Below are 230,686 nucleotides of genomic sequence, written 5' to 3' on the forward strand. Positions count from 1 at the left end.
TTTAAATATACCCTCTGATAAATATGTTGTGAGTATTCTCACGGTTGGGTATAGTGATGAAATGCCGAAAGCTCGTCCAAGAAAGAAGCTTGAAGAAATAATACATACAGAAATTTGGTAGTAATACTTTAAGTAATGTATTACAAGATAGGCTTTTTATAAGGGCTAAGGGCTAAGTGTTATACGTATTCTAAGAATAATATATCTATTTAACAAAAAAGCACTGAATATTGAGGTTCGATTTTTTTTATGTGCCACAAAATGTTTGAAATAGAGGAATCGAAAAATACTTGAAATATTAGCAATATAGCTATTCCTTTATTTACTTCTAAAATATCAATATTAGCCATAAACAAAGCATAACTTTAAAGAACTTCCATTCCTTTTGGAGGAAGCAATGATCGAAGGGGATATGCTGCACTTAAACTATATAAATGATGAAGAGGAAATACATTTATTTCAAGTGCCCCAAGGGCTTGAATTTGCTATTCATTTGGAATCATTCATACGATGGATGTTGACTATCCAATCGGATTTGAACAAGTTATAGAGCTATTAAGGCAATGGAGTAAATTCATTGCTTGTTTTATAGCCTCGAAGGATATTGTACAAGAAGCCTTTACCATTGCCTATAAAAAGATGGATACCTTGAGAGACTTTAAGCAAGTTTGAAAGCTGGATTTGTACAATTGGGGCTAACCTGGCCAAGGACAAATGTAAAAAGAACTGCAAGGAGATTTTGACCGATGATTATGATAAGGTGACGCCCATAGTAAGTGTGATAGAGCCCATGGAGTCACAAGAAGAAATACTAGAAAAACAAGAACTCAAGGCAAATATATTGAAACAAATTAATCATCTAAACAGTCATTATAAAGAGGTTATCGTCCTTTATTACTACGTTGAATTATCTTATGAAGAAATTGATATTTTCTATAGAATAAGGATCTGGTTTATTAGCTATATCCTTATTTTTATTGGGTTTAATAGTGTTTTGATTTGATGTATTTAGAGAATATATAAAAACTTCTACAAACTTGGGAACAATTAAAGAAAATTTGCCCTCTATATAGTGAGGGTTAATAAAATTCAAAAGTAGTTTCATATCGTTTTTTAATGTGCATTAGATGGAAAATATGATATAAGACCCTTATGGATAGATAATGCTAAACAAGTAACTCAGAATATAATCTGCTAGCTTAGAAGGGAGAAATGATAATGTTTTATACCTTAGCTACAACTTTAGGGACTTTGTTTATACTTCAAGGACTCATATTATTAACTAGAAGAAAATTTATGGTAAGACGGGAGTATGATGGTGTATTTTACGCTTTCATTACTATATTAAGTCCCATTATATTACTAAATAAAATGGGGTACGAAACAAGACTTATATTTATTGGTATTTTGCCTTTTATTGTGTTTGTTATAATCGTAACTAGAGGAAGATACACAATATATAATGTTAATACACAAATGGTATCGTCTGCACTCACTGATATTTTAGAAGCAAAAGGTATGTCTTATGAGGAAGAGAAGAGTTCCGTAATTTTAAAAGATTATGATAATAAACGAATATCTTATACCCAGTCATTAAATTCAGTAGAAGTTAATTTAAAAGATGCCAGAAAACTTCTCTTCTATGAAGAACTAAGAACGGAGTGAAGAAGTAGAATTAAAGATATCAACTTAACGGTATTTCCCGCTACAGGACTTTTTTTATAGTAATAGGAGTAATATTAATAGTTGGATTACAATATTTACAAAAAATACTAGGATAAGAGGTTCAACGAATTAATCTTCCAAGGACGACACAGTATTTATTTTAATGCGTACTTGATGTAAAGCACGACAAACATAGGAAGAGGAGATGGATTGAAAAAACATACAATTAGAAAAATTTTAGTTAAATGGCTTATTTTTTATCTGTTGTATAATTTAATTGGTGCAATAGGATTATTTGCCGGTATAGATGGTTTTTCTTATAATTTTCTCCGTGATGATTTTAATTTGCAACTTTTTGTATTAAATTTGACGAGAAGTTTTATCGCGTTTGGAATAGTTTTCGGTTTTCGGATTTCCTAAGAATTATGAACCTAAAACTAACTTTGAATGATATTGAATACTCTCTGTATAATATCCTATAAGAAAGTGGGATAAGATATGACATTAATTAACATGTCCATTTTCATATCATTGAAGACCGAATTTAAAAAATGGAACTAAGAGATACTTTTATAGGTAGATTAGATGAAAAGTGCGACGAAAATATTTTATAGACTATATCGTATCTGTAGATTTATAGATACTAAAAGCCAATACTTTGAAAGGGAGATTAATATGAAAAAAATAATGATTGCTGGCATGATTACAGGTTTAATATTCTTTTTGTCAATAGCATTTTACCCAATAGTTGATAACTTTGCTTTAAATAATGATTATACACAGATTATTTTACTTTCACTGATATTTACTCTAATATTTTGCACATTGACCATTATAGAAGAGATTAAAAAGATTGGAATAAAACTTGATGATGATAAAAAAAATGTTTCTTAAATCATATCTTTTGTTTAATATTACTTAATCGTAGAGTTTTGTATTATGCGAATTAAAGGAACCTAAAATACATTAGGTTTCCTTTAAAAATGCCCAATATCAACATTGTTCTTTAACATGCCAAAAAATTAGAAAAGAAGGAGTTTAGTGGTTATAGATGGTGCAGAGTTAAAGGGCGGCACATAACAAGTCATTCCCACTAGGGTTTGTCGGACACCGTTAAGGAGCAAGGCAGAACACACTCACTTATAAGGCAAGTTTCTGGAGCATAGTGAGTGTCGGGAATAGGAAAGATGTTAGTTGAAAGCATAATATCGGGGCAAGACGTTGGGGTCATTTGATTTGTCTGATGCTACTGAACATTAGATGTAAAATATATAACAATATTTTTAATCGCAAGTATATAGGAAAGGAGTGTATATTATATGTTCGGTAGAATTGGTATGGCTGAAATGATGATAGTTCCATTTACTTTTATTTTACCAGCTATTATTCTATATTTTATTATAAAGTTAGCTGTAAAACATGCAATAAAGGAACTAAAAAGAGATGGCAAAATGTAAAATAAACTATGTGTCATTATATTGTTAATACGTACTTGATGTAAAGTGCGACATAAAGGGAGGTTTGTCATCCTGAGCAAAGCGAAGGATCTTAAAGGGGTGGTAATTTGTATTATGTGTATATGTTGACTAATTGGAATAATAAGGTTTTATATACAGGTGTTACTAATAATTTAGAGCGTAGGATATATGAACATAAAAATAAATTAGTAAAAGGCTTTACAGCAAAATATAATGTGGGTAAATTAGTATATTTTGACTATACATCAGATGTAATTTCAGCTATAGCAAGAGAAAAAGAGATTAAAGGATGGGCTAGAAAAAAGAAGAATGAGTTGATTGAAAGTATAAATCCTCAATGGAATGATTTATCTAAAGAACTTTTTAGATAAGATTCTTCGCTATGCTCAGAATGACAACCACCCTTAGGTCTAGTCATCCTGAGAGAAGCGAAGGATCTTATGCAGTGAATAATCGAAGGATCTTATGTAGTGAAAAATCTATCTTTTCTTGTCTAGTGTGACACATGTTCTTTTTAATATGCCATAAAAAAATAGGCGGGTTGTGGCATCAACTAACATGTCCGTTACTGTCAGGTCTATAGAGAGCCGTCAATGGGGAGGGCAGACTACACTAGCTATTAGGGTGAATTTAAGGGTAGAGCCAGTGTGGCTAATGGTGAGACCGTTAGTTGAAACCAAAATATCGGGGCAGGACGTTGGGGTCAATTGTTTTGTCTGATATTACTGGTCATCAGATGAAAAATCCGTAATAAGGAGGCAAAGCAATTATGAGTATGATTTTTTATGTTGTTCCGATTTTAGTGAGTATTATAATAGGATTCTATATTAGCAATATGAGAAAGCAACAGAAAGCAATCTACAGAGAGAGACATATAATTACAGCTTCAAGGAATCTCTTCAGGTTAATTTTGGGGGTGAATTTAATCATAGTATACATAGTAGCTGTCATTAGATTCTTTACACCTATCTACACACATGTCTATTCTTTATTCGTTCCAGACTATTTAAATTCATGGTATGAACTTTTTTGGATAGAGAAAATATGGAGTTTATACGAGTTACTTATGGAAATTGAAGTATTAGAAGCAGGAATTTTATTATTTTACTTAGAGGACTTAACACGGTTTATCCTAAGCACTTTTATTCCGCTTATAGGTATTTATTTTATTTACCAAGGGTTACAGAGAGTAATAATCTCTCAGAGTGGAATATATTTTGGAGGAAGAATAATTAGATGGGATGATCTGGAAGAAGTTGCTTGGAAGGGAACTTTTAAAAGGAGTACTAAGAATTATGAAAGGCTATGGATTAATATTAAGAATTCTGAATCTAAAGGACCTGAAGCCTTTAGAGAATTTACAATAAATCTTAAAGAGGAAGATAAGCATAAAGTAATAATATTGATGGAAGAATCAAAAGAAATAATTATCAAATAGACTAAACAGAATCATCATCAGCAACAAAGAAGTTATTTGTGATAACATTGTTTTGCATCACGTTTTCTTTCTAATGCACAACTTACTCGAGACATAAAAGATAGTTATAAGTCAAATACCATAAGATATAAAAAGTACTGGATTGTTTAAAGAAGCAGTTTCCAGCACATCATTGAATTAGAGAAATTACTAAAGAATCAAAGTTGTTCATTTTTGCCCATGAATTTAGATCCAGAGGATCCAGCATCGGAGCTAGACTCATGACTAAAATAACCTATATAAAAAAATTCTAGTTGATTGTGAATCCGAATTGTTTGGGGAGGAATATTAATATTAATAAAACAACAACGCTAGTCGTAATAGCAATTATTGCTATTGTTTCAATTGGTTTTCAATATCTGATGATGAATTTACTCGTTCAAATTGGAGCCGGGGTCAATTGTCTAAAAAAGCTGAAAGAGGTAATATAAGTGGCTGGGTATTTATAAATGACAATTTTGATGAATTTGCTATTATATTTAGTGCATGGAGTCCAACAGATGGTATTGTAATAGCTGCTCCTGCAGAAAATAGAGCAGAGGCTTTAAATGTATCAAATGAACTTATGAAAGATTTTTTACTCATACTTTCAGAAACTTCAAGGTCATTATATTATAGGGAATTAAGATAATGTACCTATCCTATTTGTATCATAATATTATAATAACATTGTGAATGGGAGGGAAGAAAAATAAACAAATCTTTTTTTGACTGAGGAAATTGCACAATTAGAATATTAATAAAGGAGTTGGTTAGTATTTCTGGTTTGGAAACTCTAAAAAAAGATAAGCCTTCAATAATATTTCTTATTATCTTATTATCTTCTTTTTTTACTATTACTAGACAAACTTATGAAAATCCTGATGACTATATACTGTGGACTATCTTATTATTAATTTTTTTGTCAATTAGGAAGGTTAGTTTTAAATTTATTAAGCAAAATAGTTTTTTGGGGAATAGTACATTGCTTATTTCTTTATGTATCGCTTATTTTATGGTAGGCGCAGTTTATATTGAATACGGAGGCGAGTATATAGAATATAAATCTGATGAAAAAATTGAAGTGGCTATTGGAACAAAAATTAATTATGGCTTCAATTATAGGAATAAAATGAAGGTACCCACTACACTAATAAAAGTGATTCCAGTTGGAGGAGAAGGTGTAGAATTAACTGAGTTGAGCACTAGAGAAACAGAAAACAGCTACATCAGCACTACTATGTCGTTTACTACAAGGGACAAAAATATCAAATTGCCAACGAAAACAATTATTATCCAAAGAACCTTAGGGGTGATACCCATAATAAGTATAAGACAAAACGAATTGGTAGGGGAATAAGATTTTGTATTAGAAATTCCTACCGGATATCATAAGGGTACCATATCGAATGTTGGGAGAAAATTTCTTGAGGAGATGAAATTATTTACATCTTTACAAACGACTATATCGTATGATAAGATATAAATGAGGTGATAATCATGGAATTCGAGACTAAGATTAAAATGATTAATGAACAGTGGACAGATATTTACTATCTATTACACTATGTTGAAAAAGATAACTTAACCCATCAAGCAATTCGATTGTTACAATACATCGATAAAAATCAAGAGACAACTATTGGAGATTTAGCAAAACACACTAATACATCCTCAAATACGGCTTCTGAACATATTAAAAGACTAATAAAGAAAGGTCTTGTTACTAAGAAAAGAAGTGAAGAAGATGAAAGAAAAATTATAGTTAATATAACTGAAGAAGGCAAATGTACATTGTATCGTCATACAAAATTGGATGAGACTAAATTAAGGATAGTTTTTGATTCTCTTAGTAGTTCGGAATTAGAAATGATACAAAAGGGATTTTCAATTTTTACTGAGGTGACAAAGAAATGTTTACTGTAGTAAAGATAATGATTTCAGCTGTAATTATTGGTATAGTGACAGAAGTATCAATGAGATTTCCAACTTACGGGGGAATCATTGCTGCATTGCCAATAGTCAGTTTATTAAGTTTGATTTGGATCCATATACAAGGTGAACAAACCCAATTTCTCAGTAAATTTGTATTTGGAGTTTTGAGGGGTCTTCCAGCGACGGGAATATTGTTATTAATTGTAGCGATGGCATTAAGGGCAAATGTAAAATTAACTGCATCAATTATTATGGGGATTTGTGGTTGGGGCGTCTCCTTAGTCATTCAAAAATTTGTATTTAAATAGCTATATAAATTTTGTGCAAAGTGAAATAACGTATTGGAGAACTTATCTACACAAGTTTGATTAAGCTACTCTATACTTATTGAGGAAGCCCTGAACAGATTCTTTAATTGCAGAATAAATCTTAGCGCTTTTGAAGCTAAATACGAAACTGTAAAATATTAGTTCTTTTGTAATCTGAATGCCTACAGTTCTTTTGGTCAATTGTGGACTTTTGAATTGATATTTCTCGTATATTCTGACCATGGAGGCTAACAAACAAGCTTCTTTTACAAAGCAAGGTTTCATTAATTCTTTAAATACGATATTATTATATTAAACAAGTCCCACAGAAACAAATAACTTGTATCAAATTTCATTACAGTAGATAATAAGTGGTGTAAGATTGATACGCAGCGATAATCTGTATGGGAATATACCTGTGATTGGAGGAGACAATGAAAGGAAATTTTTTTCAACGAATACATGCAAGCAAAGAGAACCTGACAAAAAAGCAAATGAACTTGGCCCAATATATTGTGCATAACTATAAAAAGGCGATTTTCCTATCCAGTTCTGAGCTTGGAAGAAAGATAAATGCTAGTGATGCAACAGTTATCCGTTTTTCACATGCCCTAGGTTATAAAGGTTTTTCTGAGATGATCAATGCACTTCGGTCGGAATTTGATGGAACAATTTCTAGTGTCAGTCGAATAGAATTACTACATAGTCCCGCTGAATATCAAACCCATGTAGATTTTAATCAAATCCGTGAATGTTATGCTCAAGCCATTACAAATGAGTATTTTGAAGACCTTGTAGAAAATTTATTGGATTCTTCTAAGTGTATCATTTTAGGGTCAGAAAGCACGGCTTCTTTAGCCGAATACTTGAATTATCACTTGATACGATACGGAATCAGTTCGGATATAATCAAAGATAATTCGGAGAGTATATATAAAATCTATAATGAAGCTGACGAAGAAACCGTCGTAATTTCATTGTCTGTTCGAAGGTACACAAAATTCCAGTACTATATTACTGAGAGATTGATTGAAAAAAATATGAAGGTGTACTCAATCACTGACAGCATTCATTCACCTTATAATTCACTGAATAATAAATGCATCGTTTTAAACTCCTCTACAGAAGAAGGGTTCAACCATTTATCTCACTCAGTATTAATGCTTGTCCTACAGGAAATAATCCGGAAAGGTATTGTTAATCGGAGTAAAGATGAAATAGCTAAATGTTTTAGTCTATTAGAAAAGTATAATGAGGATGTGGATGTTTTCTTAAAAAATAAATTTTAATCTTTAAAGGCCTACCCTTAACGTTTAGTGAGAAAACACCGATATTGTCGGTGTTTTTTTATATAATAGGAAAGTTCTCTTTCCTATTATATAAAAAATAGGGGGTGTAGGGGATGAAATCCCCTGCCCGCTTTCAGGAAGGTGCTCAGGCTGCAAAACAGCCGTCGAAGGAAACCTAGGGTTTCCTATAAGCAGGCAACCAATTTAGTTTACTAAATTGTGTTGATCGCTTAGTTGTTTCATCCAGCGAAAGCGTCGAAGACGCTCTTTTTATGTTTGCTAGGGATGTTGCCGAGATGATGGTTTGAAATTTTGAACTATTCAGAATATTATCAATTGACATTATAGACAGATTATGGTACTTTTATATGTAGAAAGCACTACATAAATTAACTTTAAATGAAATTGATGCTACATTAAATATTTAAGGAGGGATCAGTATGAGACGAATGAGAAGACAGCATAGGTAGATTTACCTGCAAAATTAATTTTCAATTGAAAGAATGAATGAATGAAAGAATGAATGAATCAATCATAATGCTTGTAAATAAAATATCTGGATAAAAATAATTCTTTTTATAAAGGAGGATGAAAGTTGGTTAAGTATACATTACGTAGGTTAGCCTATCTGTTACCAGTCTTAATCGGTGTTACATTTGTGGTATTTTCCATCATGTATTTTACACCGGGTGACGCAGCAGCAATGCGCTTAGGACAAGAAGCAACACAAGAACAGATCGATTCGATGAGGGATCAAATGGGACTCAATGATCCTTTTCATATTCAATATGGACGATACATCATAAATGCTGTACAAGGTGATTTTGGGCGTTCATGGAGAAGTAACAGTCCGGTGATCTCTGAAATTCTCGCAAGGTTTCCTAATACCTTTGTACTATCGGTGGCAGGGATGAGTATTGCAATATTAATAGGGGTATCTTTAGGCGTCGTATCAGCTGTAAAGCAATACTCGATAAGTGATAACATTGGGATGTTTTTTGCTTTATTTGGAGTATCGGTACCTAACTTTTGGTTTGGAATGCTGACTATTTTGTTATTTTCAGTATTTTGGAATAATCAATTCGGATTTTCGTTATTTCCTTCATCAGGTTTCGATGCCGGGCTGAGATCTTTAGTATTGCCTGCACTGACATTAGGAACAAGTAGTGCGGCAATTATCACAAGGATGACACGCTCTGCCATGTTAGAAGTCCTCAGCCAAGATTATATACGGTTTACAAGGGCTAAAGGATTAGGAGAGAGAAAAATAATTACAAGACATGCACTGAGTAATGCGCTAATTCCGATTATCACTGTAACAGGTTTACAGTTTGGTGTATTGCTAGGAGGCGCTGTTTTTACAGAAACAGTATTCTCTTTTCCGGGTATAGGGCGACTTATTGTAGAATCGATTAGAGCTCGTGACTTACCAATGGTACAAGGTAGTGTAATTTTCTTAGCCTTTGTTTTTAGTTTAGTAAATTTAGGTGTGGATTTAATTTACGCTTTAGTAGATCCGCGGATAAAAGCACAGTATAAATAATCTTAAACTAAAGGAGGTATGAGAAAGTGCAAACAACCAAGAAGCTTTCTAAAACAACTAAAGAAATGAAAGCACCTATAGTTCCTGCAGTGAAATCTCGTGCAAGCAGAAGCCAATGGGCGGAAGTTTGGTTGAGGTTGAAAAAAAGCAAAGCAGCGATGTTGGGACTTACGATGCTGATAATATTATTACTGACAGCAATTTTTGCTAATTATATCGCACCATATTCTTATTCTGAACAGAATTTAACGATGACAAGAGAAGCACCCGGTGCAACCTATACCACAACCAATGAGGCAGGGGAAGAAATTACTAGACGCTACATATTAGGGACGGATCATAACGGTAGAGACATATTAAGCAGAATCATATATGGGGCGAGAACATCTATACAAGTAGGGTTTATTGCAATTGCTTTTGCTGTTGTAATAGGCGGTGCCATTGGATCTATAGCCGGTTATTATGGAGGCAGGTTGGATAATCTGATAATGCGCTGTATTGATGTGCTATTGGCCATACCTCCTATTTTACTAGCGATTGCAATTGTCAGTGCTTTCGGGGGTTCTCTGGTAAATGTTATGATCGCAATTGGTATCGGTAATACTCCTAGAATGGCCAGATTGGTTAGAGGTTCAGTAATGTCCGTTAGAGAAAACGAATATATCGAGTCTGCAAAAGCTTTAGGCGCATCGGACGCGAGAATTATATTTAATGAAATAATTCCGAACGCCCTAGCACCGATTATTGTCCAAGGGACACTTAATGTAGCATCTGCAATAATTGCAGCAGCAGGATTAAGTTATATAGGGCTAGGTGCCCCACCGCCAACACCAGAATGGGGTTCAATGCTTTCATCGGGTCAAAATTATATCAGAACTGCATGGTGGATGTCAGTTTTTCCTGGTCTAGCAATCTTTATAACGGTTTTATCCTTAAATTTACTGGGAGATGGACTAAGAGATGCATTAGATCCAAGACTTAAACAATAAGATAGGAGGATGGGGATGGATTCTAAGGTATTAGAAATTAAAGATTTAAAAATACACTATTTTACGGAAGACGGAGAGGTGCTGGCAGTTGAAGGTGTCAACTTAGGGATTAATGAAGGTGAAACCCTTGGTTTGGTAGGCGAAACGGGTGCAGGAAAGACAACTACGGCCTTAGGAATCATGCAGCTTGTAGCGGAACCTCCCGGGAAAATTGTGGGAGGAGAGATTTTATTTAAGGGAGATAATCTTCTAAAGTATAAAGAAAAAGATATGAGAAAGTTAAGAGGTAATGAGATTTCTATGATTTTTCAGGATCCTATGACGTCCTTAAATCCAGTTCTTACAATTGGAGAACAGTTGATTGAAGTAATCCAATTACATCAGAAACTGGATAAGAGCAAGTCCATCGCAAAGGCGAAAGAGATGCTGGAGATGGTTGGATTGCCTGGGGAACGGCTATATGATTACCCACATGAATTTAGCGGAGGGATGAAACAACGTGTTGTTATAGCAATTTGTCTTGCATGTAACCCGAAGCTGTTAATTGCTGATGAGCCGACAACAGCACTGGATGTTACGATACAGGCTCAAGTATTGGAAATAATGAAACGATTAAAAGATGAATATCAAATGACTATGCTAATGATCACCCATGACTTGGGGATCGTTGCAGAAATATGTGATAATGTAGCCATTATGTATGCAGGTAGAATTGTTGAATTATCAGACAAAAAAAGCTTGTTTACCGACCCAAAACATCCATATACAGTGGGTCTATTTGACTCATTACCGAGTATAAAAAGTGAGAATAAAAAACCACTCAACCCTATTAAAGGTTTAATACCAGATCCAATAGATCTACCCTCTGGATGTATTTTCCATCCTCGATGTTCGGATGCTTGGGACAGATGTGAAGAGGAAATTCCTAAAGAATATATACTGAGCGATAAACGAAGGGTTTCTTGCTTCAAGTATGAAGATCAGTGCATAAAGTCAGGAGGAAAAACCCATGAGCAGACCACTAATTGAAGTCAAAAACCTAAAAAAGCACTTCAAAACAAAAAAAGGGATCGTTCATGCTGTGGATGGAATCAGTTTCTCAATTGATCGACAAAAGACTCTTGGCGTAGTTGGGGAAAGCGGATGTGGTAAATCAACAGCAGGGAGAACCATATTGAGGCTATTAGAGCCTACTGACGGTGAAGTCCTAATTAATGGAAAAGATGTCAGTAAATTTGATAGAAGACAATTACAAGAGTTTAGAAAAGAAGCACAAATTGTTTTTCAAGATCCCTTTTCTTCCTTGAATCCACGTAAAAGAGTATTTGATCTAATACAGGACCCCTTAGCAATTCACAGGATCTATAAAAATAAAAATGATAAGAAGAAACGTGTGTTAGAACTTATGGATGTGGTTGGCCTGAGTCATCGTTTAATTAACACATATCCTCATGAGCTTGATGGTGGCAGAAGACAAAGAATTGGAATTGCCAAGGCGCTGGCGCTGAATCCAGAGCTAATTGTACTTGATGAACCGGTATCTGCCTTAGACGTTTCTGTTCAGGCAAGAATATTAAATCTGCTAGGTGAATTGCAAAAAGAAATGGAACTGACTTACCTATTTATTTCCCATGATTTATCAGTAGTTCGTCACGTAAGTGATGAAATAGCAGTTATGTATCTAGGTAAAATAGTGGAGAAAACTGATTACAAAACACTTTTTAATAATCCACTACATCCTTACTCACAGGCATTGATTTCAGCAATACCGGTTCCAGATCTAGAGGTAAGAAAAAGAATTATTCTAGAAGGCGACGTTCCAAGTCCAATAAATTTGAAGGGAGGTTGTAGGTTTTACGGCAGATGTTGGAAGAAGACAGATTTATGTTTGCAAGTTGAGCCTGAGCTGGAAGAGTTGAAAAAAGGCGTTTTAGTAGCATGTCATCACGCTGAAGCAAATTGAAGGATAAGAGCCGTATAAACAATGAGCAATCTGTGTTAGAAATTATTAAAAAAAATTTACAATTTAAGAGAGGGGTGCACGTAATGAAAAAGATAATGTTAGCAGCTGTTATGTTAATACTTGTATTGAGTTTAATCGCATGTAATTCCATAGGAGAGCCATCAAGTGTAGAAGGAGTGAAGAGGTTAACTGTTGCTCAAATGGCAGAGCCTGCCAGTTTAGACGTGGCAGCAGTAAGTGATGTTACATCGTATTGGGTCATCGAACAAACTGGAGATCGACTTGTAAGATTAGACAATGATATGAATCTGGTTCCAGACTTGGCAGAAAATTGGGAATGGATTGATGATTTAACACTAGAATTCTACTTACGAGAAGGTGTGAAATTCCATAATGGCGAAGATTTTACAGCCCACGACGTAGAATTCACATTAAAAAGAAGACTGGATCCAGATTTTGGTTCGCCGAATTTTGCATTTGCTAGAGACATTGACGTAGACAGTATTGAAGTTGTAGATGACTATACAATTAGATTTTCAACCAGTCGTCCCTATGCTCCCATTCTGTTTAATATGGCCCATAGTTCAGGGGTTATTTTAAATCAAAAGGCAGTGGAAGAACATGGAGAAGATTATGGTCAGAATCCTGTAGGAACCGGTCCCTTTAAATTTGTAGAATGGACTCCGGGAAATCATGTATTATTAGAAAGATTTGATGAGTACTGGGGAGGACCTGCTGATTATGAAGAACTTCAATTCAGATTCATTACATCTAGTTCGAATCGATTAATTGAACTTGAAACAGGCAATGTTCACATTGCAGAATCCATAGCACCAAGTGATCTAGGTGCAGTTGAATCAAACAATAATATGTCATTAATGCGAGGCATGAGTGTAACAACAAACTACTTTGGATTAAATAATAATAGAGAACCCTTTAATGATGTGAGAGTTCGACAGGCTATGAACTATGCAATTGATGTTGACACTTTAATCGGTGTCGTATATGAAGGTCTTGGATCTGCTGCAACAGCTCCCATGAACACGCAAGTACTTGATCCCGGTGATCGATCAGATGAAATCTATCAGTATGGCTACGATCCAGACAAAGCTAGAGAACTCCTTGAAGAAGCTGGATACCCTGATGGTTTTGAGTTCAGCATTATGATTGATAGCAATGATACCCGTGTTCATACTGCGGAAATCGTTCAAAACTATTTAGGTGAAATCGGTATCAAAGCGAACATAGAGAACGTAGAGTGGGCAGTTCTTCTTGAACGAGCCGGAAATGAAAATGACTATGATGCAGTCATTATGAGTTGGACAACTTCAACTGGAGATCCTGAAATGGCAAGCAGACCCTTTTATCCACCTTTTGCAGGGGCAGCAGGAAATCGTGTATTCTATCAAAACCATGAAGTTGAAACAATCTTAACGGAAGCAATGGCAGAAACCGATATATCCGTAAGAGAAGACATGTATATTGATGCTCAAATTATTATTGCTCAAGAAGCACCATGGGTATTTCTTCACTTTGGTGAGCAGGCTGTCGGTATCAGAAGCTCAATAGAAGGTTTTGAACTTCACCCTGGACAAAGACATCGATTATACGATGTACGTTTCTCTGACTAACCTAGAAATGATCGCTGGCTCGGGGTATATGCTTCGAGTCAGCGAAATATTTATTACTGATTGTTCAACTTTTAAGAACTACAAATTCACAACTTATCAGCTAGGAGTGGGAACATGAAAATTTTTGATGGACATACCGACATCTTCACAGATGTCGTTGATCAATTCATTGAAGGAGAGAAAAGAACATTAATTGAAGAACATCTTCCAAAATTGAAAGAAGGTGAGATCGTCGCCGGTAATTTCGTATTTTGGGATGAACCGAAATATAAAGATAACAGTCTTGAACGCTTACAAATCAGCTTAGATATTGTGGATAAAGTTCTCCAGGATTCGGATCAGTACTTTATTAAAATTGAAAAAGAAGTGGACTTTCATAAAGCGATGGATAAAAATTTATTGGCAATTATATTAGGGATTGAAGGTTTGGCACCTATTAAAAAAGATCTTGATTGGATCCATAGATTACATCAATATGGGGTTAGGACTGCGAGTTTAACATGGAATGAAGAAAACCAACTTGCCACGGGTCTCGATGGTGATGTGAATAGGGGATTAACTCAGGATGGGATGTTTGCTCTTAAAATGATGGAGTCTGTGGGAATTTTAATTGATGTATCGCATTTAAATGAAAAAAGTTTCTGGGATGTAATAAATTATTCTTCGAAACCGGTTATTGCAACACACTGTAATGCCTATACTTTATGTAAACACAAACGAAACTTAAAAGATGACCAAATAGATGCAATAAAGTCAATGGGAGGCATGATCGGGGTCAATGCCTGGCCTGGTTTTGTTGACGAAAAAGATCCTTCGGTTGAGAGAGTTATCGATCATATTGATCACATGATTGATCGGATTGGTGTAGACCATGTTTCATTCGGTTTTGACTTTACAGACTTTTTACTCCCTGCACCTAAGAAAAAGAACAGTATTAAGAGAAAGCCCACTGAAAGATTATTGAATGCCTGTCATGCTCAAAATGCCATTAAAGTGATGAGAAATAGAGGCTACTGTGAAAACGATATCGCCTCCATAGCATACGATAATCTTAAATCTTTTTACTCCTTAAATATATAAACCAAAGCGTTTTGAAGAGGATGTTTGACGATAAATAAACATAAAAAAATTCAATAATCCTATACTCTACTAGGAGGAATAAAAGTGACTACCACAATACTTAAAAATGCGTATTTAATAGATCCGACCCAAGAAGTTAAGGGGTGGAAAGATCTTGAGATAATAGACGGAAAGGTAGTAAAGGTTTGCGAAAATATTAATACAATAAATGCAGACAAGGTTTACGACTTAAAAGGGAAATTATGTGTTCCTGGTATTATTGATACACATGTTCATTTAACTCTGGACGGTTCAAATAGAGGTTACTATATGCTTGCAAAAGCGGGTGTGACTACGGCATTAGATATGTACGGTCCACCGGAAAAAATCTACGAGCATATTCATCAGTATGGTACAGGCATCAATATTGCTTGTTTAGCAGCCCAACCTCAAAATACAGATAACGCCACGCACTGTGATTATGATCAACACTCTATTAGAAAATTTATTCATTCAGAAATGAAGCGCGGAGCTCTGGGGATTAAACTAATTGGTGGGCACTATCCCATGAGTCCTGAGCTTACGAAAAAGTTTATACAAATAGCTAATGAAGAAAAAGCTTACATTGCCTTTCATGTAGGCACAACGAATAAAGGAAGTAATATTGAAGGATTTAAAGAAGCGATTTTTTTAGCGGAAGGAAATTCATTTCATGTAGCCCATGTAAATTCCTATTGCAGAGGCCAAATTCAAGAGAGTATTCAAGAGGTGCAAAGTGCAATTGAGTTACTATCCTCGAACCCTCATTTAGTTAGTGAGTCTTATCTATCAAGATATAATGGTACTTCCGGTCGATGTGAAAAGATGATACCTATTAGTGAAGTAACTTCTAAATGTCTTATTCAAAATGGTTTTGCTAATACCGAAAGTGGTGTGGAAAATGCTATTGTAGCAGGAATTGCCTTAGTAGTTGCAAATGTGGGAGAAATAAACGCATTCATTGAAAATAGTGAAGAAGCGCTACAGTATTATAGAAATAAAAAAGGTAGGGTGAATCTGAGTTTCCCCATTAATAAAATTGAAGCGGGTTTATTATTGGCTACGGCAAAAAATAAAGCTGGAGATTTTATAATACCGGCGATATCATCAGACGGAGGGGAGATCCCGAGAAATGTAATCATTGAAAAAGGGATACAGATGGTTAAGTATGGAGCCTTAACACATGAAGAATTTGTACTGAAAACTTCGGTTAATCCTGCAAAAATGTTGGGGTTAAAAAACAAGGGAACTTTGGGTATCGGTTTCGATGCTGATATAACCGTAATTGACACCGCTAAAGAAGAACCTGTGATGTCCATGGTAATGGGTGAAATTATTATGCATGAAGGGCTGGTGATTGGGAAGAAAGGAAGGATTATCACAACAGATGAAGGTAGCGATTATGTGAAAATGCAAAACATTGATCCGTATATTGTAAACATAGAAGACACACTATTATATCAACGACGGAATAATAAGTAATTGATAATTGGTTATGTGATTGAAAAAACAGAAAAAGCCGGATCTGAAGGGTTATACTGGGATGTACCGAACTGTCTTATATTCACTCAAAGTATCCCTTCGATTCTTCATTAAAATTCATTGATCCTATGAAATACGGATTAAATGTTGTAGAAACATAAAATCATGAAGAAGGAGCTTTTGCTATGAAAAGAATTCGTGATTATGGCATTAGAATTGGCAAGGGAAGGCCGGGCCCTCACAATAAAATTACCGATGTTTTAGGGGTGACGGTAGGTCATGCCACCATTAAAGAGGGTGATGTTCAAACCGGAGTAACAGCAATTTATCCCCATAAAGGAAATCTGTTCAAAGAGAAGGTTGTTGCCTCTAGTCATGTAATTAACGGTTTCGGTAAAACCCAGGGACTACTCCAAGTTCAAGAACTGGGGGCAATAGAAACCCCGATCTTACTGACTAACACACTAAATATCGGGATAGTATGTGATGGACTCATTGAGTATATGCTTGAAGAAAACAAGGAGATCGGAGTGACTACGGGAACTGTGAATCCTATTATCGGAGAATGTAACGACGGGTATCTGAATGATATTCGGGGAAGACATGTGCAAAAACATCACGTCTTTGAGGCGTTGGAAAAGGATACCGTGGACTTTGACGAGGGCAGTGTTGGTGCAGGCACAGGGATGACCGCCTACGGTCTTAAGGGAGGGATAGGCTCTGCATCGCGAAGGATTAGATTAAGTGATAGGGAATACACCGTTGGAGTATTGGTATTATCGAATTTTGGAAAGCTCGAAAACTTATTGCTAGACGGAAGAAAAATCGGAAAATGGATTGATCAGAAGCAAAAAATAGGGGAGACACAGAAACAGCAGGAAACAGAAGATAAAGGCTCTGTAATCATTGTATTAGCAACGGATGCCCCCTTGTCCGACCGTCAGCTGAATCGAATCAGTAAACGAGTCACAGTGGGTCTTGCCAGAACCGGTTCAGAAATCGGTCATGGAAGCGGAGATATTGTCATTGCATTTTCCACGAAAAATCTGATTGCCCATGAGAGTGCTAAGATTGTAACGAAAATTGAATGCTTAGCAGAGGAGAAATTAAATGAATTCTTTTCAGGAACGATTGAGGCCGTGGAAGAAAGTGTGATAAACTCGATGATCACTGCTGAGACCACTGTCGGAAGAAATCAACACTGTCGAGTGTCGCTTAGGGAATATCTCGATGAGTATGAAAATGAACACAAATAGTTGGGTTGGTTACATAAAACAGAGATAGAAAGAATCATCTTCAAAAAGGTGATCGGTAAATTTATATATATCTTATAATTGCTACTTGCATAAAAAGGATAATTTGTAATACTAAAGGATCTAATGACTGAAAGAGAATCTCTTTTAATCATTAGATTTTTTATTGGATGACAAATCAAGATGTAGTTGATGACAGAGAAATAAGTTTTTAAAGGTAAACCATGCAATAAAGGAACTTAAGAGAGATGGTACAATATAAAACAATCTATGTACACATCTCTATTTAAGGCGTAACAGATTCAGTATATCACGCTATGAATGCAAAAAAAATCATCATGGACCTTGACCAATAGAAAAATAGTTTAGGACAATAAATGACTATAGGGGGAATCATCATTGAATATAAGGGGTAGCATGCCTAAAACGAATATATAGGAGGCTATTAGCTCAGTCTGTAGAAGGAGCTGAGATAATGATTTTTGTTTTATGGAATTCTTTTTTTCAAATCACTACATTACTTGCAAACTAGTGAATAGTAACTTGATATGCTATAATAGTTTGGTAAATCTTTTGGGCTTGATTATTGATTTAATTGTTAAATAATCCAATAATGATAGGAGAGGATACACTTGAGCTTTATTGATAAATTACAATCGGTCATTATTTTAGGTGCTGTTTTATTAGGATTATTACTAGGACAAGTATCCCTAGTTGGATCAAATGCGGAGCACTTTATCCTTCCCTTTCTCACATTGATGCTCTTTGGCGTGTTTTTACAAATCCCCCTAAAGCATATAGGAGAGTCCTTTAAAAATATTAAGTTCACTGGTAGTACTGTGATCATGAACTTTGTTTGGACACCTATTTTTGCATGGGCTTTAGGAAGTATATTTTTACGAGAGATACCAGCTATTTGGCTGGGTTTCATTATGCTAATGGTAACACCGTGTACTGACTGGTATTTAATATTTATTGGGATAGCCAAGGGGAATGTGGCATTAGGTGCAGCCGCTCTGCCTCTCAAGCTTTTATTACAGCTTTTGCTATTACCATTTTACTTATTAGTCTTAGGAGGGTCTTTAGTCGATATCAATGCAGGGGCATTGTTGACAGGAGTTACATTGGTGTTAATGATTCCATTTATATTAGCACTGATTGTTCGGCAAGGGGTCATAAGGAGAAAAGGCGAGGCATGGTTTCAAGATAGATTGCTTCCTAGTTTGTCCTTTACTCAAATTATTTTTCTTAGCCTGGCGATTGTAGCCATGTTTGCATCCCAGGGAGAAATTCTAATGAATAATCCTGCTATCTTGTTAAAGTTACTATTACCTACTCTGATCTTCTATATAGTTAATTTTGTCATTGGACAGGTAATAGGGCGATTACTAAAGCTTTCTTATGAAGATACAGTGGCATTTAACTTTACGACACTGGCTAGAAATTCTCCCGTTGCTCTGGCTATTGCAGTGGCTTCTTTTCCTGATGAGCCCTTAATCGCTCTTGCTTTAGTGATTGGTCCTTTAATAGAATTACCTATATTGGCTGTAATCTCTCAACTTTTATTGATCATTGGGAAGCCAAATAAATTAAAAAATTGTCAAAATTAAGTAGCCATTTGGTTGGTGGTATTTATTTTCTAAAATAATAAGAAACAGGCCATAGAAGAGATGATTAGAGTAACTAAACAAGACAGATCAAAATGGTATCAAACAGTTTGAAGAGACTTTAGAAGATATTTTCACTGAATGATATAGGTATATCATTTACTTTACAGTTTAGTTACAAATCAGCAGATTAGTTGACATAATATTTAAAACAATGGTATAAACAACTATACGATGACATCAAAGGATAAAGGACAGGAGACAAGTTGATGAAAAAAATAATTTTGACAGTAGTGATGATGATTACTTTATTCTCTTCCATTCCCTACGCAAATGCCAATAGTAGCAGTAGGGTAACAATGCTAATGGATGGGAAAAATGTGGCGTTAAATGTTGTGAACTTAAGGGTGTTTGGCAAACCTATGGAAACTGATGTGCCACCGGTTCTATATAACGATAGAACTTTAGTTCCAGTAAGGTTTGTGGCTGAGAGCATGGGGGCTGAGGTAGAGTGGAATCAAGGGCAGTATACTGCTACGATTACAACGGAAAATAAAGAAATTTTGTTAAAGGTTGATAGCCCAGTAGCCATCATAAATGGAGAAGAAAAGAGACTTCCAGATGGAGTGGCACCTAAAATCATAACGTATAAGGGTAAGGGAAGAACGATGGTTCCATTAAGATTTGTAGCTGAAGTGCTGGGATTAGAAGTAAATTGGGAGAATCATACTAGAACAGTTGTGATAGATCATAAAAAGGCAAATAGTAATGAGGGAACTGTGAAGGACATTAGGTTTACTACAGAAGCAGGATTTCCTCAAATTCGCATCAATACCGGTAGAGCAGTTGATCATGAAGTATTAAAGTTAAGTGGTCCTAATAGGCTTGTTTTTGACTTTCATAATACAAAATTTGATTTAAAAGAAAATGTGTTGCATCAAAGTATAAAACAAGAAGGTGTAATCAATTTAAGGGCTTCTCAGTTCAAAACAAATCCTTTGGTTACTAGATTAGTGCTAGAACTTGAAGAGTTTAAAGACTATGAAGTTAGTTATAATCAAAATAGTGGCGAGATGATTATTAGCTTTATCAACCAAAGCAATACAGATTCAAAAAAACCAGAAATATTAGTTGTGATAGATCCAGGGCATGGTGGTGTAGATCCAGGAGCCATATCACCTATAAAAGGATTATTAGAAAAAGAAATTGCATTAGATGTATCACATAGGCTTAATAAGCTATTAAAGGAAGCTGGTTTTAAAACGTACATGACAAGAGAGAGGGATGTAACAGTATCTCTTGCAGATAGAGTGACAGTAGCAAATCAAATGGGAGCAGACTTATTTGTAAGTGTTCATGCAAATGCAGCTTTGACTCCAAATGCCCATGGTGTAGAGCATCTATATTACCCAAGTGAAGGAAATCCCCAAGATCATCGTGGCAACAGAAGATTGGCACAGATTTTTCAAAATCAGATGATACAAATGACAGGGGCTCGTGATAGAGGGGTTGTGCCACGAGAGAATCTATATGTTTTAAGAGAAACAAAAATGCCGGCTATTCTAAGTGAAATTGGCTTCTTAACAAATCCTAAGGAAGAAGAAAAATTAGCTACTCAAGAATATAGGCAACTTGCGGCAGAAGCTATGTTTCGATCAATTGTAATGTATTTTCAATAAATAAATAAATAAATAAATAAGGATTGTTATTATTTCTATAGAATAAGCGTATGGCTTAAAGCATGCGCTTATTTTTGAATTCAAAAATAGGAATTCAAAGCGTTTTGTAATCCTGATACTTAAAGAACAATAAAAACTTCAGGAAATTTGGGAACATTTAGAGTGTAAAGCTCCTCTATATAGTGAGGTGAATAAGAACCTAAATCTTATAGAATTCTACGACGAGAAAACTATTCGGGGAGGTGTGCAGTAATACAGCAGATGAAGAAACTAACGAAGTAGTTGAAGTTGTATCTGAGGATCAAGCAATGCCATCGGTTCAAATGAGAAGCTTAGGAGGATCTAATGAAATGCGGAACGGAAAATTTAAGGCTTACATAGTAGCAATGATATCTGTATTGATGTGTCTTGCTTTGTTCATGGGGTGTACTGACGAGATAGAAAAAGCATCTTCTGGTGAAGAAAAGAAGGTACCTATACCAGTTGAGGTGAAAGAAATCCTCTCTGCCAATAGATTTGTTGACGATATAGATGAAGAAAAAGTCAAAGAGGGCTTCGGAAAACTGCTCTATAAATTTGACAGATTTGATGAAGTGACCAATGAAGAAGTGATCTATGGTTTTTCAGAACAAATAGTTGACGAGATTATAGTTGAAGAGGCTTTGATAGATGTAGACCATGTCTTTAGATTGTTAAAATACGGTTATGCAGGCTATCAATATTTTGGCGGAGATGAAAGCTTTTTAAGTGCAAAGGAAAACATGATACAAGAAATAAGTAAAAGAGATAAGGTTATATCCACCAATGACCTGAGTAAAATATTATATAATCATCTAAGCTTTATTCAAGATGGACACTTTACTATAAGTGGTCGTGAATTATTTCAAAGACATAATTACTATATGAGTGAAACCTATGCTTTTTTCAAGGATGTCCAAGGATATTATATGATGATTGACGAGGAAAAGTACTATTTGATAGAGGTGGCTGAAGAGGAAATTGAAGACTATCTAAAGCTTTCATTAAATGAAGATGGAGAAATCGTATATTATTTAGGTGAAGTATATCCTTCAAGGACCATAAATCGCAAGGTAAATATTAAGCTTAAATCTGATACCAAAACGATTAATGAGACGATAGCTATGCGAATGGTGATCTCGCGTGAAAATTTCAAGGGAAGTAGTGTTTACAATTATAGCGAAATAGGTGATATGCCTATGATCGAGATTAGAAGCATGTCTCCTAAAACACAAAAGGACGTGGAGCAAATTCAAAATTTTGCAGAGGATGCAAAGAAGTTGAAAGATGAAGATTATTTTATTATTGATGTAAGGGGGAACGGTGGCGGAGGTGATTCCTATTCCTTTGAATGGATTAAGAATTATACTGGTCAAACAAGGGAGACCTTTATTATGGATAGGATTGAAAGCCACCTAGATACCGAGATTACCATAGGAGCAATGAAGTACAGTATGGAATTTGAGGTTGATTTAGAACTCCGAAAAGAAGCCGAAGATTTGATAGAACGGATTGTTCTAGAAGATTATTATCCAGGCTGGACTCCGTTATATATCAAGCAACCGCAACGCTTAAATAATGAAAATATCATCTTTGTGATTATGGATGAAGGAATTGCTTCTTCTGGTGAGAGCTTTATTTCAATGCTAAGGCAAATGGAAAACGTTATTTTTGTTGGTACAAATACAGCGGGAGTTTACTTAGCATCAGGAGGTGCTTATACATTGCCTCATTCTCATATACCCATTGGATTTGGTCAGTCTTTATTTTTAAACTCTAAACTTGAAGATAGAGAGGGGATCGGGTTTATGCCAGACTTTTGGGTTTCTCCAGATCAAGCAATTGATCGGATTCTAAAATTTATTGGGGAATCATAGGCGTTAACTTAACCCATGTTATTCCAAGGTAAAAATTACATTTGAAAAAAAGCATGAAAAATGGGAATCTCAAAGTGACCATCACATCACAAAGGAGAGATTCCCATGAAGATATCTTCATCACTTATTATACAATTTATTCGGTTGTTTGATAACAATAAAATTATGGAAATTGCCATAGGCACAGGTTTATTGAAGCGTCAAAAGGGCATGTTGCCTGATACAATTCTTAAGGTTTTCACATTCGGGTTGCTAAATATAGCAAACCCCTCATTAAACCAAATTGCATCTAAATGCCAAGCATTTCAACCAGGCTTAACAATCTCCAAAGAAGCAGTGTATAAAAGACTGAAAAAATCTTCTTTATTTTTACAGGAAACATTTAAACATATGATGCAAAAATCTATGAATAGTGTAATCCCTGTAAAAACTGCCGCTATTCTTGAGCAGTTTAAGGATGTAAAGATATGTGATAGTACCAAAATTACTTTGCCGGATAAGCTGGTGGCTCTGTACCCCGGATTAGGTGGACGCAATGCTAAATCTTCTTTAAAAGTCCAAGGCATTTATAGTTTGATTCCTGCTAGATTTTCAAGCCTTGAAATAACAAAGGCTCCTGGCGCTGATACTACCTATAACGATAAGTTACTTGCCATGGTTAATCCAGGTGAATTGCTAATAACAGACCTAGGATATTTTAGCAAAGCATTTTTTGAAAAACTATCAACAAAAGGTAGTTACTATCTCACTAGAATCAAGAAAAACTCTATTGTTTACGTAGAAAAGTCAGGACAACTAACTAAGGTGGATTTGACTGATTTACTAAAGGGTACTGTGGTTGATACAGAAGTTTTTCTGGGAATAGCCCATAAAAAACAACTTAAATGTCGTTTTGTAGCCATTCGCCTGCCAGAAAAAGTGGTGAATCAACGTAGACGCAAGGCTAACCAACAGGCTAAAGCCCAAGGCAAACAACTTAGTGCGAAAGAAACTGAATTGCTGGCATGGAATATTATTGTTACAAATGTTACAAAAGATAAGTTATCTCCTGAAGCTGCTTGTGATTTATATAGAGCAAGATGGCAAATTGAACTCGTATTTAAATCATTAAAAAGCTATTTAAATATTGATAAAATAGGCTCTTGTGGTAAATACCAGCTAGAGTGTTTGATATATGGGCGCTTAATAGCAGTAGTTGCCATGTTTTCTTTATACAATGTTCTATATATACCAGCAAATCAACATTTCACAAGAAGTTTAAGTATGTTGCGATTTGTAAGTATTTTTGCAATTCATGCTAATGAGATAGCCCTAAAGCTTCAATTAACAATACCAAATATTCATTTTCTTGAAAGACTTTTCAAGAAAATGAGTAAAAAAAGTTTGCATGATAAGCGTCAGAGAAAAACAACGTTTGAAATACTACAGGAATACTTTTTTCTCGAAATTAATTTCCAAAATATTGCTTAGGTTAACGCCTATGATTGGGGAATATGATATAGAAACGATTAAAGTACAGCATTAATCTATTCAAATTTTGAAACTGGTAGATAAAGTGATCTGTTTTGCACATTGTTTATTGATGACACAACAGATATATCATATGTACCGATTATCACAGGGGGGGGTGGAACGTTATAATCAAGGACTGTTGCTGAATTGAAGATTTAATAAAGATGTGCCAATGAAAGGAGGACGTTTATGGGGTACTTAATATTAGTAGTTTTATTAGGAATGCTAGCATGGAACGTAAAGGAAGGATTTGAGATGATTGATGACCGGTTAAAAAGTATTCTTGAGACACTAGAGAAAAATAATGAAAATGATGATAAATAGATGGTGTAGGTATTCTTTTTAGTACAAATAAGATGAAAATCTGTGGAGACTCGTTTGTTAAATCGATGTTAGGAGAAAAAAATGAAAACTGAAAAGTGTATTAAAAATTGGAGTAAATATTGATGTTATAACAATGTAGGAGGTAAATTAGTTTGAAAAAGGAAGAACAGAATCCCGAGAATAGTAAACAGAAGAGGAGACATAAAAAAATAACATATGCACTGAGCTTAGGCTTATTGGTGGCTAACTTTCTATACTCCTCCAATTATTCACCTTTTAACCAATTTGATACCCAGGAACTGGTTACATCTGATAAGATTGAATTGTTCAGGTTAGACGAAGAGGGTTTTATAGAGGGTTCCAAAATAGAAATAACCAATAGTGGCGTTGCAGAAGTTTTATTAGAGGACATTAGTAGAAATCGCTTTAGTAAAACTAATGATTATTGGATATCGGATTACCCTTATTACCTATCATTTCGAATTACAAGGCAAGAAGAGCATTTTAATAGAATAGATAAGATAACAGTTTACTTGAAAAGTGACGGTGAAATGTTCATTACTGATCGGCTTGAGCATAAAAGATATATAGGGAAAATTTCGCAAGAAACAGTTAAGCAATTAAGTACAGTTTGGGGTAACGAGTAGTCAGTGAGTACTTGTATATTCTCTTTTTCAATGATACTTGTCACGACGATACTTGTTGCTTGTAGAGAAAAAGAGAAAAGCTACAATAATCTGTACTGAGGACGGAATAGGTAAAAGAATTGGGACACCATACATGGTTTGGGACTAAAAAGACTAAAAAGACTAAAAAGAATATAAAGAATAATTGAACGCGATCAAGGATATATGACGTTAAATGATATGGGTAGTATGATTGAGATACAAATAGCCATATCAATAATAGAAAGATAACCTGATATGTATAGGTCATTTTTGCTAATTAGGCCACATTTTCAACCAGTTATGCTAATCCTATTGATTGAAAATCATTTTGCGTGCTATATTAAACTTATCTAGTGGTCATGGGGTGTATGGCTGAACCATTACAATGATGGCACGGATAGATGGTTTATATGTCTATGGAATACATTTCCAGCAGTGAATTGAAAATAACTGTATACTAGCTTTTATAAGAACTTTATATGAATAATATATGACAACCCCTTATGATTCTTATTACAAGATTATAAACACTTAAGGGGTTGTTTTCTTTTTTAGTTAGTTTTATAGGACTTGAGAACGTCATCCAGAGAATCATAGTATAAACTGGTATGGGTGCATTAGGGGGCTGATCAAAGTGAATACACTAAGGGATAAGAATAAAGAAATGAGCACATATAAAATCTTATTTGAAACATCCATGGCTAAGGTTTATCGAGTAGCTTATTATATTTTGAGAAATGAACATGATACAAAGGATATTGTTCAAGAGGCCTTTGTTATGGGCTATAATAAGATGGATTCATTGAGAGATCCCAGTAAATTTGAAAGCTGGATTTGTACAATAGCCAGTAATTTAGCAAAAACTAAATATAGAAAAAATAAGAAAGAAGTTCTGATGGATAATTATGGAAAGATCATCTCATTAATAAAAGTAGCAGAGACATTTGAACTCCTAGAGGACATATTAGAAAAAAAAGAATTAAAGGAAAACATATTGAAACAAATCAATCATTTAAACAGTCATTACAAAGAAGTCATTGTACTTTACTATTATGTGGAGCTGTCTTATGAAGAGATCGCTATTGCACTAAATATTAGTCAAGGAACTGTAAAGTCAAGAATGTTTAGGGCTAAAAAGATATTAAAATCTAAAGCTTAAAGAACGATAAAATTTTCAACAATTTGGGAACATTTAAGATGAAAGTGACCTCTATATAGTGAGGCAAGTAAAAAATGGGGTCTAAATAAGATATTCGACATATATATTTTACACCGGATTATTTTAAAACCCTATTGAATACTAATCCTCTATTTTAGAATATTGTGAAACAAAATATTCAATATAATTAAACTGGAGGTGGCATAGTGTGGAGAGGTATATTGATACTAGGAGGATTTATTGCTGTAGTAGAAACATATGGACATATAAAAAAGCAAAGGAAAGAAAAAAATGCTACCTATTTAAACTTACAGGGAAAATTTCTAGAATGGCAAGTAATCAATAGGCCCTATACCGTTTATTATAGACATGTGTGCAATGTTAGAAATCTATATATACTAGTCTATTATATTGAAAATAGTCATGGTGAAATTGTAGAAGTGAATATGGCACAATCGGAGTATTATAACGGAGTTGATCGTGTTCAAGATTTAAATAAAGGTGACGAAGTACATATGAAATTAAAAAAATATCCTGATGAAAGTTTATATATTTTTATGGAAAATTTATAAATTATTGGAAACGAATCTACTCATGATTTAATTAAGATATAATAAATTAGTTACTGCAGATCATCTTTTTAAAGTAATGAAAGGGATATGGAGTAAGGAAGAACTACCCCTTTGTGTTTATGTAGGAAACAAAAACGTCCTCTTGGCACTGATCGGATCTTCTGAGAAATACTAATTGGAGGCGATATCTTTGAAAACAAAAATATTCTATGCATTTAATGAAAAAACTGTAGAAAGTAAAGTGAATGATTTTTTGGAAAACTCGTCTGTGGAAGTGATTGACTTGAAATTTTCTGCGACAGTATTTTACTTTTCTGTACTTATCTTATATAGAGAAAATTAACATCAAATTTGATAAAGCCCAGCAGACGTAACAACAATAGATGATAAGAGTGTAAAAGCATTCAGCAATGACTGGATGCTTTTCTTTTGAGAAAAACTATGTACGCACAAGGTCCGATTGATTTTAAAAAATATAAAACGTTGACTATAAAAGCAAACTAATGTAGAATGTGTCTATAAAATAAATAAACAAAAGGGTGAATTGTGTGGAGATTGAAAAGCTAACAGTGGAAGAACTGAAAAATGGATACAGATATAACAAGGATACTGATTCCTACATTTGCAATACTTGTAGAAAGGCATTTGAAGTAGGAGAGATCTATTCTTTTGGCGATCGATTATTTGAGGCATTTCGTGGGGTCAAAATACATGTTGAAAGTGACCATGGAGATAATTTGAAGCAGCTTCTTTATGGAGAGTCCAAATATAATACACTTACTGATAATCACAAGGAGTTGATGTCTCTGATGTATTCCAATGTATCTGATAAGGATATAGCAAAAACACTGGGGATTTCTCCTTCCACAGTGAGACATCAAAGGTTTATGTTCCGGGAAAAAGCAAAACAGGCAAAGATGTATCTTGCAATATATGAACAAGTTATGGAAATGAAATCCACTACTGATGAGATGATTGTACCTGTTCATAGTACCGCAACCATGGTTGATGAACGGTATATCATAACCGAAAAGGAAAAGGAAAAAATACTGACTACAGAATTTGAAAGTCTATCACCTTTGAAGCTAAAAAGGTTCCCGGGAAAGGAAAAGAGAAAAGTAGTAATCCTTACAAAAATTGCTGAACAACTGGAACACGGGAAAAGATATACAGAGAAGGAATTGAATCAAATCATTGCGGAGATCTATGAGGATTACGCATTGATCAGACGCTACCTGATTGAATATGGGTTTATGGACAGGACTATTGACGGCAAGGCATACTGGATGAAGTAGAAATTCGATCAACTGTTGAGAGGAGAGAGACTAAATATGGATAGAAAAAAGGAACTGAAGGAGATTTACAAAAACACCAAACCTGATATGGGGATATATATCGTCAGGTCAAACACGAAGGAAAAGTGTCATATAGAAGGAACGGAAGACTTGAAAGGTACGATGAACAGCGCAAGATTTAAATTGAACTCCGGAAATTATCCCAACAGGGAGCTCCAGGAAGACTGGAATAAGAAGGGCCCATCAGGTTTTACTATGGAGATACTTGAGAATCTTGAATGCCCTGAGGATGAAATAAAAGATGACTATAAAGAGGAATTAACTATATTAAAGATGATCTGGGAAGAAAAGCTATCTAAAAGGGGCTTGGAATTTTATAAAAGATAAGGTGGATTTGAGCTGTTTTGAATTAAGTTAAAATAGTATAAAGTGTATTCTTATTTTGAATAAATTATTGGAAGAAAATATTGTGAGCACTGTATTGCAGAATACTATAAAAAGTAAGGGGAGCTACGATGAGTGATGATAATTCTCAAAATTCAATAGATAGTCTTCATAATGCATTTAATTTTCAATTGGATATTTCATGGCAAATGTTACAAATTCACCTTAAGGGTCTGGGCGACGAAGAATGTCTTTGGAGGCCTAGTTCAAAAGGACTTCACGTTGTAAATGAATTAGGAATCTGGAAGGCAGATTGGCCAGATTCGGAGGATTACGATATTGGACCTTCGAGTATAGCTTGGATAACTTGGCATATCATATTTTGGTGGTCAATGGTCTTTGATTACTCTTTTGGAAATGGAACGCTAACTCGTGAAGATATCCATTGGCCTGGCGACATGATAGTTGTTAGAGAAAAAATAAAACAATTGTATGATGATTGGAAGAATAGATTAGCCATGGTATCAGACGAGGAATTTCTATCCTGTGAAAAAACGAAGTGGCCCTTTGAAGAAAGACCATTGTATGAGCTTGCTGCGTGGCTAAACCTCGAACTTATGAAAAATGCTTCTGAGATTGGTTACTGTCGATTTCTTTATGCCTCAAGGAAATATTGAGCCAAGGGGACGTTCTCTACATAAGAACATAAATCCCCCTGTTAAATATAACTGCCATTTATCAATATTTTGTAAACCCGTAAATTGCAATAGCAAATTGAACTAGCCAAGCTATAGATAGGAAACCATCAACTCACGATAGACGAAGATATTTTAAAGCAATTGGACCTATTACTGTAAGACTCAGGTTGAAAAGAAGCAAGGTGAAATTCACCTAAGTAATATTAGACTTTTTAATACTGACACCAAGTGTTTGGTAGTAATAGAAAAGAAATATGTTGTGATGGGAGGGCTAGAAAAATCTAGTCCTTTTTTTAATTAGAGAGATGGCTTATGAATTCTTATTAAATACAAATGATTATCAATATCAAATAAGGGTAAGTTTATAAAGAGATTATCAATAAACAATTTGATTTCTTGAACAAAAATTGCACAAGACATGTTTAACAGTAAATAGTGAAGTGCAATGGCATATGAAAAACTAAATACGACTCACTATCTTTGAGAAGATAAGCTACTCCAAATTAGATGCTAATCCAGTAAGAGTAATAATTAAATTAAAAATGAAGGGAGAAATAGTAAAATGAAAAAAAAATGAAAAATCTATGTTAATGAACGAATCAAATGAGATAAAGGCAGTGGAAAAGCAGGTTTATCCATTTGCTTTAAACAATATTCCTTATTCATATGAGGATTTAGAGCCCTATATTGATAAGGAAACCATGAATATTCACCATAGCCGTCATCACGATGCCTATGTAAATGGTGCAAATAAAGGTTTGCAGGATTTCCCTGAACCTCACAACAAATCTTCTGTTGAGCTTTTGAAAGGGTTCAATGATTTATCAACGGATTTACCTGATTCAGCAAGAAATGCTGTTCGAAATCATGTAGGGGGACATACGAATCATGCATTATTTTGGGAGATAATGGCTCCTAATTCAACTGGAGAAGAGAGAAGACCATCTGGAGAATTGTCTGAAAGGATTACTGAAACATTTGGAAGTTTCGATGAATTTAAGAATCAATTTGAAGCAGCTGCAACAACAAGATTTGGAAGTGGATGGGCATGGCTCGTAATTGATAAGGGTGAACTAAAGGTAACTAGCTCAGCAAATCAAGACAGGCCATATATGGGCGGGCAAACTCCAATTCTAGGCATTGATGTTTGGGAGCATGCCTATTATTTGAAGTATCAAAACAAGCGTGGAAGTTACGTAAGTAATTTCTGGTATGTGATAAACTGGGATGAAGTTGCAAGACGATATAAAGCAGCTAGATAATTAATCAAACAAACTGAAGGAAATTTTGGTATACATTAAAAACCTGACATAGATTTTGTCAGGTTTTTGATTCGAAATCAAAGGGATGGTTCTGTTGACTGTTGTTATTTTACTAATGAAGGTAATGCAAGTTTTGGGAGGGGTATCATCATATAGGTATAAATATCTGGAACGGAATAGGCGCTCCTGCGCCTTCAGAAAATAGTGTGGGCATGAGTTCATTTTCTCTTATGTTTCCTAGTGATGAAGCTAGAGAAAAAGTCACAAAGAAATTAAGAGATCTTAATTATCAGGTAAAAGAGGAAGAAGGTGTATTCACTACTGAGGATCCTTCTGGAAACCAGCTTAGACTTGTGGTTTCAAGGGATAATATTTTTGATTAGTGAGGAAGACAAGGAAATTCCTTATTTATGAAATGAAAATGAGGTTTTATAATATATATATAGGTGATAAACATACGTCAAATAGAAAAGTAAGAAATGGGATGAAGATCCATGTTTTAAAGGCAGTAGATAATATAGAAATTTTAGAGGTTATAGTGGAAATAAAAGGAACGTAATCGAAAGAACCGTCCCTGTGATACCTGTGATATGAAAGGGACCTGTATTCTGTCACCTGCTAGACAACTGACTGAAGAGGAGCAATCCCTTGTCTGGCAAAAAACGCCCTCACATATTGGAAGTGAAGCAGAAGAACGTATATATCAAGAAGTAGTAAGAAATTGGAACCGCGGTGAAATGAAAATCAGTACAATTTTGCTGGAGGGGGACGCAGGTTCAGGAAAAACCCAGCTTGCTAAAGCCCTATCTGCTGATTTTAACCTGCCTTATACGAAAGTAACCTGTTTTGCTGATATGGATAAATCCGATGTGCTTGGTTCTATTCTTCCAGTATTACCTGAAAAAGACGATATATCAGGCAAGATTGAATATCAGTATTATCCGTCAGAAATTGTTCGTGCCTATGAAAATGGATGGCTCTTGGAAATTCAGGAGCCGACGGTTATCCGGGACGCAGCTGTTTTAATGGCTCTGAATTCCGCATTAGAACCAGATGGCAGCCTAAACTTACCTACTCGTATCGTACACCGGCATCCGGATTTTATTGTTGTTATTACAACAAACCGTGGCTACAATGGCTACCGTCCTTTAAATGAAGCTTTGCGTGATCGAGTACAGCATGCCGAAAAACTAGACTTACCACCCAAAGCAGTTATGATGGAACGAGCCGAAGCTAAGACTGGTTATCATTCTGAAAATGTTCTTTCTCTTTTAGGCGAAACGATTATTTTGATGGATGAAACAGCCCGAGCTAATGCAATCAAAGGTGTGGCTGGGATGAGATCCTATATCTTTTGGATTGATGCCGTAGCAAGTGGTGCATCAGTAAAAAATACGCTATATCATAAGGTACTCTACAAAATTACCACTGACCCACAGGAGCTTGCCATTTTAGAACAGGCACTAGCAAGTCATGGCTTGACAGATAAGCTTGCAGAATTGGATACTGTCTGTCATTCTCATTCAGATGGAGAGAATCCAGAAGTGATGGAACTTCATATTTCCGAGAGTGGAGAATACACTGCAGAAGCAGATAAAGCTGATAAAAATGCAATCCGTTTGAGAAAATCAGCAGACAGTGAGGGACATTCGGATACCAGCTGTGATAAAAATACTGATGTTTCAAGCAACGATAATGGAGAAGATGGCACTCCATTTTACCATGAGTCCGATAAATCTGATACAATCGAATTACAAAAAAAAAATTTCGTAAACAGTTGAACACAGAAGCTCGGCAAAGTGTTCAAGGAAGCTTCCATGATGCAATCAAGCTAATTGTCCACCGCCCGGAAGCTACCGCTCAAAACAGGGAAGAATATCATAACATGGCTGCTACCTTGTTACCGGTCATTCGGGAACTAGTCCGCAAAACAAACCCACTTTTAGAGCATGAAGTTTCCTTTGAATTCGCTAAATCTCAGCTTTACGGCACAAAATTCTGTGCAGATCAAGCCACTTCTTTGGATTTTCGCGTATTTGCCCGTAAACGCCCACCTGGGGAAGAACCCTCTATTGCAGTTGCTCTTAGGATTGATGAATCAGCGTCTATGTCAGCCTTCGGCCGCTTAGATGCAGCAAAGCAGGCAGCTGTCGCTTTATATGAATTCTGCACTGGATGCGGCATTCCGATAATGGTTTACGGGGATACAGCAGACCGCTCCAAGCTGGAACAAATGTCTATTTATGCATATGTAGACTTTGAAAGCAAAGACGTAAATGAAAAATATGCGCTGATGAACATTCAGGCTCGCAGCAATAACCGGGATGGTATGGCATTACGTATTATTTCAGATAGATTGCTTAATGCACCACAAAAAACCAAATTAATAATCAGCATCAGTGACGGACAGCCTAAGGCGATGCCTGATTACACAGGTGAAAAAGCAGCTCATGATATGAAAGATACTTTAGAAGAATATCGACGTAAAGGCATCCAGTTCCTTGCTGCAGCTATTGGACAGGATAAAGAGGCGATTCGTGAACTTTACGGAGCTGAAAATACATTGGATATAACTGATTTGAAGCAGCTCGCAGCAAGGTTAGTACAAATAATCGCAAGGTTTCTGTGAGTATGTTATACTAAGCGGAAATGGAGGTGGAGACATGGATTGTGTGAAAATAGGTAAATTGATTGCCAAACTGCGAAAGGAAAAAAAGCTTACACAGAAAAATATTGCAGATGCCTTGGGTATTCAAAATAAGACAGTTTCTAAATGGGAATGTGGTTTAGGGTGTCCTGATCTGTCGCTATGGCCGGAACTCTCTGCTATTTTTGACATTGATATAAAACAGATGATGGAGGGTGAAATTACTCCCAATAAGCCAGATGGAGGTAACATTGACAAGATACGTTTTTATGTCTGTCCCTCCTGCGGAAATATTTTGTTTAGTACAGGAAGTGCCTCTATCTTCTGTTGCGGAAGAAAATTAGAACGTATTTTGCCTACGGATACAAATAATGCACCAAAAATCACAGTTGAAGAAATAGAGACTGATTACTTTGTCACCTTTGACCATCCAATGACCAAAGAACATTATATTTCTTTTGTGGCTTATGTTAAAAGCGATAAAGTATTTTTTTATCGCTTGTACCCAGAACAAAGTCCAACATGTAGGTTTCCTATAATCACTGGTGGTAAGCTCTATGTATATTGTATTAAACATGGTTTATTAGTGTATTCAAATAATCTATTCTGATGTCCAAAACAGGGCTCAGAATTAACAAAACCGGTGTATATGAGAATTACGCTATGGACGATTTTTATATGCAAATTGAATAAAATAAGATACTGATAAATACAAGAAAGGTTATTTTAAGCAGAGCTAGAGATTACAGTAAAATAATGTAATTTTAAAGTGGCTCATTGACATGAAATAGTTGCAATGCTATAATCTAGTTAAAATTATTCGGAGGTGATTAGCTAAAATGATCAAATAATCTTATCCATTATAAAAACAATTAAAGTAGTCTTGGTAAAGTCAGAGCATCTTGAGTGATTCATACATGAGATGTTTAATGGAATACCATAAACTGCTGCAAAAGTTTTGGATAGGATTATGATAGTGTCGTTTTAGTTATATTCATTAAGAAATGACTAGTTGTTTTTGTTTAAAACAGCTTTCTTTGTGATAAGCCTAATAACATTGTGATACTTATAAACCTTCCAAAGCTTTTGAGCTCGGAAGGTTTTGTTGTTTTTTATTTTGATTGTACTCGGGCAAGACGGTGGGATTTGGTTTGCTGAGGAATCGAATAAGATAGGTCAATTAATTTACTAGAGATAATTTTCCTTTCAAATAAGAATATGAACAGCATTTAAAAGTGGATAAAATGATAGGAAGGAGTAAACTTTATGACTGGACCAGATAAGAAAAAGTTATATCCAAATGAAAATTTGAAAACAGTTTGCTTTATCAACAACTTACCTAAAAGATCGAATGTTGAGATTGGAGATTACACTTATTATAGTGATAATAAAAAATCTCCTGAGAGATTTTACGATAATATAGAGCATCATTATGAATTTCTAGGAGATAAACTGATAATAGGAAAATTCTGCGCTATTGCAGAGGGGATAAGGTTCATTATGAATGGAGCGAACCACAGAATGGATGGCATAACAACCTATCCCTTTAATATTTTTGCTGGTGGTTGGGAAAAAGTCACGCCAACAGTAGAAGACTTACCCTTTAAAGGTGATACAGTGATTGGCAATGATGTATGGATCGGCCAAAATGTTACGATTATGCCGGGGGTTCATGTGGGAGACGGTGCTATCATTGCTGCAAACTCAACAGTAGTAAAAAATGTTGAACCTTATACAATTTATGGTGGGAACCCAGCTAAACTTATTAAGAAGCGTTTTAGTGATGAAAAGATAGCATTTTTGTTAAAACTACAATGGTGGAATTGGGATGAAGGTAAAGTTTTTGATAATCTTGAAATGTTAGTATCAGGAGATGGACTGGATCAATTAATGGGATAAGATTGGTAATAATTAGATGTACTTCTTATGCAAGGTTATTCAAAGGTAGCAAAGCTGCAATTGGAAGAAAACGGATGCTGAGGAAGTAGTGTCAATAGAACAGAATTAGCATGCTTTAAATGTTCCCTCAAACTAATATGTTTGAGGGAATTTTTTATTGGGGCGTACTTTTAGGCAGAAATAAACAAATACAAGAAAAAGTAAGGGGACGGAAGTTATGTTTGCAAAAGTCAAATATATATGTTACTATATTAATGATTTAAAATGAATGGAGGATTGCTTAAAAATGTGTGGAATGTTTAGAACTCGATTTCATAACTTTATGTAACTAATTGAATAGTGCTTAAAGGATCTACCTTTGTGTAGAGTAATCGGGATTAGTCTGCCTATTTTTAAGAAAACCTTATTAACGGGAAATAAATGCATATAAGACGTTAAAAAGGAGGGATAAATCTACCCTCTTTTTGTATGCCTAAAAATAGAATTAAGATCAATAAGAAAAATCACCATTATAATAGCAGTAGGGCTAAAACTATGACTATTTTTGTAGGTTTGTTTAGCTGCAGATTTTTAAGTTTTAGCAAGTATGTATCTGTATAATGAATAATGGTACATGTTTTTTTGCTTATTGAAAAATTCTATTGAAAAGTTTTCTTGAAATGACCATATATTTAATGTGTAAGAACAACTTGTTTCTATAATGAAATACAAGGTGTTTCTATTTTGTTATGCATTATTCCTTTACTCAAAGCATAGGTAGCCAACCTGTGCTTTTTTAATTGGATAAAAAAAGAAAATATGAAAGAGGAGGAACACATATGTATTATATTTTCATATAATCCTTACTGTTGAAATTACAGGACTTTCTCTGCGAAAAGATAAATGAAAGCCATGGGATCAGGAGGAATAAAAATGACATTATTAATAAAAGCAAAAGACATTTGTGTAGAATATTTAGGACGTGATATTTTAGAGATTGATGAATTAGAATTATATAGTTATGACAGAATTGGTTTAGTAGGAGCAAATGGAGCAGGAAAAAGTACATTACTCAAAGTGCTTTTAGGAGAATTAACACCCTCAGGAAGTAAAATCAAACGCTTAGGAAAATTTGCCTATATTTCCCAATTGGATGAAGCAACTTTGCAGAAGCCCAAGGATTTTGCATTGATGGGTAAAATGGGTGTTGATGAATTAGATGTAGAGAAAATGAGTGGAGGTGAAGAAACAAGACTTAAAATAGCTCAGGCCCTTTCGGAACAAGTCCATGGTATTTTTGCAGATGAACCTACCAGTCATTTAGACCGTGAAGGAATTGATTTTTTAATTGGACAGTTAAAGTATTTTCCAGGTACATTGCTAGTGATTAGCCATGACCGTTATTTTTTAGATGAGGTAGTCGATAAGATATGGGAGCTGAAAGATGGAAAGATTACGGAGTATTGGGGGAACTATTCCGATTATCTTCATCAAAAAGAGGAAGAACGTAAGGTTCAGGCTACAAAGCACGAAAAATTTGTTGCGGAACGTGAACGATTAGAGAAGTCTGCTGAGGAGAAGCGAAAGCAGGCACAAAAAATAGTTCGGAAAGCCAAAGGTGCTGCTAGAAAAAACAGTTCTGAAAGTGGTGGACGTCTGGGACATCAGAAAACTATTGGAAGTAAGCAAAAGAAGATGCACAATGCCGCTAAATCAATTGAACATAAGATTGAAGCCCTTGGAGATGTGGAAGCGCCGGAAAATAGTCAAAGGATTTATTTTCGTCAGAGTGCAGCACTGGAACTTCATAATCCCTATCCGATTATTGTAACTGAAATGACGAAACGATTTGGTGATAAAGTGTTATTTGAAGATGCTTCTTTTAATATTCCACTTGGGGCTAAAGTAGCGTTAACTGGTGGCAATGGAACAGGAAAAACAACCTTAATTAAAATGATTTTAAACCGTGAAGAGGGCATTGATATTTCCCCTAAGGCTGAAATCGGATACTTTGCTCAAAATGCTTATAAGTATAATCTTAATCAAAATGTAATGGAATTTATGCAGGAGAGCTGCGATTATAACGTATCTGAAATTCGCTCAGTGTTGGCGTCAATGGGCTTTAAACAGAATGATATCAGCAAAAAAATAGCTGTTCTAAGCGGAGGTGAAATGATTAAATTGAAGCTAGCTCAACTGTTACTAGGTAAGTATAATATTTTACTAATGGACGAACCAGGCAACTATTTGGATCTAATGAGCCTAGAGTCTTTAGAGATGTTGATGAAAAAATATGCTGGTACAATTATATTTATCAGCCATGATAAAAGGCTAGTTGATAATGTTGCTAATGTGGTTTATGAAATTAAGGATCAAGAAATTGTGCAAATAAAATAGCAAGTGGGGACCTTTTAGTCTTTAAGACAGGAGTGAAGATATGAATATAAAAAAGAAAAAGAAAATCTTAAATACTAATTTTGTGTTGTTTCTACTTGGTAGAATGATATCAGATTTAGGCAATAGTGTACAAATGATGATTATGCCACTATATATTATAGACATTGGAGGCTCAGCTGCTACAATTGGACTATTTGCCTTCTTGTCACTGCTACCAGCCCTGATTATCTATCCCTTTGCAGGAGTCATTGGAGATAGAATGAATAGAAAAAAGATTATGGTAGTAACGGATTTGATTAGTGCAGGTGTCATATTAGCTTTGGGATTTATCTCATATTGGGGATTCATGAATATTTCTTTATTATTAATAGTTCAGGCAGTGATTTCCTTATTGAACGGTTTGTTTGAACCAGCTACAAGGGGAATGCTACCCCAACTTGTTGATAAAGAAGAGCTGACACAAAGTAACTCTACTGTTGCATCTATGAGGAGTATATCGATTATGCTAGGACCAGTGATTGGCACTGTTTTATACGCTAATTTCGGGATTACGATGGTTTTTTTGATTAATGGGATTTCATTTCTCTTGTCAGGAGCAAGTGAGATGATGATTCGGTATGTCCATGTAAAACGACAAAGAACAGAGGGAATGAAGGGCATTATCAAGGATTTACTGGAGGGCATTCAATTCATTATGAAAAACAAGATTATTCGTAATATGTGTTATTTCTTTTTAGTCATCTACTTTGTCGCACAACCGATTTTTAGTGTTATTCTACCATTATTTTTTAAGACTAATTTACAATATTCTGATACTCAATATGGGTATTTACAAACAGTCATTATATTAGGTGCGCTACTAGGGAGTGTGGTAATAGGAGTTTTGTTTGGAAAAGAGGAGCAAGTAACAAAGCCTTTTACAATTGGTTGTGGTTTGCTTTTAGGAACAATGTTAATATTTTCTATTTTGCTTTTCCCCAAAAGTTTAGCTGTGTTGGGAAATGGTACAATAGGATACTTGGCTTTATTGGCAGGAGTGCTAGGCCTTTTTAGTTTTGCCAACATATTTATATCTGTTCCTGTACAAACTTATATACAGAGAGAAACGCCAAACGAATATATGTCTAGGGTATTTTCTTTAGTCAGCATGATTTCTAGAGGGGGCATGCCCCTTGGGGCATTAGTATATGGAATTGTTCTTGAATGGGTTGAAATGCATTGGACAGTATTGGTGGCTACCTTATTGATGATGATGATTTGTATTGTATTCATATCTTTGTTAATAAAGGATTATAAAATACAAGAACCATATTAAGTTTAAAGAAATAGCGATGGCGGTTATTCCGCCTTGAAATGACAACAATTAAATGATGATTTGGAGGAAATGAAAATGAATACACTTAAAATTAAACAATTAGCAAATAATAAAGGACTGGATATCTTAGAAGATACGATTAAAATTAATGAGTCTGGTGTTGATTTTCGAGTAGCACACGTCAAGGTTCAAAACGGCGATAAATGGATACTAAGGATTCCACGTAGACCAGAGTCTATGAGACATGCCCTACAAGAGAAAAAAGCGCTAGATATCATTAATAATTATGCAAGCTTTCAAGTTCCCGATTGGTCTATCTGCTCAGAAGACTTAATTGCCTATAAGCAGCTAAGTGGTGTTCCTGCCGCTACGATTGACGTTGAAAAACAAGGCTATGTATGGAGTTTTGATGAAACCAATGTACCATCCGAATACGATTACTCATTAGGAAAAGCGCTAGCAAATCTACACTCATTACCTCAACAAGAATTCAAAAATATCGGTATTGAAATTCTTGGTGCTAGTGAGTTAAGAGCCTCCATGAAACAGCGAATGAAACGTGTGAAAGAAAAATACCATGTCAACCAAAACTTATGGGACCGCTGGCAAGCATGGTTAGCTGAAGATTCTCTTTGGCCATCTCATGTAGGGGTAAAACATGGAGACCTACACCCAGGCCATATTCTTATTGATAAGAACAATTATGTTACGGGTTTAATTGATTGGACGGAAGTAGGGATAGCTGATGTGTCTGCAGATTTCATGTCCCATCATCTACTCTTTGGTAAAGATGGACTAAAAAAGTTAATAGACGCTTATGATAATGCCGGAGGGAAAACTTGGTCAAAAATGGCTGAGCATATTGTTGAACTTCTAACAACAAGTGGTATCACTGTTGCCGAATACGCTCAAGCGTCAGGTATGAAAGACATGCATGAGACAGCTTCGTACATGCTTGCAAGTGAAGGTTAATTAATGTGACTAGTCGTTAAGCTAGACTTAACGACTAGTCAGCTTTATAAAATAAAGAGAAGTGAAAGTAAAAGTCCAGAATTCAGGGTTTTTATTTCATATATTTACAAGTATTTTCACACCTTCAAAATTACTTATCAGGTCACATTATAGGTGTTCATAATGCCGTTAAGAACAATGTCTAGTCCATCATTAAATTGCTTTTCAAAATCAAAATCTATTGGATAACCCAGAAAATCCTTCATCCCACTATTGGCAACTGGCATCATTCTAATTTATTCAAAATAGATGCAATTAATTCAACTCTAGCCGGTGTCATAGGGACTGTTGAATTGAATATTTCAACTGAGTCTCTGACATCCAATAGTTTTTTGCGATAAGAGTTACAAACTTGAATGATTTGCTCCCTAGGACTAAGGGTACAGTCCCCATGATATATTTTCTGGCAAATTGAATCAGATATCTGTAGCGGAGCCCTGGCGGGATTTATATGATTCAATACGTTCAAGCCACATAGTTGTTTTTTCTTCCCTATTCATGAGAGACCTCCTTTTGAAGTATTATCTCATGATTTTAAGGCGATTAAAATGTGGGTTCTAATTGACGCGTACTCAGCAAATGTGAAAAGGCACAGCTGAAATTTGTGGAGGGTGACTCTAATTATACCCGCATGAAGAACATAATAGAAGCGATGTATATTTCAAAAACATTAATAACAGACGAAATTAGTAAATATGTTTAGATGCATGACTCATGTGGTGGATATATTTGCTTACTTAGCAAGGCAGATTTAAAAGAAGCTATAATTCTAATGATATATTGTGGCTAGAAGGGAAAATAAGACAACTTACCCCAGTGATATGTCGGTCGCTGGGGTGGGTTCATAGGGTTATTATAGTTTAATAAACTTTATGATCTCTTCATTCACGGCTCTTGGATTATCTAGGTTTGTGGAATGATGTGCATTTTTTATTGTTCTGAGAGTTGAATTTTCAATATGTTCATGCATGTAGGGTTGGTGTTTGTTTGTCATAGTATCATGATCACCAATTAGAAGTAAAGTAGGACAGTTTATTTTATGAAGATCATTTTTGCTTTCCATTCTAGTTACAGCATCCCAAATACGAACCCAGTTGTCTTTAGTAATCATTGAAAATGCATTCATTATATAGTCATAATTTTCAGGATTGAATTTTGAGAGCATCTTCGCTTGAAGCTTTCCACTGAGTTCCATAGAAAGCATATTACTACTGAATCGATTGATTGGAACAAATATTTTTTCATATAGGTTAAGGGTATTACTACATATGCTACCAATTAAAATAAGAGATTTAACACGTTGGGGATATTTGATAGCTGTTTGAAGAGAGATATGTCCTCCCATAGAAAGTCCGCATAGAATTGCTTGATTTAGCTTTAAATGGTCCATCAATGCAATAAGATCAGAACTGAAATCTTCAGAGTTAACTGGACCATCGGGTAAAGTGGAGTAACCATGTCCGCGAACATCCCAAGTAATAAGCATAAATTTATCTTTAAAAAATTCTACTTGTTTATTCCACTGCATGTGGTTCCAAGAAGCACCATGTGTAAAAATAATAGGGAAACCTTTACCTTTTACTTTGTAATATAATCTGGCTTTATTACTTATTAATTCTGACATGAAAAACCCTCCCTTATTTAATGGTTTTATTTAGAGCCTGGTCCGTGTAAAAATATAACAAATTTTTAAGTGATTTCAGTATGAAATTGTATAATGAATCTTCAATTTTGATACAAGTGTCAGTAACAAATGTGTTTCTGATGATATTTTCTAATATCTCCACTTTTTTGTTTATATTCAAGTCTTCAGCTATGTAATTGTCGTAAGTAAATATCCCAATTAAGAGCATATGTATAGTGTGTGTCTGCGTTTTAATAGATACATCCTCTTTAACTAAGTTGTATTGTCTATACATTTGCAAACTGTTTGTTAGACTTTTGAATTTCATTTCTTGAGATTGTGATGAATTTTTCTTATCTATGAAACGACCAAGTAATTTAGTATCCTTTGTAAATAATGCGACAATAAGTTCTCGATCGTAACAAATCCTATAAATTGTAGAGATGAATTTATCAAAATGAACTATACTTTTATCTTTTTGAACTTCCAGTAGCACTTGATATATGATTTCAGCAGAAATTTTGTGGAATAGTGCTTGAAACAGCTCATCCTTGCTTTTCCAATGCAAGTAGATTGTACCTTTACCTAATTTAGCAACAGATGCTATTTCATCAATAGTACTTTTTGAATAACCATATCTTAATAATATAGACTCTGATATTTCAAGAATATCAAGGGTTCTTTTTTGATACACATTCAATTCAAGTTGAGTAAAAGGATTCGTTATCAAAGAAACACCTACTTTCATATGACTGAAATTGTAATTAAGTCATTATATATTTTTATCGTGAACAAGTCAATGTGGTTTAGTAGATTATATAAATGAAGAATGATATCACAAAAAAGTACTTGTCGTTGTAGTATCTTGCAACACATTATCATAGTTTATACTCAATTATACGGAAGAACCTCTGCCACGTCGAAATATGCATGACTGGTTGTTGTTCTTCATGCTAGAGGTTGAGAGTGCTGCAAAGGAATTGATTAGTTATATAGGTGAGTTAATAAGTAAAAAGCAGGATGTTTAATATCAAAGGGTGAATGGTATGAATAGAAAAAAACAGAATACCGAAAGAAGAAGATGAAAACATGTTTAATTCCTATTGAGACAAGGACAACTCGAAAACAGCGTCAAGACTGCACAATGCACGGACAACGGAGAGAGTATTAAAAAACATGAAGAATTGGAGGAAATTTAGTTGAAAAAGATTAAAGTATTAAAAAGTATATTTCTTATTTTGCTACTTTTAACCCTTATTGCCTGTGGTGCACAAAGAGATGGCAATGAAGTGATTCAAGAACCTGTAGAAAATGAAAATGAGATAGAAAATACAGATAAAGACGACGAACCGCTTGTATCAGTGGAAAGAATTGAAAGCTATGAGAATATGGAGATTTCTGATTGGTTAGATGAGAATACTGTAATTGTTTCAAAAGAAAATGACTCGTTAGAAAAAATGAGATTAGAGGAACTTTCAGATTTATATCCCAGAAGTCTTTACTCATACAACATCAATACGAATGAATATAAGCTTGTAAAAGAACAAGAGAATATTTTCTTAGGTGGTGCAGTATTATCTGGAGACAATAAGCATCTGCTTTATTATGGTAATTCTTTAGGAGATCCTATTTATTATGTTATGAATCTGGATACTTTAGAAGCTTTTAATATTGCAGGAGCTTATAGCGCCAATTGGGCGGATAATGGTGTTGTTGTCGGAGGTAGTTACAGGGGAGGGGCTTATTCAGCAAGCACATCTGGGGAAATATCTCCATTAGGTGATTTTGAAAATGAATCGTTATTTATTGTGAGAAAAATAAATGATAGGGTTTATTATAATACAAACTCTGATACATCCTTAATGGTGTTGGATCTTATATCAAAACAGAGTAATAGTTTGAACATTGATAATGTTTATGATGTATTACCATCACCAGAAGGAGAACAACTACTTGTTCTACAAATTAAAGATTCTAGAAAAAACCTTATTCTTTGTGATAGTGATGGAGGAAATATTCAAATCCTCGCAGAAGGTGAAGAAATAGGAGGCGTTTCATGGTCTCTGGATCAGAGAATGATTGCTTACAGTATAAAGGATACACTTGGAGAGGGGATTTATGTTTATGATCTATTAGAAAATAAGGAGATTAAAATAGTGTCAGATGTAGAAAGCTCAATTATTCACTGGAGTCCTTCTGGAGAAAAATTGGTTTATTTGGAGTATAGTGAAGTTGATCATAAAAGTAGTGTTGTTTATATGAAATATGATATAGATTAAAGTGATAGACAAAGTAGTTCTCAATAGGTAATTGCGAAACTAAATTTGAAAAGTAGTTAGAAGGGCAGAAAATTGATTGCTGATTAAATTTTTTATAGAGACAAGGTGTACCGGTTAACTATGCAATAAGTGGTTTTAAACTTCTGATGTATTTGTGTTGATGTATTTTATCAGCAAGTATAACAGTAACGAGCTGGGTGATACCAGCAAGCAATAAATCAGCATGTAATGTTTTAGCATTCTGTGTTCTTCGATTAGCAATACAAAAGCTATCTTTAAAATGGTTAATGGTTTGTTCAACTACACCTCTATTTTTATAGGTTTCATCCCAATCATCTGTGCCCCGAATGGTACCAGGATAAGCACGTAAGTCTTTTTCAGGATACACATAAATCATTCGACCACAAGGTGATGAAGTACAGGGATTATCGCAGTTATGTCGACGTCGATACTTGCCGTCTCCACATTTAGTCCAAGACATTTTAGGACAGACAAACTTGAAAGTAGGAATACCACACCGAAGATGAGAAGTATTGCCTTCGGGCTTCATAGGTAGTTTAGGATCATGAGGACAACAGGGAATCCCATCTTCAGTAAGAGTGTATTCAGAGCTGCTAAGGGAAGACCTAGGATTTAGGGGGATATAAGCTTTATTGAACTTTAAATCCGAAAAAATTCCTTTGTAGATAGATATGGTATCAAAAGCAGCATCCCCGATGAAGGTATCTGGTTGAATGAGTGGATGTTTATTAAAAAAGTCAGATAACACTGGTAAAAGAGCTTTTGCATCACCAAGGGACTTATCTTCATCAGGAGAGTTAGATTTTTTGTCAACAACAATGTCAGGATGAGCATTCATAAAATCTTGATCGTAAAAAGTAATATCACGCACAATACCAAGACCATTGGTGAGCATCCCAAATTTATAGACATAACAAAAATGACCATTGATGTAAAGCTGCTTAATTTCTGGATTAGCCGCTGCATGAGAAGGCATGGAACCATAGGCTGCTTTATACGGATCATAGGAATCATCAAGGTTATGAGCCTTTTTAAAAGCTTTAAGTTGTTTAATAATTTTATTAGCGTATTTAGGATTGTTTTCAGTAACAAAAGCTTCAATGCCAGAAGTATCAAAGATAGTCATAGAAGCCTTATGAGGATCAATAGCCTGGCAAACAGGTTCAGTGACATCCACAAGATGCTCAAAGAATGACTGTAAGTCTGGCAAAAAATCTTGTTTGAACCTAGTAAATCTAGAAGCATCAGGTACATTGGTGAAACCACAAAAATCTCTAAGTTCCTTAGAAAACTGAAGAAAAGTCAGCAACAATGTATCGTTTGGAATGGAGAAAATCCGCTGCAGAAGCAAAGCCCAAACCATTGATGTAAGATGATGTTTTCTAGGTCTGCCAGTAGATGCATAGTAATTACGATGAAAAGAAAGAGGTATTATCTCATTAAGATTAAGGTTTTCTTTTAAAAGAGAAAGAAAGTGATGTTTATCATTTTCAAAATAATTGGCACAATCGGAATGAATTTCAGCCAAAGAAAGCTGTTTATGTGGTAAAATAGCCATATATAACTCCTTTCAGGTTGGGTGAATTTGTTTCTGTCAATTCAATTTTACCACAATCTGGTGAGGAGTTATATTTTTTTATGCTTAAAAAAGTCCCGCAATAGTGCGGGTTGCGGCGTTTTGCAAACGCCTAAGTAGTTCTCAAAAGAGAAAGGAGAATGCTACATGTATACTGAAAAAGTTCCTGAGGTTGAAGCATCTCTTCAATATATTCAGGATAATATTTTTGACTCCTTATCATTGGATGAGATTGCACATAAAGTGGGTTATAGTCCGTATCATTTTACACGTATTTTTAAGGCTCATATGGGTATACCACTTTTTTACTATATCTCTTCTCTCCGTTTGCAAAAAGCCAAGGACTTATTACTGCACACGGATTTGACCATCCGTGATATCGCATTAGAAGTGGGGCAACAAAGTCTTGGAACCTTTACCACACGTTTTACACAGAAAGTGGGCGTATCACCTGCTGTTTTTCGACGAACGGCTACTGATGCAGGAAAAGCACTTCAAACCCTTAAACTCCTTGACGACAGACACTTAGATAACACATCTTCTGGTGGACAGTGTAGCATTTTCGGAAACATTGAAACTGAGATTCCTTATCAAGGAGTCGTGCTGATTGGACTCTTTCCCAAACCAATTCCCGAAGGAGTCCCCCTGTACGGCACATTGGTTTCTCTACCTAGTGGGTTTTGTCTATCGGGGGTAAGACCAGGTACCTATTATCTTATGGCTACCTCCGTTTCTTGGGAAATGCAGGCAGAGAGCATATTACTTACCCAAAAGACCTTACGAACTCGATTCCATAAGCCACTTATGATTAGCCCTGGTACAGTTATTCCACACCTGAATGTCAAACTCCATCAGCCACAATTGGACGACCCTCCAATTCTAGTTTCCCTACCCCTATTAATGAAAAGATTTCTTGGTCAGATCCATCAAAAGAGCAATCCATGAGAAATCTAGAGTGGACATCTTTGATATAATTAAATTACCAATATATAATACTTCACTAGATGTTAAATTATGAAACAATCAAACGCTAGCAGAAGATACGAAGGAGGGTTTTATATGTCAAAAATTATTCCACACTTATGGTTTGATAAGGAAGCTGATGAAGCATCGAGATTTTATCTGTCTGTATTTAAAGATTCTAAACTAAAGTACAAAACCACTCTAAATGATACACCATCGGGAGCAGTGGATATGCTTACAATTGAGCTGGAAGGGCAAGAATTTATGTTGCTGTCAGCAGGTCCCTTATTTAAGCTTACACCGGCAGTATCATTTCTAATTGCTTGTAACTCCAAGGAAGAAGTTGACATGCTATGGGAGAAGCTGATTGAAAACGGTGAAACACTCATGCCTTTAGATGCCTATCCATTTAGTGAAAAATATGGTTGGCTAATTGATCAATACGGTCTTTCTTGGCAGGTGATGTACATGGAAGATTACGAGATCAAGCAAAAAATTACACCAACATTGATGTTTGTTGGAGATCAGTGTGGAAATACTGAAGAAGCCATCAATTTCTATACTGATGTATTTAATGATTCGAAAATTGACGATATTTCAAGATATGGCGAAGATAGTGCGCCTGACAAACCTGGAACCATCCTGCACGCTCAATTTACCCTTGAAAACCAAGATTTTGCAGCAATGGATAGTGCCCGCCAACATGATTTTACCTTTAATGAGGCGATATCATTTGTTGTGAATTGCGAAACCCAAGAAGAAATAGACTATTATTGGGACAGGCTTTCTGCAGTTCCAGAAGCAGAGGCATGTGGCTGGCTAAAGGATAAATTTGGATTTTCATGGCAAATACTACCTTCCATTATGGATGACATGATGCAAACAAAGGATCCTAAAAAACTGCAACAAGTGACAGAAGCCTTTCTCAAGATGAAAAAATTTGATGTTGCTGAATTGATAAAGGTGTATAATCATACCGACTAGCAGAATTATAGGTGGTATAAATATTCATAATGCTCAACCTGAGTCTTGTATTGAAAAGGCTCAGGTTGTTTTATATTATGCGGTTAGTGTTAATTACTTAAATAATAGATTAAATTTGTTGACACTTAAATTATACGGTGTATAATAATATGCATAGTATAATAATATGTAAAATGCAAAACATACATCTGAAATTCCTAGTATTGCTAGGGACGCTAGTTCTCGTCTACCAATAGCGATAGATGGATAAGGAGGTTATATTCTATGAATAGAAGAGAGCGAAAAAAAGAAGAAACTAAGTCAAAGCTGATAAGAGAAGCGATGGATTTATTTAAAAAGAAAGATTTTAAAAACACAACTATGGAAGAAATAGCTGAAATAGCTGATGTTTCTAAGGGTACCCTCTATAATTATTTTCAGGATAAAGAAAGCATTCTAAGTGCTTATTTTCAATTGTTAATTCAAGAAAAACGGTTAGATATTATGGAAGCTTTAGAAGCCCAAAAAACAATAGAAGCAAAGCTCGATATCCTATTAGATATTAATATGAAAATGTTGGGGGATGACTTAGAATTATTGATAATCTATTTCAAACATAGGTTGCATACGTTTTTTGACAATAATCCTATGGATACTCCACAGCATAGTGTTAAGGAACAGTTACTACTAGGGATCATTAGCAAAGCACAAGAAAACAAAGAAATTAGAGATGACATACCTGCTTTTGTAATTGCTAAAACCTTTCAATTTTTGTCTTTAAACTACTTTATTACAAGTGTCTATGATCAGCATTCAGGTGACAATGAAATTTTAAAGAAGCACTTAATTGAGATGTTCTTGAAGGGCACCAAAGTATGATGGGTGATGGAGGATTATCTATAGAGTAGCCTTTGGAGGTTGCAACATAAAAGAAGAGAGGTGAAAAAAATGATTATTTTTTTCTCAGATAAGAAAAAAGTTAATCTTAAAGATGTAGGTGGTAAAGGCCTAAATCTTATTCATATGATCCAAGCAGGACTACCAGTTCCTAAGGGATTTGTTGTGACAACAGAAGCCTATACCACTTTTATCAAAGAGAATAATTTAGAAGAAAAAATACACACCCTTATTAAAGATTTATCAGCAGATGATATGATGGGCTTGGAAGATGCATTCCAAAAAATTGAAAATTTATTTCAAGAAGCAAAGATTCCCTCAAATATCCATGAGCATTTGAACAGTGCCTATGGGAGATTAGATTCCTTAGCAGTGGCTGTGCGTTCATCGGCTACAGCTGAAGATTTGCCAGAAATGTCATTTGCAGGACAACATGATACCTATTTGAATATTATTGGAGAAAAGGAAATACTAGAGAAAATAAAGAGTTGTTGGTTATCATTGTGGAACCCTAGAGCGATTTCCTATCGATTAAGACAGGGAGTACCCCAAGGAGATGATCAGTTGGGCATCGCTGTAGTTGTTCAAGAAATGGCTGTAAGTGAGAAAGCAGGGGTGATGTTTGGGGCAAACCCCCTCAACAATCGCAGAGATCAGATTTTGATTAACGCTTCTTGGGGGCTGGGGGAATCTGTCGTATCTGGGATCGTAACACCTGATCAATTTGTCATTGATAAAAGTAGCAAAGATGTTATAGAGAGTAAAATCGGAAGTAAAGAAGTACAAATTATTCAGCAAAAACAAGGCATAAAAAAAGAAAAAGTTCCACAGGAACGACAAAAGATATCAAGCTTAAATGAAATTGAAATTGAGAAACTATACAATATGTCGGAAACTGTTGAAAATTACTATGGTGAACCTATGGATATTGAGTGGGTTATTGGGAATGAGGAGGCATATTTAGTGCAAGCTCGACCAATCACAGGCCTATTTCCATTGGCAGAATCCTATGAATCTCCTAATGAAAAAGGGCTACAGCTCTACCTCTCCTTTAATAGAATTGCACAGCAAGTTAGTGAGCCATTTACAGCCATGGGACTAGAGATCATGCGATTAGAGATGTGGGGAGTTCTTGCTATGATGGGAATTAATTTGGGCAAATATCCCAGGGCTTTTAAAGTAGCTGCTGGGAGGGTTCATTTTGACTTAACTCCACTACTGCGAAACCCAAAGGTTTGGCCTAAGATAAGTGGGAATTTAGCAAAAAAAGACCCCATAGCTGGCAAAGTGCTTATGGAGTTCCTAGAAAAAAACAAAGAAGAAATCACCTCTGTAAAATCTAAGATTAAACTCCCTCCGAAATTTTTCTATTTTGTATTTAAATTTGCTAAAAAAGCTATTGGAGCCATGCTACAACCAGATCAAGCAGAGAAAAGATCAGTTGATTTAGCAAAAAAACATATACATGAAATTGAAAAAGCAAGGGAAAAGGCTCATTCTAACCAAGAAAAAATTCGATTAATAGAAGATAAGATGAAATCTGCTATGGAAGTTATTGTACTGCAGTGTGCATACTTTACACCTGGCACACAGGCGGAAGAAAGGGTATCTAATAAACTGGAAAAATGGTTTGGTAGCAATGAAATGTTAGCGCCTGTCATCAGAGCTCTTCCCAACAACCCTACTACACGTATGGGATTACAACTTGTGAAAATGGCATACGATTTAAAAAGCAAAAAACAAACACCAGATCCAAAGGACCCAATGTTTCAGAAATTTTTAGAGGAGTTTGGTCATCGTTCTAATATGGAGCTTGATGTGGGAATCCCTAGATGGAAGGAAGAACCTGACTATATCATTAATATATTGAAAAATTATATAGAACAAGATCCTGAGGGTCTTCAAATGAGATTATTAGAACACAAGGAAGAAGCTGAAAAAGCTACCTTAGCAATTGTTGAGAAGGTAAAGGATGAAAAAGGAAAGTTTAGGGCATGGAAGATAAAAAAGGATCTGCAATATATGCGAAAATTACTTGGCTTACGAGAGCAGCCTAAATTTGACCTAATTAAGTCCTTTGCTTTATTTAGAGAGATCCTTCTGGAAATTGGGGAGGATTTGGTTACTAAGGGACGTATAGAAAAAGCTAGTGATGTATTTTTTATAAAGTTTTCAGATATCCTTAAAGAAAAAGGCTCTTTAGTAGAAACGGTAAATCGTTATAAAGCTGAGTGTGAAAAGCAGAAACAAATTAAAACAATTCCTCGATTTATTATAAATACAGGAGAGTGCCTATATGGAAGCACTGAAGCAAGTGATGGTGATGGATTACAAGGAGTTCCCATATCTTCAGGAGAGTATACAGGAATTGTAAGGGTAGTACATGACCCTAGAAATGCAGTTCTTAAAAAAGGTGAAATCCTAGTAACACATAGTACTGATCCTACATGGACGCCACTATTTATCAGTGCTGGTGCCCTCGTTATGGAGACAGGAGGACCAATATCCCACGGAGGCATTGTGGCTAGGGAGTATGGTATTCCAGCAGTGTCGGGAATTGAAGAACTAAATAAAAAGTTAAGTACTGGTGATGAAGTCACAGTTAATGGTAATTCAGGTGAGGTCATCCTTAAGAAGAACATAAAAGACGACAAGTAACAGTAACCTTTTGTCTATTAAGTGACGCAATAATGTTTAGTTCCGTTACAAGCCTATATCTAAAGGGAAACACTAAATGAGTATATGTCTAAAGTGTTTTCATTAGTAGCTATGATTTCGAGAGATGCATGCATGTAAGTTACTTCTATGATGAAGAGATACAGCAGAGAGATTAAATGTAATTGGTTGATGATCACATATCAAATTTGGATAGAGTAAAAAAGATCACAGTTGGAGGTATGGGATGAATAAAATATTGGTTGTTGAAGATGAAGATATTTTACGTGAAGTGATAATGGACTATCTAATCGAGGAAGGATATCAAGTATTGGAGGCCGCAGATGGAGAACAAGCTTTAGAACTGTTTCAATCACATTCTGTTGATTTAGTTATATTGGATATTGTTCTACCAAAGATTGACGGCTGGTCAGTATGCCGTAGGATACGGAAAAATTCCAATATCCCTATAATCATGTTGACCGCCCGTTCAGATGAGGATGACTCTCTTCTTGGATATGAACTTGGAGCCGATGATTATCTGATCAAACCATATAGTCCCCGGGTTTTAATGGTGAAAGTGAAACGATTTCTTGAAAAATACTCAGGTAATATGGATGAAATGCTGACATCAGCCAGCGGTATTGTTATCAATATGGGGGCAAGACTTGTTTCTGTAGATGGCAATACAATTAGTTTGACTCATACAGAATTTGAAATGCTCGCTTACTTAATGCAGAATAGAGGGATTGTAATTAACAGAGAACAATTAATTGCTAAAATATGGGGTTATGATTTTTATGGTGATGAAAAGACAGTGAATAGTCATATCAGAAACTTACGTGCTAAGCTAGGTAGTAAAGGCAGCTGCATTGTTACGGTTATCCGTTCGGGATATAAATTTGAAGAGGAACAGCTATGAGAAAAAGTATCGTTTTTAAATGGTTTGCGCTGACCGCTTTATTGTTCTCTACTATGTTTTTATTCATTGGAATCACGCAAAATTTCTTTTTCGAGAGATATTATATTAATGAGAAATCGGATAATCTCAAAATGCATATGGATGATTACGTAAGCTTAGCAGATAAAAAAGGAGCAGAAACAGCATCGGTCGAACTATATAGGAATAACCATATTTGGATTACAAAATTGGATGAATATGGACGTATTTCCGATGTAGAAAATTACTATATCGAAGTAAAATTCAAGAATGAATCCCGGGGTAATTTGCGAATACCAATGTATTCCTTTGAAGGACAATTTTCTTCTGATGTACTTTCTATATTAGATGTGGGTGATGAAGTAATTATTGATACAGTAGATACTATAGATGAAAGTATACCTTATAACATACAGACTGACTCAAGAGGAGTCATAGATTTAAACATTGCAAATAAGCTACATGGTCCTAATGCTGATAAGGCTTACAGTCATCTTAATACTGGTCTATACAGGGGAACTATAACGAAAACTGTATTTCCAGAGCAAAGAGAGCATATTGCATTTCCCTATCAGGAACGCTATTTTTTAGAACAGATAAAAGAATTTCAAGTCAATCTGCTAGCTGATGGTGGGAACCCCGTTCAGCATATAGAAGAACTTAGTGTAATAGAAAATTTTACAGAATATCGAGTGATTATTAAACCGATTATTGAAAATGGTGTAACGAGATATATTTTTGCTATGACCTCCCTTCAGCCGGTAGATGAAGCAATATCAGTCATACGGCAATTCTATCCCTATTTTTTGGGATTTACCTTTCTGTGTATTATGTTTTTGGCATTTGTTTTTTCTAAGTGGTTGGCGAAACCGCTGATATCCATCAACAGGATCACAGGGAAAATAGCAAACATGGATTTTACGGAAAAGCTACCGGCGGGCTCCGACGATGAAATTGGTCAGATATCCCAAAATATCAATTACCTGTCGAATCAGATGGAAGCATATATTGATCAACTTAAACAGGATCTAGATAAAGAGAGAAAGTTGGAAAGGATACGGAAGGACTTTATTGCAGGGGTATCTCATGAACTGAAAACGCCTCTTGCTGTTATGAAAAGTTGTCTATCTATTTTAAAAGATGGAATTGCAGCTGAAAAAAGGGACCATTATTTTCAGGCCATGGAAGAGGAAATACAGCGTACTGACTTGTTGGTTGTAAATATGCTGGATCTAGCTAAGTTTGAATCTGGTACATATAAGCCTGAAATGGCTCATTTTGAAATAGATAAGGTGATTACGGAAGTATGTAGATCTCTGACTGAGCAAATACAGGAGAAGAATCTTTTTCTCACATTAAAACTTTCTCCTCAAATGGTGGTAGGACATAAAGGGCTAATCAGTCGAGTGATCACTAATGTTGTCAGTAATGCAATCCGGCATACGGAAAAGGGATATGAAATCATGATTGCTGTAAAATCCAATGGAGAGACAGCAGAAATCAGCATAGAAAATCAGGGGAAGCCGATATCAGAGGAAGACAGGAAGAAGATATGGGACCAATTCTACCGTGTGGAGGCACGGACATCCAAAGCAGGTACGGGTCTGGGACTTTCCATATCCAAGGAAATACTAGAGCTTCATCATGCAATTTATGGTGTGGAAAATACGAAAGATGGCGTTCGCTTTTTCTTTTCACTACCGATACAGCCATAACGACTGGTTATATTTTCAGGGTTATGAAGGATTTTATCGTTCAAGCGGCATGTAGGTCGAGCAAATGCTATTCTAAAGAGCCTAACTAGGAGATGAATTTATGTTTAATATTTTGATAGTCGAAGATGACGCTAACACAACAAAATTGATCTGCGCTGTTCTCAAGCGGGGCAATTACAACTGTTTTACGGCAAGAGATGGTCTTGACGCTTTAAGTATGATGGAAAGGCAATACTTTGATTTAATTATCTTAGATTTAATGATGCCGAGGATGGACGGTTACCAGCTTTGTAAAGAATTACGCGATGTAGGAGAAAATACTCCTATATTGATGATTACGGCGCAACAAGAAATTAAGGATAAACATAGAGGCTTTCTTGTAGGTACAGACGATTACATGACAAAGCCATTTGACGAGCAGGAAATGCTATTTCGAATAAAGGCACTACTACGTCGGGCACAAATTGTAAATGAACACAAATTAACAATCGGCGACACCACTTTGGATTATAACACGCTTACCGTTACTCATGGTGAAGATACAATTACGCTTCCTCAAAAAGAATTTTATGTACTCTTTAAATTAATGAGTTATCCAGATAAGATTTTTACACGTATGCAATTGATGGATGAAATATGGGGCCCAGATACAGAAACGGATGGGCATACCCTGAACGTTCATATGGGCAGGCTGCGGGAAAAATTAAAAAATAACCCTGATTTTGAGATCGTTACTGTGCGTGGACTCGGATATAAGGCGGTGAAGCATACATGAAAAAAAGAATGAGTCTCGCTGTTTCGCTGGTTGTATTTGTGTTTTTTGTTATGGTTTTGTCAGTTGTAATTGGTAGATTATGTACGTATTTACTGAGCTTTGTTTTTGATGGTAGAATTTTGGAAAATGGCCTTTTAGGATTTTTTGCTTTGCTATTAACGAGCACATTTATTGGAACTTCTATCACTGCTCTCCTTAGCAGGTGGATGGTGAAGCCTGTCCGTAATCTGATTGAAGCCATTGAGGATGTAGCTAAAGGTGATTTTGGAGTTTCTGTTAAAGGCAGCAACATTCCAGAGCTTGAGAGCCTTGCTGCAAGTTTTAATAAAATGGCGCGGGAGCTTGCAGGCATTGAAATGTTACGTACTGATTTTATCAATAATTTTTCACATGAATTTAAAACGCCTATTGTTTCTATTAAGGGCTTTGCAAAACTTTTGAAAGAAGATGGTTTAACCAGTGAAGAAGCGCAGGAATATTTAGATATAATCATTCAGGAATCTCAAAGATTGGCTGACCTTTCCACAAATGTACTGAATTTATCAAAGGTTCAAAGCACAGAGGTCATTAGGGAGAAAGAGATTTATGCCTTGGATGAGCAAATTCGCCAGGCTATTCTTATATTGGAACCCAAATGGAGCACTAAAAATCTTTCAGTAGATGTGGATTTGGAGAGTATTAATATTAATAATAATGCACCCCTGCTCCAACAAATATGGGTAAATCTACTGGATAACGCTATCAAATTCACAGATAACGGTGGGAAATTGCAAGTAAGTTTAAGACGTATCAATTCATCGATACGGTTTTGCTTGAGGGATAATGGACATGGTATGGACGAGGAAACAAAACAACACATCTTTGATAAGTTTTATCAAGGCGATACATCACACGCAATTATTGGAAATGGCCTTGGACTGACGTTGGTTAAAAAAATTGTCATCCTCTGCAACGGTCATATAGAAGTCGAAAGCAGTCTAGGAAAAGGCAGCGCCTTTATTGTTTTTTTACCTTCGGGGATGTCGATGGATAATATGCGCAGCTAAAATCTATTTTATCATATTTTTTGGAGTATAAAAGTGTCTGCAAATGGGTAAATCATGCCTTTGCAGGCACTTTTATATTTTACTTGCCGCATACATGGGAACTTTCAAAAATAGTGTAATCATGTGGCTTTTAGACGTTCTGAAATCAATGAACCATATTTTGAAAATAGGAAATATCTATAACCGGCATAGTCATGCACTACGTTGGACTTTAGGCTCCGGAAAATGTGTTAAAAAAATTTTATTTACCGGGGCTAAAAGTTGAGGTTGAGTTGATATTGGCTTGTTAGAATAAAGAAGGATAAAAATAAAAAGGAGTTGCAGATTATGAGTATATTATCAAAAAAAAACAGTGGTACAAAAACAATTCAAATTGAGGGAGTGCACAAAAGTTTTGGCGAATATAAGGTCTTGAACAATTTGTCTTTGGAGGTGAACCGAGGAGAGATTTTTGGATTTCTAGGGCTGAATGGCGCCGGAAAGACAACGACCATCAAGATGCTCTTAGGGATGCTCAAGCCAACTTCAGGCAAACTCTATATGTTGGGAGAAAAGGTTGATGCCGGAAATTACAAGTTATGGGATAAGGTTGGGTATTTAGAAGAAGCTACTTTTTATCCTGATTTAACCGTAATCGAAAATCTCGACATAGCACGCCGTATGCAAGGGGTATCTGACAAAGAATCCGTAAATCGGGTTATCTCTAAGTTGGGGCTTGAGCCGCACAAAACGAAAAAGGCGAAAAATCTTTCTTTAGGAAACAAACAGCGCTTGGGAATTGCGAAAGCTATGATACACAATCCGGAAATAATGATACTAGATGAACCGATAAACGGTCTTGATCCGGCAGGAGTTGCTGAGATACGAAATATGTTATATGATTTAGCGAATAATTTCGGCGTAACTGTTTTTATATCCAGCCATCTGCTAGAAGAACTCTCTAAAGTTGCCACACGCATTGGGATTATTCACAACGGCCACCTAATTCAAGAAATCGAAATGGGTAAGCTGGAACAATCGTTGCAGAAAAACTTAGTGTTGGATGGACGTGACAAAAGTGCTATGAAGCGTGTACTTAAAGAGCATGGATATGAATTTGAGGAAACAATGGATGATTATATCAAATTAACCGATGGGCACGCAGTTGAGTGTCCTGAACGGTTAGCTGAACTTCTCGTTAAATCTAATCAGCCACCAACGCTGCTTCGAGTAATTTCGGAAGATCTGGAAGGCTACTTTCTTCGTAAAATTGGTATTGGAAGGGGAAATATCTAATGAATATTATTTCTATGCTACATTGTGAAATTCGTAAGATTATCCGCTCTAATGTGTTTTGGCTGGTGTTTCTTGTTTTTGCATTTGGGCCAATCATGATGGGAGTTGGAATTATTTTATCCAGTAACACCGGGGGTATCAATTGGCAAATGTATTTAACAGAATTGCATAATAATCTTGCTGCACTGGGGGTTATAGGATATACGTTTATTGCTGCATGGGTATTTGGTCGAGAGTTTACAGATAAAACGATAAAAGATTTGCTTGCAAAGCCCATACCCAGATCACAAATTGTAATGTCCAAATTGTTAGTAATTTTAGCATGGAACGTATTACTTTCCGTCTATATGTTTGCCATCGGCCTCGCTGTAGGTGGTGTTTTCGGGCTTACGGGCTGGTCAACCTACCTTATTTGGAATAGTTTCTTTAGATTTACTATAACATCGCTATTATTTATTGTTGCTACTACACCAGGCGCCCTTCTAGCAAATGTTAGTAAAGGATACTTAGCGCCATTAGGGCTCATCTTAGTAATCGTTATTTTCTCAAGTGTAATGGCCACTTTGGGATTTGCCCCCTATTTTCCATGGACAATCCCTTCGGTTTATCTAAGCACCGGGTCCCTTAATCTAAGTAGCATAATTATTCTTGCTTCTACGGGAATAGCCGGAATAGTTGGAACGTTTGTTTGGTGGAGATTTGCTGAGCAGCAATAAACGTAGCCAAACAATTTAATATTTTGCCGCGAAACAGCTATGAAGGATTCTTCATAGCTGTTATTTTATGAAAAATTAGAACAAAAATATTATCCCAACTTTATCTCATCTGCACCTGTTCTGCATTTTGTGTAGATTTGTAAGATAACCTGCATAAGACACAGGGTAAAATTAGAACCGGGATAGGTCGAGTTAAGTCACGACAAACCCAGTTATCATGGGAAGCCTAGGGGGAAGTCGGTGTGGAGTGGGATAGGCCTGCGGGATAATTGCAAATTAAAATGCAAATTAAATTTAAAATCAAACGTAAAAGCACTTAAACCTTTGTAATATAAGGGTTTAAGTGCTTTTTTACGTTTTTTGAATTTTAATAAGCAATGGGACATTTTTGAAAAACTCAAAAACCGTTAGTCGAAACGTTAGTGAACGTTACAATTAACAAAATAAAATTCAAGAATTGAGTAAAATCAACCGTTACTAGAGTTTCATCATAAAAAAACAAAGTTGGTTTTTAACCATAATATGTAAAAAATACACTGCAAATTGCCAAAAAGCAATTGAACAAAATCGAGTCTTTTGATAAAACCTGTTCAATTGAAGTTTTTGCAATAGGTAGAAGGCTACAATACGATAAAAATAAGACAAAAAGCAATTGAACAAAAAAACAGTGTATTTTGTATGAAAACTCCAACAAATGGGACAAAAAATAACGTTAGAAAACTCTAACAAAAGACATAAAAATTAAGCCATCTTTTTTTCACTGGCTGCTGCTTGTTCATCGTTTCTGTTGTCTCCATTCGTGGATCTGGATGAGCGTCCCTTTTTGTTACCTTTTTCATGCTTGAATGTAATCATATGTGCAATTTCTTCCTGGTCACTCCTGGATAATTCCCTGAAAAAGTGAAGTGTATCTTGCTCAAATTGAGTCAAGGAATGCCCGAAGTCTGCGTTTTCGGATTTGTATTCCTTATCTATTACTTCTTCTGGATCGAGCAAGAAAAGTGGAAGCACCGAAAGTTCCTTGCATATCCGGTGGATCACATAGGAAGGGATAACCTTTTTTCCTGACTCATAATCCTTTAAAGCCTGTGGTTTAATATTTATAGCTGCTGCCAGCTGCTCAACATCCATCTTGGCATCTTCTCTAACGTGAGTAATATTTTTTCCTATTTCAATGTTATAACGAACGATGTCTTCCACTTGATGGAAGTAAGAAGCTTCTGACTCTGCTACTAGATCCTGTTCTATTACCGGTTCTTGAAAAATAAAATTAGCTGCTTTTTCAGGACCTTTGCCCTTGCCTGTTAGCAACCAATCAATTGAAACTTTGAGAACATCAGATAACTTAACGAGAATTTCGGCATTTGGCACTCTATTGCCATTTATGTAGTTACTCATAGCGTTTTTAGATATTCCAGATGATCTGCATACATCAACAGCTTTAATTCCAAGCACTTCAAGTGATTTTTCTATTCTTTTCCCTACTGTAGAAAAGTTCTCAATCATTACAAACTCCCCCTTAATGTTCTCCTTATTTGTATTAATGTGTTTCTATGTTGAAATAATGAGAATTAATTATTGACTTAGTTCTCATTTGTGGTATAATTTAATTATGTTAGAACTTTCCTACAAACATTTTACCATATTTAAGAAGTATTAACCAAACATATGTATTGTGTACATCCTTTCACGGGTTTTTATCTTAAAGACCTGTATAGAGCTGCAAGGCACACCCTGCATGGTGCCGGAGAAAGAAGGATTTAATGTAGATAAGTATATTTCTTTGAAAATTCAACGTTGAGAGGAGGTGAAAATGATGGTTGAAAAAGATGTAGTTATTAATAAAATAATCAAATTGATAGTTGATGAAATGGAAGAAGAGGGGAAGGGCAATTTAACCGCTCTATACACTATTGGAGTTTTAAAAGAAGCAATAGGGAGAGTAGAGGGAACTGCCCTTATGACCCCAGCAAGAAAGAGTATAAGAGATTAGTCGTTACTTAAAGCAGTTTTAGCACGATTATCAACCGAGATAGTACTGTCATAACGAATTTTGCCATCTACCATAGTTCTAAAATCATGAAGCGCTTCAATGTAGGCTTGGTAATACAGAAATTCATTTGTTGACTCTTTAAGCTTTTCGGACTTAGATATTTTCAGGATAGCTAAGTCGTGAGCTAGTAACTCGGGATCGACATAAAATCCTTTCCCATTAATATCATGTTGTTTGTATTTCATAAGGTTCACCCCCTTCCTATATCACAAAATTCTACAAAGAAGAGGGACAAACCTTTAAAAGGTATCAATTAAATATAAACAAAGGAAAGGAGGCTTAGATATGAAGCTAACATTGCAGCATATCAGGAATTTAAACGAGCAGCAATGGGACAGGCTGAAAGAAATTACATTATTACACACCAGGTTAGCGAAGGAGCACATAGACATTTTTAATACACCTGGTGTGGAGCTAAGAAAGCAGGAGCTAAAAAGACAGATTGTAGCATTACGAAGTGAAAGAGATGAAATACTGGCTACTGCTAGCTAAAGAAGGGGGCGTTTATGTGATAGAGAAAAGAAAGGTTGGCAAGGGTGGATCTATAAGGTATAAAAACAAAAATTATACATCTAATGTGCTGAAGAAGTACGTAGGCAGGACGTTTGAAATAGAACCTTTGTTAGAAGTAAATGTGCTTTGGGTGTTCGATGATGAGAAGAGTAGGATTTGTGAAGCAAGGCAAGAGGGTGTTTCTTTCGAAGAAACATTTGGGATTGCTAAGAAAGAAGAAGTTAAGGGGGACGATGATGTGTTCTTTGGACTAGGAAAGAAGCTAAAGGACTACAAGGAGAAGGAGCTAGCTAAAGAACTAGCCAATCGACATGGAGCTAAGATGATTAAAGTAAGTCCGGGGCAATTTTATCAAGTGAAGGGAAATGGTTCTCGCATTAAAGAGGAAGGACCTGCAACGATATTTGTCATTAGGAACAACTAGTGTAAGAGGAAGGTGGTGAGACATATGAGGAAGAACAAGATGACAGAATTTGGTCTATGGATCAAGCAAAGCCTTCTAGAGCTGGATATGACTCAGCGAGAATTAAGTGAAAGCATAGGCATAGATGAAAGGTTTCTCTCTATGATTTTGTATGGACTGCGCCCTGGCTATGATTACCGTGACAAAATTCGATCTGTAATCGAAGGTGAACAGGCAAAAAAGATAGCGGTAAAAAGTAAAACGGCATGAAAGGAGAACCAATGAAGGGGAATATCTTAGCAAAAAAGAAAAGAGGCATCTCACCAGAGCGACACCTCGAAAAACTAGGATAATTAGAAACTGACAGTACGAGTTCTAATCCCCTTCATTATACACTCTCCCCATGCCAACTGTAAAGGGGGGATATCTTGGAAGCATACATTAGCATAGAGGAAGCGGCTAAGCTAGAAGGAGTTGCCTACTATACGCTTTATAGAAAAATTCAGCGTAACAAAGAAGACTTTGAAACAACAATTGAGCCGTCGGAGAGCGGTGGGAAGGATAGGGTGATGGTAGCCCTGGACTCATTAACTAAAAAAGCTCGACGAACTTATAAAGCAAAGCATGAAGTTCCTGATAATAAAGAGGAAGCTCCTTGGTATACCCAAGTGGACATATCTTGGTACAGAAAGAACTACAGTAAATATTTTTATGAGGCGGTGGAGATTTCTAAGCAAATTGAAATCTATCTCAATTATGAAGGGAAAAACAAAACGAAATTCGCAACGGAAATTGCAAAAAAGTTAGAGGTTAGCAGTCGAACGTTACTAAGTCGCGTGAAAGATTATATAGAAGCTAAAGCCTGGGCAGATACCATGGAAGAAGCTAGCAAGAAAAATTATGACTATTTCATGGTTCTTGCTTTATGCCGAAAGCCACGGGAGAAAAACCAATTCCCGTCTCTGACGGAGCCGGTGAAGACGAAAATTGAAAATATCTTTTATTCCAAAGTATTCCAAGAGAACAATCAACCGCTGACAAACCTATACGAAGACCTGGAGGATTGGACAATTGAAAAAGGATTACCTCTCCCTAGCTATGACACCGTATGGAGATACATTGGACATATAGAGAAGGAAGACGGAGAAGGGGCAACTGCATTAGTGGCTAGAGGGAAACGGCAGTGGAAGAATGATTTTATGATGAAACGGAAAAGAGACGTTGAAAGTCTTCAAGTACTGGAAGTGCTGCAAGGAGATGTTCATTCATTTGACTGTTGGGTGTCTGTGAGAAGATCCAATGGAAAGCTCCAAGCAATACGTCCTGCATTGGTTGGTTGGTTGGATATGAGAAGTAGAACTTTAGTGGGTTGGGCTGTTGCAGAGAATCCTGATGCACTCATCATCAAGAAGAGTTTGATAAATGCTTTTTATCCTAAAGTAAATTCATTACTACCTTACGGGGTTTGTAAATATCTCTTGATTGACAATGGGAAAGAGTATACGGCGGAATCTCTAACAGGAAGGTCTAGAAAAATCAGGGTACAACTGGATGCAGACGTGAAAGGTTTTTACCGTAGCATAGGTATTGAAGATGATATGAGATCTCTTCCATTCCAACCGTGGAGCAAGGCGCAAGTGGAGAGATTTTTTGGAACTGTATGTGAGAAGTTCACAAAGAGAACGATTAGTTACACCGGCACGTTAACGGGATCAAAGACCGACGCCAAGGTGAAGAAAGATATTGCAAAGATGCTAGAAAATGGCGAGTTAATGACAATGGAAGAATTTGCACAGAAATTGAAAAATGGGTGGTAGAAAAGTATCATACGAGGGTCCATGGCGGATTAAAGGATCAAGGGGAAGAAAGCCCTGTTCCAGTCGATGTATTTCACCACGCTGAAAGATATTATAAAGCAGCGCCACCATTGGAATATGCTTTAAGTCTCTTATTAGAAAGTGAAGAGCGAAGTGTAACCAACATGGGAATCAAGATTACACGGGATGGGAAGGCAATTTACTATCAAAATCAAGATTTATCAAAATACATTGGACAAAGAGTTGATATCAGGTACCATCCAGAAGATATTACAAGAATCTATGTTTATAACAAAGAAGGTAAAAAAGTTTGTGAAGCTGTATCTTATGAACTGTTACGAATCGCACCAAAACTGTCACAAAAGGCCTTTGAAGAGCACAATAAAGATCAAAAACGTCATTTAAGAAATGAGACTGATAAAGTAAAATATCGCCAGATGACTTACGAGGAAAGACAGCAGCATGAGAAAGATATTATTGAAAATGCTGATAAAAAGATTGTCACACCTGAAATGGCGAATAAGAATGACAAAGTTGTGGCGATTCCCCAGGACGAACAATATAAAGATGAACTCAAACACAAAAAGACAAAGCAAAAAAGTGATGAGAATGAATATTTTGAACGTCAATCGGCGAAAGCCTTAGCTGCACTAAAAAAACTAGGATAGAAAGGATGATTAATAATGGCAGTACAACTATATAGAAATGCACCGGAGCTTGCACAGGAGATGGAGGAGCTTTTAAAGAGAACTGGCATGAGTAAAGAAAAAGCAAGCAAGGAGATTGGGTACAGCAGAACTGCATTATCTAGATACTTATCAGGTGACTATGAATCAATCGAGTTAGAACTTGCAATCAGAAGGTTTTTAGATGAAAAACAGGCAGGAAAAGAGAAGGTAGTGCGACAACTAAGAGATGAACTTTTCATTACGCGAGATGTGGAGGACATCATGGGAGTATGCCAGGGGTGCCAAGAAGATCAAGGGCTTGGTGTTATCGTAGGTAAATCAGGCTTTGGAAAGACCGAAACATTGAAGGAATATGCAAAGCTAGACCGAGTGTGTTATGTGGAATGTGATGATTCCATGGGAAGTAGAGACTTAGTGGAGGCTATTGAAGAAGCTATAGGGCTGCCTCAGGGTTACGGTTCGATCTGGAAAAGAGTCAAGGGAATTAAGGAATTTTTCGAAGTGAATCGAGGGTACCTCTTAATCGTGGACGAAGCTGACAAGCTAGTTACAAAGTACACACAAAAAAAGATGGAGATTCTTAGAACAATATTTGACCAGGACACAGTAGGTTTGGTTATTGCCGGAGAACCGAAATTAGAGAGCATGGTAAAGGGCTTTATTGCCAGATTTGCTAACAGAGTAGATTTCTGCATTACTCTTAAAGGCTTGTCTAGGGAAGAAGTAATTGAGTACTTACAGTTTTGCAAAATATCTGATAGAGCAAGGGAAGAACTGATTATTCGTGGCACGAATAGTAACACTGGCTGCTTCCGCTTATTGGATCGAACACTGAGAAACGTATTACGCCTGGTGGAAGACGAACGAGAAATTGACCTGAAGACAATCGAAAAGGTTAGTAAAATGATGATGCTGTAATGGCAAGTGGCTGTATTTTAGACACCTGTTGGGTGTGTGATGATCTCGTTTGGGAAGATGATTGGATTCTCTACAATGAACAATTCATCCACCCAGCATGTGCAGAAAACAAAACGCAATTGATGAAAGATAAAGCCAGCCGACTCCACTATGAGGATGAAATGACAGAAGACCTACAGATGTTGAAGCGTATGCTGGGAAGCTGCCAGAAGGAAATAGAGCGGTTAGAAAACTTAATAAAAAGGAGGGCGTAAAATGGAAGATGTCTTGATCAAGATGGAAGGAGCTGCACAACGGAAGAGACTTGAAGAAAATTTAAAGGTAAATATCAATAGCCTGGTGGAGGGTTTAGAAACAAAAGAAAGGACGATTGAAGAGATAAAAAACTACATCGAAAAAGAATACATCGGCAAAGGAGCTTTAAAGCTCTTTATCAATCGAGTAGAAGCCAAAGGAAATGTTGGAATTTCAAAAGGGAGATAGGATTAAAGTCACTTGCAACTCTAAAAAGCCTAAGAGTTCAAAATCCTTCGAAGGTATCGTTGTAGGTGAATATGACGGCTTCATTACCATCCATCAAGGAAGTTACATTGTTACCACATCGAAGTTGGAAGTTATCAATGGGAACACCACGATAGAAGTATTAGAAAAGGGGGAAACAGAGACTGTGCCTAGGAAAAAAAGTATTGATAAAGAAACCTTGCTCAAAGAATGCATAGCATATGGTTGGAACAATACTGCTATTGAAACAATTAGTGAGAAGTATGGCTTATCAAAGTTAACAATCAAAACCTACTATGGTAAGTGGGGCATCGCGGATCTGATAGCAGAAAAAAGAGATAAAAGTGAAGTTGATGAACTGTTCGAGAATATTAGAAAAGAAGAGGACGAGATTGATTCCAAGAAAGAGACTGACCTTGATTGGAAAGCAAATGATCGCTTAACCAAAGTTATCAATGAAGCTGGATTGTCAAAAGTTAGAACAAAAGCCCAAGAAGCTATAGGAGAGGCGCCACATTCTGAGAAGGGGACTTTAAGAAAGGTAATGACAATATATAAAGGAGACATAATGGAATATGAAATAGATAAAGCCACCATAAAGATTCGCAACGAAGAAAATTATGATAACTACATTATTGTGGCCAAGGAAGAGATATTGAAATTTGTTAATGAGCTCCATGAGCTTACAAAAAATATAATTGAGGAGGCAAAATAATATGAAAACAAAAAAGATTAATAAAAGTGGAGGGTTCACCATTCCTTCGGACATCAGAAGAGAAATTGACATGGACAAAGGGCAAGCAGTTGATATTGAGGTAGAGGCAGGGAAGTTGATAATCTCAAAGCATACTCCAAGATGTATGTTCTGTAGAACTATTGATGGTGTGGTAAGGTACCAAAACAACCATGTATGCTCTAAATGTATTAAAGAAATGGGGGACAAGGTAGATGGATAACATCAAAAAAGTGGTTAATGAACTTGCTAAGTGGGATGCACTGATGGCAGATGGCAGAAAAGAAATGAACAAACATAAACTTTCCATACAGAATGAAGCTGCATCCGCGTTGGAAAATAGCAAGGTAAAGCAAGTAAAGTTTTATGGTGATGACAGCAACTGTGCAATAGTTACCACTGCTGAAAAGGTTGAGTTGGTAAGCATTGAGTATTTAAGAGGAGTAATACCAGAGAACATTCTGAAGGATTTTGCTAAAGAAGAGATACAGTATAAGCTTACAGCACCTTTTAAGAATGTCGTCGGGCCTTTGGTAAGTGGGAATTACACTGAGAGAAAGGTGCTAGATATCATCGAAGAAATGAACCTTTCAGAGGGTAAAGCAAAAGTAGCTAAAAAGAAGCTGAAGGGTAATTTTGAAAAGGATGTAGAATTTCTGAAGACTATAGGACATAGCCAAGAAGAAGCAGAGCATTGGGCTTATTTTATTACAGAGGCAGCAGCTTGGGAAAGAATCGTGAACTTCATGGAAGTATCAGGGTACGAAGAAGGGACACCGGGGTTTCAGGATGCAATTAAAAAACTAAAACATGCTGTTATCGTAGATGAGACATTGAAGATCGGCGTTGAATATGAAAAAGATGAATAGGGACTAGTTTTACTAGTCCTTTTTCATAAAAAAGATAGGAGCTGGCAGTATGGAAGTTATTACAGGTTTGCAAATAAAGAAGATATGGGCGACTGCTAGAGAGATTGGATTAGAAAAGGAAGATCTATACACGATCATTTATAGAGAATCTAAGAAGGAAAGCATGAAGCAATTGACAAAAGCGCAAGCCAACAAAGTAATTGATGCGATGGTTAGGCCCAAGAAGAAGAAAAAGCAAAAAAGAACAGATGATGGTGGTAGAAGTTCGACGAAGGCTCAAAGACAGACTATCTACAGAATGACAGAAGAATTAGGTTGGAACAATGACAATGACAGAATCAATGGATTTGTAAAGAAAATGTTTGAGGTAGAGCGCCTTGAGTGGCTGGACGGTTATGGATGTAGCAGGCTAATCGAAATATTAAAGAAGATGATTAAAAGAATTGAAGTGGAGAAGGTGGTTGAGAAGGATGGCTAAACAAATGATTAGTATCAAAATTGACATTGAGTTTGATATTGAAGACATGAAAAAGTCATTAAAGGAACGGGGAATTCTACCAAACAAAGCTAATACAGACAGAATGGTCAAGATGATTCGGAGCGGAAGGTTTCTAATGAATAAAGGTTTTTTAGCTGGTCAACCCATGGATAAAGAAACACTTCTGATGTATGGATTCACATTTGAAAATGAATGATGTGACGAAGGAACAACTCAATAAAAGCTGCTAATTTGCAAAATAAGTTGCAAAAAAAGGGGGGACAAACGTGCTTCCATCCAAAGAGGAATTTGTGGAAAAGGTTATTGAGTTAAGAACTAAACAAAGGGAGCAGAAGCAAAGAGATTATATGGCGTATGTAAAAGGAGCAACTGTAAGAATGGCCTCTAGAAAATGTAACTGGAAATTAAGAGGAAGTCGCTCTAGCTGAGGCGGTGGAAAAATTGTTACACAAGGTGAATTTTAAAGAACCCATGACAGAAGAGGAAAGTAAACGTTTGATAAATCAATTTAGGGAATTGAATAATGAAGAAATTCGAAAACACCTTATCGAACGAAACTTGAGGTTGGTAGCATATGAAGCTTATAAGTATAAAAATCAAGATAGTGAAGACATATTTAGTGTAGGTTGCATTGGCTTGATTAAAGCAATAGATAGCTATGATCCTAGCAAGCAAACACGATTTGATACTTATGCTAATAGATGCATACAAAACGAAATACTCCTGTATATCAAAAGACTTAAAAAAGGGAGTAGATGGACATTCGTGAGGTTAGATGCTAAAAACTTAAGCTTTGATGATGGATCTAGTATCTATAATTTTGAAACATTAGCTAGTGACGAAAATCTAGAAGAAAGTTTTATTGGAAGAGAAGAGAAGCTCATAGCTAGATCGATCATAAAGGATAATCTAATTGAAGAAAGCATTGAAGAACAATCTACTAAAAGGCAAATGGCTATAAGGCTAAGATATCAGGGATTAACACAAATAGATGTATCACAAAGACTAGGTATATCTCAAAGTTATGTTGCTAGGATCGAGAAGAGATACCAGGATAAGCTTTATCAAAAGTTAAGAAAAATGTTTTGAAGAGGAGTGCTGCTAATGAAATCGGAAGAATGGAAAAAGGTGGAGGTTAAGCTTGAAAGCTTTTATACATCAGTGAAACTGGATTGTGATGGATATGAAGTCACATTAAAGTTAGAGAGGATGGGACAATTTAAAAATGTCATAGCCGTCTATGTAAATGGTTCTATAAAAGGAAAGTGGTATCTTGAAGATTGCGAGGAAAGGCGTAGGTTCTTCAAACCAACGACCAGGTCAATGTTCTCTCAAAAGGATAAAAAAGAAGCTTATAAGAAGTTATCAAAGAAGCTTCTTAAAGAGATGGAAGAAAGATTCAAGTATACTACTTATCAACCCTATTGGACTTCATTCAAGTCATTAAAGAGTCACTTGATTAAGAACAATAATGTGATTGAGTTAATAGCAAGTTAAACAAATTTATTTGAAAAATAAGGGGGATACACATGATATTAAAATTAAAATTTTGGATGAAATGTCTAAGGGTTGTATGGGATGAGAGAGAACACAGAACTTGCAGGAACAAGTTAAGAAGGCTAGCGAGGAAGTTTGAAAAGATAAGACAGGAAGTCGGGTTGGAAAAGTAATCATTAAGTGAAAGGAGAATGAAGATGGATAAATGCATAGACTGTCCATATGCTACAGAAGATGGGGATTGCACGCATGAAGGTGGTTACTGCCTATAATTTAGAAGAGAAGACTTCTAATTGAAACGGAAAAGCAAAGAGGTGATGAAATTGGAGCTACTTGTAAAAGTTAAAAATCTGAAAGTAGGCGAAAAAATCACTATACAATTACAAAGTTGGATAGGTAGTGTAAGTGATGAAAAAGTAACTTATATGGGCGAAATAAGGCATCATGGCTATTACAAAAGAAAACAAGGAGGTTCTTGGGCGTTATCTCCTTGCGAAATTTATAATATTCCATGTTACAAAATACAAGTAAAGCCATATAAAAAGAGAACGATATTTGAATTAGCGTTAAATGGTGATATAAAAGAGATTGAATTAGGATGGTAAGTCGCATTTTTTTAGATTATGCGACATGAAAGGATGGATAAAAATGTATGAGTTAAAATGTAACAAATGTAATAACGAATGGAAAACACACACAATATCTGAAACAACTAGATTTTTATGCGTTTGTTCAAAATGTGGAAGCACAGACGTAGAACCATTTATTAAAATGAAATGTATTAAAGGTTTTTCATTGGAAATGAGCGATGACAATGGGTTTACAATAGAAAATGAATATACAGCTATAGAAGAAGGTACTATTTGGAATATCCAGAAAGATTCATTTAGAGTTGTTGGTGGAGAAATTAGACTAACTAATGATGAATTAGGGTGGTTAGAATTGTCGCAAGAAACACTTGAAGAAAATTTTGAAACTGTAAGTTAAGTCACATTGCAATAAAAAGGAGAAGCATACATGTCAGTCATAGTCGTTAAAAATAATATATTTAATGTGAATAAAATAGTAAATGTTCAAAGGCTACATATAACTGGCAGTAATCCATTTTATGAATTAGCTGTGAGTTGTATTGACAAGAAAATATATAGAGTGAGATATGAAATGCACGAGGAAGAACTACTAGAAGTTGATTTTGAAGATTTTAGATATAAACTTGATCAATTAACTTTATTTAGATAAATAGGCAAGTTATCAACAAGAAAGGATGAAAAGCATGACCAAAATAAAGGATGAATGTTTGTTTTGCAGTAAACGAATTTGTAACACAAGAATTGTTAGAACAGAAGAACCCCAATATGATGAAGTGGCTTGCTATCAACACATAGAATAGTTGGAAGGAGGCGAAAGTATGTTTTTGAAAAAGATAAGACCCTTAAAAGCAATACCTATAAACAGAGAAGATAATCAGTTAGATCCAGATAATCTCGGATTATTAATGAGTTTAGCTCACTGGAGGGATTATGAGTACAAATATGGTAGCTTTAAAAAGGCAAAGAATATACAAAAATCTATAAGAAATATAATGGCTACCAAAAATGCTTATAGAAAATCCAAAAGTGGACATTAACGAAAGGGGTCCCAAGTGATGAAACTTAAAGTTCTAGAAGAGATTGTGGACTTAACCAAAAGCATTATAAGAGATATTTCAGAACCCGATAAGGTATGCATATGTGCTAAAAGAATACAATTTTTAGCTGAAAAAGAAGCATTAGCAAAAGAAGATTATAAAAGGTATCTAGGAAGCGTCCTTGATCCTAGAGACTAACTACTAAATGCTATTTGTAAGAAAAGGGGGATATTGCTTTTAATGGTTATCATGGCTAGTACGAATACTACTGTAAAAGAACACCAGAAACAAAATGAAGAGCTATGGATGCAGATTGATAAGCTGAATTTGGAAAAAGATTTATTGAATAAAAACATAATTAACGAAAAAGAGCTCATCAAAGAACTTCAGGAACAAATAGAGAGATTAGAAGTAATTAGAGCTAAAGTAACGGCCTACAGCCCTAGTGATGATCGAAATGGAATAAATGCAGATGCTAATCCCAGCATAACATCAACAGGAAAAACACCAGGTAAAATATATGCAGCAGCAGATCCCAAGCGCCTCCCTTATGGCACTAAGATATACATACCTAACTTTGGAGAAGTAGAGATTCAAGATACTGGGGGAGCTTTAAGAAATGATAAGAAAAATGTAAGGATAGACATATTCAAGGAGACTTATGAGGGTGCAATTGCATGGGGAATACAGGATTTAGATATTAGATTAGTATACTAAGGGGGATAAGTAAATTGAAATTACAAATAATGAAGTACACAATGAGAAGGTACGATACTACTATTCATGTACTCGAAGTACCAAAACAAGGTGTTGTCATAATGCCTTGCTTGGGAGATAGAACAAAGCGACAACCGGTGCAACAGATAAGACATTCGTATTTTGAAGCTAACGGATACAAGAGAATCGGTGCAGTTAACGGTGGATTCTTTGATGGAAATAGAACGCTTCCTTACGGAATGTTCTACGTAGACTCTGGATTCCTGCTTTCTGAAAGCTGGGCAGGGGACGCATTTTTAGAGCTAGTTCACGAGAACGGTAAATTACACATTGATGATATTACAGCCAATCAACTGAAAACTAAGTATAAAAAAGCAAATTGGGCAATATCATTGTCATACAGCTTGGTAGTCGGTGGGAAAATGAACATTATGAAAGGTGACAAGTTTCCCTTTACAAACCAATCACATCCCCGGACATTGATAGGTGACAATCAGGAAAATTATATATTCGTTGTAACAGAAGGTAGAATGACTAAAGAAAAAGGATTGACTGCTGTAGAGAGCGCAAGGGTAATGTTAGAACTCGGATGTAATACAGCTATTAATGCGGATGGCGGTGGAAGCTCCGCCATGGATGTAGAAGGCAAGATTCAAAACAAGTACTATGACAACAGAGCTGTAGCGGATGGCATCTTGATCTATACAAAGGAGCCATATGAAATTACGGGAAAAAAGTAGATAGCCCTCCATCTAACAAGTACATAGCATTAGATGCAGGGCATGGCGTAGACACATACCCACCGAATAAGGGCGTCCCTGGACTGCCAGAGTTTGCTTTCAATAGCGCAGTAGTAGGGATGGCGAAGGAATTAGCAGAACACAACGGCTTTAAAGTTGTATTAGTACAACCATTGAACGGGAAAGAGGTTCCCCTCTCACACCGAGTCGAAACGGCGAACGCTGAAAAAGTAGATTTATATCTATCCACTCACGCGGATGCAAGCGGTAACGCTGGAGTTAGAGGACATTGGTCCTTTTACTGGGGCACATCTGCAAACTCTAAAAAATTCGCTGAGATATGGAAAAAAAATGCAAAAGAGCTTCTAGAGAATCCATCGAGAGGCATAATAGGTAGTCAATTAAATCACTGGACAAATTTCTATGTTTTACGAGCGACAAATATGCCAGCAAACTTGTCTGAAAATGGGTTCATGACAAACCCACTTGACAAAGAATTACTCCTTTCAAGTGCCTTCCGAAAGAATGCAGCACGGGCACAAATCAAAACGGCATGTGAGTTCTTTGGGCTACCTTTCAAAGATTTACACCAGGAGAAAAAAGAAGAACAAACTCTTGAAGATAGGCATGAAGTTATTACTGAGTCCCTGAATGTTAGAAATGATGTAATGGGAACAATCATAGGTAAATTTAAAGCAGGGTATAAGGTTGACAAGTTGTTTGATTTTGATGGTACCTGGTGGGTAGTGAGACGTGGAGAGTTGATTGGATTTGTTAATTCCAACTTCCTCAAATAAAAAAATGTGTTGATATTTTAAGCCAACTTAATTATGATAAAGGTGGTGAGGTCATGGAAAATTGGTTAGAAAAGATTACGATAGATGATTTGGATGAACCTTATTATACGATAGCAACCAAAATAGGATTCGAAGCTACATTAGAGTTAGCTAAGATGGTTCAAGGAAGTCAAATATATTTCCCTACGATTGTGAAGTCCTGTGACCCCAAGAGAAAAGAGCTCATAAAAGAAGAATTTAATGGATATAATTATCGTGAGTTAGCTGCAAAGTACGGCTTTACTGAGAGATGGGTAAGGGAAATATGTTCGGAGTTGGTTAAAAAAGAAAGAAACAAACCGCATCACAGTCAACTGTCACTGTTCTGAATTCTTTGTTGAAGCCTTCAAAAGTAAATACTAGAAAATAAATGTAAAATCGTAGTGTGATAAAAAATCATACTACGATTTTTTTATATTCAAAAAAAGGAGGGCGAATAATGAGCGCAATTCAAACAGCACTAAGGGAAATTCTTGTCAGCGTGGCAATTGGACTAATCGGGTTAGCAGGGGCATATGTAACATATTTTCTTAACAAAGCATCAAAGAAAATGCAGCTAGAAACAGAAAAGATTCAAGAGGAAAGTAAAAGAGAAGTATTACAGATGGCACTATGGCGTCTGGAAGATGTGGCAGAGAAAACCGTAACCAAAATTGAGGAAAAAACTGCAAAAGTACTTAGAGCAGCAGTAAAGTCTGGAAAGAAAGATAAGACTGAGCTTAGCGATTTAGCAATGCAAGCCTACAGTGAAATTCTGACGACTTTAGAACCAGAGTACAAACAAGCAATTGAAGCAAGTTTAGGAGATGCACAAACCTATATCATGAACACAATTGAGGAAAAGGTAAAGAAAGTTAAAGCTACTAAAACTAATACGATTTTTCCTGAGGTGAAACTTAAAGCAAATGACATTGAGAACATAACAGCTAAAATACAAAAAGCTTTGAGTAATACTGAACGGCTGGGAACGAGGACATAGTATGGAACTTAATCTAAGCTGGGTCATACAAACTATAATAATGCTAGGACTAGGTACAATTGCATATTTCCTCAAAGAATTCAAAAAGAGCATTGATAAAAACATAAGTGAAACTAACTGGAAGACGAACAAAAACCAAGAAGATATTAAGGAATTGAAAGAAGAATTCAATGAACACAAAGTAAGAATTGCCAAGGAATATGTACATAAAGATGATTTCATCAGGGCTATGTCTAACGTTGACAAGAAACTAGACAAAATACACGACGTGTTAGTTGTCAAAAGGAGTGTATGACGTGGAAGCACAAGTAATGAAAAATAAAATGTTAAGAGGTCAAGTTCTTAGGACACTAGCTCTTTTCTACCCCGATTCCGTCAGTGTGAATGGCATACGAAGCGCTCTCATTTCGAGAGGTGTTACATTTTCAGCAGACATGACAAAGATTCTACACTATTTAGAGGATAAGGAGTACATCACTGTTACGGCTATAAAGCTCTCTGAAATTAAAGATGATGATCAGGTGGAGTTGACGGCCAAGGGAGTTGATTTGATTGAAGAGACCATCGATGATCCTGGAGTTGAGCTGTAATGACTAAAGAAAGACAAAGAAACAGAATCAAGTCAAGGGTAGATGAATTACCAGAAGAGATAAGACAGTTATTAGACGATAGACTAGCTGATGTTAACTTTACTTATCATGAAATTGCGGATGAAATAACTGAATTAGGATATGAAATATCAAAATCCAGTGTTGGAAGATATGCATTGCGTCAAAATGCAGTTGTGCAAAGAATGAAGGAAGTAGCTGAACAAACAAGGATTATTGTAGATGCAGCTAAAAAGAACAACAATTTTGATGCCATTGGAGCAACAACTTCAATGTTGACTATTGGCCTAGCACAAAAGATTGCTACAGCTCAAGAAGAAATAGAAAACATGCCAATTGAAAAAGCAGCAAGAATTGTTGTCGCATTAGAACGAAGTGCAGTGTATAAAGAGAAGTTTAAGCTACAGTACAGCAAAGGCATCAAAGATGCCATCACCGCTATCAAGATGGAACTACGGATAGAATTGGAGAATGATCCAGAGCTACTGATGAAACTATCTGAGAAAGTAGATTCCATATCCAAAAAGATGGAGGCGAAGAACAATTAAAAAATGGTATGTAGTGCATGTAAAAAGCAATGAAGAAATGAAAGCAAAGAAGCTTGTGGAGAAAGAAATCGAAGATATCAAAGTGATCGTTCCACAAAGAATAATTCCTGAAAAAAGGCAAGGAGAGACCAGGCATGTTAAAAAGATATTGTTTACAGGCTATCTTTTTTTAAACGTAGAACTAGATGTAGATACATATTACAAATTGAAAAGGATACCAAGTATCCATAGGTTTTTAGGCCTTGAAAAGCCTGAGGCCATCCCCTTAGAAGAAATGCAAAGAGTATTGAGATTGTGCAATCAAGGAGAGCTCATAGGGTTATCCAAGGTAATTGTAAAAGAAGGGAATAAAGTACAGGTTGTGTCAGGACCTCTACTGGGCATGGAAGGGCATATCATTAAGGTTGATAAAAGAAAAGGCAGGGCTAAGGTTTGCTTATCTGTACTAGGTGATGCAAAGACTGTGGATTTAGGCATAGAGATCATAAAGGTATCGGAATAAAACGAGTACATGTTGCGGCTGTGCTTGAGCATTTCGAGAACATAGGACGGCTCAAAATTGGTAACAAGCTTATCTATAAAGGCTGGTTATCAAATGGCGAAGCATGTCCTTTTTAAATTTCAGCAAAAAATGCCTTAAAATCGATTCTAAGGAACTTAGCAGATTAAACAGACCTATCGTACCTCGTGAGGGGAGTAACTTTAAAATAACGCGAAGTAACGGGGAAGTAACGCGATATATAACGGGAGACTAGAATATGAATATCATTCACGAGTTGGTCCAAGGAAAACAGAATAGTGAAAGATCTAAAATTATAGCTGTAGGGCGACGTGATTTTAGAGAGTATTGCAACCGAATGAATCCTGAATTTTTTAGAGAGTCTAGGACGTTTCAGGATAAGGTATGCAAAACCATACAAGCTATTTATGAAAAAAAGCTCATAAATCCTAAGACCAACAAACCTTATAGCATACTTGTAATTAACCTCCCTCCTGGACACGGGAAAAGTTACACTGCTGGAATGTTTTCTACTTGGGCATTTGGAGACAGTGTCAGTAATCAGATTATATCGGTTTCGTATAATCAAACCCTCTCAATTAGATTTGCCAAGATGGTTAGAGAGCATATACAGGACCAAGAAATCGAAGGTGATGACAACTATTATGTAGTTAATAGTTTCTTTCCATCTGTGAAAATCAAAGACGGTGATGGAGCTATGAACCTTTGGAGTTTAGAAGGAGCATATATGAGTTACCTGGCTACATCCTTTGATGGATCAATTACCGGTATGCGTGGAAACATCGGAATCATTGATGATCCTATAAAAAATAAGTCGGAAGCTGTTAATGAAAGGGTCAAAGAAGCGCACTGGGATTGGTATAAAAACACATTCTTATCCAGGATGGTAGAAGGTGCCATACAAATCATCATCCAAACTAGATGGGCTACAGATGACTTAGCAGGAAGGGTGATAGCAAACTTCCCTGAAAAGACATATGTACTAGAGATGCCTGTACTAAATGAAAAAGATGAACCTTTATGTGATGAGATACTATCCTATGATGCCATCATGGACAAAAAAGGCGGTATCGATGAAGACATCTTTGAAGCAAATTATCTACAAAGGCCTATTGATAAAAAAGGCAGCTTGTACAAAGAGTTCAAAACCTATGATGTTGTGGATGACGAAGCATTTGAAGACATTATTGCGTATATTGATACCGCCGATGAAGGGCGCGACTATCTTTGTATGCCTATCGGTGGCGTAATTGGAAGACTTGGTTATGTGAAAGATATTTATTATACCGATGAAGCAATGGAAGTAACGGAGGAAGAAGTGGCAAGAAGACTTCATATTTATGGCGTTAAAAACGCCATATTTGAGTCCAATAATGGTGGCCGTGGCTTCGCCAGAAAAGTTGAAGATATTCTCAGGAAAAAGTATAAAAACAAGAAATGTAACATCAAATGGTTCTTTCAGAGCAAGAACAAGAAAACTCGAATACTGGTCAATAGTTCTAATGTTATAGAGCAAGTTATCATGCCAGAAGATTGGGCTAAAAAGTACAATGAGTACTATTTAGCTATGGCCAAGTATCAAAGAAAAGGCAAAAACGAGCATGATGATGGTCCAGACGCGATAACTGGATTTGTAGAAGTGATCAATGGCGAAGTCAAGGTAAAGGCAAATAGCATAGCTGATGGATACCGTTAAAAGTGGGAGGTGATTACTTGGGAAAAAGACAAGAGACAAAACAAAAGAAAAGTAATAGCGTAAGCAGCGGATACAAAAAAGACTTTTTCGAGTCATCAACCAGTAGTAAGGGAACAGCCAAAGACCCACTGAGCAGACAAAAGGGCATTACAAGGCACAGAATGAGTCAGTGGATGATATCCGACATCTATGCTGTAAACGGTATATTTCAAAATATAGTGAACATCCCAGCCGAGGATGCAACTAGAGAATGGATTTCTATTGCTGGCGTGGAAGATGCACTGGCACAACAGATCATGAATAAACTCTCCAACCTAGGTGCGCAATACAACTTCCAAGAGGCTCTAAAATTTGAAAGACTTAGGGGTGATGGTCTTATATCTATAGGTGCAAAGCAAACAGGGTTATTCAAGATTTCTGATCCAATAGAGATATCAAAGCTAACTGATATTGACTATATCCACGCTTTTAGTGGAGTCAAGTTAATAGACTATATAGAAAATGAAGATGTGTTCTCACCTGAATATGGAAGTACAGAACTTTTTGAAATTCAAGGAGCTGGAGATACAAAGCTAGTTCACAATGATAGAATTATTCATTTTGCAACAAGAAAAATTGAAGATGAAAAACGTGGCATACCTTTGATTGAAATTCTCTATGATTTGCTATTGATATTTGACAATGCAACATGGTCAACAGGTCAATTGATGTACTCGATGGTGCATAAAAGATTGAAAACCGATGGCGTAGATATGTCAGACAAGGAACTGAGACAGAACATACAAAATGAATTAGACTTTGAATTCAATACGTTAAGTCTTGCTGTGATAGGTAAAGAAGATGACCTAGATTATATATCCCCCTCGGTAAGCTTACCCCTGAAAGATATGTACGATTTTCTCTGGGAAATGTTATCTGCTGTGAGTCGAATGCCAAAATCACACATCATGGGTCAACCCCAAGGAACTGTGACAGGTGGGCAGTTTGATAGTCTGAATTACTATATGAGAATAGCAGGAATGCAAGAAGCACATGTAAGAGAGCCTTTGGAATACTTAATAGACCTATCACTTTTAGCGAGTAAAAGTGGAGTTGGGACAAAGTCGATTGAACCCGATAACGTGAAGTACAAAATGAAATTCAATCCCCTGTGGAAGTTAGACGCTGAGACTGATGCAAAGATTAGAAAGATGAATGCTGAGATAGATAACATTTATCTTACTCATAATGTTAGATCACCGGACGAAACCAGGAAAGAGCGCTTTAACGAAACCTCAATGATTGAAAAACTAGATATGAGTGAGGAAGAGCTACTTAAAATTGCAAGAGAAGTAAAAAAAGCAAAAGAGGCGATGGACCATGGCTAAAACACCTAAGTCTAGATTCCCTTCTGGTGCTGCATGGGATTATTTCAAGGAAGTCAGAGGGTTATTAATTAGTAGTCATGCTAATGTTATAGAGACCTTCGAAAAGAAGATATCTCATAATATAAGAAATGATGGTCTTAATGAACGTAATGATAACGCTATTCTGAAAATCAACCTGCTATTAGATACCTTGAGAACAGAAACACTAGAATACTATTTTGATGAAAATAAAATAGTAAAAATTGCAGATGCATTTACGAAGTCCGTTGGAAACAACATTGTTCAGCAATTTGCAAATCAATTTAGGTCAGTTTTAGGGGTAGATCCAATTGGTAGAGATAGTAAACTTTTAGATATTATCACAGCAGCCAACAAAGAAAATATTGCCTATATAAAATCTATACCTGAAAACTATCATAATAACGTTGAAACAGTCATACTTCAAGGTGTCCGTAGGGGTAGGTCGAACAAACAAATTGCCGATGGGCTCCAGGAGGCATATAAAACAAGCAGGACTAAAGCCAAGTTCATCGCACGAGATCAAACAGGTAGTCTAGTTGCAGATATTAATAAAGCAAAGTATGAGCAAAGTGGACTGAAAGGCTTTATTTGGAGTGATGTAGGTGATGGGAATGTAAGAGATAAGCACAAAATATTTAATGGTAAAAGGTTTTTGTGGTCAGAAGGAGCTGGTACAGAAGGCCTGCTTCCAGGTGAAGATTATGGATGCAGATGCACAGCTGAAGTAGATCCCGATGAATTACTTAATATATAAGGGGGGTGAAAAATTGTTAAAGCAAAGATATGACAGAGTTGAAGTCAATATGATGCAAGAAGATGGGAGAGGATTTTTAAACTATAGTCTTGCAGCAGTGAAGCCAGGAGTATACCCCTATATGGATTATGAATCTGGTCAAGTGATTTATGAACTTAAACATCCAGACGATTTGATTAAAGTAGTTGAACAACTAAACAACCTACCTATTACAGATGGACATCCTTATGAGTTGATATCTGCACATAATTCAAAAGAATTAGTTGCTGGTTGGACACATGAAAAGGCAGAGATGCAAGATGTGACTATGGTAAATAAAGCAACTGTGTTTGATGCTAAACTAATCGCCGATATTGTCACAGGTTTGAAAAAAGAATGTTCGCTAGGATTTGAGTGTAGAGTCATCGATGAAAGCGGCGTGTATGAAGGTCAAAAGTATGACAGAAGACAAACAGATTTTAAATTCAATCACTTGGCCATGGTCAAGAAAGGTCGTTGTGGTCCTGAGTGTTCAGCTAGAACTGATGAAAAAGAGAGCTTTGCAGTTCAGATCAGAACTGATGAAATTGAAAATTATAAAGAAAAGGAAGGGATGAAGGAAATGAAAATTAGACTTGACGGAGTGGAGTACGAAGTACCGGAAGTGGTAGCAACAAGAGTAACTGCATTGGAAACAAAGAGTGATGAGTTGACTAAGCAAGTAGGACAACTCGAAGGCAAGCTAGATGGAAAAGAGGACGAAATTAAGAAGCTTCAAGAGAAGAAAGATGAACTAGAAAAAAATCAATTATCAGAAATAAAGTTGGATCAAGCAATTGAAGCCAGATTGAAAGTAGTACAAGATGCGGCCATTATTTTAGATCCAGATTACGACTTTAAGGGCAAGAAGCCTAGAGAAATTAAAGTAGATTGCATCAAGGTTCTAGGCGATGAAAGCTTCACCGGAGAAGGGAAAAGTGAAGAGTACATTGATGCGCGATTTGATACAATTGTTGATTTTTACAAAAATACAGAACACTCTAGCACAGGCGCCAACAACTTAAAAATTAAGAATGATGCAGGTGCAGGGGATCTAGTAACAAGCATGAAAAGCAAAAGACTTCAAATGAAAAAATAGTGAGGAGGAAAAATAATGACTGTACAAAAATATCAACCAGCTGCTACAGGAGCAGGAAGAATCGCAGAAGCTAGTATGTCAGCAACAGCAAGAAGTATGGCAGCAGAAGGAAGTCCAATTAAGTATGGCAAAGCTGTTAAATTAGGAACAGATAAAGAGATTCAGGTGAAAGCCTGGGATGGTGCAGCGTCTACAGATATATTTGCAGGGATTGCTCTAAATAGCGTTACAGGTGATTTGGACAACGATCAATATTTACAAGGTAACCCTGTTTCTGTACTAAAAAAAGGTACTGTATGGGTTAAAGTATCTGCTGATTCTGCTGGTGTAACAGCTGGACAAAAGGCTGCTGTTTTAGAAGATGGAGATTTTACTGCTGCTCCCCTTAGTGTAGATACAAATGGTGTATATGGTGTCGAACTTGAAGGTAGTGAATACCTTACTAGTGCAGCTGCTGGTGAGTTAGTAATGTTAGCTATCAACCTACCAAGTACTACAAAAGTAGTCCAATTATAGAGAGAAGAATGGAGGAGAAAAGATGCGAGGAATGCATGTAAGACAAGATGGAATGTTGCTTAACCAAGATTTAGAAAGTATCGATAAAGTCGCTTATGAAGCAAAGGAAGAAGAATTAACGGCCAGAACCGTGGTTGGTTTAAAAACTGATGACCATGAAGGTGCTGAGACAATCAGTTATGACAAAATGACTAGAAGAGGGGCTGCAAAGATATTTGCCTATGGTGCATCGGATGATATTCCATTAGTGGATGCTGACGTTGAGCGACACACACAGAAAGTATATGGAGTAGTTGTAGGCTTCACGATTGGTATTCAAGAGAAAAGAGCTGCACAAATGGCAAATAGGACTATCGACATTACAAAGGCAATAGCGGCAAGAAGAGCTGTTGCAGAGAAGGAAAACCGCTTTTTCTATGTTGGATCAGAAGCGCATCAAGCTGAAGGACTATTGAACTTCACTGGCATCCAAACGATGCCTGTAGCCCTAAACGCTGGGGAAACATCTACAAAATGGAAAGATAAAACCAGTGAAGAGATTATTGAAGATATTCGTTTAGCTAGAAAGAAAGTTAATGCGCTTCCAGGACTAACAGTGGACACCTTATTATTGCCACCTAATCAGTATGAGGACTTAGATAAACCGGTGAACGCTGAAAACTACAACATGACAATTCGCAAATGGTTACAAGAACAAAAGTGGTTTACTAATATCATTAGAGTTGCAGACCTAGAAGGTGCAGGCGATTCTTCCACAGATTGTCTTGCTGTTTTCGATAGCAGCAAGGATGTCGTAGAAATGGCATTACCTCTTGATATCACAAGACACCCAGAAGTAATGTTAGCAAATATGTCATCTCAGATTAACCTTGAAGAGCGTACTGGTGGAGCTATTGTAAGATTCCCAATGGGGATTTGCAGAGCTGACGGAATATAAGGAGGGGGAACATTAATGGAAATTACAGTAATTAATAATAGTAAATTCATCAAGCATGTTGGAGAAGTGACATTAAATATTGGCGCCAACGAAGTAGAAAAAAAGGATTGGGATAAAGAGAGTAAACATCCTATCGTGAAAGATTGGCTAAAAGATAAAGTGGTTGAAGTGAAAGAAGGACTTATCGAAGACATTTCCGAGATCACTCCAGCTGGCAAGGCGATTGAGATTGTACAAACAACATTTTCGCAAGAAAAATTGCAAAAATGGTCTGAGCAAGAGGAAAGAAAGACTGTTTTAGAGGCTATTCAAAAACAGTTAAAAGAAGCCATCAAGAGTGGTGAGTAACAATGGAAACAACTGTAGAAAGGGTACGGGCAATAGCCTCTCATTTGGGAGGCTTGCCTGATTCTACTATTGAGATCTACATCGAAGATGCAAAGTTAGAAATGAACAGCATGGAATTCAAGGCATCCTTCAAAGAAAAAATCATGAGATATCTAACGGCGCATTATGCCACATTAGACAATCCAAAAATAAAATCAGAGAAGGTGGATGGCCTTGGGGCAATTGCTTTCTCTGATTCAACTTCTGGAAAAGAAGGTTTGAAATCTACTGAATATGGACAAGAGGTGCTAAGATTACTGAAAAAAAGCAATTTAAGCATGCTCGTTACTTCATAGGAGGGTATGTCATTGATAGTAAAAGATGAAAGTCGAGTACCTGAGCTATTAAGAGAATTAGATTATTTAGATTCACATGCTTTAAAAGCAGGAATTATGGGAGAAGAAGATTCTGAGCTGATAATGATTGCTGCAACCCATGAATTTGGAGCAACTATAAAGCCTAAAAATTCAAAGTATCTAGCTATACCTCTTCCTGCTGCTGGGGATACAAGACCAGCAGATCACGATGATCTATTTGTGCCCAGAGGAACAAAAATATTAGCTAAACCTAAAGGCCAGGGAGAAAAAGATTTTATCCCTATGTTTGTATTACTCAAGAGCGTTATGATTCCTGAAAGAAGTTATATACGCTCAACCTTCGATGAAAACAAGAACAAAATTAATGAAATGGGTCAAGATTTATTGATTAATGTTCTAGAGGGGAAACTCACAGGGGAACAGCTCTATAATAGACTGGGATTATATCTACAGACGTTAATTCAAAGAAAAATAAAAGAAACTAAAAGCCCAGCTAATAGTGCGTTAACAGTTGCCAACAAAGGGACAGATAATCCATTAATCCAAACTGGAAGGCTTCGAAATGCAGTCACTTATGAAGTGGTAAGCTTATGATGGATTTTACTAGAATAATTCAAAGATGGGAAAAACAAATTTCAGTTCAACAAAAGACAGGTCAATATATACGTGGCAAATGGACTGAAGGCATAAGCGAAGTAAGACATTTTAGAGGTACATTTTTACCTATGTCTGATAGGGAAATACGTTATAGCGAGGGTGGCAGTTATACTACACAGGATAAGAAGCTTTATGTAAAAGAAAAGCTGAAAGACATGCAAGGCAACGAGTTGTTACTTAAGAAAGGCGATATAATCATAGATTATGACGGTGAATATGAAATCGACAGAGAATTAGAGGCACCCGAGGTCGTGAATTATAAAAAGTATATGACTAAAAAGAAGGTGGTCAAATGAATGAGGAGACATTAGGAGATATTTTGGAGGAGTTAAAAGCATTCACAAATGTTACTAAAGCAATATTTGCGGATCAAAAAGGAGAAAAACCACAGTATCCATACATTACATTCAAAATCATCGCTGAGCCTGATGATCCTAGCGTGGGAATTTACAACTATGAAACAGTAGAAAGTGAAAATCCAAACTTTGATTCTGACATTGAAGTTCAGAAAATAGAAACTTCTGAGCCAAGCTTCTCTATAAATGTATTTGCTAAGACGGCGGAAGAAGCTAAAAGCGTTGCAATGAAAACTAAAGATTTTTTTAAGTTCCATGGGTGTGAATGGCTCAAACGAAAAAATATAGTCACAGTAAGCACATCTACTATAGAAAATAGAGATGCACTGATGATTATAGATTATGAAAGACGATATGGATTTGATGTAATTTTGAGATACACAAGAGAGTTAAAAAAGAAGATCGAAACAATTGAAACATATTCATTCAGTCGGATTGAATAGGAGGTAAGTAGATGAAGAAAGACTTTGTAGTTAATATAAGCAAGTTGACAGCTGCAATCAAACAAAGAGGCTTTGGATTAATTCTTGTTCTAGACACCTCGAAGGATCATCCATACACCCTGTATAATGACATACAAGGTGTGGCGGATGACTATGCTGTTACAGATGATGCCTACAAGATTGCAAGTAGGATATTTGGACAAAACCCAGCGCCTCAGCAAGTAGCTATATTTGGCAAAGAGTATGACAGTGAAATAGGTGAACCAGCTGATTTAGTCACAGCATTAAACGAGCTGGTAAATGTTAATAATGATTGGTTTGCATTAACCTGTACGGAGAATGCAAATGCCGAAGTTATTGCATTGAGTGGATGGATCGACACTCAAGAAAAAATGTATTTTACTACGACTCAGGACCTTAGTTTACCAGCACAAATCGAGTCTGAGCAAACAACAGTAATGTTCCATCACAGCCCTGAAGCTTATGTTGCAGAAGGTTTGGCAGCTTATATGCTTGTTAGAATGATAGGTGGAGTTACTGCAAAATTTAGAAGTATTTCAGGCGTATTGGCATCAGAAATAACGGCCACTGAATTAGCTCAATTGCACGATGACAACGGATTCTCCTACATTAGAAAAATGGGAGTGCTACAGACTACCGAAGGAAAAACAACATCAGGTGAGTACATTGATGTAGTCCTGGGCGCATTCTTCTTGCAATTTAAAATGGAAGAAGAAAGTGCTTTACTTGCTGTTAACACAGAAAAGATTGCTTATGATAATGTTGGCATTGCTTCATTGGTATCTGTAGCTGAAAAGGTATTAAAACTTGGAGTAACACAGGGTATCATTTTACGGGATGATGATGATAATGGAGTTTTTCAAATCAATTACGTTAAACGTGAAGACACTCCTACAAATGATATCGCAAATCGAGTTTATAATGGTGTATCTTGGAGTGCAGACCTTGCAGGGGCTATCCATGAGGGAACTATTAGCGGTGTATTAAAGTACTAGGAGGGATATAGATGGTAACAACTTATGATATGAATGGTGTTAATGTAATTGTTGGCGGTAGGTTCATCACGGGTTTTGCAGATGGTACTGCAATAACATCAGAGGCAAATGAAGATAAATTTTCTGTCCAAGTTGGGGTGAAGGGAGAAGTAACCTTCTCTGAAACAAACGATCCTACGGGTGCGATTGGAATTATTTTAAAGCAAACATCTCCATCAGTGCCATATCTCGATGGCTTGGCAAACAGAAAAGGTGAAAATGCTATTGTATCAGCTCAAATTGTAGACTTAACTGCAAATGGAGTGAATGCAGGTGGGAACCGATGTAGAGTGACAAGGACAAGCAAGAAAGAATTTTCTAATTCAGAGTCAAAACGAGAATATAGGATTTACGTAGCGGATTATTCTGCAAGATAGTGGTAAAATTCCCCTGACTTGTATATAATATAGGCAAAAGGTTAGGGGGGGTATTATGTTTAGGATAGTAAGTGCTTTTATTAGTTTTCCATGGATCGGATATTTACTTGGAGAAACAACAGGGGCTTTTATAGGATTGATACTAGCGGTTCTATATATTCCAATTGAAAAATTTCAGGGTAAGCCTAAAGAAAAAAAAGAAGTAAGTGCAGAAAAAGTAAAACTAACTGGATTTCCTAAATTCGCAAGAATACTTTTGATTGTTTCGTTCACATTTACTACATTAGTAATGTTACTGATTTATTTGTAAAAGTAATAAGAAAGCATCTGAGAAGGTGCTTTTTTAATATCCAAAAATAGGAGGGAAATTATGAAAAATAAAATTACAGTCGAGGGCGTTGAGTATATATTTCAAAAAGTTACACCAAGGGAATGGCTTAAAATTAGGGAAAGGTCAAAAAATAAATACGGAAATTCATCTCAAGAGCTCCTTTACACCGAAGTATTTGAACATGTAATTATAAGTCCTAAAGTGGGAATAGATGATTTCGAAGAAATTGAAACGTTAGAAGAGGTCATAACAGCAGCCATAAACTTTCAATGCAAGCGACAAAGAAAAGAAGAACAAAAACTATCACGACATGGCCAGAAAGAATTGGCTAATATGGAGACTGGTGATGGAGGGCAAGATTAGCTATACGGAAGCTTGTAGTATGAGTGAGGATGACTTAGAAGAAGCTAATGCAGCCCTCGACATATACATTGACCTTATTATAGAGCAACGTAATGAAGGGGGGAAGAAATGAGTCTCAGGAGTTTAATTTTTGATGTTGCATTCAACGGGAATGCGAGCGCTGTTGTACAGATGGATGATGCTACCAATGAGTTAAGAGAAACTGCCATGGGAGCAACCGAAAACATCGAAGGCATGGATTCAGCAACTGATGAACTAGGAAGAACTACAATGGGTGCAGGGAAGGTAATAGAAGAGAATTGGAAGAAGATTACTTTGGCAGCAGGAGCTACAGGATTAGCTATTGAAAAAATGGCCAGACAACAAGCTGAATTGACTACTGCTACTAGAGGATTAGCTGTCACAACAGATATGACAGAAAAGGAAATAAGAACAATGGTTGGTTCACTAACTGATCATACTTTTGCAACTGAGGATGCTCTAGCTGGAATGGACAGGCTTCAACAGTCTGGTTATAACACGCAAAGCCAATTCGAAAGTTTATTGCCTGTGTTTGATACATTTGCAGACGCGACGGGAAAGGATATGGTTTCTGGTATAGACTTCTTTGATCGTACGCTGTCAGCTTTGGATATACCACTGACTGAAGCAGAAGAACATCTTGATACAATGACTTGGCTTATTACTCAAACTACCGTAGGGATGGGCGAGATGGGACAATTAATGAGAAGGGAAGCTCCGACGTTAAGAGCCATGGGATTAAATGTAGATGAAATAGCAATTGCTATGGCAGGATTAGAGGCAGAAGGCATCAGGGGTCCTAGAGCGGTATCTGGATTTCAAAATGCTTTAAAAGATGCCGAAGGCGATATAGAGAGGTTTTGGAAAGAACTAGGCGTGTCACAAGAAGTATTAGAGAATCAAAGTGAAAGACTGTTAGAGGCTGAGGGATTGACGCAAGCTTTAGCAGACGCCAATAACTCTGGTGATACAGCTATGCAAAAATTAACCAGTGCAGCAGAACAATTGGCCTATCAATACGGACCATTGATTGAGCTATCAAGTAGTTTGGTACCCTTATTGCTAGCAGCGGGACCAGCAGCAAAAATAGCTAGTGCAGCATTTGCGGTTTTAGCGACTCCGGTAGGAGCTGTAGGCGGCGCAGTAGCAGTTTTGGGCGTTGGTGTATGGCAACTATGGAGGAACTGGGATGCAGTTACTGAAAGGTCTGGCGATGCCATGGATTGGTTATTAGATAAATCGGATAATGTAGTGAATGGTACAATTGATAAATTTGCTGAACTTGGAAGTAGAGCGAGCGCCTATGTAAATGATATGGCAAGCGACATCATAGATTCTATAATGAGCTATCCACCATTACAAGCTGTAAATGAGGTATGGGATGAGACCCTAGCATATTTGAATGGGATTGATCTTCGTGAAGTAGGATCTGACATTGTACAGGGCTTAATCAATGGTATAACAAGTATGGGTTCGGATGCAGCACAAGCAGCCAGGGATGTAGCGAGTGGTATAGGCAATTCAGTAAAGAGCTTCTTCGGTATTAATTCAGACTCAAAGCTCATGATCGAATATGGAGGGAATATAGTAGGGGGATTAGAAACAGGAATCGATTCCTCTATTCCAAACACAACAAAGTCTATGGAACGCATGACAGACAGAGCATTGAGTGGAGCAGTAACAAACAACTCTAAAATGACATTTAGCCCTAATGTCAAGATAGAAGTGGGAAATGGTACAAATGCTAGGCAAGCAGCAAATGAATTAGAAAGAGAATTTAATTCTCTTATGGATAGATATGCTAAGAAATTAAGCCTGAGGAATCCTGCATTAACAGAGGCATAGCGAGGTGAAAAGATGGCTAGAGTAAAGCTTGGCGAAGTAGAATTTTCAACGGTAGGAAATGAAAGTCCTGAATTCAGTAATGAAATCACAGATAGACCTGTAGAGGATATTGGCACTGTATCTGATCATATCAATAATAAGCCTACAATTCTGGCCATAGATGGGTATGTTACTGGAATACATGCAGGACAAAAAATAAGCGTATTGAGAAGATATTTTAAGACCAAAGAATTATTAAAGTATGTAGGTAGAAATATTTTTGACAACATGTCTATTGAAATATTTAGAACGGATCACAATAATAGGGTCGCTAATGGGTTTAGCTTTACCATGCTATTAAAGGAGATAAAGGTTGCAAAGAGTCAAACGATACAGATACCATTAGCTGATCCTGTAAGTCCTAAACCTCCTGCTGTAGCAGTTGCAGCGGTCAAAACACAGACTAAAGAAGTAACTAACAAAGGGACACAGTCGGTCAGAGGACAATCCGCGGACACACAAAGATACCAAGCTCTGTATGATAAATATGAAGCAGAAAAAAGAAGTGTCGAAGCAGCGGCAAAAATACAAGCTAGCTTTGATAGGGGGTTTAGGTCATTATGATAGATTACATTTCAATAGAAAAAAACTTAATCCCTTATCAATTTGATATCCAGCTAGGTGGGATTACCTTCACGTCAGAAATTAATTACAATGGAGAGTATGATTATTTTACTATCGACCTTTATAAAGGAGAAGAAGTTGTTTTATTGGGAGAAAAGATAGTATATGGAAAACCTTTGTTTACAACATTTCTGCATCTACCCATACCGCCTGTACTGATAGTGCCTCTTGATTTAGCAGATGAAGAGACTAGGGTGACTTACGAGAACCTTAACGTAAAAGTATTTCTATACATTATAGGAGATGAACCTGATGCTATTCAATAGAAAAGTTGAATTGATAATAGGAAATAAATCATATTTGAGCGATAACATTGATATTGATTTCAGTGTGCCATTTGACAGTGATCCAGAACCAAATATATGTGATGTGTCAATATACAATTTGAGTATGGATAGCATTAATAGAATCGGAAAGAGTACTGAAGTAATACTGAATGCAGGGTATGGAGAGGATATAGGGGCTATATTAGTAGGAACAGTTGCTGATTATGAGCAGAGAAATATTGGTACTGACTTAGAATTCAAAATGATGATTGCACCAGGCATTGATAGGTGGATGAGTAAAACTTTTAGCAAGTCCTACAAAGAGGGAATGAAAGCATCCACAATATTAAGGGATGCTTTAAGTAGTTTTGGTCTTGAAATTGGTGAACTGAGACTTGCAAATGATATTACTTACAGTAAAGGCAAGGTAGTAAGTGGAATGCTAAAGAACACAATTAAAAATATTGCCACTGAAGCTGGGAGTAAGCTTTACATTAAAAATAACATTGCATTCGTTAGGCCTCCCAATGCTGGGACTGCCACAGGCTTCTTGCTAAGTAGCAAGACTGGTATGGTTGGTTCTCCTGAGCCTATCATTATCGATGATAAAAAAGGATACAAAGTGAATATGCTATTGAATAATAAAATGAATACAGATAGTTTGGTCCAGATTGAATCTAGAATTGTGACAGGCAACTTTAGAGTAGTGAAAGGCCAGCATCTTGGGGATTTTATTACAGAGGTGGAGGTGTTGCCGATATGATAGATAAAGTGATACAAGATATTTTAGAAGAAAGATTAGCAGACCTACACACTTTTATGTTATGCCGAGTGGTATCTATTACACCGCAATTAACGATAAGACCTATTCCAAAGCGCAAATATAAAAATGGGAGAACGGAAGCTTACCCTATTATTATAAATCCCCTGAAGTTGAAGAATATACCACTAGAGAAGGATGATGTTGTGGCTGTGGCCTTTAGCGAAAGAGCTTTAGACGGAGTCGGAAGTAGGAAACACGATTTAACTGATGCAGTGATACTAGGGGTGATATGATGAAAACCTTTAAAATAGTTGATGACGATATTGTTTTTGATGGACAGAACAACATTGTAATGGTAGAAGGCAAAGATGAAGAAATTCAAAGTATAAATAGGGTTTTCACAACCAGGCTTAATGAATTTTTTTTAGAACCAGAGCATGGCTTTGACTATTCTGTTTTGCAGACAAAGCAAGTGGATGAAGAACAAATAAGGTTAGCGGTTATTGAAGCAGCTAATCAAGACCCAAGAGTCCAGGAGGTAGAAGAGTTAAACATTATAGTTGAAAGAAAAAGCAGAAAGGTCACGATTGACTTTAAAGTTAAAATGCAATCAGGGGAACTCTTAGAAGGTCAGGAGGTGTTAGATATTGCCTAGTTTTGGATTAGGGGCTAAAGGATTTAAAAGAAAGAAATACAATGACATAATTGAAAGCATGAACACTAGAGCAAGAAACCTGTTCGGTGAAGATGTAAATGTTAGTCCCAGAAGTCCATTGGGGCTATTTTTTCGAGTAATTTCATGGAGTGTAGCTATATTATGGCAACTTGCTGAGAAGGTTTACTTTAGTGGTTATGTGGATACAGCAGAAGGGAATCAACTTGATTATGTAGGAAAGTATATTGGCATTGAGAGGAGATTGGCCCAACTGTCGGAAGGTGAACTTACGATTACCGGTGACGCAAGTACTATTGTGCCCCAGGGCTTTGTTGTGGAAACTAATGATGGTATACAGTTTCAAACTATAGAGGAAGCAACAATCGATGGAGCTGGTGAAGTAACAGTGCCTATACAAGCAATTGTAGCAGGTATAGAAAGCAATGTACCAGCTAATACGATTACAGAGATTACAAACCCTACAGAAGGCATCGATGAAGTAACTAATACTGCTCCTACAACAAATGGTAGAAACCCAGAATTAGATCAAGAGTTTAAGGAAAGATATGCTATATCTGTTAGTCGTGGTGGTGCCAGTACATTAGATAGTATTAGAGCTAGTTTACTTGAATTAGATGGAGTCAGAGCATCTCTAGTGGTAGAGAACAACACAATGATTACTGATGCTGATGATAGACCTCCTAAGAGTATAGAGTGCTATGTTTTGGGTGGTAATAGTGAAGATGTAGGTAAATCTATATTAGATACTAAAGCAGCTGGTATAGAAAGCTTTGGTGAAGAAACAGTAACCGTAAATGATGATTCAGGAAATCCACATGATATTAAATTTACTTATGCGGATGTAGTAGATATTTACAGTAACATTAGCATTACTAAAAATGATAAATATCCCACCAATGGGGACGATCTTGTTAGAACTGAATTGATAAAATTCATCGGCGGACTTGATGAAGATTCTAATGTTTACACAGGCTTGGGTATGGGTCAAGATGTTGTCTATACTAGGCTAATTAAAGTTATCTATCGTATAGATGGCATTGATGATGTAGACCTGGAAATAGGGGTAGATGGTATAAACTATAGTGTCAATAATATTGTCATAGCACAGGCAGAAGTAGCTGAAATTGATTACACCAAGGTGGTGGTTACTAGTGCTTAATTTGTTGCAAAGATTAACTGATAACTATAGAAAAGACTCTAGTATCAATATAGGGAAACTTTTAAATGTAGTAGTCGGAGAACTTGAAGAAGTAAAGGATAGTTTAGAAACTACTGAAAAATATCGAGATATAGATCAAGCCATAGGTGCTACTTTAGATAAAATTGGCGTGAACGTGCAACAGTTTAGAGGTGTAGCTCCTGATGAAGTTTATCGAATACTTCTAAAATCAAAGATAGCAAGAAACTTATCTAAAGGTGATATCAACACTATAATAAGAGTCTTAGCTATTACCTTAAACACTGAGCAGAAAAATATCTATATACAAGAGTTGTATCGCACTTTAGATAATGAACCTGCCGCTATATTTGTTAGTGTTCCTGCTGCATTATTAAATTCGGTTGGATTTAGTGTTAATCAGTTTGGACGATTGGTTAATAGAATTGTAGCGGCAGGAGTAAGGGCAAATGTATTATTTACAGGTACTTTTGCCTTTTCTAGCCTTGAAAACGAAAGTGAGTTTGATATTGATGTAGGATTTGCAGATACAGATCAAACATCGGGAGGTATGCTGGGAGAATATTATGATCCTGTAGATGATACAAACTTACCATTAGATTAGGAGGGATACAATGTTTAATGAACAATTACCTGAATGGTTAAACGAGGGCACAGAACCACCAGCACAAAAGAAAAGTGATGGATGGTTGCCAACAGAAAAACCTCCTGCTGGATGGTTTAACTGGTTGTTTAACAAAATATATAAATGCATAAAAGAAATCAGGCAAAAAGTAATGAATTTAGATGAGGACTTAGGTTCGCATGTGGCAGAAAGTGTGTCGGAAGTTATAGATTTTCAAAGAGATGCGAGTATCCTAGGAACACAGCATATTGCTACACCAAGAAAGCCAAAGGGAATTACGCTTTATGCAAACATTACAGGCCAAGCGACTATAAGTATAGGTTTTTTTGGGCAAATAGGAGCACAAAAGTCCTTTTATTCAGGTTCGGGTAGTGGAATATGGCGACCTTACACGGGCTCCGCTATACTTATATCACAGGGAGATACTACAAATAGGCTCAGTGGTAACATTCGCAACGTGGAAAATGATGGGTTTGATATACTATGGAGTCAAGTTTCTGGGGCTAATACGGGTACTATTACAATAACTGCTATGGTTGTTTATCATGGGGAGGGATAAAATGAAATATTGCGTAATTAAAAACACTACAAAGGTAATAGATGGTTCTAGTAATTCCTCTGAAATAATGCTACAAAACGCACTAAATGCAGGACTTACAGAAGAAGAAATTGAGATATTAACAGAAGAAGAATATCAAGCAAGAAAGGATTTAGAACCGATAGCACCGAAAGAACCGACACTTGAAGAAAAGAATAGAGCTGATATTGATTATATAGCCATAATGACAGGGGTTGATATTGATGTTTAATAGAGTAAAAGAGTATTACGAAACAGGACTATGGAGTATTGACAGAGTTTTTAATGTAGTAGGTAAGGCAATTTCAGAAGAAGAATATCAAGAAATAACGGGATTTTTATATCCTGCTAAGTCATAATTAGGAGGTCGTTGTTATTATAAAGCGAATTATTTTTAAAAGACAATTAAAATTTTGGAGACATCAAAAAGAAGGCATAGAACACCTCTTAGAGTATTGCAATATTGATGAATCAAAAGTTATTACGCTTAAAATTAAACATGAATTTTATTGTAAAGCTGTAGATGTATTTAAGTATTTAACAACACAATAGGAACTTTAGACGTCATAAAAGGTTCAAATATCAATAAAAAAAGTTGGAAAATAATTGTAAACAGAACATATGTTTGGTATAATATAGATAGGAACAAAAAAGAGAAAAGAGCCCCCACTCGCAAAGTAAAAGGCTCTTTTCAAATCCAATCTCACGTAGGAGATCTTGCCTATAGTATATCACCATATGTAATTTTTGACAAGAATTGTATTTAGGATTTATATCTCCTGTGTGAGAAACACAGGAGGAGATTAGATTGAGAAAAGAAGAAGCTGTTGTTAGGATCGTAGGAAGACTAGACCTAGAATTTAATGGAATGCTAGATCAGCAAAAGGCTCGACAGATCATCCAAGAAGTGCTCTATGATTATGATGTAAATCCTGCCCAGAGGTCATTAGTTGTCCAAGATGACATGAACGACAAAATTCTACTATATCTAGCTTCTAAGAAAATTGACGGACTAGCAATGAGGACGCTTGAAGGTTATAGTAGAAATCTGAATAGGTTTGCCTATTATATGCGCAAAAACGTTGAGGATGTCACGACAATGGACATCAGGATGTATTTAGCAAGCTACGCTAAAACAGGTGTAAAAAATGGCACGATAGGGACCGAAACAGATATCTTAAGAGGATTTTTTAGATGGCTTGAAGATGAAGAATACATAAATAAAAGTCCACTTAGAAAAATCAAATCCCTTAAGCCAGAAAAAAGAATCAGGAAGGCACTCACAAATGAAGAAATGGAAATACTAAGAGACGGTTGCAAGACTTATAGACAAAAGGCTTTGTTAGAATTTTTTTTATAGTACTGGGTGCAGACTGGAGGAAGTAGAAAATGTTAAAAAGTACGATATAGACTGGCAAAGATTACAGTTAAAGGTTATCGGTAAGGGAAACAAAGAAAGAACGGTTTATATCAATGCTAAGGCAAAAGTACATATCCAGAAGTATCTCATGGCAAGATTAGATGAGGAAGAAGCTCTGTTTGTAACTGAAAGAAATCCAGTAAAAAAACTAGGACGAAGGAGCATAGAACGGGAATTTGACAAGATAGAAAAAACATCGGGAATCAAGAAAAGTATCTATCCTCATTTGATTAGGCACACTATGGCCACTCATTTACTTAATAGCGGGGCTGACTTAGGAACCGTACAGGCAATCCTCGGACACGAAGATGCTTCGATAACTCAAATATATGCTCAGATATCGAACACAAACGTAGAGCACGAATACAGAAAGCACATGATCCAATAGACTAGAAAAATTACATAAAAACATATAAAATAGAACTGTGGATAGGTTAATAAAATAACCCATATATCCACAGTTTTTTTTGAAAGTTATCTTGCGAATTTTTGCAAAAAAGTTTGCGAAACTACATTTTGCTATTGTAATATATGTATATCAAATAAAGAAAAGAGGTATTGTATATGAAAAAATTAATGATTAGTTTTGTGATTGGTATTCTACTGGTTAGTGTAACTGCCTGCGGGAATAAGACCTTAGAAAAGGATATTGAAGTTGTATTTGAAAAAAGTGTATTTATGGGTGATTCCATTACCGAAGGATTTGTTTTCAATGAAATACTACCGAGAGAATCTGTAATAGCTGGGGCAGGAACTACAGCTGGTTTTATTTATGATGATATTGATGAATTGGTGGAAAAGAAACCAGATAATGTTTTTATCATGTTGGGATCAATTGATATTTTAATGCCGGTGGATGATCCTAAAGAACTATTCAGAAATGATTTAACGATATTGATTAACAAGATAAAAGAAGAGCTACCTGATAGTAAAATATTTCTTCAATCCATAACACCTGCAACCCAGGAGGCATTAGAGAAAGAACCCCGGTATGAAAGAATAGAGGAATATAATGAGATTGTAAAAGTGGTAGTGGACGAATTGTCAGTCAACTATGTAGACATAAGGGAATTGGTACACGAAAACCCAGATTTATATGCTGAAGATGGTATTCATTTTAAAAAAGAATTTTATCAGCTGTGGCTAGAGAAGCTTTCTAAATTAATGTAACGGAGGAGGTCATATGGTTTTCAGTAGTCTATTGTTTACATTTGCTTTTTTACCAGTCACAGTAGTTTTATATTATTCCTTAGGAAAGAATTTCAAGAATATTGTCTTGCTTACTGCAAGTTTGTTCTTCTATGCATGGGGAGAACCTGTTTATGTTGTATTGATGTGCAGCTCAATATTGATGAATTACTGTATAGGCAGGCTCATAGGAGAAGGTGATGTCAGTAGGCAAAAAAAGAAGCTTTATTTAATAATAAGCTTGGTGTTAAATTTGGGCTGTCTTGCTTATTTTAAATACTTTGGCATGATTATAAGTACAATATCATCTATTGGTGGTTGGAATTTAAATGTATCAACACCAGCACTTCCCATAGGAATTTCCTTCTACACCTTTCAGATACTATCTTATGTAATTGATGTATACAGGGAAAAAATAAAGCCACAGAAAAGCCTGATTCTTTGTGCTGTTTATATAACTATGTTTCCGCAATTAGTAGCAGGGCCTATTGTGAACTATGTAGACATTGAATCACAGTTAACTGACAGGCGTATGACATTTAACAAATTTTACTCTGGGATGCAGCGTTTCCTGTGTGGTTTAGCAAAAAAAGTACTTCTTGCTAATAATATAGGCCTCCTATGGTCTGAAGTAAAAGCCATGCCCAGTATAGAAATTTCTGTGTTCATGGCATGGGCCGGGATCATTGCCTTTACATTGCAGATTTATTTTGATTTTAGCGGGTATTCAGATATGGCTATCGGATTGGGAAAAATGTTTGGATTCCGTTTCAAGGAAAACTTTCAGTATCCATATATTTCACAAAGTATCACAGAATTTTGGCGGAGGTGGCATATCTCTCTGGGATCATGGTTTAGAGAATATGTATATATTCCTCTTGACGGGAGCCGTGTTGGTAAGAAGAAAATGATACGGAATTTATTCATCGTATGGTTCATTACAGGGCTTTGGCATGGTGCAAGCTGGAATTTTGTTTTATGGGGGCTTTATTTTGGAACTTTATTATTAATAGAAAAATTGTTTTTACAAAAAAGCATGACAGGATGGCCAAAGGCTGTCCGTCATGTATATTTATTGCTGTTTGTTGTTATAGGCTGGGTGTTTTTTGAATTTACCAACTTGAATGATGTGTTGAATTTTCTACGGCTCATGTTTGGAATAGGTGGCAATGAGTTTATCGATAATCAAGGAATTGTGAAGCTAAAGGCTTATGCTTTTCTTTATATTGTTTGTATCATTGCCACTACACCTTGGCCGAAGAAACTGGTATTATTATTTGAAAAAACCCACAGTAGTTTTTACAGAGTAGCAGTAAACCTGTACTATTGTGGATTAATATTGATGTCAACGGCCTATATGGTTGGCTCAACCTTCAACCCATTTATATATTTTAGATTTTAACTTGGAGGATTGATATGCGAATAAACAACAAAAAAAACTGTATTTTTATACAGAATATGGTGTGCATGCTTCCGTTTTTATTTATACTTGCTATGTTTATATTACATCTGGTCTTACCAGATAAAACCTTTTCCATAGAGGAAGGACGCTATTTAGCGCAATGGCCTGATTTTAATATTGAAAATGTATTAAATGGCAGTTATGTGACTAGAGTTGAATCCTATTTTTTAGATCAGTTTCCTTTTCGAAACTTTTGGGTTGAGATTTATGAAGGCTTCAATAAAATTTTATGAAATTATTGTAAATAGAGCATATATAAATCCGTAATAGCTGTAGCCGGAGTCAGCGTGCACTTAAGATAACATTTATGATTAGTTAAATAGAAACTGATAATGTTTTATTATGTTAGGATGAACTATAACAAGGAGGTAAAAGTATGAACAAAAGAGTGAAAAAAAGATTAAGATTTATTGGAATTATCATTTTACTGATATTAACAGTTTTAATATGGAATAATATTAAACAAGCTTATAGTAATAATGCTTATGGTACAACAAAAGAGAAATTTATAGTAGTAATCGATCCAGGACATGGTGGAAAAGATGTGGGGGCAATAGGAGCAAGTGGTTTATATGAAAAGGACTTCAATTTGAGTTTGTCAAAGAAAGTAAATGCAATCTTGGAAAAAGAAGAAAGTATAGGGGTTTATATGACCAGAGAAGATGATATTTTTATTTCCACTTTAGATAACTATAGGACGAAATTTGCAAATGAATTGGATGCAGATTTATATATATCAATTCATGGAAACACATATGATTCTTCAGATATATCTGGTACAGAATCATATTACTATCATGAAAAGTTTAAATCCTTTGCAGAAGTGATGCATAAAAATGTAGTTAGTTCAACGGGTTTTAAGGATCGAGGGGTTAAGAGGGAAGAGCTATTTGCAGTGAGGGATCCAAATATGCCATCGGTTTTATTGGAGATCGGATATCTAACCAATCCTCAAGAAGAACAGCTAATGTTTAATGATGAGTTACAGAATTTAATTGCAGAATCTATAAGTGATGGAGTTAAAGAATATTTAGAAATAGAGTGATATATTTGGAAATAAATAGATAAATATTTTAGAAACAGATATAGATAGATTAAAGAATTGAATTAGCCAAAGGGGACTGGCTTAAAATATTCACTAGTAGCCTTCTACACCTATGAGTGCTATGTGTTGCAGGGATAATGCTCTGAGATTCTTCGATATAATTTGTGAAAAGATGCTTTCTGCATAGGGTATATTATAAGGTATTCATAGAAAAAGCAAGATTGCCTTTCCAGAATGTAAAAACGTCCCTGTGATTTGTGGCATTCCTGTGGTATTTTGTGGCAGGTTATGTTTATAAATATATGATCAGGGTATAAATTTATTATTAGATCAATATAAAATTAAAATATATTATATAAAAATGGAGGTTTTACAATGACAAAAATAGGAATAATATTAGGTAGCACTAGACCAGGTAGAAATGGAGAGGCAGTTGCAAAATGGGTATTAGAACAATCTAAAAAGCGTACTGATGCAGAATTTGAAATCGTAGATATTGCAGATTATAATTTACCTTTATTGGATGAAGCATATCCAGCAATGATGCAACAATACTCAAAGGATCACACAAAAAAATGGTCTGAAAAAATAAAGGAATTTGATGGATATATAGTAGTAACACCAGAATATAATCATAGTACTTCTGGAGCACTTAAGAATGCTATCGATTACTTGAATGTAGAATGGGGTGACAAAGCTGCAGGTTTTGTAAGTTATGGTTCTGCAGGTGGATCTCGCGCAGTTGAACATTTAAGACAAATATTTGCAGAATTAAAAGTAGCTACAGTGCGTGCACAGATTATGTTCTCTCTTTTCACTGATTTTGTAAATATGAGTGAATTTACTCCAGATGCACGCCACGAAAATTCTGCTCAAGATTTGTTTGATCAATTAATATCATGGAGTAAAGCCTTAAAAACAACTCGTCAATAAGAAGCCAAGAAAGCCAAGAATCAAAAAGATAAGATTTATCCTTTGAAGGTACAGTGAATATATAATTTATAGGTCGAAGAATCTTTACAAACACATAAAAAAGATAAATGAGTTAGAATATTGTAGACACAGATCCTTGCCCACCGGCAACTTTCTGTGTCTTTATTTGATTTTCACCCCATCTTGGCACTAAAGTATTCAAAGGGATTAATCAATAAAGAAGGAGTGTTCTAAGACACACCTTCTACCTAATTACATATTCAATTAAGCTAATAGAGTGGTGGAGTCGGACCATTACATGCTGGGAATGGAAGTACATCTCGGACTTGGTTTAAGGGGTAGTGTCTTAATGCAAACTGAGTATGATATAAATACTCCAGCAAGTATATTTCTTGATGAGTTATACTACAAAGTATACCTGAAACACCTGTTCCGTCAGTTAAAGAGACGCCTACGGGTTGGTTTATTAAATACTGCATAGTCATTTGCCAAGGCATAGTGGCTCACCTCCCACTATAGATTATTCTATATTATGAATTATGGTACAATATGGTAGTAACATAATTAAAATTTAATGAGGAAGTTTTGAGTGGAGAGCTTATTTATATCTCCAATAGTAATGAACTAGTTATGACTAGTAAAGATGAATTAATGAAAATGTTTTTTTATAGAATAAGCACATGGCTTAAAGCAATGTACTTATTGTTGAATTCAAAGGTAGGAAGTTAAAGGGCTTTGTAATCCTGATATTTAAAGGACAATAAAAACTTCGCTAAATTTGGGAACATTTAGGATGGAAATCGCCTCTATATAGTGAGGTGAATAAGAACCCAAATCCTATAGAATTCTACGAGGGGCAATTAACTTCCAAAGGATAACGGGTGTAGCTGCTTAAACTAAGGAGAAGTGATCATGAATAAAACCATAATCAAAGTCTTGCTAATTGTTATTTTGTTGTTAGGGAGTGAAATCAATAGCTATGAAGTGGTATCGATAGATAAAATAGAATCCATATACGAATCAAATGGGAAAAAGATATTGTACGATGTATTTCCATTCAATCCAAAGTCAGGATTTGAATATTTTCATATTAAATTGATTCCTGGTGCCAAGCATGTTTCTACCCCTCATCATAATCCAACAGAAGAACACATAGTAGTCACAGAGGGGACTTTAGAATTAACAGTAGAAGACCAAAGATTTGAACTCACGGCCCCATCAGCATTAAGATTTAAATCAAATAAGAATCATACTTATAGCAATCCATATGATATCGAAATGATATTTCAAAACATAGTTAAATATTAGAGCTAATCCAGCGTATTGGTAAAAAGGTATTTGGATTAATTTTACAAAATAAACACGCAATAACACATTTTATATGTGATTACACATAAAATGTGAAAATGAGAGGAGACAACTATGATTACAGAAAGAATTGAATCCTCAAGGCAGAATTATATCAATGCAAAGCCAGCCATTTCCTACGAAAGAGCAAGAATTTGGACAGAGTCACATAAGAAAACAGAAGGTGAATCAGTTGTTATCAGAAGAGCTAAGGCATTCAGAGATACCTGTGAACAGATTAATGTTACTATTTTTGGAGAAGAACTTATTGTTGGTTCCATCGGAGAATTTAGGAAATGTGGCATCTTAACTCCTGAGTTTTCATGGACCTGGGTCGACAGGGAAATGGACAATTTCGATGAAAGGGTTCAAGATCCATATGTGATGACAGATGAACAAAGAACATTTGTTAGAAAAAAAATATTCCCATACTGGAAAGGAAAATCTTTAGAAGAAGCATTTTTAGCGCAATTACCTGAAAAGACTGCAAAAGTTGCTGTTGATACTGGGATAGTTGATAATGATTCGAAGTGGAGGCAAGCTGTTGGTGAAATGACACCTGATTATCAAGATGTTTTATTCAAAAAAGGTTTTGGGGGAATTATTAAAGAGGCAAAAGAACATATTATCAAACTTTCTCTGACTTCAGCAGAAGATATGAAAAAGAAAGATTTCTATAATTCAATTATCATTACCTCTGAAGGAATGATTACACTTGCAAACAGGTATGGTCAAAAAGCTACAGAAATGGCGGACATAGAAAATAATCCCATAAGAAAAGGTGAACTGTTAAAAATTGCTGATATTTGTGGTAGGATACCTGAAAATCCTCCCGATACTTTTTATGAAGCGATTCAATTTGTTTGGTTCACACAAGTGGGTGGAATCATATCTGAAAACCCACTGGCCCTTAATATTGGAAGGTTTGACCAATTTATGTATCCCTACTACAAATCTGATGTGGACAAAGGAATCATTACAAAGGATGAAGCTCAAGAACTGATTGAAGCACTTTGGATAAAATTATCTGAGTGGGTTTGGACAATTTCTGCAAATACTGCTGAGTTTTTTGCTGGATACAATCAATTTCAAAATCTGACAGTTGGTGGTAAAACTAGAGAGGGAAAGGATGCTACCAATGATCTCTCATATATGTGTTTGAAAGCTACTGAAAGAGTAAAAACGCACCAACCAGGGCTAAGTGTTAGGGTACATCAAGATAGCCCAAGGAGCTTTTTAGATGCGGTTACGCATCTAGTCAGTAAAGGTACTGGATTCCCGGCAATCCATAATGATACTGCAGGTTATCAAATGCTTATAAATGCAGGGTATGAACCGGAAGATGCAAGAGATTGGAATAATTGTGGTTGTGTAGTGCCACATTTCCGTAAGACGGGTGAATGGACCTCAGCAGTAAACATCAACTTTACTGCAGCTTTAGAGTTTGCATTAAACCAAGGGGAAAGTAGAATTACTGGTGAGAAAATAGGCATGGACGAAGACAAACCAACTACTTTTCAATCCTATGAAGAAGTTGAAAAAGCCTTTTACAAACAATTTGATAATTTAATAGAACACTCAATCATAGCTACTTTATTAGCACAAAAATTGCATAAGGAAATGGTTCCAAGACCATTCTTATCTTCTTGTATCGAAGAATGCATGATCAAAGGAAAAGATTTAGTTGATGCTGGTGCAAAATACAATCTTGGGCCGGTGCTTACTGGAATAGGCCTCGCTGTGACATCTAACTCTCTGGCTGTAATCAAAAAACTTGTTTTTGAAGATAAAATGACAACAATGGAAACATTGATAAAGGCACTTGACGCTAATTGGGAAGGCTATGAAAAACTAAGACAATTAGCTGTTTCCGTTCCCAAGTATGGAAATAATGTTGACTATGTAGATGACATTGCCATTAAAATAGCAAATTATTATTATAAACAAGGACACAAATATAAAGACATTAACGGGAACAATTTCAACACTGCTTTCATGGGGATTTCCAATTATTTACCAACCGGGAAAGTTGTTGGTGCCACACCATGTGGAAGAAAAGCCAAAGAACCCTTATCAGAAGGTGTATCACCCTTTGCTGGGTCGGACACTTCTACTCCCCTAGAAGCCATGCGTTCAGCAGCAAAACTTAATCAGGATGTACATTCAGGTGGTACATTATTAAATCTAAGGTTAAATGAAGATTTAGTCAATACAAAAAGAGGGCAGAGCAATTTAGGTTTCATGATTCAATCTTTCTTTGCACTAGGTGCGTTCCATGTTCAGTTTAATACAATATCAACTGATACATTACGTAAAGCTCAAAACAATCCTCAAGACTACAAAGATTTATTAGTTAGAGTTGCCGGATACAGTACACAATTTGTAAATTTATCTAAATCAATGCAAGAAGCGATCATTGCAAGAACAGCTCATGAAAATTATTAAAATGAGAATAAAGACATAGCTTGATTAAGCTGTGTCTTTATTCTCATAGGCAAATTTGAGCCAGGAGGAATTGATATGAGTAACGTAAGTGGATACTTCATGGAACTACAGAATTTTTCTGTTAATGACGGAAATGGAATCAGAACAGTTATTTTCTTTGCTGGCTGTCCCCTCAAATGTCAATGGTGCTCTAATCCAGAAGGTTATACAAGTTCTAACAAAGTAGCATACTATAAAAAAATATGCATGAAATGTGAAAGATGTATTCAAGTATGTCCATATAAAGTAGGCATGGATCTAAACAGCCCACTTGAAAGAATAAGATGCAAGTCCTGCGGCATTTGTGTAAAGCTATGTCCAACGAATAGTAGAAAAAATTTAATTTATTATTATAACACCGAACAAATATTAAAAATGATAGAAAAACAAGAAATTTTTTATAGGTATTCAGGTGGCGGTGTTACATTTTCAGGAGGTGAAGCAGCTCTGCAAGCGGATATACTGAGAGATCTTGTATGCAAACTTTATGATAAAGCGATAGACTTGGCCATTGAGACTTCTGGGTATTTTAATTTTGATGATATGAAAGACATATTAGAAAAACTAAATTTAATATTTATAGACATAAAACATATGGATGACAAAAAACATAGATTTTATACAGGACTAAGAAACACAAAGATATTAAATAACATATTAAGGCTTAATGAATTGAAAGTAGCTGTGGTAGTTCGCATACCAGTCATTGACGGAGTGAATTCTGATGTCGAGAATATTAGAAGAACTGCTAAATTTGTTAAATCTAATATAGATATGCCCAAATTAGAGTTATTGCCATTTCATTCATTTGGAGATAGCAAATATGAGGCTCTTAGTTTAGAAAAACCATCAAGACACTTTAAAACACCATCACAGGAACACCTAAGAAAGTTATATGAAATCGTTGAAAGTGAAGGTGTTGAGGTAGTTAGTTATAGGTAAACTCAGATCACTGAACTTAGAAAATGATTACGTCAGTTTCTGGTAATTATCCTAAAAGTGCAAAACCATAATAATATAAAAGTTGCAATATATCAAGAAGGGCTGCTATCACGATACTTGTGTTCTCTAGATCTACTGTTAACTTATATTGATCATTTTTTTCTCTCTGTAAGTCTTTATCATAAGCTGACTGGTTAAAACAACTGAAATAGCCTGGCTCCATACTATATTGTATTTTCACAGTGAAAGAGACTATGGGAAAAATGTTCATATTTTGAATATTTTTTTACACAAATTGGCAATAATAAACATAAAGAAAATAATACGATACATAAGAAGGTTGAATATGCTAAATAAGGTAAAAAAAGAAGACGTTCGCCTAGTAAGAATGTATATGGATGTTTTAGGGATTAACTACTTACATAGAAGTAATCCCTGGACCGCTGCATGGTGGTCTGCTGCTTTACCTGGTTTCGGTCATCTATATCTTGGGTCACTTTTAAAAGGATTTTTATTCTTATCAGCAGAGATATATATTAACATAAGAGCAAGAATCAACTTGTCTATCTTTTATACCTTTATAGGTGACTTTGAAAAAGCCAACAATGTTTTTAGTATACGTTGGGGACTGTTTTATATGGCAGTGTGGGTTTTCTCAATTTATGATTCGTACATGTTATCTATACAGTTAAATCAATTATGTGATCTTGAAGAAATGCAAGAAAAACGATATTTTGAAAGATTTAGAATATCGAGCTTTGGCATAACCAGCATAAATCAACGTACTCCTTTGATCTCGGCATTTTGTTCAGCCGTAGTAGGTGGGATGGGACAGATCTATAATGCACAGTATGTTAAAGGCTTTATTTTAATTGGGTGGGTCATGGTTATTAATTTCTACTCTCAGTTCAATCATCTGCTTTTTAAGTTCATAAATGGACGTGAAATATTTGTGTATCAAGTTGATTGGCAATGGCTACTATTTTATCCTAGTATCATTGGATTCTGCATTTGGGATAGTTATGTAGGGGCAGTTGAAATCAATAAGTTATTGGTTGAAGAGCAAAGATATACCTTTGGGAAAAAGAAACATTTCCATGTTATAGGAGAAGGGAGGAATTATCCTATGTATCTTTTAGGAACTTGTAAAGAGTCTATAAATTTAGAGCTCCTGATAGGCACTTTGAAAACCACTGGATTTAATAAATACGAGGTTATTTTTTTAGACCGTTTAAATAATGATAAGGGTAAAACCGGAGATAGTATTCGTCAATCCGATGGAATTAGCAATTTTAATGGTGCGATGTGTGGAGCTACTGTTTTGATGTTATTTGGAACGATGTGGGGAGGGTCTCTTATTCCTGGAGGACCCATTGCCATTGGCTTAGCAGGTTTTTTTATTGGAAGCATATTAGGTTACATAATAGATCGCTACATAATAGGGTGGATAAGGGCAAGATTGAAGCTAGATTCTATTAAAGGGAGCAATCCAGTAGATGGAGAAGTGATGATATTAGTGAAAGTATACAACAAGGATCAATATGATTATTTGAGTACACTTTTTGCTGAGAGAGATGTCCGATTTGTGGGGAAAATAGAAGGAGAATCACTGGCAGCGTTAGTTTCTTAATAAGGAGGATAAAGCTATGTTAATGACAAGCTTTCTTCGGACTACTCTAATACTGCTAGTCTGTTTAAGCTTAACAGCATGTGGAGCTGATGGACCAATTCACTTCTACGAGCCAGTAGAACATTTAATGAAATTAGATGCTAAGCTGAATGAATTTCCATTACCTCAAGAGGCTCAAGATATGGAAAGAGTAAAGAATCAAAAAAATAAAAACATTAAATCCAGTTATAAATTAGATGGGTTAGATGAATTCAAATCCTTAGACATTGTGAAAGATGTAAAAATAGATAAAAATAAATTAGATGTTGAATTCCTCGTTGAGAGTATAAATAAAGAAGATGATAAAGAACAGCCACTAACTGAATATATTTGGGAGAATACACTATTTTTGATTTATACTATTGTAGATACTTTTCCCGAAATAGAAGAAATGCGATTACATGCAGGATATTATTATTTAGATAAAGTAGGACAACCATATAAACAAGTGATTTTTATTGCTAATACAACAAGAAAGTCTACAGAAAAAATAAATAGAGATTATTTTAGAGAAGAAATGTTAGAGGAATTATTAGACTATTATATTGCAAAAGATGCGATTAAACTATATGAAGAAAATTAACATGGATATATGTGAGTCACTAGCTCCAGCTTTATCAATATAGTTGAATAGAAGGTTATTAAAGGAAGGCTTTTTATTGATTTCAACAAAGTCTTCTATTTCTTCTGGTGTAATACTTTGATAAGGAATATTTATTTCATCACATAACATTGATTGTTCAACCATAAGACAATCAGAAAAAAGGTGCAGATCTATGTATTATTCTAATTCTTTTATTGAAAAACAAAGACAGATGGAAGGCAATACAATTGTTGCGACGGCACTCAGATGTGTAGAATCAATCGAGAGGGAATAGGCTTTACTCTACCTGTAGGGGTAGGTGCTGTCATTTTGTAATCATAGTACCATTTAATATTATTTCATGATGTGATACTATAGAATATGATAAAAAGAAATTAATAAGAAGTAATCTTGTATTGTAAAATAATTAAAATTATATTATACTAATGATTTGCAGTACAGCAAATTCATTCTAGGTCAGAAAGTCATGGAATCTGAAGGCCAGTATGCTTTCTCCCATGAAATTTGATTGTACCAAGAAAGATAGAACAATAATTGTTATTAAGGGGATGTCATATGGAAAATGATAAGAAAATTGCAGTTTTAATTGACGCTGATAATGTGTCAGGAAAATACATAAAATTTATATTTGATGAAATTTCTAACCATGGAACGCCGACCTTTAAGCGGATTTATGGAGATTGGACAAACCCTCAATTGTCATCATGGAAATCTGTGCTACTGAATTACTCTATAACGCCAATCCAGCAATATAGCTATACAACGGGCAAGAATGCCACGGATGCAGCATTAATTATTGATGCAATGGACATTCTCTACTCAAATAACGTAGATGGTTTTTGCATCGTTTCAAGTGATAGTGACTTTACAAGGTTGGCTGCCCGCCTAAGAGAGGCTGGTATGTATGTCATTGGCATGGGAGAAAAGAAAACCCCTGCGCCTTTTATAGCTGCCTGTGAAAAATTTAAATACCTTGAAGTTTTAGCAGCAATTCCTGCAAATTCTTACAAAAATGCTGGAAAGACAGAAAAGCAAGTGGATTTAAAAGAAGGTATGGCAAATACCAAAGAGCTAATTGGATCGATCAAGATTATTATAACGGAAAGTTCAGATGAGGATGGCTGGGCCTATTTGGGTGAAGTTGGAAAAAGACTCAATAAACGTTATCCGGATTTTGATACAAGGAACTATGGTTACCCAAAGCTCACACCTCTTTTATTGTCCTTAAGGCAATTTGAAGTCCAGTCACGTAAAACTAGCAATCCACATGTTACCCATTATTTCATCAAAAATAAAATTTCAAAATAGGATTAGAATATACAAAAAAGCAAAGAGACAGGGAAGACACTGATAAAGTGATTTACCCTGTTTTTTTAATCCCTTATGAAAATCCAACACATGGAATTGGGGTTTCATTAATATTCACAGTGATCGTCTGGTATTGTTGAGAATTGTCCAGCAGTTAGGGATAGAAATAGCCCTCTGTAATATGCAAAATACAGGAGGCTACGGTGCATGTTGCATTTAGTATAATTAGGTGCCAATACTAGGGAGTTCAACCGTAAAGGTTGTACTCTCATTTAAAATACTTTTAACATAGATTTTTCCTCCATGTTGTTGGATGATTGTTTTTGCAATAGCTAAACCGAGGCCATAGCCTCCGCTTTTTCTTGCCCTAGATTGATCAATACGATAAAACCTATGAAATATTCTATCTATGTGCTCTTGAGTTATGCCTTCACTGGTGTTGGTTACAGATAAAACAAGACTACTGTGATATTTCTTTAAAGAAATAGTAATAATTCCTTTACTATCTGTATATTTTACCGCATTATCTAGAAGTATCATCACCACTTGTTGGATTTGTTCGCGACTACCGAGGCTTATTAAATTTGGCTCAACCATATAATCCAAAGAAAGGTTGTTCTCATAGATAACCGCGTCCATTGTTAAAATAATGTTTTCAACTGCGTCACTTAGATTAAAGCTAGTAACAATCATTTTTACGTCTGAATAGTCCACTTGAGTCAAATACAACAAATCATTGATTAGCTTTGTCATCCTTTCTGTTTCGGATTTAATGTAATAAAGCCATTTGGATGGACCGTTGACTTGATCCTCCCCACTAGACAAAAGCACATCAATGTTTGTGTGAATAATGGTTAGTGGTGTTTTCAGTTCATGGGATGCATCGGCAATAAATTGTTTTTGTTTATCGAAGGCCTCTTCAATGGGCTTTATAGATTTATTTGCAAAAAATCTGCTTATAAAGAAAATAACAATTAGCATGATGAATGCAACCATGAAGAAGGTATAAATAAGATTTGTAAGAAAACCTTGCTGTGAGGTAATGTCTAAAAATACGATTCTGTAGTCATCAAAATGAGGCTTGATTACAAATCGCCAATACTGATCCTCAAGTTTTAGACTTCCTGAATCGGTATTTTGGGATAGGGCGGAGTTTTTTGCCCTTTCATAAAACGCGTCTTCTATGGTAAATATAGATGAGATCTCTAATAGATTACCTTCACTATCAGTAACTAGAGTAAAAGAAACAGAAGGTTCACGAGGGCGTTGTACCGGAGCCATCTCAGACGGTATCACTTCAGTATCAGAATCACGTGGCGGTTGGTTTGGTCTTTCATTTACTCTACGGCTAAAGTCTGATATCCGATGAAGCTCCATTTGAATATTTCTATGAACATTATTGTATGTTATTAAATAAATTGAGGTAAAAGCAATAAGCATCATAACAGAAATAATAATTAAATTAAGAATAAGAAACTTATCTCTAAGCTGTTTAAACATTTAACTTTTCACCTCCAATATATAGCCTACACCACGGAGGGTATTGATCACTACCTTTGAAGTTAAGAACAAAAGCTTTTTTCTCAAAAAAGAAATATAAACCTCAACATGGTTATGTTCAACGTCAGAATCAAATCCCCAAATCTTTTCTATAATCAATTCTTTAGAGGAAGCTAAATTATTACGTAAAATAAGAAACGCTAAAAGATCACTTTCTTTTAATGTCAATTTCACTTCCTTACTCTCTTTAGATAGTTTTAGGGTTGAGGGATTTAATTGAACATCTCCATATTTTAACGTACCATCTAGGATGACTTCTCCCTTACGCCTTGATATGGCTCTTATTCTTGCCAGTAATTCTTCAGTAGCAAAAGGTTTAGCTAAATAATCATCGGCACCACTATCCAACCCCATCACTTTGTCAGTAATTTCTCCTTTAGCTGTAAGCAGGATTACTGGTGTTGCAATGCCTTCTTGTCGTATCTCTTTGAGTATGCTTAAGCCATCCATTTTAGGAAGCATGATGTCTAAGAGGATTAAATCATAAATGTCACTTAAAGCGTAATCCAATCCAGATTCTCCATCATGGAGAAGATCCACGGTATAATTATTTTTTTTCAACATTTGTGATAAAGCTTCTGCCAAAGGAATCTCATCTTCTATGATTAATATACGCATAGCATACCCTCCGTTTTCATTGTTTTATAGTATTATAGCATACCAACCCTTAAAGGAACCTTAAGTTGTTTATCGATACTTAAGGTTCCTTTAAGGTAGGGTTGTTACAATCATTTCGTACACAATACAAGTAAAGGAGTTGGATGAAATGAATAGAAAATTAATTGCTGTGTTAGCAGCAGCTATGGTTATGATGACAGCTTGTGATTCCTCGGGGCATGTGGATACAGAGAAATCAGAAAACCAAGGTACAAATACGATGATGGGGACAATCACGAGCGCCAATAGAAGCGAGGAATCAAAAATTACCGATGAGATGTTGAATTTTGATAAAAAGACTGATACAACCACCAGTATCGATGAAGGCAATGAAATCATCATAAACTTGAATGATGTAAAAGTAGGGGAAGATGTGGTTATTACAGAAGGTGGTAGTTATATATTGAGTGGAAAAATGTCTAATGGACAAGTCAGAGTCGAAGTGGATAAGTCAGAAAACGTTCAGCTCATACTCGATGATGTAGAGATCACAAATGAAAAAGGTGCAGCCATCTACATTATTAGTGCGAATAAAACCATTATTACAGCCCTAGATGGGACAGAAAATTGGATATCCGACGGTTATGGTGATGTTGTTGGTGACATTGACATGGAAAATGAGGTATCCAACGCGGCGATTTACAGTAAAGATGATCTTATCATCAATGGGGCCGGAATGCTAACTGTTAATGCTACCATTAATAATGGTATTAATAGCAGAGATGATTTGACAATCAGTATTGCAGCCATGGTGATTCATGCAGTGGATGATGCCATTGTTGGGCGTGACAGTGTCATGTTAAAGGAGGTAGACATGACCATAAATGCCGGTGATGATGGGATTAAATCTTCCAGAGAGGAAGAAGAAAAGGGGTACATCGTAATTGAAAGCGGACGTTATAACATCCAGTCACAAGGTAAAGGCATGAATGCAGAAACAAGTATTGTCATTTTAGGTGGAGAGATAACCATAGATGCCGTAGATGATGGGATTCACAGCAATGGAACCATTGATATTATGGGCGGCAACATAACCATCACTACAGGGGACGATGGTATCCATGCAGACGATATGATCATCATCAACGGTGGTGACATAAAGATTTTAGATAGTTATGAAGGTATAGAAAGTGCTATGATCTATATTCATGGTGGAAATATTGATATTGTTGCCAGCGATGACGGTATAAATGCGGCAGGTGCTGGTGGTCAAGGGGGATTTAGAAGGATGCCAAATATGGCAGTTACTGATACAGATGTTCAATATAAACTTGTGATTACCGGTGGCATCATCAAGGTTAATGCAGAAGGAGATGGCATTGATGCCAATGGTTATATCTATATGTCTGGCGGAGAGGTATATATAGATGGCCCTACAAATAATCGCGAGGCTGCCATTGATTATGACATCAGTTTTGAAATGAGTGGTGGGTTACTTGTTGGAGCTGGCAGTAGTAGTATGGCTCAAGCACCTTCTACAACTTCAACACAAGCCTCTATTGCAATGACTTATTCTGAAATTCAAAGTACAGGAACAGAGGTGGTTGTGCTTGATGAAGCTGGAAACAACATCATTTCATATGCACCTGATAAAGTCTTTCAATCTATCGTGTTCAGTACACCAGACATGATAAAAGGTGAGGAGTATACGGTGGTAACCAATGGAGATATAACCGTTAGTTTTGAAACAGCCGACAGTGTGACTTGGGTAAATGAATCTGGTGTGACAACTGGTGGCGGTATGGGTGGCCCAGGAGGCCAGCGTCCTGAAGGTATGAGAAATTTCTCGGAGGACATGAAGCGTCCTGAAGGTATGGAAATGCCAGCTGAAGGAATGAGACAGCCAAAAGAGTAAGAAGCAAGAAGAAGCTTAGAAAAGATTAAATCATGTAGAAGAAAAAGAGTATGTAAAGAGATATTTAAGTACTTTGTTGGGGATGTGTACCAAGGATATTAAAAATAGAAATGGAGGAATTTAGAATGAATAAAAAAATAGCCATTGTGCTTGCAGCTATACTTGCAATTGCACCCAATATGAATCTAAAAGCATATGCAGAAGGTTCCGAGACAAACATAGCGTATTTCGCCGATGTGATTTTAGAAGAAGTGATTCGACAAGAACTTGAACAACCCGAAGGAGATCTACTGGTCAGTGAGTTAAGTGAAATTAAAGAAATATCTGCTGGTGGGTTAGAAATCAGTTCCTTAGAAGGGATCGAACAATTGATAAATCTGACTTCCTTAGATTTGAGGGAGAATTTTATTGTGGATTTAGAACCCTTAAGGACTTTGAAGAATCTAACCTCTTTGAATATAAGGGAAACGATGGTAACTGATTTATCTCCTTTACAAGATTTGATAAATTTAGAGTATTTAAATATCCACTCCACACCTATAACGAATGTGGCGGTAATTGGAAATTTACAAAGACTGGAGACTTTGATTATGAGAAATGTTCCTATAGGGGACGATGTTTCTTTTTTAGAAAATCTTAAAGCACTTACTAGACTAAATGTACGTAACACCAATATAAAGGATATTACGGTACTGGCTAAACTGATGGAGGAAGGGGTTTTACAAGACAATCCCCAGTTAGGAATCGAAGCAGAGTTAGATTTGCGAGATAATCCTTTATATGTGGATGCAAGCTCAGATGCATATGAAGCGATTCGAGGGATTTGGGAGAATATAACCAATAGACACCCTAATGACTTGCCAGGCGTTACAGATTTAGCTGCAGGATCGGAAAAAGTTATCGATTATGAAGAATTATTTATAAAGGACAATATAATAGACATCCATGTTGAAATTTCCGAAGAAGATTGGGAGAGCATACTTGGGGACCCTATGGCAAAGGAATACAAAAGTGCAAATATAACAGTAGATGGTATAAACTTAGAAGATGTGGGACTTCGAACCAAGGGCAATTCAACTTTAAGAACTACTGCAAATAGTGAGTCTGAACGTTACAGCTTTAAAATAAAGGTAGATAGGCATATAGAGGAACAAACCCTTTTAGGGCTTGATAAATTTGTTTTAAACAGCAATGTGATGGACCCTTCCAATTTACGGGAGTATCTAAGCTATGAACTTCTCAGAGAACTTGGCGCAGATGTACCACTTACAAACTTTGCCAATATCTATATTAATGGTGAATTATATGGATTCTACCTTATGGTGGAAGCAATTGATGATAGCTTTATTGAGAGAAACTTTGAAGATAACAATGGTAGTCTATATAAGGCAGGCCAAGGCAGTTCACTTCAGCATGTAGAGGATAGTAACTATGATTCTTTAGATTTAAAATCAGGATATTACGAATCAAAAACAGATCTTAAAAACTTTATAAAGGTTCTAAATGAAATGCCAGAGGGTGAAAAAGGTGAAATTGAAAGTGTCTTGGAGGTAGACAGTGCATTAAGATATTTTGCAGTCAATACTGTTTTAGGAAATTATGATAGCTACCATGGTAATAGGTCTCATAACTACTATTTATATGGCCAAGAGAGTAAATTCACAGTATTACCGTGGGATTTTGATTTATCCTTTGCAGGTTTTAGTAGAGGAGATTTGAAAACCATACCAATTGACGAACCTGTTGCACAGGGAGAAAATTTAGAAAATTATCCACTCATTAACAATCTATTAGCAGTAGAGGAGTACAAAGAAAGGTATTATGAGTATATAAACGAGAGTCTTGCTTATCTTGAAAACTTTGAAGAAAGAGTGACAGAGCTGACTGATATGATAAGACCTTATGTTGAAGTAGACCCTTCAAAATCCTATACAATGGAGCAGTTTGAAGCAAACACAACCTATTCTGAGACAAGTGATGAAGAAATAATAGATTTTATGGAAAATCCAATGATGGAACGAGAAAATCAAATGCAAAGACCTCAAGAGTGGGAAGCTCAAGGAGAAAGACAGATGCCTCAAGAAATGCAGATGCCTCAGGATATGGCAGAAAGATTTGCAAATGGGGATAGAATTGAACCACCACAAGGAGAAATGGGTGAGAATATGGAGGACAGACCACAAAGAGGCCCAGGCGACAACATGAGAGGTGGACCTGGTGGTATGATGGGGAATTCAACTTCTATTATAAACTTTGTAAGAGGACGGGTTGAAAATATCAAGCAACAATTGGCAGGTGAGATACCTACTACAGGAGGTACAATTAGATAAATTTTCATATAGGAGTAAATAAACCGCCCTAAGGATTATCTAGTCAGTAGGGCGGTTTTTCTATGTTAAATGTTAACTTTGTCTGTTTTTTAAGGTTTATTTAAGGTTAAATTTGTAAAATGAAATAAAGTAAGGTGAAAAATAATCAAATAAAGAAAGGAGCAATGAAATGGCAAAAGAAGTTTTCAATAGACATGAAAACAAGTATTTAATGAATCGGGATAGCTATGAAAAGCTTCAAGAGAAGCTACTATATTATATGGATATAGACGAGTACAATAAGACCAATGAAATGTATACCATATGTAATCTATACTATGATACGAAGGATGACCATCTAATAAGAACTTCATTATCAAAGCCAAAGTACAAGGAAAAACTTCGAATTAGAGCATATGGCGTTCCTAAAGAAGATGAAGAAGTGTATTTGGAGATAAAAAAGAAGGTTTATGGCTTGGTAAATAAGAGAAGAACAACAATCAAGCTAGAGGAAGCCTATGATTTTGCAACTACAGGGATAAAACCTGAGAGAAAGGAGTATATGAATAAACAGGTGATGAATGAACTGGAGTATATGTTTAAAGTATATGATCTTGAACCAAAACTATACTTGGCTTATGATAGAAAAGCCTTCTTTAGCAAAATAAACAGAGACTTACGAATTACCTTTGATACAAACATAAGAACACGAAGATATGACTTAGCCCTTGAAAGTGGTGATTATGGGGAGTCGTTATTGGAAGAAAATCAATGGCTCATGGAGGTTAAGGCAGAAAAAAGTATTCCCATATGGTTGTCTCGGCTACTCTCAGAAAACAAAATATACAAAATAAGCTTTTCAAAATATGGTGCAGAATATAAAAAGATGCTATTAAGCAATCAACCACAGAAGGGAGAAACAAAAATATGTTTGAAACAATATTCGATACTACCACAGCTCAGACCACTATATCTTTAGTAACAGCCATGTTAACCATTATGGTGTCCTTTGTTTTAGGAGGAATGGTAAGCTTAACCTATAGGAGGACATGCGAGAAGAGTAGCTACTCTCAGAATTTTTCTCTCACACTGGTACTTCTATCAGTGGTGGTAGCCATCATCATTCTTTTAATAGGAAGCAACGTGGCACGGGCCTTTAGCTTGGCAGGGGCATTTTCCATCATTAGGTTTAGAAGCGCACCAGGGGATCCAAAGGATATTGCCTATGTTCTTTTCACAATGGCAGCAGGACTTGCTTGCGGGGTTGGATTCTATGGATATGGTGTTCTGTTTACAACCGTTCTTTGTCTCCTCATGCTAGTTCTTAATTTCATCAACTTTGGTGAGCAGAATTTCTCACAGAAGATGATTAAGATAACAGTTCCTGAAGATTTAGACTTCGAAGGGGCATTTGATGAGGTATTTGAAAGTTTTACAGATAGTTACCAGCTTATAAAAGTTAAAACCATTGATTTAGGTAGCCTGTACCAAGTGGTTTACATGGTAACAATGGACCATAAAACAAATCAAAAAGAATTTCTTGACGCATTGCGCTGCAGGAATGGAAATTTAAATATTACATTGGCCCTGTCTGGTGACGGGAAAGAATCGTAATTTCATATATAGAATATTCATGTCAAACAACTTAATTTTCATCTCAAGAAAAGGTAATAGGAAAATAATCCCTGATTTAAAAGGGTTTTAGCAAGGCTTTGAAGAAAGGATTAATATTGTCATTTTTTCATACTTTCTGATGATAAAAATAGGGTAGATGTTCATTTACAATAAATGAGTAAGTATAGCATGCTAGTAATATTGTGTTATTAAAGGAGGGGGCTTCTTATGTAAGTAGCAAGACAAAGGTACATACAATCTACTTTTAAAGATGGTTATGCGCGTAATCCAAACGAGACATAATTAGATCTGTTGAAGATTATTTATATATACATGATAATACCATGATTAAATAAGAGGATGTGTGTTATGAAAAAGAATTTACTGAAGATAGTAGGGCTTGTTTTTATATGTATGATTGGATATTTTTATTGGATAGAGTACATACAACCAGTACATTTTAACGATGTTAGAGTGAAGACTGCTCTTTTAGAAAGGCTGGGACACACAGCAGATAAAGAATTGAGTAGAAGTGAACTGAAAAGGCTAGAGGGACATTTAGATCTATCTAATAGAAGAATTACAGACCTTGAGGGAATACAGTACTGTCAAAATATTGAATACATAGACCTATCAAATAATCAAATAGAAAATGTAGCACCATTGTTTGAATTAACAAACCTACAAGAAGTATCATTAAGAGCGACTAGAATAGAGAATATAACAGGTATTAAAAACTTTAAAAATGTAACAAGGCTGGATTTATCCACCAATAAAATTGGCGATATTAATGAGATCTCATATCTTGAAAAAATAGATACTTTAGATATATCTAGGAACAATATATCGGACTTATCGCCACTGATCTCTCTAAAGAATCTAAAAGTATTGTATGGATTTGGTAATGAAATTACTGATTTAAGTCCGCTATCTACCCTAACACGTTTGGAAGTATTAGTATTAAGTGATAATAGAATTACCGATGTAAGTCCACTAATTAACCTAACCAGATTAAAATCATTAAGCTTAAGTAGTAATGAAATAGAAGATATATCTGCCTTTCAAAATTTGAGAAATCTAGAAGAAATCAACATCTCAGATAATTTAATAAGCTCCATTAGTCTCATTGAAAATACAGGTTCATTGAAAAGACTCAGAATAAGGAATAACCCAATAACGGACTTTGAACAGCCTATTTATATGATAGAGAATACAGATACTAAAATGGTAGGGCTTATACTTACGACTCTCCTGAGAGAAAAAGGTATATCCTATGAAGAAAATGAAAATGCTGTGATTTTAAAGGACTATGATAATAAGCAGATATCCTACAAAAAATCATTCGATTCAGTTGAAGTGAACCTAAAAGAGATTACAGATCTTTCCTTTTATGAAGCATTAAATAGAGAATTATGGCTTAGAGTCATAAAATCAAATTAAAATACAACTCCAATATGATGGACACCCCTTCAGTAGGACCACAAAAAAAGTAGTGGATGTAAAATGACTCCATGGAATGTTATTATTTTTTTACAAGAGAGGTAATGAACATTGGAAGTAAATAATCCTTTTTTTATGGTTAAATAGATAAGTAAGGATGATAAAAGGAGGCGTTAATGTGACTAATTTTCAACCTATTACAGAAGAATTACTAGAATTTGTACTAGAAATAGTTAATTCGAATTCTGATTATAATATTTTAGAAAATGGAAATCCACTTAGAACCATAGAGGAGGTAAGGAGTGAATTTCTGAACGAAACCACTGATAGTTACCTGATCATTTTAGAAAATAAGTATGTAGGAATCATTGATTTTTTAAAAAATAATCCTAAAGATAATCATCCGTGGATAGGTTTACTGATGATTCATGGAGATGATCATTATAGAGGATATGGGAAAAAGGCCTATGTTCTGTTTGAGGAAATACTAAAACAGCAAAAGACAGATAAAATTCGAATTGGTATATTACAAAAAAATAGTAGTGCTAAAGCCTATTGGACATCCTTGGGTTTTAAGTTTTATGATAATAGGCGATGGGAAGGAAAGTTAATTGAATGCTTTGAAAGACAATTAACATAGAGTGTGCATATCTATTTAGTGGAAGCATTTTAGAAAATATTGGATATGGGAGAGTAGAAGCAACTTCTTCCATCGACACCCAAACAGAGCAAATTATCCGAGAAGCAATTAAAAAAGTGTTAAAAGGGAAGAACAAGCTTTATTATAGGCTTTATACAAACCAGTTTTTAGAGGAAGAAGACAAAAAAATATTACAGCAATCGTAATGGAGACAAAAAAGAAGTCATTAATATGGGCGTATCATACTGTAGAAAGAAAGGTGAAGATATTATTTAGAAGCATCTACTCAGGTAGGTGCTTTTCTATGCCAAATTTTGAGAAAACATACTGTCTTCCATTCATTTGCTACCACAGTAACCACGGACAATGGACCTGTAGCCATATAAATTATATTTATTTCCCTGGGAATTTTAAATCCTTTTTTCAGTTATACTCGTTAATATAAGTGTAGGAGATTTTACAAAACGAAAGGAGGCGTTCATCATTGAGGACTATCAACTAATATGGCGGATAAAAAAAGGCGATCAGCAGGCATTTGATACTTTAGTAAGAAAACATTATCAAAATATTTATAGCTATTGTATCAGAAGAACAGGGAATCAAGTAGTGGCCGCTGACTTAACACAGGATATTTTTCTAAAGCTGGTAAAAGCCATATATAACTATCACTTTACAGGAAAATTTACTAACTTTTTATTTACAATAGCCGTTAATACTTGCAACGATTATTATAAAAAGCCCCAGCAGAGCTATGAAGATATTGATAGTCTGCGGAAAAGTGATAGTAAACCTGAACCTATAGAGAGTGTCATACAAAAAGAGGAAGCAAAGGCTATCAAGCAAAAAGTTGATGCGCTTCCTGATATTCAAAAAGATGCCATTATCCTTTATTACTATCATGATATGAAGGCAAAGGATATTGCAAAAATTATGGGAGTAAGTTTACCCACAGTAAAATCACGATTGAAGCAAGGAAAGGATAAGCTGAAAAAAATGTTTAGTGAGGAGGATTACTTTGAAAGATAGAGATGGTTTTAAAGAAATACTTCAACAACATCACGTTCCCCATGGCAAAGAAGAGGATATTGCTAAGACGATACGATTAGGACAAAATGTTATGGATCGAATGGTACCTTCTAAAACAGCCTTTAGTGTGCTCCTCAGAGAGCAAGCAAGATATATTTCACCTTATCTTTGGGTGACGCAACTCATTGCTATCATCATGACGATGACGTTTTCTATTAATTTAATTGATGCATACCTTGAAATACAAAGGATATTATTCGTCCTAACACCTATACTTGCTTTTTTTGCAGTACCAGAAGTAATCAAAAGTATGGTTTACGGCATGTCTGAATTGGAGGATACCTGCAAGAATAGTGTATCAAAGATTTTGGTAGCGCGGTTATTTATTATTGGAAGTGTCAACCTTGTGGCGTTAACGATAATGATCACTTTTCTATCAATCCAACACCAGATACCATTTACTCAAGTTGTTCTCTATGGTCTAGTGCCCTTTAACATTGTAAACGGAATTCATTTACTGGTGTTCCATTTTGTAAAGATTCGTTCTACTGTAGCATCCATTAGCATTTCCCTCTGTTTGGTTGCTTTGATGAAGATGTTAGCAGATCTTAGTTTTTTTATTGCCATAACCGAAACCATGTGGGTTATCTTATTTGTACTATCAACAGGGTTTTTCCTAGCTGAACTCTATCATTTTATAAAAGATATAACAAACAAGGAGGTACTTATCGAATGGAACTAAAGATTAATAAGTTAACAAAACAATATGGAAGCAAATTAGCGGTGGACCGGTTTTCTGCCACATTTACCGAGGGGATTAATGGACTGCTTGGTGCAAACGGTTCAGGTAAAACAACATTGATGCGGATAATGTGCGATATATTACGTCCCACATCAGGGGAAGTCTTGTTAGATGGCGTTAATATAACAACGCTAGATGAAGCTTATCGTGAATTATTAGGGTATTTGCCACAAAATTTCGGGTATTATCCTGATTTTTCCGCTTGGGACTTTATGCTATATTTTTCATCCTTAAAGGGGTTACCACGGTTGACTGCTAATAACAGATGCAAGGAGTTACTCGATACAGTGGGACTTTATGAGGTAAGAAAGAAGAAAATCAAGACTTATTCCGGTGGCATGCGTCAGAGGTTAGGGATTGCCCAAGCTCTAATTAATGATCCTAAAATACTCATCTTAGATGAGCCTACAGTTGGACTTGACCCAAAAGAACGGGCTAAATTCCGTAATATCATCAGTGATCACTCTACAGGAAAGATCATATTGCTCTCTACCCATATCGTTTCAGATGTTGAATACATTGCAGATAGAATTATAATTATGAAGGATGGGCAGCTTTCACAGCAGGCCACCACAAATCGCATATGCGATTCTATAAAGGACTTCGTATGGAGCCTACAGGTTGTACCTAAGGATGTGGATAGCTACAATAGTAAGTTTATTGTGAGCAATCTAAAGCATAGCGGCGAGATGGTGGAGCTTCGTATTGTATCGGAGGAACGACCTTCAGAGAATGCAGTAAATATTTCGCCAAACCTTGAAGATTTGTATCTCTATCATTTCAAGGGAGAAGTGTAAATGGTAACCATGATTCAGTTAGAACTCAAAAAAATGCTAATTCCGCCTATAGCCCTCGTGTTGATCTTGATGATACTTGCCGTAAATGGGATCGTCCTATTATTAAATAGCGAGGGTAATATTGTAAACCTACAAGATATAGAAATGCAAAGGGTAGAACAATCCCAATATGCAGGTGAAATCAATGAAAACTGGAGTAATGTAATACAGGAAAAGCTGAAAAGAAACAGGGAGAATCCCGATAATTTGATGACCGAAACTGAGAAGGCACAAGTACGACAGGAGTATTTACAAAGGGGTTATACACAGGAATATATCGATAAGATGGACAATAATAATTTTTTGAAACCAGAGTTATTAAATAGCTTATCTTATAACATACTTCAGGATGCCCAATATTTCGCTGGATTTTATAATCATGCCCAGCAATTTTCTGACAACCAAGGGGCGTATTATCGAAGCGTGTTTGACGGAAAGAAAGGTGAAGACTTAGCGTCTAAGGCTGAAGCAATGTATGGATACCTAGCCCAGGACTATATAGCACATTATAATTACAATTTAGGGTGGCATAAACTCAACTTTATGCAAAGTATGATGCCTTTCACCGTGGGACTGTTTTTGATAGTGACAATAGCCACTATATTCTCAAGGGAATATAGTCAAAAGACAGATAGCCTTTTATTGTCTACAAAGTACGGTAAGAGTAGATTGATTTATGCAAAGCTATTGGCCGCCTTTATATTGGCTGTAGGCTTTTGGTTAACTGTACAGGTTGTGAATTTACTGGTGACGGCACGGCTGTTTGGTTTGCAGGGGGGAGAAACCTTTGTGCAGGATTGGGTAGTTAACAGCAGTCCATTTGCCTTCACACAACTAACAAACTATATTGTAGTAAGTGTAGTGAGTTTTATTGGGTTAATATGCTTTACCAGTGTCATTGTTTTAGTATCAGCGAAAACAAAAAGTTCATTTGTTTCAATACTCATAAGTAGCGTGGTTTTATTATTTCCCGTGATGATATCTATACCAAATGTTGATGGTGTGGTAGGTAGTCTTATGGGAGAGTCAATGCTTTTTATGCCTGTTAGGATATTAATTGCTACCAATCATTTCACTTTTTTTAGAGCGTATTATATTGGGGGAAACGTTGTTTTAATGCAGTGGGCAGTAACCATAGTAGCTGTTTTTGCAGCTGTTTTTATGGTAACAATTGCATTTAGAACATTTAAAAGACATCAAGTAGAAAATTAAGGGGGTGGCACGTTGAAAGATTTAATTGGATTTGAGATAAGAAAAAGTGTTTTCAGGCCTATGGTTTTTGTTATATTAGTAATAATTCTTTTTTATAACGTATCAATGATATTCTATGGCACATTTGATAATGAACCAACCTATGGCATGCCATATAGCACAGAAAAGGTAAACCAATTGAGACAGGAGCAATTAGAATTTGCAGGCTTCATTGATGAAAAGTGGATACAAAATATAAAAGAGACAAAAGATGCAATACTGTACAATCCAGCCAATCACATAAGTGAGGTGGAGCGAAAGGAAAAAACTGAAGAATTACTTGCTCGGGGATTATCGAGGGAAATGATCGACTCAAATATAGTGTTCTTCCTTAAAGAGGAGGTAATGAACAGTCGAGAACTTCAACTTTTGGAAGGACCTGAAGCAGCATCAAACTTTTACAGGTCGGCAAATGAAATAGGGCAAGAAAAAGCCAACCATTACCGTGAAGTTTATGGTGGGGAAAAAGGAGAAGCTTTGGCATCAAAGGCAGAAGAAATGTATGGTTATCTAAGTGATGAGTATAAGGCTTATTACGACTACAGCTGGGGGTGGTCAAGGCTTCATGCTATGCAGACAGTACTACCATTTACGGTGGGTGTATTGCTGATTGTGATTCTGTCACCAATGTTTTCTCAGGAGTATGCCAGAAAGACAGACTCTCTTATTTTAAGTGGAAAGTATGGTAAAAATAAAGTAATTAAAGCAAAGATCATCACAGCATTTTTATTATCAATTTTATCATGGGTGATGATGCAGTTGATAAATATTGTTATGATATTCACCTTATTTGGGGCAGAAGGGGCCAGATCATTTCTTCAAAACTGGGCGCAAAATCCAAATCCCTACCCATTCACCTACATGACAAGTTACTTTGTGATAACTGCTATGAGTTTTTTAGGACTAATATTTTTAACATCCACTATATTGTTTATTTCATCCAGGTCCAAAGGATCGGTTACCTCTCTAGTCACAGCAGGAGTTGTTGTATTGTTCCCCATAACACTTTCAGTAATATTTACTGGAGAGATCATAACGAAAATTTTTATGTTTATGCCTACTAAGGTTTTAATAGGTGTAGATCATTTTAAAAACTTCGATGCCTTTTATATCTTTGACAAAGTGATTATGCTGCCTTGGGCAATAGCCTTTGTTTCTGTTGCACTATCGATACTCATGGTCATTGGGGCATATTTTAGTTTTAAACGACATCAAGTAGAGAATTAGGAAGAGTAGGTTATTTGGGTTACCCACAGGATATTCAAAAATGAATATTGATAAATTATTGACAAATTATTGACAAAGTCTAGGGTTTGGTGTTAAAGTATAGTAGTAGTGTTTTCATGAAGAAAACACACAACACATTCTTAAATAGAAGTGTCATGAAGACCTATGTGTAGAGCCCTAGGTTTTTTTTGCGTATTTTTAAAAGTTTATATCATAGAGGGGTTTTTTTATGGTAGTACAATACACATTTAAAAGAATCGTACATATGGTTGTTATCCTTTTAGGGGTTACATTTCTCACCTTTGCCTTAACCTCTATGTCTCCAAGTGATGCTGCTGAAATGACACTCTCAAGACAGGGGGTTGCACCTACTGCAGAGCTACTTGAAGCTACCCGAGAAAAAATGGGCCTCCATGATCCTTTTATCATTCAGTATGTAAACTGGCTAAAAGGGGTTTTACAGGGTGATTTCGGAACTTCTTTTCAGCATGGAGATACAGTTTTTGCGCAAATGTCAAGGAGAATTCCTCAAACGATAAAGCTTACTCTGTTATCTACTGGTGTGATGATTATTTTTGCCTTGCCTCTTGGGATCTTATCGGCTATCTATAAAAACAAACCCATTGATTATATCATTAGATTTACTTCGTTTATTGGTATTGCAATGCCGAATTTTTGGCTAGGACTTATTCTAATGCTGGTATTTGGTGTTATGAAACAATGGCTTCCTGTCATGTCTGATGGTTCATTAAAATCATCAATACTTCCAGTGGCGACTTTGGCCATACCTATGATATGTAGATATGCTCGTCAAATAAGGGTAGCCATATTGGAGGAAATGTCTAGTGAATATGTAATAGGAGCAAGGGCTAGAGGTGTAAAAGAATTAGATATTATACTAAAAAATGTGCTGCCAAATTGTGTTTTGCCTGTAATAACCCTCTTAGGACTATCAATTGGAGGTCTTTTAGGAGGTACAGCGATCATTGAAAGCATATTTTCGTGGCCTGGAGTAGGGAGAATGGCTATTGATGCCATAACTGTCAGAGACTATCCTGTCATCCAAGCCTATGTAATCTGGATGACAATAATTTATGTTTTTATTAATTTAGGTGTGGATCTTTTAAATACCCTACTGGATCCCCATAAAAGTACAGGGGGTAGAAAAAAATATGCTGAGCTATAAAAGAAAGTATGTCCATGAAAAATTTTATATACTATTATTTTTTGCATCGGCAGGAGTAGCGGTAACACTTTTGAGCAATTATATTGTTCCCCATGATCCACTGGTCACCAATTTTTCACAAATACTTAAACCCCCAAGCCTAGAATATTTTGGCGGGACGGATCAGCTTGGACGTTGTGTATTTTCAAGAGTGCTGAGTGGTGCGAAAAACTCTCTTAAGCTAACATTTATTATGACCATGATTGTATCTGTGTTAGGAACGATTATTGGTATTCTATCTGGATATTTTGAAGGCGTTATAGATACTGTACTTATGCGGATTTCGGATATGCTCCTTGCATTTCCAGGGACTATTTTTGCTATTGTGCTAGTGGGTATGATGGGACCTAGCTTAGTCAATACAGTTATAGCCTTAGCACTACAAAAATGGACAAAGTATGCCAGGATGGCAAGAAGTATGGTTCTCACTGCAAAGAGTCAAGATTATATTGTACAAGCAAAGCTATGTGGTGCCAGGACGCCTAAAATACTTTTTACATACATATTGCCTAATATTATTTCACCGATTGTCGTATTAGCTACGATGGAAATAGGTCACACCATGCTTTCCATTGCGGCGTTATCATTTCTAGGGCTGGCTTCACAACCCCCAACCCCTGAGTGGGGATCTATGTTGAATGAGGGGAAGGACTATATTCAAACTGCTCCATGGCTGATGCTCGTGCCAGGGGTAGCAACATTTCTTACGGTTCTTGTTTTTAATCTTTTAGGTGACAATATGAGAGACGTGCTAGACCCTAAAGAATAAATAAAACATTTAAAAGGCATAAGACATGATAATGAGGAGGAAAAGGGATGATGAAAAAAACCGTTTTAGCTTTATTGATTGCTGTCGTAATGGGGGTATTATTATTAACAGGATGTTCAACCAAGGAAGTAGAAACACCTGTTCAGCAGGACACTGCTGCTGAAAGCACAGAAACAAAGCATGCAAACGTTGGTTTGTTTTGGGTGACAGCCACACTGGACAATACTTCTGGCTATACAGGATGGGTATTGAGTCGTATAGGTGTAGCAGAATCTTTAATCCGTATTACAGATGAAATGAAATATGAAGGTCTTATTGCAGAAAGCTGGGAAAATGATGGTGATAAGACTTGGAAATTTACGATAAGAGACAAAGTCACCTTTAGCACTGGTAAAAAAGTTGATGCAGAGGCTGTTAAAAAATCAATTCAACGCTCTCTAGATTTAAATGAGAGGGCAGGGATGATTTCGCAAATTGACACCATGGAAGCAGATGGACAAACTATTACGATTATAACGAAGGAGCCATACGCTGCTCTTATTGGTAATCTTGCAGAGCCTTTGTTTGCAATTATCGATGTAGATGCCGAGAATGCAGATTTTGAAAATGCTCCTATAGCTACAGGGCCCTATGTGGTTGAAGGCTTTCAACCAGAGGAATCAATAGAGGTTGTAAAAAGCGTAAACTATTGGAATGGGGAAGTAGGCCTAGACGCTATTACCTTTAGACATATACCTGATAGTAATACACGAACAATGGCTATTCAATCTGGAGAAGTTGACATAACAGGAAGTATAGATCAAAGTCAGATTAATGTATTTAAGGATAATGATAATTTTATAGTAGATGAAATACCTAGTCTTAGAACTTTGTTTGCTTATATTAATCACCAAAGTTCTGTTTTATCGGATTTAAATATTCGAAAAGCGCTTTCCCATGCAATCGATAGAGAAAGCTATGCTTTACTGATAGGTGGAACACCTGGAACTGGTATGTTTTCAAATGCACTCCCCTTTGGCAATGAAAAACTAAAAGCAGATGGGTTTGATCCTGAAAAGGCTAAAGAAATCTTAGACCATGCAGGTTATACAGACACAAAGGGTGATGGCATAAGAGAAATGAACGGAGAAAACATTGTTCTTGAAATATATCAGACTGGTGCCCATGGTTCATCTGCTCCTGGCATTATTGCTGCCGCTATGCAGGCACAGTTTAAAGAAATTGGTATTGGCGCTGAAATAAGAACAGTTGAAAATCTTAATGCAATTTATGAAGAAGGAAAATTCGATATTACTTTCTCCAATGACAATACAGGTATTACAGCAGACCCACAGAGCTTTGTGCAAATTACTTATAAAGCAGATGCCACAAGAAATTACGGTAAGTATAGCAACCCAGAGATGGATCAGTACATTGAATCCTTAAACAGTGTATTTGACCCACAGGAAAGATATGAAATTGCTGCTAAAATTTCTCAGATTGCAATTGACGATGTAGCAAACTTTTATATTAACTATATACCTCTTAATATAGTAGGAAATAGCCGTATCAAAAACCTTAAACAGCAACCAATTGATTATTATATGATTACACCTGATATAAAAATGGAGTGAACCCTATGACTTTGATGGAAATAAAAAACCTGTCTATCCAATATAATCAGCAATTAGCCTTACATAATTTCAATCTCACAATACAGAAAAATAAAATTATAGCTGTGGTTGGAGAAAGTGGAAGTGGAAAATCTACTTTAATTCATGGGATTATGGGACTGTTGCCTAATAATGGAGAAGTGATACAGGGTGAGATTTTATATGATGGGAAAAATCTACTGAAGAACAATTACTTTCAGTGGAGAAAAACAAGAGGAAACAAAATAGCCCTTGTTTTTCAAGATGCTAGCACATACTTTAATCCAAAAAGAAAAATAGGTAAGCAATTTATAGAAAGTATTTTAAGTCATAGGAATGTTTCGAGAGAAGAAGCTTATACCATGGCCTGCCAGGCCTTAGAAGATATGTATCTTCCTAGTGCTGAAAGGGTTATGGATTCATACGCATTTCAGCTTAGTGGAGGTATGAAACAAAGAACTGCAATGGCCATGGCAATGGTAATGAAACCAGATATTCTTTTGGCAGATGAACCCACAAGCGCCTTAGATGTTACAATACAGGCCCAGGTGGTTAAACTCATGATGAAGCAAAGGGAAGAAACAGCAGCAGCCATTGTGATCGTAACTCACAACATGGGAGTTGCCTCCTACATGGCAGATGAAATAGTTGTAATGAAAAACGGTGTTATTGTAGAACACGGTAGTAAGGATCAAATAATCTACAATCCAAAGCATCCCTATACACAAAAACTACTTTTAGCTGTTCCAGAATTGGAGGATGATAGCATTGTATAGCAAAGAACCTATTCTTGAGATTAAAAATGTAAACAAAAACTTTTACGTACAAAAGGGGAGGGGTGTACAGGCTCTAAGAGATATTAACCTAGATCTCTACCCCTCGGAGTGTCTGGGAATAGTAGGAGAGACAGGAAGTGGAAAGAGTACAATTGCCCGTATTATTACAAATGTTGATACACCCAGTAGTGGTGAGATATACTATCGTGGTGAGAAAATTACAGATGTGAAAAAACAGCAATTGAGAAAAAATCACCTTAATATACAAATGATTTTCCAAAATCCTAAATCAACCTTTCATCCTCGAATGAGAATGCAGGAGGCGATAGCTGAACCTTTTATAAATTATGGTATCATAAAGAAAAAAGAGGCAATGAAGGCGGCTGTTGGTCTACTGGAATCCATAGGATTGCCACAGATATATGCAAAAAAATATCCCCATGAACTAAGTGGAGGCGAACTTCAAAGGATTGCAATAGCCAGGGCTATATCGGTAAAGCCGAAGATCGTGATATGTGATGAAGCTACTTGTGCATTAGATGTATCTATACAACAACAGATTGCTGAACTTTTAATGAAATTAAAAGAGGAAAACCATATGTCCTATATATTTATTGGACATGATCTAGCCTTTGTTAAAAAGGTTAGCCATCGGATCGCGATTATGTATATGGGGGAGATCGTAGAAATAATTGAGTCAAAAAAATTGATTTCCCATAGTCAGCATCCTTATACCAGGTCATTACTTGAATCTATTCTACCAGTCAAAAGTAGAAGAAAAAATGATATTAAAATTTTAAAGGGATTTATGACAGAGGATTTGAATATAGGAGATGGGTGTCGCTTTTATTCAAGATGTGAGAGAGCAGAAAATATATGTAGACTAAAAAAAACAAGACTTACAAAGGTGGATGAACTTCATTATTGTGCATGTCACGTCAAAAATTATGAGGAATTGCAGATAAAAAATGTAGTAGGGGGAGATAGCTATGAAAAAGCTTCGGGAAATTGAAGATTATTGGAATCAAAGAGCAAGGGGTTTTTCGCTTTCGGTAGTGGAGGAATTAGAAGACGATAAGAAAGATCAGTGGTTGCAGCTTTTTAAGAAATACGGAATGACAGAAAGAAAACTTAAGGTACTAGATGTTGGAACGGGTAGCGGTTTTTTTGCTGTTCTTTTAGCCCAGGAAGGCCATGATGTTACAGGAATTGATTATACACCAAATATGCTAAAGCATGCTGAAGAAACAGCGCGTAAGTTTAATGTTAAGCTGGACTTAAGGCAAATGGACGCACAAAATCTTGAATTTGAAGATGAAAGTTTTGATTTAATTGTAACAAGAAACCTAATGTGGAACCTTGAATTCCCTGAGAAGGCATATAGAGAATGGATTAGAGTACTAAAAAAAGGTGGGAAGATTATTAATTTTGATGGTAATTACTATCTACATCTACATGATGATGTGTATAAAGAAGGCTATGAAAAGATAGAATATGTCCCTGATCGTCAAGGTCATACTAAAAACAACATAGACAATGTGGACTTTAGTATCATGAGGGAAATAGCCCGCGAATTACCTATGAGTAGTATCAGAAGACCTCAGTGGGACGTAAACACACTTGTTGCTATGGGAGTTAATTCAGTATCTGTGGATTTAAGCCAAGGTCGTAAATTTGCGGCAATGGATCAGGAGAATAACGAAATTTATTTAACAAGTGCATTTATGATTTGTGCAGAAAAATAATAGCACTCTAGCAGCTAACTATATAAAGAATAAACTCTAAAGTTAAGAAGATTGATAAAATCATAAATATAATAATGGGAATAAAGGAAATATTGAGGAGGCTAACAGACAAAAAGAATTTGTTAGCCTCCTTTTTTGTACAAATTACTTACTACTTAAAAACATTTACTTATTTAGCATGAAACCCATGAAAAATACAACGGAATAATCATTGATATATGGTGAATTTTGGTGTAACATGAAATTATTAATGCATTGATATATAAATATATGATTATATATTAATGAAAATAGGGGGGATATAATGGGGGTTTATTTAGATAATGCAGCTACATCTTATCCAAAGCCACGGGAAGTATTAGATGCTGTATATGATTTTATGTTAAATAACGGTGCTACTTCTGGAAGAGGAGCCTATGAGCGCGCAATGATGGCTGATGGCTTGGTATATGACACAAGGAAAATGATTGCTAACCTTTTCAATTTTCATGACCCTAAAAAGGTTATTTTTACAGCAAATATTACGGAGTCCCTGAACTTAGCTATAAAAGGTATCGTAAAAAAAGGAGACCATGTAATAACCAGTAGCTTAGAACATAATGCTGTATGGCGATGTCTTAAAACATTAGAAAGAGATAGGGGAATAAGTCTATCGGTGGTGCCGGCTGCAAAGGAAGGGTATATTAATCCACTAGATGTAAAGGATTTGATTCGAAAGAATACAACATTAATTGTGCTTAATCATGCCTCGAATGTTTTTGGTACGATACAGCCTATAGGAGAAATAGGTGCTATTGCTAGAGAAAATAGTATTCCCTTATTAGTGGATGCAGCTCAAACTGCAGGTGTTTTGCCCATAGATATAAAGGAAGATAACATTGATTTATTGGCATTTACAGGACATAAAAGCCTTTTAGGTCCTATGGGAACAGGAGGACTTATCGTGAATTGGGATGGAGAAATTGATCCTTTGAAGTCTGGGGGAACAGGAGGTGATTCAGCCTATGAATATCAACCGGATTATTTCCCTAATAGATTAGAAACAGGCACATTAAATGTAAGTGGAATAGTAGGGTTAAGGGCAGCATTAAAATTCATACAAAATGAAGGAATAGAAAAAATATTTGAAAAAGAGAAGCATTTGGTAGGATATGCACTTGATAGATTAGAAGAAGTAAGAGGCATCTCTATTTACGGACCAAAAGATCCGAATAAAATTGTTGGGGTGATTTCTTTTAATTTACAAGAGGTATCAGGAGAGGAAGTCGCTTATATATTAGACCAAGAATATGGTGTTATGGTCCGAGTAGGCCTTCATTGTGCTCCAGGTCCTCATAAAATGATCGGCAAAGAAAAAGAAGGAACTGTAAGAATTGGTATAGGATATTTTAACACAGAAGAAGATATTGATTTACTTGTAAATGCATTAAAAAAAATCAATCAACAAGTATAAGGGTAAAGGGGGAGACGATATTATGTATTTAGAAGAAATAAGGATGAACTTTATCAAACCTTGTACAACGGACGCAGGAAAAATGCAATTCAGAGCTAAATTTTCAAGGAACATTTCAGCAATATTTCCCTATATAAATGCAGTACTAAAAGGTGGCAATTATAATGATCGGGGGGGAAGTTTAACATTCAAAAGAGGAATTGCAATTATTACAATTTTTCCAGAAAAATTAGGGGTGTCTCAAATCATTAACGAATCAGAGGCCTATGAGATTATGGATATCGTAAAGGATTTGGTAAATGATGCTTATGAAAAAAAGGATCACATTAAGCCTTTATATGAAACGAGAACCCCCCCCAATACTATTGAAGTTTATAAAAATTTACCAAAATTAAATTGCAAAAGATGCGGTATAGCAACCTGTATGGCCTTTGCATCTAAACTTTTGGAAGGACAGGTGAATATAAAAAAGTGCTTACCACTGTATGAAGAAAAAAACAACCAAAAAGTAGAACAAATAGAAAATATGATACGTATGCTAGGGTATGAAATATAAAAAAGTTGGAATTATCTTTATTTGAAGTACCAATACTTTAGAAATTAATTGGAGCAGGAATTTAGAAAAAGCTTAGGAGCATCTACCTAAGCTTTTGATTTCACGTTGTATAAGTAACTAGCACCAAATCATAGATTTAGGCTATCTACTTATAATTAAATTTGCAGATATTGATATCTTCATCTTCTGCAGCTAATTTCATTCTTTCATGGACTTGTGTATAATCGGAGAGTTGATCTAAAGGTTTGTCCAAAAAAACAAGAAAATCACTAAATATTGAATTCATAACACTTCTATTTAAAAAATAGATTACCCGTTGGCCCTCTTTTTCCATATCTAAAAGTCCTGCAGTTTTTAGTGTTTTTAAGTGTTGAGATATCCTTGGCTGGCTCATTTGTAAAATAGACTCTAATTCACAAACATACATGGGTTTATGAAAGAGAAGTTTGATGATTTTAATTCGTGTTGCTTCACCTAAAGCTTTAAATACTAGCTCGAAATCCATAACAAAACCTCCACTGAATCACAAATGATTATATAATTATATTGCAATATAATTATGTTCATTATATCAAAAAAATATGAAAAAATATATCACTTTAAAAAGATCAACACATTTTATCAAGTTACCCAATCCTTATTGAGGAAGCCCTGAACAAATTTTTTAATTGTAGAATAAATTTTAGTACTTTCCAAGTTCAATCCCAAACTGTCAAATATAAATTCTTTTGTAATTTGAATACCTACAGCTCTTGTGATCAATTATAAAAAAAGAATAAAGTGGCTTAGCCACTTTATTCTTTTAATGTATAAGGAATTTTGATTATATCACGTTGGATGACTTTATCCCAAAACCTTAAGTGAGAATAATTTCCGTAAAGTGAAATTTCTCCATCCTTTATTTTACCCTTAACGGTATCTAATTTGATAATAGCTAATTCATCTTTAAGGGCTGGGATGACTTTGAAAAAGTTCATTAGATCAGTGAAATCACATTCTGTAGCAGAAGAAAAAATCAATGCTTCTTTAATCATATCACCACAAACAGAGCAGCTTATTGTATACTTGATCACTGCTTTTTCATAAGATAAATTTTTCATATCTACTTCTTTAATAGGGACTTGGGTAGTACACTTACATTTTGCAAATGCCATCATGGGATACTTAAACTCTAATTTACTCATTTATATTACCTCCTTAAAATTACTATGGTTTTGCACTTTTTACATAATTATCAGAAACTGACGTAATAATTTACAAAATAAATGAGGAATATATGAACACAATACCCCCAGCAAAGGAGCGATGCTTGTGTACATTTATATCCCTCTGTACTCCTCAAGAATTGTTACAGTTGTTATTATTTACTAAGGAACTGTTATCAATACCAAATTATAAATATTTTGTTAGCTTTAAAAAGCTTCGTATTTGTCTGTGAAGATTTTCCTTGGGAAAACTTGTTTTACCCGAAACCGCATTAGATCAAAAATTAGAGAAAAATATATCAGTGAAAGATGCAATACATACTATTGCCTCGTAACACTACCAAAGTTAACTTTACAAAGGTTTTATTTGTGGTAAAATATAGTAAAATAGTATTAAACTATAAATAAATATGTTGAAAGGATGTACTATATATGTTAAACTACAAGCATGGTACAGAAAATTTGAAATATATACACTAATTACTAACTATAGGAATAAAACACAAGGAAATTTAGTAGTAAATTGATTTATTTTTTTGACAACGAGTGTTATTATATTAACATTCATACCAATTAATTTCATTAAAATATATACATAATTAACAAATAATTACTATTAACTCACTAAATAATGCGCTTTTCTGTTGTTTAGACATTTTTTTCCGATTTTAAACATCATATTATGTTAATTATATAACGAAATATGATATTTATATAAGCACATGATGAATATTCATAAGGAACTACTGGTTTGCTTTTAGATATATAAACAAAATTTGGCGTGTTAAACTGAAAAAATGGTCTACTCCAGCAGCAGTATTAGCTTTAGTACTGGGTCTGACAGGTTATTGTTTAACGCTTAAAATTGTTTGAACTTCATAGAATAGATCTCGTTTCCTGTTTATGTGGTAGTGCTTTTCAAATTAATTTTGCATGGAACAGGTAAGGAGTCCTATATAAATTAGCAAGAAAAGCTTTAAATTTACAAGGCGTATGGCATTTTTAAAATGCCTAATAAATCTATTTAATAGGGGGAGTTAAAAATGAGTGAAGAAAAAATGGTTTCTCTTAATACCATTGACGATCAACTGATTAAAAAGGCAGCAGATGAAGGCATCGAAACTATGTGGGACAGAAAGAAAGCTATGAAGGCACCCTGTGGATTTGGAGAAAAGGGAGTATGTTGTAGAATTTGTGGTATGGGTCCCTGTAGAGTAAGTCCAGTAGCGGGAAAAGGTGCACAAAAAGGTATTTGTGGTGCTACAGCCGATACAATCGTAGCTAGAAACTTTGCAAGAATGGTGGCTGCAGGAACTGCATCACACTCTGACCATGCCAGAGATATAGCTCATGTATTACACATGGCTAGTAGAGATGGAAATTACCAGGTTCAAGATGAGAAGAAATTAATCGCATTGGCTCAGGAGTGGGAAGTACCGACAGAAGGTAGAGATATTTATGATGTAGCCCATGAAGTAGCAGAAATAGCATTAAATGAATTTGGTAAGCCCTTTGGTACATTAAGATTCCCAGATAGAGCTCCAGCTCCAAGAAGGAAAATTTGGGAAGAACTTAACATTATGCCTAGAGCTATTGATAGAGAAATTGCAACTATTATGCACTCTACTCATATGGGATGTACTAGTGATGCTGAAAGCTTACTTCGCCTGTCTATGAGAACATCTTTAGCTAACGGATGGGGCGGATCCATGTTAGGTACAGAGCTTAGTGATATTGTCTTTGGAACTTCAACTCCAAGAATGACAGAAGCAAACTTAGGGGTTTTAGAAGAAAAACAAGTGAACATTTTACTTCATGGACATGATCCATGTTTATCAGAAATGATAGTAGCTGCGGCCCAAGATCCAGAAATGATCAAGCTAACTGAAGAAGTAGGGGCTGAAGGGATTAACTTAGCAGGAATGTGCTGTACCGGTAATGAGGTAACCATGAGACATGGTGTGAAAATAGCTGGAACATTTTATCAACAAGAATTAGCAGTGTTAACTGGAGCTATAGAGGCTGTTATTGTAGACGTTCAATGTATCTTCCCATCTCTAGCACCAATAACAGATTGCTACCATACTAAGTTCATCACCACATCTCCAAAAGCTAAAATTACAGGGGCAACACATATAGAATTCAATGAAGAAAAGGCTTTAGAATCAGCTAAGGTCATCGTAAGAGAAGCTATTGAAAACTATAAAAATAGAAAACAAGATAAAGTATTTATACCACAATCAAAAGCTCAGGCCATTACAGGTTATTCTAACGAAGCTGTTATTAAGCAATTAGATAGAGTTGTAAACTCTAATATAGATCCTCAAGGAACAGTAAAACCATTAGCGGATGTTATTAAGGCAGGCGTATTAAGAGGAGCTGCTGGTATCGTTGGTTGTAACAACATAAAAACTAAGCATGAATATAGTCATATAGAAATCATGAAAAAATTAATTGCAAACGATGTTATCGTTGTCACTACTGGTTGTGCTGCTCAAGCTGCTGCCAAGGCGGGATTATTAAGCAAGGACGCTATTAAGTTAGCCGGTAAGGGACTTCAGGCGGTATGTGAACTAGTAGATATTCCACCAGTAATCCATTTAGGTTCTTGTGTGGATAACACTCGTATTATTAGACTGGTTAGTGCAGTATCTGAACATTTAGGTGTAGATAACAGTGATTTACCAGTAGTAGGTGTGGCTCCTGAATGGATGTCAGAAAAAGCTGTAGCTATTGGAACTTATGTAGTATCAAGTGGAATTGATGTGTTCTTAGGTATAACACCTCCAGTGACAGGTTCTCCTGAGTTTGTTGATTTATTAACCAATAAAATCGAAGATATGACAGGAGCTAAATTCTTTATAGATGAAAACCCATTAACACTAGCAGATAAGATACTAGAGAGAATTGAAGAAAAAAGAACAAAACTAGAAGCACGTCTAGCAAAAGAAATAGACTATGGAGTCATTAAGCCAGAAGAGGAAGTGGAAGAGACTAAGGAACTTGCTTAAAACCTTCCATCATGCTTCAAGGTAGATTTTGATGATTAAGCTAACCCAGTTGATGCTAGAAACATAGTAGCAGTTGGGTTAGCTTCAAAATCTAGGGATTTAGATAATGACAGAGATCGTAATTGACAAACAAAATAAATAAAAAGACAAAAAACTAGGAATACAGGTGATGACAATGAAAATAGCGATAACAGGTAAGGGTGGAGTTGGAAAAACAACATTTGCAGCAATGATTAGTAGGTTATATGCAGAAGAAGGATATAGTGTATTAAGTGTAGATGCAGATCCTGATGCTAACCTTGCTTTAGCATTAGGCTTTCCAAAGCAGCTAATTGACGAAATAACACCAATTTCAGAATTGAAAAATCTTGTAGCAGAACGCACGGGTTCTAGTCCTGGTAGCTTTGGAACCATGTTTAAAATGAATCCAAAAGTAAATGATATACCTGAAAAATATTGTAAAGAATACAATGGTGTAAAGGTTCTAACTATGGGAACAGTGGATACCGGTGGTTCTGGTTGTGTATGTCCAGAGCATGTTCTACTAAAAGCTTTAACCTCTCATCTTATTTTAGGGAATAAAGATGTCATGGTAATGGATATGGAAGCAGGTATTGAACATTTGGGCAGAGGAACAGCAAAAAATGTTGATGCATTTATTGTTGTAGTGGAACCCGGAGAAAGAAGTTTACAAACCTATAGAAAAGTTAAAAAATTGGCTAGTGATATAGGGATTGAAAAAATATTTGTAGTTGGAAACAAGATAAGAGATGAAAAAGACAAAAATTTCATATTAGGCGAAGTTGAAACAGCGCATTGTTTAGGTTTTATAAGCTATAATTCCAGTGTAGTTGATTCTGATAGAAGCAATCTATCACCCTATGATGCAAATGCACAGATAAAAGAGGAAGTACGTAGTATTTCAAATAAATTAAAGGGGGTTATTAAATGAGTTTTAAAAGCGACATTGAAATTGCCCAGGAGGCTAAGCTGCAAGATATAAGAGAAATAGCAGCGAAACTTAACCTAACAGAAGAGGATATCGAGCTTTATGGTAAGTATAAGGCAAAGGTAGACTACAATCTTTTGAAAAAAGGTAATGGGCAGAAGAAAACAAAGTTAATTTTAACAACTGCTATTAATCCTACTCCAGCAGGAGAAGGAAAAACCACTACCACAATTGGTGTTGCAGATGGATTAGCGAGACTAGGCAAAAAAACAATCGTAGCATTAAGAGAGCCATCATTAGGCCCAGTATTTGGTGTGAAAGGTGGAGCAGCTGGTGGTGGATATGCCCAGGTAGTACCGATGGAGGATATCAATCTTCACTTTACAGGAGATTTCCATGCCATAGGCGCAGCCAACAATTTATTAGCAGCTATGTTGGATAACCATATTAACCACGGAAATAAATTGGAAATTGATAATAGAAAGATTACCTGGCGTAGAGCTATGGACATGAACGATAGACAACTTAGAAATTTAGTGAATGGTATGGGTGGTAAAGGTAATGGTGTCGTAAGAGAAGATGGCTTTGATATCACTGTCGCATCTGAAGTTATGGCAGCCTTTTGTTTAGCCAATGATATTGTTGATTTAAAAGGAAAATTAGGTGATATTATCGTAGCCTACACGAGGGATGAAAAGCCTGTTACGGCTAAAGATCTCAATGCCCATGGTGCAATGGCGGCCCTGCTAAAGGATGCATTAAAGCCAAATCTAGTACAAACATTAGAAGGAACACCAGCATTTGTTCATGGTGGGCCCTTTGCAAATATCGCCCATGGATGTAACTCTGTAATAGCAACCAAAATGGCAATGCATTTTGCAGATTACGTAGTAACAGAAGCGGGTTTTGGAGCAGATCTTGGAGCAGAAAAATTCCTGGATATCAAATGTAGAAAATCAGACTTAAAACCAGATGTCGTAATTATTGTAGCAACAGTAAGAGCATTAAAATACAATGGCGGAGTAGCAAAGGATCAGCTAAGCCAAGAAAACTTAGAAGCCCTAGAAAATGGCTTACCAAACCTATTAAAACACGTGGAAAACATTACTAAGGTTTTCAAATTACCAGCAGTGGTGGCCATCAATAGATTTCCATTAGATACAGAGGCAGAATTAGATCTAGTGAGAAATAAATGCAAAGAATTAGGTGTAAATGTAGCTCTGTCGGAGGTATGGGCAGACGGTGGAGCAGGTGGAGAAGAACTAGCTAAAGAAGTATTAAGATTGGCAGAGCAAGAAAGTCAATTAGAATATGCATATTCATTAGACATGGCAATCGCAGAAAAAATCAAAGCAATTGCAACTAAGATCTATGGCGCTGATGGGGTAGATTTTACACCTGGGGCATTAAAGGAAATGAACAAACTAGAAAAGCTAGGTTTTGGTAACCTACCAATTTGTATGGCTAAAACACAATACTCTTTAAGTGATGATGCAAGCTTATTGGGAAGACCAAAAGGCTTCAACATCACTGTAAGACAAATAAAGGTATCAGCAGGTGCAGGCTTTATCGTAGCTATTACAGGAGAGATTATGACGATGCCAGGATTGCCAAAGGTACCCGCAGCTGAAAGAATTGATGTAGATGAAACAGGGGTAATTACAGGATTGTTCTAGAAATAAAAGGAGGAAGGGCGATGAAATTAATCGACAAAAGTTGTACGGAGTTTACCCATGCCCTTTCCTCTAAAGCTGCTGTACCTGGAGGCGGAGGTGCAGCAGCTTTAGTCGGAGGGCTGGGGGCTGCTTTAGCAGGAATGGTTTGCAACTTAACCATAGGAAAGAAAAAATATGCACAATATGAAGAAGAGCTCAAAGAAATTTTAAGAAAAACTGAAGAACTACAGGATAATTTATTAAAGATGGTAGATGAAGATGCTGAAAACTTTCTACCTCTTTCAAAAGCATATGGACTCCCTAAAAATACAGAAGAAGAAAAGCTTGAAAAAGCAAGGGTGCTAGAAGAAGCATTAAAGATTGCTTGTGAAGTACCAATTAAGATTGTAAGAACATCCTATGAAGCTATCAAACTACATGAAGCATTAGTAGACAAAGGTTCTAAATTAGCTGTAAGTGATGTAGGGGTTGGTGTACAATGCTTAAGAGCCGCTTTAATAAGCGGGCAACTAAATGTGATCATCAACATTAGCATGATTAAAGATGAAGAATACGTGAAAAGAGTTAAGGAAGAAACTGACCATCTGGTAGCAGAAGGGACAAAAACTGCTGATGAGGTTTATAGAAAAGTAGAAGCAATACTTTCGTAAGTAGTGATAATGCTAGACAAAGGTACAATACCTGTTGACATAAATAAACATAAGGCTATTCGTAATTATCAAAATATTTTTACATAGATAACAAATCATGAAACGGAGGGGTAAAAAATGGGAGAAATTATTAAAGGCAAACCAGTTGCTGATAAAATCAGTGAGGATTTAATTCAGGAAATTGAAGGATTAAAAGGCAAAGGCATTCAACCTAAATTAGCTATTGTAAGGGTAGGAGCGAATTCATCTGATTTAGCCTACGAAAAAGGAGCTCTTGGTAGAAGTAAAAAAGTAGGTGTCGAGACAGAAGTACATGAATTACCTGAAGATATTACCCAAGATGACTTTATAAAAGAACTAAAGAAACTCAATGAAGATAAGGCTGTAAATGGCATACTTATTTTTAGACCACTTCCTGAACAACTAGATGAGAGCGTGATCAAGTATGTTATTGCACCAGAAAAGGATATTGACTGCTTAAGTCCAATCAATGTTGGAAAGATGACAGAGGGAGACAAGACAGGATTTCCTCCTTGCACACCAACAGCAGTAGTAGAAATATTAAAATTTTATGGGGTAGAGCTACAAGGCAAAGACTGCGCGATCATAGGTGCATCTATGGTGGTAGGTAAACCTGCAGCCTTATTGCTATTAAACGAAAATGCGACTATCTCAGTTTGTCATATCTTTACAAAGGATTCAGCTAAGATAGCTAGTCAAGCAGATGTAGTAGTAGTAGGGGTAGGGGTACCTAGACTGGTAAAGGAAAATTGGATAGCAAATGGTGCAGTGGTAATTGATGTTGGTATCAATGTAGATAAAGAAGGTAATATGTGCGGAGACGTTGACTTTGATGGTGTGAAGGACAAAGTTTCTATGATTACACCAGTGCCAGGTGGTGTAGGATCTGTTACCACATCTATATTAGCTAAACATGTTGTAAAGGCTTGTAAACAGCAAAATAATTTATAGAATCCTTTGAGTTGATTAAACCAGTAAAAATAAAGAGAAAGAGAATAAATTTTTTACTGGTAAACTCTTCAGGATACATTGTATAAAAAGGGGGAATAAAAAATGATTATTTCACAAAATAAGCCTTTTGAAGAAGTTTTAGCGTTCCTAGAAAATAGCGAAAAAATTATTATTGTAGGATGTAGTGAGTGTGCTACTGTTTGTAAAGTAGGGGGAGAAACAGAAGTACAGGAAATGAAGGAAATGCTAGAAGAAGAAGGTAAAAAAGTCTTAGGAACGACTATATTAAGTCCTGCCTGTAACCTTTTAAATTCTAGAAAAGATATGAAACAATTTAAAGAAGAACTGAAGGAAACCGATGCGATACTTTCTTTAGCCTGTGGGGACGGAACGCAAACAGTAGCAAAGGTTGCAAAACCTGAAGTTTATCCTGGTTCAGACACCATGTTTATTGGGGAAATAGAAAGAATCGGACAATTTGAAGAAGCATGTAAAGCCTGTGGCGAGTGTGAACTTGGATGGACAGCTGCTATATGTCCTATTACAAAATGTGCCAAAGGGTTAGTTAATGGTCCATGTGGTGGAGCCAAAGATAAAAAGTGTGAAGTGAGTAATGATAACGATTGTGCATGGCTTTTGATTTATGATAAATTAAAGGATCTTGGCAAACTAGAAAACATGATGAGCATGAGAGAGCCAAAGAATTTCGAAAAAGGAAATGCTCCTAGAAGAATCAACCTAAGAAATCAGGAAAAAGAAACTGCAAATGCATAGATTTATAAAGGGGGGATTGGAATGAGTTTGTTAAAGGATGTATTAGAAAGAGGGGAATTCGGTGTTACAGCTGAAATGGCACCTCCAAAAGGAACGGATTTGTCACATTTATTAGAATGTGCAAGAGCAATAAAGGGTCGGGTTCATGGTGTCAATGTAACGGATTTTCAATCAGCGGTTCTAAGAGTAACATCTTTAGTAACCTGTAAATTACTTAAGGATGAAGGGCTAGAGCCTATTCTGCAAGTAACAGGAAGAGATAGAAATAGAATAGCTATCCAAGGAGAGCTTTTAGGAGCATCAGTTTTTGGTATAGAAAATGCATTAGGGCTTACGGGAGATCATACTGTTGTGGGAGATCATCCACAGGCAAAACCAGTTTTCGATTTAGATAGTGTAGGCATTCTTCAAGCAGCAACTACTTTAATGAGTGGCAAAGACATGGTAGGTATTGAATTACAAGGAACGCCAACATTCTACTTAGGTGCCTGTGTAACTCCGAGATTTGATCCTATGGAAGCTCAAATACTTAAAATGGAAAAGAAAATTAAAGCGGGAGCTAAGTTCTTCCAAACCCAAGCCATTTATGATTTAGATACCATGAGGGAATTCATAGAAAAAACAAAGCATTTAGATACGAAAATCCTAGCAGGTATTATACCATTAAAATCTGCGGGTATGGCTAAATTTATGAATAACAATGTACCGGGGGTATTTGTTCCTGATGAGTTAATAGAAAGAATGAAAAATACTCCAAAGGAAGAACGAGTAGAAGAAGGTATAAAAATGGCTGGTGAATTAATAAGACAGCTAAGAGAAGAGGGCTTATGTGACGGCGTCCATATTATGGCCATAGGTGCGGAAGAAAATGTACCTCGAATATTAGACGCAGCAGGACTGTAAAATTTTTCACAAAAGGGGGTATTTATAAGTGAAAGTAGCTGTAATAGGCGGTGGTCCAGGGGGATATGTAGCTGCTATCAAGGCAGCAATGCTCGGAGCGGAAGTTACTTTAATTGAGAAAAAAAGAGTGGGTGGAACTTGTTTAAATGTAGGCTGCATTCCTACCAAATCTTTGTTAGCTTCCTCGGATGTACTTGAGGTTGTAAGAGATGCAAAGAACTATGGTATAAATATTGACGGTACGATTGAACCAGATCTTCCAGCTATAATGAAAAGAAAAGAAAAAATCGTAGAACAACTGGTCAAGGGAATCGAATTTTTATTTGATAAAAAGGGTGTTAAGCTCATTAACGGTTTCGGAAAATTAGTCGATAAAAACAAAATAGAGGTTACAAAAGAAGATGGTTCTAAGGAAGAAATAGAGGCTGACAAAATTATCTTAGCTACTGGCTCAGTTCCAATTGTCCCACCAATCTTTCCTCATGACGGTAAAAAAATCATTACCAGTGATGAAGCTCTTTTCTTAGAGGAAATACCAAAATCTATGAGTATTGTAGGTGGAGGTGTTATTGGCTGTGAGTTTGGACAATTCTTCAGTAAAATGGGTACAAAGGTTACGATCGTTGAGATGGCTGAACAATTGTTACCATTTGAGGATAAAGATGTAGCAAAACAGTTGGAAAGATCCTTCAAAAGAGATAAAATAAAGATGCTAACAGGACAAAAAATTAACAAATGCGAAGTACAAGACAATAAAGTCATTGCTTATTTAGAGGGGGACAAAACTTTAGAAGCTGACATCATGTTGGTTTCCGTAGGTAGAAAGCCCTACCTAGAAAACTTAGGGTTAGAAGATCTAGGTATCGAAATGGAAAAGGGTAAGGTTGTTGTCAATAAAAATATGGAAACAAATATTAAAGGTATTTATGCCATAGGGGATATTGTAGACACACCATTTCTAGCTCATGTAGCATCTAAAGAAGGTTTAATAGCAGCAGAAAATGCTTTAGGTAAGGATAAGGCCATTAGTTATAGAGCAGTACCTAGATGTATTTATACTGGACCTGAAGTAGCGGCTGTTGGTATGACTGAAAAAGAAGCAGAAGCCAAAGGTATGATCTACCATGTAGGGAAATTTGAATTCAGAGGATTAGGCAAAGCTCAAGCCATAGGTCACTTTCAAGGCTTTGTAAAGGTATTAGTAGATGATCAAGACGTCATCATTGGAGCTGCTATTGTAGGGCCCCATGCTACGGACCTTTTAGCTGAGCTGAGTTTAGCCGTAGAATTACAACTAACTGCTGAAAGAGTAGGGGATATCATTCATCCCCATCCCACCTTATCGGAGGGTATTATGGAAGCATTACATGACGTACATAAGGCTTGTATTCATGCTGTATAGAGGGTAGGGAACTATTAAAAGTCCTGCCCCCTCAAAGCAAGGCTTTTGTCTACAACTAACAGGAGGGAGATACACTATGGGATATACAATTGCTGTTGCAGGTAAAGGTGGAACAGGAAAAACAACATTGACAGGGCTTTTAATAGACCAACTAGTAAAAAGCAATGAAAAACCTATTTTAGCAGTAGATGCTGATGCCAATGCTAATTTAAATGAGGTATTAGGAGAAGAAATCGAATGCACAATAGGAGCAATAAGAGAAGAAGTTAGTAAAAGAGAAAATGCTGGAAATAGCTTTCCAGGGGGCATGACTAAGGCACAGTACTTAAAGTATAGATTAAATGCTATTATTACAGAGGGTAAAGGCTACGACTTAATTGCAATGGGCCGATCTGAAGGACAAGGATGTTATTGCTATGTAAATGGCATGTTAAGGGAACAAATAGATTCCTTGTCAGATAGCTATAAATATTTAGTGATTGATAATGAAGCTGGAATGGAGCATTTAAGTAGAAAAACCACTAAAAAAATAGATACGCTTTTTTTAGTAAGTGATGCTTCAAGACGTGGTATTCAAGCAGCTGGTAGAATCAATGAACTAGTGAAAGAGTTAGAACTAAATGTAAGTAATATCTATCTAATTGTAAATAGAGTCCCTGAAGGCGTATTAAAAGCTGATACAGTAGAAGAAATTAGAAAACAAGGTATGAACTTAATAGGGGTAGTTCCTATGGACCATCAGGTATATGAATATGATGCTGAAGGAATACCATTAGTACAATTACCAGAGGATTCTATTTCTAAAAAGGCCTTAAGGGGTATATTATCTGAGATTCAGTTTAAAAAGTAATTACTTAAAGGAGGCGGTTGAGATGCCATTTAAAATGTCAGTACAGGATTTCAAAGGGAAAATCAATGAAGTAGAGATCGGCAAAGGAGAAAAAGCGATTAAAATTGGTGGGCAAAAGGCAACAGCTTTATATCATTTTGATAATGATGCTGGGAACGCACCTAAAATTGGGATTGAAATTACAGACATTTATCCAGAAGAATGGATAGCATCTTTGAAAGAGTTATACAAGGATGTTGCAAATGATCCCGCAGCGTGGGCAAAATTTGTAGAAGAAAAATTAGAACCAGATTTTATCTGTTTAAGATTTGAAGGATCAGATCCTAATGGTCTAGATAAGTCTCCAGAAGAATGTGCGGAGGTGGCTAAAGCTGTAGTGGAAGCTATTTCAATTCCTCTTGTTATAGCTGGAACACAAAACCATGACAAGGATGCAAAAATATTTGAAAAAATAACAGCAGCAGTAGATGGTCATAACTGTCTTTTCTTAGCGGCTACAGAAGAAAATTACAAAACCGTAGGAGCATCAGCAGGATTGGCATATAAACATAAAGTTGGCGCTGAATCTTCCGTTGATATTAACCTTGCAAAGCAATTGAATGTATTACTAGATCAATTAGGCGTAAAAAATGAAGATATAACTATGCATATAGGATGTTCTGCAGTAGGATATGGATTTGAATACCTTATTTCAACTGTAGATAGAATTAGATTAGCAGCCTTAGGTCAAAATGATAAAACGCTACAAATGCCTATCATTACACCTGTGTCCTTTGAAACTTGGACTGTGAAAGAATCTATAGCTGAAGAGGAAGATGCACCAGAGTGGGGAAGCAGAGAGGAAAGAGCGATTTCGATAGAGATTTCTACTGCCACAAGTATCATAGCAGTTGGAGCTGACGCAGTAATTGTTCGTCACCCAAAATCATTGGAAACACTCAAGAATTTGACGAGTCAACTAGCATAAGTAATGATAATAGTTTATTAAATTGATTTTCTAAGGAGGAACGAAAAATGGCTTTAACAGGATTAGATATATTTAAATTAACACCGAAAAAGAACTGTAAGGATTGTGGATTTCCAACATGTTTAGCTTTTTCAATGAAGGTGGCATCTGGTGGATCCGAAATTGAAAAATGTCCACATATGAGTCCAGAAGCATTAGAAAAATTATCAGAGGCTACTGCACCTCCAATGAAAGCCTTGAAATTTGGTAAAGGTGACAATGAATATACAATCGGAGGAGAAACTGTACTTTTCAGACATGAAAAAACATTTGTAAATAGAAATAGATTTGCAGTTATGTTTACAGATCAATTATCGGAAGAAGCAATACAAAGCAAGCTAGACAATATCAAAAAAGTGAATTATGTAAGAATTGGTGAAACAATGAAGGTTGAAATTGCGGCTATAAAATATGTTTCTGATAAAGAAAAATATTTTAACCTAATAAAGAAAGTAAAAGAAAGTGGTATCAGTATAGCATATATGTTGATTTGTGAAGATGTTGACGTACTTAAAGAAGCCTTAGAATTAGTGAAGGATGAAAAACCTATTGTTTATGGCGCTACAAAGGATAATTATGAAGCAATGGTAAGCTTAGTTAAGGATCAAAAACTGCCATTAGGTCTAAAGGCAGATGGTTTAGAAGAACTATATAATTTAGTAGAAAAAGTACAAGGGTTGGACTACAAAGAGCTAGTATTAGGAACAGAAGCTTCTTCTGTTAAAGAAACGTTTAAAAATGCGGTACAAATTAGAAGAACAGCTTTAAAAGAGCAAGATAGAAAATTTGGTTATCCATCCGTTGTATTTGCAAATGAATTAGCAAACAATGATAGTAATATGGAAATTGCAATTGCTTCCTTGTTTGTAGTGAAATATGGTTCGATTATTGTATTAGAGGATATTGATTATGCAAAAGCATTATCCTTGTTTTCCTTAAGACAAAATGTATTTACTGATCCTCAAAGACCAATGAGAGTCGAGCCAGATATCTATCCTATCAATGGAGCAGATGAAAATTCTCCAGTATTGGTTACTGTTGATTTTGCATTAACCTACTTTATTGTAGCTGGTGAAATTGAAAGATCTAAAGTACCAGTATGGGTAGCTATTCCTGATGCAGGAGGGTATTCTGTATTAACTGCATGGGCAGCAGGTAAATTTGGTGCGGGTAGTATTAGTAAATTTATCAAAGAGAGTGGCATAGCAGAAAAAACCAAGTCTAGAAAATTAATTTTACCAGGACTTGTAGCTGTTCTTAAGGGAGAGCTAGAAGATGAATTACCTGAATGGGAAATCATTATAGGAACAGAAGAAGCAATGCACATACCAAAGTTTTTAAAGCAATTAAATAACACAGTGGAAGCAAATGCTTAGTCATAGATCTTTCATTTAAGATTATTTAATATATAAAAGCTGAAAAATTAAAAAAAGAGTATAAAAAATTGGGGGGTTTAAAAATGGATAAGTTTCTTGTGATTGGTGAAAGAATTCATTGCATTTCACCAGCAATCAGAAAGGCACTAGCTGAACGAGACACAGCACCAATTTTTAAAAGAGCAAAAGAACAAATTGAAGCAGGGGCAGACTATATTGACGTAAACATTGGACCAGCTGAAAAAGATGGTGAAGAAATAATGACATGGGCTGTCAAAGCGATTCAGGAAGAATTTGACAATGTACCCTTAGCACTAGACACAGTAAATAGAAAAGCCATAGAAGCTGGCTTGAAGGTATACAATAAGGAAAACGGAAAAGCAATCATTAATTCAGCTGATGCTGGACCAAGAATTGATTTATTTGAGTTAGCAGGACAATATGATGCTAAAATAATTGGATTATGTGCTAAAGAAGGCATACCAAGAGATTGTGAAGAACGTATTGCTTATTGTACAGAAATGTTGGAAAAAGCCATGGAAGCTGGGGTAGATCCAGATGATATCCTATTTGACCCTCTGTTTCTTGTGGTTAAGGGAATGCAAGAGAAACAATCAGATGTATTAGAAGCCATAAGACAAATTACTGAAATGGGTTTAAAAACAACTGGAGGGCTAAGTAATATTTCTAATGGTGCACCAAAGCATGTAAGACCAATTATGGATGCAGCCTTTGCAGCTATGGCAATGCAGTGTGGCTTGTCTTCAGCTATTATTAATCCATGTGACAAAGAATTAATGGATACAATAAAAACCTGTGATGTTGTTAAAAACAATATTTTATATGCTGATTCATATCTAGATTTATAAAAAAGTTTAAAGGGGGTTAAAACATGAATTTATTTCAAACAGTTTACAATGGATCTAACGTAGCATTAAATGCAGCAGAAGGTTTATTGAAGCAAGCAATCAAAGAAAAAGGTAAAGACCATAACGTAGCTTTCCCAGATACAGCGTATTCATTACCAATTATTTATGCAGCAACAGGATTGAAAATGGCAACACTAGCTGACCTTGAGGGGGCTATTGGTGTAGTAAAAAGCCTCATTGTTGAAGAGCCTCGTTTAGAGCCAGCCTTAAATGCAGGTCTTGCAACAGCAGTTTCAGCAGAGATTATAGAAGCTATCAAGTATGCTTTAAATGACGCACCCTATGAGGCTCCCTGTGTAGGACACATATCTGATGCAACCATCCGTGCCTTAGGGGTTCCTCTAGTAACTGGTGATATACCAGGGGTAGCTGTTGTTTTAGGTAAATGTCCTGATAGTGAAACAGCTGGAAAGGTAATCAAGGACTACCAATCTAAAGGACTACTTACCTTCTTAGTTGGAGAAGTAATTGATCAAGCGATAGAAGCTAATGTAAAAATGGGCTTAGAGTTAAGAGTTATTCCTTTAGGCTATGATGTTACTTCTGTTATTCACGTTGTCTCTGTAGCCATTAGAGCCAGTCTTATTTTCGGCGGTGTGGAACCTGGCAATCTAGAAGAACATCTGGCCTATACAAAGAAAAGAGTCCCAGCATTTGTTAATGCATTTGGACCATTAAGTGAATTAGTAGTCTCAGCAGGAGCGGGAGCGATTGCACTTGGTTTCCCTGTTATTACAGACCAAATAGTAACAGAAGTACCAACATTACTATTAACACAAAAGGATTTCGATAAAATTCCAGCTACTTCTTTAGAAGCAAGAAACATAAAAATCAAAGTAACAGAAATCGACATTCCAGTTGGATTTGCAGCGGCCTTTGAAGGAGAAAGAGTTAGAAAAGACAATTTATATGCTGAGTTTGGCGGTTCAAAAACTGAGTGTTGGGAATTAGTTAGAAGTAAAGAATTATCAGAAATTGAAGACCATAAGATAAACGTTATAGGTCCAAACATTGATGATTTTGAAGGAGAGCCTAAAAGAATTCCACTTGCTATTATAGTTGAAGTAGCTGGAAAAAATATGCAACTAGATTTTGAACCTGTATTGGAAAGACGTATTCACTATTTTATGAACTATACTGAAGGTGTTATGCATGTTGGCCAAAGAGACACTACATGGATTAGAATCAGTAAAGATACCTATGCCAGTGGATTTAGATTAGAACACATAGGAGAAGTATTATACGCAAAAATGATGGATGAGTTTTCTTCTGTTGTTGACAAATGTCAGGTGACTATTATAACTGATGCAGCAAAGATTGCAGAGATGAAGAAGACTGATGCCGAAGCTATATATATGGCTCGAGATGAAAGACTTGCTTCTTTAACAGATGAAAGTGTAGATACCTTCTATTCCTGTTTACTATGCCAGTCATTTGCACCAGCACATGTCTGTATCGTAACACCTGAAAGATTGGGGTTATGTGGTGCTGTAAGCTGGTTAGATGCAAAGGCTACAAAGGAATTAGATCCTGCGGGTCCATGTCAACCTATTGCTAAAGAAGGTGTTGAAGACGAAGTAAAAGGTATTTGGAGTGCTGTAAACGAACATGTTGATGAAAAATCTCAAGGAGCTGTATCAAGAGTAACTCTTTATAGTTTGTTAGAAGACCCGATGACATCCTGTGGTTGCTTTGAGTGTATAGCTGGTATTATGCCGGAAGCTAACGGTGTTGTTATTGTAAATAGAGAATTTCCTTCCACAACACCTGTTGGAATGACCTTTGGTGAACTTGCTTCCATGACTGGTGGTGGTGTTCAAACACCAGGATTTATGGGACATGGAAGATACTTTATTTCTTCTAAGAAGTTTATCTCAGCTGAAGGTGGTCCAGGAAGAATCGTATGGATGCCAAAAGAACTAAAGGATCATGTAAAAGATAGATTAGACCAAACAGCTAAGGAAATGTACGGAATTGATAATTTCACAGACATGATTTGTGATGAAACCATCGCAACAGATTCAGAAGAAGTATTAAACTTCCTTACACAAAAAGGACATCCTGCATTAACAATGGAAGCATTGATGTAATTAAATACAATTGAATACAATTAAATATAATTGAATATAATACTCTCACTTTTTAAAGTGAGAGTATTATATCAATATAAAAGGAGGAGCAAATAATGTATCCAGAAAATCTTAAGTATCACAGCCAACATACTTGGGTGAAGGTAGAGGGAGACACAGCCTATATAGGAGTTAGTGAGTATGCTCAAGAACAATTAGGTGAAGTATTATTTGTAGAAATGCCAGAGGTAGGCGACGAAATTCAAGCAGGAAAAGAGTTTGGTGTGGTTGAATCTTCAAAAGTAGCTTCTGATTTAGTTGCTCCTATATCTGGAGAAGTGTTAGAAATTAATGAAAAGCTAGAGGACGAACCAGAGTATGTCAATGAAGCACCCTATGAAGCCTGGATTATTAAGATTAAAATAGCAAAGATAGAAGAGCTAGAAGATCTTCTAGGTGCTGAGAACTATCAAGGTGTACTAGCATAGTAGAGACCCTAAGATAAAATGTGGATTAGCAATATTTCAAAAGATAAAAAAATAATGGTTGAATAACTTTACTCTGCAAGATAGAATGCATATACTAGACTAAATTCTCGACATTAAATAAAAGAATTTTATCTTGCAGAATAACAATACGTGACTATTTGCATCGTACTTCCTCACTTTATCTAGACAGATAGTATTGGAGGGATAAATATTAATGATTAATATAAGGTTTCAACCCATGGACATAAATATACAGGCAGAGACAGGAGAAAATTTATTAGACATCGCTAGAAGGAGCGAGGTATATATAGATGCCCCTTGCAATGGCAGTCTAACCTGTGGCAAGTGCAAAGTGAAGGTTATAGAGGGAAAAGTAGATAGCAGTAGTAGCCATCATATTAAAGATATAGAATTAAAGGCAGGATATGTGTTAGCCTGTAATACGAAGGTAGTTGAGGATATTATCATTGAAGTACCCTCAGGTCAGTCCTCTGATATGCTCGGCATGAAGATCGAAGACCTGTCAGGGCCACGGGATCAAGAAATTTTTCGACGGGCAAGAAGTCAAGTCTTGGATAATGACATGAGATTTTCTTCCTATGTGAAGAAAGATTATTTGGAAATAGAACTACCTACTTTAGATGATAACATTTCTGATTGGGATAGAATAAGAAGATACTTGAGAAACCAATTAGGGTATACTCAAGTATTTTGCAGACTGCCTATGTTAAGGAAAATACCAACTCTCATAAGAGAAAGTGACTTTAAAATCACAATTACTCATATTCCTAGAGGACATGGTAGAACAACGATCGTAAATATTGAAATGGGAGACACCACCAACAGACTTTATGGTGTGGCATTAGATATTGGCACAACATCTGTTGCTGCATGTCTTGTGGACCTTTATGAAGGTAAGTTACTAGCAAAAGCATCATCTGGAAATGCACAAATGAAATATGGAGCTGATGTTATCCATAGAATTATCTATGCAACAAAAAATGATGGCTTAGAAAATCTAAACCATGCTATCGTTCATGAAACCATTAATCCTCTACTTAAAAAAATGTACCAAGAGGCAGGTGTGGATAAAGATGAAATAGCAGCTTTTGTGGTAGCGGGTAATACGACTATGTCCCATTTATTACTAGGAATTTATCCTAACAACTTGAGGTTAGAGCCCTATATACCTACATTCTCAAAGGCGCCTTTTATTAAAGCCTCAGAACTAGAATTGGAGGCAAATCCAGAAACATTCCTGTATATCCTTCCTTCTATAGCAAGCTATGTTGGTGGAGATATTGCAGCAGGAGTTTTGGCTTCAGGAATATGGAATTCTGAAGAAAATATTTTGTTTATTGATTTAGGTACAAATGGAGAGATTGTATTTGGTAATAAAGACTTTTTGATCACCTGTGCTTGTTCTGCGGGACCTGCCTTTGAAGGAGGAGAAATAAGCTGTGGTATGCGCGCCTCGGGTGGAGCTATCGAAAGGGTAGAAATAGATAACAATACTTACATCCCAAAATTCTCAATTATTTACAATGAAAAACCCAAAGGAATATGTGGTTCAGGTATAATTGACTTGATTGCTGAAATGCTAAAAACAGGTCTTATCGATAGAAGAGGAAAAATTAACAGAGACTTAAATACCGATAGAATTCGGTTTGATGAATATAATATTGGAGAATATGTACTGGCCTTTAAAGAAGAGTGGGGTCTTGGCGAAGACATTACAATTACAGAAATTGATATTGACAATTTTATTAAGGCTAAGGGTGCCGTTTACTCAGGAGGCTCTACATTGATTCATAGCTTAGAAATGGATTTTAATATGATTGACAAAGTATATATTGCTGGTGGAATAGGTAATAGCCTATCGATTGAAAAATCCATTGAAATAGGACTGTTTCCAGATATAGAGATTGAAAAATTTGTGTATATAGGAAATAGCTCCCTTATGGGTTGCTATCTTACCCTTATGAGTGAAGATGCTAGACGAAAAATGGAGGAATTTTCTAATCAAATGACCTATATAGAATTAAGTGCTTATCCAGGATATATGGATGAGTTTATATCGGCCTGTTTTTTACCCCATACTGATATTCAACGGTTTCCCACAGTAGAAAAAATACTGCATGACTATAAAACCAATAAAGTGACTTAAAAATATTAGAGATTTCTTTAAAGCGATAGAAGTGCTTTAAGGAAGTCTTTTTTGTAGGATACGGTTATGATTAACCAAGTAAAGCATGGCGACTGGCTATATCAAAGCTGGGGGAAATCGTCAATATATACTATTTTTAAGGAAAGGGGAAATATTACATGGATATTCAAGCGGTAAAAGAAGACCGTCAGGGGAAGGTTCCTTATGAGTATATCAGAAACATATTTAAGGACTGTAACCCAAGGGAGATGTCTGAGTTATCTGGAACACACTATGATCATACCAAGAAGATTTTTACTGTAAAACTGATGAGTAGAGATTATATTGTAAAGTATCCCAGTGGCGAAGTATTCACAAAGGATCAAGAGATAGAAGTAGAATCCTATGCCATTAAAATCATTTTTTTAAGATATCTTGCAAATGCAAATGGCATACCCCTCACGGGAAAGAATATCACCTACAAGGAAATACCAGGAGGACATGTTTATTATCCTAACTTTTATACTAGAACCATATTAAAATTGGCAAAGACTTATGGTAACAAACTCGAGGAATTTATCGTGGCCGGAGAAGAAATAAAGGCAGAGAGAATTAAATCTGGAGATGCGGGGTATCGCTTTCAGTTTTTTAACAATGTTTACTTAACTTTTATTGTTTGGAAGGGAGATGAAGAATTTTCCCCTGCTGCAAATATATTATTTGATTTGAATACGTCATATTATTTTGATGCAGAGGACTTAGCAGTGGTAGGAGAATTAGCTTTGGGAATATTCAAAAACCACGGCAGCCTCCCAGACTGGAAGGGCTTATATCAAAGAAAACCACAAGATAAAAAGTAGCGGAGAGATGTCTCCGCTACATATGTTTTTTGGCTTCTATTAACATTTCATTAGCTTTTTCCATAAACGCTACTGCTTTTTCAATATGATCAGCAACCTGAGGCTTGTCCATTTTTTTGGACTTTTCTACCCATTCTAAAAAGTTATCCTGATGGGATTTATTGTGGTTAATCCAGTGGACTAATAATACTCTCAAGGTTTTTTCTTCATGACTTAAATTAGCATCATCAGAAGACCCAGTGTGATGCACATGGTCATGGCTATGGGGGTTGTTATGGTCGTGGTTATGTTCATGTTCATGATCATGCTCGTGCTCGTGCTTGTGATCGTGGTTATGGTTATGTTCATGGTTATGGTTATGTTTTTCATTATTACAGCAAGACATAATACATTCCCTCCTTATTTCAGATAGTTTATTTTTGAATATTAAATTCCTTCTTTAATATAGCAATAGCATCTTTTATTAATAGCATCATAGGTTTATTTTCTAAACCTACTAATACAAAGTTGTCTGGCATAATTGGAAGTAGGATTTTTAGCGCTTCAGCCTCAGCAACAGCAGCTGCCATTTTTTCTGTCACTTCCCCCATCATAGAATTAGGAATGATGATGGACATGGGTCCAATAATGACATTTGCTTTTTTACTAGATACAACGATAGCATTTTCTCCCGTTGCCCCTTTGTTAGCATGATTTTTAAACATAACAGAAGTAGCAGTGGAATTGGTGCCTAGACCATAAATTTCAAAGTAGGAAGGAAGCTCTTGTCGTAGATGGGCAACAATTTGACCACCTATTCCTCCTCCCATTCCATCGATCACTGCAATAATCATCTTTTAGTCCCCCGATGTTGTATATTTTAATTTTTATTTATCGGTAATAATGATTTTGTGGTCAATTAATTTTATTTCCTTCAGTATACCCTGTACTATTTTTTGTTCTCCTAAGAGATCGGCTAAAAATACCTTTCCATTTTCGGGCTTCATATAGACAACATTTTCCATGATTTTTTCTTCACCTTTGTCAGTGATTAAATAAGCAGTTGATTCACACATATAGAAAACCTCCACTTGATCAAATTTTTAGTAAATATGTATTTCTACCAAAATCATATCACAACTTTAGAAAAGGCGTCAATGCTTATTACATGAATCTTGTTAAAAAATTGACATATTAATAATTAAATATGTAAAAAAGTTAAATCAATAATATGAGAAAGAATATAGAATAGGAAGTGATCGGCGCTTTAAAGAGCCTGTTCAAAAAGCATCAATATCACTTCGACAAGAAAAAACGATCCACGATTAGAGTGTGTTAAGTTACACTTTTGTAGGTCTCTTTTGTTTTTAAGGCTCTCTGGCAAACAGACAAGTCCTTGTCTCTTTGTCTGTAAGTTGTTTTGTTTCTAACAATCCCAGTAAAATTAACGATATTAATAATAATATTTAAAATAATAAAAACATTGACAAATCTATTTCGATAATGTATACTGTTCTTAGAAAATGTTATATACTTATCAAACAGTTGTCATGAAGACAATTGAGAAAATTTTGAGCCATGAAGGTTGGAAACTACCTTTGATGGCTTTTTATTTTACTAAATTCATAGTTTTTAACTCCCGTTCATTAGGTTGGCTAATCCCAATCTAATGAACAACCCCATTTTTGGAGAAAATCACCAAGTTATAGAAACGGGTTATTATAAAATACTACATGATATATCTTCGATTTGTACATTAGAGGAACAGTTGCTTTGTCTCGGGTACATGCTGTCACATGTGTCATTCTAAAAATTAAAAAATGTATCTTGCAAATATAGGAAAATGTTGTTATAATATTAACAAAAGCAAGAGGGCCTCAGAAATAGACTAAATTAATAGCATAATTGTAATTTAACCATGAAGGTTGGACGTTCTTATGAAAAGAACAGTCTACTTTCGTGGTTTTTGTTTTTGTCAGTACTTGATTTAAATGAAGCTTAAATTACATAGGATGGGAGAGATGAAAATGTTAAGAAAAAAGATGGTATTAATAATGGTTTATGTATTAATTGTATCAACGATGATGCTCACTGCTTGTTCATCACAGCAAGAGGTGAAAAGTTCTGAAGGGGAAGTAACAAATGAAGTAACTAATGAAGTCACGAATAAGGAAGAGTTAATTTTGGCCATTGGTAGTGAACCCGATGATGGATTTGATCCTATCAACGGTTGGGGGCGTTACGGATCACCACTTTTCCATAGTACCTTGCTTACCCGTGATGGGAATTTCAATATAGTATATGACCTTGCTACTGAATATGAGGTAAGTGATGATGGTTTGGTCTGGACAGTGTATTTACGAGATGACGTAAAGTTTTCAGATGGTGAGGATTTAACTGCTGAGGATATTGTATATACATTTAATACAACTGCTGCAAGTGGCTCTGTTGTTGATTTAAATATAATGGAGAAGGTAGAAGTAGTTGGTGAATATACAGTTGTATTTACACTGAAGCAACCACAATCTACCTTTATTCACACATTAGCTACTACAGGAATTGTTCCTAAGCATGCACACGATGATAACTATGCTGAGAATCCTATAGGTTCTGGTCCCTTCAAGTTTGTACAATGGGATCAAGGACAACAGCTTATTGTAGAAGTCAATCCAATGTATTATGGAGAAAAGCCAGGATTTAAGAAGTTAACCTTTTTATTCTTAGGAGAAGATGGCGCCTTTGCTGCTGCAAGAGCTGGGCAGGTAGACCTTGCTGCTATTCCAGCATCTTTTGCAAAACAAGAAGTGTCAGGGATGAAACTAGTTAATATAGAAAGTGTTGATAACCGTGGAATACTATTTCCTTACGTACCAGCTGGGGGGACAACAGAGGAAGGGTTTGCCGTAGGGAATGATGTTACAGCTGATAGAGCTATTCGACAAGCGATCAATATCGGTCTAGATAGAAATGCTTTAGTGGATGGAATTTTAGAAGGTTTTGGTACCCCGGCATATAGTGTTAGCGATGGTATGCCTTGGTGGAATGCTGATACAGTAGTTGAAGATGGAAACATAGAAAAGGCGAAAGAAATATTAGCCGATGGAGGCTGGGAAGACATAAATGGTGATGGGATCCTTCAAAAAGGCGATCTGAAGGCAGAGTTTACAATGATATACCCAGCTAGTGATCAAATCCGACAATCTCTAGCTATAGTGACTGCTGATATGATGAAACCTTTAGGGATTCATGCGATACTAGAGGGAAAAAGCTGGGATGACATTCAAAAGATGATGTATTCTAATGCAGTACTTTTTGGATGGGGCAGCTATGATCCTTTAGAAATGTATAATCTTTATAGCAGTGAAACAGCTGGGCAAGGATGGTACAACACTGGTTTCTACGGTACCCCTACTGTCGATGCATATATGGAGCAAGCGCTTCGGGCCACTAGTGAAGAAGAAGCGATTACATACTGGAAAAAAGCGCAGTGGGATGGAACTACTGGATTTAGTGCTAAGGGCGATGCTCCTTGGGCATGGCTAGTTAACCTAGATCATTTATACTTAGTGAGTGAAAATCTTGACATAGGTACACCGAAGATTCAACCCCATGGGCATGGATGGCCATTAACTGATAATATTATAGAATGGCAGTGGAAGGAGTAGCAGAAAAGGAGGAGGGCAATATGGACACAAGAAAGCTTTTAGTATTTACGATGAAAAAAAGTGCTAGACTGGCTACCTTATTGATTGCAATATCCTTCCTATCCTTCATGCTCATAAGTTACTCTCCCATTGACCCAGTTCAGGCATATGTAGGGGCTGATATGATGCGGGTAGGGCCTGAACAGCGGGAAAAAATTGCAGAATATTGGGGATTAGATAAGACACCTCTACAGCAGTTCACCCATTGGGGAACTGCTGCCCTAGGGGGGAACTTAGGAACCTCTATGATTTACCGTCGTCCAGTAATTGAGGTTATTAGAGATCGTTTTTTAGCATCCTTAGCATTGATGATGATTGCTTGGCTCGTCTCGGGAGTATTAGGCTTTGCTCTAGGAGTTATTGCTGGAATGAAGGAAGGAACCTGGATTGATAGATTGATAAAATGGTATTGTCTAACATTAGCCTCCACCCCTACCTTTTGGTTAGGACTATTATTACTTATTATATTTGCAATGGGATTAGGTTGGTTTCCTATAGGACTGGGAGTTCCAGCAGGGGTTCTAGCAGAGCATGTTACGATGGGTGATCGTATGAAACATTTGATTTTACCTGCATTAACATTAAGTATATTGGGGGTTGCCAATGTAGCATTACACACCCGACAAAAACTGATAGAAGTTCTTTCAAGTGAATATGTTTTATTTGCCCGAGCTAGGGGTGAGAAGGGATTGTTATTATTTTGGAGACACGGCCTTCGTAATGTAGCATTACCGGCTATTACCTTACAATTTTCAGCATTTAGTGAGTTGTTTGGAGGAGCTGTTTTGGCAGAACAAGTATTTTCCTATCCTGGACTAGGACAAACCACAGTACAGGCAGGATTAAGGGGAGATGTACCTCTTTTATTGGGAATTGTAATTTTTAGCGCATTATTTGTATTTACAGGAAACTTAATAGCAGACCTGATCTACCAAATTGTAGATCCCAGAATTAGGCAGGGAGGTTCCTCATTATGAACAAGGTTATAGATATCTCAACAAACAGAAAAATGATTTGGAAGCTCAATCGCAGGCAGCGAACGATTATAACGACAGGTTTAGCTGCAACAATCCTAATAGCTATTATCTTGGGAGGAATCTTCAGTAGCAATGAAAAAATTCAGACCTACTTACAAATTAGAAACTTATCTCCATCCCTGCAGCATCCCTTTGGAACTGATTGGCTGGGAAGAGATATGTTTACCCGTACCATTAAGGGCCTTACCTTAAGCCTCGGTGTAGGCATGCTGGCAGCAACTTCTAGTTTAATGGTTGCTCTGGTATTAGGTATGATGGCGGCCACCATGGGAAGAAAAGTAGATGCGTTTGTATCATGGCTTGTAGATTTGTTTCTCAGTGTACCTCATTTAGTGGCCCTGATTCTAATTGCCTTTGCTTTAGGTGGTGGTATGAGAGGTGTGGTTTTAGGTGTAACCCTAACCCATTGGCCAAGTCTAACAAGGGTAATTCGTGCAGAAGTGATGCAACTTCGCAACTCGGAGTTTGTAGAAGTTTCTCGCCAATTTGGAAAATCTTCTTGGTGGATAGCGACACGGCATATACTACCTCACTTAATACCTCAGTTTTTTGTAGGCTTAGTTTTATTATTTCCTCATGCAGTGTTACATGAAGCAGCGATCACCTTTTTAGGCTTTGGATTATCGCCACATCAGCCGGCTATTGGCATTATCTTATCTGAGTCTATGAGGTATTTATCTACAGGAATGTGGTGGCTAGCATTTTTTCCAGGCCTATCCTTATTGGTTATGGTTCGTGCCTTTGATATATTAGGAGAAAATCTACATATGCTCATGAACCCACATAGAGGTCATGAGTAGGGTGTTAAGTAAATCGTGATTATGGGAAGGGGAGAGAGGCATTGTCTGTAGCATCATCACTTAAAAAGGAAGAAGAAAAATTAGTTGGGCCAAAACAGGTAGAAATTCAAAAAATCATGAAGTCGATTAAGTTATCGAAAAAAACAGAAGCGGTCCTTCAGGTAGAAGAGCTGTCTGTATCTTTTGTTCAATATACAAAAGGATTACAACAAAAAAACCTGAGGGTGATCAGCAGTCTTAATATAGATATCCATCCAGGAGAGGTATTAGCGGTGGTGGGGTCCAGTGGTTCCGGGAAAAGCCTGCTAGCCCATGCAATTCTTGGCATTCTACCTAGCAATGCAACGGTAGAAGGAAAGATTTCCTACAAGGGGGAGACATTAACACCCAAGAAACAGCAACAGTTAAGGGGGCAGGAAATAGCTTTGGTGCCTCAATCAGTAAATTATTTAGATCCCCTAATGCGGGTAGGAAAGCAGGTTAGAACTTCAGTAAAGGATGCAGATCCTATTAAAGCTCAAAGGGAAGTTTTTGCTAGATATCATTTAAAGCCAGAGGTTGAGAATCTATTTCCATTCCAATTGTCAGGTGGAATGGCACGAAGAGTATTGGTCTCCACTGCTGTGGTAAGTGGAGCAGAGTTAATCATTGCTGATGAGCCGACACCAGGAATGGATACTGCATCTGTTCAGGAAGCTATTAAATGCTTTAGAAAGCTGGCGGATGATGGGGCTGCAGTCATGTTAATTACCCATGATATAGAAACGGCCTTAAAAATTGCAGATCGTATTGCTGTATTCTATGCCGGCACTACTGTTGAAGTGGCACCAGTAAAAGACTTTAAAGGTAAAGGTGAAGAACTAAGACATCCCTATAGCAAGGCGCTGTGGAGGGCATTACCCCAAAACGATTTTATACCCATTAAGGGATTTCAACCATTACCTAGTGCTTTACCATCTGGCTGCTTATTTGAACCCCGATGTAACTTAGCTACATCCCATTGTAGTAAGGTACAGCCCCAGGCCCGTATAATACGTAATGGAATGGTGAGGTGTATTCATGCTACTTAAAGGGGAAAATATAGGTTTTAGATACGGAAGAGCCCCATGGGTATTAAGGAAGAGAGATATTGCCATAGAGGCAGGGGAAGTAGTTGGAATTATGGGGTCAAGTGGTTGCGGTAAAACGACACTTGGTAGGATCTTGGCTGGCTATGAAAAACCCTGTGAAGGTAGCGTAACATTAGATGAAAAAAACCTGCCTAAAAAAGGATATAATCCTGTTCAACTAGTGTTTCAACATCCTGAGAAGGCGGTAAATGGACGATGGCATATGAAAGATACACTTCAGGAGGGATGGGAACCTAATGATGAGGTTCTTGAAGCCCTTGGTATCGAAAAGGCTTGGCTGAAGCGATGGCCCAATGAGTTATCCGGTGGTGAGCTTCAAAGGTTTTGTGTGGCAAGGGCTTTGGGTTTACAGACAAGATTTCTTATTGCTGATGAAATGACTACCATGCTAGATGCTATTACACAGGCACAAATATGGCATGTAGTGCTTGATGTTGCAAGGAAGCAAAATATAGGTATTGTTGTGGTAAGTCATGAAAAGCACCTTATAAATCGATTATGTAATAGGGTGATTGATTTATCGCAAACGAAGATAAGCTAATTTGCTACAAAGAAAGTAAAAGACATGGGGACGTCAGACCGCGCTAAATTGCATTATTATTCCATTAAGCAATAATAAATTGGTATTCCTAGGGCTAAGGCGTCTGATTTTGTTATTTTATGGAATTGTTTTTCTAAGCACTACATTACTTGTAAAGCGGTGTGTAGCTTATATAATCAACGAAAAAGTACGGTTGGAGATCACAGCTTATACAATCATTATATTAATAATGTTTCATTTTTTTTACTGTAATAAATATTCTAAAATCAGAAATCATAATAATATTAGTTTAATGTATTGGTATCAATTAAACTAATAATCATTAGCGTTAAATTAATCCATAATTTGTCATCCTGAGTGGAGTGAAACGAAGTTGATGGATCTATGACCAAGAAGGAGCACCCTTGAGAATATTTCAAGAGTCTGGGTCGTCAGTAGTGGGGTGACACTTTGAAAGGATTTATGGAAATGATTGGGTTAATTTAAGCCTATGAACTAGTAATATAAGGGAGGGTTATAAGTGGAAATTAAAAATAAGCTAAGCGAAGTACCTTTGGCTAATCTAGATAGTAATCATCTAGAAAAAGTAAAAAAGCTTGAAAAAGAGTTAGATGATAATTATTATTTAATTGCTTTCAAGAAATGATAACACCGTTTGAGTGTTAAAGCGCAGAACAAGAAAATTAAAACAACCAGAAAAGGAAAAAACGCTTAAAGAGCCATTACCAAGTAAGTAGATCTACGTCTTGTGAAAAGTTTTCCCAAGAGAAGCGAAGCTCTGATTGGTAAAAAACGTCTGCAGAGTGTGTGGTATTAATAGAGATGGAATCGGTTGAAGTCATAGGTTTACAAGGCTTTATTTAAAAACAGAATCGTAATTTATGTTCCCCTATACAAGAAGTATAGGGTTTTTTTGTATAGAGGAAGGAATTTAAAAAAAACTACAGAAAATCATTTGGCTATGTAATAAAAAAATATTGACAATGATAGATTCAATACATATAATTTAGTTAGTTACCTTAACTAACTAAATATTTAATACAGGAGATGACGTAATGAAGGAAAATATCATTCTAGCAGCAGAAGAAATAGCTATGTTTTGCAGACTGCAAATGTACGTAAAAAAGGGGTTACCTATAAGATCAAGTGAGATGGGAGTGCTTATTTATATTCAGAAGCAAGACGAAGCTGTTACCCCATTAATGATAAGTAATTTCTTTCAAATTACAAAACCTTCAGTGACTGCCATGATTAATGAACTGATTAAAAAAGAATATTTGGTTAAAGCACCATCTGTGACTGATGGGAGAAGTTATACTGTTTCTATTACTGACAAAGGTCAAAAACTAGTTGCATCAACACATGATGAATATTTTAAAGCCATGGAGCTTCTTAAGGAAAAAATGGGAGTAGCAGATTTTGATGTATTTCTCAGATTACTACAAAGTGCAAATGAAATACTTAAGGAGGCTAAAGGTTAATGAAAATACTGATAACCGGAGCATCGGGGAATGTAGGAAGATATGTCGTAAAAGAATTACTGAATAAGGGAGAAGGGGTAGTTGTAGCCGGAACCAATGTTGAAAAATTAAAGAAAATATTTGGAGATAAGGTTGATGTAGTGAAATTTGACTTTGTAGATAAAGAAACATTTCATAAGGCATTAAAAGATGTAGATCGTGTCTTTCTAATGAGACCGCCCCAACTTGGAAAGCCTGAGGATCTGTATCCCTTTATTGATTCTATGAAGTCACATAATATAAAATTGGTTTCTTTTTTATCCTTAATGGGTGTTGAAAAAAACACCATACCTCCTCATCATAAGATTGAGAAGTATATTGAAAAAGTACAAGTGCCATATGCCCATATTAGACCCGGATTCTTTATGCAGAATTTATCAGGGATTCACTCCGTAGAAATTAAAGAAAAAAATGAAATATTGATTCCAGCTGGCAAGAGTAAAACAAGTTTTATTGATACAGCAGACATTGGACTTTCAGTAGCAACGTTATTACACGAACCAGAAAAATATAAAAACACAGCCCATACCATAACTGGACCAGAGTCTTTGGATTATTACCAAATAGCTGAAATTTTAAGTGAGATCACTGGAAAGAAAATAATGTATAGAAAACCCAGCTTCTTAAAGTATAGAAGTGACTACATTAAGAAAAGGGGATTGGATAAAAATTATGTAAACGTAACAGTAGCTCTATATTTCATGACAAGAATGGGTACAGCAAAGATGGTGACTGATGAATTTTATCAGCTTACAGGACGGAAACCTAGAACATTCCGTGAGTTTGCAAGTGAAAACATAGATTGTTTTGTGTAGAAAAAAGCTGCAACAAAAATCTCGTACTACTTTTTTGGGTATTGTTGCGCTAATTGGCATTGTAGTAAGGCAAGGGGAGCAGGTTATTGATTTTCCCTTGCTTTAGGGAAAATCTCACCATAGATAATTGCCGTTTTAATTTGAAATACTTGTTCTTACACCTTTTTAATCTTCATAAAGCCATAGGTAGGTATAATAAGTGTTTCTCACCTTAGTAATATATCGTCTTGTTTCCATAAAGGCAATGGAAGTCGGAAATCCTTCTGGTGTTGATCCTATGGAAGTTCCACTCCACTTTCTAACATTACCTGGGCCACCATTATAGGCTGCCAGCGCTTTATCTAAATCTCCTGAAAACATATTTAACATAGAACCCAGGTAAAAGGTTCCAAAACGTATGTTTTTCTCCGGATTTAACATATCCGCATTCGTATAGCTAACCCTTAATCTATTGGCTATATCCTCACCGGTGGCTGGCATAATCTGCATTAGTCCTTGGGCTCCTGCTATGGAGAAAACATCTGGTCTATAATGACTTTCCTCCCTCATAACTGCCCAAAGTATGATTGCGGCTACCATTGAATATCTAAGGAGGATGCCTGTGGTAAAAGCTTTCAAGCAGGAAGGAGAGTATTGGTAGAAGGAATCCGAAGAGCGTATCAATCAAGCGAGATATTAATATAAAAATTCCTGAGTCTATCGATAAGTACAGCAAGGAGGTGCAGCTTTCTTCCTATGATATTGAGTTTAGTAATCTACCTTCGCCTACGATAAAAGAAGTGTCATAAAGAATGTATCCTTCTTTATTCCTCAAAACATCACAACAGCTTACTAAAGAGCATCAGCATGGTGTTTCAAAAGGTCTATCTTTTTCATGATACTGTGCTCAACAATATCCGTTTCGGAAAACCTGAGGCTAATATGGAAAAAGTCATGGAATCCGAAAAAAATCTTGCTTCCATGACTTTATTATGGATCTCCCCAAAGGATATGAGATAGTTATCGGAGACGGAGGTTGTACATTGTCTGGAGGTGAAAAACAACGAATATCCATCGTCAGAGCAATGCTAAAGGATGCCCCTATTATTATCTTAGATGAAGCTACCGCCAGTGTGGACCCGGAAAATGAGCATGCGATACAAAAGGCGATCAGTGCTTTGGTGCATGGAAAAACCATCATCATTATTACACATCGCCTGGCTACTATCCGCAATGTAGATCAAATTCTTGTGGTAGATGGGGACAGCATTGTTCAAAGAGGAACGCATCAAGAGCTTGTAGAGCGTGAAGGTATTTACAGAAGCTTTTTAAGTTTAAGAAAGGAGGAATTTTTTTGTTAAAATTTTAAAAAAAGTATTGACAAGACTTAGAAATAAATGGTAATGTATAGGAGATGACACTGATAATGATTATCGGTATCGAAAGTAGAGATAAATGTTGATATATAAGATGTTGTGATAAACATTTTATGAATAAAAGCAAAGGAGGTAAGACACTATGCAATATCCGACTGGAGATTTTAATATCAAGCAACGCAATGAAGGTACATCATATGGGGCTAAGTGTTTTACAAATATTGATAGAGCAAAATTCAATAAAGATACAACAGGGTCTTGCAGAGCTCAAGGTATTGATGGGGAAATTTCACGGAAATAGTAAGCAAAGAGGTGGGGGGGTTGAAATGACAACTACTAACGAAGCGGTTATCAAAAAAATGCAGGATTTGTATGACGCCCTTTTTCATCATGATGGTTATGCAGAAATGCGTATAGAAATCAAATTGATGAAAAAAGGTCAAAAAGAAGTCATTATCCATTGTGGCAAGCAATATCGTTATGTAGTGGATTATTTTTCTAAATCATAATTTAGAGTATATAAAACGAACAAAGTAATTTACATATGAAATTTAAGGATACTTTGAGCGTTTTATAAATCAAGGTATATTTTCACACTTTCTATACGAGCAATGCAGAGGACTAAGTAGGAAATGTATAGGATGAGATTTTGAGAAAGGGGTGAGGATCTCAATGCAACGCCTGCCGTAGGCAGCAAAAAAACAAATAAGTACTCCGGGGAAAGAACTGGTTCAGAGGGTGAACACTTCTTGACAAAAATTATTTTGTAGAGGGAGTGTTATTTTTATGCTTTATGTTATATATAAGGCAAAAATGATTGTACATTTGAAGGCATAGCCTACGGATAACAGTTTATGGTGCTGTGAGAAGTCTTAGAAAAGAACAAAGTAATTGATTGTGGAAGTACACTTGAAGGTTACACATTTGAGACTTAATACACAAAATATATGTTTATATGGAGGTCTTTATGAAAAAATATTGTTTTATGTTAGTTATTTGCCTATCTGTTCTATTTATTTTAGTTGGTTGTTCAAACTCCCAACAGACGCAGGACACATCTGCACATGATGAAAAAGCACTTTATACAGCATCACAATATGCACCTGATAGCTTAGATACACACAAGGGGTATAGTGGGTGGCACACAAGTACTTATGGAATTACCGAAACACTATTTAAAGTGGGAGACGATTTTTCTCTTGAACCATTGTTAGCTAAAAAAGGAAAAGCGGATGGGCTTGTTTGGACAATTGTCCTAAAAGATAATGTTAATTTTTCTAACGGAGATTTGCTGACAGCAGATATGGTGGTAAGAAATTTGGAACGTGTTGCTGTTGAAAACCCGAGGTTTTCCTATATGTCTGATTTTGCATATGAAGTAGTGAATGATAAGACATTTACTATTACGAGCAAAAAGCCATACCCAACTATGCTAAACACTTTGGCTAATTGTGAAACCGGCATTATAAATTTAGACAAAACTACAGATTTAGATAATGCTATTATTGCAACTGGACCTTTTGTTGTTGAAAAATTCATTCCACAGACTACTACAACGCTATCAAGAAACGAAAATTACTGGAATGGAGACGTTATTTTAGACAAAGCTATATTCTACCGCATGTCTGATGAAGATACACTTTTGATGGCTATGCAAAATGGAGAAATCGACGGTTATACCGGCGTTAACGCAGCGGCGATGGAAGTATTTAAGGCGGATCCAGAAACTTATAAGCTTGTAACTGTACCAGCCACCAGAGTCCAACTCTACTTCTTAAATCAAAATCGATTGAATGCAAATGTTCGTAAGGCAATCAACTTAACTATTGATGCAAATGAGATTGTTTCATTTTTGGGTGGTACGGTAAGTGCTACAGTTGGTCCATTTAGTTCTTCTAGCGCATATGGAAAAGTACATAAACCTTCTGTTGATACTGATGCAGCTGTATCACTACTAGAGAAAGATGGCTATGTACGAAACGGCGAAGGATACTTTGAGAAAGATGGAAAAATACTTGAGGTAAACATCGCGTATTATCCTGCCCGCTCCCTCGATGTTCTTGCTACATTGATGCAAGAACAACTAAAAAATATCGGAATTCAGGCGGTACTGACAAGTTACGAAAATCCGGATAGCACCTATATTGCGACTAGTGATTTTGATATAGCGCTCTATAGCATGAATGCAGATTTATCTGGAGATCCTGAATACTTTATTACGAACACTTTAAAAGATGGTGCATTTTACAATGTAGGCGGATTTAAAAGTGCTGAATGTGAAAAATTAATAGCTGAGTTAGGTAGTGAAATGAACACAGTGAAACGCGCTGAGTTGGCTAATGAAATTATACAAATAGCCATTGACGATGATGCATACGGTTATGTTGTGATTTTTAATAAAGTGACAGTTCTTCGTTCCGGCGTAAGTGGATACGCTGAATCAAGTCCGTTTGACTTCTATGGACTTAGTTCTAAAACCGATAAAAAATAACTATTATATCAAATACCATATAATTTTCGGGGGGGATTTTAATATGACAAAGTATATTATTAATCGTCTTTTGCAGCTAATTCCCATATTGTTAGGGCTTTCAATTCTTACTTTTTCATTATTGAGTATTGCCCCCGGAGATCCTGTCCAGCAACGTCTAACTTCTAATGGAGTAGTCGTTTCCCAAGAATTATTAGATCAGCAAAGAAGTGAAATGGGACTAGATAGACCGTTATGGGAACAATATCGCAATTGGTTACTGAAGTTGCTCCGCGGTGATATGGGAGTTAGTTATAAGGATGATATTGCGGTTACAAAAAAACTTGGAGACGCTTTTAAATATACCCTGGTTCTATCCAGTGTTAGTATTGGCGTTTCAATTATAATCGCGTTTCCAATAGGCATTTATACCGCTATTCGACAAGACAGTATTATGGATTACATTATAAGATTTTTCAGTTTTGTTGGCAATAGCGTACCTAATTTTCTAGTATGCATTTTGTTGATGTATTTCTTTTGTATCCGTAACAAATGGTTCCCAATTATTGCTCAAAATAATATACAAGGATTATTTTTACCAACACTATCATTGGCTATTCCTATATGTAGTCGGCTGATACGCCAAGTACGTGCGGAAATGTTGGACCAATTAAAAAAAGGTTATATATGTGCTGCAAGAATTCGTGGTGTGAAGGAAAGATATATTCTTTTTTTTAATGCCTTAAGAAATGCTTTACCAGGTATTATTACGGTAATTGGCTTGGCTATTGGTGCTTTACTTGGTGGCAGTGTTGTGATAGAGAATATTTTTCGTTGGCCAGGCATAGGAAAACTGGTAATGGATGCAATTATAAATCGTGATTATCCAGTTATACAAGGGTCGGTACTTTTAACTGCTGTCATATATGTTGTAACCAATTTAGTAATTGATATTAGTTACAAGTACTTGGACCCAAGAATAGAGGGCTAAGAAAAATGAAAATAAAAAGAGAACCTTTAAGGCGTCGCTTCGTACTATTACTGATTATTGCTGTATTTTTGCTGATTATAAGCTTGTTGGCGCCTTTTATAGTGCCCAATAGTCCCTATAAAAATGATGCGAGTGCAATTCGTTCGGCGCCAAGTCATCAGTATATTTTTGGTACGGATAGTTTGGGGCGTTGCGTATTCAGTCGTGTATTGATGGGTGCAAAAACTAGTATTTGCGCTACGTTGATATTAGTTTTTATAACCTTTATATTCGGAACTTTTGTAGGGTTGCTGTGCGGATATTATGGTGGGCTTATCGATAGTATTTTCATGCGCTTGATAGATATTTTGCTTTCGGTTCCTCAAATGGTTTTAGCTATTGCAGTGGCTGGTGCTTTGGGAGGTGGCATGATTAATGCGATGATTGCCCTTGGTTTTACCAGTTGGACCCTATATGCAAGACTTGCTAAAAGTCAGACAATCTCTGCCAAACAGGAAGATTATGTTCATGCAGCCCGTTTGGGAGGGAATAGTGGTACTAGAATTATGTTGGTACATATACTCCCAAATATCGCTGGACCTTTACTGGTTAACGCTACTATACAAATAGGAACGCTGCTAATAGGCTTTGCAGGGTTGTCTTTTTTAGGACTTGGTGTACAGGTGCCACAAGCTGAATGGGGCAGTATGATAAGTGAATCAAGGGCCTATGTCCAATTGGCACCATGGACAGTACTGGCACCAGGTTCAGCCATAGTGTTGACCGCATTGTTGTTTAATTATCTTGGAGATACAGCCCGAGACTTATTGGAGGTTAAAGGTTAGTATGTTGCAGAATTCTTTATTACAAATACAAAATCTAAGGTTGAATTATGGCTCAATTTGTATTGGTACAAATATAAGTTTGTCTCTTAACAAGGGAGATGTACTGGGGATTGCTGGTGAAAGTGGCTGTGGAAAAAGCACGTTACTAAAATCAATTATTGATCCTGTAGAATATGGCATAAGAATGTCGGATGGCTTCATCAAGTATAAAGGCAAGGATATGTCCGAATTTTCTTGTGCTCAACGTCGGGAGATGAAAGGTACAGAAATTGGAATCGTGCTTCAGAATCCATATACAACATTCAATCCTATACGACCTTATCGAAAGCAATTTGCTGAAACATTGAAAAGTCATAAGTTGTGGCACGGAAAGGCATCAATTGGCGAGATTCTAGACCTGTTTAATAAGTTGGGGCTACCTGATGGAAAACGAATTTTGTCCAGTTGTCCATATGAAATGAGCGGTGGAATGAATCAGCGCATATCCATTGCACTCTCTATGATTTTGCAACCATCATTATTGCTGGCGGATGAGCCTACAGGTGCTCTGGATGTAACAAGCCAATCCCAGGTAGTTGAGCAGTTGTGGCGTCTGCGGGACATTACTGATATTTCTATGATTATTGTTTCCCACAATTTATCTTTAATAGCAAGAATTTGTGACAAAATTGCTATTATGTATGGTGGCCGGATTGTAGAATATGGCGATATCAAAGATGTATTACTATATCCCAATCACCCATATACCCGGCGTTTGTTAAAAGCAATTCCCAAGATTCATGGAGGGAGGGGTTATTATGAATAGCTCAGTACCTTTTCTAGAGGTATGTGGCATTACTAAAACATTCAAACAAAAAAACAATACAGTCGAGGCACTAAAACCAATAAGTTTTAAACTACAAGAAGCAGAGATCCTTGCTATCATAGGGGAAAGCGGCAGTGGTAAAAGCACATTGCTAAAGTTGTTGACTGGATTAGAACGTACAACAAATGGCACTGTTAATCTACTTGGAAAAGACATTACTCGCCTCCGTGGAAAAGGCTCAAAACATATTTATCAAAACATGCAGATGATATTTCAGAATCCAGTCGCATCATTTAATCCGCGCCGTAAGTTACGCAGTTCTATTATAGAAAATATGCGACAATTGAGACCGTCTTTGTCTTCAGTAGAATGCACCTATGAAATAGACAGGCTTTTAGAAAAGGTAGGTATACCTTCAAATTTGGCTGACCGTTATCCTCAACATTTAAGTGGCGGTCAATGTCAGAGAATTGCCATTGCCCGCGCACTTTCAATACAACCTAAAATACTATTATGTGATGAGATAACAAGTGCTTTAGATGTATTGGTTCAAGCACAAGTAATGGATTTGCTTCGCGAACTGAGTAGGGATCTTGGCATTGCGATTGTTTTTGTAAGCCATGATTTGTCGCTGACTTGCAATTTTTGTGAACGTGTTATCGTGATGCATCAAGGGTATTGCGTGGAAACCGGCAGCACAAATGAAATAATAGATAATCCAAAACACACATATACCAAGCAATTACTGGCTGCCTCTATAGATCCAATTACATCTTTAGAAACCGAAAGAGTGATTTTTAGACATCAAATTATTTAAATATTAACTTGGAGGGTTTATGGAAAAGATTGAGTTTGTAAAAATGAATCCCAATAAAAATGCAACGATTATTGTATTAAATGACTATCCCCGCGAAAAATATGTACTTCTTTCAAAAGAACTAATGCGTATGGAGTCGGTTTATGGAGAGCAAGTAGGTTTTGTTGAGACATCAACTGATCCGCAAGCCTATTGTAGATTGCATATGATGGGGGGGGAATTTTGTGCAAATGCTGTGGCTTCGTTATGTTCATACCTAGCCTATGAAGAGAATGTGAAAGTAGGCGAAAAAAAACAGTGCAAAATCGAAGTATCGGGGAGTGAAAATCTAATTGAATGCGAAACACGAAGGCTGAGTAAAGGCTATCGTGCAAGAATTACGATGCCCCTGCCTTCTGAGATTCGAGAAGAATCAATTACTTACGGAGGTCAAAATATCAAGTTTGGAATTGTAGAATATTCCGGCGTTTGTCAAGGAATTGTTCATGATGAACAACAAGGGGAGCAATCGAAAACTTTAGCCCATTATATCCTTCATCATGGACTGGCAGAAGGGTATGCTACAAAAGGCGTGACATTGTTTTCAAATAAAAGCCAAAGTATATCGCCTTTGATTTTTGTAAAGGAAACGAATACAGAGATTTGGGAGAATAGTTGTGGCATAGCATCTGCTTCGTTGGCGGCTTATCAGGCCTATAAGCAAAGGGAAGATATAACACTTAATATAGCACAACCCTCTGGTGATTATGTATGTGCTCAGGCAACGTATGATAATGGCTTCATTCAAAGAGTTACCATTGAAGAAGATGTTTTTTTATCTGCTATGGGTACCGCTTTTATTTAAATAGAAAGGAGAGAGTCAATCATGGTTAATGAAAATGTAAATAGTTTATTAGGTAAACTAGATGATTTTATAGATAGATTTACAAAAATAAATTCAGATCATTATCGTGGTCTTCACTCTGCTAATGCTGCAGAGATGGCTTTGGAGGAGTATACGGAATTTATTTTAGATGTGAATCATAGGCAAACTTGGGATGAATTTATTGATCTGGAGATGTCAGAAATAAAAGATAGAATCGCCAATATACGAAGAGAATCGGCCCATTGTGTTTGGACGATGGAAAAATATAGAGCAATGACATTGATCAGCGAAAATGATATGCATGCCGATTATTTTAAGAATATTGAAAGTTGTATTGAAGAAGAATTGGGTAAATTTGTGGTGGATAAGGACTCTCGAATACTTTTAATAGGTGTTGGCGCTTTTCCAATGACCCCCTTGCTTATAGCTAAAAAAACAGGTGCAAAAGTTGTTGGAATTGATATTGACGAAGAAGCTGTTGAATACGCCAAGAAAGTTATTAATATTTTAGGGAAGGGATTGGATACTGAGGTCAATTCCCAAGGTTATGCTGAATTAACATTCACTAAAGAAGCAACACATATTATTATTGCATCCACAATACCAGAAAAAGTAGATATCCTTCAAGATCTTTATACTTTGACCAACGAAGACGTGGTGGTTTCTATGCGGTATGGCAATGGCTTTAAATCTCTATTCAATTATCCATTGACTGATACTTTAAAAGGGACATGGAATAAAGTTGAAAATATTTACTTTGACAACAATGTCTTTGATGTTGCAATGTTAAAAAAATAAGGCATACGGAGGAATAAACATATGTTTATAAATCGAATTACTCAAATGCTTGAAATGAGAGGAATTCAGAATAGATACTGTGGCATCTATGGTAAGCAGCCATATAATGTTTCGAACTGGTTATCCTCTTCAGCATATTCCAATGCGATGCTTTCTAAAATGAAAATGCCTGAAACAAAGACCTTAGAATATGTATATACTTACTCTATGGATAAAAAAATCCTCAATCGTGTAAAGAAAAAGTTGGATCCCTCGACTGGTGATGAAATGGGGATTACATTTGTAGATAATGGTACGCAGGCAATTATTACACTTGTTAATATGATTAAACAGTATAAATACAAGAAAATATGTATTATTAATCCTGCCTATTTTTCCATTGCACAGGCCCTAAAAGCTTTCTCTATTGAATATGATGAAATTAATTTGAAACGAACAAATGGACAATATGTACTTCCCTATGAAGAACTTGTTAAAGCCCATTATGATGTCATCTGGATTACGTCACCTATATTTTCTACTAGTGTCTATCATAGTCAAGAAACAGAAAACATGATTCATGACCTCATGGATAGGGGGACATTGATTATTTCTGACGAATGTTTTTGCGTACCGGGGAATGAACTTATTCGACGAGTTAAAAACAGGAATAATTTTATAGCAATATACTCGCCTCACAAATCTCTGTGCTTAAATACTTTTAAGTTTGCATCCATAATTTATCCAGAAAGATTTGATACCTTTATTGAACATTGGGTTGACGTTTTGACTGGAAATTTGCCTGCATCATCTCTCAGTGCAATAACCCATTTCTTAGATTCAAATTATGATGAATGCCAAAAGGTATATAGAAAATTTATGACAACTGCTGGCGATGAAGTTCAAAGCATTATTCGTTCAAAAGATAATGTGGAGAGTGATAATATTATTACAGGCTCTCTTCTTACACTATATTTTAACAATTTGACCTTTGATCAAATCAAATCATATTCATTCATTGAAGATGTTATTTTCAGTACGGGAAAAGCATTTTACCCGTCATTTTTAAACGGTCTTGACGAGACTTTTGGTTTCGCTTTTAGAATCAATCTCGCTTTGTATGACAAAGAATTTCTGTCGTCCCTGGATCGATTGGTTTGTCATCTATCAGCAATTTAAAATACGAGAAAAGGAGAAATACTATGTTTATCAATGGGTCTAAAGAATGGATTGGAAAAAATGCTCATACTTTTCTATTAATTCGAACAGCGTTAGAAAAAAAATTGTTATCCCTTGAGTTTGAATATTTCTACGGTGGCATTATTTCTAAACGCTCTGTTTATGAAAGTCATATTCAAATGCTTGGTTCATATTTCACAAAAGTATTTGTAGATTTCTTATTTAAGGATAAAAAGTATATACTGTCGCCAGAATATACTTTTCGCGTATATGAGTATTTAAATCGCAATAATTTGCTGAACAAAGAAAATAAAATTTTTTATTCACAGGAGATGATGAGAAACGAATCCCTCTTGGATATAGAAGAAGGTAAAACTTTTTCATTTTGGCAAATTGGTTATGAAATATTTGGACAAGATGATACATTGCTATCAATTGATTCTATAAGTACCTTGTATAAATGTCTACAGGAACTTCCTTTAGATGACTTATATTTTAGAATCACAGATAAACGGATATTTAAGTCGCTTTGTAAACAGTATTCTATCGATGATATGTTAGAGGTTTCAGCTTTAATGGATGTGTGCAATGAAGATGGGGATTCTTTTTATTCTCGCTACATAAAAGAGGGCGGGAATCCAGTCTTTGCTGAGAAATTAAGATACCTCATGAAACTATCAAGTGAAGGCAGACTGACCTTTGATATTCTTAAGGATACGCTGAATGGTAAGACAGCACTGGAGGCAATAGAAAGCTTAGAAGAGATATATAATGCACTTGGTAAAGTGTGTGGACAACAATCCATAGTCCTTGTGCCATATATGCCGAAAACATGGGATGCATACACAACGTTTATTTATGATGCAAGAGTTCCTGGTTATGAGAAAGCCATTGCTGGCGGTGGGAATCTGTTTATTGATCCTACCAATCCAAATTGTACCCACAGTGGTGTGGGCATAGGTGTTACTCGCATTGCGGAATACCTAATAGCCCGTGGACTTGATATTGAATCAAGAGAATCAGCCAGTTAGAAAAATATATTTTTATGAGGAGGTGCAAACTATGGCTCATTTATTGATAATCGAAGGCTGGATAAGCGATAGTGGTAATCTTATTTTACCGTTACTAAATAAAATGGGACATACGTATACTTTTGTGACACGAAATCCGTCACTTTATAAGTCTGCAGATTACGAAGGAGAACATCCACTTTTTAAAAATGCTGAAAATACAATTGAAGTGGATACAAACAATATTAAAGAATTAATTCTAGCTGTAAAGGATATAAAATTTGACGGTGTCATAACCGCTTGCGACTATTATTTTGAAGCGGTGCGTAGTGTAGCTAATGAATTTGGTCTTCCATGTCCTCTACCCAATAATTTGAAGCATATACGCCAAAAACATTTAATGCGACAAACTTTGGAATCGTCAGACATTGCAAACGTTATATTTCGGCTTGCAAATTCCTGGGAAGAAATAGTAGCCGCAGCCAGGCAAATCGGCTATCCACTTATTATAAAGCCAGTTGATTTAGATTCGAGTTCATTTGTACGCCTTATCAAAAATGAGGAAGAATTAAAGGAAGCTTTTGATGCCCTTGAAGAATTCAGTGTCAATTATAGAGAACAGCCAAGAAATTCTGTGGTTCTATTAGAAGAATTTTTGCCTGGTGAAGAAGTAAGTGTGGAGAGTGTGTCTTTTGAAGGCAAAACAACTATAATTGGCATAACGGATAAGTCTTTGATAGGCAAACCTTATTTCATAGAAACTGGACATATGTTTCCTGCAAATATGGATGAGAATAAATATGAAGAAATTACAGAATATGTTAAAAGTGTCTTAGACGCTGTAGGCTTTGAAAATGGAGTGGCACATACTGAAGTTAAGTTAACAAAGTCAGGCCCAAGAATTATTGAAATTAATCCAAGAGTACCTGGTAATTACATTGTTGAGTTAATTGAGCATGTTACGGGTCTGAATCTTTTAAGAATATTTGTTGGACTATCCCTAGGAGAAAAACCTGAACTTTCAATGACTAACACGGGTATAGTCAGTGCAGCATCGTTATTTTTTATTCCACCACGAGAGGGAACCATTTCTCAGATAAAAGGAGTAGAATCCCTTAAAGATAACCCGAATATTTTGCGTTACCACATACCGGAGTGCTCAGATCGATATGTTAAACAGCCTATTGACAACACATGCTATCTTGGACATGTTATCGCCCAAGATACAGCGGGCTATAGTGCTCGTCAATATGGTGAACAAGCAATAAAACAAATTGAGTTAGTATATAAAAAATAAGGAGAGTTTATATGGCACATTTATTGATGATTGAAAGTTTTATAGGTGGTAATGCAGTATTACTTCCTAAGTTACTCAAACAGTTGGGGCATACTTACACATTTATTACTCGAAGCAAAGGGATTTTCAAGAGTTCTTTTCACTCTAATGAACATGTGGTAATTCAACATGCAGATGAAATAATTGAGGCCAATACTAATGACGCTTCAGTGGTGTTGGATACCATTTTAGGTAAGAAATTTGATGGTGTCATTACAACATGCGATTATTATATTGAAACAGTGGTGGAAGTTGCCAAGGAATTGAGTATTCCGTGCCCATTTCCCAAGGCTGTCAAGAACGTAAGGTACAAACAAAAATTACGACAGACATTGGATGCAGCCGGTATTTCTAATCCACAGTATGGTTTAGCCTATAATTGGGATGAGGTATTATTGGTGGCAAAAAATATCGGATATCCGGTTGTATTGAAGCCGGTGGATCTTTCTTCTAGTGCCTACGTTCGACTAATTAGAAGCGAAGAGGATTTACGAGATGCTTATCATCAGCTTAATGCTTTCCCAATAAATTGGAGAGATCAAGAACGAGATTGTACGTATCTTTTGGAAAAATACATGGAAGGCAACGAAGTGAGCGTAGAAGCCGTAACATTTAATGGAGAAACAACGATTATTGGAATTACACAGAAATCCTTAATGGGAGCGCCTTATTTTATAGAGGATGCCCACATGTTTCCAGCAAATATATCACATGATATGAAGTTGAAAATCTCAGGTTATGTGGTAAAGGCATTACAAGCTGCGGGATATGATTATGGAGTGAGTCACACTGAAGTAAAGCTTACAGATGCAGGTCCTAGAATTGTCGAAATTAATCCAAGAGTTGCTGGTGATTATATTGCAGAAATAATCAAATTAGTATGCAACGTTGATATATTGCGTGCTTTTGTGGATCTTTCTATTGGAATAGAACCAAGTATTACTAAGAAAGAAACTGGTATTTCTAGTGCTTGCGTTAGGTTTTTAACTCCACATCGCGGTGGAAAAATAGTGAATATTGTAGGTGTTGACACTTTAGCATCGGATTCACATATTGATTCCTTTAAAGTGGAGGATTGTATTGGCAAAACTGTTGGTGATCCTATTGATAATGCAGGGAGAATCGGGTGGATCATTACGAAAGATACAGAAGGATATAATGCGATGAATTATGCATATGAAGCGATGGAGCACATTAAGCTGACTTTTGAATAAAGTTACAGCACAATCTTAGAAGAGATAAGGTGGTAATTTGGAATTAAGTGAAAGAAAATATGATTTAACAGAAGGTGTCGTCTGGCAGAGAGTGTTAATGTTCGCCATGCCAATATTATTTGGCATCCTATTACAATCTCTGTACACAACGGTGGATGCAATTATTATAGGACGATTTGCTGGTAAAGAAGCTTTGGCTGCTATAGAATCTGTTTATACTCTTACAAAATTGCCAGTTAATTTTTTTGTAGGAATTTCCTCTGGTGCAACAATTATCATATCTCAATACTTTGGTGCAAAAAAAATGGAAAAGTTATCGAATGCTTGCCATACAGCGATAATATTTGCACTTATTGGGGGATTTGTATTATCAATCATAGCTATCTTCATATCACCATTTTTCATAAATCTACTAAAGGTACCAAAAGGTATTTACGACGATGCGCTTATATATGTAATTATTTTTTTCAGCGGTATGGCTGCATCGATGACCTACAATATTGGTGCAGGAATTTTCAGAGCTGTAGGAAATTCTAAAACACCATTTTACTTTTTAATTATCGCCAACATAATAAACATAGCTTTAGATCTATTGTTTATAGCCGTATTCGACCTTGGTGTCGTAGGTGCGGGTTTAGCCACGGTAATATCTCAATTTTTATGTGCTATTCTAGTGGTTATATCTCTGATAAGAACGGAGTTGCCTTGCAAGATATATCTCCGTAAAATACGTTTACATAAACTGCATGTAGAAGAGTTTATTAAACTAGGATTACCTGTTGGAATTCAGTCTACACTATATCCAATTTCAAACATGATTATACAAACCAGAATAAATTCATTTGGCATTAACAGCATTGCCGCTTGGGCGGTATGTGGTAAACTAGATTTTTTGGTTTGGTATATATCGGATGCCTTTTGTACTACTATTTCAACTTTTGTTGCACAGAACTATGGTGCACAAAAATATGATCGTGCAACTAAGGGTGTGCGTGTTGGCGCTATCATATCATTATTATTAGTTTCCCTTGTGAGTTGTATTCTTTATATTTGGAATGTACCGCTGGGTCGTTTGCTTATAGAGGATAGCGATGTCATTGCAATTACTTCTGAAATTATGCATTTTCTCGCCCCTCTCTATGTTCTGTATGTTTTAGGTGCAGTTTTGCCTGGTGCGATACGTGGTACTGGAGAGTCTGTCAAGCCAATGTTCATAACGCTCTTTGGTTCATGTTTTTCCCGAATTTTATGGATATTGTTCGTGGTTCCTTTTCATCCAACATTAATGATGGTGTTAAGTTGCTATCCTGTATCTTGGGCAATAACATCATTGTTATACTTAATATTTTATTCAAACGTAAGCGTCAAACCCAACCCACATTTTAACTGATTGCCAATCATGAGATAATTCTTCTGAAAAGTAGGATGCTCATCATGAGTAATAATGAAATTATATCGATGTGGACGGAGTGTATCGAAGCATATCGATCAAGGGGCTTATCAGCAAAAAAGTGGAGTGAAGCAAATCAAGTTAATTTTCATGCCTTGAACTATTGGGTACGAAAGCTTAAGAAAGAGGCTTCTAAGATTGATCAAAAGCAATGGTTATCTGTGGAAATCCCCGATTATAAAAAAGACATATTAAAGCCTTATTTATTTAATGGTTTTTTGCTTCATTATAAACGCCTTGAAAAAGGGACATTTAAGTGGCTAGATGGTACCACGGGAACATCTATTGGTATTGGTAATCGAGAACTTAGGTAGGTTATTAGATGGCTTCAATATTCATCAACAAATTGGCCACAAAGAATAAGTGTGCACTTTAAGAACAACAAATCTAAGAGTTCACTGCAAAAGTGACATGGTATAACCTATGCTGCTTGTGAAGGTTTTTTGCACCCAATTGTACGTCAAAATTTAATATAGGCAAATTTAGGCTAGTGGTTATTGTGATCTCTGGCTTTTTTGTACGACAGGCAGTCGCACATTCATAAGCCATAGCTTATGGAATTCTAAGTGTTAAAAACAGCGACTATGATACTAAATGCAGTAAAAACGAGTCAAGAGTTTGGGCGATTAAGAGGTCTCGAAGGTGAAAGTCCTTCCCTAGGAGTGCCGATACAACCTAGGAAGCCTAGTCTAGGGCAATGTCGTGAGGTTTTGTCTGAAGGAGACGTGGAAAACCGAGAGGTCCATAGGCGGACTAGCAGACCGAAATACAGAGGTGTGAAGCACAGGTGGCGGGGGAAATTGACGACTATGCGAAAAGAATGGGAAGTCAATAATTTTAATTCAATGAATCAGCCGAATTAAAATAGTTTATCATGTGTAATGACAACGGCAAAGCTACGTTAGTAAAAACGAACCGGAAGAACACAAGAAAGGTGAAGGATAATAAATGAATTAGGAATTGAAACTCAAAGTGCATAGCATTTATGGACAACTTTTAGTTGAAAGAAAGTTAATGCAAGATAGAAACAAGTTAAAGATAACAAAGGCTGTGGAGGGATAGATGGCGAAACAATTGAAACTTTCTCAGCAAAAGAAGATCGAAAAACTAAAAGAAAAAGGACAGGAATACTATACTCCTGACCTTATATCCAAAATAGACGCAATGAAAGTTCTTACAAAACATTGATTCATTTAAAACACGTTGGTAAGCCCTATGCCTTAGTAGGGCACGTGCAGTTTGATAAGGGGGTAGCTATGAAAATAGTTACCCTACTTTATTGGAGAGGAGAAGGAATTTTTAATCTTCATAAAGCCATAGGTAGGTATAATAAGTGTTTCTCACCTTAGTAATATATCGTCTTGTTTCCATAAAGGCAATGGAAGTCGGAAATCCTTCTGGTGTTGATCCTATGGAAGTTCCACTCCACTTTCTAACATTACCTGGGCCACCATTATAGGCTGCCAGAGCTTTATCTATATCTCCTGAAAACATATTTAACATAGAACGCAGGTAAAAGGTTCCAAAGCGAATATTTTTTTCTGGATTTAACATATCCTCATTCGTATAGCTAACCCTTAATCTATTGGCTATATCCTCACCGGTGGCTGGCATAATCTGCATTAGTCCTTGGGCTCCTGCTATTGAAAAAACATCTGGCCTGTAATGACTTTCCTCCCTCATAACTGCCCAAATTAAGTATGGATCTATCTCAAACTCTTCTGCAGCAGCTAAAACTTCATTTTCAAAGGGTTTTTGGTAGGTTAATTCATATGCCTGACGGCTATTTTTTTCTCTTAAAGCCCTGATCCCCCACCTTACAGACATATAATACTGTCCTTGCTGTTGATACCACACTCCCAAGCCAAGCTTTTCTGCATTAGTTGCATGCTTTTCACCTATTGCCTTTTCTATTGCCGCCATTTGGTCTTCTTCTGCTTCTTCATAATCCTCAACCCTACTTAGAAATTCTGGAAGCATATAGTCCACATCTACCAAAACATCCCAGATAGGTTCTTTTCCTAAAGTCACCATCCATGCAGGCGAATTTTCTAATACCTTCAACAATTCACTAGCAATTGGTTGACTCAATTGATTTTGAAGAATATAAGCACGATAGGCGGCATCTTCCTGATAAGAGCTTTCTTCCTTAGCTAATTCATAATAGACATGTAAGGCTTCCTCTTGCTTATTTAAATCATCTAAAATTCTTGCTCCTCGCCAACGGGACATAGGAGAATCGCTTTCGATAAAGGCTGCAGCTGCTTCCTCAAGCTGACCATTTTCCTGCATTAAAATACCTAGACGATATGCTCCTGTTTTTCCTAAATCCTTATATGTTTTCATTGCTTGATTTTTTTTACCAACAGCCTCAAGGCTACGACCATACCACCATCTGAGGTTTAAGTCTGTATCATCATTATCAATCATTTCCTCCATGAGATCTAAGGCCCTGCTATATTCTCCCGAATCAGCTAATACTAGGGCATGTAGTTTGTTTAAATCCTCTTCAGCAGTATCTGGAATATTTTCCTCTAAAAAATCAAGGGCTTCGTTGAGATGATCTCCTTCTAAAAGCATATCTGCTATGACGGAATTTTCTATACCTATTTCAATCATAGATTCGATTGCTTTATAATCTGGAATCATCTTTTGAAATATTTCTTTAGCTCCTTGAGAGTCACCTCTTAGATATAGGGTTTCTGCTAGTTTTAATTGTATGTCTTTATCTTCATATAAACTTAATGATTTTTGATAAAAAGCCGCGGGATTTTCTCCCTTTTTCTCATGCAATTCTGCTAAAATGAGGTTAGCCATGTATCCTATTGCAGTCATTTCCTCTGCTAGAATACGTAGAGCGGCTTCACCATTTGCTGTATGATCTGTTTTAAGTATTTCAAGTAGATCAAGTTTTTCAAGTGGTGTGTTAGCTTGCTCCAAATAAGCATATGCCTCTGGATAATTGTCTGTAAGCGTAGTATCTGTAGGAAATACCAATTGAAAAGAAAATACAGCTAATAATAAGAGTAAACACATAGAAGTCCAAATCATTTTTTTCATTGTCAAAAATCCCCCCAAAACATCCTAGTTTATATATAATTCTACATAGGAACACAAATATCCTGTTAAATATAACTACCATTTATCACTACTTTTTAAACTCGTTGAAGTAGTTAGATAATCAATTAACCAAACAAACTGAAGGGAATTTTAGTATACAGTTAAAAACCTGACATGGATTTTGTCAGGTTTTTAACTGTATGTGTGCCCAGCATGGGCGCTTACTCATCGATGAAAGTCCGATACAGTACTGAGAAATTTTGGAATCTAATGGCAGTGATGATCTTCATCAGCTTCTGCATCTGCTTTTGTTTCATGAACCGTGCCATGGGGATGCTCAGGCGGCGCATAAATAGAGTACAATTTAAGCGGTTTACAGCCTGTATTAATCAGATTATGCCATTTACCAGCGGGTATAAATATTGCATAATCATCATAGACTTTTTCTTGGAAATCTAGCATATCCTTTTTATCTCCCATCTTAACAATCCCTTGACCTTGTTCAATACGTATGAATTGATCATGATCATGATGAACTTCTAAACCGATGTCATCCCCAGGATTAATGCTCATTAAGGTAAGTTGTAGATATTCTCCTGTCCATAAAGCGGTACGGAAAGTATTATTTTGCTTAGTCGCCTCCTGGATATTAAGGACAAAGGGTTCTGGTCCATAATCTTTTAATTTAATACAGTGCTTTGGAGGGCCTGGGTGATACATTGGTGGGTTACCCCAGTAAGGGTATGGATAGGTTCCATAAATATGATACAGAGTATATGGGTCATACATAGGTGTATCAGCATAATAAGGATATGGTTGGTAAGTATTATTCACAGTGATCATTCCTTTCATTGGATTTACAATATCCTATGCTTTATGTTTAGAGAAGGTGTTCGTATCCACAGGAATACACTATTCCAAATTCATCACTTTTTATTGTTTATCTATGGCACAGACTTTAAACGGAAACAAGAAAAACCAATCAATTTAGGATCTAATCATTGAAATTATAAAATAGTAGCAAAGTTAAAGGGAATTTATTGTAATATAGAGAATAGTTTTAAGAGGCAGTTGATGAAGTTCAAGTAATTAAACGGAAGAATTTGCTACATGTCATCATGGTGTAAAGATAACGAGGGGGTGCTATTTTGATTTTTCAAGAATCAGACGTCAGACTATTTACAGATATGATGATGGAAGGGTTCATTTATATCGATCATCATGGTGTTATTCGTTTGTATAACCAAAAAGCAAAAAAGATATTTGGAATCATTTACAAACAAGATCATGAGCATTCTAATGGACGTATTGAACCAGGTGACCTGGTGATCATTGCTGATAATTGTTTGGGAGAAGACGATGGAAATCTCGATACCACATCCTTGACATCTATCGGTATACCCCCCAAAGCAGTTCAGTCTGGAGATGCGGTGGTGGCGGTAGGCATCTTTGAAAGTAAAATTAATAAAGGAGAATTTAAGATACTAAAAAACACAGGTTATAGCGAAAATTTGGTTCTTAATACGGAATTTCAACAACGCTCTATCAATGTAGAGATTAAATTCAATGAAAAGTTGATTCGCATAGAGGTAGGAAATCAACAGTTTGACATGCCTTATATGAAAGCAGTGGGTCACATGGTTGTGCTTGAAGGTCAAAGCGGTGCGGTGAAGTTTTATCAGGAGCGGGGCTATTCTGTCCGTAAGGAATCCATAGGACAATTACTCAAAGGTAAAACATTCCGTGCAAAGGGAAATCAGGAGGAACATTTAAATGCTCTTGGTAAGCATTTGTTGGATATCCATGATGAGACTCCGGTGATTAGAGAATTCATACAAGCAGCTAAGGGTAGTGGAATTGGATATCAAAACCGCTTTGCAGAAATAAATGGCCGCCAAACATTGTGTTCCCTCATCCCGGTTAATAAGGGGCGGAAAGGAAGAGGTGCCGTGTTAAAGGTGGAAGACGTTACGGAGATTAAACAGGTGATTCATGAAAGAAGTGAAGCCCTACATAATCTTGAGCTTGCACAAAACAGGCTGATGGGAGAAGATGCTGCCAAGGAGGCATTCCCAGAAATCATCGGAGATAGCGAAGAAATGCGGCATATACGAATGATGGCGGCAAAAGCTGCCAAAACTTCTTCCAATGTATTACTTCTTGGAGAAAGTGGAACTGGGAAAACCATATTAGCAAAAGCAATTCATCGGGCAGGAGAAAAGGAAAGTATGGCATTTGTTCAGATTAACTGTGGCTCAATACCGGAGAATTTACTTGAAAGTGAGATGTTTGGTTATGAAAAAGGTGCCTTTACAGGTGCTAACAAAGAAGGTAAAAAAGGGCTTTTTGAAGTTGCAGATGGGGGGACGCTCTTCCTAGATGAAATAGGTGAATTGCCTTCAGCTCTTCAAGTTAAATTATTACATGTGATTCAACATAGAAGTTTTTACCGAGTAGGGGGTAATGAAAAAATCAATGTAAACGTCCGGATTATAGCAGCAACCAATCGCAACCTAGAAGAAGAAATGCGACAAGGGCGGTTCCGGGAAGATCTTTACTATCGGATCAACGTACTTCCCATATGGATTCCTCCTTTAAGACAGCGTAAAGATGATATTCAATTGCTAGTTAAAAAGCTGCTCCACAGGACCTGTCAGCAAGCTGGTGTTGAAGAAAAATTACTTTCGGCAGAAGCATTGCTAAAATTAAGGAAATATCATTGGCCAGGAAATATCAGAGAGCTTGAAAACACATTAGAAAGGGCAATGCATCTATCGGATAGTCGCATCCTACTATCTGGACAGATGATGGTTAAGGTTACTGACAGCTTTGTTCAGTATCAATATGAGGAAGCCCCACTTCCCACAATAAAAGAAGCGGTTCGGAAATGTGAAAAAGAGCTAATAAATGAAACATTGAAGCATTTTAAAGGAAATCGTAAAAAAGCAATGCAACAATTGGGAATTGCAAAAACGAGGTTTTATGAAAAGATTAAAGAATATAAAATTATTGAAGATGGGAGAAGAGACTAGCAAGTCCGTTTTTGCGGAATTAGTCCCAAAAAACGGAATAAATTAACAACTAGCTATAATGGACTAAATAGAGACTTTAAAAAAAAAATAATCAAACATAAGAAAACAGTTCGTTTTAGCGGACTGTTTTCTTATGTTATTCACTCATAAGGGCTCTTGGGTTTAAAGTGAAGAACTAAATAAAAAATAATGTATAATGAAAAACATTGAAAACAAAGGGAGAGAGAGTACATAGATAATATTGAGAGAATTAATGGTACAATATTTGCATAATATCACATAATATAGAATTTGTTGAAGATTCTCATAATTTGAAGCGTTGCCAAAATCATCTGATAAAGGAGGGTAAGATTTAGACACGGAGAGGCAACGTACTAGGCAGTTTTCTTATTTTAAGACAAAGTAATTGGAAGATGAAAAACAGTTAAATAAAAAGGGGGAATTAGATTGTATAAAAAAAATGTGAAATGGATAACAGTAGCTATTTTACTAACATTTTTACTGGCTCTTGTAGGGTGTGGGGGTGCTGGAGAGACCGCAGGTGAAAATGGAAATGGAGAAGAATCTGTTGTGGAAGAGCCAAGAACAGATCTGATATGGGGTGCCACACAGGATCCTGATACTTTAGACCCACGTCTGACAACCTCTGCCTATTCGGGAGAAGTGTTAGAATTGATATTTAATTCATTGATTTATCCAGATGAAAACTTAGTAATGCAGTTTGATTTAGCGACAGGCATGGAAACGCCTGATGATACGACTTATATTTTTACCCTACGAGAAGATGTGAAGTGGCATGATGGTGAACCTTTCACCGCCCGTGATGTGGTTTTTACCTATGAAGCCATCCTAGATGAGAACTTTGGCTCACCACATCGAAGTCGTACTTCTGTTAATAGTGTTGAAGCATTAGATGAGTACACTGTAAAATTCACAACAGAAAATCCAAATGCAGCAGCGTGGACCAGCCTTAGAAGATTTATTGTGCCGGCACATTTAGCACCTTCTGAGCCTTATGATGGGGAAGAAGGAAGCTTTGGTTTTAATCCTGTGGGTACTGGGCCATACAAGTTAACGCAATGGATCCCTAATAATATCATTACCCTAGAGAGAAATGATGATTATTTTGAAGGACCAGCTATTTTAGAAACCATCGTCAGAAGAGAAATTCCAGAGCATGAAACTCGCTATGCTGAGCTGCTTGCTGGAAACATCGACTTAGCGCCGCCACCTGAACGAGAACTTGATATTCTAAATGATAATCCTGATTTTACAGTGGTGATTTCTCCAACGCTTAATTATTTCCCTATTGCCATCAATCATGCCTATGAGGGAAGTGATGTTCTCAATGATGTACGGATCCGACAAGCGTTAAACTATGCCATAGATAAAGAATCTATTGTAAAACATATCTGGCCAACAGCTAGTGTCATGCATAACCCTATTATGGCTGGAACATGGGCATATGATGATGATGCTACCTACAAATATGCCTATAATCCAGAAAAAGCAAAGGAACTTCTAGCAGAAGCTGGATATAGTGACGGACTAACCGTGAGCATTACCATGTCCAACAGTTCCGAAAACGTTGAACTAGGAGAAATGCTTCGAAGTTATTATGCAGAGGTAGGCATTGAACTACAGGCGGATACCATGGAGTTTAGTTCTGCCCTTGAAAAAATTCTTAATGGAGATTATCAGCTGTATCACATGGGCTCTACCGGTATGTACGATCCTCATGATTTCATGGGTCGATTCATTAATGGTACAGGTACAACAGCTTACAATAACCCTGAGTTCAATGTTCTAGTGGAAGAAGCTGTTACCATTATTGATGATCAAGATGCTAGAAAAGCCCTATATTCTCAAGCGCAAAAAGTGATGACAGAAGATGCCTATAATGTGCCCCTACGTAACAGCCAGGTATTTATGGCTTGGAACAAAGACTTTGTATATGATTACAATTATGTTATCCGAAGTCGAAGCCTAAAGGATGCATATTGGAAATAATTTACTAACTCAGTAAGAGTGTGTAAAGGAGCAGGTGGTTTTATTCTGCCTGCTCCATTTATATAGTAGAAAAGTTCTGCTTTTATCGAAATCATTTTCTTGAATTTTAATCAAGACTAAATATAGGCTCCATAGGGAGTAAAAAACAACAAGGAGCGTGACTATATGCATATATATATTGCAAAACGCTTGCTTCAAGCGATTCCTGTGATATTCCTGGTAACGGTCATTACCTTTTCACTGATTCATCTGATGCCGGGAGATCCGGCAATCATGAGAGCAGGGGAAGGTGCCAGCATAGAACAGGTTGAGGCCATACGAGAGGCCATGGGTCTAAATGAACCCATCCACCAGCAATATCTGTCATGGGTAACTGGTCTTTTGCAAGGTGATTTAGGTTACTCATTGCAAGATGGTCGTCCAGTATTTTCTACTTTAATTCAGCGTTTACCAGCAACTTTATATTTGGTAATGGCATCCTTTGTGGTATCAATTGCTATCGGTGTCCCCATCGGTATATTGTCTGCGGTGAAGCAAAACACATTTATTGATTCCTTCGCCAGAGGATTTGCACTTCTAGGGATTTCCCTACCTAGTTTTTGGTTTGCTCTGATGATGATGCTGCTCTTTTCATATAAGTTGCAGTGGTTGCCAGCAAGTGGGTCTGGCACATTAGCTCACCTTATTATGCCATCATTGGCACTGGGCATGGCTTCTGCAGGACTGATTACCCGTATGACCCGCTCTGCCATGTTAGAAGTACTGAAGCAGGATTACATTCGTACTGCTCGGTCTAAGGGGCTTCGGGCACAAATTGTTATTTATAAACATGCCTTGAAAAATGCTCTGTTACCAGTGGTCACAGTCATTGGTCTTCAGTTAGGCTATCGTTTAGGTGGTTCTGTTATTGTTGAAACTGTTTTTGCTTATCCAGGTATTGGCCGATTTGCCTATAACCGTTTATTAGCCAGAGATTTTCCCATGATAATGGGTAACTTATTTATTTTTGCCATGATTTTTATCATTGTTAATATCATAACCGACATTATTTATGGATTCCTTGAGCCTCGAATACGATATGACTAGGAATCAAAGGACCAATCATAAAAAAGGAGGTTGAAGACTTGAGTTCAGTTGATTCAAAATTAGAGGCGGAAGTGAAAGTCCCTGTGAAACGCAGTACCAGTTTTCGGGATGACGCCATACGCCGGTTTAAGAAAAATCCCACAGCCATTTTTGGTCTTGTGATTGTCATATTTTTTCTTCTCATTGCTATTTTTGGAAAATTCATCACACCCCACGACCCTTTTAAGCAAAACATTATCAATGCCCATCAATCACCAGGAGGACAATATTTGTTAGGCACTGACTTTTTTGGTCGTGATGTGCTGAGTCGAATTTTTATTGGGGCTCGTATTTCTTTGTTAGTAGGAGTTGCGGTGGTAACACTTCGAGCTGTTATTGGCATTCCATACGGTCTCGTTGCAGGGTATTACGGTGGAAGAATTGAAGCTTTTATGATGCGTATTGTTGATGCATTCATTGCCTTTCCTGGAATTATTTTGGCCATGGCGATTATGGCTGTTCGAGGGCCAGGGATTGAAAATGTTATATTTGCCCTTACCATTAGTGGATGGCCAATGTTTGCGCGACTGGTGAGAGGTGAAAGTATGTCTCTAAAAGAAAGGGAGTACGTCCAGGCAGCTCGAGCACTGGGATATAACGATGGGAAAGTCATGTTTCAGCACATACTTCCTAACTGCTTGGCCACCATCATTGTTTATACCACCATGGGCATTGCCACACCCATTTTAGCGGAAGCTGGACTTAGCTTTTTAGGCCTAGGAGCCACAGCGGATCAGGCCACTTGGGGATTTCAGATGTCTCTAGAAAGACAGTATATGCGTACGGCCTGGTGGTCTGTTACCTTTCCTGGTTTAGCATTGATGGTAGTGATCCTAGGTTTTAATCTTCTGGGCGACGGCCTTCGGGACGTATTGGATCCTAGAATGAAAGAATAGACAGAGGGAGTTGATTCTTTGAGTGCCAATCTTCTTGAAGTAAAAAACCTTGTGACAGAATTCAGCACTCCGGCGGGGAAAGTCCGGGCCGTAGATGGTATAAGTTTCCACGTAAAACATAAAGAAACCGTAGGGATTGTTGGTGAATCTGGATGTGGAAAAAGTGTGACTGCTTTATCGATTATGGGTTTAGTTTTGGACCCCGGTGAAGTTCGCGGATCCATTGAATTTAACGGCCAGGATCTAGTCAAGCTCTCTGATCGACAGATGCGAAAAATCCGAGGAAATGACATTTCAATGATTTTTCAGGAGCCCATGACGTCACTGAACCCAGTATATACCATTGGAAATCAGCTTTCAGAGCCCCTACGCCTTCACCAAGGATTAAGTCGTAAACAAGCTTGGGAAAAATCCATTGAGTACCTTAAACTGGTGGGTATTTCTTCGCCGGAAAAAAGGGTTCATGAGTATCCCCACCAGTTAAGTGGCGGTATGCAACAGCGAGCCATGATTGCCATGGCCCTTACGTGCAACCCCAAGCTTCTCATTGCCGATGAACCAACCACAGCCCTAGATGTGACCATTCAAGCTCAAATCCTGGAACTGATGAAAGATTTAAAAGAGAAAATGTCCACCTCAATTATGATGATAACCCATGATTTAGCAGTGGTTGTGGAAATGTGTGAGCGAGTTATTGTGATGTATGCAGGACGGATCGTTGAAACAGGAACTGTAAGAGATATTTTCAAGAAACCACACCATCCCTATACAGAGGGTTTGATACGATCAATTCCTAAATTAACAGAAAAGGAAGACGTGCTTTATGAAATAAAAGGAAGTGTTCCCAGTCCTTTAGATGCACCACCTGGATGTAAATTTAATAATCGTTGTGAATTTGCTACTGAGCGTTGTGAAAAAGAAGAACCCGAACTGATCACCATCAGTGAAGGACATGAAGCCCGTTGTTTTTATCCTCGTAATGTAAAGGGGGAGTCGTCATATGGATAGTGAGAAAAAAACCTTGCTAAAAGTTGAAAATTTAAGAAAATACTATCCCATCAAAGGCGGTGTTCTCTCCCGTGTTGTGGGACAGGTCAAGGCTGTTGATGATATTAGTTTTCATGTTTTAGAAGGGGAAACCCTTGGTCTAGTAGGTGAGTCTGGTTGTGGGAAAACCACTACAGGAAAAACCATTCTTCGCTTGGTAAAACATACTGAGGGTGCTGTGACCTACCGAGAGCAAAATATTTTTAAATTTACCTCAAAACAGATGAAAGAATATCGTAAGGATGTTCAGATTATTTTTCAAGACCCTTATGGATCCCTGAATCCTCGACAAACTGTTGGTGACATGCTTAGGGAAATTATTCGATATCATAATCTAGCCAGTGGCCCAGAGGTAGAGGAAAGGATAGAGAGTCTCATGGAAATGGTGGGGTTAAACAGATATCATATAGGGCGCTACCCCCATGAATTCTCAGGAGGCCAACGTCAACGGGTGGGGATTGCCCGGGCATTATGCCTTGAACCCAGGATGATAGTCTGCGATGAGCCAGTCAGTGCCCTAGATGTCTCTATCCAGAGTCAGATTCTTAACCTATTAAAAAAGCTTCAGGGTGAATTAAACTTGACCTATTTATTTATTGCCCATGACCTTTCAGTGGTCAAGCATATTTCCGACCGAGTTGGGGTTATGTATCTTGGGAAAATGGCAGAATTGACCGAAACCGATAAGCTTTTTGAAAACCCACTACATCCCTATACAAAGGCATTGCTAAAGGCGATTCCAGTAGCCGACGTGGATCACACGCCATCCAAGGCAGTGTTGAAGGGAGATGTACCGAGTCCTAGCAATCCCCCTTCAGGCTGTGTATTTCATACCAGATGTCCAGAATGCATGGAGATCTGCTCAGAAAAAGTGCCAGTTATGACAGAAGCGAACCCAGGTCATTTTGTATATTGTCATCTATATGAATAAGACCCCATGAGGCAAATTTTCATTGCCTTGAGTACAGGAGCATATAACGGTTGCAGCGGGAGAGAATGGCGGAAATAATGTAGAGGAAAGGAGGCATTATATGCTCAAAGAGCAGATACTAGAAGTATTAATGGAAACAGAAGCCCAGGTGTCTGTTTCCATCAAAGATATGAGTCGTAACCAGTGGGTGATACGTTTGAATGACACCCATAAAATGCCCTCAGCTAGTATCATAAAGCTTTTGATTATGATCGAGGCATTTTGTCAAGTAGAAGAAAAGAAATTTCAGTTGAATCAGTCCCTAACAATCCCTAAACAAGATCAGATTCCCCATAGCATGACCACAGATCTCGAAGAAAATACCTTTCAATTTGTTGATTTAGTACAGTTGATGATCACTGTCAGTGATAACACTGCTACCAATGTATTGATTGATCTTCTTGGGTTTGAAAACATTAATCAAAGAGCTGAAAAGTTAGGTCTAAAGGAAACAGTCCTCAGTCGTAAAATGTTGGATTTTAAAGCAGCTAAAGAGGGAAGACAAAACCTTACCCATGGAGAGGATGCCATCAGGATGATGGAGCTTATCGTTACGGAGCAGGCTGCTTCACCTCCGATGTGTCGCCGCATGATGGATATTTTATTCAATCAGCAGGATCGAGAAATGTTGCGTCGGTTTATACCCAAAAAAGTAAAAGTGGCTCATAAAACCGGTGACCTGCCGAATCTGAACCATGATGTAGGATGGGTGCTCTTATCTGATATGTCATACCTTATTGGGGTTTTTGTCAACGGAGCAGCGGATAATCTAGAAGCAAAAACAATCATTGGGAAGATATCCAAGCTGGCATATGACTATTTTTCTAATCAATCACCAGCCTTAGCACTGGTTAAAAGCACCACAGCACCCATACAGCTGAAACCGGCCCCAGATAGTGAAATGGCTGACGAAGCCATTGCTGGCATGGTAGTGTCTAGATTGAAGGATTCAGGCGGTGGCTGGCATCTGATTCGAACGGACTATGGATACGAAGGATACCTCCACCAAAGGCACATGATAATGGATGAAGAAAGAGCGGCTTATTGGAAAGAACGGGCTCAAGATGTGATCATCAAGGCTTCAGCAGATGTGTTGGCAGGTCCTAGATATCAGTATCATGTGAAGCAGACATTGGTTCGTGGATCCAGGATAATACTTACGGGAAGGGAATCTGAAGAATGGACGGAAGTAGAAAGACCAGGGGGAGATAAGGGATGGATCCGTAAGGATTTTGCCCAACCCTATTTGTACCCTACCAATGATCCAAGCAACGGGGAAGAACAATTGTTGCGTAAAAAACTGGTGCAAACTGCACTAAGCTATCAGGGGAGTCAATACCGTTGGGGTGGTCGGACGCCCATTGGTTTGGACTGTTCAGGTCTGACATCTATCAGCTACTTACTCAATGGTCTGCTCATTTACAGAGACGCTGTGCTTAAAGAGACATTTCTAAACCCCATTTCTCTAGAGGAGATTAAGCCGGCTGATCTGATCTATTTTCCCGGTCATATCGCCATGTATATTGGGGGAGATAAATATATTCATTCCAGGGCTTCTGCCAATGGTGTTATCATTAACAGTTTAAATCCAGAGCATGGGGATTACGACGGTCCATTAAAAGAGAGTATTACGGGTGTCGGTACTATTTTTCGCCAAAAGGAGGCTGGAGAGTGGGTCCAATAGCAATCAATAACGGCTGGGTCATTGATCCGGCTAACGGAATTTTCTCTCAACTCAACATATTAATAGAAGATGGCAAAATTCAAGAGATTTCATCAAGTCCTTTTTCTGTGGAACAAGAAATCGATGCCAAGGGTTTGTATGTATGCCCTGGATTTGTAGATATACATATGCATGAAGACCCATATGATGAAGAGCAAGATACATTCCAAACCGACACATTCCAGTCTATGCTCCGTATGGGAGTGACCACAGCCATAGGTGGTAACTGCGGTACTGGACCGGAAGACATCCCTGGTTATCTAGATGCAGTGGAACGTCAAGGCCTGCCAGTGAATTTTGGTATGCTGGTGCCCCATGCTTCACTTCGTCAGGCGGTGGGAGTGACAGATCGATACAGCAAGGCTGCAGACGATCAAATATTTGAAATGAACGCTTCTGCTGGATGGCTTCTAGACATTGGATGCTTGGGGATTTCCTACGGTATTCGGTATATACCAGGAATCACTAAGGAGGAGATGGTGACAATATCCAAAGAAGCCGCCAGAACAGAAACATTTGTTGCTGCTCATATTCGGGATGATGCCAGTGGGGTATTTGAAGCTGCTCAAGAACTCCTAAGTATAGGAAAAGAGCTGGAAGTGGCTGTGCACTTTTCTCATATTGGTAGTATGGCTGCTTTTGGACAAATGAGAGCCTTTCTTTCTCTCATAGATGACGCCAGAAGCCAGGGAATGAATGTTTCATCAGATTGCTATCCCTATGCTGCTTTTAGCACTGGCATTGGTCAAACAACCTATGATGATGGTTTTCTAGAGCGGTATCAGATTGATTATGATCAGATAGAAATTGCTGACGGGGAACATGCAGGTCAGCGTTGTACAGAAAAACGATTTCATCAGTTGCGAAAAGAACGACCGGAAACCATCACCATTGCCCATGTGATGAATGAGGAAGAGGTTAACATCGCATTAGAACATCCTTCTGTAATGATTGCTAGTGATGGAATGCTCAAAAATCACCAAGGTCATCCCAGGGCAGCTGGTACTTTCCCACGTTTTCTTCGGGGAGTCATTCAGGGGGAAATTAATATTAGTTTGTCGGAAGCAATAGCAAAATGCACTTGTCTCCCGGCAGAAAAATTAAGAATACAGAAAGGAACCCTTAGTATTGGGTTCGATGCCGATGTGGTTGTTTTTAATCCAGAAACCCTGAGAGATCGGGCTGATTTTAATCATCCAGCCAACCCGCCGGAGGGAATCGAGTATGTGCTGGTAAATGGAAAAGTAGCTCTCCGAAAGGGAGCGTTACTTGAGAAAAATCAGGGTAGATTGATCGGGAGTCAATGGAGGTGATGGTTGACATTTCTTGTTTTTTCAAGGGCTTCCGATTTACAATTGTTTAAGAACTATGATGACATTGAGAGGAGAATTGACATGAAAATATATGTATCAGCAGATATAGAAGGCATTTGGGGTGTTGTGTCCCCTAGGCAAATTGGCGGGGAAAGTGAGGACTATACACGAGCTCGGAAACTGATGACCCAAGAAGTGAACTTGCTGTGTCAATACTTATTACAGAATGGAGCTAGTGAAATTGTCATCAATGATTCTCACGGTCCCATGGATAACATTATCATCGAAGAACTGAATCCAGAAGTGAGCCTTATTAGTGGGTACCCTAAGGATTTGAGCATGATGGAAGGGATCGATGAAAGCTTTGATTGCGTTATGCTGATAGGCTACCACCCAAAGGCAGGAACGGAGAAGGGTATTTTTGATCATACCTATGCTGGTAGGGTCATTAGGAATCTTTATATTGATGAAGAAGAATTGGGAGAAGTGGGACTCAATGCCTTAGTTGCCGGTGGTTTTGGGGTTCCTGTTGTATTGGTGTCAGGAGATGAAAAAGTGACACAGGATGTGAAAATGGAAATTGGAGACATAGAAACCGTAGCTGTCAAAAAAGCATTATCTAGGTATTGTGCGAAAAATATTTCTTTTTTAAAATTAGAAAAATTATATAGTGAAGCCGTTAAAAATGCATTAAAAGATGTGAAAAAATATCCTATTAAAAAACCGTCTTCTTCACCGGTTCTGAAATTGGAACTGTATCAAGCGGTTATGGCAGAAACCGTGGCCTGTATTCCCGGTGTGAAAAAAGTAGGCCCTACCAGTGTTGAATATATTGCCGAGGAAATGGCAGATGTTTATAAAGCACTTCGGAGCATTGTTACTGTAGCCCAAAACCTTATATAAAAAAGTTTTTTGGGGTTGAGATCCGGCATATGCTCCCGGCACTGATACACCAGAAGCTGGAAACTCTCCTTAAGAGAGTTAATAGAAATGCTGCGTCAGCTGGTGACTAGGAGTGATTGATTTAAAGTACAAAGGAATATGAAGACAGGGTAGACACGGATAAAGTGATTTGCCCTGTTTTTTTGCTTCTTTACAAAATTAGTAAACTGTTTCGATAAAAAAACACAAAAAAATACAAAGTAATGCAATAAAATGAAGTACAATAAGAATAAAGGTGTTATAGAAACAGTGCAAATAAAAAGGTGACATTTCAATATGATAATGAGATGAGCAATACATCGGAAATACTTGAGCATATAGAAGTGATGGGGGGATATTTATGGATGATATGAAAAAGGAAGAAGTAAATACAAATTATAAAAATGTTCTTGAGGACTTAATGGATATTATTCTTATCGTTGATAAGAATGGGAAAATTGTATATGGTAATAAAAGAGCAGTTGAAACCTATGGATACACTTATGAAGAACTAGTGAATTTAAGTGTTTTCGATCTTAGAAATCAGGATATAGAGGAACCTGTCCAAGAACAGTTAAAGCAAGCATTGCTAAGGGGCATTGAATTTAAGACATATCATTATAAAAAAAATGGGACTAAATTTCCAGTGGAAGTAAGATCCAGATATAGTGGTGAACAATCGAAAGGTAACGTTGTGAGTATCATTCGAGATATTTCCCATATAGATAAAATAGCAAAAGATGCAGAGATGTTTTCTGTGTCATTAGATATTCTTGATGATGCCATTGTAACATTTACAAAAGATTTAAAGGTATCTCTTTGGAGTAAAGCTGCGGAAGAAAAACTTGGATATACAAAAGAAGAAATAGTTGGGCAAAACATTAAAATATTGGTCCCAAATGAAAAGATAAAGGAATTTGAAAATGAAATATTTGAGGTGAGGAAAGGCAATGTTGTTGAAAGATTAGAAACTATCAGATTGCATAAAAATGGTAATGCGATTGATGTATCTATTTCAGTTTCTCCTTTTTATGATCCTGATGGCGTTTTGATTGGTGTATTAGGAGTGTATAAAGATATATCCCAGAGGAAGGAATTGGCTAAACAGTTAAAGCGAAATGAAGAACGCTGGAGATATGCACTTGAGGGAGGTCGTTTTGGAATCTGGGATTGGGATATAGAAAATAACAAAATCTTTAGTGCTGATCTTTGGAAAGAGATCCTAGGATATAATGAAGGTGAATTAAACGATACCTATGAAGACTGGATGAGTAAGGTCCATCCAGAGGATTTTCCCTATGTAAAGGATAAACTGAATAAGCATTCTCGCGGTGAAAAATATATCGATGAGTTTCGTATGAAATGCAAAGATAATACGTACAAATACTTAAGAGCGAAAGGACAGATAATAGAATGGAGAGAGGATGGCAATCCACTTAGGATGATGGGTACGCTTGAAGATATCACAGATCGAAAAATAATAGAAGAAGAATTGAAAGAAAAGTACAAACAATTAGAATTACTAAAAGAAGAAGCGGAAAATGCCAACAAGGCAAAATCACAGTTTTTGGCCAACATGAGCCATGAAATCAGAACACCTATGAATGGGATTTTTGGCGTAGTGCAGCTTCTGGAATCAACCGATGTGGGCGCGGAGCAAAATAAGTATATTAATATGCTGAAAGAATCTACACACACCCTGGCTGGAATTATTAATGATATATTAGATATTTCTAAAATAGAATCTGGGACTTTCAAATTAAATAATGAGCCTTTTAATTTAACGGAAATGATCAGTAGCATTTATCATGGTCTTTTGGTAGATGGAAATGCCAAAGGATTGGAAGTAGGTTATTACTTAGATCCAAATATTAATCCACAGGTTATTGGAGACGAGTTAAAGCTAAAACAAATACTAACAAACTTAATCAGTAATGCCGTTAAGTATACAGAGCAAGGATTTGTTTCTTTTAGGGTAAATAGAATTTCTTTTGATGAACATACTGAAAAGATTCAGTTTAATGTAAAAGACTCAGGAATCGGGATTAAAGATGGTTTCAAAGAAAAAATATTTGAGGATTTTAGTCAAGAGGATTCATCGACCAGGAAAAAATACCAGGGTACAGGACTAGGTCTCGCAATTTCAAAAAATTTAGCCCTATTAATGCAAGGAGATATAAGTTTTGAAAGTAAGCTTGGGGAAGGAAGTATATTCACGTTTACCTGCGAATTGCAAAAATCAAGGACAGAGGATGTTAATACTAAAAACCATGATATTGTTAAAGAAAAAGTTGAATATAGCAATCAGAACTCAAACAAAGTCATTTTATGCGTTGAAGACAATATTATGAATCAAGAGGTTATGGAAAGCATCGTTACAAAAAAAGGGTATCAATATTTAGCTGCGTATAATGCAAAAGAAGCCCTGGATATTTTGGAAAATAAGAAAGTTCATTTGATTCTAATGGATATACAACTCCCAGATTTAAATGGATTTGAGATTACAAAAAGTATTCGCATGGCAAAGGGGCCCATGAAAGATGTGCCGATTATTGCAGTGACAGCATATGTAGATCATAAAATTGAGAATAAGTGTATTCAAGCGGGGATAAATGATTATATGCCAAAACCCCTTGATTTAGAAAAACTTTATGAAATGCTTGAATCTTATTTAGAAGGATAGCCTAAGATAGCACTCTACATTGAGTGCTATTTGCATTTTAAGTCGATTTATGTCTAACGATTGTTCGCTAAATAACATTGTGTCGAATTGCAGAACAGTGATATAATTAACCTAACAGCTGTACGGTAGGCCATGATGATATAGATTAATATTAATCTCCAATGTGATTAGGTGTTCATTAGAATGGGCGGTGAAGAAAGTGACCAAAGATAAAAGCCAAACAAATAATGAAATTATACGGGTTTCATTTATCTTATTTTTAGAAAAAGGATATGAAGCAACGAGCATAAGAGATATCTGTAAGGAAGTAAATATTAAACCAGCTTCATTATACTTCTATTATAAATCTAAAGAAGCATTATTTCTTAGTATTTATGATGATATTTGGCATGAGAAGATTAAATACATTGAGGATATAGAAGAGTTGAAACAGAATATTTCTCCAAAAATGAAATTATATCATTTATACAAAAATATGCTGGAATTCTACACACAAAACATGGCAAAACAAAAATTTCTACTGAGATATCATCTTTTTCAAACAGAAGAGCTATCTACTGTGATTAAAGATAAATATAACTTTTGGAAGAATGAAGAGGAAAAGACAATGTTAGAAATCATAAATCAATGCCTAGATAGAAAAATATTAGATGACAGTAGACTCTCAAATGAGTATTTAGAATTGTATAAAAGATTTGAGTACCATCAAGTTATTGATATGATTATATCTAATGTTAAGTTGAATAATACGAAACTTGATGCGCTATGGTCTCAGTTTTGGAACTACACAATGATAAGCGAGGTGTAGTTGAAAAACGCAACATATATTGCTTTTTTCATTTTCATAAATAATATATGAGATGTTTAAATCCAGTGTTCTTATGTCATATCCGGTAAATGAGGAGAAAAACATGAGTAAAGAAAAAAACATAGAAAAATTCGTAGAATTTAAAGGAGAAGAAGACCTCTTAAATCAAATTGAAAATATGAGACGGCAATTGGAGAAGATGCTTACTCACTATGATGGTGAAGGGTTCGATGATGAGGTAATCGAAATGAGTCAATACTTAGATCGGTTACTTGTGGCTTATGTAAAGGGAAAAGATGAGCAAAACATCGTTGAAATGAGTATAAGCAGTAATCAAAGCCTGACCAATCTCTTTCAATATGAAATCTGTCCTTTTTGCAATGATAGCTGTGTAACGATTCTAGATCATAAGGAACAAGATTTGCGATATTTACTCTCTCATGATTCCCTAACAGGACTTTATAACCGGATGTACTTTGAAGAGGAAATTAGACAGCAAAAGCATCACTCCCATTTCAATCATTGTAGGAGATGTGAATGGATTAAAGCTGACAAATGAACATGTCATGAGCAAAGAAGATGCGATTGCTCGGATTAAGAAAGAAGCCGGTTATAAGCTGGATCCATATATCGTAGACATTTTTGTTGAGATGATATCAGGTAATTCAGCAACATAACCGACAGTAGTCAGGACATTTTCTAATATCTCAAGCAACAATTAGCTCAATTTGTGACGAAAAGTGATGAATATGTATTCTGAATATGTATGTATCACGACACCTATGCTCCTTAAAAAGCAAGGTGTTTTTTTATTAGGAAATTAAAAGAGCAATCACTTCAACTACCAAATATGACTGGAAGATTGGGAGGGAGTAAATTGACCTAGAGGATATAAACAGGGTCGTGAATGAAGACTTGAAAATAAATAGTATTGACAAACTAAACTAAATTGAGTACAATTTAATCGGCAACAATGATTTGTGGATAATTCAATTATATTAGGAGGTTTATTATGAATGATTACGATGGTCTGAAACTAGATAATCAGCTTTGTTTTTCAGTGTACGCATGCTCAAGAGAAATAATAAAGCTATACAAACCTTTTTTAACAAAACTGGATATAACCTATACCCAATATATAACTTTGCTTGTTCTTTGGGAAAAACCCAAAATAACAGCTAAGGAATTAGGAGAAAAACTATATCTAGATTCTGGCACATTAACGCCACTTCTAAAGAAGTTAGAGTCCAAAGAACTAATAACAAGAAAAAGATCTACAAAAGATGAAAGAATAATGATCGTTACTCTTACGGATAAAGGTAGAGAATTAAAGGATGCAGCAGTAGAAATACCTGAAAAGGTCTTTTGTGAAACCCAGCTAAATATAGAAGAAGCTGTGAGACTTAAGGATAGTCTTACTAAACTCTTAAACAAAATAACATAATCCATAATAAAAAGTATGGAACAGACATTTCAAATGTTTTAAAAAATAGATGTAAAATGACCTGATTAATTTGGCTGGATTTATTTCCAGCCAATTTTGTTCTTTCAAGATAACAAATGATCAGTATTACATAAAACATGAGACTTTCTAAAATACCACCTTTAATTACCTTGTATTTAAATAAGCCTATTACAGAAAATAAGGTTATTAAATACAAAAGAGGTGAATCATTTTGAAGAGGAAAAGAATATTAGATGCGAATGCAGTCAAAGCCATGGAAAAGTTTAAAATGGAAATGGGTTCGGAGATAGGAACACCAGAAGATGATTATATAGATGATGAATATTTGTATGTACACACCGGGGATCTGATACCTAGAGAAATAATTGAAGAGGCAGAAAGACAATTTGCTAATCAAAATGAGGAAAGGCTGGATTAACTTCCAGTCTTTTATTGTGCCATGAAATGATAAAAAATCTAAAATATTATCTTTACTACGGAGCCGTTTTTTTTATTTTTTTCTTATTGAATAATAATCATAAAACCAGCATAAATTGATTCAATACGAAGAGAATGATGTTTGAGGATCACAGGTAATATTGAAGCAAGGAGGTGGCTGTTGCATTTAAGTAGTGGTTTTTGAGAGAAAAAATAAGGGGGAAGAAACGTAATGAAAAGAAAACTTTTATTTTTAATGCTTATTTCATTATTGGTAGTAAGTCTTTCAGTAACTGGATGTGCACAAAAGGCTCCTGAAACTGCTATAGGGCAACCTGAAGTCACTGGCGAAGTTGAAACTGACACAAGTGAGGTTATTAAAATAGGCTGGATGGGTTCTCTTACTGGAGATCAAGCAGTCTGGGGTACATGTGAATTCAATACTGTAAAAATGATGGTAGAAGAAGCCAACAGAAAAGGTGGATGGTTAGGTCAAACCATTGAAGTCATTGGGTATGACACCCGTGGTGACGCTATGGAGGCAGTGAATGCGGTTAGAAGATTAACCTCTCAAGATAAGGTTGTTGCTGTTATTGGACCAAATGCCAGTGGTCAGGCGATTGCCATCTCTTCGGTTCTTGAAGAAATGAAGGTAGCTGACATTGCGACTGTGGCAACAAACCCAAAGGTTACCATAGATGAAAGTGGAAACGTTAAGCCCTACAACTTTAGAGTTTGCTTTATCGATCCATATCAAGGAGCAGTTGCAGCTGGATATGCTCTGGATGTACTGGGATTGACAAAGGCAGCCATTCTGTATGATGTGGCAGATGATTACTCCCAAGGGTTAACAGAATTCTTTGAAAAGCATTTTGTAGAAAACGGTGGTACCATTGTTGCTAAAGAAGGCTTTAAATTTGGAGACGTTGACTTCAGACCACAGCTTAGTAAAATTAAACAAGCTGAACCAGAAGTTGTGTTTATGCCTTATTTCTTCAAAGAAGTAGCCCTAAGTGCAAACCAAGCAAGGGAATTGGGAATTGATGCAGTATTATTAGGTGGCGATGGATGGCCTTCAGATGTGTTACTTGAAATGGCTGCTGAAGCTGTCGAGGGAAGTTATTTTGTCAATCACTTAGATTTCGATGACCCAGATGTACAAGATTTTAAAGCGGCTTACACCGCTAAATATAACCTTCCAGTAGAATTGAACGGTTATTTAGCCTATGATGCTTTTACGGTATTAGAGAGTGCTGTTGAAAAGGCAGGGGTAGCAGATTCAGAAGCCATCAGAGATGCCCTTGAAACTGTCAGTGTGAAAGGAATCACTGGTCAAATCACCATCAGTAAGGAGACCCATAATCCAGAAGGCAAAGATGCTGCCATTATCAAGATCCAAAATGGTCAGTATGTCTTCCAACAAAAATACTCAGCTAAATAAAAGAATCAAAGAGTAGACCACTTCATTTTATTGAACAGAGAAGAGTATCACTTCTCTGTTCAATAAATATTTTCAATAGAAATATGACATCACTGTGTTCCCATCAGATAGAGGGGGATCAAAATCAAAATCGCCTCTGAATCTAATGTATTGAATAACGATGTACTAAGGGAGGGAAATAATGGATACTTTTATACAGCAACTCATCAATGGATTGTCTATTGGAAGTGTATATGCACTAATGGCGGTAGGGTATTCTTTAGTATATAGTATTATGAATTTTAGTAACTTTGCCCATGGTGGCGTCATTATGATTGGGGCGTATTTTGGTTTTTATGCAATGACAGCCCTAAACTTACCCTTTATTGCGGCCTTTGCACTGGCAGCGGCAGGCTCGGGTATTTTAGCGATTTTATTGGAACGAATTGCCTATAGACCCTTGAGAAAAAGAAATGCCCCCTTTTTGTATTTTATTATCTCAGCCATGGGTGCATCTATATTTTTAGAGAATATTGTAATCGCAACAGTTGGACCTACATTTAGAACCTATCCAAGGGTTTTTGACTCAGCACCCATTAGTTTTGGGGCGATTTCCATAGGAAGACTAGACATAACGATGTTTATCATATCTGCCATTAGCCTATCTATTTTGATGTACATTATCGGAAAGACAAGAACGGGTATGGGGATTCGAGCAACCTCATATAGTGAAAGAGCCAGCGCTTTGATGGGGGTTAATACTGATCGAATTATATTCATTGTTTTTGGGTTAGGAGGCGTCTTGGCAGGAATTGCGGGTATGCTTTTTGGCATGAAATATACGGTCTATCCTCAAATTGGTTTTATCACCATGAAATCATTTATCGCTGCAGTATTTGGAGGTCTAGGAAGTCTTCCCGGTGCAGTGATCGGTTCCGTACTTCTTGGTACCATCGAAACAATAACTGCTGGTTATATTTCATCTCAGTATCGAGACCTGATCGCTTTTGTGTTGTTAATCCTTGTATTAATAATTCGTCCTTCTGGTCTCATGGGTAAACCAACTGAGGATAAGGCATAGGGGGTGTTGTGATGGATTGGTTTTATCTAAAAGGAATTTTAATCTTATCAGGGATCAATTTAATGGCAGTACTGGGTCTTTCTTTGCTAACGGGTTTTACAGGATTGTTTTCATTTGGACATGCAGGCTTCATGGCCATTGGTGCTTACGTAACTGCCTCCATGACGGTTAAATTTGGACTGCCCTTTATTCCCGCCTTATTAATCGGCGCAATGGTGGCTTCATTGGTGAGTCTTTTTATTGGCAGATGGACCCTCAATTTAAAGGGTGATTACTTTTGTATTGCTACCCTTGGTTTTGGAGAAGCCATTCGTCTGATACTAGACAATGTGCAATACTTTGGAGGAGCCAGAGGGTGGCCGGGTATACCACTCTATACAAATCTGACAAATGTACTGGTGATGAATATTATCGGGGTTATTATATTAGTGAATCTGATTAGATCCAGACATGGCAGAAATATGAAGGCCATTAGAGAAGAAGAGCTGGCATCTCAAATCATTGGAATCAATGTATTTAAGTACAAACTAACCTCTCTGGCCATTAGTGCTGCCTATGCAGGCATTGCAGGAGGGATGCTTGCCCATTACACAGGTTTCATTCAACCTAAAATGTTTCAACTGATCAAGTCCACTGAATTGACCATTATTGTCATCTTTGGGGGTCTGGGCAGTATTTCCGGAAGTGTGATTGGTGCCATTGTATTAACTGCATTGCCGGAATTATTAAGAACATTTGCAAGGTGGAGATTGGTGGTATATGGTGCATCTGTTATCTTTATTATGATTACCCGACCCCAGGGATTAATGGGGGGATATGAAATAACCCCAACAAACATCAAAAAACTTATCTCTCATATTTTATCATTAGGTAATAAAAAACATTCCCTGGGGGGAGATAATAAATGACACTTTTAGAGCTTAAGAATGTAACGAAAAAATTCGGTGGATTAACGGCCGTAGGAAATATGGATTTAAAGCTTGAAAAGGACAGCATTTTAGGTTTGATCGGGCCCAATGGTGCAGGAAAAACAACAATATTCAATTTAATAACTGGTATTTACAGGGTCACTGAGGGGGATATTATTTTTGAAAACAAACCAATTAATCACTTAGAGCCCTTTCAGGTTGCAGATGCAGGGATTACCAGAACATTTCAGAACATCCGCCTCTTTAAAGAATTATCAACATATGATAACATTTTGACCGCATGTCATTACAATACAAATTATACAATTATGGACTCTGTCTTACGAAATAAGAAATATCGGGAAGGAGAGAAAAAGCTCCATAAACAGGTGACTGACCTACTGGATATTATGGAACTGACCGATAGAAAGGATTTAGTTGCAGGGAACCTACCCTATGGTTTGCAAAGAAGATTGGAAATTGCAAGGGCCCTAGCCCTTCATCCAAAACTCTTGCTTTTAGATGAACCCGCTGCTGGCATGAACCCTGATGAAACCATAAAGTTGATGAAGTTAATCAAAGAAGTTAGGAAGCAATTCGATTTGACAGTCCTTGTGATTGAGCATCATATGGATCTCATCATGGGTATTTGTGATCAAGTTGTTGTTTTGAATTTTGGAAAAAAGCTGGCAGAGGGAAACACCCAAGAAATTCAGAGTAATCCTAAAGTCATTGAGGCATATCTTGGGGAGGAGGAAATCATTTGTTAAAGGTTGATAATCTCAGTGTGTATTATGGAGGTATCCATGCCTTGAAGGGTGTTTCAATAGCCGTTGAAGAGGGGCAAATTGTATCCATCATTGGATCAAATGGAGCAGGAAAATCAACCCTCTTAAATACGATTTCAGGTATGGTGAAACGAAAAGGAGGATCCATCCTTTATAAGGGAAAAGAAATCCCTAAACTTCCTTATCATATTGTTAAAATAGGGATTTGTCAGGTGCCGGAGGGTCGTCTGATTTTTGCAAATTTAACTGTGAAAGAAAATTTGATGATGGGTGCCTATTTGAGAAGAGATAAAGAACAAATTGCAAAGGACCTTGAAAAGGTTTATGAGCTCTTCCCCAGATTGTTAGAGAGATTAACTCAAATGGCAGGGACCCTAAGTGGTGGTGAGGAACAAATGTTGGCCATGGGTAGAGGTCTCATGAGTAATCCTGACTTGATATTGCTAGATGAACCCTCATTAGGGTTGGCGCCCCTATTGGTCAAGACTATTTTTGAAATTATTGAAGATATAAAGAAATTGAACAAAACCATATTATTAGTAGAGCAAAATGCATATAAAGCCCTATCCGTTGCAGATTTTGGCTATGTACTAGAACAAGGAAAGGTAACCAAGGCAGGGAATGCAAAGGAGTTAATTCAAGATAAATCGATTCTAGAGGCCTATCTTGGAAAAAAGGAAATCCAAATCAATCTGTAATTTGGTAAAAGGAGCTCATTTTATAGAGCCCCTTTTTATTGAAATCTGTTGTTATATCTGTTCTTCTTTTGTAAACTGCCATAGAGAAATTTTTTTATAAAGTTTTCCGCAAATTATTATTCGATTGTGTGGCTAGTAACGTAAGCTTGTCGTTACATAAATTAAGCAATATGAAGCTGAAAATGGTTACCATGTACCTAGGCAGGATATAATACTATTATACAAACAAGTAATTGAACACATAATATAAACTCAGAAAACTGAGGAATTGCATATTTAAAGTTTGAGTTATGTTTTACATCTTCTGAAATGGTCATTCATTAAAAGTAATATGCAATTTCCTCGATTAATTATAAAAAGACAAAAAAGAAAAGGAGATACCATGACAAAGACAAAAGAAATAATAAAAACAGGATGGAATTTAGACAGCACTTATGCACATTTACCCAAACAATTTTTTACTATCATAACCCCAAATCCAGTATCCGCACCGAAGTTGGTTATTCTTAATGAACCATTGGCAACAGTATTGGGGTTGGATAGTGAAGCTCTGCAAAGTAAGGATAGCTTAGAGGTACTTGCTGGCAACAGAGCTCTTGAAGGTGCTTTGCCTCTTGCTCAAGCCTACGCTGGCCATCAATTTGGGCATTTTGCCTTGTTAGGAGACGGTCGGGCACTGCTCCTTGGTGAGCAAATCACCCCCTCAGGTGAACGGTTTGATCTTCAGCTCAAGGGTTCAGGCCCAACACCATATTCCCGGGGAGGTGATGGTCGGGCGTCACTTGGACCGATGCTACGGGAATATATCATAAGCGAAGCAATGCATGCCCTAGGTATTGCCACCACCCGAAGCCTAGCAGTGGTGACAACCGGTGAAGCAGTCATCCGGGAAACCGATCTACCCGGTGCAATTCTAACCCGTGTAGCGGCTAGTCATCTGCGGGTGGGAACATTTGAATATATTGCAAAATGGGGAACCGTTCAGGAACTAAGGGCTCTGGCTGACTATACATTACAACGTCATTTTCCAGAGGTAGGCGCTGTTGAGAACCCCTACTTATCTTTGGTTCAGGAAGTAATCAAGGGCCAAGCAGCGTTGATAGCTAAATGGCAGCTTGTTGGCTTTATTCATGGGGTGATGAACACCGACAACATGACCATTAGTGGAGAAACAATTGATTATGGTCCTTGCGCCTTTATGGATTCCTATGACCCTAAAACAGTATTCAGTTCCATTGATCGCCAAGGTCGCTATGCTTATGGCAACCAGCCCCATATTGCGGGATGGAACCTGGCGCGATTTGCTGAAACCCTTTTGCCACTGCTACATGAGGATCAGGATGAGGCTGTCAAACTGGCACAGGATGAAATTTCTAGATTCATCCAGTTGTATCATAGTCACTGGCTCACAGGAATGAGAGCCAAATTAGGAATATTTAATGAAGAGGTACAAGATGAATCCCTGATTGAGGAACTGCTCAAGATGATGGAGAAAAATCATGCAGACTATACCAATACATTCAGAGCATTGTCATTTGAAACCCTGGAGGGCACGGCCCTGTTTGGCACCACAGAATTTGCCCAGTGGCATGAGCTGTGGCGGGCGAGACTCAATAGACAGCAGGAATCGAAAGACGCTTCCCAGCAGTTGATGCAAAATAGCAATCCTGGGGTAATCCCCCGAAACCACCGAGTAGAAGCTGCACTAGATGCCGCGGTGAAACAAGGGGATTACAGTGTGATGGAGCAGCTTCTCAATGTGCTTTCGAAGCCCTACGCTCACTCACCGGAACAGGCAGAATACTGCATGCCCCCTGCACCATCAAATCGTCCTTACCGAACATTTTGTGGTACGTAATCTGAATGTTTCATAACGGGAGTTTGGGGTCAGGCTTGACCAGTTGACAAAAGAGAAATCATGTCAATTTATCAAGCCTGGCCCTGTTTTGTACTGTTTTCACCTTAAAGCAAATCTAATGTTGATTTTCAATGACTTTTTTAAGGATTGATAACAATATTGAAATGTGAAAGAGATCCAATGCAGATATATAGAATGCTATGGGGTTCACAGACTTAGATCACTGAGAGAGGAGATGATGACGTGTTTCAGGTAGCAGGAATTCAAATGACACCTATTATGAATGACGTAGAGGCTAATCTTAAGCGTGGACAGCATTTTATTCAACAGGCAGCGGCCCAAGAGGTAGACTTAATTGTTTTGCCAGAACTATGGACCACGGGGTACTATCTGTCTAAGGAGTCTTTCAAACAATTGGCTGAACATAAGGATGGGAGAACCGTTACGTTGATGCAAGATCAGGCACTTCGTTCTAATGCTTCAATTATTTGTCCATTTGTTGAAATAACAGAAGATAAAAAGCTCTATATAGCCGCTGCGGTAATCGATCACAGAGGAGAACTAAGAGGAACAGTGCATAAAAGTCTGCTTTGGGGGCGAGAACAACAAATTTTTGAAGAAGGAAACATTGAATATCCAGTTTTTGATACGAAGATAGGGAAGGTAGGTATTTTGATTTGCTACGAGATGGAATTCCCTGAGACAAGTCGTTTGCTGGCTTTACAGGGAGTGGAAATGATTGTTTGTCCTTCGGTATGGAGTCTGTCAGCTTCTCATCGTTGGGATATTCAATTGCCTGCAAGGGCCTTGGATAATACTGTCTATGTTTTCGGTGTCAATACCGTTGGTAATAATAGCTGTGGTAAAAGCAAGCTAGTGAGCCCTTTAGGTGATGTTTTAGCAGAGGCATCGGATAGAAAAGAAGAGTTGCTCATTCGAGCTATTGATAAAGAGGCACTGGATTGGGCCCGGGAAACCGTACCTTATCTACATGATTATGAAAAGAAACTGACACCTGGTGGCGTCAATAAGATACCCACGCCAATTCTTTAATAAGAGTGCATAAAAAACTGTAAAATTAAACAAAATGCCTCTATAATGATAGAAAACCCCTTCTGATGAAAAGTCATAAGGGGTTTTTTCTTTATCTGAAACAAAAAAATCGATTGCTCAGAGACACAAAGGATTTTACAAACCAGGATCCATTTACTGATTTATGTGCTTCTCAAACCAATCATAATCAAATTGCACTTTAATTTCCTTGGGGTCCTCAATGCTATCATAAAAAGATAATAAAAATCGTAATAGGGCTGGGCGTAAAAGGCATTGATAATTAGATGAAGTATATTGATAATATATTTGACTTTTGCAATATATATAGTGCATTATGAATATATTATATTGAAATATGTAATGTATGGAGGGATGATATGGCTGTAAGTAGAATGAAAGTAGCTCGAGTGGAAAAAGATTTTACCCAGGAAGATTTAGCTAATATTGTGGGTGTTACTAGGCAAACCATTAGTCTTATTGAAGGAGGAAAGTATAATCCTTCAATAAAACTATGTATTGAAATAGCCAAGGCCTTGAATAAGACCTTAAATGATTTGTTTTGGGAAACATAATTAAATGTAAATGGGAGGTAATTTCAATGAAATTTTTAAAAGATGACTAGATTTGATAGGTTCTATAGCTGGTTATGCAAAACCCAAATTCGCATCATTGTAGCAGAAGATTATATCACCTTAAGTGGTGCTAAAATGTATACGGACAAGATGCAATCTACCCTAGAGGGGAAAGCATTGTTAAGAGATAAAAGGATCATTACATATCTAGGTAATGTAATCGTGGCACTGATACTATTATTTGCAATTCTAATCAATTACCAAATCATAGATACATTTGAATTGAGGAAAACCTATCATAAATTTAGGCTAAGAAACATTGAGTAGAACCGTCTCGTATATGAAACCGTACGTACGGTGGTATTAGAAGTGGGTAGGTAAAATAATTATCTACCCACTTCTCAATTTATATAAGTAATTTTATTTGTGAATAATCATACTGTTTGCTTGCAGTATAGGCGTTATGAGATGTTTTGAAAATAATCTTTTCGTGAATTCCTAACAGTTTACTAGTATTAGAAAATATAAGTATAGCCAAATCCTCTATAGGCATTTTAATTGTTCCTTCTAAGTAACTCAACATAACCTCTCTTCTTGCACCAAAATCGGCTAATAGAATTCCCTTGTATTGAGATGGAGAAACTCTCAGATGGTAGTCTTGGATAAAACCTTGATAAATATTACTAATTCTATCGGATAATAATTTATAAAAAGACTTTGTCTTCATAATTTCACCAAAAAATCTTTTGTTATTTGGATTAGTTAAAATAACTTTATAAAACACTATAGTTACAAAAAAGTGTTTATAATAAGCGTCTGCACTACTATCTACTTTATCCCAAATAAATTCATAAATATTGTCTAAATAATCAGCAAAAATATTTATGACAATCGTATCTTTGGTTTTAAAATGATAGGTCAAGTTTCCTAAGGATATATCAAGTTCATCGGCTATATCCTTCATTGTAGTTTTTTTATACCCTTTATTGTAGAACATCTCTTTGGCAGTAATATAAATTCTTTCTTTTGTTATTTCACCTTTTGTTTTTTGCATAAAAATCAATCCCTTTTTTTAGATATATAGATTATAACATATTAATAAAAAAAAACGAATTTTTAGTAAATTTTTTATTTTTACTAATTTTTCTATTGACTTTTTTGAAGGATGGGATTAACATAATAGTAAATATAGAAAATTTACTATTTTTATAATATTCTGTTTTGCGTAACTAATTAATAAAAGGGGTGATTTCTATGATTATTATTGGAGAAAAGATCAATGGCACTATTCCAAGTGTAAAAAAAGCCATAGAAGAAAAAGACGAAGCATTTATTCGACAGCGTGCCATAAAACAAGTGGAGGACGGAGCAAATTATATTGATGTATGTGCAAGCACAGCACCTGAATTTGAAGTGGAAACATTAAAATGGTTAATAGAGACTGTTCAAGATGCTGTTGATAAGCCACTATGTATTGACAGTCCAAATGTAAGAACAATAGAAGCAGTTTTAAAGTATGCCAACAAACCTGGTATTATTAACTCTGTATCAGAAGAGGGCGGAAAGTGCGAAATTATTTATCCCTTAATGCAAGGAACTGCGTGGCAAGTAATTGGTTTAACCTGTGACAGCAAAGGAATTCCATGTGATGTACAGACAAAAGTAGACATAGCAAAAACTATGGTAGAAAAGGCAGCAAAGTATGATATTACACCCGACAGAATACATATTGATCCTTTGGTAATGGCACTTTCTACAGAAAATATATCCTTAACGAATTTTGTTGAGACGTTAAAAGCGATAAAGGGAATCTACCCTACTATCAAGATCACTTCAGGGTTAAGTAATATTTCATTCGGTATGCCACTGAGAAAAGTTGTTAATCAAAATTTTTTAACGATAGCAACCTATGTTGGAATGGACTCAGCTATTATGGATCCTTGCAATAGAGATCTGATGGCTTCACTTCTAGCAACGGAAGCATTATTAGGTAGAGATAAACACTGTAGAAAGTATGCAACAGCTTATAGAAAGAATAAGATTGGACCCATTAAAGTAAAAGAGACAGCAAAAGCATAGATGATTTCTATGCAAACGATAACATAGTAAGATTTTAATAGAATTATACAAATTTTAAAGGGGGAGTTTAAAATGGCAAGTGCAACAATGGACTTAAACGTATTAACACAAGCAGTCGGAGATCTTGATGAAGATCTAGTATTAGAGATGTTAAATGATTTCGTAGCAACAGAACCAAGTGAAGAGGAAGCTCAAACAGTTGTAGAAGCATGTCAAAAAGGAATGGCTACTGTAGGGGAATTATTTGATCAAGGGGAGTATTTTGTTGGAGATTTAATCTTTGCTGGAGAAGTACTAACCAGTGCTATTGATACTTTGAAACCTGTATTAGGTTCAGGAACCTCAGCAAAAATAGGAAAAATAGTTTTAGGTACAGTAGAAGGAGACCTACATGATATCGGTAAAAACATCTTCAAAAGTATGGCAGAGGCGGCAGGCTTTGAAGTATATGACATAGGCATAGATCAATCGGCTAAAGCATTTATAGAAAAAGTGAAAGAAGTGAAGCCTCAGGTGGTAGGCATGAGTGGGGTGCTTACTTTGGCCCTTGATGCTATGAAGGTTATAGTCGATGAATTTAAAAACGCAGGCTTAAGAGATGATATGAAGATCATTATTGGTGGAAATCCCGTTACTAAGGAATCCTGTGTACAAATAGGTGCAGATGCCTTTACTACCAATGCAGCAGAAGGTGTGAAAATCTGTCAGGGGTGGGTGAGTTAATATGGAAAATGAAATCGCTTTATCTCAAGAAAGAACGCAATTATTCAAGGATTTATACAGGGGAAAAATACCTAAAAGAGTACCGATCGGCGTTAAGTTTTATCCAGAATTTTGCACGCAATATGCTGGAATGGACTTAGTAGAAGTCCAATGGAAGACTGAAAAACTTGAAGAAGTTTTTGATAAAGTATGTACGGACTTTGTTTCTGATATACCCCCTATTGCTGCTAATCGATTTATTTCTTTTTATGAGCTGTTAGGTGCAAAAACCTTTGTCATGAGCTCAGGAGGGTTCATACAGCATCCAGAACTTCATGGTCTGGAGCCTGAAGAATATGATGAGTTTATTGCTTCACCATATGATTGCATTGTGGAAAAAATATTGCCGAGACTGTATACAAAGTTGGACACAGATTCAAACACCAAGGCTATGAATTTAGCTAAAGGAATGAAGGCATTTTATGATGAATTTGGGAACTTTGGAGCGATAAAATCAAAAATGATAGAGAAACATGGATATGCCATTTTTCCAGCAAACTCAGGGAGCTTCTGTGAAGCACCTTATGACTTTGTAGCTGACATTATAAGAGGATTTAAGGGGATTTCTAATGATATAAGAAGACATCCCCAGAAGGTTTTAGAGGCCTGTGAAGCTGTAACACCTTTAATGATAAAGAAAGGGACACCAGCTGTTCCATCGATAGATGGAGAAACAATGATACCACTGCATATGGCTCCGTATATGCGACAAAAGGATTTTGAGAAATTCTATTGGCCTACCTTTAAGAAAATGGTTGAATCCCTTGCAGCTAAAGGGCAAGGTGTTTATCTGTTTGTGGAGCATGATTGGATGAGATATCTAGATTATTTATATGAACTACCTGAAAATACAAGGATGAGATTTGAATATGGAGATCCTAAGCTAGTCAAGGAAAAGCTAGGGAACAAGCATATCCTTAGTGGTTTTTATCCGATTTCTCTACTAAGAAATGGAACAAAAGAACAGTGTATAGATAAGGTTAAAGAACATTTAGATATATTAGCACCTGGAGGAAGATACTATTTTGATTTAGATAAAGTTGCAATTACTGCAGATAGCGTTAATATTGAAAATTTAAAAGCTGTATTAAATTATGTCTATAAAAATGGAAAATATTAGGGGGTGGTGAAGATGGAATCAAAATACTATAAGACCTGGGAGGAGTATAAAGCCGATAATCCTGAAATCAAAGAGAGCTTAGAACCAATGATGGCACCGAAGCTACAAAAATACGAAGATATGCTATTTAACTTTATTTTATCTTTAGTATTATAAGGAAGTCATAAGCGTTAACTTAATTTATAGTTACACTAGTCAACGCTTATGACAAAAAAGTATAGAAATTCAAATTGGAGGAATGTAAAATGTCTGAAAGAATTAGGAAAGGAATTATAAACGCTTATGGGTTCGGAGAATTAGGGTTCATAATAATGATGACATTAGCAACAACTTATTACTCCTACTTTCTTACTGATGTTGCTTATATAGGGGCAGCTGCTATGGGTACCATTCTTTTGGTTGCCAGAATTGTAGATGCTATATCTGTACCAATTGCTGGAGCAATCATTGAAAAAAGTAATATGAAATGGGGAAAATATCGGTCTTGGATTTTAGCGAGCCCTCCCTTCATACTTCTTTTCTTTATCTTAATGTTTACAAATCTTAATATAAGTCCTGTAGCAAAAGCTATTTATTTAGGGGGATCTTATATAATAGCCCATGTATGCGTTAACCTAGGCTATACTAGCTATTTGTCTCTTATACCTATATTGGGAACAGAGCCTAAAGACAGGTTGCTTCTTGCCTCTAGAAGAGGTCAAGCAAATGCCGCTGGAAAAATTATTTTTAGTGTGATTGCAATGCCTATGATCATTTTTTTAGGAGGTGGGAATGAAGGTAGAGGTTTCTTTATAACAACTATTATTTTCACATCACTCATGCTTATTGGGTTTTACATAGTAGCTAATATTTCGAAAGATTTTGATACCAGTAGGGATACAAATACTAAAAAAGAAAAGCTATCTACTAATGAAATGATTTCTCAAGTCTTTATAAATAAACCACTTCTTATACTGATGTTTACAGAAATAACAAGATGGACTAGTATGTTTACATTGTATGGATTGGCAGCTTATTATTTTAGATATGTTGTAGATAATATGTTGATGATATCTGTTTTTTTCACCAGTGTTAATATAGCCATGCTAGTGGGGACTACTGTCGCTGCGCCTTTAGCCCAAAAAATTGGCAAAAGAAATACTTATCTATGCGGTTTAGGGATTTTGCTTTTAAGCTTAGTATTAGCTTGGCTAATTGCTAATAATGCTATGACGTTTATTGTCCTTATGACAATTGGATACTTTGGTTTTGCATTTGGAAACAACTTAAATGCAGCCATGTACTCAGATGCTGTTGATTATGGGGAATGGAAAACTGGAAAAAATGCAAGAGGTTTTATTATGTCAATGTTTTCGTTACCAATAAAAATAGGTATTGCTATTGGTGGAGCAGCAGTTGGATATGGTCTTGCAGCAATTGGCTATATGGCAGATTCGGTAGCGACAACGCAATTAGTAGGTAGCATAAATATGCTAATAACCTTACTTCCAGCATTTTTTGTTGCACTCGGTATCATTGGAATGTTCTTCTATAAGTTAAATAATGAAAACATTATTCAAATGCAGCTAGAAATTCAACAAAGAAAAGCCTCAGAAAATCCAGTGAATTAATAATGTTTAAAAAAAATTAATAGTTCAGTGGCCTCCATAACAAATGCCTATAGGATGATAAGGATATCAAATTAAGAGTAGGGTAATTTATGGAGGCAATTTTATTATAAATATTGTTTTGATTTGCACCTCAATTATTTGGGAGTTGGTATTATGAATGTTGATTCTATAGAAAAGAGTAATTTAAAAGCTTCATTTAAAATGATCATAATGAGTTTAATAGGCATCTTTTCTTTTTTTATCAACATAAGAATAGGAGAAGAAAGTACTATATTTGTAAACCATCTATCGAATTTTTTAACAACAAGGCTGTTTTCTATACTGCCTTATATCATATTAATAATCAGTAGTTATTGTGTAATAGATATTATTCGTAATAGATCTAATTATAATAGGAGCATTGTTGTAGTTATTTTTTCAATATGTAAAATAATGGGATTTGCTTTTCTATTGTTTACAATGGTAGGGGTGGGACCAGAATTTTTATTGGATGAATCTATTGGCGTATTTGTATTATATAAGCTATTAATTCCTATTACAATAAATATACCTGTAGCAGCATTGTTTTTACCATTTTTACTGGACTATGGATTCGTTGACTTTATAGGAATCTTATTACAGAAAATAATGAGGCCTCTTTTTAAATGTCCAGGAAAATCTGCAATTATTGCTGTAACGGCTTTTTTAGGGAATTTTTCTGTAGGACACATTGCTGTAGATAGTATGTATAAGGAAGGAAAATTAACTGAAAAAGAAGCCGTAATTATGGGGACAGGGTTTTGTACTTGTTCGATAGGATTTTTGATGGTGCTTGCCAATACGTTAAACATCATGGAGTATTGGACATTTTATTTTTGGAGTAGTCTAACAATTACTTTTTTTGTAACGTTTATTTCTATTAGATTATGGCCCCTTAATAAAAAAGAAAGTAAGTATCATGCTGAAGTAGTACCACAACCAGAACATGAATTTAAAAGTAATTTAATAAAGAATGCATATGCTACAGGGTTAGCTGTTGCTGAAAGAGCTGAGCCAATACAGAAAAGGTTATGCTTTATATTGAGAGAGAGCTATAAAATTCTATCAGGGTTGTTATGTGGGGCGATGTTTTTTGCATCAATAGGTTTGTATATAAACCAAACTAGCTCCTTTTTTACTTATTTAGGATACATTCACTATCCCTTCTTAAAACTTGTTAATATTCCTGATATAAAAATAGCGATGGAAGCAAGTGGAATTTCAATTTTAGACCTTTTTCTACCAGCTGTAATCGCGGCAGAGCAGGGGGCGGCATTGGAAACGAGGTATTTAATCGCTGTAATGCCAGTTTCCATGATTATTTTTTTTGCAGGTTTTATTCCTTGTATATTATCTACTCAAATACCTATAAAATTTATTGAATTAATTGCTCTGTGGATTCAAAGAACGATACTTACAATAATATTTGCAGGCACTATTGCAATGCTTTACTTCTAACTTCAAATTTCGTAACCTTCGAAAAAAGAGTGAATTTATAAAATCATGAATTTTAGTTCAAACGAACCTACATAATGAGCACCGTATTGATGGTATATCCCCTTAGTTTTAGCTAAAAGTATCCATGCTATAAGATTATTTAATTTTCGGTAGATTATATAAATCATTATATTTCATGTTTTCTCTATAGCTTTACTTTTTCAGAGGCTTCCCAGGCACCACACTTGTTTAAAATAGTGGATCACTTTTTAAAGCATCCCAAGACTTTAATAATAAGTCTTCTATGTTTTTTAGGATCGCGTTAGGTTGTGTATGGCTCTTCTTATTAATCGAGAGAGGAGTGAATATACAGAGATATGATTATATGCATCCAATACGTATGATCATGCCACCGGCAGTATGGGTCCTGATCTCTCTTCAATACATATATAAGTATCATAATAATAAAGAGATCAGAGAAAGAGGAATCACAACAGATACAGGTTTTATCTATTGGAAAGAAATCGTGTGGTATGACTGGAAAGAAAATAACGTACTGGAGATAACCTATCGACCCAGTGGACGTTTTTCTCTTAAAAAAGAAAGAAATAAAATATAATATTTATGAGTTGTCGTCTCTCTTTAAAACTGAAGCAGAAACTAAAGGGATAGCATATAAATTAGGCAAGTTTGATCTTAGAGACCTCGGAAAAGCACAAGCTTTTGCAGTTAAATAGATATAAAGCAACCTTGAACCCTGTGAATGCAGGACGATAGATTGCTTTTTTGATTCCGCCGATCTTCTTGCCAAAATAGATATTCTTTACCTAATCCACAAGACTAAAGAGCGTACAAAAATTAATCGATAGAATATTCACAATATTTAAAAAAAAAACCTCAAATATATTGACATATTCATAACAGCTGATATAATTAAACTATAAAGTATATACCTGTATATACAAGTGTGCGAAAGCAAAATGAAGGGGGATTTTCATGATTATTATTGGAGAGAAGATTAATGGCACTATTCCAAGTGTAAAAAAAGCTATCCAAGAAAAAGATGAAGCATTTATTCATGAACGTGCTATAAAGCAAGTGGAGTCAGGAGCAGATTATATCGACGTATGTGCCAGTACTGCACCTGAATTTGAAGTGGAAACATTAAAATGGTTAATAGAGATTGTTCAAAATGCTGTTGATAAGCCACTATGTATTGACAGTCCAAATGCTAGAACAATAGAGGCAGTATTAAAATATATCAAACAACCCGGTATCATAAATTCTGTTTCAGAAGAAGGCGGAAAGTGCGAAATTATTTATCCCTTAATGCAAGGAACAGCGTGGCAGGTAATTGGTTTAACCTGTGACAGCAATGGAATTCCATGTGATGTACAGACAAAAGTAGACATAGCAAAAACTATGGTAGAAAAAGCAGCAAAGTATGAGATTACACCCGACAGAATACATATTGATCCTTTGGTAATGGCACTTTCTACAGAAAATATATCCTTAATGAATTTTGTTGAGACGTTAAAAGCGATAAAGGGAATGTACCCTACTATCAAAATCACTTCAGGGTTAAGTAATATTTCATTCGGTATGCCACTGAGAAAAGTTGTTAATCAAAACTTTTTAACGATAGCAACCTATGTTGGGATGGACTCAGCTATTATGGATCCTTGCAATAGAGAGATGATGGCTACACTTCTAGCAACAGAAGCCTTATTAGGTAGAGATAAACATTGTAGAAAGTATGCAACAGCGTATAGAAAGAATAAGATTGGACCGATGAAGCTTAGTTAGTGCAAACGTTATCAAAAAATATTTTAATAAACTCAAAATAATTTAAAGGGGGATTTGAAAATGACGAGTGCAGTAATGGATTTAAATGTAATAACACAGGCAGTAGGAGATCTTGAAGAGGATTTAGTATTGGAGATGTTAAATGAATTTGTAGCAACAGAGCCAAGTGAGGAAGACGCACAAAAGGTAGTCGCGGCATGTCAACAGGGAATGGCTATCGTAGGGGACTTGTTTGACAAGGGCGAGTATTTTGTTGGCGACTTGATTTTTGCTGGGGAAGTATTAACTAGTGCTATTGAAACACTAAAGCCTGTTATAGGCTCAGGTACGACAGAAAAGATCGGGAAAATGGTTCTTGCTACAGTAGAGGGAGATTTACATGACATCGGTAAAAATATATTCAAAAGTATGGGAGAAGCAGCAGGTTTTGAAGTGCATGATTTGGGAATAGATCAATCTGCCACTGCAATCATAGAAAAAGTAAAGGAAATTAAGCCTCAAATTTTAGGAATGAGTGGCGTACTTACTTTAGCTCTTGATTCTATGAAGGTTACAGTGGATGAACTTAAAAAAACAGGATTAAGAGATGATATGAAGATTATTATTGGCGGAAATCCTGTTACAAAAGAATCCTGTGAGCAAATAGGTGCAGACGCATTTACAACTAATGCCGCAGAAGGTGTAAAAATCTGTCAAGGGTGGGTGGAGTAATAGGAGTGATGCCATAGTATAGAGCTTTTAAAATAGCATAGGGGGGTCGTAAAATGGAAGAAGCAAAGCTTCCCAATAAGGTTGTATATGGTTATGGCGTGCCAGATTTGACTTGTAATTTGATGATGATGGGAGCGGTAACCTATTATGCCTATTTTCTAACAGATATTATTAGAATCAACGCAGCTGTTGTGGGACTCATATTGCTTGTCGCTCGAATTATCGATGCAATTTCAGTACCTATTAGTGGTGCTATCATACAAAAAACCCAACTTAAATGGGGACAATTTCGATCGTGGATGCTGGTAGCTCCTCCAGTTACAGCTTTGTTCTTTATTTTAATGTTTACAAATTTTAATATGAATCCTGCAACACAAGCAATATTCTTATGTGTCGTCTATACATTAGGGCATATCGGTTTTAACTTCGCCTTTAATGGACACATAGCATTAATTTCTGTTATAGGTAAGACACCGGTAGATAGAGTGACGCTCTCTGGAAGAAAAGCACAGTTTCAAACATTTTCTGGTGTTGCTTTTGCATTATTGTTTATGCCCCTTGTTGGTATATTGGGAGGTGGAAATGAAGCAAAAGGATTTCTTTATACAGTAGCATTGTTTGCGATCCTACAGGTATTTGGTTATTGGTATACCTTTAGCATTACAAAAGACTATGAAAGCTATGATCCTAATAAAAAGCTAGGTGCTGGAACTGGATTGACAGCAGGAGAAATGAGCAAACAGATTTTTGGTAATAGCCAGCTGTTAATCATTATGCTAGCAGATTCTTTTAGGACAACAGCTATGTTTGGATTAATAGGTTTACTTTCCTACTATTTTGCATATATAGCAGGAAATTTAAGTCTTATTACAGTAGGTATGTTTGTTGGTACGCTAGGTACATTTGCAGGTAGTCTAATTGCCCCTGCGGCGGCTAAGAGAATAGGTAAAAAACAAACCTATATTTTATCTACTACTATCACCTTTATTGCATTTGTATTGATGCGCTTACTTGGTCAAAACTACCTTATTTTTATAGGGCTAACAGCTATGGCAAATATCGGAATAATTTTGTCCATGTCGCTAGGACCTGCTATGTACATGGATGCAGCAGAATATGGTTTTTTCAAAACGGGTAAAGATAGCACAGCCTTAATTATGGCGATGTTCTCTATGCCCATTAAGATAGGTGTAGCTTTAAGTGGTGCAGTCATTGGCTTCGGACTTGCCGCAATTGGATATGATCCAACAGTAGCAATTACACCAAGTTTTGTAAGTAGTATGATGAATGTAATTACATTAATACCTGCTGCATGTGCTTTGTTGTCATTTACATTGATATGCTTCTATAAACTAGATGAAAAAACCGTGGCGGAATACACCAAAAAGAATACACTTTCACGTGCAGAAGTTAGATAAATATTCAGCAATCAGGTCATTGTCATATTGACAGATAGGAAAATGGACACTATAGTATAAAGTTAAACGCTAAGCGATTCTATTCATGTAGTAAAATATATAATTAAAGGGGTGGGTGAAATAGTATGAGTAATACGACAGTGTTGAATACAAAAGAATTGGCAGAAGAAAGAGTTCAATTGTTTAAAGATATTTATGAGGGGGAAATTCCAAAGAGGGTGCCAATTGCAGCGAACTTCTCCATAGAATTTGCTATACAGTATGCGGGTACAGATTTAGCGGAATCTCAATGGGATATGCCTTCACTTGAAAAGCCATTTGAGAAGGTAGGAGAAGATTTTTTTACAGACACAAACCCTTGTGGCATTGCCTTAAGAAACCCTTTGCATTATAAAATCTTAGGAGCTAGAAATTTTATTATGAGCTCCAATGGTTTTATGCAGCATCCAGAGGTTCATGGGTTAGAAGCTGAAGAATACGACGAATTTATTGCATCACCATATGATTGTATCATGGAAAAGATACTACCTAGAATCTATACCGAACTAGATACCAATCCTGCTCAAAGATCTATCGTGTTTGCAAAAGCTTTTAAGGCATATTATGATGAATTCTTCAGTGATATAGGGGTGGGTGCAAAGGTTTCAGAAAAGTTAGGCTACTCCGCCATAGGAGGAATAGACGTACTTACGGAAGCACCCTTTGACTTTGTAGCGGATCAATTGAGAGGATTCAAAGGTATTACTGGAGATCTAAGAAGATACCCTGATAAAGTGGAGGCAGCATGTGAAGCAGTAACGCCATTAATGATAAAACAGGGAATGACACCACAACCTCCAAGTCCATATGGGAATACCTTTATTCCACTACATATGGCACCCTATATACGACCAAAGGATTTTGAAAGATTCTATTGGCCAACCTTTAAAACATTAGTTGATGAGCTAGCAGCTATGGGCTATCCATCCCTACTATTTGTTGAGCATGATTGGACTCGTTATATTGACTATTTATATGAACTTCCTGAAAATACAAGGATGATGTTTGAATATGGAGATCCTAAAGTTATAAAAGAAAAGCTAGGTAAGAAGCATATTCTTAGTGGTTTTTATCCAACTACACTATTAAAGACCGGAACAAAGGAGCAATGTATTGATAAGGCCGAAGAGCTTATAGATATTCTTGCACCAGGTGGTAAATATATATTCGGCTTTGATAAAGTAATTATAACTACTGACAGCGTTAATCTTGACAATTTGAAGGCTGTTTTAGAATATGTAAGAGATAACGCCTATTATTAAAGGAGGGTTTTAACATGGATACAAAGTATTATAAAACATGGGAAGAGTATTTGGCGGAGCATCCAGAGATTGATAAAAGACTTGTAGGCGTCATGGCTCCTAAAATACAAGGCTATGAGGAAATGATGTTTGGTTTTGTTATGATGCTATTAATGTAGAGAAAATGAAATAAAGCTTTTATTGTAAGGTGGCAGTAGCTACAGTCTAATGAAATATAAGGGACTGAAGCTACTGCTTAAATTTGAAATATCATTGGACTCTTAATAAATATAATATTTATGAGCTGTCTTATCTCTTTAAAACTGAAGCATAAACTGCTATGATATAAATAGATTGATACAAGGCTCAAATATATTGGGGATTAATGGGGGATAAAATGAATAATTTAACTGGGCTAAAAGAACAAATTATTAAGTATGTGGAAGACTTGGACGAGGACAAAGTAATTGAATTAGCGAAAAAGGCATTAAAGGAAGGCATGCAGCCCTTAGACTTGTTGGAAATAATTAATGAAGGTATGAATAGCGTAGGAAAGCTGTATGAACAGAAGGACTACTATATTGCAGATTTAATTATGGCTGGACTTATTTTTAAGGAAGTATTAAAGCTTGATAAAATGGTAGCTCATTTTCAGCATGATCGCAATCAGAAAGCTGGAAAGGTACTGCTTGGCACTGTACAAGGAGATATTCATGATATCGGAAAAGACATATTCAAAGGTATGCTTGAGACGAACGGGTTTAAAGTGATAGATCTTGGGGTGGATGTTTCTAAAGATCTCTTTGTAGAGAAAGCTATAGAAAACCAACCTGATATTATAGGATTAAGTGGGGCATTAACACCTACCATAGAATCAATGAAGGACGTAGTAGATGCACTGCATGAGGCAGGTATAAGAAAACAATTTAAAATTATTTTAGGTGCAAATCATATGACTTCGGAGATATGTACCTATATCGGAGCAGATGGCTTCGCCAATGATGCTTCTGTAGGAGTGAAAATATGCCACCAATGGATGCAATATAGAGGCGTGGATAAGGAGTAATAACTAATGAAAAATCCAGTATATATGAATATAGCTGAAAGTATTAGAAATAAAGTTAATAGTGGGACTTTGAAGCCCGGTGACGACCTACCTTCTGAGGTTAATCTATGTAAAGAATATGAGACTAGCCGAATGACGGTGAGGAAAAGCTTGGCTATCTTAACCAATGAAGGATATATTTATTCCGTTCCAGGTAAGGGGTATTTTGTAGCAAAGCCCGAATATAATAAATATACTATTTACTATGATGAGATGCATAATTCAATTAACAATGTAGATAGTGCCAAGCTATTAGAAGTAGATATTATTATGCCGGATGAAAAACTAATTAATAGTCTACAGATTCATCAGAATAAAAAAGTCATAAGAATCCGTAGATTGTTTTATACAGATGGAGAGCCAATGGCATATGATGTTAAATATTTACTGTACCATAAAGGGGTACCTATTGTAGAACAAGAAATTAAACATGCTACACTTCCAGAAATGATAGCTAAGAATATATCTCTTTTTTCAATGAAAAAAGAGATAAAGATTTATACTGAAATTCCCCAAGAAAAAACAAAAAAATTACTTCATATAGACAAAGAACTTGCTTTGTTGGTTGTAGAACAAAAACTATATGATAGTAATGATAAGCCCATGGGTCTAGGGATAACCTATTTCAGAGGTGATTATATTAAACTACAGGGGATGAGCCAATAGGGGGAGAATAGATTGGAAAAATATAAGGTTTTTTTTCAACCTCAAGGAGAAAGTATAGAAGTTTTTAAAGGAACTACCGTTATGCAAGCAATGAGAGATATCGGGATTGATTTTGATTTTCCATGTGGGGGAGAAAAAAAGTGTGGAAAATGCAGGGTGAGAATTCTAGGAGAGATACAGCTTGCTTGTTTTACAGAAGTACATAGTGATATGGCTGTAGAAACTTTTTCTGTACATGCTACACATCATAAAACCTTGTTATCCGTAGCAGAAAGAGCAGTAGAAATTGAGCCACATATCACGAAAAAATATGTAGCGGTTAAAAAGCCTTCTTTGGGAGAACATCAATCTGAATGGAAGCATTTCATCGATGCTGTTTATGAAAGTACAGCTACGGACCATACAGCTACAGATAGACAAATTCCGATCTTACAAAAGCTACCTCAAATGCTTCGGGCTAATAGCTACCAGCTCACAGCAGTCACACAGGGGAGCGAGGTTTTAGACATTGAAGCAGCAGATACCACAAAGCTATTATTAGGTATGGCGTTTGATATTGGAACTACCACCATTGTAGGGTATCTAGTGGACCTTTATACAGGAAGAGAACTATGTGTTGTTTCTACGATAAACCCTCAAGTGAAATTTGGTGCAGATGTCATTACCCGTAGTAATTATGCTGCTGGCCAGGAGAACGATTTCAAACTGATGCATGATGTGCTTATGAAAGCTATGAATCAGCTTATAGCAGAGGCTACTGAAAAATCTGCTGTAAGTAGCGAGGCGATTTACGTAGTAACCGTTGTGGGAAATACCTGTATGCATCATCTTTTTTTAGGGTTAACGCCACAGTATATTTCTAAAGCACCCTATATTCCCACCATCAGTCAAGCTATAGAGATAAATGCTGCGAATTTTTCTATTGCTATGAATAAGTCAGGCAAAATATTAGTTTTGCCTAATATTGCAGGCTTTGTGGGTGCAGACACCGTAGGTGTACTCTTAGCTACAGAAATGAAGAAGTACGCAGATATTAAATTAATGATTGATATTGGAACCAATGGAGAGATTGCCCTTGGATCGAAAGATAGATTATTTACCTGCTCTGCTGCTGCAGGTCCCGCCTTTGAAGGGGCACAGATCAGTAGTGGTATGAGAGGCGCGGTGGGAGCAATAGATCATATCATTTTTGGAGAAAAGTTGGAATACTCTGTTATTGGAGGAGGAAGACCACAGGGTCTTTGCGGCTCAGGACTGTTAGATGGTGTAGCAGGTCTTGTACAGCTAGGTATGATTGATAAGAGAGGCAGATTTTTATCACCTGAAAAAATAACAAATCCTAAAGCAGCGGTATTTAAAAGAAATATAATAGAACATCATGGGGAAAAAGCATTCTTACTTGTAGATCACCCTTCAACCTCCCATGGAAATCTGATTTGTATTACGCAAAAAGATATTCGTGAACTTCAGGTAGCGAAGGGTGCAATTGCTGCAGGTATAAAAATACTGATAGAAAAATACGGTATCAAAACAGAGGATATAACAGAAGTGTTATTGGCAGGAGCCTTCGGAAATTATCTTAATCCCAGTAGCGCTTGTAGGATTGGTCTGATACCAAAGGAGCTAGAGGGTAAAATAAAGATGGTAGGAAATGCTGCTGGTACTGGTGCTAAGATAGCGCTACTTTCTGCAACCGAGTATAAGGAAGCGGATGCTATTGCAGCATTTGTAGAATTTATTGAATTAGCTTCTGATCCTAATTTTTCTACTATATTTGCTCGATCTACCTACTTTTCATGCTAAATAGTCAATGATATATTTCAGAAAGGGTTGGTGTAAACAGCATGTTTAAAGAACAATTAATAGAAGCTTTTAAAGAAATAGGCTTTGATGAGTATAGAGAAATTAAAGCTACTGATATTATCTTTTCACAAGATGTCTTTAATCAATGTGCCAAAAATACCTGCGGAAATTTTAATAAAAACCATGGTTGTCCACCCAGGGCTGGAAGTGAGGATGAAAGAAAGGCAAGGGTTTTGAAATACAAGAATGCTTTTATCCTATCTAAAATTGCGTCCATTAAATCAAGAAAAGAAATGACCGATTCCATGGAACTTATTCTCAACATAAATAATAACCTTAGAAAAACATTTGAAGATGAGGATGTATGCATCATGGGATCCGGTCCGTGTAGTGTATGCAAAAATTGTATGGCCCTTGAGGATAAGCCCTGTTCTTTTCCAGTAAAAACACAGTATTCCATGGAGGGTAGTGGCATTGATGTAGTTCGTATGTCTATGAATCAAAAAATGACCTATAATGCCGGGAGAGGTAAAGTTGGATTTTTTACACTAGCACTTTACAATGATGAAATAGTCAGACAACACCAGCATTTAGTATAGTAAGAATAGTAAGTGAAGTAACTTTATAATTGACACCAAATGTTTCCTGATATTACGTACAATATACAGGTATAATCTAAATTATATTATAAGGGGGGAATGAATATTGAGAATTTTAATTATTGCCTGTCGAACCATTGCAGATGAGCTAAATATGGCTATAGAAGAAATCAGTTGTAAATATCCTATTCTATGGATTGATTCAGGACTTCACGTGAGACATGATCAATTAAGAAAAAGAATCCAAGAAGAGCTTGACCATATATCGAATGTAGATCAAGTACTACTAGCTTTTGGTTTTTGTGGCAACTCTCTGTTGGGTGTTACCGCTACTAATGCCTCAATAATTTTTCCACGTGTAGATGATTGTATTACTTTGATACTAGGTTCTGCAGAAACACGAAAGGCGGTTTCAAATGAAGCGGGTACTTATTTTTTGACGAAGGGCTGGTTAGATTATGAAACCAACATATGGGCAGAGTATCAAGAGACAGTAAAACGTTCTGGTAAAGAAAAGGCTGATAGAATTTATAAAATGATGCTAAAACATTATAAACGATTGGGCGTTATTCAAACTGGAGCATATGACTTAGAGGAATTTCTAGAGAGAACCCAAAAGGTTGCTGCGGATTTAAATCTTATCCATGAAGTAATTCCTGGAACCCTTAGATATATGAAAAAACTTTTAACTGGTCCTTGGGATGAAGAGTTTGTAGTAATTAAGCAAGGAGAAAAAATAGAATTATCCCATATTCAACCCATTAAAAAAGGTGAATAGAGCGTATTGGGTGTCAATGGGGAGGGTGTCAATGGGGATGGTTCTTTTTGACTCTTTAGACTATTACTCATAACAAAAAAACAGCGGTGTGCTGTTTTTTTATGTGTTTTGATATAAACAATCTAACCATTCATGCATCCTAATTATTTAGGCGTTAGTCATCTTTAGAGAAAATCTTATTAATTTCTTCAGATTCAATGCCCTTGTTACTTTTAGCAATTTCATCCGTTTCAGCAATGAGTTCTTGAATTGCAGGGCGAACCTTCTCTTTCATCTCTTTGAATTTACTTAAGCGTTTTTATTTAGGTGCTGATGGAATATCTCTACTATTAATATTGCTAATATAATTCCAACATGTCTAAATGAGAATAAGGATTCATACAGATAATCCGAGAATTTTTTAGGTATTTCTAAAAATAAGTACAAAATACTAATGCCTGATATATAGAGTACAAAATATAAGGGCAAATGCACTTTAAGAACTTTTAAAACTATTTTGGACATTCACTTTCCCCCTATTCACAATAATTTTTTATGGTTTTATAATTAAATTTACTGTTCTTAGCACAGTTCCTCTTCATATATAAATAATATTTACTTTACATTTTCCATCTTATGTATAATTATATCATTCTGTAAAGATTCATACAAATACTTCCAAATTTAATATAGTTTAACTAATACTAAATTGAGCAGTTCCAATAGAATGGTATGTGTCATGAACCTTATATAGAAATCCATTAATCAACATTTCTTTAATGCAATTGGGATAGATTTCATAAGTTAAAAAAGGAATATAGTAGTACCTGCCATAGGAGTGAAGAAAGTGACTAGTTCGTCTTCTTTTGTATAGGAAGATATGTGTATTTTGTTAGCAAAGTGTAATGTAAAATTATTCCATAGTATGATATCATGGTCTTGTTATATGTAGTAGTCATGTAAGCTTTCTAGGGAGTAACAGAAGCAAAATACGTAATGTTACTGCGGTTAATGTTTTTTATCATCAATTTCTATCAAGCAACAGCATCCTCGACTGTGTAATAGATATGAGTTTTATGATAAGGAAGGAGGTAAACGATGAAGTTGAGTGAGGAGAAAATCAATAGGATAATACTATGCATACTGCTGATTGCCAGCATTGGATATCATCGATACATGTCAGTATACGAAGAAATAAGTTTTGATAAAAGTGAAGCTATGACAGTTCTTCAAGAGACATGGAGACCTTTACAAGAGTTTAATAATGATTCAATAGTAAATGAGATGAATAACATAATTTTCCTACCAGAATACATAGAGGATAAAAGCGACTTGATAGCGTTTTTTTCTACTGCTATGCCTGAGCGATTGGCGGAACAATTTTTCGAAAATCTTATAGTAGAAGATACAAAGCACGGGTTAACTGTAAATCAATCAGCACACTTTCCAACCATATATGATGAAGATTCATATATTTTTAAAGCATATATTAGAAAAAGTAGGGGAATGGAAGAAGCGGAATTAGTAATACAAGAAATGGGGCCTGTGGGTGGAGGGTATCGCAGAAGAAACTATTATCGGAAAAATGAAAATGATGAATGGACCTATCATTATTTTGAAGGAGCAGGGTGGACATTTTATCCGATAGATAAGGAATAAGGATCATGTGTACAAGATGAATTGCCAGAGGAAAGGAGTGGTTAATTGAATTGATGGAATTGGCTTAATTGTCATTACCATAGAGTGGATAAAAATATTGAGTTTAGGTCAATATATCTATAATTGATAAAAATTTATTGACAAACGATAAACATAAAAGTAAAATAATACCATGAAGATGTCATAACACCACAAAAAATGAGGGGAGTTTTAGAAAATGAAAACACCAGAATCAGCAAAATATCTAAATGTTTTATTAAATTTCCTAGGGTTATTAGTAATATTATCGCTAATTGGATTTATTTCCCACGTGGTGACAATGGAAAGTGTTGTAGGTGTAGGTAACCTTATACTTACATTTTATGGAGGAATATATCTTTTAGCGTTGTTAATTGTTGTGGTGATACTAAAAAGGGTTGTGGGAACAATTATATTTGCACGAAACCCCTTGGTTGAGGAGAACGTGATTAGGTTTCGAAGGGCGGCATATATATTCTTTGCATTAGGCACATTTGAGTTTATCGTGATCGGGATTGCACGTATGGTGACAGAAGGAAATCCCTTTAGCTTTGGATTTGTCTTTTCACTTTTTATAGGATGCATTATTTTAGTATTGGCAGATGTGTTTAAATTTGCAATCAAAATCAAAGAAGAAAATGACTTGACTGTATAACGGGGGGGCGAAAATGATTATTGTAAATTTAGACGTTATGATGGCAAAAAGAAAGATCTCTCTAACCGAGCTGGCAGAGAGAATTAATATTACGAATGCAAATCTATCTATTCTCAAAACCAATAAAGCAAAGGCTATTAGATTTTCTACATTAGAGGCGATATGTCGAGAACTACAATGCCAGCCCGGAGATCTATTGGAATACAGAGAGTCTGAAGAAGAAATCGAGTAAAACGAGAGTACAAAATGAATGATAAATATAGCTCAATAAATAATAATTATAAACTTTTTTAAGAAGAAATAAAATTAAATAAGTGATTAAAGGGGGAGATTTGGTGATTAGAAAAAATGATAGTAGAATAATTAGTATTAGTGCAATTTTAAAGGAGGGGCTAAATTTTTATAAAGTCCATTTTAAACATCTTATTATGTTGTCTTCTTTATACTTTATTACAGACAATCTAAACTTCTTCTGGGGTGTAGCTAAGCCCTTATTTTATAATCTAGAACTTGAAAGTGTACATTCTATATTAATGGTGCCCGTAATACTATTGTCACTCTACATGAGTATTAGAGTGACTGTTGGCATATACACGTCTATTGAAGGTAGGTTAAATGATAAACAACACTCCGTAAGGGAAGCCATTAATAAAGGTAACGAGCGATTTTGGGCTTTCGTAGGGACTTCTATTTTACTGGGTCTAATATATTTTATGATCTTTATGATTCCAGTATTTATTTTAATATTTGCAGAAAATATAGCAATAAAGGTTATTTGTAATATTATAATTTATATATCGGCTTTATATTTAATGGTACACTACCAGTTTGGTGTTTTTCACTCAGTATTAGATCAATCCAGCGGTTCCCAAGCCCTTAATTTTAGCAAGAACCTGGTGGAAGGGTATAAAATACCTGTTGTTAAGCTGTCTATAGTAACGACTATACCGTTCTTGATGTTTTTTGCAAATAGACTTCCTGGATATGTGGGGGGGCAGTTTCCTATAAATGATGAAGCGTTACTGTGGTTTACCCGTGGAATTATTATTTTTATATCTCCATATATATCCATAGTAACTATACTTGCATATCATAAACTTCGAGGGTTAAAAGAGATTTAATATGGTCATGGTCAATGGGGACGGTTCTTTTTGACTCTTAAAAAAGTGTGAAAGGATTCATTTATATTAAAAAATTATAAATACAGAGTATAGACATATGGGGTAAATTTCTTAAGTTAAAAAAGGAATATAGTGGTACCTGCGATAGGAGTGAAGAAGGTGGCTAGTTCATCTTATTGTGTATAGGAAGCTATGTGTATTTTGTTAGCAGAGTGTAATGTAAAATTATCCCACTATATGTTATGATGAACTTACATAAAGGGAGTGAAAGCAATGGGAGAGATAAAATTCTTTGACATCATTCTACTACTGGCTGCAATATCAGTCATATACCAGTTTATCAAAGACCTTAACAGAAAAAAATACGTAGGTAAACTTATTTTCAAAGCATCTCAAGATTTTGATAGCAAGGCTACTATATTTTTTTGGAGTATGTTAGGCTGTATATGGTTATTTTTTTTAATTGCAAGAGGAGTGAATATAGAGAGATATGATTATATGCATCCAATACGTATGATCATGCCACGGGCAGTATGGGTTCTGATCTCTCTTCAATACATATATAAGTATCATAATAATAAAGAGATCAGAGAAAGAGGAATCACAACAGATACAGGCTTTATCTATTGGAAAGAAATAGTGTGCTATGACTGGAAAGAAAGTAATAAGCTGGAAATAACCTATCGACCCAGTGGACGTTTTTCTCTTAAAAAAGAAAGAAATAAGATATGGACGATTGAAAATGAAGACAAGAAAGAGATTAGTAAGCTATTTGACGACTTAATTGGTTAATATTCAGCTTGATCATTATTAAGCTGTTAATATTATAAAGCCTTCGGGGGATAAACAAATGATAAAAAATGTAAAAGTATTCTTAGAACATTCATTTACTACGATAGTAGTAAATAATATTATAGCCTTGGCGTTACATTTAACTATCTCAATAATATCGATTATCTTACTTATTGTATTTGTTGTGACTGGACCTACCCTTGGAGTGTACACAACTCACATAATGAGTAGATTGTTTTTCATAATATTGCATATCTCATTATATTTGTGTGCAGGTATGGTATTAGATAGTAGTAAAGATGAAAAATATGATTTTTTTGCAGGCACTATCATAGCAGTAATTGGTATTGGATTATGGATATATACTCTTTCAAAAACAGGTATGAATTTAGTCGAAACGCCTAAAGAATTAAGCGAATATTGGATAATATATAATCTATACTACTCACCCTTTACTATGATTTATTTTTTATCAGGTTTAAATGGATCACCACTATTATCATTATTGACAAATTTGTTACCACCTTTCCTTTTGGGATGTGGTATTAAATGCAGAAGGATAACGGTAAAAAGAAGTGCAGTGGATTAAGATTTATATTTATGAGTGCACATTAGAGAAACTTATTGCGTAGTATTCAATATATAAATAGGATTAAGAAAAGATTTTAGAATAAGGGGTGTTTTTATGCTGGGTATTATTTTATTAATCGTCTTGGTGTCGGTGGTGTTCAACAACAAAAGTAATATCAGTAAGCTGGCATGATTGCAAACGTATCTCTCATGAAGCCAGGGGACTTTGATAGATGGATGGAAAGTGCCTATTTTTATATGATTTCAGATTTTATCGTGGCGGTGACACTTTCAGAGACAACTTTTGCGCAAGAGGTTGCAGAACGCTATATGAAGAGCGATTTGGATCTGGTTCAATCAGCGGGATTGAGCACATATGAGTGGCTTCTTGGCTCTCGGTTATGATGGCCAAAAGAAAGATCTCTCTAACCGAGCTGGCAGAGAGAATTAACATTACAAATGCTAATCTATCTATTCTAAAAACCAATAAAGCAAAGGCCATTAGATTTTCTATATTAGAGGCGATATGTCGAGAACTGCAATGCCAGCCCGAAGATCTATTAGAATACATAAAGTCTGAAGAACGGGAGAAGAAGTCGAGTAAAAGAGACTTAACCTCTTAATACATTATATGAAGACAGGTATAAATAAAAGCTATGTTATGAAAGAAACATAAATAACTTAGAAAAAGTAAACCTCCTAGAGGAGAAGTGGCCCTGAAATTTGGGCAATATTCTACCGCAGGAGGTTTTATATTGAGGTTATTTACTACTTCTCCATAGCCTTTTTGCAAACTCAGTATTCACAATAGCGTCCTCTGGACTCTTTTTTCTAATTCGCCAGCTTCGATCATAATGTCTTGCATTCTTTCTAGTCCTTCAGGAGTCAGTATAAGGTTTTGATAACTAGGTTTCATAGATTTTACGCTGAGCCTTGTTTTAGGCAATTCTAGGAAATAAAAGGAATTACGTAGACCAATAGAGAATATATAAAGCGTTGGATTAGATAGAAAATGCGTAGAAAATATTCTAGATGGTATATCACATTGGTAGAAAAATATGTAACAAATAATATTAATCTTTAAGAAAGATTTAATCATTATTCATAGAAATAAAAAACATTACAAGGAGGGAGCGTATGTCAAAAAAACAGCATTACGTTATTTATTGACTTTAGGGGTATTCATCATTTATGCCGCTGCTGGAGGATTTATAGAAAACTACATTACAGAGCTTCGATCGCGGCTATATAAACCCCTTATTCTTGAACTTATGTTTATTACAACGGTTTTTAATATGGGTATCGGAATTTTACTTGCATCTCATAATTATTTCAATGAAAAAAGGAAAGAGGGAAGTTGGAAAGTTGATAAATATAAATTATACTTTCTGTGTATACCAGCTTTATTTTTATCATTGTTAACGTGGATGTATTTATGGATACCTGGATCAAGACCAATATTAGAGACACTACAGATAGTGCTTCCTGTTAGGATTACATCAATGAATATATTTCAAATTTTGTTCGGGTATACTTTGGTAACTAGCTTTTACAAAAGCACTAATAATAGCAAACCAGGGTTAAGTGATGAAAATATGCAGAGTTAATAATAGAAATCATGAGGTGTTTTTAAATTTCTCTCATAAGAAATATAACTCTTGAAATATTGATTTTTCATTCATTCGTTGAATAGGGGATGATTTCGGTATAGATGCTTCCAGTTATAATGAGTTTACCGATGGCTTTAATTTGGGCTATTCTCTATAAATCTATTTAGGTTTCTTATTGCCTACTAGATAGTATATAGTCTTCCTGAGTTAATCGAAAAGAAACAAGCTATAGAGGTTGAGTGATATTGCGTATTTGATGTAAAAGATGACATAGCTATGCTAATTGATAATATAGTAGAAATAATTACACATTACTTTCAAGAAACTTATTTTAAAATTTAACCTGGAGGTGTTTCTTATGAACAAATTTAAAGTATTTCTTTATTCAAGATGGATTTTATTTTTTACTATACTTACTCTTATTTATTACGGTATTAGGTATGGCGAAAAAATAATTAGTCCTTTTGGTGCTATTGTACACCTTATAGTTATCCTCTTTATTGCAATTGAATTTTCCTACAAAAAAGAAAAAAGGAAAACTCCATAACGATAGTCATAATTAATAATCTATCCTACAGTCCCCAACACAATGCCTAATTTTTAAGGCGTATCAGATGTGAAACGTGACACTAACAAAAATATAATGGAGGTATAATTATGTGGTTAATATTAGGAGTAATTGCTATAGTAGCAACTTTTATCAATCTTTATATGTATAAAACAGGCAAAGATTATAAACTTGCTATGGCAATAGGATTGTCATTTACAGCATTAACACTTTGTTCACAATACAGCCTTGTATCCAAGTGGGTAAAAGTAGAGGATTGGTCGGCTTTATTAGATATTGTACCTACTATGGAAATGGCGTTATGGGTTTTGACGATTATATCTATTGTGCTAAACATAACGCCTATACTTTTAGAGCTAAAAAGCAAGAAATACTTTACTTTATAACAGCACAATATTATTATATTGTGAAAAATTAAGAAGTGTTTTTGGTTTCGTATTATCTTTTTTATGTGCCACAAAATGCTTGAAACATTAGCAATATAGCCATTATTTTTTTTACTTCCAAATATCAACATTAGCCATTAACAAAGCCTAGTAAATAAAAAAGAGTATATTCTACAAATAAATCGGTTTTAAAAGGAGGTTTTTCGATATGAATAAGGACGGTAAAACAGTTATTGTGATTGGCTGTAACTGGCAAGTGTTTTTGGAGAAATTTTGGCAAATAGTTTTCCATAGTAATTTCCAAATCTCTCCATACACTACTGCTTGTAATTTATCTTATAATCACTGAACTTTATTAAACGAATATTAGTTTTTATCTCTTATGACTTTTCTGATTTGCTCATAAATATCTTGCTC

The 230,686-nt window shown here is 36.1% G+C and carries 257 protein-coding genes and 1 pseudogene (2 of these 258 cut by a window edge); 238 read left to right on the forward strand and 20 right to left on the reverse strand.

Going from position 1 to position 230,686, the window contains the following annotated elements; all coding sequences use genetic code 11:
* The 44 genes from AMET_RS09240 to AMET_RS09425 all read left to right on the forward strand — a co-directional run.
* Positions 1-121: the 3' end of a nitroreductase family protein gene (locus AMET_RS09240; RefSeq protein WP_012063066.1), read on the forward strand. The gene continues 425 nt to the left of window position 1, outside the view; only the last 121 of its 546 coding nucleotides appear in the window; its start codon lies beyond the left edge, outside the window; the stop codon is at positions 119-121.
* A 389-nt stretch (positions 122-510) separates the two neighbouring features.
* The gene (locus AMET_RS26535) at positions 511-672 is read left to right on the forward strand and encodes a hypothetical protein (RefSeq protein ID WP_242661425.1); all 162 of its coding nucleotides are present in this window, start codon (positions 511-513) and stop codon (positions 670-672) included.
* A gap of 67 nt (positions 673-739) precedes the next feature.
* Positions 740-1,003 (forward strand): RNA polymerase sigma factor, encoded by a 264-nt coding sequence (locus AMET_RS26540; RefSeq protein WP_041720592.1) that lies wholly within the window; start codon positions 740-742, stop codon positions 1,001-1,003.
* Positions 1,004-1,218: 215 nt separating this feature from the next.
* The gene (locus AMET_RS09250) at positions 1,219-1,665 is read left to right on the forward strand and encodes a hypothetical protein (RefSeq protein WP_012063067.1); all 447 of its coding nucleotides are present in this window, start codon (positions 1,219-1,221) and stop codon (positions 1,663-1,665) included.
* A 210-nt stretch (positions 1,666-1,875) separates the two neighbouring features.
* Complete coding sequence (locus AMET_RS09255) at positions 1,876-2,085, forward strand: hypothetical protein (protein ID WP_041720594.1); 210 nt, start codon at positions 1,876-1,878, stop codon at positions 2,083-2,085.
* 255 nt (positions 2,086-2,340) lie between these two features.
* Positions 2,341-2,559, forward strand: a complete 219-nt coding sequence (locus AMET_RS09260) for a hypothetical protein (protein ID WP_041720596.1) — start codon at positions 2,341-2,343, stop codon at positions 2,557-2,559.
* Positions 2,560-2,984: 425 nt separating this feature from the next.
* Complete coding sequence (locus tag AMET_RS25725; RefSeq protein ID WP_012063069.1) at positions 2,985-3,122, forward strand: hypothetical protein; 138 nt, start codon at positions 2,985-2,987, stop codon at positions 3,120-3,122.
* 122 nt (positions 3,123-3,244) lie between these two features.
* A complete protein-coding gene (locus AMET_RS09265; RefSeq protein ID WP_041721516.1) occupies positions 3,245-3,514 on the forward strand; it encodes a GIY-YIG nuclease family protein in 270 nt (89 codons plus the stop codon).
* 398 nt (positions 3,515-3,912) lie between these two features.
* Complete coding sequence (locus tag AMET_RS09270) at positions 3,913-4,581, forward strand: hypothetical protein (protein ID WP_012063071.1); 669 nt, start codon at positions 3,913-3,915, stop codon at positions 4,579-4,581.
* Between the two features lie 439 nt (positions 4,582-5,020).
* Positions 5,021-5,251, forward strand: a complete 231-nt coding sequence (locus tag AMET_RS09275; RefSeq protein ID WP_012063072.1) for a hypothetical protein — start codon at positions 5,021-5,023, stop codon at positions 5,249-5,251.
* Between the two features lie 318 nt (positions 5,252-5,569).
* Positions 5,570-5,959 (forward strand): hypothetical protein, encoded by a 390-nt coding sequence (locus AMET_RS09280; protein WP_207636419.1) that lies wholly within the window; start codon positions 5,570-5,572, stop codon positions 5,957-5,959.
* Between the two features lie 140 nt (positions 5,960-6,099).
* Entirely contained in the window at positions 6,100-6,525 is a 426-nt protein-coding gene (locus AMET_RS09285; protein ID WP_012063074.1) for a MarR family winged helix-turn-helix transcriptional regulator, read from the forward strand.
* On the forward strand, positions 6,513-6,842 hold the full coding sequence (locus AMET_RS09290; RefSeq protein WP_012063075.1) for a DUF3147 family protein: 330 nt from the start codon (positions 6,513-6,515) through the stop codon (positions 6,840-6,842). The genes AMET_RS09285 and AMET_RS09290 overlap by 13 nt, the downstream gene beginning before the upstream one ends.
* A gap of 434 nt (positions 6,843-7,276) precedes the next feature.
* Positions 7,277-8,131, forward strand: coding sequence for a MurR/RpiR family transcriptional regulator (locus tag AMET_RS09295; protein WP_012063076.1), 855 nt, complete (start codon positions 7,277-7,279; stop codon positions 8,129-8,131).
* A 595-nt stretch (positions 8,132-8,726) separates the two neighbouring features.
* On the forward strand, positions 8,727-9,674 hold the full coding sequence (locus tag AMET_RS09300; protein WP_012063077.1) for an ABC transporter permease: 948 nt from the start codon (positions 8,727-8,729) through the stop codon (positions 9,672-9,674).
* A gap of 26 nt (positions 9,675-9,700) precedes the next feature.
* Positions 9,701-10,663, forward strand: a complete 963-nt coding sequence (locus AMET_RS09305; RefSeq protein WP_012063078.1) for an ABC transporter permease — start codon at positions 9,701-9,703, stop codon at positions 10,661-10,663.
* A gap of 15 nt (positions 10,664-10,678) precedes the next feature.
* Positions 10,679-11,692: an ABC transporter ATP-binding protein gene (locus AMET_RS09310; protein ID WP_012063079.1), complete on the forward strand. Its 1,014-nt coding sequence runs from the start codon at positions 10,679-10,681 to the stop codon at positions 11,690-11,692.
* Complete coding sequence (locus AMET_RS09315) at positions 11,673-12,626, forward strand: ABC transporter ATP-binding protein (RefSeq protein WP_012063080.1); 954 nt, start codon at positions 11,673-11,675, stop codon at positions 12,624-12,626. The genes AMET_RS09310 and AMET_RS09315 overlap by 20 nt, the downstream gene beginning before the upstream one ends.
* An 83-nt stretch (positions 12,627-12,709) precedes the next feature.
* Positions 12,710-14,257, forward strand: coding sequence for an ABC transporter substrate-binding protein (locus AMET_RS09320; protein WP_012063081.1), 1,548 nt, complete (start codon positions 12,710-12,712; stop codon positions 14,255-14,257).
* Positions 14,258-14,371: 114 nt separating this feature from the next.
* On the forward strand, positions 14,372-15,337 hold the full coding sequence (locus tag AMET_RS09325) for a dipeptidase (RefSeq protein ID WP_012063082.1): 966 nt from the start codon (positions 14,372-14,374) through the stop codon (positions 15,335-15,337).
* 84 nt (positions 15,338-15,421) lie between these two features.
* Entirely contained in the window at positions 15,422-16,837 is a 1,416-nt protein-coding gene (locus tag AMET_RS09330) for an amidohydrolase family protein (protein WP_012063083.1), read from the forward strand.
* A gap of 185 nt (positions 16,838-17,022) precedes the next feature.
* Positions 17,023-18,093 carry a DmpA family aminopeptidase gene (locus tag AMET_RS09335; RefSeq protein WP_012063084.1) on the forward strand — a complete coding sequence of 357 codons (1,071 nt, stop codon included), beginning with the start codon at positions 17,023-17,025 and terminating at the stop codon, positions 18,091-18,093.
* 629 nt (positions 18,094-18,722) lie between these two features.
* The gene (locus AMET_RS09340; RefSeq protein WP_012063085.1) at positions 18,723-19,700 is read left to right on the forward strand and encodes an arsenic resistance protein; all 978 of its coding nucleotides are present in this window, start codon (positions 18,723-18,725) and stop codon (positions 19,698-19,700) included.
* 266 nt (positions 19,701-19,966) lie between these two features.
* Positions 19,967-21,376, forward strand: a complete 1,410-nt coding sequence (locus AMET_RS09345; RefSeq protein WP_012063086.1) for an N-acetylmuramoyl-L-alanine amidase family protein — start codon at positions 19,967-19,969, stop codon at positions 21,374-21,376.
* A 242-nt stretch (positions 21,377-21,618) separates the two neighbouring features.
* On the forward strand, positions 21,619-23,271 hold the full coding sequence (locus tag AMET_RS09350) for a S41 family peptidase (RefSeq protein WP_012063087.1): 1,653 nt from the start codon (positions 21,619-21,621) through the stop codon (positions 23,269-23,271).
* A 105-nt stretch (positions 23,272-23,376) separates the two neighbouring features.
* Positions 23,377-24,741 (forward strand): IS4-like element ISAme1 family transposase, encoded by a 1,365-nt coding sequence (locus AMET_RS09355; RefSeq protein WP_012062613.1) that lies wholly within the window; start codon positions 23,377-23,379, stop codon positions 24,739-24,741.
* A gap of 231 nt (positions 24,742-24,972) precedes the next feature.
* On the forward strand, positions 24,973-25,107 hold the full coding sequence (locus AMET_RS26890; protein WP_012063088.1) for a hypothetical protein: 135 nt from the start codon (positions 24,973-24,975) through the stop codon (positions 25,105-25,107).
* A 152-nt stretch (positions 25,108-25,259) separates the two neighbouring features.
* Entirely contained in the window at positions 25,260-25,754 is a 495-nt protein-coding gene (locus AMET_RS09360) for a hypothetical protein (protein WP_012063089.1), read from the forward strand.
* Between the two features lie 655 nt (positions 25,755-26,409).
* Positions 26,410-26,934: an RNA polymerase sigma factor gene (locus tag AMET_RS09365; RefSeq protein ID WP_012063090.1), complete on the forward strand. Its 525-nt coding sequence runs from the start codon at positions 26,410-26,412 to the stop codon at positions 26,932-26,934.
* 206 nt (positions 26,935-27,140) lie between these two features.
* Positions 27,141-27,506 (forward strand): hypothetical protein, encoded by a 366-nt coding sequence (locus AMET_RS09370; protein WP_012063091.1) that lies wholly within the window; start codon positions 27,141-27,143, stop codon positions 27,504-27,506.
* Between the two features lie 190 nt (positions 27,507-27,696).
* Complete coding sequence (locus AMET_RS26230) at positions 27,697-27,849, forward strand: hypothetical protein (RefSeq protein WP_012063092.1); 153 nt, start codon at positions 27,697-27,699, stop codon at positions 27,847-27,849.
* Between the two features lie 205 nt (positions 27,850-28,054).
* Positions 28,055-28,801 (forward strand): DUF2087 domain-containing protein, encoded by a 747-nt coding sequence (locus tag AMET_RS09375; RefSeq protein WP_012063093.1) that lies wholly within the window; start codon positions 28,055-28,057, stop codon positions 28,799-28,801.
* A 36-nt stretch (positions 28,802-28,837) separates the two neighbouring features.
* A complete protein-coding gene (locus AMET_RS09380) occupies positions 28,838-29,188 on the forward strand; it encodes a GIY-YIG nuclease family protein (protein WP_012063094.1) in 351 nt (116 codons plus the stop codon).
* A 128-nt stretch (positions 29,189-29,316) separates the two neighbouring features.
* Positions 29,317-29,862, forward strand: coding sequence for a DinB family protein (locus tag AMET_RS09385; protein WP_012063095.1), 546 nt, complete (start codon positions 29,317-29,319; stop codon positions 29,860-29,862).
* A gap of 605 nt (positions 29,863-30,467) precedes the next feature.
* Positions 30,468-31,145 carry a superoxide dismutase gene (locus AMET_RS09390; RefSeq protein WP_012063096.1) on the forward strand — a complete coding sequence of 226 codons (678 nt, stop codon included), beginning with the start codon at positions 30,468-30,470 and terminating at the stop codon, positions 31,143-31,145.
* A 230-nt stretch (positions 31,146-31,375) separates the two neighbouring features.
* Entirely contained in the window at positions 31,376-31,528 is a 153-nt protein-coding gene (locus tag AMET_RS26235) for a hypothetical protein (RefSeq protein WP_198135418.1), read from the forward strand.
* A gap of 38 nt (positions 31,529-31,566) precedes the next feature.
* Positions 31,567-31,704: a hypothetical protein gene (locus AMET_RS25730; RefSeq protein ID WP_207636420.1), complete on the forward strand. Its 138-nt coding sequence runs from the start codon at positions 31,567-31,569 to the stop codon at positions 31,702-31,704.
* Positions 31,705-31,735: 31 nt separating this feature from the next.
* Complete coding sequence (locus tag AMET_RS26240; RefSeq protein ID WP_012063097.1) at positions 31,736-32,926, forward strand: AAA family ATPase; 1,191 nt, start codon at positions 31,736-31,738, stop codon at positions 32,924-32,926.
* On the forward strand, positions 32,923-33,774 hold the full coding sequence (locus AMET_RS26245) for a vWA domain-containing protein (protein WP_012063098.1): 852 nt from the start codon (positions 32,923-32,925) through the stop codon (positions 33,772-33,774). The genes AMET_RS26240 and AMET_RS26245 overlap by 4 nt, the downstream gene beginning before the upstream one ends.
* 34 nt (positions 33,775-33,808) lie before the next feature.
* Positions 33,809-34,402, forward strand: coding sequence for a helix-turn-helix domain-containing protein (locus tag AMET_RS09405; protein ID WP_012063099.1), 594 nt, complete (start codon positions 33,809-33,811; stop codon positions 34,400-34,402).
* Positions 34,403-35,058: 656 nt separating this feature from the next.
* Positions 35,059-35,691: a Vat family streptogramin A O-acetyltransferase gene (locus tag AMET_RS09410; protein ID WP_012063100.1), complete on the forward strand. Its 633-nt coding sequence runs from the start codon at positions 35,059-35,061 to the stop codon at positions 35,689-35,691.
* A 912-nt stretch (positions 35,692-36,603) separates the two neighbouring features.
* The gene (locus tag AMET_RS09415; protein WP_012063101.1) at positions 36,604-38,067 is read left to right on the forward strand and encodes an Msr family ABC-F type ribosomal protection protein; all 1,464 of its coding nucleotides are present in this window, start codon (positions 36,604-36,606) and stop codon (positions 38,065-38,067) included.
* Between the two features lie 40 nt (positions 38,068-38,107).
* Complete coding sequence (locus tag AMET_RS09420; protein WP_012063102.1) at positions 38,108-39,382, forward strand: MFS transporter; 1,275 nt, start codon at positions 38,108-38,110, stop codon at positions 39,380-39,382.
* A 75-nt stretch (positions 39,383-39,457) separates the two neighbouring features.
* Entirely contained in the window at positions 39,458-40,354 is an 897-nt protein-coding gene (locus AMET_RS09425) for a macrolide 2'-phosphotransferase (RefSeq protein ID WP_012063103.1), read from the forward strand.
* Between the two features lie 265 nt (positions 40,355-40,619).
* Here AMET_RS09425 and AMET_RS25735 read toward each other — a convergent pair whose 3' ends face one another.
* The 3 genes from AMET_RS25735 to AMET_RS09435 all read right to left on the reverse strand — a co-directional run bounded on the left by AMET_RS25735 (position 40,620) and on the right by AMET_RS09435 (position 42,765).
* Entirely contained in the window at positions 40,620-40,853 is a 234-nt protein-coding gene (locus AMET_RS25735; RefSeq protein WP_157047221.1) for a hypothetical protein, read from the reverse strand.
* A gap of 393 nt (positions 40,854-41,246) precedes the next feature.
* On the reverse strand, positions 41,247-42,017 hold the full coding sequence (locus tag AMET_RS09430; protein ID WP_012063105.1) for an alpha/beta fold hydrolase: 771 nt from the start codon (positions 42,015-42,017) through the stop codon (positions 41,247-41,249).
* Positions 42,018-42,030: 13 nt separating this feature from the next.
* Complete coding sequence (locus tag AMET_RS09435) at positions 42,031-42,765, reverse strand: TetR/AcrR family transcriptional regulator (RefSeq protein WP_083760939.1); 735 nt, start codon at positions 42,763-42,765, stop codon at positions 42,031-42,033.
* Positions 42,766-43,216: 451 nt separating this feature from the next.
* On the opposite strand from AMET_RS09435, the gene AMET_RS09440 reads away from it, so the two are divergent.
* On the forward strand, positions 43,217-44,296 hold the full coding sequence (locus tag AMET_RS09440) for a TolB-like translocation protein (protein WP_012063107.1): 1,080 nt from the start codon (positions 43,217-43,219) through the stop codon (positions 44,294-44,296).
* Between the two features lie 213 nt (positions 44,297-44,509).
* On the opposite strand, the pseudogene AMET_RS09445 reads toward AMET_RS09440, so the two are convergent.
* Positions 44,510-45,869: pseudogene (locus AMET_RS09445) on the reverse strand (transposase); the annotation flags it as partial.
* Between the two features lie 171 nt (positions 45,870-46,040).
* Between AMET_RS09445 and AMET_RS09450 the strand changes: the two are divergent.
* From AMET_RS09450 to AMET_RS09495, 10 genes are all read left to right on the forward strand, one after another.
* A complete protein-coding gene (locus tag AMET_RS09450) occupies positions 46,041-46,838 on the forward strand; it encodes a helix-turn-helix transcriptional regulator (RefSeq protein WP_012063109.1) in 798 nt (265 codons plus the stop codon).
* Positions 46,839-46,952: 114 nt separating this feature from the next.
* On the forward strand, positions 46,953-47,840 hold the full coding sequence (locus AMET_RS09455; RefSeq protein ID WP_012063110.1) for a VOC family protein: 888 nt from the start codon (positions 46,953-46,955) through the stop codon (positions 47,838-47,840).
* Positions 47,841-48,104: 264 nt separating this feature from the next.
* On the forward strand, positions 48,105-48,698 hold the full coding sequence (locus AMET_RS09460) for a TetR/AcrR family transcriptional regulator (protein WP_012063111.1): 594 nt from the start codon (positions 48,105-48,107) through the stop codon (positions 48,696-48,698).
* A gap of 69 nt (positions 48,699-48,767) precedes the next feature.
* A complete protein-coding gene (locus tag AMET_RS09465) occupies positions 48,768-51,374 on the forward strand; it encodes a PEP/pyruvate-binding domain-containing protein (RefSeq protein ID WP_012063112.1) in 2,607 nt (868 codons plus the stop codon).
* 244 nt (positions 51,375-51,618) lie between these two features.
* Positions 51,619-52,293: a response regulator transcription factor gene (locus AMET_RS09470; RefSeq protein ID WP_012063113.1), complete on the forward strand. Its 675-nt coding sequence runs from the start codon at positions 51,619-51,621 to the stop codon at positions 52,291-52,293.
* Positions 52,290-54,026, forward strand: a complete 1,737-nt coding sequence (locus tag AMET_RS09475; RefSeq protein WP_012063114.1) for a sensor histidine kinase — start codon at positions 52,290-52,292, stop codon at positions 54,024-54,026. The genes AMET_RS09470 and AMET_RS09475 overlap by 4 nt, the downstream gene beginning before the upstream one ends.
* Positions 54,027-54,126: 100 nt before the next feature.
* Positions 54,127-54,801: a response regulator transcription factor gene (locus tag AMET_RS09480; RefSeq protein WP_012063115.1), complete on the forward strand. Its 675-nt coding sequence runs from the start codon at positions 54,127-54,129 to the stop codon at positions 54,799-54,801.
* Positions 54,798-55,847, forward strand: a complete 1,050-nt coding sequence (locus AMET_RS09485; RefSeq protein WP_012063116.1) for a HAMP domain-containing sensor histidine kinase — start codon at positions 54,798-54,800, stop codon at positions 55,845-55,847. Before AMET_RS09480 ends, AMET_RS09485 begins: the two co-directional genes overlap by 4 nt.
* 327 nt (positions 55,848-56,174) lie before the next feature.
* A complete protein-coding gene (locus AMET_RS09490) occupies positions 56,175-57,122 on the forward strand; it encodes an ABC transporter ATP-binding protein (RefSeq protein WP_012063117.1) in 948 nt (315 codons plus the stop codon).
* Positions 57,122-57,838 carry an ABC transporter permease gene (locus AMET_RS09495; protein ID WP_012063118.1) on the forward strand — a complete coding sequence of 239 codons (717 nt, stop codon included), beginning with the start codon at positions 57,122-57,124 and terminating at the stop codon, positions 57,836-57,838. The genes AMET_RS09490 and AMET_RS09495 overlap by 1 nt, the downstream gene beginning before the upstream one ends.
* A 741-nt stretch (positions 57,839-58,579) precedes the next feature.
* Here AMET_RS09495 and AMET_RS24280 read toward each other — a convergent pair.
* Positions 58,580-59,344, reverse strand: a complete 765-nt coding sequence (locus AMET_RS24280) for a helix-turn-helix domain-containing protein (protein WP_011971519.1) — start codon at positions 59,342-59,344, stop codon at positions 58,580-58,582.
* Between the two features lie 307 nt (positions 59,345-59,651).
* Between AMET_RS24280 and AMET_RS25020 the strand changes: the two genes are divergently transcribed.
* Positions 59,652-59,831 carry a hypothetical protein gene (locus tag AMET_RS25020; RefSeq protein WP_012063119.1) on the forward strand — a complete coding sequence of 60 codons (180 nt, stop codon included), beginning with the start codon at positions 59,652-59,654 and terminating at the stop codon, positions 59,829-59,831.
* On the opposite strand, the gene AMET_RS09505 is transcribed toward AMET_RS25020, so the two are convergent.
* On the reverse strand, positions 59,828-60,076 hold the full coding sequence (locus AMET_RS09505) for a hypothetical protein (protein WP_041720233.1): 249 nt from the start codon (positions 60,074-60,076) through the stop codon (positions 59,828-59,830). The genes AMET_RS25020 and AMET_RS09505 overlap by 4 nt on opposite strands.
* Positions 60,077-60,176: 100 nt before the next feature.
* Here AMET_RS09505 and AMET_RS09510 point away from each other — a divergent pair, with 100 nt between their 5' ends.
* The 65 genes from AMET_RS09510 (at position 60,177) to AMET_RS09800 (ending at position 98,260) form a co-directional block, all read left to right on the forward strand.
* Complete coding sequence (locus tag AMET_RS09510) at positions 60,177-60,383, forward strand: hypothetical protein (RefSeq protein WP_011971521.1); 207 nt, start codon at positions 60,177-60,179, stop codon at positions 60,381-60,383.
* Positions 60,384-60,399: 16 nt separating this feature from the next.
* The gene (locus tag AMET_RS09515) at positions 60,400-60,828 is read left to right on the forward strand and encodes a BC1881 family protein (protein ID WP_041720235.1); all 429 of its coding nucleotides are present in this window, start codon (positions 60,400-60,402) and stop codon (positions 60,826-60,828) included.
* Between the two features lie 24 nt (positions 60,829-60,852).
* Positions 60,853-61,077 carry a transcriptional regulator gene (locus AMET_RS09520; protein ID WP_011971523.1) on the forward strand — a complete coding sequence of 75 codons (225 nt, stop codon included), beginning with the start codon at positions 60,853-60,855 and terminating at the stop codon, positions 61,075-61,077.
* A gap of 158 nt (positions 61,078-61,235) precedes the next feature.
* Positions 61,236-62,624 carry a transposase domain-containing protein gene (locus AMET_RS09525; protein WP_049765242.1) on the forward strand — a complete coding sequence of 463 codons (1,389 nt, stop codon included), beginning with the start codon at positions 61,236-61,238 and terminating at the stop codon, positions 62,622-62,624.
* Positions 62,618-63,292 carry a Mu transposase C-terminal domain-containing protein gene (locus AMET_RS24285; protein ID WP_049765243.1) on the forward strand — a complete coding sequence of 225 codons (675 nt, stop codon included), beginning with the start codon at positions 62,618-62,620 and terminating at the stop codon, positions 63,290-63,292. The genes AMET_RS09525 and AMET_RS24285 overlap by 7 nt, the downstream gene beginning before the upstream one ends.
* Before the next feature lie 15 nt (positions 63,293-63,307).
* Positions 63,308-64,231 carry an AAA family ATPase gene (locus AMET_RS09530; RefSeq protein ID WP_011971525.1) on the forward strand — a complete coding sequence of 308 codons (924 nt, stop codon included), beginning with the start codon at positions 63,308-63,310 and terminating at the stop codon, positions 64,229-64,231.
* A complete protein-coding gene (locus tag AMET_RS09535; protein WP_011971526.1) occupies positions 64,231-64,485 on the forward strand; it encodes a hypothetical protein in 255 nt (84 codons plus the stop codon). Before AMET_RS09530 ends, AMET_RS09535 begins: the two co-directional genes overlap by 1 nt.
* A gap of 1 nt (position 64,486) precedes the next feature.
* On the forward strand, positions 64,487-64,714 hold the full coding sequence (locus tag AMET_RS09540; protein WP_011971527.1) for a hypothetical protein: 228 nt from the start codon (positions 64,487-64,489) through the stop codon (positions 64,712-64,714).
* Positions 64,689-65,447, forward strand: a complete 759-nt coding sequence (locus AMET_RS09545) for a hypothetical protein (protein ID WP_041720237.1) — start codon at positions 64,689-64,691, stop codon at positions 65,445-65,447. The genes AMET_RS09540 and AMET_RS09545 overlap by 26 nt, the downstream gene beginning before the upstream one ends.
* 1 nt (position 65,448) lies before the next feature.
* Positions 65,449-65,688, forward strand: a complete 240-nt coding sequence (locus tag AMET_RS09550; protein ID WP_012063120.1) for an AbrB/MazE/SpoVT family DNA-binding domain-containing protein — start codon at positions 65,449-65,451, stop codon at positions 65,686-65,688.
* Entirely contained in the window at positions 65,681-66,334 is a 654-nt protein-coding gene (locus AMET_RS09555; protein WP_011971530.1) for a hypothetical protein, read from the forward strand. Before AMET_RS09550 ends, AMET_RS09555 begins: the two co-directional genes overlap by 8 nt.
* 49 nt (positions 66,335-66,383) lie before the next feature.
* Positions 66,384-66,812, forward strand: coding sequence for a regulatory protein GemA (locus tag AMET_RS09560; RefSeq protein WP_011971531.1), 429 nt, complete (start codon positions 66,384-66,386; stop codon positions 66,810-66,812).
* Positions 66,805-67,029, forward strand: coding sequence for a hypothetical protein (locus AMET_RS09565; RefSeq protein WP_011971532.1), 225 nt, complete (start codon positions 66,805-66,807; stop codon positions 67,027-67,029). The genes AMET_RS09560 and AMET_RS09565 overlap by 8 nt, the downstream gene beginning before the upstream one ends.
* Before the next feature lie 70 nt (positions 67,030-67,099).
* Positions 67,100-67,261, forward strand: a complete 162-nt coding sequence (locus AMET_RS25740) for a hypothetical protein (protein ID WP_011971533.1) — start codon at positions 67,100-67,102, stop codon at positions 67,259-67,261.
* Positions 67,262-67,265: 4 nt separating this feature from the next.
* Positions 67,266-67,922: a sigma-70 family RNA polymerase sigma factor gene (locus AMET_RS09570; RefSeq protein ID WP_011971534.1), complete on the forward strand. Its 657-nt coding sequence runs from the start codon at positions 67,266-67,268 to the stop codon at positions 67,920-67,922.
* 15 nt (positions 67,923-67,937) lie between these two features.
* On the forward strand, positions 67,938-68,330 hold the full coding sequence (locus tag AMET_RS09575; protein ID WP_041720240.1) for a hypothetical protein: 393 nt from the start codon (positions 67,938-67,940) through the stop codon (positions 68,328-68,330).
* A gap of 32 nt (positions 68,331-68,362) precedes the next feature.
* Positions 68,363-68,503, forward strand: a complete 141-nt coding sequence (locus AMET_RS25745; RefSeq protein ID WP_157047129.1) for a hypothetical protein — start codon at positions 68,363-68,365, stop codon at positions 68,501-68,503.
* Positions 68,504-68,623: 120 nt separating this feature from the next.
* Complete coding sequence (locus AMET_RS09580) at positions 68,624-68,935, forward strand: hypothetical protein (protein WP_011971536.1); 312 nt, start codon at positions 68,624-68,626, stop codon at positions 68,933-68,935.
* A gap of 43 nt (positions 68,936-68,978) precedes the next feature.
* Complete coding sequence (locus AMET_RS09585) at positions 68,979-69,317, forward strand: hypothetical protein (protein ID WP_011971537.1); 339 nt, start codon at positions 68,979-68,981, stop codon at positions 69,315-69,317.
* A gap of 30 nt (positions 69,318-69,347) precedes the next feature.
* On the forward strand, positions 69,348-69,569 hold the full coding sequence (locus AMET_RS09590; protein WP_011971538.1) for a hypothetical protein: 222 nt from the start codon (positions 69,348-69,350) through the stop codon (positions 69,567-69,569).
* A gap of 169 nt (positions 69,570-69,738) precedes the next feature.
* Entirely contained in the window at positions 69,739-69,957 is a 219-nt protein-coding gene (locus AMET_RS09595) for a hypothetical protein (RefSeq protein ID WP_041720243.1), read from the forward strand.
* Positions 69,958-69,975: 18 nt separating this feature from the next.
* Positions 69,976-70,155 carry a hypothetical protein gene (locus AMET_RS09600; RefSeq protein ID WP_011971541.1) on the forward strand — a complete coding sequence of 60 codons (180 nt, stop codon included), beginning with the start codon at positions 69,976-69,978 and terminating at the stop codon, positions 70,153-70,155.
* A 51-nt stretch (positions 70,156-70,206) separates the two neighbouring features.
* Complete coding sequence (locus AMET_RS09605; protein WP_198135371.1) at positions 70,207-70,674, forward strand: 3D domain-containing protein; 468 nt, start codon at positions 70,207-70,209, stop codon at positions 70,672-70,674.
* Between the two features lie 14 nt (positions 70,675-70,688).
* A complete protein-coding gene (locus AMET_RS09610) occupies positions 70,689-71,414 on the forward strand; it encodes a phosphodiester glycosidase family protein (protein ID WP_041720244.1) in 726 nt (241 codons plus the stop codon).
* A 23-nt stretch (positions 71,415-71,437) separates the two neighbouring features.
* The gene (locus tag AMET_RS09615; RefSeq protein WP_083760799.1) at positions 71,438-72,211 is read left to right on the forward strand and encodes an N-acetylmuramoyl-L-alanine amidase family protein; all 774 of its coding nucleotides are present in this window, start codon (positions 71,438-71,440) and stop codon (positions 72,209-72,211) included.
* A 53-nt stretch (positions 72,212-72,264) separates the two neighbouring features.
* Entirely contained in the window at positions 72,265-72,579 is a 315-nt protein-coding gene (locus AMET_RS09620; protein ID WP_011971545.1) for a Mor transcription activator family protein, read from the forward strand.
* 110 nt (positions 72,580-72,689) lie between these two features.
* Positions 72,690-73,229: a hypothetical protein gene (locus tag AMET_RS09625; RefSeq protein ID WP_011971546.1), complete on the forward strand. Its 540-nt coding sequence runs from the start codon at positions 72,690-72,692 to the stop codon at positions 73,227-73,229.
* A gap of 1 nt (position 73,230) precedes the next feature.
* Positions 73,231-73,524: a hypothetical protein gene (locus AMET_RS09630; RefSeq protein ID WP_011971547.1), complete on the forward strand. Its 294-nt coding sequence runs from the start codon at positions 73,231-73,233 to the stop codon at positions 73,522-73,524.
* A gap of 1 nt (position 73,525) precedes the next feature.
* Positions 73,526-73,819, forward strand: coding sequence for a hypothetical protein (locus tag AMET_RS09635; protein WP_011971548.1), 294 nt, complete (start codon positions 73,526-73,528; stop codon positions 73,817-73,819).
* The gene (locus tag AMET_RS09640; protein WP_011971549.1) at positions 73,819-74,385 is read left to right on the forward strand and encodes a DUF3486 family protein; all 567 of its coding nucleotides are present in this window, start codon (positions 73,819-73,821) and stop codon (positions 74,383-74,385) included. The genes AMET_RS09635 and AMET_RS09640 overlap by 1 nt, the downstream gene beginning before the upstream one ends.
* Positions 74,381-74,887 (forward strand): antiterminator LoaP, encoded by a 507-nt coding sequence (gene loaP / locus AMET_RS09645; RefSeq protein WP_041720246.1) that lies wholly within the window; start codon positions 74,381-74,383, stop codon positions 74,885-74,887. The genes AMET_RS09640 and loaP overlap by 5 nt, the downstream gene beginning before the upstream one ends.
* 256 nt (positions 74,888-75,143) lie before the next feature.
* Positions 75,144-76,601, forward strand: coding sequence for a phage terminase large subunit (gene terL, locus AMET_RS09650; protein ID WP_011971551.1), 1,458 nt, complete (start codon positions 75,144-75,146; stop codon positions 76,599-76,601).
* Between the two features lie 17 nt (positions 76,602-76,618).
* Complete coding sequence (locus AMET_RS09655; RefSeq protein ID WP_011971552.1) at positions 76,619-77,968, forward strand: DUF1073 domain-containing protein; 1,350 nt, start codon at positions 76,619-76,621, stop codon at positions 77,966-77,968.
* Positions 77,961-78,743, forward strand: a complete 783-nt coding sequence (locus AMET_RS09660; RefSeq protein ID WP_011971553.1) for a phage head morphogenesis protein — start codon at positions 77,961-77,963, stop codon at positions 78,741-78,743. The genes AMET_RS09655 and AMET_RS09660 overlap by 8 nt, the downstream gene beginning before the upstream one ends.
* Before the next feature lie 13 nt (positions 78,744-78,756).
* Positions 78,757-79,860 carry a DUF2213 domain-containing protein gene (locus AMET_RS09665; protein ID WP_011971554.1) on the forward strand — a complete coding sequence of 368 codons (1,104 nt, stop codon included), beginning with the start codon at positions 78,757-78,759 and terminating at the stop codon, positions 79,858-79,860.
* A gap of 15 nt (positions 79,861-79,875) precedes the next feature.
* A complete protein-coding gene (locus AMET_RS24290) occupies positions 79,876-80,376 on the forward strand; it encodes a structural cement protein Gp24 (protein ID WP_011971555.1) in 501 nt (166 codons plus the stop codon).
* A gap of 22 nt (positions 80,377-80,398) precedes the next feature.
* Complete coding sequence (locus AMET_RS09675) at positions 80,399-81,313, forward strand: DUF2184 domain-containing protein (RefSeq protein WP_011971556.1); 915 nt, start codon at positions 80,399-80,401, stop codon at positions 81,311-81,313.
* A gap of 15 nt (positions 81,314-81,328) precedes the next feature.
* Positions 81,329-81,661: a hypothetical protein gene (locus AMET_RS09680; RefSeq protein WP_011971557.1), complete on the forward strand. Its 333-nt coding sequence runs from the start codon at positions 81,329-81,331 to the stop codon at positions 81,659-81,661.
* Positions 81,662-81,663: 2 nt separating this feature from the next.
* Positions 81,664-81,996, forward strand: a complete 333-nt coding sequence (locus AMET_RS09685) for a DUF4054 domain-containing protein (RefSeq protein ID WP_011971558.1) — start codon at positions 81,664-81,666, stop codon at positions 81,994-81,996.
* A 6-nt stretch (positions 81,997-82,002) separates the two neighbouring features.
* Positions 82,003-82,611 (forward strand): hypothetical protein, encoded by a 609-nt coding sequence (locus AMET_RS09690; RefSeq protein WP_041720250.1) that lies wholly within the window; start codon positions 82,003-82,005, stop codon positions 82,609-82,611.
* Positions 82,608-82,970 (forward strand): hypothetical protein, encoded by a 363-nt coding sequence (locus AMET_RS09695; RefSeq protein WP_011971560.1) that lies wholly within the window; start codon positions 82,608-82,610, stop codon positions 82,968-82,970. Before AMET_RS09690 ends, AMET_RS09695 begins: the two co-directional genes overlap by 4 nt.
* Complete coding sequence (locus tag AMET_RS09700; protein ID WP_011971561.1) at positions 82,967-83,473, forward strand: phage neck terminator protein; 507 nt, start codon at positions 82,967-82,969, stop codon at positions 83,471-83,473. Before AMET_RS09695 ends, AMET_RS09700 begins: the two co-directional genes overlap by 4 nt.
* Before the next feature lie 11 nt (positions 83,474-83,484).
* Entirely contained in the window at positions 83,485-84,489 is a 1,005-nt protein-coding gene (locus AMET_RS09705; RefSeq protein ID WP_011971562.1) for a DUF3383 family protein, read from the forward strand.
* 11 nt (positions 84,490-84,500) lie between these two features.
* Positions 84,501-84,905 (forward strand): phage structural protein, encoded by a 405-nt coding sequence (locus AMET_RS09710; protein WP_011971563.1) that lies wholly within the window; start codon positions 84,501-84,503, stop codon positions 84,903-84,905.
* 55 nt (positions 84,906-84,960) lie between these two features.
* Entirely contained in the window at positions 84,961-85,215 is a 255-nt protein-coding gene (locus AMET_RS09715) for a hypothetical protein (RefSeq protein ID WP_011971564.1), read from the forward strand.
* Positions 85,216-85,275: 60 nt separating this feature from the next.
* On the forward strand, positions 85,276-85,599 hold the full coding sequence (locus tag AMET_RS09720) for a hypothetical protein (protein WP_011971565.1): 324 nt from the start codon (positions 85,276-85,278) through the stop codon (positions 85,597-85,599).
* On the forward strand, positions 85,583-85,711 hold the full coding sequence (locus AMET_RS26895) for a hypothetical protein (protein ID WP_278184226.1): 129 nt from the start codon (positions 85,583-85,585) through the stop codon (positions 85,709-85,711). Before AMET_RS09720 ends, AMET_RS26895 begins: the two co-directional genes overlap by 17 nt.
* Positions 85,708-87,465: a phage tail tape measure protein gene (locus tag AMET_RS09725; RefSeq protein WP_011971566.1), complete on the forward strand. Its 1,758-nt coding sequence runs from the start codon at positions 85,708-85,710 to the stop codon at positions 87,463-87,465. The genes AMET_RS26895 and AMET_RS09725 overlap by 4 nt, the downstream gene beginning before the upstream one ends.
* 12 nt (positions 87,466-87,477) lie before the next feature.
* Entirely contained in the window at positions 87,478-88,068 is a 591-nt protein-coding gene (locus tag AMET_RS09730; RefSeq protein WP_011971567.1) for a phage baseplate protein, read from the forward strand.
* Entirely contained in the window at positions 88,065-88,394 is a 330-nt protein-coding gene (locus AMET_RS09735; protein WP_011971568.1) for a phage baseplate plug family protein, read from the forward strand. Before AMET_RS09730 ends, AMET_RS09735 begins: the two co-directional genes overlap by 4 nt.
* On the forward strand, positions 88,381-89,157 hold the full coding sequence (locus tag AMET_RS09740) for a phage protein (RefSeq protein WP_011971569.1): 777 nt from the start codon (positions 88,381-88,383) through the stop codon (positions 89,155-89,157). The genes AMET_RS09735 and AMET_RS09740 overlap by 14 nt, the downstream gene beginning before the upstream one ends.
* On the forward strand, positions 89,154-89,450 hold the full coding sequence (locus tag AMET_RS09745; RefSeq protein WP_011971570.1) for a hypothetical protein: 297 nt from the start codon (positions 89,154-89,156) through the stop codon (positions 89,448-89,450). The genes AMET_RS09740 and AMET_RS09745 overlap by 4 nt, the downstream gene beginning before the upstream one ends.
* Positions 89,447-89,812, forward strand: a complete 366-nt coding sequence (locus AMET_RS09750) for a DUF2634 domain-containing protein (protein WP_157047130.1) — start codon at positions 89,447-89,449, stop codon at positions 89,810-89,812. Before AMET_RS09745 ends, AMET_RS09750 begins: the two co-directional genes overlap by 4 nt.
* Complete coding sequence (locus tag AMET_RS09755; protein ID WP_011971572.1) at positions 89,805-90,992, forward strand: baseplate J/gp47 family protein; 1,188 nt, start codon at positions 89,805-89,807, stop codon at positions 90,990-90,992. The genes AMET_RS09750 and AMET_RS09755 overlap by 8 nt, the downstream gene beginning before the upstream one ends.
* Positions 90,985-91,614: a hypothetical protein gene (locus AMET_RS09760; RefSeq protein WP_011971573.1), complete on the forward strand. Its 630-nt coding sequence runs from the start codon at positions 90,985-90,987 to the stop codon at positions 91,612-91,614. The genes AMET_RS09755 and AMET_RS09760 overlap by 8 nt, the downstream gene beginning before the upstream one ends.
* A gap of 10 nt (positions 91,615-91,624) precedes the next feature.
* Positions 91,625-92,194 (forward strand): hypothetical protein, encoded by a 570-nt coding sequence (locus AMET_RS09765; protein WP_011971574.1) that lies wholly within the window; start codon positions 91,625-91,627, stop codon positions 92,192-92,194.
* A gap of 1 nt (position 92,195) precedes the next feature.
* A complete protein-coding gene (locus AMET_RS09770) occupies positions 92,196-92,444 on the forward strand; it encodes a hypothetical protein (RefSeq protein ID WP_011971575.1) in 249 nt (82 codons plus the stop codon).
* Positions 92,437-92,571 carry an XkdX family protein gene (locus AMET_RS25025; protein ID WP_011971576.1) on the forward strand — a complete coding sequence of 45 codons (135 nt, stop codon included), beginning with the start codon at positions 92,437-92,439 and terminating at the stop codon, positions 92,569-92,571. Before AMET_RS09770 ends, AMET_RS25025 begins: the two co-directional genes overlap by 8 nt.
* A 449-nt stretch (positions 92,572-93,020) precedes the next feature.
* Complete coding sequence (locus AMET_RS27055) at positions 93,021-93,572, forward strand: tyrosine-type recombinase/integrase (RefSeq protein ID WP_330368636.1); 552 nt, start codon at positions 93,021-93,023, stop codon at positions 93,570-93,572.
* A gap of 46 nt (positions 93,573-93,618) precedes the next feature.
* Positions 93,619-94,020, forward strand: coding sequence for a tyrosine-type recombinase/integrase (locus AMET_RS27060; RefSeq protein ID WP_330368757.1), 402 nt, complete (start codon positions 93,619-93,621; stop codon positions 94,018-94,020).
* Positions 94,021-94,196: 176 nt separating this feature from the next.
* Positions 94,197-94,802 carry a GDSL-type esterase/lipase family protein gene (locus AMET_RS09780; RefSeq protein ID WP_012063122.1) on the forward strand — a complete coding sequence of 202 codons (606 nt, stop codon included), beginning with the start codon at positions 94,197-94,199 and terminating at the stop codon, positions 94,800-94,802.
* 13 nt (positions 94,803-94,815) lie between these two features.
* Entirely contained in the window at positions 94,816-96,222 is a 1,407-nt protein-coding gene (locus tag AMET_RS09785; RefSeq protein WP_012063123.1) for an MBOAT family O-acyltransferase, read from the forward strand.
* 14 nt (positions 96,223-96,236) lie between these two features.
* Positions 96,237-96,515, forward strand: a complete 279-nt coding sequence (locus AMET_RS09790) for a DHHW family protein (RefSeq protein WP_012063124.1) — start codon at positions 96,237-96,239, stop codon at positions 96,513-96,515.
* A 143-nt stretch (positions 96,516-96,658) separates the two neighbouring features.
* A complete protein-coding gene (locus AMET_RS09795; RefSeq protein ID WP_012063125.1) occupies positions 96,659-97,327 on the forward strand; it encodes an N-acetylmuramoyl-L-alanine amidase family protein in 669 nt (222 codons plus the stop codon).
* A gap of 375 nt (positions 97,328-97,702) precedes the next feature.
* On the forward strand, positions 97,703-98,260 hold the full coding sequence (locus AMET_RS09800) for an NADPH-dependent FMN reductase (RefSeq protein ID WP_012063126.1): 558 nt from the start codon (positions 97,703-97,705) through the stop codon (positions 98,258-98,260).
* A 269-nt stretch (positions 98,261-98,529) separates the two neighbouring features.
* Here AMET_RS09800 and AMET_RS09805 read toward each other — a convergent pair whose 3' ends face one another.
* Entirely contained in the window at positions 98,530-98,757 is a 228-nt protein-coding gene (locus AMET_RS09805) for a hypothetical protein (protein WP_012063127.1), read from the reverse strand.
* Positions 98,758-99,172: 415 nt separating this feature from the next.
* Here AMET_RS09805 and AMET_RS09810 point away from each other — a divergent pair, with 415 nt between their 5' ends.
* The 5 genes from AMET_RS09810 (at position 99,173) to AMET_RS09830 (ending at position 105,285) form a co-directional block, all read left to right on the forward strand.
* A complete protein-coding gene (locus tag AMET_RS09810; RefSeq protein ID WP_012063128.1) occupies positions 99,173-99,568 on the forward strand; it encodes a cupin domain-containing protein in 396 nt (131 codons plus the stop codon).
* A gap of 114 nt (positions 99,569-99,682) precedes the next feature.
* Positions 99,683-102,052: a glycyl radical protein gene (locus tag AMET_RS09815; RefSeq protein ID WP_012063129.1), complete on the forward strand. Its 2,370-nt coding sequence runs from the start codon at positions 99,683-99,685 to the stop codon at positions 102,050-102,052.
* Between the two features lie 75 nt (positions 102,053-102,127).
* Positions 102,128-103,033 carry a glycyl-radical enzyme activating protein gene (locus tag AMET_RS09820; protein ID WP_012063130.1) on the forward strand — a complete coding sequence of 302 codons (906 nt, stop codon included), beginning with the start codon at positions 102,128-102,130 and terminating at the stop codon, positions 103,031-103,033.
* Between the two features lie 346 nt (positions 103,034-103,379).
* The gene (locus AMET_RS24295; protein ID WP_012063131.1) at positions 103,380-104,663 is read left to right on the forward strand and encodes a hypothetical protein; all 1,284 of its coding nucleotides are present in this window, start codon (positions 103,380-103,382) and stop codon (positions 104,661-104,663) included.
* A gap of 16 nt (positions 104,664-104,679) precedes the next feature.
* A complete protein-coding gene (locus tag AMET_RS09830) occupies positions 104,680-105,285 on the forward strand; it encodes a hypothetical protein (RefSeq protein WP_012063132.1) in 606 nt (201 codons plus the stop codon).
* Here the strand turns inward: AMET_RS09830 and AMET_RS25755 are convergent.
* A complete protein-coding gene (locus tag AMET_RS25755) occupies positions 105,268-105,450 on the reverse strand; it encodes a hypothetical protein (RefSeq protein WP_012063133.1) in 183 nt (60 codons plus the stop codon). The genes AMET_RS09830 and AMET_RS25755 overlap by 18 nt on opposite strands.
* Positions 105,451-105,861: 411 nt before the next feature.
* Here AMET_RS25755 and AMET_RS09835 point away from each other — a divergent pair, with 411 nt between their 5' ends.
* Positions 105,862-106,614 carry an NYN domain-containing protein gene (locus tag AMET_RS09835; RefSeq protein WP_012063134.1) on the forward strand — a complete coding sequence of 251 codons (753 nt, stop codon included), beginning with the start codon at positions 105,862-105,864 and terminating at the stop codon, positions 106,612-106,614.
* Between the two features lie 225 nt (positions 106,615-106,839).
* On the opposite strand, the gene AMET_RS09840 is transcribed toward AMET_RS09835, so the two are convergent.
* Both AMET_RS09840 and AMET_RS09845 read right to left on the reverse strand, forming a co-directional pair.
* The gene (locus AMET_RS09840) at positions 106,840-108,114 is read right to left on the reverse strand and encodes a sensor histidine kinase (protein ID WP_012063135.1); all 1,275 of its coding nucleotides are present in this window, start codon (positions 108,112-108,114) and stop codon (positions 106,840-106,842) included.
* The gene (locus AMET_RS09845) at positions 108,115-108,792 is read right to left on the reverse strand and encodes a response regulator transcription factor (RefSeq protein ID WP_012063136.1); all 678 of its coding nucleotides are present in this window, start codon (positions 108,790-108,792) and stop codon (positions 108,115-108,117) included. It abuts the gene before it with no gap.
* A gap of 148 nt (positions 108,793-108,940) precedes the next feature.
* Between AMET_RS09845 and AMET_RS09850 the strand changes: the two genes are divergently transcribed.
* From AMET_RS09850 to AMET_RS09940, 19 genes are all read left to right on the forward strand, one after another.
* Positions 108,941-110,686, forward strand: coding sequence for a carbohydrate-binding domain-containing protein (locus tag AMET_RS09850; protein WP_012063137.1), 1,746 nt, complete (start codon positions 108,941-108,943; stop codon positions 110,684-110,686).
* Positions 110,687-110,811: 125 nt separating this feature from the next.
* Entirely contained in the window at positions 110,812-113,016 is a 2,205-nt protein-coding gene (locus AMET_RS24300) for a CotH kinase family protein (protein WP_012063138.1), read from the forward strand.
* A gap of 169 nt (positions 113,017-113,185) precedes the next feature.
* Positions 113,186-113,974, forward strand: a complete 789-nt coding sequence (locus AMET_RS09860) for a polyphosphate polymerase domain-containing protein (protein WP_012063139.1) — start codon at positions 113,186-113,188, stop codon at positions 113,972-113,974.
* On the forward strand, positions 113,923-114,609 hold the full coding sequence (locus tag AMET_RS09865; protein ID WP_012063140.1) for a DUF4956 domain-containing protein: 687 nt from the start codon (positions 113,923-113,925) through the stop codon (positions 114,607-114,609). Before AMET_RS09860 ends, AMET_RS09865 begins: the two co-directional genes overlap by 52 nt.
* Before the next feature lie 369 nt (positions 114,610-114,978).
* On the forward strand, positions 114,979-116,049 hold the full coding sequence (locus tag AMET_RS24305) for a leucine-rich repeat domain-containing protein (RefSeq protein WP_012063141.1): 1,071 nt from the start codon (positions 114,979-114,981) through the stop codon (positions 116,047-116,049).
* 178 nt (positions 116,050-116,227) lie between these two features.
* The gene (locus AMET_RS25030) at positions 116,228-116,689 is read left to right on the forward strand and encodes a GNAT family N-acetyltransferase (RefSeq protein ID WP_012063142.1); all 462 of its coding nucleotides are present in this window, start codon (positions 116,228-116,230) and stop codon (positions 116,687-116,689) included.
* Positions 116,690-117,190: 501 nt separating this feature from the next.
* Positions 117,191-117,715, forward strand: coding sequence for an RNA polymerase sigma factor (locus AMET_RS09880; RefSeq protein WP_278184256.1), 525 nt, complete (start codon positions 117,191-117,193; stop codon positions 117,713-117,715).
* On the forward strand, positions 117,705-118,457 hold the full coding sequence (locus AMET_RS09885) for a hypothetical protein (RefSeq protein WP_012063144.1): 753 nt from the start codon (positions 117,705-117,707) through the stop codon (positions 118,455-118,457). The genes AMET_RS09880 and AMET_RS09885 overlap by 11 nt, the downstream gene beginning before the upstream one ends.
* On the forward strand, positions 118,448-119,314 hold the full coding sequence (locus AMET_RS09890; RefSeq protein ID WP_012063145.1) for an ABC transporter ATP-binding protein: 867 nt from the start codon (positions 118,448-118,450) through the stop codon (positions 119,312-119,314). The genes AMET_RS09885 and AMET_RS09890 overlap by 10 nt, the downstream gene beginning before the upstream one ends.
* Positions 119,315-120,565, forward strand: coding sequence for an ABC transporter permease (locus tag AMET_RS09895; RefSeq protein WP_012063146.1), 1,251 nt, complete (start codon positions 119,315-119,317; stop codon positions 120,563-120,565).
* Positions 120,566-120,577: 12 nt separating this feature from the next.
* Positions 120,578-121,831 carry an ABC transporter permease subunit gene (locus tag AMET_RS09900; RefSeq protein WP_012063147.1) on the forward strand — a complete coding sequence of 418 codons (1,254 nt, stop codon included), beginning with the start codon at positions 120,578-120,580 and terminating at the stop codon, positions 121,829-121,831.
* Between the two features lie 229 nt (positions 121,832-122,060).
* Positions 122,061-123,017, forward strand: a complete 957-nt coding sequence (nikB, locus tag AMET_RS09905) for a nickel ABC transporter permease (RefSeq protein ID WP_012063148.1) — start codon at positions 122,061-122,063, stop codon at positions 123,015-123,017.
* Positions 123,004-123,825, forward strand: a complete 822-nt coding sequence (gene nikC / locus AMET_RS09910) for a nickel transporter permease (protein WP_012063149.1) — start codon at positions 123,004-123,006, stop codon at positions 123,823-123,825. Before nikB (AMET_RS09905) ends, nikC begins: the two co-directional genes overlap by 14 nt.
* A gap of 47 nt (positions 123,826-123,872) precedes the next feature.
* Positions 123,873-125,438 carry an ABC transporter substrate-binding protein gene (locus AMET_RS09915; RefSeq protein ID WP_012063150.1) on the forward strand — a complete coding sequence of 522 codons (1,566 nt, stop codon included), beginning with the start codon at positions 123,873-123,875 and terminating at the stop codon, positions 125,436-125,438.
* 5 nt (positions 125,439-125,443) lie between these two features.
* Complete coding sequence (locus tag AMET_RS09920; RefSeq protein ID WP_012063151.1) at positions 125,444-126,232, forward strand: ABC transporter ATP-binding protein; 789 nt, start codon at positions 125,444-125,446, stop codon at positions 126,230-126,232.
* Positions 126,225-127,244 carry an ABC transporter ATP-binding protein gene (locus AMET_RS09925; protein ID WP_012063152.1) on the forward strand — a complete coding sequence of 340 codons (1,020 nt, stop codon included), beginning with the start codon at positions 126,225-126,227 and terminating at the stop codon, positions 127,242-127,244. The genes AMET_RS09920 and AMET_RS09925 overlap by 8 nt, the downstream gene beginning before the upstream one ends.
* Positions 127,222-127,977, forward strand: coding sequence for a class I SAM-dependent methyltransferase (locus tag AMET_RS09930; protein WP_012063153.1), 756 nt, complete (start codon positions 127,222-127,224; stop codon positions 127,975-127,977). The genes AMET_RS09925 and AMET_RS09930 overlap by 23 nt, the downstream gene beginning before the upstream one ends.
* 304 nt (positions 127,978-128,281) lie before the next feature.
* Entirely contained in the window at positions 128,282-129,430 is a 1,149-nt protein-coding gene (locus AMET_RS09935; protein ID WP_012063154.1) for a cysteine desulfurase, read from the forward strand.
* 22 nt (positions 129,431-129,452) lie between these two features.
* On the forward strand, positions 129,453-129,986 hold the full coding sequence (locus AMET_RS09940; RefSeq protein ID WP_012063155.1) for a (Fe-S)-binding protein: 534 nt from the start codon (positions 129,453-129,455) through the stop codon (positions 129,984-129,986).
* A gap of 145 nt (positions 129,987-130,131) precedes the next feature.
* Here AMET_RS09940 and AMET_RS09945 read toward each other — a convergent pair whose 3' ends face one another.
* Positions 130,132-130,491, reverse strand: coding sequence for an ArsR/SmtB family transcription factor (locus AMET_RS09945; protein ID WP_012063156.1), 360 nt, complete (start codon positions 130,489-130,491; stop codon positions 130,132-130,134).
* A gap of 289 nt (positions 130,492-130,780) precedes the next feature.
* A complete protein-coding gene (locus AMET_RS09950) occupies positions 130,781-131,170 on the reverse strand; it encodes a hypothetical protein (protein WP_012063157.1) in 390 nt (129 codons plus the stop codon).
* Positions 131,171-132,234: 1,064 nt separating this feature from the next.
* Between AMET_RS09950 and cooS the strand changes: the two genes are divergently transcribed.
* From cooS to AMET_RS10030, 16 genes are all read left to right on the forward strand, one after another.
* The gene (gene cooS / locus AMET_RS09955; RefSeq protein WP_012063158.1) at positions 132,235-134,202 is read left to right on the forward strand and encodes an anaerobic carbon-monoxide dehydrogenase catalytic subunit; all 1,968 of its coding nucleotides are present in this window, start codon (positions 132,235-132,237) and stop codon (positions 134,200-134,202) included.
* A 169-nt stretch (positions 134,203-134,371) separates the two neighbouring features.
* Positions 134,372-135,154: an ATP-binding protein gene (locus AMET_RS09960; RefSeq protein ID WP_041720614.1), complete on the forward strand. Its 783-nt coding sequence runs from the start codon at positions 134,372-134,374 to the stop codon at positions 135,152-135,154.
* A complete protein-coding gene (locus AMET_RS09965) occupies positions 135,151-136,827 on the forward strand; it encodes a formate--tetrahydrofolate ligase (protein ID WP_012063160.1) in 1,677 nt (558 codons plus the stop codon). Before AMET_RS09960 ends, AMET_RS09965 begins: the two co-directional genes overlap by 4 nt.
* Positions 136,828-136,847: 20 nt before the next feature.
* Positions 136,848-137,477, forward strand: coding sequence for a cyclodeaminase/cyclohydrolase family protein (locus AMET_RS09970; protein WP_012063161.1), 630 nt, complete (start codon positions 136,848-136,850; stop codon positions 137,475-137,477).
* A 117-nt stretch (positions 137,478-137,594) separates the two neighbouring features.
* A complete protein-coding gene (locus AMET_RS09975) occupies positions 137,595-138,449 on the forward strand; it encodes a bifunctional 5,10-methylenetetrahydrofolate dehydrogenase/5,10-methenyltetrahydrofolate cyclohydrolase (RefSeq protein ID WP_012063162.1) in 855 nt (284 codons plus the stop codon).
* A gap of 102 nt (positions 138,450-138,551) precedes the next feature.
* Positions 138,552-139,223, forward strand: a complete 672-nt coding sequence (locus AMET_RS09980) for a methylenetetrahydrofolate reductase C-terminal domain-containing protein (RefSeq protein WP_012063163.1) — start codon at positions 138,552-138,554, stop codon at positions 139,221-139,223.
* A 21-nt stretch (positions 139,224-139,244) separates the two neighbouring features.
* Positions 139,245-140,126 carry a methylenetetrahydrofolate reductase gene (locus tag AMET_RS09985; protein WP_012063164.1) on the forward strand — a complete coding sequence of 294 codons (882 nt, stop codon included), beginning with the start codon at positions 139,245-139,247 and terminating at the stop codon, positions 140,124-140,126.
* Between the two features lie 28 nt (positions 140,127-140,154).
* Positions 140,155-141,528, forward strand: a complete 1,374-nt coding sequence (gene lpdA / locus AMET_RS09990; RefSeq protein ID WP_012063165.1) for a dihydrolipoyl dehydrogenase — start codon at positions 140,155-140,157, stop codon at positions 141,526-141,528.
* Between the two features lie 76 nt (positions 141,529-141,604).
* A complete protein-coding gene (locus tag AMET_RS09995; protein WP_012063166.1) occupies positions 141,605-142,378 on the forward strand; it encodes an ATP-binding protein in 774 nt (257 codons plus the stop codon).
* Positions 142,379-142,400: 22 nt separating this feature from the next.
* Entirely contained in the window at positions 142,401-143,345 is a 945-nt protein-coding gene (gene acsD, locus AMET_RS10000) for an acetyl-CoA decarbonylase/synthase complex subunit delta (RefSeq protein WP_012063167.1), read from the forward strand.
* A gap of 47 nt (positions 143,346-143,392) precedes the next feature.
* Positions 143,393-144,760, forward strand: a complete 1,368-nt coding sequence (gene acsC / locus AMET_RS10005) for an acetyl-CoA decarbonylase/synthase complex subunit gamma (RefSeq protein WP_012063168.1) — start codon at positions 143,393-143,395, stop codon at positions 144,758-144,760.
* A gap of 83 nt (positions 144,761-144,843) precedes the next feature.
* Complete coding sequence (gene acsE / locus AMET_RS10010; RefSeq protein WP_012063169.1) at positions 144,844-145,629, forward strand: carbon monoxide dehydrogenase/acetyl-CoA synthase methytransferase subunit; 786 nt, start codon at positions 144,844-144,846, stop codon at positions 145,627-145,629.
* 23 nt (positions 145,630-145,652) lie between these two features.
* The gene (acsB, locus tag AMET_RS10015; protein WP_012063170.1) at positions 145,653-147,779 is read left to right on the forward strand and encodes an acetyl-CoA decarbonylase/synthase complex subunit alpha/beta; all 2,127 of its coding nucleotides are present in this window, start codon (positions 145,653-145,655) and stop codon (positions 147,777-147,779) included.
* Between the two features lie 95 nt (positions 147,780-147,874).
* Positions 147,875-148,246 (forward strand): glycine cleavage system protein GcvH, encoded by a 372-nt coding sequence (gene gcvH / locus AMET_RS10020; RefSeq protein ID WP_012063171.1) that lies wholly within the window; start codon positions 147,875-147,877, stop codon positions 148,244-148,246.
* A gap of 214 nt (positions 148,247-148,460) precedes the next feature.
* Positions 148,461-150,413, forward strand: coding sequence for a corrinoid activation/regeneration protein AcsV (gene acsV, locus AMET_RS10025; RefSeq protein ID WP_012063172.1), 1,953 nt, complete (start codon positions 148,461-148,463; stop codon positions 150,411-150,413).
* Positions 150,414-150,571: 158 nt separating this feature from the next.
* The gene (locus AMET_RS10030) at positions 150,572-151,252 is read left to right on the forward strand and encodes a DUF3786 domain-containing protein (protein ID WP_012063173.1); all 681 of its coding nucleotides are present in this window, start codon (positions 150,572-150,574) and stop codon (positions 151,250-151,252) included.
* 16 nt (positions 151,253-151,268) lie between these two features.
* On the opposite strand, the gene AMET_RS10035 is transcribed toward AMET_RS10030, so the two are convergent.
* From AMET_RS10035 to AMET_RS10045, 3 genes are read right to left on the reverse strand one after another with little or no spacing between them, the layout of a single operon-like run.
* On the reverse strand, positions 151,269-151,637 hold the full coding sequence (locus AMET_RS10035; RefSeq protein ID WP_012063174.1) for a hypothetical protein: 369 nt from the start codon (positions 151,635-151,637) through the stop codon (positions 151,269-151,271).
* A gap of 28 nt (positions 151,638-151,665) precedes the next feature.
* Positions 151,666-152,085 carry a DUF3842 family protein gene (locus tag AMET_RS10040; protein WP_012063175.1) on the reverse strand — a complete coding sequence of 140 codons (420 nt, stop codon included), beginning with the start codon at positions 152,083-152,085 and terminating at the stop codon, positions 151,666-151,668.
* A 33-nt stretch (positions 152,086-152,118) separates the two neighbouring features.
* Positions 152,119-152,307: a CooT family nickel-binding protein gene (locus tag AMET_RS10045; protein WP_012063176.1), complete on the reverse strand. Its 189-nt coding sequence runs from the start codon at positions 152,305-152,307 to the stop codon at positions 152,119-152,121.
* Positions 152,308-153,258: 951 nt separating this feature from the next.
* Here AMET_RS10045 and AMET_RS10050 point away from each other — a divergent pair.
* The 8 genes from AMET_RS10050 to AMET_RS10080 all read left to right on the forward strand — a co-directional run bounded on the left by AMET_RS10050 (position 153,259) and on the right by AMET_RS10080 (position 160,778).
* Entirely contained in the window at positions 153,259-154,896 is a 1,638-nt protein-coding gene (locus AMET_RS10050; RefSeq protein ID WP_012063177.1) for an ABC transporter substrate-binding protein, read from the forward strand.
* 20 nt (positions 154,897-154,916) lie between these two features.
* Positions 154,917-155,912 (forward strand): ABC transporter permease, encoded by a 996-nt coding sequence (locus AMET_RS10055; RefSeq protein ID WP_012063178.1) that lies wholly within the window; start codon positions 154,917-154,919, stop codon positions 155,910-155,912.
* Positions 155,909-156,772, forward strand: coding sequence for an ABC transporter permease (locus AMET_RS10060; protein WP_012063179.1), 864 nt, complete (start codon positions 155,909-155,911; stop codon positions 156,770-156,772). Before AMET_RS10055 ends, AMET_RS10060 begins: the two co-directional genes overlap by 4 nt.
* 41 nt (positions 156,773-156,813) lie before the next feature.
* Positions 156,814-157,842 carry an ABC transporter ATP-binding protein gene (locus tag AMET_RS10065; RefSeq protein ID WP_330368737.1) on the forward strand — a complete coding sequence of 343 codons (1,029 nt, stop codon included), beginning with the start codon at positions 156,814-156,816 and terminating at the stop codon, positions 157,840-157,842.
* Positions 157,832-158,443, forward strand: coding sequence for an ABC transporter ATP-binding protein (locus AMET_RS10070; RefSeq protein ID WP_012063181.1), 612 nt, complete (start codon positions 157,832-157,834; stop codon positions 158,441-158,443). The genes AMET_RS10065 and AMET_RS10070 overlap by 11 nt, the downstream gene beginning before the upstream one ends.
* A 520-nt stretch (positions 158,444-158,963) precedes the next feature.
* Positions 158,964-159,089, forward strand: a complete 126-nt coding sequence (locus tag AMET_RS26900; protein WP_278184245.1) for a hypothetical protein — start codon at positions 158,964-158,966, stop codon at positions 159,087-159,089.
* Between the two features lie 409 nt (positions 159,090-159,498).
* Entirely contained in the window at positions 159,499-159,924 is a 426-nt protein-coding gene (locus AMET_RS10075) for a MarR family winged helix-turn-helix transcriptional regulator (protein WP_012063182.1), read from the forward strand.
* Entirely contained in the window at positions 159,924-160,778 is an 855-nt protein-coding gene (locus tag AMET_RS10080) for an SDR family oxidoreductase (RefSeq protein WP_012063183.1), read from the forward strand. Before AMET_RS10075 ends, AMET_RS10080 begins: the two co-directional genes overlap by 1 nt.
* 165 nt (positions 160,779-160,943) lie before the next feature.
* On the opposite strand, the gene AMET_RS10085 is transcribed toward AMET_RS10080, so the two are convergent.
* Positions 160,944-161,357 carry a lytic transglycosylase domain-containing protein gene (locus tag AMET_RS10085; protein ID WP_049765244.1) on the reverse strand — a complete coding sequence of 138 codons (414 nt, stop codon included), beginning with the start codon at positions 161,355-161,357 and terminating at the stop codon, positions 160,944-160,946.
* A gap of 392 nt (positions 161,358-161,749) precedes the next feature.
* Between AMET_RS10085 and AMET_RS25035 the strand changes: the two genes are divergently transcribed.
* The 16 genes from AMET_RS25035 (at position 161,750) to AMET_RS26905 (ending at position 177,059) form a co-directional block, all read left to right on the forward strand.
* On the forward strand, positions 161,750-162,118 hold the full coding sequence (locus AMET_RS25035; RefSeq protein ID WP_456297477.1) for an ATP-binding cassette domain-containing protein: 369 nt from the start codon (positions 161,750-161,752) through the stop codon (positions 162,116-162,118).
* Positions 162,119-162,315: 197 nt separating this feature from the next.
* Positions 162,316-162,642 (forward strand): hypothetical protein, encoded by a 327-nt coding sequence (locus AMET_RS26545; protein ID WP_242661428.1) that lies wholly within the window; start codon positions 162,316-162,318, stop codon positions 162,640-162,642.
* A gap of 458 nt (positions 162,643-163,100) precedes the next feature.
* On the forward strand, positions 163,101-164,624 hold the full coding sequence (locus AMET_RS10100; RefSeq protein WP_012063186.1) for an ABC transporter substrate-binding protein: 1,524 nt from the start codon (positions 163,101-163,103) through the stop codon (positions 164,622-164,624).
* Positions 164,625-164,667: 43 nt separating this feature from the next.
* Positions 164,668-165,594, forward strand: a complete 927-nt coding sequence (gene nikB, locus AMET_RS10105; RefSeq protein WP_012063187.1) for a nickel ABC transporter permease — start codon at positions 164,668-164,670, stop codon at positions 165,592-165,594.
* A gap of 212 nt (positions 165,595-165,806) precedes the next feature.
* Positions 165,807-166,418 carry an ABC transporter permease gene (locus AMET_RS26550; RefSeq protein ID WP_278184246.1) on the forward strand — a complete coding sequence of 204 codons (612 nt, stop codon included), beginning with the start codon at positions 165,807-165,809 and terminating at the stop codon, positions 166,416-166,418.
* A gap of 1 nt (position 166,419) precedes the next feature.
* Positions 166,420-167,223, forward strand: a complete 804-nt coding sequence (locus AMET_RS10115) for an ABC transporter ATP-binding protein (protein ID WP_012063189.1) — start codon at positions 166,420-166,422, stop codon at positions 167,221-167,223.
* Positions 167,216-168,040 (forward strand): ABC transporter ATP-binding protein, encoded by an 825-nt coding sequence (locus AMET_RS10120; protein WP_012063190.1) that lies wholly within the window; start codon positions 167,216-167,218, stop codon positions 168,038-168,040. Before AMET_RS10115 ends, AMET_RS10120 begins: the two co-directional genes overlap by 8 nt.
* Positions 168,041-168,059: 19 nt before the next feature.
* On the forward strand, positions 168,060-168,884 hold the full coding sequence (locus AMET_RS10125) for a hypothetical protein (protein WP_012063191.1): 825 nt from the start codon (positions 168,060-168,062) through the stop codon (positions 168,882-168,884).
* Between the two features lie 21 nt (positions 168,885-168,905).
* Positions 168,906-169,703, forward strand: coding sequence for an RlmF-related methyltransferase (locus AMET_RS10130; RefSeq protein ID WP_012063192.1), 798 nt, complete (start codon positions 168,906-168,908; stop codon positions 169,701-169,703).
* Between the two features lie 21 nt (positions 169,704-169,724).
* On the forward strand, positions 169,725-170,861 hold the full coding sequence (locus AMET_RS10135; protein WP_012063193.1) for a PLP-dependent aminotransferase family protein: 1,137 nt from the start codon (positions 169,725-169,727) through the stop codon (positions 170,859-170,861).
* Positions 170,862-170,884: 23 nt separating this feature from the next.
* On the forward strand, positions 170,885-171,892 hold the full coding sequence (locus tag AMET_RS10140) for an ATP phosphoribosyltransferase regulatory subunit (protein WP_012063194.1): 1,008 nt from the start codon (positions 170,885-170,887) through the stop codon (positions 171,890-171,892).
* Positions 171,893-171,923: 31 nt separating this feature from the next.
* Entirely contained in the window at positions 171,924-173,168 is a 1,245-nt protein-coding gene (locus AMET_RS10145) for an ATP-grasp domain-containing protein (protein WP_012063195.1), read from the forward strand.
* Between the two features lie 11 nt (positions 173,169-173,179).
* On the forward strand, positions 173,180-174,421 hold the full coding sequence (locus AMET_RS10150; RefSeq protein WP_012063196.1) for an ATP-grasp domain-containing protein: 1,242 nt from the start codon (positions 173,180-173,182) through the stop codon (positions 174,419-174,421).
* A 37-nt stretch (positions 174,422-174,458) separates the two neighbouring features.
* Positions 174,459-175,811 carry an MATE family efflux transporter gene (locus tag AMET_RS10155; RefSeq protein ID WP_012063197.1) on the forward strand — a complete coding sequence of 451 codons (1,353 nt, stop codon included), beginning with the start codon at positions 174,459-174,461 and terminating at the stop codon, positions 175,809-175,811.
* A gap of 44 nt (positions 175,812-175,855) precedes the next feature.
* A complete protein-coding gene (gene tnpA, locus AMET_RS10160) occupies positions 175,856-176,185 on the forward strand; it encodes an IS66 family insertion sequence element accessory protein TnpA (RefSeq protein WP_041720620.1) in 330 nt (109 codons plus the stop codon).
* 748 nt (positions 176,186-176,933) lie between these two features.
* Positions 176,934-177,059, forward strand: coding sequence for a hypothetical protein (locus tag AMET_RS26905; RefSeq protein WP_278184247.1), 126 nt, complete (start codon positions 176,934-176,936; stop codon positions 177,057-177,059).
* Between the two features lie 111 nt (positions 177,060-177,170).
* On the opposite strand, the gene AMET_RS10170 is transcribed toward AMET_RS26905, so the two are convergent.
* Both AMET_RS10170 and AMET_RS10175 read right to left on the reverse strand, forming a co-directional pair.
* The gene (locus AMET_RS10170) at positions 177,171-178,931 is read right to left on the reverse strand and encodes a lytic transglycosylase domain-containing protein (protein ID WP_012063199.1); all 1,761 of its coding nucleotides are present in this window, start codon (positions 178,929-178,931) and stop codon (positions 177,171-177,173) included.
* Between the two features lie 267 nt (positions 178,932-179,198).
* A complete protein-coding gene (locus AMET_RS10175; protein ID WP_083761095.1) occupies positions 179,199-179,774 on the reverse strand; it encodes a cupin domain-containing protein in 576 nt (191 codons plus the stop codon).
* A gap of 305 nt (positions 179,775-180,079) precedes the next feature.
* Here AMET_RS10175 and AMET_RS10180 point away from each other — a divergent pair, with 305 nt between their 5' ends.
* From AMET_RS10180 to AMET_RS10290, 23 genes are all read left to right on the forward strand, one after another.
* Positions 180,080-181,963 carry a sigma-54 interaction domain-containing protein gene (locus tag AMET_RS10180; RefSeq protein ID WP_012063201.1) on the forward strand — a complete coding sequence of 628 codons (1,884 nt, stop codon included), beginning with the start codon at positions 180,080-180,082 and terminating at the stop codon, positions 181,961-181,963.
* 447 nt (positions 181,964-182,410) lie between these two features.
* Positions 182,411-183,973, forward strand: a complete 1,563-nt coding sequence (locus tag AMET_RS10185) for an ABC transporter substrate-binding protein (protein WP_012063202.1) — start codon at positions 182,411-182,413, stop codon at positions 183,971-183,973.
* A gap of 165 nt (positions 183,974-184,138) precedes the next feature.
* Entirely contained in the window at positions 184,139-185,059 is a 921-nt protein-coding gene (nikB, locus tag AMET_RS10190) for a nickel ABC transporter permease (protein ID WP_012063203.1), read from the forward strand.
* Between the two features lie 38 nt (positions 185,060-185,097).
* Positions 185,098-185,994, forward strand: a complete 897-nt coding sequence (locus AMET_RS10195) for an ABC transporter permease (RefSeq protein WP_012063204.1) — start codon at positions 185,098-185,100, stop codon at positions 185,992-185,994.
* A gap of 18 nt (positions 185,995-186,012) precedes the next feature.
* Complete coding sequence (locus tag AMET_RS10200; protein ID WP_012063205.1) at positions 186,013-187,002, forward strand: ABC transporter ATP-binding protein; 990 nt, start codon at positions 186,013-186,015, stop codon at positions 187,000-187,002.
* A complete protein-coding gene (locus AMET_RS10205; RefSeq protein WP_012063206.1) occupies positions 186,995-187,972 on the forward strand; it encodes an ABC transporter ATP-binding protein in 978 nt (325 codons plus the stop codon). Before AMET_RS10200 ends, AMET_RS10205 begins: the two co-directional genes overlap by 8 nt.
* A gap of 100 nt (positions 187,973-188,072) precedes the next feature.
* Positions 188,073-189,695, forward strand: a complete 1,623-nt coding sequence (locus AMET_RS24320; RefSeq protein WP_012063207.1) for a serine hydrolase — start codon at positions 188,073-188,075, stop codon at positions 189,693-189,695.
* Positions 189,683-191,047 carry an N-acyl-D-amino-acid deacylase family protein gene (locus AMET_RS10215; RefSeq protein ID WP_012063208.1) on the forward strand — a complete coding sequence of 455 codons (1,365 nt, stop codon included), beginning with the start codon at positions 189,683-189,685 and terminating at the stop codon, positions 191,045-191,047. The genes AMET_RS24320 and AMET_RS10215 overlap by 13 nt, the downstream gene beginning before the upstream one ends.
* An 81-nt stretch (positions 191,048-191,128) precedes the next feature.
* Positions 191,129-191,950, forward strand: a complete 822-nt coding sequence (locus AMET_RS10220; RefSeq protein WP_012063209.1) for a M55 family metallopeptidase — start codon at positions 191,129-191,131, stop codon at positions 191,948-191,950.
* A gap of 379 nt (positions 191,951-192,329) precedes the next feature.
* Positions 192,330-194,651, forward strand: coding sequence for a PAS domain S-box protein (locus tag AMET_RS10225; protein WP_012063210.1), 2,322 nt, complete (start codon positions 192,330-192,332; stop codon positions 194,649-194,651).
* 199 nt (positions 194,652-194,850) lie between these two features.
* Positions 194,851-195,459 (forward strand): TetR/AcrR family transcriptional regulator, encoded by a 609-nt coding sequence (locus AMET_RS10230; RefSeq protein WP_012063211.1) that lies wholly within the window; start codon positions 194,851-194,853, stop codon positions 195,457-195,459.
* 103 nt (positions 195,460-195,562) lie between these two features.
* Positions 195,563-196,018 (forward strand): aspartyl-phosphate phosphatase Spo0E family protein, encoded by a 456-nt coding sequence (locus AMET_RS26250; protein ID WP_041720623.1) that lies wholly within the window; start codon positions 195,563-195,565, stop codon positions 196,016-196,018.
* Between the two features lie 453 nt (positions 196,019-196,471).
* Positions 196,472-196,903 (forward strand): MarR family winged helix-turn-helix transcriptional regulator, encoded by a 432-nt coding sequence (locus AMET_RS10240; RefSeq protein ID WP_012063212.1) that lies wholly within the window; start codon positions 196,472-196,474, stop codon positions 196,901-196,903.
* A 232-nt stretch (positions 196,904-197,135) separates the two neighbouring features.
* A complete protein-coding gene (locus tag AMET_RS10245) occupies positions 197,136-197,342 on the forward strand; it encodes a PLP-dependent aminotransferase family protein (RefSeq protein ID WP_012063213.1) in 207 nt (68 codons plus the stop codon).
* 231 nt (positions 197,343-197,573) lie between these two features.
* Entirely contained in the window at positions 197,574-198,782 is a 1,209-nt protein-coding gene (locus AMET_RS10250; RefSeq protein WP_012063214.1) for an ABC transporter substrate-binding protein, read from the forward strand.
* A gap of 181 nt (positions 198,783-198,963) precedes the next feature.
* Positions 198,964-199,842, forward strand: coding sequence for a branched-chain amino acid ABC transporter permease (locus tag AMET_RS10255; RefSeq protein WP_012063215.1), 879 nt, complete (start codon positions 198,964-198,966; stop codon positions 199,840-199,842).
* A gap of 11 nt (positions 199,843-199,853) precedes the next feature.
* Positions 199,854-200,750: a branched-chain amino acid ABC transporter permease gene (locus AMET_RS10260; protein ID WP_012063216.1), complete on the forward strand. Its 897-nt coding sequence runs from the start codon at positions 199,854-199,856 to the stop codon at positions 200,748-200,750.
* Positions 200,747-201,520 (forward strand): ABC transporter ATP-binding protein, encoded by a 774-nt coding sequence (locus AMET_RS10265; RefSeq protein ID WP_012063217.1) that lies wholly within the window; start codon positions 200,747-200,749, stop codon positions 201,518-201,520. Before AMET_RS10260 ends, AMET_RS10265 begins: the two co-directional genes overlap by 4 nt.
* Entirely contained in the window at positions 201,514-202,236 is a 723-nt protein-coding gene (locus tag AMET_RS10270) for an ABC transporter ATP-binding protein (protein ID WP_012063218.1), read from the forward strand. Before AMET_RS10265 ends, AMET_RS10270 begins: the two co-directional genes overlap by 7 nt.
* 331 nt (positions 202,237-202,567) lie before the next feature.
* Positions 202,568-204,094 carry a protein adenylyltransferase SelO gene (locus tag AMET_RS10275; protein WP_330368742.1) on the forward strand — a complete coding sequence of 509 codons (1,527 nt, stop codon included), beginning with the start codon at positions 202,568-202,570 and terminating at the stop codon, positions 204,092-204,094.
* Between the two features lie 243 nt (positions 204,095-204,337).
* Positions 204,338-205,147, forward strand: a complete 810-nt coding sequence (locus AMET_RS10280) for a nitrilase-related carbon-nitrogen hydrolase (RefSeq protein ID WP_012063220.1) — start codon at positions 204,338-204,340, stop codon at positions 205,145-205,147.
* 377 nt (positions 205,148-205,524) lie between these two features.
* Positions 205,525-205,719, forward strand: coding sequence for a helix-turn-helix transcriptional regulator (locus tag AMET_RS10285; protein ID WP_012063222.1), 195 nt, complete (start codon positions 205,525-205,527; stop codon positions 205,717-205,719).
* A gap of 42 nt (positions 205,720-205,761) precedes the next feature.
* Entirely contained in the window at positions 205,762-206,046 is a 285-nt protein-coding gene (locus tag AMET_RS10290; RefSeq protein WP_012063223.1) for a hypothetical protein, read from the forward strand.
* Between the two features lie 79 nt (positions 206,047-206,125).
* Here the strand turns inward: AMET_RS10290 and AMET_RS10295 are convergent, their stop codons facing one another.
* On the reverse strand, positions 206,126-206,773 hold the full coding sequence (locus AMET_RS10295; protein WP_012063224.1) for a TetR/AcrR family transcriptional regulator: 648 nt from the start codon (positions 206,771-206,773) through the stop codon (positions 206,126-206,128).
* 200 nt (positions 206,774-206,973) lie between these two features.
* On the opposite strand from AMET_RS10295, the gene AMET_RS10300 reads away from it, so the two are divergent.
* From AMET_RS10300 to AMET_RS25775, 29 genes are all read left to right on the forward strand, one after another.
* Positions 206,974-207,798: a methyltetrahydrofolate cobalamin methyltransferase gene (locus tag AMET_RS10300; RefSeq protein WP_012063225.1), complete on the forward strand. Its 825-nt coding sequence runs from the start codon at positions 206,974-206,976 to the stop codon at positions 207,796-207,798.
* A 72-nt stretch (positions 207,799-207,870) separates the two neighbouring features.
* On the forward strand, positions 207,871-208,521 hold the full coding sequence (locus AMET_RS10305; RefSeq protein ID WP_012063226.1) for a cobalamin B12-binding domain-containing protein: 651 nt from the start codon (positions 207,871-207,873) through the stop codon (positions 208,519-208,521).
* A gap of 1 nt (position 208,522) precedes the next feature.
* Entirely contained in the window at positions 208,523-209,680 is a 1,158-nt protein-coding gene (locus AMET_RS10310; protein ID WP_012063227.1) for a uroporphyrinogen decarboxylase family protein, read from the forward strand.
* Positions 209,681-209,692: 12 nt separating this feature from the next.
* Positions 209,693-209,836 (forward strand): hypothetical protein, encoded by a 144-nt coding sequence (locus tag AMET_RS26255; RefSeq protein ID WP_198135419.1) that lies wholly within the window; start codon positions 209,693-209,695, stop codon positions 209,834-209,836.
* A gap of 89 nt (positions 209,837-209,925) precedes the next feature.
* Positions 209,926-211,290 carry an MFS transporter gene (locus tag AMET_RS10315; RefSeq protein WP_012063229.1) on the forward strand — a complete coding sequence of 455 codons (1,365 nt, stop codon included), beginning with the start codon at positions 209,926-209,928 and terminating at the stop codon, positions 211,288-211,290.
* 153 nt (positions 211,291-211,443) lie between these two features.
* The gene (locus AMET_RS10320) at positions 211,444-212,766 is read left to right on the forward strand and encodes a YjiH family protein (RefSeq protein WP_012063230.1); all 1,323 of its coding nucleotides are present in this window, start codon (positions 211,444-211,446) and stop codon (positions 212,764-212,766) included.
* Between the two features lie 364 nt (positions 212,767-213,130).
* Positions 213,131-213,364 (forward strand): DUF5673 domain-containing protein, encoded by a 234-nt coding sequence (locus AMET_RS10325; protein ID WP_041720624.1) that lies wholly within the window; start codon positions 213,131-213,133, stop codon positions 213,362-213,364.
* A gap of 377 nt (positions 213,365-213,741) precedes the next feature.
* On the forward strand, positions 213,742-214,551 hold the full coding sequence (locus tag AMET_RS10330) for a methyltetrahydrofolate cobalamin methyltransferase (protein WP_012063232.1): 810 nt from the start codon (positions 213,742-213,744) through the stop codon (positions 214,549-214,551).
* A 60-nt stretch (positions 214,552-214,611) separates the two neighbouring features.
* Positions 214,612-215,262: a cobalamin B12-binding domain-containing protein gene (locus AMET_RS10335; protein ID WP_012063233.1), complete on the forward strand. Its 651-nt coding sequence runs from the start codon at positions 214,612-214,614 to the stop codon at positions 215,260-215,262.
* A gap of 53 nt (positions 215,263-215,315) precedes the next feature.
* A complete protein-coding gene (locus AMET_RS10340; RefSeq protein WP_012063234.1) occupies positions 215,316-216,680 on the forward strand; it encodes an MFS transporter in 1,365 nt (454 codons plus the stop codon).
* Between the two features lie 125 nt (positions 216,681-216,805).
* Positions 216,806-217,981 carry a uroporphyrinogen decarboxylase family protein gene (locus AMET_RS10345; RefSeq protein ID WP_012063235.1) on the forward strand — a complete coding sequence of 392 codons (1,176 nt, stop codon included), beginning with the start codon at positions 216,806-216,808 and terminating at the stop codon, positions 217,979-217,981.
* Between the two features lie 14 nt (positions 217,982-217,995).
* Positions 217,996-218,139 carry a hypothetical protein gene (locus AMET_RS26260; protein WP_012063236.1) on the forward strand — a complete coding sequence of 48 codons (144 nt, stop codon included), beginning with the start codon at positions 217,996-217,998 and terminating at the stop codon, positions 218,137-218,139.
* A gap of 218 nt (positions 218,140-218,357) precedes the next feature.
* Positions 218,358-219,026, forward strand: a complete 669-nt coding sequence (locus AMET_RS10350; RefSeq protein ID WP_041720625.1) for a cobalamin B12-binding domain-containing protein — start codon at positions 218,358-218,360, stop codon at positions 219,024-219,026.
* 6 nt (positions 219,027-219,032) lie between these two features.
* On the forward strand, positions 219,033-219,731 hold the full coding sequence (locus tag AMET_RS10355; protein ID WP_012063238.1) for a GntR family transcriptional regulator: 699 nt from the start codon (positions 219,033-219,035) through the stop codon (positions 219,729-219,731).
* A gap of 12 nt (positions 219,732-219,743) precedes the next feature.
* Positions 219,744-221,534 (forward strand): ASKHA domain-containing protein, encoded by a 1,791-nt coding sequence (locus tag AMET_RS10360; protein WP_012063239.1) that lies wholly within the window; start codon positions 219,744-219,746, stop codon positions 221,532-221,534.
* A gap of 41 nt (positions 221,535-221,575) precedes the next feature.
* Positions 221,576-222,133, forward strand: coding sequence for a DUF2284 domain-containing protein (locus tag AMET_RS10365; RefSeq protein WP_012063240.1), 558 nt, complete (start codon positions 221,576-221,578; stop codon positions 222,131-222,133).
* Between the two features lie 106 nt (positions 222,134-222,239).
* The gene (locus AMET_RS10370; RefSeq protein WP_012063241.1) at positions 222,240-222,911 is read left to right on the forward strand and encodes a DUF1638 domain-containing protein; all 672 of its coding nucleotides are present in this window, start codon (positions 222,240-222,242) and stop codon (positions 222,909-222,911) included.
* A 1,077-nt stretch (positions 222,912-223,988) separates the two neighbouring features.
* Positions 223,989-224,549, forward strand: a complete 561-nt coding sequence (locus AMET_RS10380) for a hypothetical protein (RefSeq protein ID WP_012063242.1) — start codon at positions 223,989-223,991, stop codon at positions 224,547-224,549.
* 217 nt (positions 224,550-224,766) lie between these two features.
* Positions 224,767-225,222 (forward strand): DUF2975 domain-containing protein, encoded by a 456-nt coding sequence (locus AMET_RS10385; protein ID WP_012063243.1) that lies wholly within the window; start codon positions 224,767-224,769, stop codon positions 225,220-225,222.
* A gap of 13 nt (positions 225,223-225,235) precedes the next feature.
* Positions 225,236-225,454: a helix-turn-helix domain-containing protein gene (locus tag AMET_RS10390; protein WP_012063244.1), complete on the forward strand. Its 219-nt coding sequence runs from the start codon at positions 225,236-225,238 to the stop codon at positions 225,452-225,454.
* 103 nt (positions 225,455-225,557) lie between these two features.
* Positions 225,558-226,343 carry a hypothetical protein gene (locus AMET_RS10395; RefSeq protein WP_012063245.1) on the forward strand — a complete coding sequence of 262 codons (786 nt, stop codon included), beginning with the start codon at positions 225,558-225,560 and terminating at the stop codon, positions 226,341-226,343.
* A 273-nt stretch (positions 226,344-226,616) separates the two neighbouring features.
* A complete protein-coding gene (locus tag AMET_RS10400; RefSeq protein ID WP_012063246.1) occupies positions 226,617-227,135 on the forward strand; it encodes a DUF5673 domain-containing protein in 519 nt (172 codons plus the stop codon).
* A gap of 58 nt (positions 227,136-227,193) precedes the next feature.
* Positions 227,194-227,724, forward strand: a complete 531-nt coding sequence (locus AMET_RS10405; RefSeq protein WP_012063247.1) for a hypothetical protein — start codon at positions 227,194-227,196, stop codon at positions 227,722-227,724.
* Positions 227,725-227,894: 170 nt separating this feature from the next.
* Positions 227,895-228,110, forward strand: coding sequence for a hypothetical protein (locus AMET_RS25770; protein ID WP_157047227.1), 216 nt, complete (start codon positions 227,895-227,897; stop codon positions 228,108-228,110).
* On the forward strand, positions 228,107-228,328 hold the full coding sequence (locus tag AMET_RS10410; RefSeq protein WP_012063248.1) for a helix-turn-helix domain-containing protein: 222 nt from the start codon (positions 228,107-228,109) through the stop codon (positions 228,326-228,328). The genes AMET_RS25770 and AMET_RS10410 overlap by 4 nt, the downstream gene beginning before the upstream one ends.
* A gap of 543 nt (positions 228,329-228,871) precedes the next feature.
* Positions 228,872-229,312 (forward strand): hypothetical protein, encoded by a 441-nt coding sequence (locus AMET_RS10415; RefSeq protein ID WP_012063249.1) that lies wholly within the window; start codon positions 228,872-228,874, stop codon positions 229,310-229,312.
* 361 nt (positions 229,313-229,673) lie between these two features.
* Positions 229,674-229,862 carry a hypothetical protein gene (locus AMET_RS10420; RefSeq protein WP_041720630.1) on the forward strand — a complete coding sequence of 63 codons (189 nt, stop codon included), beginning with the start codon at positions 229,674-229,676 and terminating at the stop codon, positions 229,860-229,862.
* A gap of 110 nt (positions 229,863-229,972) precedes the next feature.
* Positions 229,973-230,269 (forward strand): hypothetical protein, encoded by a 297-nt coding sequence (locus tag AMET_RS10425; protein WP_012063250.1) that lies wholly within the window; start codon positions 229,973-229,975, stop codon positions 230,267-230,269.
* Positions 230,270-230,477: 208 nt separating this feature from the next.
* Complete coding sequence (locus AMET_RS25775; protein WP_157047229.1) at positions 230,478-230,618, forward strand: hypothetical protein; 141 nt, start codon at positions 230,478-230,480, stop codon at positions 230,616-230,618.
* A 17-nt stretch (positions 230,619-230,635) separates the two neighbouring features.
* Here AMET_RS25775 and AMET_RS10430 read toward each other — a convergent pair whose 3' ends face one another.
* A protein-coding gene (locus AMET_RS10430; RefSeq protein WP_041720379.1) for a hypothetical protein crosses the window boundary here: on the reverse strand, positions 230,636-230,686 show its 3' end. The gene runs 138 nt beyond the window's last position; only the last 51 of its 189 coding nucleotides appear in the window; the start codon falls outside the window, past its right edge; the stop codon is at positions 230,636-230,638.

It is taken from the genome of Alkaliphilus metalliredigens QYMF, from assembly GCF_000016985.1.
Classification (GTDB): Bacteria; Bacillota; Clostridia; order Peptostreptococcales; family Natronincolaceae; genus Alkaliphilus_A; species Alkaliphilus_A metalliredigens.

Coding starts and splice junctions, on each gene's coding strand:
- AMET_RS26535 (WP_242661425.1), top strand. CDS start 511: ATGGATGTTGACTATCCAATCGGATTTGAACAAGTTATAGAGCTATTA.
- AMET_RS09250 (WP_012063067.1), top strand. CDS start 1,219: ATGTTTTATACCTTAGCTACAACTTTAGGGACTTTGTTTATACTTCAA.
- AMET_RS09260 (WP_041720596.1), top strand. CDS start 2,341: ATGAAAAAAATAATGATTGCTGGCATGATTACAGGTTTAATATTCTTT.
- AMET_RS25725 (WP_012063069.1), top strand. CDS start 2,985: ATGTTCGGTAGAATTGGTATGGCTGAAATGATGATAGTTCCATTTACT.
- AMET_RS09265 (WP_041721516.1), top strand. CDS start 3,245: ATGTTGACTAATTGGAATAATAAGGTTTTATATACAGGTGTTACTAAT.
- AMET_RS09270 (WP_012063071.1), top strand. CDS start 3,913: ATGAGTATGATTTTTTATGTTGTTCCGATTTTAGTGAGTATTATAATA.
- AMET_RS09285 (WP_012063074.1), top strand. CDS start 6,100: ATGGAATTCGAGACTAAGATTAAAATGATTAATGAACAGTGGACAGAT.
- AMET_RS09290 (WP_012063075.1), top strand. CDS start 6,513: ATGTTTACTGTAGTAAAGATAATGATTTCAGCTGTAATTATTGGTATA.
- AMET_RS09295 (WP_012063076.1), top strand. CDS start 7,277: ATGAAAGGAAATTTTTTTCAACGAATACATGCAAGCAAAGAGAACCTG.
- AMET_RS09310 (WP_012063079.1), top strand. CDS start 10,679: ATGGATTCTAAGGTATTAGAAATTAAAGATTTAAAAATACACTATTTT.
- AMET_RS09315 (WP_012063080.1), top strand. CDS start 11,673: ATGAGCAGACCACTAATTGAAGTCAAAAACCTAAAAAAGCACTTCAAA.
- AMET_RS09320 (WP_012063081.1), top strand. CDS start 12,710: ATGAAAAAGATAATGTTAGCAGCTGTTATGTTAATACTTGTATTGAGT.
- AMET_RS09325 (WP_012063082.1), top strand. CDS start 14,372: ATGAAAATTTTTGATGGACATACCGACATCTTCACAGATGTCGTTGAT.
- AMET_RS09335 (WP_012063084.1), top strand. CDS start 17,023: ATGAAAAGAATTCGTGATTATGGCATTAGAATTGGCAAGGGAAGGCCG.
- AMET_RS09345 (WP_012063086.1), top strand. CDS start 19,967: ATGAAAAAAATAATTTTGACAGTAGTGATGATGATTACTTTATTCTCT.
- AMET_RS09355 (WP_012062613.1), top strand. CDS start 23,377: ATGAAGATATCTTCATCACTTATTATACAATTTATTCGGTTGTTTGAT.
- AMET_RS26890 (WP_012063088.1), top strand. CDS start 24,973: ATGGGGTACTTAATATTAGTAGTTTTATTAGGAATGCTAGCATGGAAC.
- AMET_RS09380 (WP_012063094.1), top strand. CDS start 28,838: ATGGATAGAAAAAAGGAACTGAAGGAGATTTACAAAAACACCAAACCT.
- AMET_RS09385 (WP_012063095.1), top strand. CDS start 29,317: ATGAGTGATGATAATTCTCAAAATTCAATAGATAGTCTTCATAATGCA.
- AMET_RS09390 (WP_012063096.1), top strand. CDS start 30,468: ATGTTAATGAACGAATCAAATGAGATAAAGGCAGTGGAAAAGCAGGTT.
- AMET_RS26235 (WP_198135418.1), top strand. CDS start 31,376: ATGTTTCCTAGTGATGAAGCTAGAGAAAAAGTCACAAAGAAATTAAGA.
- AMET_RS25730 (WP_207636420.1), top strand. CDS start 31,567: ATGAGGTTTTATAATATATATATAGGTGATAAACATACGTCAAATAGA.
- AMET_RS26240 (WP_012063097.1), top strand. CDS start 31,736: ATGAAAGGGACCTGTATTCTGTCACCTGCTAGACAACTGACTGAAGAG.
- AMET_RS09405 (WP_012063099.1), top strand. CDS start 33,809: ATGGATTGTGTGAAAATAGGTAAATTGATTGCCAAACTGCGAAAGGAA.
- AMET_RS09410 (WP_012063100.1), top strand. CDS start 35,059: ATGACTGGACCAGATAAGAAAAAGTTATATCCAAATGAAAATTTGAAA.
- AMET_RS09415 (WP_012063101.1), top strand. CDS start 36,604: ATGACATTATTAATAAAAGCAAAAGACATTTGTGTAGAATATTTAGGA.
- AMET_RS09420 (WP_012063102.1), top strand. CDS start 38,108: ATGAATATAAAAAAGAAAAAGAAAATCTTAAATACTAATTTTGTGTTG.
- AMET_RS09425 (WP_012063103.1), top strand. CDS start 39,458: ATGAATACACTTAAAATTAAACAATTAGCAAATAATAAAGGACTGGAT.
- AMET_RS09430 (WP_012063105.1), bottom strand. CDS start 42,017: ATGTCAGAATTAATAAGTAATAAAGCCAGATTATATTACAAAGTAAAA.
- AMET_RS09435 (WP_083760939.1), bottom strand. CDS start 42,765: ATGAAAGTAGGTGTTTCTTTGATAACGAATCCTTTTACTCAACTTGAA.
- AMET_RS09450 (WP_012063109.1), top strand. CDS start 46,041: ATGTATACTGAAAAAGTTCCTGAGGTTGAAGCATCTCTTCAATATATT.
- AMET_RS09455 (WP_012063110.1), top strand. CDS start 46,953: ATGTCAAAAATTATTCCACACTTATGGTTTGATAAGGAAGCTGATGAA.
- AMET_RS09460 (WP_012063111.1), top strand. CDS start 48,105: ATGAATAGAAGAGAGCGAAAAAAAGAAGAAACTAAGTCAAAGCTGATA.
- AMET_RS09465 (WP_012063112.1), top strand. CDS start 48,768: ATGATTATTTTTTTCTCAGATAAGAAAAAAGTTAATCTTAAAGATGTA.
- AMET_RS09470 (WP_012063113.1), top strand. CDS start 51,619: ATGAATAAAATATTGGTTGTTGAAGATGAAGATATTTTACGTGAAGTG.
- AMET_RS09475 (WP_012063114.1), top strand. CDS start 52,290: ATGAGAAAAAGTATCGTTTTTAAATGGTTTGCGCTGACCGCTTTATTG.
- AMET_RS09480 (WP_012063115.1), top strand. CDS start 54,127: ATGTTTAATATTTTGATAGTCGAAGATGACGCTAACACAACAAAATTG.
- AMET_RS09485 (WP_012063116.1), top strand. CDS start 54,798: ATGAAAAAAAGAATGAGTCTCGCTGTTTCGCTGGTTGTATTTGTGTTT.
- AMET_RS09490 (WP_012063117.1), top strand. CDS start 56,175: ATGAGTATATTATCAAAAAAAAACAGTGGTACAAAAACAATTCAAATT.
- AMET_RS09495 (WP_012063118.1), top strand. CDS start 57,122: ATGAATATTATTTCTATGCTACATTGTGAAATTCGTAAGATTATCCGC.
- AMET_RS24280 (WP_011971519.1), bottom strand. CDS start 59,344: ATGATTGAGAACTTTTCTACAGTAGGGAAAAGAATAGAAAAATCACTT.
- AMET_RS25020 (WP_012063119.1), top strand. CDS start 59,652: ATGATGGTTGAAAAAGATGTAGTTATTAATAAAATAATCAAATTGATA.
- AMET_RS09505 (WP_041720233.1), bottom strand. CDS start 60,076: ATGAAATACAAACAACATGATATTAATGGGAAAGGATTTTATGTCGAT.
- AMET_RS09510 (WP_011971521.1), top strand. CDS start 60,177: ATGAAGCTAACATTGCAGCATATCAGGAATTTAAACGAGCAGCAATGG.
- AMET_RS09520 (WP_011971523.1), top strand. CDS start 60,853: ATGAGGAAGAACAAGATGACAGAATTTGGTCTATGGATCAAGCAAAGC.
- AMET_RS09530 (WP_011971525.1), top strand. CDS start 63,308: ATGGCAGTACAACTATATAGAAATGCACCGGAGCTTGCACAGGAGATG.
- AMET_RS09535 (WP_011971526.1), top strand. CDS start 64,231: ATGGCAAGTGGCTGTATTTTAGACACCTGTTGGGTGTGTGATGATCTC.
- AMET_RS09540 (WP_011971527.1), top strand. CDS start 64,487: ATGGAAGATGTCTTGATCAAGATGGAAGGAGCTGCACAACGGAAGAGA.
- AMET_RS09545 (WP_041720237.1), top strand. CDS start 64,689: ATGTTGGAATTTCAAAAGGGAGATAGGATTAAAGTCACTTGCAACTCT.
- AMET_RS09550 (WP_012063120.1), top strand. CDS start 65,449: ATGAAAACAAAAAAGATTAATAAAAGTGGAGGGTTCACCATTCCTTCG.
- AMET_RS09555 (WP_011971530.1), top strand. CDS start 65,681: ATGGATAACATCAAAAAAGTGGTTAATGAACTTGCTAAGTGGGATGCA.
- AMET_RS09560 (WP_011971531.1), top strand. CDS start 66,384: ATGGAAGTTATTACAGGTTTGCAAATAAAGAAGATATGGGCGACTGCT.
- AMET_RS09565 (WP_011971532.1), top strand. CDS start 66,805: ATGGCTAAACAAATGATTAGTATCAAAATTGACATTGAGTTTGATATT.
- AMET_RS09575 (WP_041720240.1), top strand. CDS start 67,938: ATGAAATCGGAAGAATGGAAAAAGGTGGAGGTTAAGCTTGAAAGCTTT.
- AMET_RS25745 (WP_157047129.1), top strand. CDS start 68,363: ATGATATTAAAATTAAAATTTTGGATGAAATGTCTAAGGGTTGTATGG.
- AMET_RS09585 (WP_011971537.1), top strand. CDS start 68,979: ATGTATGAGTTAAAATGTAACAAATGTAATAACGAATGGAAAACACAC.
- AMET_RS09590 (WP_011971538.1), top strand. CDS start 69,348: ATGTCAGTCATAGTCGTTAAAAATAATATATTTAATGTGAATAAAATA.
- AMET_RS09595 (WP_041720243.1), top strand. CDS start 69,739: ATGTTTTTGAAAAAGATAAGACCCTTAAAAGCAATACCTATAAACAGA.
- AMET_RS09600 (WP_011971541.1), top strand. CDS start 69,976: ATGAAACTTAAAGTTCTAGAAGAGATTGTGGACTTAACCAAAAGCATT.
- AMET_RS09605 (WP_198135371.1), top strand. CDS start 70,207: ATGGCTAGTACGAATACTACTGTAAAAGAACACCAGAAACAAAATGAA.
- AMET_RS09620 (WP_011971545.1), top strand. CDS start 72,265: ATGGAAAATTGGTTAGAAAAGATTACGATAGATGATTTGGATGAACCT.
- AMET_RS09625 (WP_011971546.1), top strand. CDS start 72,690: ATGAGCGCAATTCAAACAGCACTAAGGGAAATTCTTGTCAGCGTGGCA.
- AMET_RS09630 (WP_011971547.1), top strand. CDS start 73,231: ATGGAACTTAATCTAAGCTGGGTCATACAAACTATAATAATGCTAGGA.
- AMET_RS09640 (WP_011971549.1), top strand. CDS start 73,819: ATGACTAAAGAAAGACAAAGAAACAGAATCAAGTCAAGGGTAGATGAA.
- terL (WP_011971551.1), top strand. CDS start 75,144: ATGAATATCATTCACGAGTTGGTCCAAGGAAAACAGAATAGTGAAAGA.
- AMET_RS09660 (WP_011971553.1), top strand. CDS start 77,961: ATGGCTAAAACACCTAAGTCTAGATTCCCTTCTGGTGCTGCATGGGAT.
- AMET_RS24290 (WP_011971555.1), top strand. CDS start 79,876: ATGACTGTACAAAAATATCAACCAGCTGCTACAGGAGCAGGAAGAATC.
- AMET_RS09675 (WP_011971556.1), top strand. CDS start 80,399: ATGCGAGGAATGCATGTAAGACAAGATGGAATGTTGCTTAACCAAGAT.
- AMET_RS09680 (WP_011971557.1), top strand. CDS start 81,329: ATGGAAATTACAGTAATTAATAATAGTAAATTCATCAAGCATGTTGGA.
- AMET_RS09685 (WP_011971558.1), top strand. CDS start 81,664: ATGGAAACAACTGTAGAAAGGGTACGGGCAATAGCCTCTCATTTGGGA.
- AMET_RS09690 (WP_041720250.1), top strand. CDS start 82,003: ATGTCATTGATAGTAAAAGATGAAAGTCGAGTACCTGAGCTATTAAGA.
- AMET_RS09695 (WP_011971560.1), top strand. CDS start 82,608: ATGATGGATTTTACTAGAATAATTCAAAGATGGGAAAAACAAATTTCA.
- AMET_RS09700 (WP_011971561.1), top strand. CDS start 82,967: ATGAATGAGGAGACATTAGGAGATATTTTGGAGGAGTTAAAAGCATTC.
- AMET_RS09705 (WP_011971562.1), top strand. CDS start 83,485: ATGAAGAAAGACTTTGTAGTTAATATAAGCAAGTTGACAGCTGCAATC.
- AMET_RS09710 (WP_011971563.1), top strand. CDS start 84,501: ATGGTAACAACTTATGATATGAATGGTGTTAATGTAATTGTTGGCGGT.
- AMET_RS09715 (WP_011971564.1), top strand. CDS start 84,961: ATGTTTAGGATAGTAAGTGCTTTTATTAGTTTTCCATGGATCGGATAT.
- AMET_RS09720 (WP_011971565.1), top strand. CDS start 85,276: ATGAAAAATAAAATTACAGTCGAGGGCGTTGAGTATATATTTCAAAAA.
- AMET_RS26895 (WP_278184226.1), top strand. CDS start 85,583: ATGGAGGGCAAGATTAGCTATACGGAAGCTTGTAGTATGAGTGAGGAT.
- AMET_RS09725 (WP_011971566.1), top strand. CDS start 85,708: ATGAGTCTCAGGAGTTTAATTTTTGATGTTGCATTCAACGGGAATGCG.
- AMET_RS09730 (WP_011971567.1), top strand. CDS start 87,478: ATGGCTAGAGTAAAGCTTGGCGAAGTAGAATTTTCAACGGTAGGAAAT.
- AMET_RS09735 (WP_011971568.1), top strand. CDS start 88,065: ATGATAGATTACATTTCAATAGAAAAAAACTTAATCCCTTATCAATTT.
- AMET_RS09740 (WP_011971569.1), top strand. CDS start 88,381: ATGCTATTCAATAGAAAAGTTGAATTGATAATAGGAAATAAATCATAT.
- AMET_RS09745 (WP_011971570.1), top strand. CDS start 89,154: ATGATAGATAAAGTGATACAAGATATTTTAGAAGAAAGATTAGCAGAC.
- AMET_RS09750 (WP_157047130.1), top strand. CDS start 89,447: ATGATGAAAACCTTTAAAATAGTTGATGACGATATTGTTTTTGATGGA.
- AMET_RS09765 (WP_011971574.1), top strand. CDS start 91,625: ATGTTTAATGAACAATTACCTGAATGGTTAAACGAGGGCACAGAACCA.
- AMET_RS09770 (WP_011971575.1), top strand. CDS start 92,196: ATGAAATATTGCGTAATTAAAAACACTACAAAGGTAATAGATGGTTCT.
- AMET_RS25025 (WP_011971576.1), top strand. CDS start 92,437: ATGTTTAATAGAGTAAAAGAGTATTACGAAACAGGACTATGGAGTATT.
- AMET_RS09780 (WP_012063122.1), top strand. CDS start 94,197: ATGAAAAAATTAATGATTAGTTTTGTGATTGGTATTCTACTGGTTAGT.
- AMET_RS09785 (WP_012063123.1), top strand. CDS start 94,816: ATGGTTTTCAGTAGTCTATTGTTTACATTTGCTTTTTTACCAGTCACA.
- AMET_RS09790 (WP_012063124.1), top strand. CDS start 96,237: ATGCGAATAAACAACAAAAAAAACTGTATTTTTATACAGAATATGGTG.
- AMET_RS09795 (WP_012063125.1), top strand. CDS start 96,659: ATGAACAAAAGAGTGAAAAAAAGATTAAGATTTATTGGAATTATCATT.
- AMET_RS09800 (WP_012063126.1), top strand. CDS start 97,703: ATGACAAAAATAGGAATAATATTAGGTAGCACTAGACCAGGTAGAAAT.
- AMET_RS09805 (WP_012063127.1), bottom strand. CDS start 98,757: ATGCCTTGGCAAATGACTATGCAGTATTTAATAAACCAACCCGTAGGC.
- AMET_RS09810 (WP_012063128.1), top strand. CDS start 99,173: ATGAATAAAACCATAATCAAAGTCTTGCTAATTGTTATTTTGTTGTTA.
- AMET_RS09815 (WP_012063129.1), top strand. CDS start 99,683: ATGATTACAGAAAGAATTGAATCCTCAAGGCAGAATTATATCAATGCA.
- AMET_RS09820 (WP_012063130.1), top strand. CDS start 102,128: ATGAGTAACGTAAGTGGATACTTCATGGAACTACAGAATTTTTCTGTT.
- AMET_RS24295 (WP_012063131.1), top strand. CDS start 103,380: ATGCTAAATAAGGTAAAAAAAGAAGACGTTCGCCTAGTAAGAATGTAT.
- AMET_RS09830 (WP_012063132.1), top strand. CDS start 104,680: ATGTTAATGACAAGCTTTCTTCGGACTACTCTAATACTGCTAGTCTGT.
- AMET_RS25755 (WP_012063133.1), bottom strand. CDS start 105,450: ATGGTTGAACAATCAATGTTATGTGATGAAATAAATATTCCTTATCAA.
- AMET_RS09835 (WP_012063134.1), top strand. CDS start 105,862: ATGGAAAATGATAAGAAAATTGCAGTTTTAATTGACGCTGATAATGTG.
- AMET_RS09840 (WP_012063135.1), bottom strand. CDS start 108,114: ATGTTTAAACAGCTTAGAGATAAGTTTCTTATTCTTAATTTAATTATT.
- AMET_RS09845 (WP_012063136.1), bottom strand. CDS start 108,792: ATGCGTATATTAATCATAGAAGATGAGATTCCTTTGGCAGAAGCTTTA.
- AMET_RS09850 (WP_012063137.1), top strand. CDS start 108,941: ATGAATAGAAAATTAATTGCTGTGTTAGCAGCAGCTATGGTTATGATG.
- AMET_RS24300 (WP_012063138.1), top strand. CDS start 110,812: ATGAATAAAAAAATAGCCATTGTGCTTGCAGCTATACTTGCAATTGCA.
- AMET_RS09860 (WP_012063139.1), top strand. CDS start 113,186: ATGGCAAAAGAAGTTTTCAATAGACATGAAAACAAGTATTTAATGAAT.
- AMET_RS09865 (WP_012063140.1), top strand. CDS start 113,923: ATGTTTGAAACAATATTCGATACTACCACAGCTCAGACCACTATATCT.
- AMET_RS24305 (WP_012063141.1), top strand. CDS start 114,979: ATGAAAAAGAATTTACTGAAGATAGTAGGGCTTGTTTTTATATGTATG.
- AMET_RS09890 (WP_012063145.1), top strand. CDS start 118,448: ATGGAACTAAAGATTAATAAGTTAACAAAACAATATGGAAGCAAATTA.
- AMET_RS09895 (WP_012063146.1), top strand. CDS start 119,315: ATGGTAACCATGATTCAGTTAGAACTCAAAAAAATGCTAATTCCGCCT.
- nikB (WP_012063148.1), top strand. CDS start 122,061: ATGGTAGTACAATACACATTTAAAAGAATCGTACATATGGTTGTTATC.
- nikC (WP_012063149.1), top strand. CDS start 123,004: ATGCTGAGCTATAAAAGAAAGTATGTCCATGAAAAATTTTATATACTA.
- AMET_RS09915 (WP_012063150.1), top strand. CDS start 123,873: ATGATGAAAAAAACCGTTTTAGCTTTATTGATTGCTGTCGTAATGGGG.
- AMET_RS09920 (WP_012063151.1), top strand. CDS start 125,444: ATGACTTTGATGGAAATAAAAAACCTGTCTATCCAATATAATCAGCAA.
- AMET_RS09930 (WP_012063153.1), top strand. CDS start 127,222: ATGAAAAAGCTTCGGGAAATTGAAGATTATTGGAATCAAAGAGCAAGG.
- AMET_RS09935 (WP_012063154.1), top strand. CDS start 128,282: ATGGGGGTTTATTTAGATAATGCAGCTACATCTTATCCAAAGCCACGG.
- AMET_RS09940 (WP_012063155.1), top strand. CDS start 129,453: ATGTATTTAGAAGAAATAAGGATGAACTTTATCAAACCTTGTACAACG.
- AMET_RS09945 (WP_012063156.1), bottom strand. CDS start 130,491: ATGGATTTCGAGCTAGTATTTAAAGCTTTAGGTGAAGCAACACGAATT.
- AMET_RS09950 (WP_012063157.1), bottom strand. CDS start 131,170: ATGAGTAAATTAGAGTTTAAGTATCCCATGATGGCATTTGCAAAATGT.
- cooS (WP_012063158.1), top strand. CDS start 132,235: ATGAGTGAAGAAAAAATGGTTTCTCTTAATACCATTGACGATCAACTG.
- AMET_RS09960 (WP_041720614.1), top strand. CDS start 134,372: ATGACAATGAAAATAGCGATAACAGGTAAGGGTGGAGTTGGAAAAACA.
- AMET_RS09965 (WP_012063160.1), top strand. CDS start 135,151: ATGAGTTTTAAAAGCGACATTGAAATTGCCCAGGAGGCTAAGCTGCAA.
- AMET_RS09970 (WP_012063161.1), top strand. CDS start 136,848: ATGAAATTAATCGACAAAAGTTGTACGGAGTTTACCCATGCCCTTTCC.
- AMET_RS09975 (WP_012063162.1), top strand. CDS start 137,595: ATGGGAGAAATTATTAAAGGCAAACCAGTTGCTGATAAAATCAGTGAG.
- AMET_RS09980 (WP_012063163.1), top strand. CDS start 138,552: ATGATTATTTCACAAAATAAGCCTTTTGAAGAAGTTTTAGCGTTCCTA.
- AMET_RS09985 (WP_012063164.1), top strand. CDS start 139,245: ATGAGTTTGTTAAAGGATGTATTAGAAAGAGGGGAATTCGGTGTTACA.
- AMET_RS09995 (WP_012063166.1), top strand. CDS start 141,605: ATGGGATATACAATTGCTGTTGCAGGTAAAGGTGGAACAGGAAAAACA.
- acsD (WP_012063167.1), top strand. CDS start 142,401: ATGCCATTTAAAATGTCAGTACAGGATTTCAAAGGGAAAATCAATGAA.
- acsC (WP_012063168.1), top strand. CDS start 143,393: ATGGCTTTAACAGGATTAGATATATTTAAATTAACACCGAAAAAGAAC.
- acsE (WP_012063169.1), top strand. CDS start 144,844: ATGGATAAGTTTCTTGTGATTGGTGAAAGAATTCATTGCATTTCACCA.
- acsB (WP_012063170.1), top strand. CDS start 145,653: ATGAATTTATTTCAAACAGTTTACAATGGATCTAACGTAGCATTAAAT.
- gcvH (WP_012063171.1), top strand. CDS start 147,875: ATGTATCCAGAAAATCTTAAGTATCACAGCCAACATACTTGGGTGAAG.
- acsV (WP_012063172.1), top strand. CDS start 148,461: ATGATTAATATAAGGTTTCAACCCATGGACATAAATATACAGGCAGAG.
- AMET_RS10030 (WP_012063173.1), top strand. CDS start 150,572: ATGGATATTCAAGCGGTAAAAGAAGACCGTCAGGGGAAGGTTCCTTAT.
- AMET_RS10035 (WP_012063174.1), bottom strand. CDS start 151,637: ATGTCTTGCTGTAATAATGAAAAACATAACCATAACCATGAACATAAC.
- AMET_RS10040 (WP_012063175.1), bottom strand. CDS start 152,085: ATGATTATTGCAGTGATCGATGGAATGGGAGGAGGAATAGGTGGTCAA.
- AMET_RS10045 (WP_012063176.1), bottom strand. CDS start 152,307: ATGTGTGAATCAACTGCTTATTTAATCACTGACAAAGGTGAAGAAAAA.
- AMET_RS10050 (WP_012063177.1), top strand. CDS start 153,259: ATGTTAAGAAAAAAGATGGTATTAATAATGGTTTATGTATTAATTGTA.
- AMET_RS10055 (WP_012063178.1), top strand. CDS start 154,917: ATGGACACAAGAAAGCTTTTAGTATTTACGATGAAAAAAAGTGCTAGA.
- AMET_RS10060 (WP_012063179.1), top strand. CDS start 155,909: ATGAACAAGGTTATAGATATCTCAACAAACAGAAAAATGATTTGGAAG.
- AMET_RS10070 (WP_012063181.1), top strand. CDS start 157,832: ATGCTACTTAAAGGGGAAAATATAGGTTTTAGATACGGAAGAGCCCCA.
- AMET_RS10075 (WP_012063182.1), top strand. CDS start 159,499: ATGAAGGAAAATATCATTCTAGCAGCAGAAGAAATAGCTATGTTTTGC.
- AMET_RS10080 (WP_012063183.1), top strand. CDS start 159,924: ATGAAAATACTGATAACCGGAGCATCGGGGAATGTAGGAAGATATGTC.
- AMET_RS10085 (WP_049765244.1), bottom strand. CDS start 161,357: ATGGTAGCCGCAATCATACTTTGGGCAGTTATGAGGGAGGAAAGTCAT.
- AMET_RS25035 (WP_456297477.1), top strand. CDS start 161,750: ATGGATCTCCCCAAAGGATATGAGATAGTTATCGGAGACGGAGGTTGT.
- AMET_RS26545 (WP_242661428.1), top strand. CDS start 162,316: ATGAAGGTACATCATATGGGGCTAAGTGTTTTACAAATATTGATAGAG.
- AMET_RS10100 (WP_012063186.1), top strand. CDS start 163,101: ATGAAAAAATATTGTTTTATGTTAGTTATTTGCCTATCTGTTCTATTT.
- nikB (WP_012063187.1), top strand. CDS start 164,668: ATGACAAAGTATATTATTAATCGTCTTTTGCAGCTAATTCCCATATTG.
- AMET_RS26550 (WP_278184246.1), top strand. CDS start 165,807: ATGGGTGCAAAAACTAGTATTTGCGCTACGTTGATATTAGTTTTTATA.
- AMET_RS10115 (WP_012063189.1), top strand. CDS start 166,420: ATGTTGCAGAATTCTTTATTACAAATACAAAATCTAAGGTTGAATTAT.
- AMET_RS10120 (WP_012063190.1), top strand. CDS start 167,216: ATGAATAGCTCAGTACCTTTTCTAGAGGTATGTGGCATTACTAAAACA.
- AMET_RS10125 (WP_012063191.1), top strand. CDS start 168,060: ATGGAAAAGATTGAGTTTGTAAAAATGAATCCCAATAAAAATGCAACG.
- AMET_RS10130 (WP_012063192.1), top strand. CDS start 168,906: ATGGTTAATGAAAATGTAAATAGTTTATTAGGTAAACTAGATGATTTT.
- AMET_RS10135 (WP_012063193.1), top strand. CDS start 169,725: ATGTTTATAAATCGAATTACTCAAATGCTTGAAATGAGAGGAATTCAG.
- AMET_RS10140 (WP_012063194.1), top strand. CDS start 170,885: ATGTTTATCAATGGGTCTAAAGAATGGATTGGAAAAAATGCTCATACT.
- AMET_RS10145 (WP_012063195.1), top strand. CDS start 171,924: ATGGCTCATTTATTGATAATCGAAGGCTGGATAAGCGATAGTGGTAAT.
- AMET_RS10150 (WP_012063196.1), top strand. CDS start 173,180: ATGGCACATTTATTGATGATTGAAAGTTTTATAGGTGGTAATGCAGTA.
- tnpA (WP_041720620.1), top strand. CDS start 175,856: ATGAGTAATAATGAAATTATATCGATGTGGACGGAGTGTATCGAAGCA.
- AMET_RS26905 (WP_278184247.1), top strand. CDS start 176,934: ATGGCGAAACAATTGAAACTTTCTCAGCAAAAGAAGATCGAAAAACTA.
- AMET_RS10170 (WP_012063199.1), bottom strand. CDS start 178,931: ATGAAAAAAATGATTTGGACTTCTATGTGTTTACTCTTATTATTAGCT.
- AMET_RS10175 (WP_083761095.1), bottom strand. CDS start 179,774: ATGATCACTGTGAATAATACTTACCAACCATATCCTTATTATGCTGAT.
- nikB (WP_012063203.1), top strand. CDS start 184,139: ATGCATATATATATTGCAAAACGCTTGCTTCAAGCGATTCCTGTGATA.
- AMET_RS10205 (WP_012063206.1), top strand. CDS start 186,995: ATGGATAGTGAGAAAAAAACCTTGCTAAAAGTTGAAAATTTAAGAAAA.
- AMET_RS24320 (WP_012063207.1), top strand. CDS start 188,073: ATGCTCAAAGAGCAGATACTAGAAGTATTAATGGAAACAGAAGCCCAG.
- AMET_RS10220 (WP_012063209.1), top strand. CDS start 191,129: ATGAAAATATATGTATCAGCAGATATAGAAGGCATTTGGGGTGTTGTG.
- AMET_RS10225 (WP_012063210.1), top strand. CDS start 192,330: ATGGATGATATGAAAAAGGAAGAAGTAAATACAAATTATAAAAATGTT.
- AMET_RS26250 (WP_041720623.1), top strand. CDS start 195,563: ATGAGTAAAGAAAAAAACATAGAAAAATTCGTAGAATTTAAAGGAGAA.
- AMET_RS10240 (WP_012063212.1), top strand. CDS start 196,472: ATGAATGATTACGATGGTCTGAAACTAGATAATCAGCTTTGTTTTTCA.
- AMET_RS10250 (WP_012063214.1), top strand. CDS start 197,574: ATGAAAAGAAAACTTTTATTTTTAATGCTTATTTCATTATTGGTAGTA.
- AMET_RS10255 (WP_012063215.1), top strand. CDS start 198,964: ATGGATACTTTTATACAGCAACTCATCAATGGATTGTCTATTGGAAGT.
- AMET_RS10260 (WP_012063216.1), top strand. CDS start 199,854: ATGGATTGGTTTTATCTAAAAGGAATTTTAATCTTATCAGGGATCAAT.
- AMET_RS10265 (WP_012063217.1), top strand. CDS start 200,747: ATGACACTTTTAGAGCTTAAGAATGTAACGAAAAAATTCGGTGGATTA.
- AMET_RS10275 (WP_330368742.1), top strand. CDS start 202,568: ATGCAATTTCCTCGATTAATTATAAAAAGACAAAAAAGAAAAGGAGAT.
- AMET_RS10285 (WP_012063222.1), top strand. CDS start 205,525: ATGGCTGTAAGTAGAATGAAAGTAGCTCGAGTGGAAAAAGATTTTACC.
- AMET_RS10290 (WP_012063223.1), top strand. CDS start 205,762: ATGACTAGATTTGATAGGTTCTATAGCTGGTTATGCAAAACCCAAATT.
- AMET_RS10295 (WP_012063224.1), bottom strand. CDS start 206,773: ATGCAAAAAACAAAAGGTGAAATAACAAAAGAAAGAATTTATATTACT.
- AMET_RS10300 (WP_012063225.1), top strand. CDS start 206,974: ATGATTATTATTGGAGAAAAGATCAATGGCACTATTCCAAGTGTAAAA.
- AMET_RS10305 (WP_012063226.1), top strand. CDS start 207,871: ATGGCAAGTGCAACAATGGACTTAAACGTATTAACACAAGCAGTCGGA.
- AMET_RS10310 (WP_012063227.1), top strand. CDS start 208,523: ATGGAAAATGAAATCGCTTTATCTCAAGAAAGAACGCAATTATTCAAG.
- AMET_RS26255 (WP_198135419.1), top strand. CDS start 209,693: ATGGAATCAAAATACTATAAGACCTGGGAGGAGTATAAAGCCGATAAT.
- AMET_RS10315 (WP_012063229.1), top strand. CDS start 209,926: ATGTCTGAAAGAATTAGGAAAGGAATTATAAACGCTTATGGGTTCGGA.
- AMET_RS10320 (WP_012063230.1), top strand. CDS start 211,444: ATGAATGTTGATTCTATAGAAAAGAGTAATTTAAAAGCTTCATTTAAA.
- AMET_RS10325 (WP_041720624.1), top strand. CDS start 213,131: ATGCATCCAATACGTATGATCATGCCACCGGCAGTATGGGTCCTGATC.
- AMET_RS10330 (WP_012063232.1), top strand. CDS start 213,742: ATGATTATTATTGGAGAGAAGATTAATGGCACTATTCCAAGTGTAAAA.
- AMET_RS10335 (WP_012063233.1), top strand. CDS start 214,612: ATGACGAGTGCAGTAATGGATTTAAATGTAATAACACAGGCAGTAGGA.
- AMET_RS10340 (WP_012063234.1), top strand. CDS start 215,316: ATGGAAGAAGCAAAGCTTCCCAATAAGGTTGTATATGGTTATGGCGTG.
- AMET_RS10345 (WP_012063235.1), top strand. CDS start 216,806: ATGAGTAATACGACAGTGTTGAATACAAAAGAATTGGCAGAAGAAAGA.
- AMET_RS26260 (WP_012063236.1), top strand. CDS start 217,996: ATGGATACAAAGTATTATAAAACATGGGAAGAGTATTTGGCGGAGCAT.
- AMET_RS10350 (WP_041720625.1), top strand. CDS start 218,358: ATGAATAATTTAACTGGGCTAAAAGAACAAATTATTAAGTATGTGGAA.
- AMET_RS10355 (WP_012063238.1), top strand. CDS start 219,033: ATGAAAAATCCAGTATATATGAATATAGCTGAAAGTATTAGAAATAAA.
- AMET_RS10365 (WP_012063240.1), top strand. CDS start 221,576: ATGTTTAAAGAACAATTAATAGAAGCTTTTAAAGAAATAGGCTTTGAT.
- AMET_RS10380 (WP_012063242.1), top strand. CDS start 223,989: ATGAAGTTGAGTGAGGAGAAAATCAATAGGATAATACTATGCATACTG.
- AMET_RS10385 (WP_012063243.1), top strand. CDS start 224,767: ATGAAAACACCAGAATCAGCAAAATATCTAAATGTTTTATTAAATTTC.
- AMET_RS10390 (WP_012063244.1), top strand. CDS start 225,236: ATGATTATTGTAAATTTAGACGTTATGATGGCAAAAAGAAAGATCTCT.
- AMET_RS10400 (WP_012063246.1), top strand. CDS start 226,617: ATGGGAGAGATAAAATTCTTTGACATCATTCTACTACTGGCTGCAATA.
- AMET_RS10405 (WP_012063247.1), top strand. CDS start 227,194: ATGATAAAAAATGTAAAAGTATTCTTAGAACATTCATTTACTACGATA.
- AMET_RS25770 (WP_157047227.1), top strand. CDS start 227,895: ATGATTGCAAACGTATCTCTCATGAAGCCAGGGGACTTTGATAGATGG.
- AMET_RS10410 (WP_012063248.1), top strand. CDS start 228,107: ATGATGGCCAAAAGAAAGATCTCTCTAACCGAGCTGGCAGAGAGAATT.
- AMET_RS10420 (WP_041720630.1), top strand. CDS start 229,674: ATGAACAAATTTAAAGTATTTCTTTATTCAAGATGGATTTTATTTTTT.
- AMET_RS10425 (WP_012063250.1), top strand. CDS start 229,973: ATGTGGTTAATATTAGGAGTAATTGCTATAGTAGCAACTTTTATCAAT.
- AMET_RS25775 (WP_157047229.1), top strand. CDS start 230,478: ATGAATAAGGACGGTAAAACAGTTATTGTGATTGGCTGTAACTGGCAA.